This is a genomic window from Streptomyces sp. NPDC049837 (assembly GCF_040674455.1).
Classification (GTDB): Bacteria; Actinomycetota; Actinomycetes; order Streptomycetales; family Streptomycetaceae; genus Streptomyces.
Map to the genome: position 1 here is coordinate 1 of NZ_JBFAMP010000011.1, position 226,958 is coordinate 226,958.

Sequence of the window (226,958 nt, forward strand, 5' to 3'; positions counted from 1 at the left end):
GTCCTTGTTGACCGCGTACTGCGTGTACGCCGTGTTCCCGGAGGCCGGCCACGAGCCCTTCGCGGCCGTCACGCCCGTGTCACCGTCATCGACGAGGACGGAGGTGCCGGACAGCTCACCGGTGAGGGTGTTGGCGCTGTTCCACGTCGCCGACGACTCCGACCACTCGCCGGTGGCGCGGTGCGCCTCCAGCCGCACCTCGGAGTCTCCCGTGGTGTGCGTCTGGTCGTAGTACAGCTTCAGGTCGGCGGAGTCCAGCTTGGTGCCGGCCGGGACGCCGGTGAGCGGGAACTTCAGCAGCGCCCGCGAGGAGCCGGTGCTGGTGTTGCCGACCGACAGCCGCCAGTTCTCGTCGTAGTTCGACCCCGGGCCGTCCGAGGAGATCATGACGTCCTGAGCCGTGGTCGGCGTCGGTGCGATCGCGATCGTCGGATCGATGGTGACGGGGTACTGCCGCTCCTTGGCGGCCAGCCACTTAGCGTCCGGGGTGACGCGCAGTTGCCAGCCCTTGCCGTGGCGGACGAGCTTCTGCTCGACGGCGGTGCTGTAGGCGGTGCCGTACGGTGATTCCGCGTCCTTCTTCGCATCGGTCATGAACGCGGCCGGGATCACCAGCGCCGGGTCCTTGCCCTCGCCGTAGAAGCGGACCGAGCCGTCCTTGCCCGCCTTGGGGACCAGCCCGCCGGTGTCCAGCGTGAAGGTGAAGGTCACCGGGCCGACGGGGCGCTGGGCCAGGACGATGTTCTCCTTCACCCGCCCGGGCCCCACCTCGTACGAGAGGTCCGCGCCGGGCACGGCGCCCTTGTACGTGACGGTGTTGCCCTTGGCCGTCGGCGTGAGCCTCCCGGCGCCCTCCAGGCCCAGGGTGACCGCGTGCCCGTCTGCCGTCTCGAACCGCAGCAGTCGCCGCGCGTCGGTACCGAACCAGCTCCGCGCGACGTTGGTGGTGTTGGCGAAAGCGAAGCCGGCGCGGTCGGTGGGTGTGATCGCCGGATCGAGGTCCTTCCAGGACTTCCCGGCCCGGTAGGCGGTCGGCACCGCCGAGACCTCGGCCTGTACCCGGCCGTCGGAGAGCTGCCAGTACCGGGTGTTCGCGGTGCGCTGCCTGGTCAGTTCCTTGACGCGCTTCGCCTTCGCGGCGGCCTTGCCCTTCGGCAGCTTTTCGCGGCTCGGCAGTGCCGGCGTCCCGCCCGTGCTCGGCTCGCCGGGCCCGGATTCCTCTCCCTCGTCCGAGAACCAGCCCGTGAAGGCATCGACGATTCCCTCGTCGTCCCCTTCTGAAACGGGGGCGGCGTAGGCCATATGTGGCAGCATCGTGCTCGCCACCGCGGCCACCGCGAGGCAGGAGACGAATCTCCCGTATCTCACTTTCAAGCCAATCCCTTTCCTCGGCCCTCATTCCCACTCAAGGAACAAGGGCACACAGATCGGGCCGGGCGGGGAATTCCCGACCGGCCGTGCATCCATCACCACCGCAGGTCAGACGGCCCCTGCCGGTAGCGGGCGGATTATCAAGCACAGAGATGACGCCCCGTCAAACACGCCGACATTTCGGACCGGCGGCACGTGTAAACAGGGGGTGTTTGGACCCCATTGATCCGCTCACTCGCCCGGACACGCCACCAGGGTGTATAACCGCCCGGTTCGGCAGTTCGCGCATTCACGGGAGGACCCATGGCCGATTCCAAGGGACTTGACAGGAAGGGCATCGCGGTGGGCGCCGTGCTGCTCGCCGCCTGTGGCGGGCTCGTCGGCTATGGCGTACTCGACACGGAGGAGAAGCCCGCGCCGCGCGCGGTGCCGAGCGCCGAGGTGAGGTACGAGGTGCTGGGTGAGGGCACCGCCGACATCACGTACTTCGGGACGGGCGGAAGCACCAGGGCGGACGTGGCCAAGAACGCCCGGCTGCCCTGGACGAAGACGGTGAGCGTACCCATCGGCAAGGCGCCGATCGTCAGCATCACCCTCGGCGAGAAGGGCGGCCGGGCGAGCTGCACCCTCGCCATCCGCGGCAAGCAGGTCCAGCGCGCCACCGCCTCCGGGGAGTTCGGCCGGGCGACGTGCAGCGCCGAACTGCCCGCGTCCTCCTCCTGACCGGCGACCGCAGCGCCCCCCGCCCGGCCGTCTCCGTCGGGGCCGGTCAGCCGCGGCCGGGCGGCTCGGGGCTCGTCACTCCTGGCGTCCGGTGCCCTGGCGTCGGATCAGCATCTGCTTGGTCTGCTGCAACTGAAGTGCGAGCTGTATCTCCAGTGCCCGGCGGGGCTGCTGCCAGTCCGGGCCCAGGAGTTCCGTCACGCGGCCGAGGCGGCGGAACACACTGTTGGCGTGCAGGTGCAGCGCGCTCGCCGCACGGCTCGGGCTGCCGCCCGCCTCGAAGTACGCCGCCAGCGTGGCGGTGAGCTCGGTGCCCCGTTCGGAGTCGTACGCCAGGACAGGGCCGATCGTCGAGGAGACGAAGCCCTCGACGTTGGTGCTGTCGGCAAGAAGAAGCCCCACGAACCCCAGGTCCTCGGTCGCCGCCGCGCCTCCTGGACCCCGCAGGGCCGTGATGGCTTCCAGACAGCGCAGAGCCTCGTCGTACAACTCGGCGGCGGCGGAGATGCCGGCCGCGGGTCCCGCCGCTCCCACCGACACCGGTCGGGGCACCAGGGGCGACAGTTCGCCGGACACGGTGCGGGCCATCGCGGAGGCATCCGCACCGGGGAGCAGTAGCACGATGCAGCCGTCGTGAACGGTGTTCAGCCCCGCCATCCGGTAGGCGTAGGAGGATGCCCAGACGGCGGCGCGGCCGAGGTCCCCTTCAGGTCTGGCCACGACGACCACGTACTCGCCGGCTGGTTCGAGGCCGAGCCGTCCCGCCCGTGCCTGGAGTGGACGGGCCGCGTTCGCCGGGGTGGTGAGCAGGGCGTCGAGCAGTTCGCTCCGGACGGCGCCCTCCGCCGCGGTGGTGTCGCGCTGGAGGACCAGCGAGATGCCGACGGCTTGCGCGGCGGCCGTCAGGAGGCCCTGGTCCACCGCCGACCGGCGATCCGGATCGGACAGCACCAGCAGGCCCAGGTTCTCTCCGCCGGCGCTGATCGCGGCGGCCCAGCGACCGTTGCCGAGCGCGACGGGCTCCCCCGTGGCGTGCGCGTCGATCGACGCCTGGGCCAGCGAGGGTTCGTCCCTGTCCGATGCCTCGTCCGGAGCGACGAGCCATCGGCCGACGTCGTCCCGCACCGAGACGGTTCCTCCCAGGATCGTCCCCGCGGCCTCCGCGAGCGCCTGGGGGTCCTCTCCGTTCAGTGCGGCGCCGGTGAGCCGGGTCATGACCTTCTCCCAGGCAGCCGACCGGGAGAGCCGGGACCGCAGGGACACCTGCTCCCGACGCAGCTCCTCCGTCTCGTTCCTGGCGCGCTCCAGGCGCCTGACGCCTTCGATCGCCACGCCGGCGAGCTCCGCGAGGGAGCGGAACAGGCCGACCTCGTCGGGATGGAAGTGACGGATCTTCCGCTCGGCGCCGTAAAGCGCACCGAACCGGTCGTCCCCGGGACCGAGCGGGACCGCGATGATCGCCTGCAGCCCCTCGGCCCGGACCACCTCGTCGACGTGCTCGGAGTGCTGAATGCGCTGATCCCCGAGGTAGTCAGGGGTCCAGAACGGCGCCGTACTGTCGTGTACGAGAGCGCCCAGGCCGTGGCCCACGGGCACCGCCAATCCCACATTCATGGCGGTGGTCTCGCCCACGGACGTGTGCACGCACCAGCCCGCGTCGCCGGCGGGGGCGGTGATGTAGGCGAGGTCCAGGCCGAGCAGGCGGCGCGCCTGGACCGCGATGGACCGGGAGAGCTGATCCAGGTCGGTGGCCGCCATGAATTCCGTCGCCGAGTCGATCAGCGCCACGGTGCCGGCCTCGCGGCGCCGTGCGTGTACGGCGGACTCCCGTATGCCACGGGCCATGCCCACAGCCTGTGCCAGCCGGTCGTGGTCGCGAGCGCTCGGCCCGTACTGGTGGGACTGGTGCAGCAGTTCGTCGAAACGGTGGAGCGGTGCCTCCTCCGCGAGCAGTCGGACGACGGCGAGGGTGAGATCGTCCGCACCTGTGTCGTCCGACTCCACACCAACCCCCGCCGCTTCCAGGTGGTCCACGCACCAGCCAGTGGTGACCATAGGATCTTCGTCCTGCCTGGTCAAACGCCTTGGGCTGGGGCAGCGCGGCGATCGCGGCGAGCGCTGACAGGACGTCAGGCCGCAGTGATCTCAAAGAGGATGTGTTCCACGGTTTCCGGGCCCTCTTCGACCTTGAGGCTGCCGGCCACCCTCAGCTTCCGGCCACACTCGCCGGCAATCCTGGTCAGGGTTTCCACATCGCCCCGATCGCTGAAGTGAAGCAGGGCCGTGCCCGTCGGAGTGAGCCGTTCCGTGGCTGCCGACAGGTATCCGTGGTGTGTCCGGTAGCCGGGATCGACATAGGCACGGTCGTGAAGGGTCGCGTACTGGTGGTCGGCGGGTGCGAGCACGAAGTTCGAGTGCCAGTACACGACGTCGAACCTCTCCTCCGCCGACAGGCCCGCGAAGAGGTCGCTGTGCACGGCGCGCACCCGGTCCGCCACCCCGTGCCGCCCGGCGTTGACCGCGGCGTTGCGCACCGCATGCGGATTGATGTCCGCCGCGACCACCCGCTCGCATCCCGCAAGGGCGGCGGACACGGCGATCACGCCGGTTCCGCAGCCGATCTCCAGAAAGGAGCCGCTCCGGTGGAAGTCGGCGGGGAAGCCGAGCAACTCCATCGCCGCCTCGGTGGACGGTGAGAACGGCGGGGCGAACACCTCGTCCAGGAGGTCCCACTCACGTCCATGGAGCAGGAAGGTCCGGGGGCGGTCGTCCCGCGTCATCGACCGGCGGCTGCGCGCCAGTGACCGTTCGTAACTCCGGATCTCCTCCATCGTCCCTCCTCAACCGCCCCCTGCCCTCTGCCGGGCAGGGCTCTGGGAGAGCCTGCCGCAGCGGGCGGCCCCGCCACAGGTGGTCCAGTGACCGCCTCCCGGCTCCGTGGCGGTGCCCGGAGCACACCCGCGCCCGTCCGTCGCCGCCCGCGCCCGGGGTCCGGCCACACCACCGAGGTCCGCCGCTCGCCGGCCGCACGTGGCGTGCCACCACCGCGCAGGCCGAAAAGGGTGCCCGGCGTACCTCGTGCGGAGCGGGTTCGCGGTTGCAGTCTTTCGCCGTGGTTGCGACGAGGACATCGGAGGAGCGAGTGCACAGGCAGGTCATGAAAAACGCTCAGCACGAGATCCCTGCTCTTCCGGCGATCGTCCGCCTCGAAGCCGAACCCGCCAGGCGTTTCATTCGCAGTGCCGTGCGGGAGTACCAGAAATGCCTGGACAGCCGTAACGGAGACGGAGTTCCCACCCACCTGCCGCGCGCCTCGGCTCTCTTGTTCGGGCAGACGGACGGTTCCGAGACGACGATCAGTGACATCGAATTCGTGACGAACGTCCGCGACAGCGACCAGAGCGTCATGGCTGAATTCGAGAAGACGATCGCCCCCCGGTTCGGCGATGTGTACAGGAACCCGGGGCGAGGGTTCTGGTGCGACGAGAAAAGCGTACTGGAGGCCATCAAGAAGCAGTCCGCCAAGGGTCTGGATCTCATGGGCTCCATACATTCGCACCCGAACTGGCATGAAATCGGCCCACCGCACGAGCGCTACCAGGAGCTCAGCGAAAACCCGACCAGGATGGACGAGTACCTCTTCCGCCAGTCGTGCTGGCCGGTGAACGTGATCTGGTACATCCGCGGTGGCGTCGGCGGTGGCGGCATGGCGCACCGGGTAGCGGGCTGGAGGCCCGGTGCCGGCCGGTGCGAAAGCCTTGACATACGGATTCCGCCGGCGATCCACGACGAGTTCGATGTGGAATCACCGATCCATCGACAGGCGATCCAGCGATAGGTGCGGCAGGACGCAAGTAGAGGGCCTACCCAAGGGAAATGAGATATGAGCGATGTCACCATCAAACTCCCCGCAGCTTTCCATGTGCTGACCGGCGGGCAGCGGCAGGTGCCCATCGAGGGCGCCACCGTCCGGGAGGCGCTCGTCGGTCTTGACCGTGCCTGCCCCGGTGTACTGGAACGGCTCATGGACCCGGAGGGGTCGGTGAAGCGCTACGTCAATGTCTACCGGAACGACAGCGACATCAGGGATCTCGATGGTCTGGAAACGAAATTGGAGAACGAGGATGTCGTGTGGATAGTGCCGGCGGTGGCGGGTGGCAGCGGAATGGTACGAGCCTAGGAGCCGAGATGCCGGACATTCTCCCCTCGGAGTTCTTCACCCATCCCGGGCCGTCTCCCCACGCGGCGACCGCGGAACTCAGGTCCAAGTGCCCGGTCCACCGGATCGATGTCCCCCCAGGCGCCCAGGCGTACGCGGTTCTTGGGCACGAGGTCGTCGAGCAGGCGTTCGGTGATTCGCGCCTGACCAAGCAGGTCGAGAACTTGCCCGCCCCCTACCGGGACAAGGCCGCGGACAACAGCCTTCTCGTGGTCGGCAACCTGGGGTTCGCCGACCCGCCCAAGCACACCCGGCTGAAGCAGCCCATCAGCCGGGCCTTCCGGCCGGCGACAATCGCCCGGCTCCGCCCGCGCATCCAGGACATCGTCGACGATCTCATCGACGCCTTCCCGGAGTCCGGCGAGATCGACCTGCTGAGTGCGTTCGCCTTGCCGCTGCCGCTCATCACGATCTGCGAGTACCTGGGGATACCGGTCGAGGACAGGCCCCTGTTCCAGGAGTGGAGTTACGTCCTCAGCCAAGATCCGTTGCAGCACCCCGAGGCGGACCTGAAGAGGGCGAGCCGAGAGTTCCGGAACTACTTCACCGAACTGGTGGCCAAGCGTCGCACCGATCTGCGGAACGACCTGCTGAGCGAGCTCATCAGAGCCAGGGACGCGGACGCCCTCAGCGAGGACGAGCTGATGTCGACGATCCTCCTGCTGATCATCGCCGGGCACAAGACGGTCGCCAACATGATAGGGAACGGGTCGGCGCTGCTGCTCCGCCATCCCGAGCAGCTCGCCATGCTCCGCACCAGCCCCGAACTGATTCCCTCGGCGATCGAGGAGATCCTGCGCTACGAGGGTTCGGCCGCCTGGGCCTCGCTGCGGGTCGCGGCGGAGGACATGCGACTCGGCGGGGTGGACATACCCAAGGGGAGCTTCGTGCACCTCTCGCTGTCCGGCGCGGGGCACGATCCCGACGTGTACGACGACCCGGAACGCTTCGACATCACCCGGTCGCCGAACCGCCATCTGTCCTTCGGCCACGGCGCGCACTTCTGCATCGGCGCTCCACTGGCCCGGCTCCAGGGCGAGATCGCGTTCACCACGCTGCTGCGCCGACTGCCGCGGTTCGAGCTCGCGGTGGCTCCGGAGGACGTCGCCTGGATCGCCGACAGCTCGCTCAGCCGGGGTCTTGAGTCCCTCCCCCTACGACTGTGGGGGCGGTTGCCACGAAACGTGTGGCCCGGGCCGGAGTCTCTTGGGAGCGATGGGAGCGATGAAGGATGACCGGGGAAACGAGCGGCCCGAGCATCGCCGTGGTGGGAGCCGGCGGAGTCGGCGGCTACCTCGGCGGCCGGCTCGCCGCTGCCGGGTATGACGTGCGGTTCCTGGCGCGTGGAGATAGCCTCGCGGCGCTCGGGCGCAAGGGACTGCGCGTCACCAACGGTTCAAGCGACTGGTCGGTGCCGGACCTGCGCGCGTCCGACGACCCGCAGGACATCGGCGAGGTCGACTACGTGCTGCTGTGCGTCAAGACGTCGCAGTTGCCGGCGGCTGTCGACGCACTGGGGCCGATGGTCGGCCGGAACACCGCCGTGCTCACCGTGCAGAACGGGGTGGAGGCCCCCGAGCAGGTCGCGGCCGTGGTCGGCCGCGACCGGGTGCTCCCCGGCATGGTCAGGGTCGTCGCCACGCTGGTCGGCCCGGGCGAGGTGCGGCACGTGGGCGGCCCCGCCGCACTGGGCTTCGCCGAGTGGGACGGCAGCGTGTCCGACCGGGTGGAGCGGCTGCGCGAGGTGCTCCGTGACGCCTCGCTGACAGCGATGGAGCCGCGCGACATCTGGGCCGGCCTCTGGGCGAAGTTCCTGCTGGTGGTGCCGATCGGCAGCCTCGGAGCCGCCACCGGTGGGGCGACCATCGGCGAACTGCGGTCGCGCGGCGGCACCCGGCGGATGCTGATCGCCGGCATGCGGGAGATCCACGAGACCGGCATCGCGCTCGGGATCGAGCTGCCGGGCGACGCCGTGGACACAGCGATAGGGCTCATGGACCGCCAGCAGCCCGATGTGACCTCCTCGCTGCAACGGGACATCCTGGCGGGAAGGCCGTCGGAACTCGAAGCGTGGACCGGAGCCGCGGTCCGCCTCGCCGACCGGGCCGGCCGGACCGCGCCGGTCCACGAAATGCTCTACGAGTTGCTCGCCACGCGCGTATCGCGGACGGCGACGAATGAGTGAAGCCCGCAGCACCCTGCACGATGTGAGGGCCTACCGGGAGGAGGAGTCGTCGAACGCCGAAGGCGGGTCGCGCATCACCTTCGACCTGTCCAGCAACGAGCTGGTTCTTCCCCCGCTGCCCACCGTGCTTGCCGGTATCGAGGAAGGCCTGCCGCGCCTCGCTCGATACCCTGACCCCGCAGCACGGGACCTGACCAGGGAGATCGCCAGGCACTTGTGCCTCTCCGACGACGAGGTGGCAGTCGGCCCCGGGAGCGCGGGCGTGCTCCAGCAAATCCTTCTCGCACTGTGCGGCAAGGGCGACGAAGTCGTCTACGCGTGGCCGGGATTCGACGCGTATCCGCTGTTGGTCGCCGTTTCGGGCGCCATGGGCGTCCGCGTGCCGCTGACCGTGTCCGGCGACCACGACCTCGATGAGATCCGCACCCGGGTGAGCGAGCGGACCAGGGTGGTGATCCTGTGTTCCCCTCACAATCCGACCGGCACCGTCATCGACCACGGCGAGCTGCACAATTTCCTGTGTTCTCTGCCGGATCATGTGGTCACGGTCCTCGACGAGGCGTACGTGGAGTTCGATCGGGGCGGCGATCCTCCGGGCATGCCTCAGGTGCTGCGCGAACACCGCAACACCGTGGTACTCCGGACCTTCTCCAAGGCCTACGGGCTGGCCGGCCTACGGGTCGGCTATGCGGCGGGGCCTCGGCAGGTCATCGCCACCGTCCGCAAAACGGCGATCCCTTTCGGAGTGACGCGCCTCGCGGAACGAGCCGCCATGCTCTCCTTGCGCAGTGAGGGCGAACTGCGCGAACGTCTGGCGGCAGTGGCCGCGGCGCGCGAGGAACTGACCGCAGGCCTCAGGGAATTGAGGTTGCCCGTTCTGCCTTCCCGAGCCAACTTCGTCTGGCTGCCGCTCGCCTCGGCCGCCGAGTCCTTCGCTCGGGCAGCGGCTACCGCAGGGGTCAAGATCCGGGCCTGTCCGGGCCACGGTGTTCGGATCTCAGTAGGCGAGGCGGAGGCGCACCGGACGCTGCTGGCGGCGCTCGGCCGGAGAAATTCTAGGGTAGGTATTCTGTGAAAATCCTGATGATCGCCATGCCGTGGCAAGGTCTCGACACACCGTCCAGCGCACTGGGGGTACTGGGGCCTTGTATCCGCAAGAACGCTGCCGGCTGGAACGTCGATGAGCTGTACGCCAACCTCCGGTGGGCCGAATGCCTGATGCGTGAGAGCAACGGCTCCATCACGTGCGAGGATTACGGGAACGTCGCGGACCAGGTTTTCCACGGCGTGGGCGACTGGGTGTTCACCCCGGCGCTGTACGACGTCGACAGCTATCAGGTCGAGGAGTACTCGAAATTCCTCGAGCAGCGGGACATGGACCCGACGCTGCCCGTTGAGATGCAGAAGCACGCCCGGGGATTCATCCGGGATCTCGCGGTGGAGATCGCCGCCGATCCGCCCGACGTGGTCGGGTTCACGAGCACCTTCATGCAGAACGTGCCGTCGCTCGCCCTGGCCAGGGAGCTGAAGAAGCTCGCACCGGGCATCCTCACCGTACTGGGCGGCAGCAACTGCGACGGAGCGCAAGGGCCTGCCTTGCACCGGAATTTCGAGCAGCTCGACTTCGTGATCAGCGGTGAGGGTGAACGCGCCCTGCCCGCGTTGCTGAATCGCATCACCAAGGGCGGGAGCCTGGCCGACGTTCCGGGGCTGAGCTGGAGGGGGGACGACGGCCGGACGGTGGTGAATCCACCGGCCAAGGCGGCACTGCCGTTCGCCATGGTGCCGGCACCCACGTACGACAGCTACTTCCAGGCACTCGAAGAGTCACCCGTCCGGCACCACGTCCGTCCGATGCTGGTGCTGGAGACCTCCCGCGGCTGCTGGTGGGGGGAGGCGCATCAATGCACGTTCTGCGGCCTGAACGGCTCGAACATCGACTTCCGGAGCAAGGCCCCTGAGCGCATCGCCCAGGAGGTCCGGGAGCTGGCGGAGCGGTACCAGGTTCTCGACCTGGTCATGGTGGACAACATTCTCGACATGAAGTATCTCAATACGGCCATGCCTGAGATAGCTTCCCTCGACTGCGATCTGAGGATCCACTACGAGATCAAGTCCAATATGAACCGGGAGCAGTTGAGCAAGCTGAAAGAGGCGAACGTCCTGTTCGTGCAGCCCGGCATCGAGAGCCTGAGCAGCCATGTGCTGCGCCTCATGGACAAGGGCGTCAGCGCCGCGCACAACGTGCGGATGCTGCGGGACGGGCAGGATCTCGGACTCAACGTGACATGGAGCATCCTCTACGGTTTCCCCGGTGAGACCGAGGACGATTACCGCAGGCTGCTCAGGAAGATGGCCACACTCGAACATCTGGAGCCGCCCAGCGGGGCCTGGCGCATAGCCCTGGAGCGATTCAGCCCTTACTTCGAGGATCCCGCCCAGGGGTTCATGTTCCGTCGCCCGTCGGAAATCTATGACTTCATCTACCAGGTCCCACGGGACGAGCTGTACGACATGGTGTTCTTCTTCGACACCAGTGTCCAGGGAATCGCGGGGCCCATCGAGGACGAGGTGAAGCAGGCGTGCGAGGCATGGGCCAAGGCATACCCGCAGAGCACCCTCTCCTACTGGACCGATGAACGGGGCAGGGTCACCATCGAGGACCGCCGCGCCAGTTGGCCACAGGAAGTGATCGAGCTGGACGACGTCCAGAGCAATGTGTACCTCGGCATGTTCCAGTGCGCCGCCCGCGAGGGCATACGCCGGCGGCTCGCCGACAGCGGTCACGCCGTCGGGGAAAGGGAGGTCGAGGAGATGCTCCGTTACTTCGTCGACCGTGGTCTGGCATTCGAGGACGAGGGGCGCTACGTGAGCGTCGCCCTTGAGGTCGACCCGTATCGCCGAAAGCTGGTCGGCGGCAGGGAGGTGGCGGCTTCGCTATGAGGACGTTGATGCACATCGATGAGCTCAAGGCCCGGGGACCGGACGAGGGACGCCCGGCCGCCGGCCGGCCCGCGACGCTGACCCTGGCACCCGACTGGGCTGAACTTCCGGTCGCCACCGAGCTGGCGGCGTTACTGCTCCGGGTGCCGGTCGCCGGGGTGCGGCTGCCGGAGCCCGCCGACTTCTCGGCGCTCCCCGACCACACGATCGTGCGGATCATCGCGTTGCTCCGCGAATGTTCCTCGATCGGTGCCCGGGTCATCTGGTCCCTGAACCTGGGCGCGGAACAGCAGCACCTGATCCGGCAGCTCGATCACCTTCCCGCCCCCGACACATCCGTCGGTGAGTGGCGATCCTCCAGCAATTTCGGCCTCCTGTATTTCCGCAAGGGCCCGAAATTCCTGTCCGTGATCGATGAGCGCCCCGAACACAGCAGGCGCGTCATCGTGGACGATCCCGCCACGATGGCCGTATTCGTTCAGGCCCTGGACGGATGCGCCTGGACGGAGGTGACGCGGACCCCGCAATACGCTGCCGCCGCGCGTGACCTGGTGAAGAAGGGGCTGCTCCTGCGCGTCGGGGACCAGTGCGTGACCCTCCCCGTGCACATGCGTTCATGGCCCATCGGCACCGTTCTCCTGGGGGGAACCCTGGCCTCGGCCGGAAAGAAGTCAGACGACGCGAACGGGTAGTTCGCACGTGAGTCTCATAATCCCGCCCGTGTCGTATCCCGCGCGGGTAAATCCTCACGGCCATGGCAGCGGACGTTATGATGGGTCCATGCAGCATTCGTCATGTCTGAGCTGGTGGCGCTCCTCGTAGGAGCGGCCGCCTCTCATGCTTGACCGGGCCGTTCGGATGGACGGCCCGTTTGCGTCCCCTGGACCAGGGCTCGTGCCATCTGGCGGCGAGACCGACGTACCAGGAGATCGTATGAACACCACCCCCCAGACCGTGACCCCCGATGCCGCCGCGCCTGATTCCCCCGCCGACGTGCTCGGGACGTCTGCGGCGCAGGCCCGCAGTGCGGTGCTGGAAGAGCTGATCCTCAAGGACCCCGGGCAGTTCCGTGTGCTGACGGGCGACCGCCCCACCGGCCGCCTGCACCTGGGGCACTACTTCGGAACGCTGCACAACCGAGTCCGCCTTCAGGACCTCGGTGTGGAGTTGTTCGTGGTGGTCGCGGACTACCAGGTCCTGACCGACCGCGATGTCGCGAACAACCTGACCGAGTGTGTGGAGGAGTTGGTGTTGGACTACCTCGCCATTGGCGTGGATCCGGCACGCAGCACGATCTTCACGCACAGCGCCGTCCCCGCGCTCAACCAGCTCATGCTGCCCTTTCTCAGTCTCGTCTCCGTCGCCGAGCTGAACCGCAACCCCACGGTCAAGGACGAGATCACCCACTCACGTCAGTCCTCCGTCAGTGGCCTGATGTTCACCTACCCCGTCCACCAAGCCGCCGACATCCTCTTCTGCAAGGCCAACCTGGTCCCGGTCGGCCAGGACCAGCTCCCTCACCTCGAAGTCACCCGGACCATCGCCCGCCGGTTCAACGACCGCTACGGCAACGGCACCGCCGTATTCCCCCAGCCCGATGCCCTGCTGTCGAGCGCACCACTCCTGCTCGGCACGGACGGCACCAAGATGAGCAAGAGCCGGGGCAATGCCATCGCCCTGGCCGCCGACGCCGACGAGACCGCCCGACTGCTCAAGGGTGCCAAGACCGACTCCGAGCGGCACATCACCTACGACCCGGCCACCCGCCCCGAGGTGTCCTCCCTCCTCCTGCTGGCAGCCCTCTGCCAGAACCGGACCCCCCAGCAGGTGGCCGAGGACATCGGCTCCGCGGGAGCCGCCGCGCTGAAGAAGACCGTGACCGAGTCGGTCAACGAGTACCTGGCCCCCATCAGGTCGCGCCGAGCCGAGCACGCGCAGGACCGCACCTACCTCCGCCAGACCCTCCGCGAAGGCAACGAGCGCGCCAGGGCCGTGGCCGACGCCACGCTCGCCGAGGTGCGCGCCGCCATGAACAGCCGGTACTGACGAGTCCACGACCGGGTGTCACAGCTTGCGCTGTGCCACCCGGCCGGTCGTCAGGGCCTACAGCCAGTCCCGCTTCTTGAAGACTACGTACAGGCTCGAACACACCACCGCCATCAGCAGGATCGCGAAGGGGTAGCCGTACACCCAGTGCAGCTCCGGCATGTGGTCGAAGTTCATGCCGTAGATCGTTCCCACCAGTGTGGGTGCGAAGAGGATGGCCGCCCACGACGAGATCTTCTTGATCTCCTCGTTCTGCTCGAAGCCCGCTTCCGCCAGGGCCCGCATCTCCGCGTTCTGTTGTTGCGTGACGAGAGTCGCGTTGACCGTGAGGATCTCGGTGAGGGCCTGGCGGAAGCCGTCCACACGTTCGCTGGTGTGGGTGACGTGGTCGGCGACGTCGCGCAGGTGGCGCTGGAGTTCCTCGTCGGTGCCGTATTTGGCGAAGCCGGCCATCAGGCCGTGGAGCATGCCGACCAGGGGGCGGGTGGCGCGCTGGAACTCGACCATTTCGCGGGAGAGTTCGTAGATGCGGCGGGAGACCTCCGGGTCGCCCCGGAATACCTCGGTCTCGATCTCGTCGATGTCGTTCTGGACGCCCGCGACCACCGGGGCGTAGCCGTCGACGACGGCGTCGAGGATGGCGTACAGCACCGCCTCGGGGCCGAGGGCGAGGAGTTCCGGAGTCTCCTCCATGCGGCGGCGGACCGCGGAGAGGTCCGGGGCGGCGCCGTGGCGGACCGTGATGAGGAAGTCGGCGCCCAGGAAGACGTGCAGCTCACCGAAGTCGACCTCCTCCTGCGCGTCGAGGTAACGGGCGGCGCGCAGCACGACGAAGAGCGTGTCGCCGTAGCGTTCGAGCTTCGGGCGCTGGTGGGCCTCCATGGCGTCCTCGACGGCCAGCTCGTGGAGGTCGAATTCGGCCGCCAGGGAGAGCAGTTCCGCCTCCGAGGGACGGTGGAGCCCTATCCAGGCCATACCGTCCGGCTCCTCGCGCAGTTGCCGGAAGGTCTCCGCGAGCGTGCCGGGGGAGGACACCTTGTGGCCGTCCCGGTAGAGGGACGCCTGGACCACGCTGCCCCGGTCGGGGGACGGGGAGGGGGACGCGGTGGGCGGGTGTTCGGCGACGGGCGCGGGGGCCGTGGAGCGCCGTCGCCAGTTCGGCTTCTTCGAGGGCAGGGTCATAAGGGGTCTCACCTCCCGGGTCGAACCATATACGTCCCGGTTTGCACTGGCATGGCAGGACCGGCATCGTATTGAGGACAGAACCTGTCCGCGAGGGCGCGTAGCGTGCCGGACATGGACTCCCGGAAGAAGCCCGTGCTCTCCGCCCGCGCCCTCAACCGCGCCACCCTGGCACGGCAGCTCCTGCTGCGTCGTACCCCCATGCCGGCGAAGCACGCCATCGCGCACCTCGTCGGGCTCCAGGCCCAGAACACCAAGCCGCCCTACTACGCCCTCGCCGCCCGCCTCGACGGCTTCCGCCCCGAGGAGCTGTCCGCGCTGATGGAGGCCCGGGAGGTGGCGCGGATCGTCACCATGCGGTCCACCATCCACACGCACACCGCCGACGACGTGCTCGCCCTGCGCCCCCTCGTCCAGGGCGCCCGCGACCGGGAGGTCACGGTGTTCCGCAAGGGGCTCGTGGGGGTCGACCTGGAGCGGCTCAAGGCCATCAGCCGCGACCTGGTCGAGGAGCGGCCCCGTACGCCGAAGGAGATCCGCGAGACGCTGCTGAAAGAGTGGCCGGACGCCGACCCGCTCGCCCTGTCCGTCGCCGCCCGCTGCCTGCTGCCGCTCGTCCAGGTCACCCCGCGCGGCCTGTGGGAACGCAGCGGCCAGGTGGCCCTCACCACCGCCGAGACCTGGCTCGGGAGGTCCGCCGAGCCGGCGACACCGGAGGCGGCCGTCCTGCGCTACCTCGCCGCCTTCGGTCCGGCCTCCGTCAAGGACATGCAGACCTGGTCGGGCCTGACCCGGCTGCGGGACGCCTTCGAGGCGCTGCGACCACGCCTGCTGACCTTTCAGGACGAGTACGGTGCCGAGCTCTTCGACCTGCCCGACGCGCCGCGCCCCGACCCGGACACCCCGGCACCGCCGCGCCTCCTGCCCGAGTTCGACAACCTGCTGCTCTCGCACGCCGACCGCACCCGCGTCGTACCGAAGGAGTACAAGGACCGCACCTGGAAGGGCAACCAGGCCTACCGCACCTTCCTCGTCGACGGCTTCCTCGCCGGGATCTGGGGCCTGGAGGAGACGAAGGGCGGGGTGACGGTGACGGTGCAGCCGTTCGGGACGCTCACGCGCGAGCAGCGCGCCGCCGTGGCGGAGGAGGCCGGGCGGACGATGGCGGTGATGGCCCCGGGGAAGGCGTGCGAGGTGCGGTTCGGGACGCTGTGACCCCGCCGCTAGTCCGCGCGGCCCGTCGCCGCCACCGTCACGCCCAGGCCGATCATCGCGAAGCCGCCCGCGCCGCCCACCATCGACAGGCGGCGGTCCGAACGGGCGAACCAGCCGCGCGCCGCCGCCGCGCCCAGGCCCCACAGCGTGTCGGTGACCAGGCCGATGCAGATGGGCACCAGACCCAGCAGCAGCATCTGGACCGCCACCTGGCCGGCCGCGTGGTCCACGAACTGGGGCAGCACCGCCGCGAAGAAGACGATGCCCTTCGGGTTCGTGACGCCCACGACGACGCCGTCCAGCAGCGTGCGGAGGTCACCCCGCGACGTGGCGGGCGGAGGCGTGTTCAGCAGGGCGGCCTTCATGTCCTTGCGGTGCCGGAACGCCTGTACCCCCAGGAAGACCAGATACGCCGCGCCCGCCAGCTTCACCGCCATGAACACGGCCACCGACCGCTCCACCGCCGCGCCGATCCCCAGGGCCACGGCCACCACCAGGACGTACGAGCCCAGCACGTTGCCGAGCACCGTCGCCATCGCCGTACGCCGGCCGTGCGCGAGGGCGCGGCCGATCACGAACAGCACACTCGGGCCCGGAATCACGATCACGAGCACCGACATGGCCGCGAAGGCCAGCACACGGTCTGTGGACACCATGGCCCCACCCTAGTGCGCGCACACGTGTGAACGTCAGGGCAACAACCCCGCCCGCCGGGCCGCCGCCACCGCCTGGCCGCGGGTGTGCGCGCCCAACTTCCGCATCGCGGAGCGCAGGTAGCCCTTGACCGTCTCGGGCCGCAGGCCCAGCCGCTGCGCCGCGCCGGTGTTGGTCGCGCCCGAGGCCACGGCCGCCAGCACGTCCGCCTCCCGGGGCGTCAGCGTCACGCTGGGCGCGCCCGCCGGCACCCGGGCCGACGCGAGCCGCCCGCACACCGCCAGCAGCTCGGCGCGCAGGGCCGGGTCGGCGATCCGGGGCGCGAGCGCCCGCAGCTCGCCGTGCGCCTCACGGACCGTCTCCCACGCCGCCGGTTCCCCCGACGGGCCGGTGGACGCCCCGGCCGCGGCCAGCCGCTGGGCCTCGTCGCGTACCGCCAGGGCCTGCTCCACGTCCCGGGCCGCCGCGACCGCCGCGTCGAAGACCCGGTCCCCGAGCGGCAACGGCTCGCGCAGCCCGCCGTACAGCACACCCCGCACCCGCCGCCGCACCACCACCGGGACGGCGAGCACCGAGCGCAGCCCCTCCGCCGCGACCGGCCCGTCGTACTCGTGGCTGATGTGGCGCGCCGAGGCGTAGTCGGTCACCGCGCACGGCCGGGCCAGCGCGATGGCCTTGCCGCCGAGCCCGTTGCCGGTGCCGATCGTGAGCCCGCGCAGAGCGGTGGACAGCGCGCCGTTCAGCTCGGCGATCCGCATCCGGCGGCCGTCGTGGAGCAGGCCGCCGAAGGCGATGGGCAGCCCGCTGGCACGGCGCAGGCGCAGCAGGGCCGCGCGTATCTCCACAGCTTCCACCCGCTCGGACACGTCACCGCTCCTTCACCCCCGTTCGGGGGTAGTGAGACCTGGGTCACCGATTACACGATGCCGGTGACGGGTCCCGCAATGACGGGTCCCGCGATGTGGAGGAGGACGCATGGCGGCAAGCGGCGCGACGCGGGAGTTCCGGGAGGCCCGGGACTTCCTGCTGCGGCACCGGGAGGACTACGAGGCGGCGTACGAGGGGTTCGCCTGGCCCCGGCCGGACCGCTTCAACTGGGCGCTGGACTGGTTCGACGTCATCGCCGAAGGCAATGGCGCGACCGCCCTGCACATCGTCGAGGAGGACGGCACCGAGACGCGCGTGAGCTTCGCCGACATGCGGACGCGCTCCGACCGGGTCGCGAACTGGCTGCGCGGGCTGGGCGTACGGCCCGGGGACCGGATCGTCGTCATGCTCGGCAACCAGGTGGAGCTGTGGGAGACCGCCCTCGCCGCCATGAAGCTGCGGGCCGTCGTCATCCCCGCCACACCCCTGCTCGGCCCCGCCGACCTCGTCGACCGCATCGAGCGCGGCCGGGCACGGCATGTCATCGTGCGCGCCGGGGACACCGCCAAGTTCGACGCCGTGCCGGGGAACTACACCCGGATCGCCGTCGGTGCGCGCGTGCCGCACTGGATCGCGTACGAGGAGGCCTACGGGGCGTGCGCGCCCTTCGAGCCCGACGGCGACACCCTCGCCGACGACCCCCTCATGCTCTACTTCACCTCCGGCACCACCGCCCGCCCCAAGCTCGTCGAGCACACCCACACCTCGTACCCCATCGGCCACTTGGCGACGATGTACTGGATCGGTCTGCGACCCGGTGACGTCCACCTGAACATCTCCTCGCCCGGATGGGCCAAACACGCCTGGTCCAACCTCTTCGCGCCCTGGAACGCCGAGGCGACCGTCTTCATCCACAACTACACGCGCTTCGACGCCGCCCGCCTGATGGCCGAGATGGACCGGCACGGTGTCACCAGCTTCTGCGCCCCGCCCACCGTGTGGCGGATGCTCATCCAGGCGGACCTGTCCGCGCTGCGCACCCCGCCCCGGGAGGTCGTCGCCGCCGGTGAGCCGCTGAACCCGGAGGTCATCGAGACCGTACGGCGCGAGTGGGGCGTGACCATCCGGGACGGCTTCGGGCAGACCGAGACGGCCGTCCAGGTCTCCAACAGCCCGGGGCAGTTGCTGAAGGCGGGCTCGATGGGGCGCCCCAGCCCCGGCTTCCGCATCGAGCTGCTCGACCCGGTGACCGGGAAGCCGGGCGCGGCGGAGGGAGAGATCGCCATCGACCTGTCGACCGGACCCGTGGGCGTGATGACCGGCTACCACGGCGATCCGGAGCGTACGGCCGAGGCGATGGCAGACGGCTACTACCGCACGGGGGACATCGGCTCGCGCGACGCCGACGGATACGTGACGTACGTGGGCAGGAGCGACGACGTCTTCAAGGCGTCCGACTACAAGATCTCGCCGTTCGAGCTGGAGAGCGCCCTACTGGAGCACGAGGCGGTGGCGGAGGCCGCGGTCGTCCCGGCGCCCGACCCGGTCCGCCTCGCGGTGCCCAAGGCGTACGTCGTCCTCGCCGACGGCTGGGAGCCGGGCCCCGAGACGGCGAAGGCCCTGTTCGCGCACTCGCGCGCGGTCCTCGCGCCGTACAAGCGCATCCGCCGCATCGAGTTCGCCGAGCTGCCCAAGACCGTGTCGGGGAAGATCCGCCGGATCGAGCTGCGTGAACGTACGGCGGCGGGGTCGGCGGCCGAGTACGTGGAGGGGGAGCTGTGACGAACCTGTCGTACGCGCACGGGACGGGCGGGACGGCCCTGCTCGGCGACACGATCGGCGCGAACCTGGCGCGGGCGGTGGCCCGTCACCCCGGCCGGGAGGCACTGGTGGACGTGGAGTCCGGCCGTCGCTGGACGTACGCCGAGTTCGGCGCCGCCGTGGAGGAGCTGGCACGCGGGCTGATGGCGGCCGGGGTCGCCAAGGGCGACCGGGTCGGGATCTGGGCGGTGAACTGCCCCGAGTGGGTGCTCACGCAGTACGCCACCGCCCGGATCGGCGCGATCATGGTGAACATCAACCCGGCGTACCGGGCGCACGAGCTGGCGTACGTCCTGCGTCAGGCGGGCGTCTCGCTGCTCATCGCGTCCCTCGCCCACAAGACGAGCGACTACCGGGCCCTGGTGGACCAGGTGCGCGCCGACTGCCCCGGCCTGCGGGCCGTGCACTACATCGGGGACCCGTCGTGGGGCGAGCTCGCCGGCGGGACGGTCCCGGACGCCGAACTGGCGGCGCGGGAAGCGGAGTTGTCGTGCGACGACCCCGTCAACATCCAGTACACCTCCGGCACCACCGGCTTCCCCAAGGGCGCCACGCTCACCCACCACAACATCCTCAACAACGGTTACTTCGTGGGCGAGATGCTCGGCTACACCGAGCGGGACCGCATCTGCCTGCCCGTGCCCTTCTACCACTGCTTCGGCATGGTGATGGGAAACCTCGCCGCCACCTCCCACGGCGCCGCCATGGTGATCCCGGCCCCCTCCTTCGAGCCGGCGGCCACGCTGCGCGCCGTCCAGCAGGAGCGGTGCACCTCGCTGTACGGCGTGCCGACGATGTTCATCGCCGAGCTGAACCTCCCGGACTTCGCCTCCTACGACCTCTCCTCCCTCCGGACCGGGATCATGGCCGGCTCGCCCTGTCCGGTGGAGGTGATGAAACGGGTCGTCGCCGAGATGAACATGGCGGAGGTGTCGATCTGCTACGGCATGACGGAGACCTCCCCGGTCTCCACCCAGACCCGGCGCGACGACGACCTGGAGCGCCGCACGGGCACGGTCGGGCGGGTCATGCCGCACGTCGAGGTCAAGGTCGTCGACCCGGTGACCGGAGTGACCCTGCCGCGCGGCGAGGCGGGCGAGCTGTGCACGCGCGGCTACAGCGTGATGCTCGGCTACTGGGACGAGCCGGAGAAGACCGCCGAGGCGATCGACGCGGGCCGCTGGATGCACACGGGCGACCTCGCGGTGATGCGGGAGGACGGGTACGTCCGGATCGTCGGCCGTATCAAGGACATGATCATCAGGGGCGGGGAGAACGTCTACCCGCGCGAGATCGAGGAGTTCCTGTACGCCCACCCCAAGATCGCCGACGTGCAGGTGGTCGGGGTGCCGGACGAGCGGTACGGGGAGGAGATCCTCGCCTGCGTGATCCCGCGCGACCCGGCGGACCCGCCGACGGCGGCCGACATCACCGCGTACTGCCGCGAACGGCTGGCGCACTACAAGATCCCGCGCCGGGTCGAGATCCTCGACGCCTTCCCGATGACGGTGAGCGGGAAGGTACGGAAGGTGGAGCTGCGCACGAGGTACGGCGGCTAGGCGGGCTTCACGCGCCCCGGGGCTTCACGCGCGCGGAGGCCTCACGCGCCCGGGGCTTCACGCGCCCGGGGCTTCACGCGCCCCGGGCGACGAGCTCGTCGGCTGCGGCGTTGAGGGGCTGCGGAGTGCCGGTGAGGTCCATGACGAACAGCGGCAGCCGCAGCCGGTCGGCGCGGGCGCGCGCCTTCTCCTCGTACCCGGCGAGGGAGAACGACACGCTCGTCGCCGACGCCGCCAGGCCGGTCAGCCACAGGCACTCCACCGCGCGCAGGGAGGTGGGCCGGGTGGTCGGGTCGACCTGCGCGACCAGCCCGGGGCCGCGCAGCTCGATGCCGAACCCGGAGCCCGGCCCGTGTCCGGCCCCGGCGGGCTCCTCGGGCTGGACGACGTCGCGGAAGCCGAGCCAGCGGAGGTAGAGCGCGGCGGCGGTGACCGCGTCGCGTGCGGTGCGGATGGTCACCGGCCGGAAGGACGGGCGCGGTACGGCGGCGGTGCGCGGCAGCGGTATGTGGGAGGGCGCCGTCGAGATCCCGCCCGTGGAAGCGGCCGCCCCGGGCGGAGCCCCCGCCCCGGCTCCCGGCCCGGAGGCCCCCGGCTCCGAGGACCCGGACCCGGAAGCCCCTGCCCCCGTCCTGGAGGCCCCGGCCTCCGACCCCGTCCCGGAGGGCCCGTCTCCGGTGGGCCCGGCCCCGGAGGCCCCTGATCCCGAGGACGCGGCCCCGGCCCCGGCCGCCCCGGCCCCCGTAGCGGACAACCCTGCCCCGGACGCCCCGATCCCGGAGGAGCCCGCCCCGGCCCCGGCCGCCCCAGAGGCACCGGCGCCGGGCGCGCCGGCCCCGGAGGAGCCCGATCCGCCGGCCCGGCCCCCCGCGGAACCCGCCGCCCCGCCTTCCGGGCCCCACTGTGGCGGTACGGCGGTCACCGGCCGTACCGGGACGCGGAGCACCGTGCCGCAGGGGCAGCCCAGCTCGGGCTGTGGCCACTGGTCGTGGCGCCCGCACGCCGTGCAGCGGACGGTGACCCAGTCGTCGGTCCAGGTGCGGTGGGTGATCGGCTCGGCGGGGGCGCCCCTGAGGAGCGGCGGGACGACGGGCACGCCGCACGGGCACGGGTAGACGGGCGGCGCGTAGGCGTGCGTGCGGCGGCAGGCCGGGCAGCGTACCGGGACGTTCTCTCCCACGTAGGACCCCCTTCTTTCCGCCACCCATCGTCCACCAAGGGCGGGCGCTTGGGGACGGAGTTCGGCCATCCCTTGACTGCATCACTCTCACACCCTAAATTGCTTCCGTATAGTAGAACTACACTTCCGCATTACGGAATCGAAGCTCTCAGGTGGCGCGACAGAGCACGAATCCGCCCGGCCGAAGCAGGAGCCCCCAATGCCTCGTATGACCGCCGCCCGAGCGGCCGTTGAGATCCTCAAGCGCGAAGGCGTCACCAACGCGTTCGGTGTGCCGGGCGCGGCGATCAACCCCTTCTACAAGGCCCTCAAGGAGGGCGGCGGCATCGACCACACGCTCGCCCGCCACGTCGAGGGCGCCTCGCACATGGCCGAGGGTTACACCCGCGCCAAGGCGGGGAACATCGGTGTCTGCATCGGCACGTCCGGCCCGGCCGGCACCGACATGATCACCGGCCTGTACTCCGCGATCGCGGACTCGATCCCGATCCTCTGCATCACCGGCCAGGCCCCGGTCTCGAAGCTCCACAAGGAGGACTTCCAGGCCGTCGACATCGCGTCGATCGCCAAGCCGGTCACCAAGGCCGCGACCACGGTCCTGGAGGCCGCGCAGGTCCCGGGCGTCTTCCAGCAGGCCTTCCACCTGATGCGCTCCGGCCGCCCCGGCCCGGTCCTCATCGACCTGCCGATCGACGTCCAGCTCACCGAGATCGAGTTCGACCCCGAGACGTACGAGCCGCTCCCGGTCTACAAGCCGCAGGCCACGCGCGCCCAGGCCGAGAAGGCCATCCGGTTCCTGCTGGAGTCCGAGCGCCCGCTGATCGTCGCCGGCGGCGGCATCATCAACGCCGACGCCTCCGACCTGCTGGTCGAGTTCGCCGAGCTGGTCAACGTCCCGGTCATCTCCACCCTGATGGGCTGGGGCACCATCCCCGACGACCACGAGCTGGCCGCCGGCATGGTCGGCGTCCAGACCGCGCACCGCTACGGCAACGCGACCTTCCTGGAGTCGGACTTCGTCCTCGGCATCGGCAACCGCTGGGCCAACCGCCACACCGGGTACAACCTGGAGGCGTACACCAAGGGCCGCAAGTTCGTCCACGTCGACATCGAGCCCACCCAGCTCGGCAAGATCTTCGCCCCCGACTACGGCATCGCCTCCGACGCCAAGGTCGCGCTGGAGCTCTTCATCGAGGTGGCGAAGGAGCTCAAGGCCGAAGGTAAGCTGCCGGACTTCAGCGCCTGGGCCGCCTCCGCCCAGGAGCGCAAGTCCACCCTGCAGCGCCGCACGCACTTCGACAACATCCCGATCAAGCCGCAGCGCGTGTACGAGGAGATGAACAAGGCCTTCGGCCCGGAGACGCGCTACGTCACCACCATCGGCCTGTCCCAGATCGCCGCCGCGCAGTTCCTGCACGTCTACCGGCCGCGCCACTGGATCAACTGCGGCCAGGCGGGCCCGCTCGGCTGGACCATCCCGGCCGCCATCGGTGCCGCCACCGCCGACCGGGAGACCCCGATCGTCGCGCTCTCCGGTGACTACGACTTCCAGTTCATGATCGAGGAGCTGGCGGTCGCCGCGCAGCACAAGGTCCCCTACGTCCACGTTCTCGTGAACAACGCCTACCTGGGTCTGATCCGTCAGGCGCAGGCCGGCCTGGACATCAACTTCCAGGTCAACCTGGAGTTCGAGAACATCAACACCCCGGAGCTCGGCGTCTACGGCGTGGACCACGTCAAGGTCGCCGAGGGCCTGGGCGTCAAGGCCATCCGCGTCGAGGACCCGAACAAGCTGGGCGAGGCCTTCGAGGAGGCCAAGAAGCTGGCGCAGGAATTCCAGGTGCCGGTCGTCGTCGAGGCCATCCTGGAGCGCGTCACCAACATCGCGATGAGCAAGACGGTCGACATGAGCAACGTGACCGAGTTCGAGGAGCTCGCCACCGAGCCGGGCCACGCCCCGACGGCGATCCGCCCGCTCGTGTAGGACGTGGAGTAGTCGCACCCTGAGAGGCCCCCGCCCCGGAATCCCGGGACGGGGGCCTTTCGCTTCCCTTGGCTCAGGAGGACCAGCGCAGGGCCCGCAGCACCCTCCAGGTGACTCTCGCGGCGCGGTCGGCCAGGATCTCCACCCGTAACACCTCGTTGGTGTCCAGGACGCCGTTGCGCGTGACGGCGACGTTCAGCACGCCGTTCGCGCCGATCGTGCCGCAGTCCATGGGCAGGTCCAGGGAGCGGTGCTTGGTGGTGAGGTGGTAGTCCTGGAAGCGCATGGTGACGCGCGTACCGGCCTGGCCCTTGACCGTGGCGTACGCGGTCGCCGAGTAGGCGCACGGGCCCTGGAGCAGCGCGGCGTCGTTGGCCATGGCCAGTTGCTTGTACTTCCCCGCCTCCAGGGCCGGGCCGCCCTCCTGGGTCTCGTTGATGACGGTCGGCATGGGGTCCTCCTCCTGTGGCTGGCCGCTCGCCCGGGCGACGATCCCCGGGAAGACGACGTTCTTGAACTGGCGCACCCGGGCGTCACCGGGGCAGGCCGTACCGCCGCTCGACCACGCGGAGTGCAGCCGGTGGTAGCCGTAGCCGGGGTCGGACGCGGTCCGGCAGATCCGCAGCGGTATGCCGTGCCGCTTGTGCAGCCACACCCCGAGCCGGATGAGCTGCTCGACCTGCTTCTCGGTCCAGGGATCGGTGTGCTTCAGATTGGACGCCGTCTCGATGGACACCGCCCCGGTGCCGTCGGGGCGCCGGTTGGCCTGGTAATTGGCGTCCGCGCGGGTCTCGGTGCCGATGTACTGCCCGAGGTCGCCCTCGTACCCCAGCCCGAAGTGGCTCTCCAGGTTCGACGAGTCACGCCAGTACTCGTACATCCGGCGCGCGGTCCACGGAGCGGCGATGCTGTGCATGATGAACTGTGTGGGCCGGATCGCCGGCTGGGCGTCCGACTCGGGCTGCAACTCCATGCGCGTCGCAGCGGGATACCACGCCATGGCCCCCCTTTCCGGAGCTGCTGACAGGTACATGGTGGTGTACGTCCAGTCGGGTACTACCCACCGTGCGTAACCGACACCCCTGTGCGCCATCCCCCGAAACGCGGGTACCCGACCCCCATGGCAGACGTTGTGGACGCGGACGAACTGCTCCGCCGCATCCGGGTCACCCGGGACTGGGCACGCCGACAGGAGCAGCAGGCGCAGGACGAGATGTCGGCAGCGGCGTACAAGGCGGTGAGGAGGGCACTGGACAAACTGATCGACCCCTCTTCCGGCTGACCGGACCCTCCCGCCCCACCGGGCGCTGTTCCGGTGGGGCGGGTTCGGTAGCACCAGCACGCCGCAGCCATCAGCGCGCTGTTGGGACGTGTTCCACGGTACGGCGGGGCACTGACAACCGGCTGGCTACCGCGGCGTGAGGACGGGGCCACAAGGAAGAGCGCGGAGTTGGGGGACCGTAAACCCCAACTCCGCGCTCTGGCTTTTCTGTTGATGTGAAGTTGTAGCCGTCCGACGGTGCGAGGCTGGTGCGACAGGACGTTCGCGCCGCCGGACGGGGGTCTTGGGGGAGGTGAGGGGCGCTGGGACCGCGGCGGCGGCGACGGAGATCCGGCCGGCCTTCCTTCAGGTCAAGAAGGTGGCCGGGGCTCCTTACCACCGCACTGGCACGCTCGCCGCCGCGGTCCTCACGCTGTCCGTACCGTTGGCCACCCCTCATCCGGGCCCGCGGTGCGGACTGCGTACGGCTGCCGACCTCCCGTCGGGAGCCGTACGCGGTCTGGGTGTCGCCGGTGGAGCTCAGTCCTCGCGCAGCGCGCGGACCGCTTCCTCGACGCGCTTGCCGTAGTCCGGGTTGGCGGCGTGGAAGTGGGCGAGGTTCTTCTCGATGACGTCCTCGCGGGAGACCTGGGACAGGCCCCCGGCGATGTTCGCGACGAGGCGGGACTTCTCCTCCTCCGACATCAGGCGGTACAGCTCGCCCGCCTGGAAGAAGTCGTCGTCCTTGACGTGCAGCGGGGCCGCGTGGGTGCCCGTGTAGCCGGAGATGGCCAGCGGGGCGGAGAGCGCCGCGTCGGTCTGTGCGGGACCGGCGTAGGAGTTGGGCTCGTAGTTCTTGTCGTGGCGCGAGCCGTTGCGGGTGGCCATGAAGCCGTCGCGGCCGTAGTTGTCGGCCACGGTCGCCTTGGGGGCGTTCACCGGGAGCTGGGTGTGGTTGACACCGAGGCGGTAGCGGTGGGCGTCCGCGTAGGCGAAGAGGCGGCCCTGGAGCATCTTGTCCGGGGACGGACCGATGCCGGGAACGAAGTTGTTCGGCGAGAACGCGGCCTGCTCGACCTCGGCGAAGACGTTGTCCGGGTTGCGGTCGAGGACCATCCGGCCGACCCGCTGGAGCGGGTAGTCGGCGTGCGGCCACACCTTGGTCAGGTCGAACGGGTTGAAGCGGTAGTTCGCCGCCTCGGCCGCCGGCATGATCTGCACGTACAGGGTCCACGAGGGGTTCACACCGCGCTCGATGGCCTGGAGCAGGTCGGTCTGGTGGCTGTTGGCGTCCTTGCCGACGACCTCGGCGGCCTGCTCGGAGGACAGGCAGCGGATGCCCTGGTTCGTCTTGAAGTGGTACTTGACGAAGAAGGCCTCGCCCTCGGCGTTCGTCCACTGGTAGGTGTGCGAGCCGTAGCCGTTCATGTGGCGGTACGAGGCCGGGATGCCGCGGTCGCCCATGAGCCAGGTGATCTGGTGCGTCGCCTCGGGGGCGTGCGCCCAGAAGTCCCAGACGTTGTCCGGCTCCTGCTTGCCCGTGAACGGGTCACGCTTCTGGGAGTGGATGAAGTCGGGGAACTTGATCGGGTCCTTGATGAAGAACACCGGGGTGTTGTTGCCGACGAGGTCGTAGTTGCCCTCTTCGGTGTAGAACTTCACCGCGAAGCCGCGCGGGTCGCGGACCGCGTCCGCGCCACCCAGCGAGTCGGCGACGGTCGAGAAGCGGATGAAGAGGTCGGTGCGCTTGCCGACCTCGCCCAGGAAGTTCGCCTTGGTGTAGGCGGTGACGTCGTCGGTGACCTCGAAGTAGCCGTACGCACCGGAGCCGCGGGCGTGCACGACGCGCTCCGGGATGCGCTCACGGTTGAAGCGGGCGAGCTTCTCCAGCAGGTGCTGGTCCTGGAGGAGGAGCGGTCCACCGACGCCGGCGGTGGCGGAGTTCTGGTTGTCGGCGACAGGGGCGCCGGACTCGGTCGTAAGCACGCGCTTCGACATCGTGACCTTCCGATACGTACGGGAGCTGCTGGCGGTGCGAGGAGCGTAAGTACGCCCCCGAGCTCACGTCAACAGTTTGTTGAAAGTGAAGCTGAGGTGTTCCGGACGGCGCCGCCGCCTGGGCGCGACAGGACAGGTGTCAGCGACGACGCCGCCCGGAAATCTGGGGAGCCGGAAGGCTCAGAGCTGGGCGCCGGAGAGGCGCTCGACGGCGCGCAGCAGCGCCGAGTGGTCCAGGCCGCCGTCACCCTGCGCGCGCAGGGAGGCGACGAGCTGGGCGACCACGGCACCGACGGGCAGCGCGGCACCGACGTTGCGGGCGGCGTCCGTCACGATGCCCATGTCCTTGTGGTGCAGGTCGATCCGGAAGCCGGGGGCGAAGTCCCGGTTCAGGAAGTTGTCCTTCTTGCGGGTCAGGACGGTGGAGCCGGCCAGGCCGCCGTTGAGGACGTCCAGGGCGGCCTTGAGGTCCACGCCGGACTTCTCCAGGAAGACCACGGCCTCGGCGCACGCCTGGATGTTGACCGCCACGATGAGCTGGTTGGCGGCCTTCACCGTCTGGCCGGAACCGTGCGGACCGCACAGGACGATGGTCTTGCCCAGCGCCTCGAAGATCGGCTTGGCCTGGTCGAAGTCGGCCTGCTCGCCACCGACCATGATCGACAGCACCGCCTCGATGGCGCCGGCCTCACCGCCGGACACCGGGGCGTCCAGCACCCGGATGCCCTTCTCCTTGGCGTTCTTCGCCAGGTCGACGGAGGTCTGCGGGGTGATCGAGGACATGTCGATCAGCAGGGCGCCCTGCTTGGCGTTCTCGAGGATGCCCTCGGGTCCGTACGCGATGGCCTCGACCTGCGGGGAGGCCGGCACCATCGTGATGACCACGTCGGCGTCCTTGACGGCTTCGGCGATGGACTTCGCGGCGGTGCCGCCGGCCTTCGCCAGCCGCTCCAGCTTGTCCTGCTCCAGGGTGTAACCGGTGACCTGGTAGCCGGCCTTGATCAGGTTCTCGGACATGGGCGAGCCCATGATGCCGAGGCCGATCCACGCGATCTTGGGGAGATTGCTCATGAGGGTGCCTCTCAAACTGGTGGTGCGGAAGGAAGTCAGCGGGCCGCGCGGGCCTCGGCCGGGAGCCAGTCGAAGGACTCGGCGCTCGGGCGGTCGCCGGCCTTGTACTCCAGGCCGACCCAGCCCTGGTATCCGGCCTTGGTGAGCTGGTCGAGCAGCTCCTCCAGCGGCAGCGAGCCGGTGCCCGGCGCGCCACGGCCCGGGTTGTCGGCGATCTGGACGTGACCGGTCTTCGCGGCGTACGCCTCGATGACCTGGCTGACGTCCTCGCCGTTCATCGACAGGTGGTAGATGTCGAGGAGGAACTTGGCGTTGCCCAGACCCGTGGCGGCGTTGACCTTGTCGACGACCTCGATCGCGGCCGGGGCGCTCACCAGCGGGTAGCGCGGCGACTCGGGCTTGTTGAGCGCCTCGATCAGCAGGGTCGCGCCGATCCGGTCGGCCGCGCGGGCGGCCAGGACCAGGTTCTCCAGGGCGAGCTCGTCCTGGGCGGCCGGGTCGACGCCGTCGACGCGGTTGCCGTACAGGGCGTTGAGCGCCTTGCAGCCGACGGAGGCGGCGAAGTCCGCGGCCACGTCGATGTTGGCGCGGAAGCGGTCCGACTCCTCACCGGGGACGGAGAGGGCGCCGCGGTCCGGGCCGGGGAGCTGCCCGGCGTAGAAGTTCAGGCCGACCAGCTTGGTGCCGGCGTCGTCCAGAGCCTTCTTGAGGGCGTCGAGCTCGCTCTGGTCGGGCGTCGGCGTCTCGATCCAGGGCCACCACAGCTCGACCGCGGTGAAGCCCGCCGCGGCGGCGGCCGCGGGACGCTCCAGGAGCGGGAGCTCGGTGAAGAGGATCGACAGGTTCACATTGAAGCGCTGGTCCGTGTATCCCATGAGGGGTTCGGCGCTCCTTCCGTATTGCGGAAGTTCGTTTCTGCTTAACGGAAGATTGCCTGGAGTGGGGGAGGGCTGTCAAGAGCGGCCCACAAAACGGCGCACAAAAAAGGCGCCTTCCGGGCGATGGCCCGAAAGGCGCCTTGGAGGCTTGTACACCGCTACAACCTGCTACAACGCGTCCACGGCGCTCACCTTCCAGCCGCCGGACGTACGCGCGAGGGTCATCCGCACCCGGTTCAGGTCGACGCGGGGACCCGACACCTGGGTGCTTGTGGTCACCTGGTTCACGAAGAGCAGCACGACCGCCCGGTCCGGCGACGCCGACACCACCGACACCGCCGGGTCACCGCCGCCCGGCGGCTCCACCACCGTCGCCCTGACCACGCCCCGGTACTTGCGCGCGGTCGGCGCCACCACGCTCGTGGTGGTCCTCCGGTACTCGTCCCGGAACGCGCCCGTGAGGTGGCCGCGCGCCGCCGCGAAGTCCCGGTCCAGGTGCCGGTGGTCGTACGACAGGACGACAGGTGCCGCCCGCCGCGCGGCCGCCGCCGCCTCGGCCCGCGCCCGCTCGGCGTCCCGCCCGTCCCGGTACTCGAACGCCAGCAGGACGGCCGCGACCAGCCCCAGCACGGCCACCAGCGCCAGCAGGGCGCACAGCACGCCCCGCCGCCGCCCGGGGGCCCTCGCCGGTGCCTCGGCGACCTCCTCGGCCTCCTCGTCCGCGCCCTCCCAGTCCGGCGCCTCCCAGTCCGGTTCCGGCGCCCGGCCGGCCGGAGGCGGGTCCTCGGGGCGGAGGGTGCGGCCGGCCACCACGCCCGGCACACCCCCGGTGGGACGTTCGGTGCGCTCGCTGCGCTTCGCGGCCGCGCGGGCGGCGGCCGACAGGGAGCGGCGGGCGGGGGAGCCGGCGCCGCCCCGGCCTCGAAGACTCGTGTTCGCCATCAGAAGGGTCCTTTCAGCCGACTCGGCCGGATCAGCCGACGAATTCGACGTTGGACGTCAGCCAGCGCCCGCCCTCGTGGACGAGGTCGAGCTGGAGCCGGTACGTACGGGCCTGCCCCTGCGGGGCCGCGGTGTTGGTGACCTTGCTGTCGGCGACCACCAGGACGCGGGCGCTGCGGTCGTCGGCGCGGGTGATGCCCGCCTCCAGGACCTGGCCCTCCGACACCGACTTGTTCGCGGCCACCAGCTTGGTCAGCTCGGCGGTCTGCGCCGCGAACTGGTCCTTGAAGTCACCGGTGGCGCCCTTCAGCACGTTCGCGCTGTCCCGGTCGTAGTGCCGGTAGTCCAGCGAGGTGAAGTTGAGCGCCGACTGGCGCGCCGCGGCCAGGATGTCCTGGCGCCGCTGCTCCTCCGTGCGCTGCTCGTACACCTGGAGGGCCAGCCACCCGGACAGGGCCGTCACGAGGAGGGTCACCACCGCCAGCGCCGCGGGCAGCGCCCTGCCCCGGCGGGCGGCCTCCCGCAGGCGCCGTATGCGGGCCACCTCCCCCAGGCGGCGTATCGCGTAGGCGAACGGCGCGCCTGTCATGCCATGGGTCCGACGAGCAGCCATTGCCACGAGTCCTTTCCGAACACACTCTGTTCACCGCCCGTCGAGCCGATCTCGACGGTCGTTCCGTCCGGCCCGGCCGCCCTGCCGGTCGCCGGGTCGTAGGGGGTGACGTGCGCGGCGGGATCGGCGCCCCGTCCCGCGCGGGAGCCCCCCGAGGGGCCGGGCGCGTTCTGCGCGCCGCGCACGGAGGTGGCGGCGCCGCGCGGGGCCGAGCAGCGCGCCCCGGTGTTGGCCGGCCGTTCGGCGGTGTCGGCCGGGTCGCGGCGCTGGGTCCCGTACCCCTGCCGGCACGCCGGCGGGTCGTCCTGGCCGGCGACCAGCCCGAAGTGGGTGGTGCCGTCGCCGGGGATCACGGTGTAGCTGCCCGCCACCACCACGGGGAACGTGACCAGGGCCTGCTCCACCCCGGGCAGCCGGGCCACCGTGATCTGGCCGCCGCTGATCAGGTTGCCGAGCAGGACCGGCATATGGGGCCGGGTGGTCGTCAGCAGCGAGTTCACCTCCTGGGCCGCGGGGGCCCCGGCGCCGATCAGCCGCCGGATGTCACCGTCGCTCGACTTCAGCTCGGCGGTCAGCGCGGCCAGGTCCTCGGAGAAGGAGCGGATCGCCGAGCCCTTGTCGGCCTGCGTCTTCAGGACCGTGCGCGAGTCCTCGATCAGCGAGACGGTCTGGGGCAGCGAGTCGGACGCCGACTCCACGAGCAGGTTCCCCGAGTCCACCAGCCTGCTCAGCTCCGGACCGGTGCCCGAGAAGGCCTTGCCCAGCTCGTCGACCGTGATGCGCAGGTCGTCCTTGCCGACGGAGTTCACCAGCCGGTCCAGGCTGACGATCAGGTCCGTGGCGGGCAGCGGCACCCGTGTGTCGCGGCGGGCGATGGTGGAGCCGTCCGCCAGGTACGGGCCGCCCGAACCGCGCGGCTGGAGGTCGACGTACTGCTCGCCCACCGCCGACCGGTTGGCCACCACCGCCAGCGTGTCCGCCGGGATGCGCGCCCCGTCCTCGATGTCCAGGACCACCGTCACCCCGTCGCCGTCCGTCAGCCGCAGCTCGCCGACCCGGCCCACCGGCACGCCCCGGTAGGTGACCTCGGCGCCCTTGAACACGCCCCCGGAGTCGGCGAAGTCGGCGTTCACGGTGTAGCCGCGGTCCAGGAGGGCGTCGACCAGCCCCGTGTACTCGGCGCCGACGTACGACACGCCCACGGCCGTCACGGTGGCGAAGGCGAGGAGCTGGGCCTTGACCGTACGGGTGATCACAGCAGCATCCCCTTCAGCATCAGCTCCGCGAGGGAGGGGTTCGTGCCGGGCGGAAACGCGTCGCCGTCGCCGTACGCGGCATGGCTCGCGGTGCACACCGGCGGGCAGAGCGGATCGCCGTCGTCCGAGGGGCGGGAGGGCCCCGGTGGCGGCGGAGCCGGCTGCGGTACGCCCGGGACGTCCGGGGCCTTCGGGTCAGCCGGGACCTCCGGCACGGGAACCCCGGGCACCTCCGGCACGCCCGGCACGCCCGGAAGACCCGGAGCGTCCGGGACACCGGGCAGAGCCGGGGTCCCGGGCTTCGCCGGCTCGTCGCGGAGATTGCCGTAGATGCTCGCCAGGTCCAGATCGGCGGTGATCTTGAGGTTGACGTAGTCACCCTTGATGGCGTCCACCGCGTTGCGCGGGAACGGATACGTCGTCAGCAGCTCCAGCGCGTTCGGCAGATCGTCGCCCGCCTTGTTGAGCTGCTCCAGGATCGGCCGCAGCGCCCGCAGGTTGGCGACCACGTCGTCCCGCGACGCGTTGATCACCTTCGTCCCGGTCGTGCTCAGCGCCGACAGGGACGTGAGCATCGCGGTCAGCTTGGTCCGCTGGTCCGCCAGCACCTTCAGCGCCGGCGGTACGGTGTCGACGGCGGCCGCGATCGTCTTCTTCTCCGCCGCCAGGCGCTTGGAGAGCCGGTCGATGCCGTTCAGGGCGCGGACGATCTCCGTGCGCTGCGCGTCGAGCCCGCCGATGAACGTGTCGAGTTCGCCCAGCAGCGCCTTGACCCGGTTCTCCCGCCCCTCCAGGGCCTTGTTGAGCTCCGTGGTGATCGTCTTGAGCTGGGCCACGCCGCCACCGTTGAGCAGCGCCGACAGCGCGGACAGCACCTCCTCGATCTCCGGGTTGCGGCCGCTGCGGGACAGCGGGATGCGCGCCCCGTCCTTCAGCCGCCCGGCCGGCGCCACGTCCACGGGCGCGGACAGGGCCACGTACTTCTCCCCGAGCATGCTGGTCTGGCGCAGCTCGGCCACCGCGTTGCCCGGCAACTTCACCGAGTCGTCGATCCGCAGCCGCACGCGCGCGTGCCAGCCGTCCAGTTCCACCTTCTCGACCGCGCCGACGGTCACGTTGTTGACCTTCACCGCCGACTGCGGCACCAGGTCCAGGACGTCCCGGAACTCGACCGTCACCCGGTACGCGTCGCCGTCGGCGGCCGCGCCGCCCGGCAACTGCACGTCGTGCAGCCCGTCGAAGTCGCAGCCCGTCAGCAGCAGTGAACCGGCCGCCGACCACACCGCGACGGTCACCCGGAGGCGCCTCATGCGTCCTCCTCCAGAATTCCGCCCAGCGTCCGGTCGACCGGACCGGTCCCGGCGGCCGGCGCGGCGGGCGGCGCCGCCCCCAGCTCCGGAAGGGAGGCGAACAGCTTCTTCAGCTCGGCACAGTCCGCCGCCTTCGCCTCGCCCGTCGTGCTCAGCAGCGAGCACAGCAGCGAGGCCGGGTCCTGCGGCTGGTCGGGGTTGTTACGGGTGTCGAGGGTCCCGGAGGACGGGTTGTAGGCGTTCTGGAGGTTCGACAGCCCGGTCGGCGCCACCTCCAGCACCTCCGCCAGCGCCGCGCGCTGCGTCACCAGCACCTTGGTGACCTTGGAGAGCCCCTCCACGTTCGACGTCAGGGACTTCTTGTTCCTCCGTACGAACTCCGACACGTCCGCCAGCGCCACGCCCAGGTACCGCAGCGCCGCCGCCAGGTCCTTGCGCTCGGCCGCGAGCTGGTCGGCCACCTTCGCCAGGCTGTCGTTGAACGACCGGACGCTCTTGTCGTCGGCCGCCAGCGCCGCCGTGAACACCTGGAGGTTGCGCACCGTCCCGAACAGGTCCTGGCGCCCGTCGGACAGGGTCGTCACGGCCAGGGACAGGTCCTCCACCGTCTGGTGCAGGTTCGCGCCCTGCCCCTCCAGGTTGTCCGCGCTCACGCCCAGCAGCCGGGACAGCGAGCCGTCCTTGTTCGCGCCGCGCGGGCCGAGCGCCTCCGCCGTCGTGTGCAGGCTGTCGAAGACCCGGTCCAGCTCGACCGGCACGGCCGTGCGGTGCTCCGGGATGACGTCGCCGTCCCGCATCCGCGCGCCGCCCTTGTACACCGGCAGGAGCTGGACGTAACGGTCGCTGACGACCGACGAGTTGATGATGGCGGCCCTGGCGTCCGCCGGGACCTCGCGCCCGGCGTCGTACTCCAGCGTCACCTTCACCCGCTCGCCCTGCGGGGTGATCTCCTTGACCTGGCCGATCCGCACGCCCAGCACCCGCACGTCCGAGCCGGGGTAGATGCCGACCGTCCGGGGGAAGTACGCCGTGATCCGGACGGGCTCGGCGGTGGGCCACAGCACCACGGTGCCCGTGGCGACGACCGCGAGGGCGACGACGAGCGCCACCGCCCGGCGCGCTTTCGTACCCGGCCCCTTCATGCGCGGCGCCTTCACGCGTGGCACTTTCACGACGAACCTCCCGTGCGCGGGACCACCGGAGCGGCGACCATGTTCTGGATGTAGCTGTCGAACCAGCGGCCGTTGCCGAGGGTGTTGGTGAAGACCCGGACGTAGGGGGCCATCAGCTTGATGGAGCGGTCCAGGCTCGCCTGGTTGCGTTCGAGCATCGCCACCACCTGGTTCAGGCCCTTCAGCGCGGGCCCGATCTCCTTGTTGTTGTCCTTGACGAGCCCGGACAACTGGATACCCAGGGCGGCGGAGCTCTTGAGCAGCGCGTGGATCGCCGCCCGCCGGCTCGCGATCTCCGTGAAGAGCTTGTCGCCGTCCTTGACGAGCTTGGAGAACTCGCCCGACCGCTCGGCGAGCACTCCGCTCACCCCGTTGGCGTGGGCGAGGAGCTCGCGCAGCGCCTGGTCGCGGGAGGCGACCGTACGGGAGATGCGCGACAGGCCCTGAATGGACGCCCGCACCTCGGCGGGGGAGTCCTCGAAGGTGGTGGAAATGGTGTCCAGGGCCGTCGCCAGCCGCTCGGTGTCGACCTGCTCGGTCGTGGTGGTCAGGTCGCTGAAGGCCGCCACGACGTCGTACGCCGGTGTCGTCCGGTTCAGCGGGATCTCGCTGCCCGGCCGGAGCTGCCCCGGCCCCTTCGGCTCCAGCGCCAGGTACTTGGCGCCGAGGATCGTCTTGATGCGGATCGCCGCGCCCGTCCTCGTACCGAACGCGGGATCGCCCTTGACCCGGAACACCACCTTGACGTGGTCGCCGTCCAGGTCCACCTCGTCGACCTTGCCGACCTTCACCCCGGCGATGCGCACCTCGTCGCCGGGCTTCAGGCCGCCCGCCTCCGAGAAGGCCGCGCTGTACGTCTCGCCGTCGCCGATCAGCGGCAGGCTGTCGGCGTTGAACGCGGCGACGGTCAGCAGCGCGAGCGCGGTCAGGCCGGCCGCCCCTATGGTCACCGGGTTCCGGTCGCGGAACGGAATCATGCGGGGCCGTTTCATGCCGGACCCTTTCATGCCGGGCCGCTTCATGCGCACCTCGCCCGGGCGACGTGGAGCTCGGGGGTGATGACCTCCTTGGTCTTCGGCAGCACGATCCGGCCGTCGAAGTCACAGAGGTAGAAGTTGAACCACGAGCCGTACGAGGCGGTCCTCGTCAGCTTGTTGAGCTTGTTCGGCAGCCGCTTCAGCACACCCTCCACGGTCTTCTCGTTCTCGTTCAGCGTTCCGGTCAGCTCGGTCAGCTCGGCGATGTCGGCCTTCAGCGGCGGCCGGGCGTCCTCCAGCAGGCCGGACGTGGCCTCCGTCAGGTTGTTGATGTTCACCAGCGACTCCCCGATGGGCTTGCGGTCCGCCGACAGCCCGGAGATCACCCGCTGGAGCTGCTGGATCAGCCCCGAGAAACGGGCGCCGCGCTGGTCGAGCGTCGCCAGCACCGTGTTGAGGTTGTCGATCACGGAGCCGATCAGTTGGTCCCGGTCGGCGAGCGTGGTGGTCAGTGAGGCGGTGTGCGCGAGGAGGCTGTTGACCGTGCCGCCCTCGCCCTGGAGCGTCTTGATGATCTCGGTGGCGAGCTGGTTGACGTCCTTCGGGCTGAGCGCCGCGAACAGCGGCTTGAAGCCGTTCAGCAGCGCGTTCAGGTCCAGCGCCGGCTGGGTGCGCGCCAGCGGGATCGTCCCGCCGGGCGGCAGTTCGGTGTCGTCGCCCGCGCCCTCCGTCAGCGCGATGTACCGCTGCCCGACGAGACTCCGGTAGCGGATGACGGCGCCGGTGCTGGCCAGCAGCGGACGGTCCTCGGTGACCGTGAACGTGACCTCCGCCAGCGTCCGGTCCTTGATGGCGATCTCCTCCACCTCGCCGACCCGCACGCCCGCCACCCGGATGTCGTCGCCCTCCTCCAGGCTCGTCACATCGCTGAACACGGCCTTGTAGGTGTGCTCGGGCGTGAAGGAGATGCTGACGATGGTGCCCGCGAGCAGCGTGGTCGCGAGGACCGTCACCACCGCGAACAGGCCGAACTTGACCAGCGGCGCCGCCGTGCTCCGTGCGCTCTTCGTACCGCTCATGCGACGCTCACCGCCGTCCCCCGGGCCATCGGGCCGAACAGCAGGGTGGCCACCGCCGGCACCTCGTCGGCCGGTACGCCCATGACGGGCGCGACGAGCGAGCTCACGGCCCGCTGCTCGGCCGCCGTGGCGGACGACTGGTGCGCGCCGGGGCCGCCGCCGGCATGCACGTCACGCGTACCGTCGTCGAGCTTGGTGTGCCCGGCCGGGACGCCGGGGCCGGGAAGCCCCCGGCAGTCGGGGCCCGACCGCTCGCGGTAGCGCGGCTCCTCGCCGGGCTCGTACCCCGGGCGGGGGCGGACGATTTCCAGGGTGATGCGCATTTCTCCGCCTCTGAAGGTCTCTTCCGCCGCCTCCTCCTGCCTCACCAGGCCCTTGAGCAGGCACGGGTACTCCGGTGCGTACCGGGCGAACAGCGCCAGCGTGGGGCGGGAGACGCGGCCCAGGGTGATCAGCCGTTCGCCGTTCTCGTCCAGGTACGCGTCGGCGGTGCCCGACATGGTGGCCGTGGAGGTGAACAGGGCGGCGAGCTGGTCCTGCTTCTCGACGAGGGTGCGGCTGGTGGTGATGGTGTTGCGCAGGATGTTCATCAGGTCGGGCGCGGCGTCCCCGTACACCTCGGCCACATCGGCGAACCGCGAGATGTTCTCCTTGATGGACGGCATGTGCGGGTTCAGCTTGCTCAGGTAGTCCTCGACGCGTACGAGGTTGTCGCCGATCCGGTCGCCCCGGCCCTCCAGCGCGGTGGCGAACGCGGAGAGCGTGGCGTTCAGTTCGGCGGGCTTGACCGTCCTCAGCAGCGGCAGCAGGTCGTTCATCAGTTGCTGCACCTCCATGCCGACCTTGGTGCGGTCCTGGCTGATGACGTCCCCGGCGCGGATGGGGCGCGCCTGCGAGCCCGGAGGGGCGACGAGGTCGACGTACTTCTCGCCGAACAGCGTCTTGGGCAGCAGCCGCGCCCGGACATCGGCCGGGATGCGCGACACGTGCTCCGGCTTGAGGGCGAGGTCCAGGGTGGCCTTCTCGCCGTCGGCCCGCACCTCGCGGACCTCGCCGACCAGCAGCCCGCGCAGCTTGACGTCGGCGCGCGGCTCCAACTGGTTGCCGAGCGTGCCGGCCTCCAGCGTGATCCGCACGACGGAGGTGAACACCTGCTGGTAGACGGCGACGGACAGCGACAGCAGCAGGGCGAGGACGGCGATGAAGACGACCCCGTACAGGCGCAGTTTCACAGGCGTACGCATCGGCACCTACCCCGCAATCCGTACCGTCGTGCTGGCGCCCCAGATCGCCAGGCTGAGGAAGAAGTCCAGGACGTTGATGGCGACGATGGAGGTGCGCACGCCCCGGCCCACCGCGACACCGACGCCGGCCGGGCCGCCGCTCGCGTAGTAGCCGTAGTAGCAGTGCACCAGGATGATCACGACGGCGAAGACGATCACCTTGCCGAAGGACCACAGGACGTCGACCGGTGGCAGGTACTGCTGGAAATAGTGGTCGTACGTGCCCGCCGACTGGCCGTAGTAGCCGGTCGTGATGGTCCGGGCGGCGAAGTACGAGGACAGCAGCCCCACCACGTACAGCGGGATCACCGCCACGAAACCGGCGATCATCCGGGTGGTGACCAGGAACGGCAGCGAGGGGACACCCATCACCTCCAGAGCGTCCGTCTCCTCGCTGATCCGCATCGCACCCAACTGGGCCGTGAACCCGGCCCCGACGGTCGCCGACAGCGCGAGCCCGGCCACCAGCGGGGCGATCTCGCGGGTGTTGAAGTACGCGGACAGGAACGCCACGAAGTTCGACGTGCCGAGCTGGTTGAGGGCCGCGTACCCCTGGAGTCCCACCTCCGTGCCGGTGAAGAACGACAGGAACGCGATGACGCCGACCGTGCCGCCGACCACCGCGAGCGCGCCGCGCCCGAAGCTCACCTCGGCCAGCAGCCGCAGCACCTCCTTCTTGTAACGGCGCAGCGTGCGGCCGGTCCAGGCCAGCGAGCGGCCGTAGAAGACGAGTTGGGCGCCCAGCTCCTCCAGGCGGTGCAACAGAGCCATGCGTCAACCCCTCTGCGGAACGACTTGGAAGTACACGGCGGTCAGCACGAAGTTCGTCACGAACAGCAACATGAAGGTGATCACCACGGACTGGTTCACGGCGTCGCCGACGCCCTTCGGCCCGCCCTTCGCCGTCAGCCCCTTGTACGAGGCGACGATCGCCGAGATCGCACCGAAGACCAGGGCCTTGAACTCGGCCGCCCACAGGTCGGAGATCTGCGCGAGCGAGGTGAAGGAGGCGAGATACGCGCCGGGCGTGCCGTTCTGGAGGACGACGTTGAAGAAGTAGCCACCCGCGACGCCGACGACGGAGACCAGGCCGTTGAGGAGGACCGCCACCACCATCGACGCCAGGACGCGGGGGACGACGAGCCGGTGGATCGGGTCGATGCCCAGCACCTGCATCGCGTCGATCTCCTCGCGGATCTTGCGCGCCCCGAGGTCCGCGCAGATCGCCGTGCCGCCCGCGCCCGCGATCAGCAGCGCCGTCACGATCGGCGACGCCTCGCGCAGCACGGCGAGCACGGAGGCCGCGCCCGAGAACGACTGGGCGCCGAGCTGGCGCGTCAGGCTGCCGATCTGGAGGGCGATGACCGCGCCGAAGGGGATCGAGACCAGGGCGGTGGGGAGGATCGTGACGCTCGCGATGAACCAGGCCTGCTGGATGAACTCCCGCACCTGGAACGGCCGCCGGGGAAGCGTGCGCAGCACGTCCAGGGCCATCGCGAAGAGGCTGCCCGACTGGCGCAGGGCGCCGATGGGGGAGAGGCTCATCCGGCCATCGCCTCCTGCTCGCGCCGGGCGATGTCCTTCCAGCGGTCGGGCCGGTCGATCCCGGCGCTCGGCAGCAGCCGGGGCGTCATGACGGCCGGTGCGGCCACCTCGTCGATCTGGGCCAGCTCCTGCTCGACCTGGGCGGCGTCCTTCTCCTCCGCCATGCCGATCGGCCCCTGCATGCGCCCGTTCAGGAACTGCCGCACGACCGGCTCCTCGCTGGTCAGCAGCTCCTCCCGGGGCCCGAACATCACCAGCTCGCGCCGGAACAGCAGCCCGATGTTGTCCGGCACCTGGCGGGCGGAGGCGATGTCGTGCGTGACGATCAGGAAGGTGGCGTCGATCTGGGCGTTGAGGTCGACGATCAGTTGGTTCAGGTAGGCCACCCGCACCGGGTCGAGGCCCGAGTCCGGCTCGTCGAAGAGGATGATCTCCGGATCGAGGACCAGCGCCCGTGCCAGCCCGGCCCGCTTGCGCATACCGCCGGATATCTCGCCGGGCAGTTTCTCCTCGGCGCCGATCAGCCCGACCATGTCCATCTTCTCCAGGACGATCCGGCGGACCTCGCTCTCCGGCTTGCGGGTGTGTTCGCGCAGCGGGAAGGCGATGTTGTCGTACAGGTTCATCGACCCGAACAGCGCGCCGTCCTGGAACAGCACGCCGAAGAGCTTGCGCACCTCGTACAGGTCGTGCTCGCGCAGCTCGGTGATGTCCTGGCCCGCGATCACGATCGACCCCCGCTCGGGCTTCAGCAGCCCCACGAGCGTCTTGAGGAACACCGACTTGCCCGTGCCCGAGGGCCCGAGCATGACCGAGATCTGCCCGGCGGGCAGCGTCAGCGAGACGTCCTGCCAGATGACCTGGTGGCCGAAGGACTTGGTCAGCCCTTCCACACAGATCTCGACACCCATCCGGTTCACCCTTCAGCCGTGGAGCAGCTCCGACATCTGCTCTACGGGGAGGGGCGGCCCGTCCGTCGCGACGAGTCGCAAGTTTTTTACCGGGCGGAAACCAGGGCGGAAACCCTGGCGGAAACCAGGGCCGGCCACGGCCTCGGTGGGTGACCGGGCGGCGACCGCGCGTCTCTGGGGCGGCGCGCCGCGGAAACCGGGGTTCCGCCGGCGAAAGGTGGGGTGGGCTCCTGCTCTGCGGTGTCGGGTGTCGGGACCTCACGCCGGGAGTGGCTGGAGCGCGCCCGCACCGTCTCGCGCCTGACGCGGGAGCGGCCCCGGTCGTTCGCCCGGGGCCTGCGAGCGATCACTCGCGGCCTTCCTGACCGGTGCTCATCGAGCACTACGAATCGATCGGCCTGACCTCCCTGGTGGATGACCCCGGCGTCATGAGCCATGCGGTGGGCTGGTTCGAGATCGGGCTCGGCGCGCTCGTCCTGGCGCCCGTGCCGCTGACCGGACTGCTCCTCGCCGTGTGCGGCTGGAAGATCGCGACGGAGATGCTGTACGTGACGAGCGGAGCGCGCGGGGCGGTGTTCGAGGTCATCGAGCGGGCGAGTGCGTACGCCGCTCCGCTGGCGCTGATCTGCGTCATGGCGGCCGTCACCGGTGCGGCGCACGGGCGGCGGTCCGGTGACGGAGCGGCTGACGCGGCGACGCCTGCGCGGGTGCCGGTGGGAAGCGGGCCGGGTCAGTGACCGGCGGCGGGCAGGTCGGCGTCCCGGGGATCGGGTGCGCCGGCCGGGAGCGACGGTGAGGGAGACGGTGACCGAGGCACGGTCGGGGCGGGCGCGGGCGCCGGGGGTATGGAGGGCGCGGCCGGCGCCGATGGGGTGTCGAGCGTGGTGACGTTCCCCGACGGCAGGTCCGGTACGGACGGGATGGCCACGTCGGGCACCTTCGGGACCTCCGGCACCTCGGGGACCTTCGGGACCTCCGGTACCGGCGGGACGGCCGCGTCCGGGAGCGGCGGCAGTGGCGGGAGGGACGGGAGCGCGGGGTCCGGGAGCAGTGGGGACGAGGACGGGTCGCCGCTCCGGGTGCCCGGCGACGCGGGCCGCCGCTCCCAGGCCGCCGGGGTGCCCGGTGACGCCAGCGGCGGGCGGGCGCCGTCGGCGGTACGCACGTCGGCGGCCCCGGACGTGGCCGGGGCGGACGCGGGCGGGTCCCAGTCGTGGGCGTACGGCACCACGAACCCGGCCACGGCGAGGGTGGCCGCGGTCGAGGCGGCGGCCACCACCTGCGTGCCGCGCGGCCGGCCGCGCCCGCACAGCCACAGCGCCAGCGCCAGCGTGGCCGCCAGGGAGTTGCGCAGCGTGCGGCGCGCCCGGGCGAGCAGGGACTCGACCGTCCGGTAGCTCAGGCCCATCTTGCGGGCGACCTGGCCGACGTCGAGGTCCTCGGACTTGAGCCACAGCGCTTCCGCCTGCCGGGCGGGCAGCTCCCCGCTCCGTACGGCGAGCCACTTCGCCTCGGCCCGGTCGCAGACCAGCTCGTCCACCGGCGCGGGGCCGGGCGGCACCAGCGCGGCCGCCCGGCCGGGGTCGGCCTCGCGGTGGACCTGCCGGTGGCGGTCGACGCACAGCCGCATGGTCACCGTGGTCAGCCACGCGCCGAGCCGCTCGTCGTCGAGGTGCGGCTGCTCGGCGGCCCGCAGCATCGCCTCGTGTACGGCGTCCTCGGCGTCCTCCAGGCTCACGGACCTGCGGCGGGCCACCTTGAGCAACTGCTCGCGGTGGCTCCACGCCCGCTGCCAGCGGTCACCGTCGGACGGTGCGTGCCTGTCCGTAGCCATGAGGGCCCCTTCGCGCTCACCCGCCGGTCCCTGCCGCCGGCGGAACGCGACATTACCGCCCGGTATCCGGAGTTGTGGAGGGGGCGGCGGCCATCGAGTCCTTACCGTTGCCCACGGGCCCACCAGGCAGGACGTCCTCGACATCCGGAACCGGAAGCACAGGTTCCGAAGGGGTGGCAGGCCGCGTCGGCGACGACGACGGCGAGGGCTTCGGCGACGACGAGGGCGACGGCGACGCGGAAGGGGCGGCCGTGGGCGCGGGCTTGCGCGACGGCTCGGCCGAGGGCCGGGCACCGCCCCCGTCACCACCGGAACCGGCACCCGGGCCGGCCGGCCGGGCGGGCGCCTTCGACGGCGACGCCCCGGGGCGCGCCGCCACCGACGAGTCGGGGACGACCCGGTGGCCTTCCAGGAAGTACGCGAACCAGGCCCTCACCGTCCGCAGGTAGGCGGACGAGTGGTTGTAGCCGAGGATCGCCCGGTCCAGGTCGTACGGGTCGGACAGGTCCCGCCCGCCCGCGCACAGGTAACGCCCCGCCGCGAGCGCCGCGTCGTGGATGTTGCCGGGGTCGGCCACCCCGTCCCCGTTGGCGTCGGCGCCCCAGACCGCCCACGTCGACGGGATGAACTGCATGGGGCCGACGGCCCGGTCGTACACCGTGTCCCCGTCGTACGCGCCGCCGTCCGTGTCCCGGATCAGCGCGAACCCGTTGCCGTCCAGGCGCGGCCCCAGGATCGGCGTCAGCGTCGTACCGTCCGCGCCGACCCGGCCGCCCCGGGCCTGCCCCGACTCCACCTGGCCGATCGCCGCCAGCAGTTGCCACCGCAGGCCGCAGCCGGGCGTGCTGTCCGCCAACCGCTCCTCCGCCCCCCGGTACGCGGCGAACACCGTGGCCGGCAGCGTGCCGCCGCCCGTCGCCGCCGCGCCCGCCTCCGACGCCCGGCCCGCCGCCGCGCGCCGCCCCTTCTCCGCCGCGCCCGCGACCGGCGTCCGCAGCGGCGGCAGCTCCGTGCGGTACGGCGAGTCGCCGGAGACGCTCGACCCCGGCACGGCCGGCGCCGCCTCCCGGGCCGCCGAGGCCGACGCCCCCGGTGCCTGCGACGCGCTCAGCGCCGCCATCGCCGTCACCGCCGCCGCCGCGACCACCGTTCCCCGGACCGCCCTGCTCCTGTCCGCCCCGGTCCTGTCCGCCCTGCCGCCGTCCGCCTTGCCGCTGTCCGCTGCACGCATGACGTACTCGCCCTCCCTGTCGGCCTGTGTCACCTCCTCTACGCGCCAGTAGCCCCCGTCCGTCGCACGCGGTCTCCGCGATTGCTTAACGTGGGGGCATGCAGCGACTGAGAGTGGAGTTCACGACAGAGCCCTTCGACCTGGACGAGGCACCGGCCCACGCGGTCGTGGCCCGCGAGGTCATCCAGGCGGCCGACCTGGACGCCGTGGACGTGGGCCCGTTCGGCAACACGGCCGAAGGCGGCGCGGACGCGGTGCTCAGCGCGGTCGACGCCCTCCTCCGCCAGGCCCTGGGCGCGGGCGCCACCCGGGTGTCGTTGCAGGTCAACGTGATCGGGGAGGACGAGAAGTGACCGAGCCGGGAGATCACCCCCTGGTCGCCGCGGTGAAGCCGCTGGTGGACGCGATGGGCGCCCAGATGCTGGTGCCGGAGCAGGCCACGGCGGACGACGTCGTCCTCGCCTGGGAGGGCGAGGACGTCCTCGCCGTACGGCTGCCGCAGCTCGCCGACTCGCTGGACCACATCCTCGCGGCGATGGAGCGACGGCACGGGAAGCCGCTGTCGGAGCTGGACCGCAAGACCAAGCAGGCCGTCGTACGTACGCTGGAGGCACGCGGTGCCTTCTCCGTCCGTCATGGCGTCGAGACGGTGGCGGGCGCCCTCGGGGTCAGCCGCTTCACCGTGTACAACTACCTGAACAGGGAGAATGCGGCGAAGAGTGAGTAGCTGAGCACGCTCCGCGGTCGGCCGCCGTCCAGATGTCGGGACGGCGGCTTTTGTGTCACCGAAGTTTCAACAAAGTGTTGACGGAGCGTTGGGCAAGGGCGTTAGCTATCCGCAGCCCGTCCAAGCACAGGAATACAGCCACGGAGGCTCCCGTGACTTCGAGTACGACACCGGGCCTCGCCCGGTTCAACACCTCCGCGGACAGCGACGCGCTCGCCGCCCTGCACGAGGTGTGTGCCAGCTCGGCGTGGGGGAGCAAACTGCTCGCCCAGCGCCCGTACGCCACCACCGAGGCCCTCCTTCTCGCCAGCGACGCCGCCATGGCCGAGCTGACGGCGGAAGACCTGGCCGAGGCGATGGCGGGGCACCCGCCGATCGGCCGCCCGAAGCCCGGCGACCCGACCTCCTCCCGCGAACAGAGCGGGATGGCCGGGGCCTCCGAGGAACTCAAGGCCGAAATGCTCGAACTGAACCTGGCCTACCAGGAGAAGTTCGGACACGTCTTTCTCATCTGCGCCACCGGCAGGACCGGCGAGCAGATGCGCGACGCGGTCCGCGAGCGGATCGGGAACTCGCCCGAGCAGGAGCGGGAAATCGTCCGCACCGAACTGGGCAAGATCAACCGTATCCGGCTGACCCGTCTCGTAGAGGAAGAGAGCGCCGCATGAGCACCGAAACCACCGCATCGGTGTCCACGCACATCCTGGACACCAGCATCGGACGCCCCGCCGAGGGTGTCGCCATCTCCCTGTCGGCCCGTAGCGGCTCCGGCGCGGAGTGGGTGGCGCTCGGCGGCTCCAAGACCGATGCGGACGGGCGTTGCAAGGACCTGCCGGCCCTGCCGGAAGGCACCACCCACGTACGTCTCGACTTCGAGACCGAGGCGTACTTCGACCAGAAGCAAGCCGAGGCGCAGCAGGACGCCCCCCGCGTAAGGGACAGCGGCGCGTTCTTCCCGGAGGTGGCGATCACGTTCGCCGTCGTTCCGGGCGAGCACTACCACGTACCGCTGCTGCTCAACCCGTTCGGCTACTCCGTTTACCGAGGGAGCTAGCAGACACATGCCCACGATTCTCGGCCAGAACCAGTACGGCAAAGCAGAGAACCGCGTCGTCAAGATCACGCGGGACGGCGACACCCACCACATCAAGGACCTGAACGTCTCGGTCGCCCTCTCCGGCGACATGGACGAGGTGCACTACTCCGGCTCGAACGCCAACGTCCTGCCGACCGACACCACCAAGAACACGGTGTACGCGTTCGCCAAGGAGTACGGCATCGAGTCCGCCGAGCAGTTCGGCATCCACCTGGCCCGTCACTTCGTGACGTCGCAGGAGCCGATCCACCGGGCGCGCATCCGCATCGAGGAGTACGCCTGGGAGCGCATCGAGACCTCCGACGCCAACTCCAAGTTCATCGGCGCCGACGAGGTCAAGCACTCCTTCGTCCGCAAGGGCCAGGAGACCCGCGTCTCGGAGATCACCTACGACGGTGAGAAGTGGCAGGTCATCTCCGGCCTGAAGGACCTGATCGTCATGAACTCCACCAACTCGGAGTTCTGGGGGTACGTGAAGGACAAGTACACGACCCTCCAGGAGGCGTACGACCGCATCCTGGCCACCCAGGTCTCCGGCCGCTGGCGGTTCAACTGGACCGACGACGAGCAGCGGATGCCCAACTGGGAGAAGTCCTACGAGCAGGTCAAGAAGCACATGCTCCAGGCCTTCGCCGAGACGTACTCGCTCTCGCTCCAGCAGACGCTGTACCAGATGGGCTCGCGCATCATCAACAACCGGTCCGAGATCGACGAGGTGCGCTTCTCCCTGCCGAACAAGCACCACTTCCTGGTCGACCTCGAGCCGTTCGGGCTCAAGAACGACAACGAGGTCTACTTCGCGGCCGACCGCCCGTACGGCCTCATCGAGGCCACCATCCTCCGGGACGGTGTGGAGCCGAAGATCCCGGTCGACATGACCAACCTCTGATTGCCAGACCGATGACCGCCCCGCCCGCCCGCAGTAGGGCGGGGCGGCACCGGACCGGAGGGAACAGCAATGGCACAGCCCGCAACGGGGCCGGCACCAGAAGGCCCGTGTTCCACCCCACCGGAGTCCACCCGGCCGGAGTCCACTCCACTGGAGAAGGTCTCCTGCCACCCGGTGGATGAAAAGCTCCCCTTCTCGCGGCTCGTCCCCGCCGCGCTCCAGCACATCGCCGCCATGTACGCGGGCGTCGTCACCCCTCCGCTCATCATCGGCCAGGCCGTCGGCCTGGACGCCGCCGGGATGACCCGGCTGATCGCGGCGAGCCTGCTCATCGCCGGCCTCGCCACCATCCTCCAGACCATCGGTGTCACGAACGTCGCCGGGAACCGGCTGCCGTTCGTCAACGCCGCCTCCTCCGCCGGTATCGCGCCGATGCTCGCCATCGCCGAGACCAGCGCCCCCGGCCACCAACTGCCCGCCATCTACGGTGCGGTCATGGTCGCCGGAGTGTTCTGCCTCGCCGTCGGCCCCTTCTTCGGCCGGCTGCTCCGCTTCTTCCCGCCGCTCGTCACCGGCGTCGTCATCACCCTCATCGGGGTGACCCTGATGCCCGTACCGGTGAGCTGGGCGCAGGGCGGGGACAAGCACGCCGCCGACTTCGGTGCCATGAAGTACCTGGCGCTCGCCGCCTTCACGCTCGTCGTGATCCTGCTCTTCCAGCGCTTCGGCAAGGGCTTTGTCAAGCAGATCGCCCTGCTGCTGGGCCTTTTCATCGGCACGCTCGCCGCGATCCCCTTCGGGATGGCCGACTTCGCCGCGCTCGAGGAGGCGCCGGTCGCCGCGCTGCCCTCGCCGTTCGCCTTCGGCGCCCCCGAGTTCCAGCCCGCCGCGATCCTCTCCCTGTGCATCGTGATGCTGGTCCTGATGACCGAGTCCAGCGCCGGAATGCTCGCCCTCGGCGAGATCTGCGAACGCCGCACCGACGGCAGGACCATCACCCGGGGCCTGCGCACGGACGGCATCGCCACCCTGATCGGCCCCGTCTTCGGCGGGTTCCCCACCTCGGCCTTCGCACAGAACGTCGGCGTCGTCTCCCTCACCCGGGTACGCAGCCGCTACGTCGTCGCGGTCGCCGGCGGTGCGCTCCTCGTCCTCGGGATCTTCCCGGTGCTCGGCGCGGTCGTCTCGCTCGTCCCGATGCCCGTCCTCGGCGGCGCCGGTATCGTCCTGTTCGGCTCGATCGCGGTCAGCGGCATCCGTACGCTCTCCGAGGCCGGGCTCGACGACAGCTCCAACATCATCCTGGTGGCCGTCGCGCTCGGAGCGGGCATCATCCCGCTCGCCGCGCCCACCTTCTACGCGCAGTTCCCGGCCTGGGCACAGACCGTCCTCGGCTCCGGGATCAGCGCCGGAGCGCTCGTCGCGGTCCTGCTCAACCTGTTCTTCCATCACCTCGGCACCCGGAGCCGTCACGCGGTCCCGGCACTCAAATCCTCCTAGGGTCCTGCCGTGCCCTCATCGCCACCGCCACTGAAAGAAAAGGGAAGCACCATGGCACCTTCGGCAGCCCAGAGCGCTACCCAGCGCATTGTGATCGAGAACTGCGCGATCGCGACCGTCGACGCCAACGACACCGAGTACGCCTCGGGTCACCTCGTCATCGCGGACAACAGGATCGAGTCGATCGGAGCAGGCAAGGCCCCCGAGGGCCTGGAGAACGTCGTACGGCGCATCGACGCCACCGGCCACCTCGTCACCCCCGGCCTGATCAACACGCACCACCACTTCTACCAGTGGATCACCCGTGGCCTGGCCACCGACCACAACCTCTTCAACTGGCTCGTCGCCCTCTACCCGACGTGGGCCCGCATCGACGATCAGATGGGCTACTCGGCGGCCCAGGGCTCGCTGGCCATGATGGCCCGCGGCGGCGTCACCACCGCCATGGACCACCACTACGTGTACCCGAAGGGCTCCGGCGACCTGTCCGGCGCCATCATCAAGGCCGCCTCCGAGATGGGCGTCCGCTTCACCCTGGCCCGTGGCTCCATGGACCGCAGCGAGAAGGACGGCGGCCTGCCGCCGGACTTCGCCGTCGAGACCCTCGAAGGCGCCCTCGCCGCCACCGAGGAGACCGTCAAGAAGCACCACGACGCCTCCTTCGACGCCATGACCCAGGTCGCCGTCGCGCCCTGCTCGCCGTTCTCCGTCTCCACCGAGCTGCTCAAGCAGGGTGCCGAGCTGGCCCGCCGCCTCGGTGTGCGCCTGCACACCCACGGCTCGGAGACCGTGGAGGAGGAGCAGTTCTGCAAGGAACTGTTCGGCATGGGCCCGACCGACTACTTCGAGTCCACCGGCTGGCTCGGCGAGGACGTGTGGATGGCGCACTGCGTCCACATGAACGACTCCGACATCGCCGCCTTCGCCCGGACGAAGACCGGTGTCGCGCACTGCCCGTCGTCCAACGCCCGCCTCGCCGCCGGCATCGCCCGCGTACCGGACATGCTCAAGGCCGGCGTCCCGGTCGGCCTCGGCGTCGACGGCACCGCCTCCAACGAGTCCGGCGAGCTCCACACCGAGCTGCGCAACGCGCTGCTGATCAACCGCCTCAACCCGGTGCACCGCGAGGCCGCCCTGAACGCCCGCCAGGCCCTGCGCCTGGGGACGTACGGTGGCGCCCAGGTCCTCGGCCGCGCCTCGCAGATCGGCTCCCTGGAGGAGGGCAAGCTCGCCGACCTGGTGCTGTGGAAGCTGGACACCCTCGCGCACGCCTCCATCGCCGACCCGGTGACCGCCCTCGTCTTCGGCGCGGCGGCCCCGGTCACCGCGTCGTTCGTCAACGGCAAGCAGATCGTCGAGAACAACCGTCTGCTGACCGTCGACGAGGACGCCATCGCACGCTCCACCCGGGACGAGGCCCAGCGCCTCGCCCGCATCGCCGCCCAGGGCTGACCCCCTAGGGCACACATCGCCGCCCGCGCGTGCGTGGGTGGGCGATCCACGAAGTCCGGTCGAGGGGGACGGCCCTTGACCGGTCGCCGTGGACCCGAGCGGGGTCCACGGCAGCCGGACCGGGGGGTGCCGTACCGCAATGAGGTACAGCACTCCCCGGAACGGTGAAGGGTGTCGGCATTCCTGACGACACACCCCCCGGGCGCAACACCTGCAGCACCTCCCTGAAACCCACGTCCCCGAGCACGTGTAACCGACCGGAGGAACCCACGTGGCCGCCAAGCCCAGGTTTCGCAACGACGAAGACGCCACCGACGCCACCGACGCAGGAGCCGCGCCCGACGACCGAAAGCATCCGGTCGACGAGACGCTCCCACCCCTGAAGATGTTCACCAGCGGCCTCCAGCACGTGGCCGCCATGTACGCGGGCGTGGTGGCCCCGCCGCTGATCGTGGGAGCCGCCGTAGGGCTGTCCGGTACCGAACTCACCTTCCTCACCGGGGCCAGCCTGTTCACCGCGGGCCTCGCCACCTTCCTCCAGACCCTCGGCATCTGGAAGATCGGCGCCAGGCTGCCGTTCGTCAACGGCGTGACCTTCGCCGGTGTCGCCCCGATGCTCGCCATCATCGACACCACCGACGACAAGTCCGACGCCCTGCCGGTCATCTTCGGCGCGATCATCGTCGCCGGTCTGCTGGGCTTCATCGCCGCCCCGTACTTCAGCAAGCTGGTCCGGTTCTTCCCGCCGGTCGTCACCGGCACCGTCATCACTCTGATCGGTGTCTCCCTGCTGCCGGTCGCCTTCGGCTGGGCCCAGGGTCCCAATCCGGCGGCCAAGGACTACGGATCGACCACCTATCTGACCCTGGCGGCGATCACGCTCGTCCTGGTCCTGGTGCTGCGGCGGTTCACCCGAGGCTTCGTCAAGCAGATCGCCGTACTGATCGGCCTGGTACTGGGCACGCTGATCGCCATACCCTTCGGCGTCACCGACTTCAGCCCGGTCACCGAGGCGGACATCGTCGGCTTCCCGACACCGTTCCACTTCGGCGCCCCGCAGTTCGCCCTCGCCGCCATCATCTCCATGTGCGTGGTGATGCTCGTGTCGATGACCGAGTCGACCGCCGACATGCTGGCGCTCGGTGAGATCGTCGAGCGGCCGGCCGATGAGAAGACCATCGCGGCGGGCCTCCGCGCCGACACCCTCGGCTCGGCGATCAGCCCCCTCTTCAACGGCTTCATGTGCAGCGCCTTCGCCCAGAACATCGGGCTCGTCGCCATGACCAAGATCCGCAGCCGGTTCGTGGTCGCGGCGGGCGGCGGCTTCCTGGTCCTGATGGGCCTGTCCCCGGTCGCCGCCTCCCTGATCTCGGTGGTACCCCGCCCGGTGCTGGGCGGCGCGGGCGTCGTCCTCTTCGGCTCGGTCGCCGCCAGCGGCATCCAGACCCTGGTCAAGGCCGGCCTGGAGAAGGACAACAACGTCCTGATCGTGGCCGTCTCGCTGGCCGTGGGCATCATCCCGATCACGGCGCCGGAGTTCTACCACGCCTTCCCGGAGACGGCGAAGATCATCCTGGACTCCGGCATCTCCACCGGCTGTGTCGCCGCCGTCCTGCTCAACCTGGTCTTCAACCACCTGGGCAACGGCGGCCGCGACGCCGACGAGGTCACCGCCCCCATGGAACCGGGCGAGGAGATCTCCGAAACCCGCGCCACGAAGACGGCCCCGGTGCACTGACGAACCGGGTCCGGCGGGGCGTGTACGGCACCGGCGGGTGCCGTACACGCCCCGCGCTCACCCCCCTGACCCGACAAAAGCGGTGCGGAGAAAGTCGGGTGACCGGGACCGGTGCCGCCGCACGATGGGGGCATGGATGACACGACCTTGGTATCCCGCTTCCTCCGCGACGGCTTCGTGAAGTTGGAGGGCGCCGTCGCGCCGCGCGTGGCCGCGGACTGCGCGCGGCTGCTGTGGCGGGAGACGGGCTGCGACCCGGACGAACCGGCGACGTGGACGCAGCCCGTGCACTGGGTGGCCGGCATGGCGCAGGGCCCATTCGCCGCCGCACCCAACTCGCCGTCCCTGCACCGCGCGTACGACCTGCTCGTCGGCGCGGGACGCTGGGAGCCGCGCTACTCGCTGGGCACGTTCCCGCTGCGCTTCCCGCACGAAGAGGAGCCACAGGACGCGGGCTGGCACATCGAGGGGAGCTATCTGCCGGAGGGCGAGAGCTGGTACTTCACAAATCTGCGCTCCCGGGGCCGGGCGTTGCTGATGCTCTTCCTGTTCAGCGAGGTCGGTGAGGAGGACGCCCCGACCCGGATCCGGGTCGGCTCACACCTCGATGTGCCGAAGGTGCTGGAGAAGTACGGAGAGGACGGGGCGAGCGGGCTGGCACTTGCGCCCGATCTGGTCGCGGCGTCGGACCACCGGCCACTCGCCCTCGCCACCGGGTCCCCGGGCGACGTCTTCCTGTGCCATCCGTTCCTGGTGCACGCGGCGCAACCGCACCATGGGGTGCGACCGCGCTTCATGGCCCAGCCGCCGCTCATGCCGGCCGCGCCGTACGAACTGGAGCGGGCCGACGGCGCGTACTCACCCGTGGAGATCGCGATCCGTCAGGGCCTGGGACAGGACACACCGGTCACCAGCCTTCACTGACGGGGCCACCGGCCTCGGTCGCCGGAGCCATGGCCCCCCGAGCACGGCACACCCCCGGGGCGCCGGTCACCCGGACATCACCGGGGCCCCGGCCGCCAGTCGGGGCGCCGGCCGCTGAGGCCGATCACGCGGTCGAGCAGGGGCGCGTCGGCCGGCACCGGCACGGGCGGGCCGAACGGGCCCCGCTGGTCCGGGTCGTCGGCGGTGGGGGCCAGCAGGGCGTACGAGGCCTCCAGGGACGCCTCGTCCGGTGCGTACTCCTGGCCGGTCGCCCGCGCCAGGTCCCACCCGTGGATCAGCACCTCGTTCAGCGCGACCAGCCCCGCCACCTCGCCCGGCAGGGTGACACCGCCCGCCCGGGTGGTGCCCTCCCACGCCTCCGGGGCCCGCCACGCGGCGGCGAGCTCGTCGAGCCGGCGGGGGAGCGCGGTGCGCCAGTCGTCGTCCAGCACCGGGAGGCCGGACTGCGGGTCGGTGTCCGTGGTGGGCCCGAACGCCTTCCTCCCGGCGTCCCGGAAGGCGACCGCGAGCCCCGCCAGATGGGCGAGCAGCTCCCGTACGGCGTAGTCGGGGCACGGCGTCGGGCCGTCGAGCCGGTCGTCGGTGACGCCGTCCACCAGTTGCGCCACGCGGCGGGTCGCGGGTCCGAGATCGAGCATGACTGTCTCCGTGGGTACGTCCGTGTGTGCGTCCATGCGATGGCAGACCGCCACCGGCCCGGAAACTCATCGTCCGCCCTCACCGCGTCCGCCGCGCGCACTCGGCCGCCAGCCGCGGGTACGCCCGCGCGATCGCCCCGTACACCCGCTCCCGCAGCAGCCGCTCGGCCTCCGCCCGCCCGGTCGCCCCGTACAGCCCGTCCAGCAGCGCGTCGTACCGGCGCAGCACATGGCGCAGATAGTCGACCTGCCACCGCACCAGCGCCCCCGCGGTCCCCGGCCCCGGTGCCGGCCCTGCCCCCGGTTCCGGCTCTGGCCCGTACCCGGCCGACCCCGCTCCCGCCCCTGGCGCGTTCGGCCCGCCGCCCAGGAGCCGCCGGTGCCGCACCGCCCGTCGCTCCAGCTCCGGCTCCGGCAGCAACGGCACCCGGATCGGCTCCGCCCGGATGGCCGCGAGCACCGCCTGCCGACGACGCTCCGCCGCCGCCCGCGCCGCCGCCGCGCTCCGCCCCGCCGCGGCCGAGCACGCCGCGAACTCCGGCGTCCGCTCCACCGCCTCCACCCGCGCCAGCAGATACAGCCGCACCGGCGCGACCGACCACCGCCTCGGGTCCCGCCCCTGCACGTCCGGCTCACCGAGCAGGTCCCGCACCATCGCGTCCGTCCACCCGCGCCGCCGCAGCCCGCCCAGCGTCAGAAACGTCAAACGCTCCGTCATGAATCCCCCCAGCCCCCGTCACGGAGAGTGATGAATCCAGTGAAGCGCACGCCACTGACAACGGCGTCCCCTGATTGGGCTACCCACCCGTGCGCGAGCGGCGCCGAGCCGGGCGCGGCCCATACGCTCCCCGAGTGACCGTGATCCGTACACCCGCTCTGAACACCGGACTCGACGACTTCCTCGCCCGGGCGGACAAGGAACGCGAGGCCCGCGGGGAAGCCCCCCTCCCCGTGCGTACCGCGGACGCCGTCCTGACCATGCTCGCCGTGCGCGGGGCCGACCGCAGGGCCGGTGTCCCCGAGCCGGCCGCCCGGCTGCTGAGCCCCGTGCTCCACGAGGACCTGCCCGTCCTGCTGTGGGGCACCCCGCCGGAAATCGACGCCGTACCCGACGTCCTCACGGCGCTCGCCGACCACGTCCGGGCCTCCGGCCGCCTGAACGCCAAGCGCCACGCCCGGCTGCTCGCCGCGATCGACGAGGCACTGCCGGAGTTCCGCCGGGCCATGGCCGACCCGTGGAACCTGACCTGGCCGCGCTGGTACGCCTCCCTGCTGCGCGCCGACGGAGTCGACGCCGACGACCCCGATGCCGTACGGGCCTGGCTCACCGCCCACGAGAACACACCGCGCGCCGAGCGCCCCGCCCTTCCCGCGCCCCTGCACCGCTCCGACGTCGCCGCCCGCACCTTCGCCGTCCGCGTCCAGCTCGGCGAGATGCTGCTGGCCGCCTTCGCCCGCGATGTCGAGGAAGCCTCTCCGGCGGGCCCGCTGCTGCCCGGCCCGCTCCTGGACGCCGACCGCCCGGACGAGGCGCTCCCCGCCGAGCTGGAGCGCATCGCCGCCACGCTGAGCGACCGCTGGACGGCGGCGGGCCTCAGCGACGCGCTCGCCGAACCGGACGGCCCGCACGCCGCCCTCGCGCCCAGCCCCGAGGCCATCCCCCACTTCGCCCTCGCCGACCGGCTCCTTGGCGAACACCTCGACTACTACGGCGAACCCGCCCGCCCCGTCCCGCCGCCGCCCGCGCTGCCCGCCGCGGACGAGATCAAGGAGCTGCTGCACGCGGCCCCGCTTCCCGCCGCCCTCGCGGCGTGCTCCGACGACGTCCCGCCCGAACTCGCCGAACGCTGCTTCACCGGCTCCGCCGCCACCGTCTGGACCGGCGGCACCCCGGAGGAACTGACCGAGCTCGCCGCCGACATCCTGGCGGCCGTCGTCGACTCCATCGGCTCCACCTCCGACTCGGAGTACGCGCCCGACGCCGCCCACCTGCTGTACGCGCTGTACGAGCGGGGCGGCACCGCCGACTCCGTCGTACGGAAGGCGGCCGAGACGGGCGACCTGCCGGTCGACCCGGCACTGGAGGACGCCCCCGTACCGGTCCCCGAGCACGAGCCGGGCCGGCCCTACGCGATGCCGCCCGCGGACCGGCTCCCCGCCCTCCTGGGCATCCCGTCCCTGAGCGAGGAGGACCGGGCCGGTCTGGACGTCCACGCCCGTGCCCTGGCGGACGTCGTGGACCAGCTCGCCGAGACGGGCTGCGTCTTCCGCGCGGGCGACGCGTACGGGCTCACCCCGCTCGGCCGCGCCGTGCTGCGCCACCTCCTGACCGCCGGTCACGTGGCGGCACCCGACCACGAGGAGATCTCCGAGTGGGAGGCCGCCGAGGTCGTCACCGCCGTCCAGAACTGGCCCACGCAGACGGCCGTCGACACCCTGACGCGGTGGACGGCGGGCCGGGGCGTCACCGCCTGGAGCGAGTTGCTCGACGCGGTGGAGGCGGCCAAGAGCGCCGACTTCCACGGCGTCGACACGGCCACCCTCTTCGCCCGCTTCGACCTCGCCGCCGCCCCCGCCGAGGCCCTGCGCGCCGCGCTCACCCACCCGGCCACCGGCGCCCACGCCCACCGTCTCCTGACCGGCCGGGGCGAGGCCACCCCCGACGACGCCGACCGCGTACCGCCCGGCGCCCGGGCGGTACTGACCCTCGAAACGCTCAACGACCAGTGCGCACAGGACCTGCGCACCTACGTGGAGGCGACGTCCGAACCCGCCCCCGAGGAGCCGGCCCCCACGACCCTCTCCTGGGCGCTGCCCGACGCCTTCGACACCGCCGCGTCCCAGTGGCCCGGCGGCGCCCCCGCCCTCGTACAGGCCCTCATCGAGGCCGACCACGACACCGCCCGCAAGGTCCTGGAGTCACTCGCCGCCCACCACCCGGACCCCAAGGTGGCGGCCCTGGCCTCCCGCGCCGCGAAGGCGACCGCGCGGCCGACCGGGACGAAGCCCCGCCGCTGACGCTGCCTCGGCCTGACGCGCACGTCAGGCCGACCGGTGCCAGTAATCTCGTCGCGGCGTACGTGATCACTGCGCAGCGGCGGGGGAGAAGTGCAGCGTGTGAGATACGACCAGCGGGTGCTGGCTCTGGTGGAAGTGCGCGGCCCGTCAAGGGACCAGGACGAAGCCGCGGAGTGCTTCGGGCAACGGGGATGGCCGGTACTGGGGCGGTGGCCCTGCGGTGAGGGCCCAACCGCCGGTGTGCTGCGGGCCAGGGCCGACAGCAGTGTGTTCCTCGTGGAGGTGCGGTTCTTCGGAGCGAGGAACGCGCGTACAGGACAGGCGGCCGCCTGGCGCGTCGAAGCGTTGGCCAGGGCGGTCAAACTGGAAATGTACGTGCGGCGGACCGAGTTGGTGAACCGTGATCGTGAGCACCTTCCGCACTGGCGGGTGCTCACGACTGGCCACCGGCCCGTTCTGCCTGCCGCCCCTCGGCCACGCGAAGAGGTCGCCGCTTTCCGCAAGCGGCGCAATCGCGTGCGCGTGCGGGAGAGCGGTGGTCGGTATGACACCGGCGAGTTCGCGTCGGGAACGCCGTCCGAGGCCCGTCGGCTCGCCAGGGTGGGGCTGGAACCGGGCTCGCCGGACCGACGCCACGTCGATGCCCGGGCGAAGGACGGTCGTTGGCGCGCGGACGGAGCCCTCGATCGCGAGGAACAGGTCGAACGGAGTCTGTTCCGCATGTTCTCCTGGCTCGGCCTGATGACGTTCGCCGTGGTCGTGGCACGTGCCGCACAGGGCGTTGCCACCGTCCTCTGGTCGGTTCTGGCCCTTGTCTTCCTGACCGCCGCCCTGCGTGTGTCCGGCCGGATCTCCACGCACCACCGGCGACAGACACGCATCGCCTGTCTGGTGGCCGCCGGGTTCTTCGTCGCGATCGGAACAGGCCCCCTCTCCGGTGCCTCGGTCACCTCCACCCAGGCCTTGGTCATGCTGGCGACCGTATTCACCGTGAGCGGCTGCTATCTCCTCGTCCGGCAGTGGACGTGGGGCGAATGGCTCACCTGGGGCGTTCCGCTGGTCGCTTCGCTGGTCATCTCCGGAGTGGTGGCATCGGGTTCGGTGCTCCACGCCCTCTACGCCGACGCGCTCTCCTTGACCCCCGACGACCTGGAGGTCTCCGGCATGTGGCAGGCGACGTCCGCGATCAAGCTGTTGAGCTTCCTGGCGCTCGTCCTGCTCGCCCCGGCCGCCTGGGGCATCCTCAAGCACTTCCACCGCATCCGTCCGAGGGACGGCAGTAACGTCATCGTCTACGTCCTCCTCCTGATCCTCGTCCTCACCGGAGTGGGGAGCCTGGCGGTCGATTCCGCCGAGCGGGCGGCCGATGCCACCATGGCCGCGGCGCGCGAACGTGGAACACCGCCCGGGTACTTCGGAGTGCGACCCGAGTGGACCTGTGTCGAACCCGCCGTTCCGGTGGCCGAACTGCCGAGCGAGGGCGGCAGCCTCGACCCGGCAGAACGGCATCCGTACTTGCTCATTTCCGTTGCCGGAGGGAGCGCGGTTCTGTGGAACGACTCCGGGACCGGCAAGGCGGGTCCGATGAAGATTCCGGCCGACAAGGTGCGGCTCATTCCCGCCGGGTCACCGGCCATGGACTGCCGGCGAGCCGCCTGAACCGACGACGACGCCGACCGCCCCTCCGCCACGGCCTAGGAGCCGGGCGAGGCGGCGGCTCTGCGCCGGGTTTCCTTGATGTGGCTGTCGATCCAGCGGGCGAGGATCAGCGCTTCCCGGGGGGCGTCGGCCTGGAAGGTGACGCGACGGAGCAGCCCGACCGCGTCGAGCGCGACGCCCTCGCGGGCGAGGACGAAGACGAGGGTGAGGAAGGCGGAGCGGCCGTTGCCGTCGTCGAAGGGGTGGAAGAAGCAGACGTCGAGACAGGCGCGTGCGGCGCGGGCGGCCAGGGGGAGGGGCGGCCCGCCGCCCTTCGCGCTCTCGGCCAGGCAGGCGTCGAGGCGGTCGCGGGTTTCCGGGCCGATGCCGTAGCGTTCCCGGCCGCCCTTGGCGAAGGCGGGCAGGCTGCGGAACGGCGGCGGCTGCGGGGTGTCCAGGACGTGCTGCTGCCAGCGGCGGAGCAGTTCGAAGCCGAGCGGGGCGCCGCGCGCCGCGTCGGCCCGTGCCAGTTCCAGGGCGGCGAGCAGGCCCTCCGCGCGGGCGGGGTCCAGGGCGCCGTCGAAGGCGCGTATGTCCTCCGCCGCGCCGTCGCGGGACGGGGTCACCGGTCCGTCCGCGTCACCGTCCGGCCCCTCCTGCCACGGCACGGCCCCCCGCACCGCGAGCCAACCGCGAAGGTGGTCCGGCACGGGGCCGGCGGGCCGTGCGGCGTCGTCCGGGCGCAGCGACCTCGCGAGTCGCTCCGACACGTCGTCCACGAGCACCGTGTCCGGGCCGGTCCAGCTCCGGAACCGCCCACCGATCGCCTCGTCGATCAGCTCCTGTGCCACATCGGGGTCGACTCCCCAGCGGCTGAGGAACCAGGTGAGGACCTGCCGGCAGTGCCCGTGCCAGCCGCTGCCGCAGCCGGTGCGGTCGGTCACGTGAAGGATCAGGTTCCGGGCGGCGCACTCCCACAGGATCCGCTGGTCCGCGACGTCGGCCAGGTCCAGCGGGTACGCCTCGAACCATCCGGCCAGGCTCTCCAGCCAACCGCGCCACTCGCACAGCGACGCGAGGACACGGTCGAGCGTCTCCTCCGGGGTGGTGATCGAGTCCCGCGAGCAACACCAGCTCCCGACCGGTCCGCCGTCGAAGTCCCCTTCGTCGTGCGCCCAGCGCCAGCCGACGGCCCAGCGGCCGTAGCGCTGGACGAGGGCGTGCGACATGGCGTCGGCCCAGAGCTGCCCCTCGCCCCAGCTCCAGGCGATCATCGCCGGGTCGGACTTGGGGAGGTCGGGGGGGTGGGGCACACACCGGGCCGGACCGAGCGAGCGTACGACCCGCGCTGCCGCCGTGCTGTCGAAGGGATGACGGGCGGGGTCCACCTCGGCCCAGGTCAGCAAGTGCGGGGACGGCTCGAAAATCACCGCGCAAGCCTGCCACGCGGGCCCGGTGTCCGTTCACGCCGATTACCGCGGGGTGTTGCCCCGGCGCACTGGCAACTCGTCGCCGCCACCGGCCTCTTGAAGCCGCCCCGCGAATGTGCGATACAGGTCTGGACCAATCCCCGTCAGGCGCGGAGGTCCGGGCGTGCGACGCTCCCCCACCATGTTCGTGTCCGCTCTCTCCTTCGTCCTCGTGCTCACCGGCTGCGCGGGCGGCGACGAGGACACCGAGCCGCCCTCCGCACCCACCGGGGTGACCGCGCAGGCGGGCAGTGCCACGTCCGTGCACGTCATGTGGGAGCGGGCCACCGACGACCGTTCGGTCGCCGGGTACGAGGTGTTCCAGAAGGGCCGGAAGGTCCGGACCGTGGAGGGCGGACGGACCATGGTCGACATCGAACCGCTCGCGCCCTCGACCGCCTACAGCTTCACCGTCCGCGCCCGCGACGCCGCCGGGAACCTGTCCGCCCCCAGCGCCGCCGTACCGGTCACCACGCCCCCGGCCACGCCGGACGACGACACGCCCCCCACCCGGCCGACGGCTCTGCGCGGCACCGTCGAGGGCGGCCGGGCGGTCACCCTCACCTGGCGGCGCGCCACCGACGCCGTCGGCGTCACCGCGTACGACATCTACCAGGCCGACTCGCGCGTCCACAGCGTCCCCGGTACGGCGACCGGCGCCCGCGTGACCAACCTGCGGCCGGGCACGGTCTACACGTTCACCGTCCGCGCCCGTGACGCCGCGGACAACTTGTCACCCGACAGCCCGCCGGTCGACCTCACGACCGCCTCCGACCCCGGCTCCGGCCCCAGCACGGCCCCCACCGGCCTCAAGGCGACGGCCCGCAAGGGCAGTGTCGTCCTCGCCTGGACCCCGCCCGACACCGGCGCCCCGGTCAGGGAACACCAGCTCTTCCTCAACGGCACCCTCGCCACCACCATCGTCTGGGGCGCCCAGCCGCCCCCGGGAGAGGTCGGCTACACCTTCACCGTCACCGACAAGCCGGGCACCCGCTACAGCGTCAAGCTCCGCGCCAGGCTCCCGGACGGAACCTGGGGGGACTTCTCCGCGCAGCGCACGGTCGTGGTCGTCTGAGAGACGGCTCCGCCCCCTGGCTCTGTGCGGCGCCAGGGGGCGGAGTGTCACGGGACAGGTGTCAGCCGACGAGCTGCTCGTACGCGGGGAGGGTGAGGAAGTCCGCGTAGTTCTCGTCGAGCGAGACCTTCAGGAGCAGGTCGTGGGCCTGCTGCCACTTGCCCGCCGCGAAGGCCTCGTCGCCGATCTCCGCGCGGATCGCGGCCAGTTCCTCGGCCGCGACCTCGCGGGCCAGCTCCGGGGTGGCCTGCTCGCCGTTCTCGAAGACGACGCCCGCGTTGATCCACTGCCAGATCTGGGAGCGCGAGATCTCGGCGGTGGCCGCGTCCTCCATCAGGTTGAAGATCGCCACGGCGCCCAGGCCGCGCAGCCAGGCCTCGATGTAGCGGATGCCGACCTGGACGGCGTTGCGGAGGCCCTCGTACGTCGGCCTCGCGTCGAGCGAGTCGATGGCGATCAGGTCGCCGGGGGCCACCGAGACGTCCTCGCGGAGGCGGTCCTTCTGGTTGGGCTTGTCGCCCAGCACGGCGTCGAAGGAGGCCATGGCGATCGGGACGAGGTCGGGGTGGGCGACCCAGGAGCCGTCGAAGCCGTCGTTCGCCTCGCGGTCCTTGTCGGCCTTGACCTTCTCGAAGGCGACCTTGTTGACCTCGGGGTCCTTGCGGGACGGGATGAACGCCGCCATGCCGCCGATCGCGTGCGCGCCCCGCTTGTGGCAGGTGCGGACGAGGAGTTCGGTGTAGGCCCGCATGAAGGGAGCGGTCATGGTCACCGCGTTGCGGTCGGGCAGGACGAACTTCTGGCCGCCGTCACGGAAGTTCTTGACGATCGAGAACAGGTAGTCCCAGCGGCCGGCGTTCAGGCCGGAGGCGTGGTCGCGCAGCTCGTAGAGGATCTCCTCCATCTCGTACGCCGCCGTGATCGTCTCGATCAGGACGGTCGCGCGGACGGTGCCCTGCGGGATGCCGACGTAGTCCTGGGCGAAGACGAAGATGTCGTTCCAGAGGCGGGCCTCCAGGTGCGACTCCGTCTTCGGGAGGTAGAAGTACGGGCCCTTGCCGAGGTCGATGAGGCGCTGCGCGTTGTGGAAGAAGTACAGGCCGAAGTCGACCAGGGCGCCGGGGACCGGGCGGCCGTCGAAGCGCAGGTGCCGCTCCTCCAGGTGCCAGCCGCGCGGGCGCATGACGACCGTCGCCAGCTCGGAGGCGGGCTTGAGGGCGTACGACTTGCCCGTGCGCGGGTCGGTGAAGTCGATCTTCCGCTCGTAGGCGTCGATCAGGTTGAGCTGGCCGAGGACGACGTTCTCCCAGGTGGGGGCGGACGCGTCTTCGAAGTCTGCGAGCCAGACCTTGGCGCCCGAGTTCAGGGCGTTGATGGTCATCTTGCGGTCGGTCGGGCCGGTGATCTCGACGCGGCGGTCGTTCAGCGCGGCCGGGGCCGGCGCGACCTTCCAGCTCTCGTCCTCCCGGAGCTGTGCGGTCTCCGGGAGGAAGTCGAGGGTGCTGGTGCGGGCGATCTCGGCGCGGCGCTCGGCGCGGCGGGCGAGGAGCTCGTCACGCCGCGGCGTGAAGCGCCGGTGCAGCTCGGCCACGAAGGCCAGGGCCGCATCGGTGAGGACCTCGTCCTGCCGGGGCAGGGGCTCGGCTTCGACGATGGCCAGCGGGGACGGCGCTGGTGCGGACATGAGCTGTCACTTCCTTCAGCGGGGACTGTGGCACGGCGCCGTGCAGCAGCGGCCGCCGGGCATACGCGCGCGGCACTGAGTGCCGTCGGAGCCGAGATACGGTCACGGGCGCCTTCTTACGAACGGGTGCTTCTGAACAGTGGATACTAGTTTCCTCATAGTGGAAGTTCAATGGTTTGTTGATGTCGAGATTCTCAGGGTCGACACAACATGGCTCTGAGTGCCATCTCGTTTACTCCAGGTGTGCCAGGTCCTCCACCGTGTCGATGTCGTACGGCTCCGCCACGTCCCCGCACTCCACGAGAACGATCGCCGCCTCGTGCTCCCCCAGGTACGCGCGTGCCCCCCGGTCCCCCTCCGCACTCGCCCCGACGTCCGCCCAGCGGTCCGCCCCGAGCAGCACCGGGTGGCCGCGCCTCCCGTCGTACGCGGCGGCCGCCAGCGCGTCGCGGGAGCGGTACGCGGCGGCCACCCGGCGCACCGCCTCCGGGCCGATCCCCGGCTGGTCCACCAGCGACACCACGGCCGCGTCGGCGCCCGAGGCCTCCAGCGACGCCAGGCCCACGCGCAGCGACGACCCCATGCCCCCCTCCCAGTCCGGGTTGTCGACCAGGACGCAGCCGGGCAGCGAGGCCCGTTCCCGTACGGCACCGGCGGCGGCGCCCAGCACCACGTGCACCACGTCGCAGCCGCCCGCGCGCAGCACGCCCACCGCGTGCTCGACCAGAGGGCGGCCACGGTGCTCCAAGAGGGCCTTCGGGCGCCCGCCCAGGCGCCGTCCGCCGCCGGCCGCGAGAAGAAGTCCGGCGATTCGTGGTCCGTCTGTTGTCGTATGTCCCATGTGGAGTGCATACCGCATGCGCGTGCGCCTGTGCGCGGGTGAAGACGGGCCTCCGCCTTGGATAAGGTGCGTCCGGCAGGCAGGTCAGAACGAAGTTCGTTACGGGGGACATGGGTTGATGAGTGGTGGTCCGGCGCGCCAGGGAACGGTCTTCCAGCCGTTGGAGGACGACGATCCGCGATCCGTGGCCGGTTACCGGCTCGCCGCCCGGCTCGGCGCCGGCGGCATGGGCAAGGTGTACCTGTCGTACACCCCGGGCGGCCGGCCGGTCGCCATCAAGGTGATCCGGCCCGACTTCGCCGAAGACGCCGAGTTCCGGCGCCGGTTCGCGCAGGAGGTGAAGTCCGCCCAGCGCGTCCAGGGCCTGTACACCGCGCCCGTCATCGACGCCGACACCGACGCCCGGCAGCCCTGGCTGGCCACGGCGTACGTCCCCGGCCCCTCCCTCGCCGACGCGGTGCAGACCCACGGCAGGCTGCCCGTCGACACGGTCCTGCTGCTGGTCGCCGGGATCGCCGAGGCGCTCCAGGTCATCCACGGCGCGGGCATCGTGCACCGCGACCTCAAGCCCGCGAACGTCCTCCTCGCCGCCGACGGGCCGCGTGTGATCGACTTCGGCATCGCGCGCGCAGCCGACGCCACCTCCCTGACCGGCAGCGGGGTCACCATCGGCACCCCGTCCTTCATGTCACCCGAGCAGGCGGCGGGCCGGACGGTCACCGCGGCCACCGACATCTTCGCGCTCGGCCAGGTCGCGGCGTACGCGGCCATCGGCAGCCCGGCCTTCGGTGAGGGCACCTCGCACGGCGTGCTGTACCGGATCGTCCACGAGGAGCCGCAGCTCGACGGACTCCCGGAGCAGCTTCACGAGTTGGTGACCCGCTGCCTGACCAAGGACCCGGCCGGGCGCCCGTCCGTCGCCGACATCCTCGCCCTGTGCCAGGCCGCCAGCGACCAGACCGCGCTGCGCCGCCCGGAGGAGTGGCTGCCCGGCGCCGTCGCCGCGGACATCACCACCCGCGCGGCCGCGCCCGCCCCGGCGGCGGCCACCACGCCCCCGCCCCCGGCCCAGCCCCCGGCCGCGCCCGCCGCCCCCGCGACGCCGCCGCCCGCCCCGGCACCGCACCCCCCGACCGCCCCGGCGGCCCCGGCGACCCCGCCGCCCGGCTTCGGCCCGCCGCCCACCCAGCCGCAGCCGACCCCGCAGCCTCAGCAGAACGAGCAAGCCCACCAGCACCAGCAGCCGCACCAGCATCCGCAGGCCCAACCGCCCGCCCCCGCCCCCGCGTACGGCTACCCGCAGGCGCACCCCACCCCGCCCCCGTACACCGGACCGGCGCCGGTCACCGCCCCCACCCCGGTCGCCGCCCCCGCCGCGCCCCGCAAGAAGACCAAGCGGAACGTCCTGCTCGCCCTCACCGCCCTGCTCGTCGTCGCCGGCCTCGCCGGTGGCGGGGTGTACGCCCTGATGTCGCGCGACGACAACAAGGGCGGTGGCCAGGCGCAGAGCGGCGACCAGGCCAAGAGCGACCCCACGCCCCAGGACCAGACCCCCGTGGACGGCGCGGGGGACGCGACCGACCCCGCGCCCACGTCCTCCTCCCCGAAGCCCCCGGAGCCGGTCGCCGACCCGACGCCCGCCGTCTACCAGGGCATCGACCTCACGGACGGCTACCACCTGACGCTCGGCGACGACCCCGTCAAGCCGCTCGGCGACAACGCCAACGTGGACGTCGCCTACGACTGGAGCCTGGAGAAGATCTACGTCGAGGACGGGCGGCTCATCCTGCTGCGCACCGGACAGAAGGGCGACCTGGAGACCTGCCGCACCGAGACCCGCTATGCCGACCGGGTCGACCTCGACACCCTGTCCAAGGGGTCCCAGTTGTGTGTTCTGACCAATGGGGGGCACGTCGGCCTGGTGACGTACCAGGGGAAGTCGCCCGAATCCGATCCCAGTCACTACGTCACGCTCGACGTGACCGTGTGGCGCAACGCGATCGTCCCGGAAGCCACCTCCTGAGTTTTCGTCAGAGGAGTGGCGCTCCCGGCCCGTCATGGCGTTAAGTACAGGGACGGGCGCACAACGTAGTGCGTGCAAGGGGCGGGAGAGCTTTTGTTGCGAAGCATGGGACAGAGGCGCGTGGCCGAGAGCGGCGAGGACCCGAGGGTGACGGAGCTGCGCGCCGCCGTCTCCCGCCTCCGCCGGGAACTCGCCGGCCACCCGGCCGACTTCGCCGACCGGGGCATCGCCGAGGACGAACTGGCCGCGCTCGCCGCGATGACCCTCACCGGCGTGCCCGAGGTGCGCCGGCTGCGCCGGTCGCTGCTGCTCATCGCGGGAGCGGTCGGTTCGGTGAGCGCCCTCGGCGGCGCGCTCACCGACGTACGCCACGCGGTGGAGCTGTTCGGCGAACCGCACCAAATAACGTAACCGCACCGAAGGGCCTGGCCAGGACCTAACGGCGAATCAGGCGGCGGGCGGTGGCCGCCGCCACCGCCGCCGTCCGCGAGTCGACGCCCAGCTTGGCGAAGACATGGACCAGGTGCGACTTCACCGTGGCCTGGCTGAGGAACAGCCGCTTGCTGATCTGGAGGTTGGACAGGCCCTCGCCGACCAACTGGAGCACCTCCAGCTCCCGCTTGGTCAGGGCCTGGGCCGGTGCCCGCATCCGGTCCATCAGGCGGTGCGCGACGGCCGGGGCGAGCGCGGACCGGCCGGCCGCCGCCGTGCGGACCGCCGCCGCCAGTTCCTCCGGCGGCGCGTCCTTGAGCAGATAGCCGCTCGCCCCCGCCTCGACGGCCGCCAGGATGTCGGCGTCCGTGTCGTACGTCGTCAGCACCAGGACCCGAGGCGCCCCGTCGCGGGCGGTGATCGCGGCCGTCGCCGCCGAGCCGTGCATGCCGCCGCCGAACTGGAGGTCCATCAGGACCACGTCCACGCCGTGGGCCAGCTCCACCGCACGCTCCGCCGTGGCGGCCTCCGCGACCACCGTGAAGTCCGGCTCCGTGTCCAGGACGGCGCGCAGCCCCGCGCGGACCACGGGGTGGTCGTCGGCGAGCAGCAGACGGATGGTCATACGGCCCCCTCCCCGGGCAGCGGCAGCGCCACCGCGACGGCCGTGCCCTGGCCGGGCGACGACTCGACGGTGAACGTCCCGCCCAGCGACTGGGCCCGCGAGCGCATCGCCTGGAGCCCGAAACCGTCACCCGGGGAAGGCGTCCAGACGTGCGGATCGAAGCCCTTGCCGTCGTCCACCACGTCCAGCGTGACGGACGCGTCCATGAAGGTGAGCGTGATCTCGGCGCGCCCCGCGCCCGCGTGCCGCACCGTGTTGGCCAGCGCGGACTGGGCGATCCGCAGCAGCGCCACCTCGTACGGCGTCGGCAGCGGGACCGGCGTACCGCTCAGCGAGAACCGCACACGCGGCCCCGGCCCGCCGGGGTCGTCGCACAGCCGCTCCAGTGCCGCCGCCAGCGAACCCCGCTCCAGGTCGGCCGGCGCCAGCGCCCGTACGAAACGCCGCGCCTCCGCCAGGTTGTCCTGGGCCGTCCGCCGCGCCCGCTCGATGTGCCCGGCCGCCACCGGGTTGCCGTCCGGCAGGGCGCGCTCGGCGGCCCTCAGCAGCAGTTGGATCGACGACAGGCCCTGCGCCAGCGTGTCGTGGATCTCCCGCGCCAGGCGCTCCCGCTCGGCCAGCGTGCCCGCGTGCCGTTCGGCGGCGGCCAGCTCCGCCCGCGTCGACGTCAGTTCCTCGACCAGCCGCCGGTGCCGCTCGCTCTCCCGGTACAGCGCCTGGTAGCCGAGTACGGTCGCCACGGCGACGGCCGCGCCCAGCAGCGGCCCGATGACCGCGCCGGGGTTGAGCGGTGCGCCATGGCGCACGTACGACATGATCGCCGCGCCCGCGGTGGCGGCGACGGCCGGCAGCGACCAGCGCGCGGGCAGCAGGTGCAGGTGCAGGAAGTACAGCGGGAAGGCCACCCACAGCCCGTCGGGCGTCACGGCCAGCAGCACGAGCCACGCCGCGGACAAGGTGCCCAGCCACAGGGCGGCGGCGGACCGGGAGTCCCGTACGGCGCGGAGGGCCGAACCCACCGCGTACACCGCCCCCGTCGCGGCCGCCGCGGCGACGGCGGCCGGGGCCGGGTCCCGGAGCGCGGCCAGGAGCAGCAGCCCCGCCATGAGCAGGTGCAGACAGACGCGCAGGACGCGCAGGGCGGGGGTGAGCGTACGGGGATCCATGACCCGTCCAGCGTAGGCGGGCCGGGCGGCTGCGCCCTCAACCGAAAGTTTGATGAGGGGCCCGTCCGGCGCGCGATGCCCGTGCCGGCCGCCCGTCGGCAGGCTGGCCGCATGTTCGTGGCATGGAGAGACCTACGTTTCGCCAAGGGGCGATTCACGCTGATGGGCACGGTGATCGTGCTGATCACCCTGCTCGTCGGCCTGCTGTCCGGGCTGATGGCCGGGCTCGCGCGGGAGAACGTCTCGGCGATCACCGCCCTGCCCGCCGACCGGCTGGCCTTCGCCGCCCCGCCCGCCGGCCGGGACGTGTCCTTCTCGGACTCGTCCGTGCCGGAGAGCGCCTGGCGTACCTGGGCCCGGCAGCCCGGCGTGACCGCCGCCGAACCGGTCGGCATCAGCACCCTGAACGCGGCCGCTGGCGGCACCGCGGCCACGGGCGACCGCCGTACCGGTGACGCGGGCGACGGCCGTACCGGTACGGTCGCGGTCTCCGTCTTCGGCACCGAGCCGGATGCCGGGCTCGCCCCGGAGAGCGGGCGGCTCGGCCCGGGGAAGGCGGTCCTGTCGGTGTCCGCCGCGGAGGAACTGGGCGTCGGCGCCGGGGACCGGATACGGCTCGGCTCCCGGAACGACGTCACGGTGGCGGCGGTCGCGGGCGACGCCTCGTACAGCCACACGCCGGTGGTGTGGACGTCCCTGGACGACTGGCGGGCCCTCGGGCACACGGGGGCGACGGTCGTGGCGCTGCGGGGCGGCGGGATCGACGTAGCGGCGGGCGACGAGGCCGCCGGTACGCGCAGCACGACCGTCGACGAGGCGCTCGGCGCCATCGGGTCCTACCGGGCCGAGAACGGCTCGCTCCAGCTCATGCGCGGCTTCCTCTTCGTGATCTCGGCGCTCGTCATCGGGGCGTTCTTCACGGTGTGGACGATCCAGCGCGGCGGCGACGTGGCGGTGCTGAAGGCGCTCGGGGCGTCCACCCCGTACCTGCTGAAGGACGCCCTGGGCCAGGCGGTGGTCGTGCTGGGCGCCGGGACGCTGATCGGCACCGGGCTCGCGGCGGGCATCGGCGCGCTCGTGGGCCGGGGCGACGTGCCCTTCGTACTCGAACCGCTCACCGTCCTCGGCCCGGCGGCCGTGACGGTCGCACTCGGGCTGCTCGGCGCGGCCCTGTCCATCCGGCGGATCGCCGCCGTCGACCCCCTCACCGCGCTCGGGAGCGCCCGATGAGCCTGCACCTCGACGACGTGACGCTGACGTACCCCGACGGCGACGGGCGCCTGACCGCCCTGGACGCGGTCCGTCTGGACGTGCCCCCGGGCAGTGTCACGGTGGTCGTCGGGCCGTCCGGCTCGGGCAAGTCCAGCCTGCTCGCGGTCGCGGCGACGCTGGTGACGCCCGACCGGGGACGGGTGGTCGTGGCCGGTACGGACACCGGCACGCTCGACCGGGCCGGGAAGGCGGCGCTGCGGCGCGAGCACGTCGGGATCGTCTTCCAGCAGCCGAACCTGCTGCCGTCGCTGACCGCCGCCGAGCAGCTCCGGGTGATGGCCCACCTGTCAGGCCGCGAGCACCGCGAGCGGCGGGCCCTGGAACTCCTGGACGCGGTGGGCCTGGCCGACCTGGCCGCGCGGCGTCCGCACCAGCTCTCCGGCGGCCAGCGCCAGCGCGTGAACATCGCCCGGGCGCTGATGAACGACCCGGCCGTGCTCCTGGTCGACGAACCGACGAGCGCGCTGGACCACGAACGGGGAGCGGCGGTCCTCGACCTGCTGGTCGCGCTGACCCGTGAGCGCGGGACGGCGACGGTGGTGGTCACGCACGACCGGGCCCATCTCGACCGCGCCGACCGGACGGTCACCGTCCAGGACGGAAGGCTGTCGGCGGGCCCGCCGCCGGTGTGCGGCTGACGTCAGGCCTGGCCGTTGTTGGCGGGGTTCGCCAGGGCCGTGGACAGCTCCTTGGCGATGCCCTGGAGGATCGGCACGATCCGCTCCGTCGCCGCCTCCGTGACCCGGCCGGCCGGGCCCGAGATGGAGATGGCGGCGGCGGTGGGGGAGTCGGGCACCGAGACCGCGATGCATCGCACCCCGATCTCCTGCTCGCTGTCGTCGATCGCGTACCCGGCCGTGCGGACCTGCTCCAGGGCGTTGAGGAAGCCCTCGGGCGTGGTGATGGTCTTCTCGGTCGCGGCGGGCATGCCGGTGCGGGCGAGCAGTGCCCGTACCTCCTCCGGCGGGGTGTGCGCCAGCAGCGCCTTGCCCACGCCGGTGGAGTGCGGCAGCACGCGCCGGCCGACCTCGGTGAACATGCGCATCGAGTGCTTGGACGGCACCTGCGCCACGTACACGATCTCGTCGCCGTCGAGCAGCGCCATGTTCGCGGTCTCGCCGGTCTCCTCGACCAGCCGGGCGAGGTAGGGGCGCGCCCAGGTGCCGAGGAGGCGGGCGGCGGACTCGCCGAGGCGGATCAGGCGGGGGCCGAGCGCGTAGCGGCGGTTGGGCTGCTGGCGTACGTACCCGCAGGCGACCAGCGTGCGCATCAGGCGGTGGATGGTGGGCAGCGGCAGCCCGCTGCTGGAGGAGAGCTCGCTCAGCCCGACCTCGCCCCCGGCGTCGGCCATCCGCTCCAGAAGGTCGAAGGCACGCTCCAGGGACTGGACACCGCCGGTCGCGGCGGCGGGCTTGGCGGCGTCGGTGGTGCTGGCGCTGGACGTCGGCACGTCAACGGTCCTTTCGAGGCGGATGGGCAAGTCAGCAGCCTACCGGGCCGTTCCGCCGGGCACATCGCCCGCAGTGGGGCGTCTTCGCCGGTCAGGCGCTGTTTGTCCGGGTGTCCTCGGTGTGCCGCGGAGGTCTGCGCGTGCTCCTCATGTGGGTAGCTACGTTCTCCCAGATGAAATTAGCTTTCCACTTCATGGAAACATCCAAGCCGTCCGCTCGCCACCCGGCGGCGACCCGGGGGACTCTTGACGATGTCGGGTCCGGAGTGAAGACTTCTTCAACAGTTCGTTGAAAAACGAGATTCCGGCCGGCGATGTGGAAGGCGATGTGGACGGGAACGTGGAGCTGAACGGCAACGTGGAACAGGGCATGGACGTGGACGCGAACGTGACTCTGGTACTGCGCTCGACGCGCGTCATCACCCCCGAGGGCACCCGGTCGGCCTCGGTCGCCGTGGCCGGCGGCACGATCGCGGCGGTGCTGCCCCACGACGCCGAGGTGCCCGCCGGCGCCCGGCTGGAGGACGTCGGCGACCACGTCGTCCTCCCCGGCCTGGTCGACACGCACGTCCATGTGAACGACCCCGGCCGCACCGAGTGGGAGGGCTTCTGGACGGCCACCCGCGCGGCCGCGGCGGGCGGCATCACCACCCTCATCGACATGCCGCTCAACTCCCTGCCCCCGACGACGACGGTCGAGAACCTGCGCGTCAAGCAGGGCGTGGCCCGGCCCAAGGCGCACATCGACGTCGGTTTCTGGGGCGGCGCCCTGCCCGACAACGTCAAGGACCTCCGTCCGCTGCACGACGCCGGCGTCTACGGCTTCAAGTGCTTCCTGTCGCCCTCCGGCGTGGACGAGTTCCCGCAGCTCGACCAGGAGCAGCTCGCCGCCTCGCTCGCCGAGATCGCCGGCTTCGGCGGCCTGATGATCGTGCACGCCGAGGACCCGCACCACCTCGCCGCCGCCCCGCAGAAGAGCTCCCCGAAGTACGCCGACTTCCTCGCCTCCCGGCCGCGCGACGCCGAGAACACCGCCATCGAGAACCTCATCAACCAGGCCAGGCGCCTCGACGCGCGCGTGCACGTGCTGCACCTGTCCTCCAGCGACGCGCTGCCGATGATCGCCGCCGCCCGCCGCGAGGGCGTCCGCGTCACCGTCGAGACCTGCCCGCACTTCCTCACCCTGACCGCCGAGGAAGTCCCGGACGGCGCGACGGAGTTCAAGTGCTGCCCGCCCATCCGTGAGGCGTCCAACCAGGACGCGCTGTGGGAGGGGCTGGCCGACGGGACGATCGACTGCATCGTCTCCGACCACTCGCCCTCCACCGCCGACCTCAAGACCCCCGACTTCTCCACCGCCTGGGGCGGCATCTCCTCCCTCCAGCTCGGCCTGCCCGCCATCTGGACCGAGGCCCGCCGCCGCGGCCGCACCCTGGAGGAGGTCGTCCGCTGGATGTCCACCGCCCCGGCCCGCCTCGCCGGCCTGGACCGCAAGGGCGCCATCGAGCCCGGCCGTGACGCCGACTTCGCCGTCCTCGCCCCCGACGAGACCTTCACCGTCGACCCGGCCGAGCTCCACCACCGCAACCAGGTCACGGCGTACGCGGGCAAGACCCTGCACGGCGTCGTCAAGTCCACCTGGCTGCGTGGCGTACGCATCGCCGACAACGGCACCCTGGCCGAGCCGACCGGCCGGCTGCTCGAAAGGAACAAGTGACCCCGTGACCGTCATACCCTCCTTCACCGGCGACGCCAGCCCCTACGGCGGCGGTGACCCTTACGCCGACTACCGCACCGCCGACTTCCCCTTCACCGATCTCGTCGACCTCGCCGACCGCCGCCTCGGCGCGGGCGTCATCGCCGCCAACGACGAGTTCTTCGCCGAGCGCGAGAACATGCTCAAGCCCGAGCCCGCCGAGTTCGACCCCGAGCACTTCGGGCACAAGGGCAAGATCATGGACGGCTGGGAGACGCGCCGCCGCCGCGGTGTCTCCGCCACCGAGCCCCACCCCACGGACGACGACCACGACTGGGCGCTGGTACGCCTCGGCGCCCCCGGCGTCGTACGCGGCATCGTCGTCGACACCGCCCACTTCCGCGGCAACTACCCGCAGGCCGTCTCCATCGAGGCGACCTCGGTGGCCGGCTCCCCGTCGCCCGGGCAACTGCTGGCCGACGACGTCGAGTGGACGACGCTCGTCCCGCGCACCGCCATCGGCGGCCACGCGGCGAACGGTTTCTCCGTGGACGTGGAGCGGCGCTTCACGCACCTGCGCGTCAAGCAGCACCCCGACGGCGGCATCGCCCGCCTGCGCGTGTACGGCGAGGTCGCCCCCGACCCGGCGTGGCTCGGCGTGCTGGGCACCTTCGACGTCGTCGCCCTGGAGAACGGCGGCCGCGTCGAGGACGCCTCCGACCGCTTCTACTCGCCGGCCACCAACACCATCCAGCCGGGCCGCTCCCGCAAGATGGACGACGGCTGGGAGACCCGCCGCCGCCGCGACAAGGGCAACGACTGGATCCGCTACCAGCTCGTCGAGCAGTCCGCGATCCGCGCCGTCGAGATCGACACCGCGTACCTCAAGGGCAACAGCGCCGGCTGGGCCGCCCTCTCCGTGCGCGACGGCGAAGGCGGCGAGTGGACCGAGTTCCTGCCCCGCACCCGCCTCCAGCCGGACACCAACCACCGGTTCGTCCTGCCCGAGCCGGTCGTCGGCACCCACGTCCGCATCGACATCTACCCCGACGGCGGCATCTCCCGCCTCCGGCTGTTCGGCTCGCTGACGGACGAGGGCGCCAAGCGCCTCTCCGCCCGCCACGACGAGCTGAGCTAGCCACCACGACCCGGGCGGCACGACACCCGCCCGTATGCGAGGGCGCACCGGAAGGACAGCACCGGTGCGCCCTCGCGCATGTTCATGGTGCCCTCCACGCCGTTCATCAGAGCCGTTCCTCTGAGTGGTTGCGTGCTCAATCACATCGGAGGGGCGGTCCCGGTACCGGCGGGAAACGGACGCCGAATCCGGCGCCCGTCCACCGATGAGTTCTGTGCGGAGGCACGGTCAGAGCCTGTGACACACGATGGGAAACACCCCAACGAAAGGCACCGGCCATGGCCAAGCTGACCCTCACCACCTTCATGACGCTGGACGGCGTGATGCAGGCCCCGGGCGGCCCCGACGAGGACCGCACCGACGGGTTCGAGTACGGCGGCTGGAGCGTCCCGTTCGCGGACGAGGACTTCGGCCGGTTCATGAACGAGGTGTTCGAGCGGGTGGACTGCTTCCTGCTCGGCCGGCGGACGTACGAGATCTTCGCCTCGTACTGGCCCAAGGTCACCGACGAGAACGACCCGATCGCGAGCCGCCTCAACAGCCTGCCCAAATACGTGGTGTCCCGGACCCTCGACAAGGCCGACTGGAACAACTCCACCGTCATCAGCGGCGACCTGACCGAGGAGGTCAACCGCCTCAAGCAGGGGCCCGGCCGCGAGGTCCAGGTCCACGGCAGCGCCCGGCTCGCCCAGAGCCTCATCGCGCTCGGCCTGCTCGACGAGCTGAACGTCCTGGTGTTCCCGGTCTTCCTCGGCAAGGGCCGGCGTCTCTTCCCGGACGGCGGCGCCCCGACCGCCTTCGAGCTCACCGGCCACCGCACCACGTCCACCGGCGTCACCATCCAGACCTACCGGCCCACCGGGCCCGCGGAGTTCGGCACGTACGAGCTCGGCGAGTGAGACCCGCGCCGGTACCCATGCGCGGGTAGGTACGGATACTCATCCGCGAGCCGGCGGCCCGGAGCGACAGTGGGCCCATGACCGACGCACCCTCCCGGCCCGTTGTCCGCAACGTCGGCCTGATCCTCGCCCTGCTGCCCGTCAACGTGCTGATCGGGATGTACGCCTGGCTCGCCGTCGGCATGGAGGGGTGGGCGGCGGGCAAGAACGGGGTGGCTCCCCGGACGCCGGTGGCCGAGCTGCTGGGGTGCGCGGCCCTGACCACCGGCATCGGTGTGGTGCTGTGGCTGTGCCGGGCGCGCGGAGCCGCCCTCTTCCAGGTGGCCCCCTTGCTCTTCCTGACCCTGCTCACCCAGCAGTGGTAGAGACGGATTCACGCCTTCCGCATCCGGTCCGAGATCATCAGGATCGCGAAGCCGAGCACCGCGATCACGATGTTGGCGAACACCTCCCGGCCGTGCAGGAAGCCCACGTTCTCCGTCAGGTACCGGCTGAAGCCCATGAAACGGAACCACCCCGTCAGCTCGCGCAGCACTCCGCACACGCCGACGACCAGCACCAGCGTGCCGAGGACTTCGAGGATCTTCTTCATGCCCACCATCGTCGGCGCGGGCGGCCGGCCACCGCCTCGGGCGTCGGGATGGCAGCGGGGTCCGGAAGTATGAGACGGGCGCGACTTTGGTAGCGGACCGCCGTCCGGGGGCCCCACCACGGCCGGTGCCCGCATAGCTTTGTCGACATGACGCGTGCGGAGTACCCCTGGCTGCTGCCCTCGGACCTGGCCGAATCGGCCGACTCCGAGGCCCCCGACGGCCACCCGGCGCGGCGCCGCCGCCGTACCGTACGCGACTGGATCGTCGACACGACCGCCTTCGTCCTCGCCTCGTTCGTCGGCCTCCTCGCCGTCGACGCGAGCAGCCGGCTCGGCAACTCCGAAGTCGCCGTCCTCGGCGACCAGCTCCTCGGCGCCGCCGCCTGCTGTGCGCTCTGGCTGCGCCGCCGGTGGCCCGTCGGGCTGACCGTTGCCCTGTCCGTACTGAGCACGGTGGCACCGGCCGCCGGCGGCGCCGCCCTGGTGGCCCTCTTCGGCGTCGCCGTACGGGTGCCGTTCCGGCGCCTCGCCTACGTCGGCGGCCTGGCGCTGGTGTGCGGCACCGCCCAGGTGTTCGTGCGCCCCGACCCGACCCTGCACCCCCTCGCGTCGGTCGCCATCGGCGTCGTCCTGGTCCTCCTGGTCACCGGCTGGGGCATGCTCGTCCGCTCCCGCCGCCGGCTCGTCGTCGCCCTGCGCGAGCGCGCCCGCCGCGCCGAGGCCGAGGCGGAACTCCGCGCCGAGCAGGCCCAGCGCGCCGCCCGCGAGGCCATCGCCCGCGAGATGCACGACGTCCTCGCCCACCGCCTCACCCTGCTCAGCGTCCACGCCGGCGCCCTCGAATTCCGGCCCGACGCGCCCCCGCCCGAGGTCGCCCGGGCCGCCGGTGTCATCCGTGACAGCGCCCACGAGGCCCTCCAGGACCTGCGCGAGATCATCGGCGTCCTGCGCGCCCCCGGCGACCGTGAGGACGGCGACCGCCCCCAGCCCACCCTCGCCACCCTCGACGCACTGATCGCCGAGTCCCGCCGGGCCGGCATGAAGGTCACCCTCGACAACGGCATCGCCGACCCGTCCGGTGTCCCCGCCGCCACCGGCCGCACCGTCTACCGCATCGCCCAGGAGGGCCTGACCAACGCCCGCAAGCACGCCCCCGGCACCGAGGTCACCGTCACCGTGCGCGGCCGCCCCGGCGACGGGCTCACCGTCGGCGTCCACAACCCCGCCCCCACCGGTCCCGTCCCCCACGTACCCGGGTCGGGTCAGGGGCTCATCGGGCTGACCGAACGCGCCACCCTCGCCGGCGGCCGCCTCACCCACGGACCCGCGCCCGACGGCGGGTTCGCCCTGCACGCCTGGCTACCGTGGCCCTCATGACCATCCGGCTGATCGTCGTCGACGACGACCCCCTCGTCCGCGCGGGACTCACCTTCATGCTCGGCGGCGCCGACGACATCGAGATCGTCGGGGAGGCCGCCGACGGCGCCGACGTCCCCGCGCTCGTGGACCGGGCCGCGCCCGACGTCGTCCTCATGGACATCCGCATGCCGCACGTGGACGGCCTCACCGCCACCGAACGGCTCCGCGCCCGCCCCGGCGCCCCCGACGTCGTCGTCCTCACCACGTTCCACGCCGACGAGCAGGTGCTGCGGGCGCTGCGGGCCGGGGCCGCCGGGTTCGTCCTGAAGGACACCCCGCCCGCCGAGATCGTCGACGCCGTACGGCGGGTGGCGGCCGGCGACCCGGTCCTCTCCCCGGCCGTCACCCGCCGGCTCATGACCCATGTGGCGGGACACGCCACGGAGAACACCCGGCAGACGGCCGCCACCGCCCGCCTGGACACGCTCGCCGAGCGCGAGCGCGAGGTGGCCCTCGCGGTCGGCCGGGGCCGCACCAACGCCGAGATCGCGGCCTCCCTCTACATGAGCGTGCCGACCGTCAAGACCCACGTCTCGCGCATCCTCGCCAGGCTCGGCCTCAACAACCGTGTCCAAATCGCGCTGCTGGTCCACGATTCCGGGCTGCTCGACGGGGAGGACGACGCATAAGGTGGGCCGATGGACACGGTCGATCTGAGCGCGTACGGCGAGGAGTTCACCGCCGACCCCTACCCGTACTACGCGAAACTCCGGGAGGACGGGCCCGTCCACCATGTGCGCACGTCCGTCGGCGACGAGGCCTGGCTCATCGTCGGCCACGCCGAGGCCCGCGCCGCACTCGCCGACCCCCGGCTGTCCAAGTCACCCGCCACGGCCGGGTTCCAACTGCTCGACCAGGAGGTCGTGGGCCCGCACATGCTGATGCTCGACCCGCCCGACCACACCCGGCTGCGCAAGCTCGTCGCCGGTGAGTTCACCGGGCGGCGCGTGGAAGCCCTGCGCCCGCGCGTCCAGCGCATCACGGACGAGCTGATCGACGCCATGGCACCACACGGCCGGGCCGACCTCGTGGGCGCGCTCGCCTTCCCGCTGCCCATCACGGTGATCTGTGAACTGCTCGGCGTGCCCGCCGGTGACCGGGACGCCTTCCGCGCCTGGTCCAGCGAGGTCGTCGCGCCGACGGGCGCGGAGGCCGAGCGCGACGCCGTGCACGCGCTGGCCCGGTACCTCGACGACCTCATCGAGGACAAGCGGTGCGCCGGCCCCGCCGACGACCTGCTCTCCGCGCTGCTGCGCACCCGCGCCGAGGACGGCGACCGGCTGTCGGCCGCCGAACTGCGCGCCATGGCCTACCTGTTGCTGATCGCCGGGCACGAGACCACGGTCAACCTCATATCCAACGGCGTCCGGGCCCTGCTGAACCACCCGGACCAACTGGCCGCCCTCCGCGCCGACTTCGGCCTGCTCGACGGGGCGGTGGAGGAGATGCTGCGCTACGACGGCCCCGTCGAGACGGCCACGATGCGGTTCGCCCGCGAGCCGGTGCCGGTCGCGGACACGGTGATCCCGCCGGGCGCCACCGTCCTCGTCGGCCTCGCCGCGGGCGATCACGATCCGGCCAGGTTCCCGGACCCGGACCGTTTCGACATCCGCCGCGACACGGCCGGGCACCTGGCCTTCGGCCACGGCATCCACTACTGCCTCGGCGCCCCGCTGGCCCGCCTGGAGGGCCGGATCGCGGTGCGCTCCCTGCTGGAACGCTTCCCCACGCTCTCCCTCGACCCCGAGGCCGGGCCCCTGGACTGGATGCCCGGCCTCCTCATACGCGGTGTCCGCCGCCTTCCCGTCAGGTGGTGACGCCATGAAAGACCTCGATGCGGATCTCGCCCGCGAGGTCCTCGACAGCCAGCCCTTCAGCCGGCTCGTCGGCGCCCGCATCACCGCCTTCGGCGACGGCGCCGCCGTACTGGAGGTGGACGCCCGCGACGACCTGCGCCAGCAGAACGGCTTCCTGCACGGCGGGGTCCTGTCGTACGCCGCCGACAACGCGATCACCTTCGCCGCGGGCAGCGCCCTGGGCCCGGCCGTGCTGACCGCCGGGTTCTCCATCCAGTACGTCCGCCCCGCCACCGGCCGCACGCTGCTGGCCCGCGCCTCCGTGGTCCACGCGGGCCGGCGGCAGGCGGTGGTGCGCTGCGACCTGCTGACGGTGGCCGGCGACGGGACCGAGACCCTGTGCGCGGTGGCCCAGGGCACGGTCCTGTCGGCGCCCGGGGGCTCAGAGGGCTGACGGCACCTCGTCCAGCCGCACCGGGCGGCGCTCGCGCCGGGACAGCTCGCACGCCTCGGCGACGCGCAGCGCCTGGAGGGCCTCGCGGCCGTCGCAGGGGTTGGCCAGCTCGCCGCGCGCGAGGTGGACGAAGGCGTCCAGCTCGGCCTCGTACGCCGGGGCGAACCGCTCCAGGAAGCCGGGCCACGGCTTGTCGGCCGCGGGCGGGCCGAGCGGTTCGGTGGAGGTGAGGGGCGTGCGGTCGTCCAGGCCCACCGCGATCTGGTCGCGCTCGCCCGCCAGCTCCATCCGTACGTCGTAACCAGCGCCGTTGCAGCGGGTGGCCGTGGCCGTGGCGAGGGTGCCGTCGTCGAGGGTGAGCAGGGCGGCCGCCGTGTCCACGTCGCCCGCCTCGCGGAACATCGCGGGGCCGCCGTCCGAGCCGGTCGCGTACACCTCGGTGACCTCCCGGCCGGTGACCCAGCGCAGGATGTCGAAGTCGTGGACCAGGCAGTCGCGGTAGAGGCCGCCGGAGAGCGGGAGGTAGGCGGCGGGCGGCGGGGCCGGGTCGGAGGTGATGGCCCGGACCGTGTGCAGCCGGCCGATGCGCCCGGAGTGGACGGCGTCGCGGGCGGCCCGGTAGCCCGCGTCGAAGCGGCGCATGAAGCCGAGCTGGAGCTGGGTTCCGGCCGTCTCGACCTCGCGGAGCGCGCCCAGCGTGCCGGCCAGGTCGAGGGCGATGGGTTTCTCGCAGAAGGTGGGCAGGCCCGCGCGGGCGGCGCGGGCGATGAGCTCGGCGTGGGCGGAGGTCGCCGAGGCGATGACCACCGCGTCCACCCCCCAGGCGAAGACCTCGTCGACGGTCGGCGCGGCCGTGGCGCCGGTGAGTTCGGCGACCTGGGCCGCCCGGCCGGGATCGGCGTCGGCGACCACGAGCGCCCCCACTTCCGGGTGGCGGCTGAGCACGCCCGCGTGGAAGGCCCCGATACGTCCCGTTCCGATGAGTCCGATGCGCATGGCCCCCAAGGTGGTGCCGCCGCTGCCACCATGTCAAGCGTTTGTCCTGACAACATGACTTCACAACTTCCCGTCATCATTTCCTCTGGATAGGCTCGGCACGTGCCCAAGCAGACCCGAGCAGCCAGAGAAGAGTCCGGCCCCGTCGTGCGGCTGCCGCTGAGCGTGGACCGCACCAGTCCGGTCCCGCTCTACTTCCAGCTCTCCCAGCAGTTGGAGGCGGCCATCGAGCGCGGGACGCTCACGCCGGGCAGCCTCCTCGGCAACGAGATCGAGCTGGCGGGCCGGCTCGGCCTGTCCAGGCCGACCGTCCGCCAGGCCATCCAGGCGCTGGTCGACAAGGGGCTGCTGGTGCGCCGCCGCGGCGTCGGCACCCAGGTCGTGCACAGCCAGGTCAAGCGCCCGCTGGAGCTCAGCAGCCTGTATGACGACCTGGAGGCGGCCGGCCAGCGCCCGGCCACCACCGTGCTGGCCAACCGCGTCGAGCCCGCGTCCGCCGAGGTCGCCGCCGCCCTCGGCGTACCGGAGGGCACCGACGTCCGGTTCGTGGAGCGGCTGCGGTTCGCGCACAACGAGCCCATGGCCCGGCTGCGCAACCACCTGCCGCTCGGCCTGCTCGACGTGGACACCGGGCTGCTGGAGGACACCGGTCTCTACCGGATGATGCGCGGCGCCGGCATCACCCTGCACAGCGCCCGCCAGTCGGTCGGGGCGCGGGCCGCGACGGGCGCGGAGGCGGAGCTGCTCACCGAGGCGGAGGGCGCCCCGCTGCTGACGATGGAGCGGACCACCTTCGACGACACGGGCCGGGCGGTGGAGTTCGGGTCGCACATCTACCGCGCGTCGCGGTACGCCTTCGAGTTCCAGCTCCTCGTCCGGCCGTGAGGCCGCCGTAGGCCGTCGCGTAAGAATGTTCGGACAAAGTATTGACGGGCCCGCCCCGCCCCCGTAGAAACTCACCCAGCCGCAATCGGGCGGCGCCGGGGAGACAAGGCGGACACACGATGCGAACCACCCGCACGGCGGCAGCGGCCCTGCTGACCGCAGTCGCACTCACCGTCACCGCCGTCGGATGCAGCAGCTCGGGCGGCAAGGAATCCGAGAACAAGCCCACGAACACCTCCGGTGGCGGCAAGCCCGCCGCCACCGCGCGCATGACCATCGCGATGGTCACCCACTCCGGCGAGGGCGACACCTTCTGGGACATCGTCCAGAGCGGTGCCAAGGTCGCCGCCGCCAAGGACAACGTCGAGTTCCTCTACGCCGCCAACAAGGAGGGCAAGGAACAGGCCGCCCTCATCGACTCGTACGTGGCGAAGAAGGTCGACGGCCTGATCGTCACCCTCGCCAAGCCCGAAGCGGTCAAGGCTTCCGTCGCCAAGGCCGTCGCCGCGGGCATCCCGGTCGTGACCATCAACTCCGGCGGGCAGCACTCCCAGGCCTTCGGTGCGATCAGCCACATCGGCCAGGACGAGGCCGTGGCCGGCGAGGCCGTCGGCACCGAGCTGACCGCACGCGGCAAGAAGAAGGCACTCTGCGTCATCCACGAGCAGGGAAACGTTTCCCTCGAAGAGCGCTGCGCCGGGGTGAAGAAGACCTTCAAGGGCACCGTCGAGAACCTCAACGTCGAGGGCACCAACATGCCCGCCGCGACCTCCTCCATCGAGGCCAAGCTCCAGAGCGCCAAGGACATCGACGCCGTCGTCACCCTCGGCGCGCCCTTCGCCGCCGCCTCGGTCAAGGCCAAGCAGAGCGCGGGCTCCGGCGCCGAGATCGACACCTTCGACCTCAACGCGGCCGTCGTCGCCCAGCTCAAGGCCAAGCAGATCGGCTTCGCCGTCGACCAGCAGCCCTACCTCCAGGGCTACCTCGCCGTCGACGAGCTCTGGCTCCACAAGGACAACCTCAACGTCATCGGCGGCGGCAAGCCGGTCCTCACCGGCCCGGCCCTCGTCACCGAGAAGGACGTACCGGTACTGGAGGAACTGACCGCCCGCGGTACCCGATGAAATCCGGGCACATCACCATGACCCATACTTGGCCAGTCGTACGACAGCAAGCACAGCAAGCACAGCAGCAAGAGGGGCACGGCGTCGTGGCAAGGGTTCGGACAGGAGTACGCGCGCTGCGCGCGGTGCTGGCGACGGTCCTCGGAGTGTCCCTCGCGGGAGCCGCCGCCGGATGCAGCGCCACCGGCGGCAAGCGCGCCGAGGACGCCCGCAAGGCGGCCGCCGCCGAAGGCCGGGCAGCCGTGAACACCCCGAAGTGGACCATCGCCATGGTCACCCACTCCGGGGACGGCGACACCTTCTGGGACATCGTCCAGAACGGCGCCAAGCAGGCCGCCGTCAAGGACAACATCAACTTCCTCTACGCCCACAGCGACGAGGGACAGCAGCAGGCCCAGCTCGTCGACTCCTACATCGACAAGAAGGTCGACGGCCTGATCGTCACCCTCGCCAAGCCCGACGCCATGAAGGCGTCCGTCGCCAGGGCCGTCAAGGCCGGCATCCCCGTCATCACCGTCAACTCCGGCTCCGAACAGTCCAAGGCGTTCGGCGCCCTCACCCACATCGGGCAGGACGAGACCATCGCCGGCGAGGCCGTCGGCGACGAGCTCGACGAGCGCGGCCGCAAGAAGGCCCTGTGCGTCCTGCACGAACAGGGCAACGTCGGCCACGAGCAGCGCTGCGCCGGGGTGAAGAAGACCTTCGGCGGCGACCTCCAGAACCTGTACGTCGACGGCACCAACATGCCCGACGTCCAGGCCTCCATCGAGGCCAAGCTCCAGACCGACCCCTCCATCGACGCCGTCGTCACCCTCGGCGCGCCGTTCGCCGACGCCGCCGTCCAGGCGAAGAAGACCGCCGGGTCCGACGCCGAGGTCGACACCTTCGACCTGAACGCCAAGGTCGCCGCCGGCCTCAAGGCCAAGCAGCTCGGCTTCGCCGTCGACCAGCAGCCCTACCTCCAGGGGTACGAGGCCGTCGACCTGCTGTGGCTCTACCGGTACAACGCCGACGTGCTCGGCGGCGGCAGGCCCGTCCTCACCGGGCCGCAGATCATCACCGAGAAGGACGCCGCCGCGCTGGCGGAATTCACGGAGCGAGGAACCCGATGACCGCGACCGCACCACCCGTGAAGGACGGCGCCCCCGCCGACGAGCGCCTGCTGCGCACCTCACCGCTGCGCAAGCTGCTGGGCCGCCCCGAGCTCGGCTCCGTCGTGGGAGCCGTCGCCGTCTTCCTCTTCTTCGCCATCGTCGCCGACAGCTTCCTGAGGGCCTCCAGCTTCGGCACGGTCCTCTACGCCGCCTCGACGATCGGCATCATGGCCGTCCCCGTCGCGCTGCTGATGATCGGCGGCGAGTTCGACCTGTCGGCCGGTGTGCTGGTGACCAGCTCGGCGCTCGTCTCGTCGATGTTCAGTTTCCAGATGACCGCCAACGTCTGGGTCGGCGTCGGCGTATCGCTCCTGGTCACGCTCGCCGTCGGCGTCTTCAACGGCGTGATGCTCACCCGCACCAAACTGCCGAGCTTCATCATCACGCTCGGTACGTTCCTGATGCTGACCGGCCTCAACCTGGGCCTGACCAAGCTGATCAGCGGCACCGTGTCGACCAAGACCATCGCCGACATGGAGGGCTTCGCCTCCGCCCGGGCACTGTTCGCCTCCCAGTTCTCGCTGGGCGGCATCGACATCAAGGTGACCATCCTGTGGTGGTTCGCCCTGGTGGCCCTCGCCACCTGGATCCTGCTGCGCACCCGCTTCGGCAACTGGATCTTCGCGGTGGGCGGCGGCGCCGACGCGGCCCGCGCGGTGGGCGTCCCGGTCCGTACGACGAAGATCGGCCTCTACATGGGCGTGGCGTTCTGCGCCTGGGTGTCGGGACAGCACCTGCTGTTCTCGTTCGACGTCGTCCAGTCCGGCGAGGGCGTCGGCAGCGAGCTGATCTACATCATCGCGGCCGTGATCGGCGGCTGCCTGATCACCGGCGGATACGGCTCCGCCATCGGCTCGGCGGTCGGCGCGTTCATCTTCGGCATGACCAGCAAGGGCATCGTGTACGCCGAGTGGAACCCGGACTGGTTCAAGTTCTTCCTCGGGGCGATGCTCCTACTCGCGACCCTGCTCAACGCCTGGGTCCGCAAGCGCGCGGAGGCAACGACATGAGCACCCCTCTGGTGGAGCTGGACGACGTCAGCAAGTACTACGGCAACATCCGCGCCCTCGAAGGCGTCTCCCTGGAGGTCCGCGCGGGCGAGATCACCTGCGTCCTGGGCGACAACGGCGCCGGCAAGTCCACCCTCATCAAGATCATCGCTGGTCTGCACGCCCACGACGGCGGCACCTTCCGCATCGAGGGCGAGGAGACCTCCCTCTCCTCCCCGCGCGAGGCCCTGGACCGGGGCATCGCCACCGTCTACCAGGACCTGGCCGTCGTGCCGCTCATGCCGGTCTGGCGGAACTTCTTCCTCGGCTCCGAGCCCACCAAGGGCGCCGGCCCCTTCAAGCGCCTCGACGTCGGCCTCATGCGCGAGACGACCCGCGCCGAGCTGCTGCGCATGGGCATCGACCTGCGCGACGTCGACCAGCCGATCGGCACCCTGTCGGGCGGTGAGCGCCAGTGCGTGGCGATCGCCCGCGCGGTGTACTTCGGCGCCAAGGTGCTCGTGCTCGACGAGCCGACGGCGGCGCTCGGCGTCAAGCAGTCCGGCGTGGTCCTCAAATACGTGGCGGCCGCCCGTGACGCCGGGCTCGGCGTGGTGTTGATCACGCACAACCCGCACCACGCGTATCTGGTCGGTGACCGGTTCGTGCTGCTGAAGCGCGGCGTGATGTCGGCGAGCCACACCAAGGACTCCGTCACGCTCGACGAACTCACCCGCCAGATGGCGGGCGGCAGCGAGCTGGAAGACCTCCGCCACGAGCTGGAGCGGGCCCCCGCCCCCGCCCACGTCGGCGGCCACGAGGTCCCTCCCGACCCGGCTCCCTGACCCCGGCGCACCGCCGCCCCCGGCCGCGTACCTGGCAGAATCGGGAGCGGCGGGCGCCGTCCGCCGCCGGTCGGCCCCCCACGCACCGCCCGGCCCCACCCCCCACAAGGGACGACAGGACACGTGAGCACGTACCGCGATCCCGCCCACCGCGGCTCCGCCCGCGCCACCGTCCTGCGCAACGTCTCGGCCCGCGAGCGCCGCTCGCACCTGACCGCGCCCCGCGTCCCGACCGTCGGCATCGACATCGGCGGTACGAAGGTGATGGCGGGCGTCGTCGACGCCGACGGCCGGATCCTGGAGCAGATCAAGACCGAGACGCCGGACAAGTCCAAGAGCGCCAAGGTCGTCGAGGACACCATCACCGAGCTGGTGCTGGACCTCTCCGACCGGCACGACGTGCACGCCGTGGGCATCGGCGCCGCCGGCTGGGTCGACGCCGACCGCAGCCGCGTCCTGTTCGCCCCGCACCTGGCCTGGCGCAACGAGCCGCTGCGCGACTCCCTCCAGGCCCGGCTCGCCGTCCCCGTCATGGTCGACAACGACGCCAACACCGCCGCCTGGGCCGAGTGGCGCTTCGGCGCCGGCCGCGGCGAGGACCACCTGGTCATGATCACGCTCGGCACCGGCATCGGCGGCGCGATCCTGGAGGGCGGCCAGGTCAAGCGCGGCAAGTACGGCGTCGCCGGCGAGTTCGGCCACATGCAGGTGGTGCCCGGCGGCCACCGATGCCCGTGCGGCAACCGCGGCTGCTGGGAGCAGTACAGCTCCGGCAACGCCCTCGTCCGGGAGGCCCGCGAGCTGGCGGCGGCCGACTCGCCGGTCGCGTACAACATCATCGAGCGCGTCAAGGGCTCCGTACCCGACATCACCGGCCCGCTGATCACCGAGCTCGCCCGCGAGGGCGACGCGATGTGCATCGAGCTGTTCCAGGACATCGGCCAGTGGCTCGGCGTCGGCATCGCCAACCTGGCCGCCGCCCTCGACCCGTCCTGCTTCGTCATCGGCGGTGGCGTCAGCGCCGCCGACGACCTGCTCATCGGCCCCGCCCGGGACGCCTTCCGCCGCCACCTCACCGGCCGCGGCTACCGCCCCGAGGCCCGGATCGCCAAGGCCCAGCTCGGCCCCGAGGCCGGCATGGTCGGCGCCGCCGACCTCGCCCGGCTGGTCGCCCGCCGCTTCCGCCGCGCCAACCGCCGCCGCCTGGAGCGCTACGAGCGCTACGAGCGGTACGCCCAGGCCCTCCGCAACGGAGGCAGTACCCGAACCCCCCAGGAACCGTAGTCATGTCAGTGATGTCCGTGCTGAACCAGCCCGCGTCCCCGGAGGAGCGGCGGCGCATGATCCGCCGCCGCATCCTGACCGCCGTCGTCATCGTGCTGCTCATCGGCATCCCGGCCGGCTACCTGGTGATCTCCGCCCAGCAGAGCCGCGCCAGCGGCCGCGACAAGGAGGCCGAGTCCTCCGTCACCGGCCTCCGGGAGAGCTGGCCCTCCAAGATGAAGCGCCGCGTCTTCGAGGTGCCGATCCCGGCCGGTTCCACCGAGGTGGCCTACTTCGAGACGAGCAACTGGAAGTCCAGCAGGCTGTACGTCGAGTTCACCACCAGCGGCACGGGGCTGGACGACTTCCTGAACGACGTCGGGACGAGCCGCGCCGCACTCGACGCCGAGGATGTCACCATCAGCGAACGCGACGCCCGCACCGTCGGCTGGAAGTTCCCGGCCGGCCGCGACTGGTCCGCCACCACGCACCGCCAGAAGGACCCGCGCCCCAGCCAGGACATCACCGTCGACCTCAGCGACCCCGCGGCCCCGCGCGTGTACGTCGTCTCCACCGCGACCCCCTGACCGGCGGCTTCCCCGCGCGACGTAGGATCGCGATACGGATCCGGAAGAGACGGGAGGCCGAACGTCCATGCCTGAGAGCCGAGTTGTGCTCGTCACCGGCGGAGGAACGGGCATCGGCGAAGCCACGGCTCGGCTGCTGCGGTCGGCCGGACACGAGGTCGTGATCTCCGGGCGACGGCCGGATCCGCTGCACCGCGTCGCCGAGGAGACCGGAGCCTTCCCCTGTCCGGCCGACACCACGGACCCGGACGCCGTCCGGCACCTCGTCGAAGCCGCGGTGGAACGATACGGCCGGCTCGACGGTCTGGTCGTCAACGCGGGGACGGGACGCAGCGGGGGAGTGGGAGAGCTGTCCGACGAGGACTGGGACACCGTCCTGCGGACCAATCTCACGGGGCCCTTTCTGGTGATGCGGGCGGCGCTGCCGCACCTCCTGGAAGCCCGGGGATCCGTCGTCGCGGTCGCCTCTGTCTCGGCGCTGCGCAACGGGGTGGGCAACGCGGCCTACGCCACGTCCAAGGCGGGGCTGCTCCAGTTGTGCCGCTCACTGGCGGTCGACTACGGCCCTCGCGGTCTTCGGGCGAACACCGTCTGCCCCAGTTGGGTGCGCACGGAGATGGCCGACCGTCGTATGGCCCGCTTCGCCGAGGAGGCCGGGCTGGGCGCCGGCGGGGCCGGGGCGGCGTACGAGGAGGCGACCCGGCTGCTGCCCGCACGGCGTCCCGGAGAACCCCGCGAGGTCGCCGAGGCCATCACCTGGCTGCTGTCACCGGCCGCGTCCTTCGTCAACGGTGCCGCGCTGACCGTGGACGGCGGCGTGACCGCGTTGGACGCCGGCACCGTTCCGTTCGACTTCCGCGTCATCCCGCGCGCCGAGGGCGGCTGACCGGTCCAGCCCCTCAGCGGTCCATCATCCGCATCTGCTCCTCCGTGTGGTGCTCGCCCGCGGCGGGCGGGAGGGCGTCGAGCCGGGTGAGCTGCCCGGGCGTCAGCCGGACGTCGGTGGCCGCCGTGTTCTCCTCGACGCGGGAGACCCGCCGGGTGCCGGGGATGGGCACGACATCGTCTCCCCGGGCGAGCAGCCAGGCGAGGGCGACCTGCGCCGGGGTGGCGCCGGCCTCGGCGGCGACGGCCTCGATCTCGTCGGCGAGGCGCAGGTTCCGCGGGAGGTTCTCCTCGGTGAAGCGGGGATTGTCCGCCCGCAGGTCGGTGGCGTCGAAGTGCCCGGCCGAGCGGACCGTGCCCGTGAGGAAGCCATGACCGAGCGGCGAGTACGCCACGAATCCGATGCCCAGCTCCCGCAGGACCGGCAGCACGGCCTCCTCGGGGTCGCGGGTCCACAGCGAGTACTCGGACTGGAGCGCGGTGACCGGGTGGACGGCGTGGGCGCGGCGGATCGTGGCGGGCCCGGCCTCGGAGAGGCCGATGTGGCGGATCTTGCCTTCGGCGACGAGCGCGGCGAGGGCGCCGACGGTGTCCTCGATGGGGGTGTGCGGATCGACACGGTGCTGGTAGTAGAGGTCGATGTAGTCGGTCCCGAGCCGGCGCAGCGAACCCTCCACGGCGGTACGGATGTTCCCCGGACCGCTGTCCAACCGCCCCGGACCGCCACCCGAGTGGGAGACCAGGCCGAACTTCGTGGCGAGCACCACCCGGTCGCGTCGGCCCTTGATCGCCCGGCCGACGAGCCGCTCGTTGGTGTAAGGCCCGTAGATCTCGGCGGTGTCGAGGAAGGTCACACCGAGTTCCAGGGCCCGGTGTATGGCCCGGACGGATTCCACGTCGTCCGTGCCCGAACCCGTATAGCCGAAGGACATGCCCATGGTCCCCAGGCCGATCCGGGACACCTCCAGGTCCCGCAGTTTCGTGTGTTCCATCGGGCGGCCTCCTTCGGGGCGTCAGGGGGTGAGTTGGGGGCCGCCGGGGCACCGTCCCGCCGCGCCCGGTGGGGGACGGGCAGGGAGGGACGGTGTCACCCGGCGGCGGCCGTCACCGCGTCACGCGGCCGGCCGGACCTGCTGGGCGCCGGCGGTCACACCTCGTACTCGACGCCGACGCCGCCGAAGTGGAGCCGGCCCTGCACGACGACCTTGTCGCCGTTGTCGTCGTAGCCGGTGAGGAGGCCCGTCTCCATCAGCCGGACGACGATCTGGGTGCTCAGCTCCTGCCTGCCGACGGCACCGAGGCGCTTGACGAGGGTCCGGTAGCCGAACTCCTCCTCGGCGAGATCCTGGAAGATCTGCCGGGTCTCCTCGTCCATCGGGTACTGGGTCATGTCGAGCTCCTCCTCGTTGGCCAGCACCTCACGCCGCTCCAGCCGGAAGCCCGTCGGCTCGACCCCGTAGTACGGCTTGAGGACGGCCTTGCCGCCGGTCCACCGGAACCGGCTGATGCTGTTCAGCCGCTTGGTGAGGTCGCTGATCCAGCGCACCCGTGCCGCGTTCAGTTCGGCCTCGCTGAACTCGTCGCTCAGCTCGGGCCGCTGGTGCCGGCCGATGGAGATCATCGTGGACGCCCGGTCGCGGAAGGACGCCACGGTTCCGCCGGAGTCCTCCGGACCGTTGTCGACGAGCTTCTCGAACCACTTCTTGCGGGTCAGGCGCTCGTCGTCGGACTCGGTGATCCGCCGCTTCCGCCAGAACTCGGAGTCGGGCTCCGTGAAGGAGGCGAAGGTGTAGAAGGAAGCGAGGAACTGGTGGTACTGCTCGTAGGCCTCGCGGTACGTGCGGTTGTACCAGGCGTGCACCTCGTCCGTCTCGTCCCCGTGTCGGGTGATGCGGTCGATGGCCGCGGCGGCGGAGACGGCCGACTGCGAGGCCAGGTGCACACCTTGGGAGAACAGCGGATCGGTGAAGCAGGCGGCGTCGCCGCAGAGGAAGAAGCGGTCCGCCGAGAACACTTCGGTGTCGTACGACCAGTCGTGCACGATACGGACCTCGTCGACCTGCTCCGCGCCACCGAGGATGTCCATGGCCTTGACGCACTTCGTGAGGGTGGTCCGGAAGAACTCGTCGGCACCCCGCTCCCGCACCTCGGCGGCCTTGGAGCGGTCCACCACCAGTCCCACGCTGTACAGGTCGTCCTTCACGGGGATCATCCAGACCCAGCCGTCCTCGAACGTGATCGAGTACGTCGTGCCCTTCAGGTCCCCCTGGAACGGGTCCTCCAGCCGGAAGTACGACCAGACCGCGAAGTTCCGGTAGAACTCGTCGTACCGGCGTACGCCGAGCTTGCGGGCGAGCGGACCGCCGGAGCCGCCCGCGTCGATGACGAAGTCGCTCTCGGCGGTCACGGTCTCCCCGCCCCGGCGCACCGTGAGCACCACACGGTCGGGGCGGGACAGGTCCACGTCGGTGACCGGGGACTCCTCGTGCACCGTGATCCCGCGGTTCCTGGCCTCGTCGAGGAGGAGCTTGTCGAACTCCTCGCGCTTCACCTGGACCGCGTGGTCGAAGACCCAGGGCCTGACCTTGGGGGCCGCGAACGAGAAGGTCCAGGGGGCCTGGTCCTGCCCCCAGAGGAAGGTCGCCGAGGGCTTCTTCACATAGTTCTGCGCGTCGATCTTCTCCTGGAGACCGAGGCGGTTGAGGATCGACATCGTGCCGGGGAGCAGGGACTCACCGATGCGGTACCGGGGGAAGCGGGACCGCTCGTAGATCGTGACGTCGTGGCCGAGTTTGTGCAGGGTGAGGCCCGCGACACTGCCGGCCGGCCCTCCGCCGATGATTGCGACCTTCGATCGTGCCATCACATTCTCCTTGGGACGAGGGACGGGGACGGGGACGGAATGGAGTGGACGGGGCTCGCGACGCGGGGAGGGGGGGCACCCTCACTCCCCGTCGGCGCCCGGCCGGGACCGCACCTTCTTCAGGCGGTCCGACATCGCGATCGTGCCGACCACGTTGATCTTCGAGGGCACCTTGAACGGTTCGACCTTGTCGGCGAGGAACTCCGCCACGTGCTCCCGGAGGGCCCGGCGGGTCAGCTCGCCCTTCGGCTTGATGTCGACGCACACGGACTGGCCCGTGATGGCGTTCGGCTTCCCGTACACGACGCAGTCCTCGACGAGCGGACTGGTCAGCAGGACCGATTCGAGTTCGAGCGGGAGGAGTTTCTCGCCGCCGACGTTGATGACCTCCTTGGCGCGGCCCTTGATCCGCAGGTAGCCGTCGGCTCCCTCCTCGACCAGGTCCCCGGTCCTGAACCAGCCGTCCTCGGTCAGAGCGTCGTCCTTGTAGTTCAGATAGCCGAGGAACTGCGTCCGGCTCCTGAGCTGGAGTTCGCCGTCGACGATCCGGTACTCCACGGCGGCGTCGGAGATCCTGAAGTACGTACTGCTCGACGATTCGCTCGTGGTGGTGGCGATGCCGGTCTCGCTCGTTCCGAAGGTCTGGAGCAGCCGCACCCCCGGGAAGGTGCGGTTCACCCGCTGGAGCAGCTCCTCGGACATCGGCTCGGTGCCGTATGTGATCAGGCGCAGACTGCTGAGGTCGTACGTGCGGTGGTAGTCGCCCACCATGATCAGGTTGAGGAACGTGGGGCTGGTGGGCAGGACGAGGATCTTGTGCCGCTCGATCAGCGCACAGATCTCGTCGGGGGTGCGGTGGTGGGGGAGCACCGCGGTGCCGCCGACGAGGAGGGTGCTGAGCAGTGAGTTGATACCGCCGATGTGATCGAACATCAGGACCATCAGGATGTTCAGGGCGTTCGCCCGGCGCCGGGCCCGCTTGCCCAGTTTCTCGCCGACGAGGGCGTCGAGGCTGTGGAGGATGACCTTCGGGGCGCCGGTGCTGCCGCTGCTGAGCAGGACGAGCCCGGCGGCGTCCTCGTCGCCGAGCCGCCGGTGTACGGCTCCGGTGCCGGCGCCGCCGACGGCGCCCGCGGCCGCACCGGGCCCGGTGCCCGTGGCCGGCGGCCCGAGGGCCTGGACCTCGATCCCGTTGTCGGTGGTCCGGATGAGGTGGCTCGGCCGGCAGTGCTCGACGAGGGTGTCGAGGGTCTTGTCGGTGAGGGTCACCACCGGTACGACGACGTTGCTGTTGAGGAAGAGCGCGAACAGGGCCGCCACCGAGGCCGGTGAGTAGTCGCCGTGCACGATCACGGCTTCGCGCGGCGCCACACCGTGTCGCGCCAGCAGGTCCCGCGTGTCGCGGATCCGGCCGAGGAGGTCCGCGTACGAGACCGCGGTGCCCCGGTCGAAGAGCGCCGTCCGCGTGCCGAAGTCCTCGAACCTCCGCACAAGTTCGTCGCGCATTCAGTGCACACCCCCAAGGAAAATCGTCTCGCCCGTGATGAACCCGGATTGCCGGCCGATGAGGAACTCGACCGGGCCGACGATGTCGGCCATCGTGCACTGCCGGGATATCGCCTGACGCTCTATCAGTTCGTCGATCTTCGGCCGGGGCACGGTTCTCGTCAGTACGGTGTGGACCGGCGGAAGGCCGATTCCGTTGACCCTGATGCCGAAGGCGGCCAGCTCCTTGCTCATCACGCGGACGAGTTGCTCGACGGCACCCTTGCTGGCCGAATAGGCCAACTGCCCTTCGAGGGCCCACGGCACCGCGACCGTGGAGACATTCAGGATCGCCGAGCTGGGCTCGCTCGTCTTCCGCAGCAGTTTGACCGCTTCTCGGCAGCAGTTCAGTACGGCGAAGAAATTGATGTCGAAGATCTTCCGGGTAACCTCGTCCGGAGTCGTCATGAAGTGGTTCATCGACGAGGTGCCGGCATTGTTGACCAGTGCGTCGAGCCGCCCGTACTCCTGCCGGACGCTCCGGAACATCCTTCTGGACTGACCCAAGTCCGCGAGATCCACCTGATGGTGACGGTAGCGCGGATGGTCGATGGCCGCAGGCCTCCTGCTGCACCCGACGACATCGTGGCCGGCCTCCAGGAAGTGTTCCGCGAGGGCCTTGCCGATCCCGGTCCGGGTGCCGGTGATCATGAGGATCATAAGAGGGGTGACCTGCGCTAACCGTGCGCGCCGACGAGTTCCAGCTCTTCCTCGATGAAGCCGATCAGCCTGCGGACGCTGCTGAACGGACTCACCCGGCGGGACACGGCCTTCTCGGAGGTGAGTGACACCTCCACGCCGAATTCGTCCTCGAGATTCTCCTCGACCAGCGAGAGGAAGGCCACCAGGTACATCGACTCGAAGACGCCGGAATCACCGTAGAGGCATAAGTCGAGCACATTGTCGGTGGGAATCTTCTCCTCGCGCGTCCGGTTTATCTCGTCGAGCGCCGCCACGACGATGTTCTGGATTCGCTCCGTCACAGTCGGGCCTCCATTCAGCAGAGCGGACAGAACAGGCAAGGACGTTTATGTCATGGGCCCCTGGAGCGCGCAAGGTTGTTCAGTTCGTGCGGCTCGGCGACAGGGGGTGTGCAACTGTCCCGTTCTTTCAGTTGCACAGGGCGCTGATCTGCACACCCTTGCGGGCTCCGGCCGATGTCCACAGAATTCGAAGCCGCCGGGCCCGGAAAGGGCGATCCTGCAAAGGGAAGTGAAGGAAGGGGTGGGCCATGCGCGAGCACACGCACAACGACGGGCACATTCAAATCGCCGGATTACCGGCATTCGACCCGAGCGACCCGGCGGAGAACGCGGTCATCAACCGGCTCGTCGGGAACTGGCACCGGCGCGCGGCCGTCAAGCGCGAGGAACCCGACGTCTACGCCCTGTTCGACCCCGGCCGCCCCGACTTCCGTGAGGACATGATCCCCTTCCGGTCCCATCCGATCTGGGAGCGCCTTCCCGACGAGACCCGCTCCACGCTGCTGAGCTGGGGCTGGGTGGCCTACAACCGGAACACGGTGCTCATCGAGCAGCGGATCGCCAACCCGGCCTTCGAGCTGGTCATCGGCGGCGCGTACCCCGGGCTCGGCGGCCAGCAGTTGGAGCTCGCCGTCGCGCAGGCCATGGTCGACGAGCAGTACCACACGCTGATGCACATCAACGGCAGCGCGGTGACGCGGCGGATGCGCCGGCGCGAGTTCTCCGACCGGGTGCTGCCGGACTCGCACATCACCACGATCCACCAGGCACACCTGGACCGGTGCGAGGAGCAGTGGGAGCGGAGCCTGACCACGCTGGGCTTCGCGACGGTCGCCGAGATCTCGATCAACGCCTACCTCGACCTCCTGGCCGACGACCAGGAGATCCAGGTCGTCAACTCCACCACGGTGCGACTGCACAACCGCGACGAGTACTGCCACGCCTCGATCTCCGGCGAGATGATGAAGCAGGTGTACGAGGCGCTCCCGGCCGACCGGCGCCGCTTCCTCCTGGAGAAGGTCGTCGCGGGCCTCGAAGCGTTCGTCGCCCCCGACTTCACCACCTGGGAGACCATCGTCGCGTTCGAGGGCGTCCAGGGCTGGGAGAAGGCCGCCGCCGAGGTGCGTGAGAGCCAGACCGGCACCCATTTGGTGCAGGACCACTCGGGTATCCACGGCCTGCTTGCGGAGCTGGACGCCCTCGACCAGGTCGAGTTCGACTGGGGCACGACGGTGGCCCGGTGACCGGCGGCACCGGCGCGACGACGCCCCCCATCGGGCTGCGGCCCGCCGCCGTCGCCGTACGCGACATCTACAGCTTCCTCGCCGACCTCGGCCTCGACTGCGACGTCAACCCCTGCACGGCGTTCATCGGCGCCGTCCACCCCGGGCGGGTCGAGGATCCCGGCGCGTGGCGGGACTTCGTCCGCCGGCTCGGGCTCACCCGGGCGCTCGCGCACCTGGTCGACGTGGCGGAGGAGGACGTGGTCGTCACCCTCGCCCCGCAGCCGGGACCGGTCGACGGCGGCCTCGACGAGCTGGCGGAGCTGGTCACCGCGTACCACAACACCCACCCCCTGCGGCTCGACGAGGCCGTGCACCTCGCGTACTGGCCCCACGCGAACGGCGAATACGTCGTCTTCGTCAAGTTCAGCCATCTGATCGTCGACCTGTCCGACGTGGTCGACCTGCTCCGGCAGATCAGGGCCCACCTGCGCGGCGAGACCCAGATCCGGATCGGCACCCGCTACCGTCACCACGAGAAGACCGTCGAGCGGTACGCCGGCCTGCCGGCCGCCGACCCGGCACACGTCACCCGGGTCCTCGGCGACCTGCCGGTACCGGGCCGCAAGGGCATCCCGACGATCTCCGCCTCTGCGGAGGAATGGCTCCCGCTGCGCGAGGGCGTCACGTTCGACGAACTGCTCAGCGCCGTCACCGCCGCCCTGCTGCCCACCATCGGCGGGGGACTGGTGCTCCAGTACCCCTTCTCCCGCTGGGAGTTCGCGACGAAGGGCGGCTACTACGTCGAGATCAAGCCGCTCGTCGTGCGGGCCGAGTCGGCCGCCGAGTACACCCCCGGGTACTTCGCGGAGACCCGGCGGGCCCACGAGTCGCTCGGCCGGTTCACGATGTCCGACCTCACCGCCTTCGCGACGGCGTTCACGAGGGGCCGGATGCCCCGCATCGTCGTCTCCGACACCACGTTCATGCGCCCGGAGCCGAATTCGTGGCGCTGGATCCCCGTGCGCAGCGCGCGTGTCTTCGAGGACCTCAAGTTCCTCGCCGACCGGTCCTGGCCGGGCCCGCCGCTGTTGCGGATGCAGTACAAGCGCGGATTCCTCTCCCCCCGGACCGCGGCCGACGTCCTCGATCGGATCGAGCAGCGAATAGGAGCAAGCGGTGGAACTCTCGGACCTGCTGACTGACCTCTTCCGGCGCCATCACCGGCGCACCGCGCTGCGCACCTCCGGGCGCACCTGGACGTACGAGGAACTCGGGCGGATCACGAGCACCCTCGCCGCCCTGATCGACCGTGAGTGCGCCCCCGGCCGCCGGGTCCTGGTCGCCGGGGAACACACGGCGGAGGCCGTCGTCTGGGCCCTCGCGGCGATGCGCAGCCACGCCGTCCACACCCCCCTGAACCCCGGCCTGCCCGCCCACCGGTTCGGGGAGTTCGTCCGCGCGGCGGACGCGGGGCTCGTCGTCTGCTTCGACCGTGAGACGTCCGTACGGGCCGGGGAGGCGGGAGTCAGCGCCCTGCACGCCGGCGACGTGGGCCTGCCCACCGACCCGGTGCCGGCGGATGACGCCGCAGCGGCCGTGCCCGCCGGGCATCGCTCCCGCGTCGCGTACTCCATCTTCACCTCCGGCTCGACCGGCGCGCCCAAGCTCGTCGACGTCGGGCACGGCGGTCTGCTCAACCTGTGCCGCTCCCTGCGGCGGCTGCTCGACATCACACCGGACGACGAGGTCCTGCACTTCGCCTCGCTCTCCTTCGACGCCTCCATCAGCGAGATCCTCGGCACCCTGTACGCGGGCGCGACCCTCGTCGTACCGGTGGGGGACCGGACGTCGTGGCTGGGGTCCGTCTCGCGGCACCTCGCCGCCCACGGCTGTGACCTCGCCATGCTCTCGCCGTCCGTCTACGCACGGCTCGACGAGGCGGCACGCCGCCGCATCGGCAAGGTCGAGTTCTGCGGCGAGGCCCTGGGCGAGAGCGAGTTCCACAAGGCGGCCCGGTACAGCCGGGTGTTCAACGCCTACGGCCCGACGGAGGCCACCGTCTGCTTCTCCGTCACCGAGCTGACCGAGTTCACACCGACCATCGGCACCCCCATCGACGGCTTCCGGGCCTTCGTACGCGACCCCGCCACCGGCGACCACGCCACGGCCGGAACCGGCGAACTCGTCATCGTCGGCGACGGTGTGGCACTCGGCTACGCGGGCGGGCACGCGGACGAGAACAAGGCGTTCGGGACGGTCGACGGCGCCCCCGCCTACGCCACAGGGGACCTCGTCACCCTCACCGACGACGGCGAACTGTCGTACATCGGACGGATCGACGAGCAGGTCAAGCGGCTCGGCCACCGGGTCAACCTCGCCCACGTCGAGTCCACCCTCTCCCGCCACCTGAACCGCGAGGTGGCGCTCGTACGGCAGGACGACACGATCGTGCTGGCCACGACCGCCGCCGGCGACGACACGGCGGAGACCCTGATGGGCCGGATCAGGAGCCTGGTGCCCGTCTGGGAGGCGCCCGACCGGGTCGTGCTGGTCGGCACGTTGCCGCTGACCGCCGGCGGAAAGGTGGACAGGAACGCCCTGCGGGAGCGGCTCGCGGCACCGTCCGCCGCCCCGGCCGCGGACGCGACGGAACTGCGGCACGTGCTCGGTGCCGTGGCCGCCGTCCTGGGCCGCGAGATCGACCCCGACATGTCGATCTTCGACGCGGGCGGCAGCTCCCTCGCCATGATCCAGATACAGGTCAAGCTCTCCGAGACGTACGGCGAGGAGGCCGTCGAGGCCGCGTTCGCCGCGATGGACTACGACTTCTCGCCGGCCGCCTTCCTGCGTCACCTGCGCGGCGAGTCCGTCGCACCGGAGGAGTCCGCCGCCGAGGCGGTCATGCGCCGGGTGGAGGCGGAACTGGCCGAACTGGCCGCCGAGTTGCCGGGCCTCCGCCGCGAGACCCGGCGCGAGACGGAGCCGTGGCCCGAGGACGGCGACCCGGCCGTGCTGCTCACCGGCGCCTCCGGCTTCATCGGAGGGCACGTCCTGGACCGGCTGCTGCCCACCGGGCCCCCCGTCCTGGTCGTCAGCACCGGCGACCCCGCCCGGGTGCTGACCGAGCACCGCGCGCGGTTCGGGCGGGACACCGCCGCCTACACCCGCGTACGGGCGATCGGCTACGAGGAACTGGAACAGTGGGTGGACCGGAGGCGCGGCCCCGCCCTCGACGGCGTGGTGCACTGCGGCTACCAGGTCAACCACCTGCTGCCGCTCGACAGCCAGATGAGCGGCAGCGTACGCAACACGGCACTGGTCGTCCGCGCCGCGGCCGCCCTCGGCGCCCGTTCCTTCGTCTTCCTCTCGGCCGCCTCGGCCGGGGAGCGCTTCGTCCCCCTGTCGGCGGCGGCGCTGCAGGCCGTGGGCGACCCCTACTCGCGGTCGAAGCTGATCAGCGAGGAGTACGTGAACACCCTCGCCGGCCTGGGGTGCGTCGTCTCCCACTACCGCCCGGGCCTGGTCTACGGCCACCGGCCCGAGGACCACGGCTACCTCAAGGACGACTGGTTCACCGGCCTGATCGAGACCGCCCGCCGGCTGCGCGCGATGCCGCGCCTGGACGGCTGCGTGCCGGTCTGCGACGTCGGCATGCTGACCGACACCCTGCTCAGGGGCCTGGACGGGGACGCGGACTCCCGCTCGGCGGTCGTCGTCCACCGCACGTACACGCTGGGCGAGCTGCTCCACCACGCCGGCCTCTCACAGTCCGACGTCCTGGCCCCGGCCGAGTGGTTCGAGCGGGTACGGGACGCCGGAGAGGTCCACCCGCCGCTCCTGTCCGCCATGCAGGCGGCGCTCAGCGGCCCGGGCTGGCGCTCGCCCCACCGCGAGACCGACCACGACATCATCGGCCGTCTGCTCGGCACACCGCCGGCACCCCCCGAGGCCGAGACCGGCGCCGCCCATGCGCCGTCGCCGCGCTAGCAGGAACGGAGCCGTTGCCGACATGCGCTACTCGTTACGTCAGAACATCGCGGTCGAGCCGGTCATCGCCGGCTGGTACGGCTGGTCGTACCTGCTGCCGCCGCAGACCCTCGCCCGTTTCGTCCGCAACCGATTCACCCCCATCGTCGAGAGCTACCTCGAAAACCCGCAGGTCCACGCGGCGGCCGTCCGGCAGCGCCGGATGCACGGCGGCCCCTGGATCCACGCCCACGAGCACCGTGACGCGATCGAGGCCTGGTACCGGGAAACGGCTCCGCGACGGGAGCGGCTCGGCGAACTCTTCGAGGCGATACGGCAGGTGGAGGAGGACATCCTGCCCCGCCACCACGGCGAGTCCCTCGACCCCGTCTACCAGGAGCTGCCGCCGGCGCTCTCCGGGCGCGTGGAGGTCTTCTACGGCAGGGACAACCGCACGCCCGACTACCGCTTCATCGAACCGCTGATGTACGCGTCCGAGTACTACGACGAGTCATGGCAGCAGGTGCGGTTCGGACCGGTCGAACAGGACGCCCGCGAGTTCGCGCTCACGACACCGATGCTGGAGTACACCCCGGAACACCTGCTGGTCGACGTCCCCCTGAACTCCCCGCTGCTCGACACCGTCTTCCGCGGCGGCCTCACCGAAGCGGAACTCGCGGGACTCGCCGCGAAGCTGGGCCTCACGGGTGAGCGGGCCGCGCTGTTCACCTCGTACTTCGAGCCCACCCCCTCGTCCGCCCCGGAACCGGCCGCGACCCCGTCCGACGACGAGGACGTGCTCGAATACGTCGGCCACGCCTGTGTGTTCGCCCGCCACCGGGGCACGACCTTCCTCGTGGACCCGGTGCTGAGCTACGGCGGCTACCCCGGCGGGGCGGAGAACCGGTTCACCTTCGCCGACCTGCCGGAGCGCGTCGACTACCTGCTCATCACCCACAACCACCAGGACCACATGCTGTTCGAGACCCTGCTCCGGATCCGGCACCGGGTGGGCCGGGTCCTGATCCCCAAGTCCTCCAACGCCAGCCTGGTGGACCCCGGACTCGGCGGCATCCTGCGACGGCTGGGCTTCACCGACGTCGTCGAGGTCGACGACCTGGACACGCTGCGCTGCGGCTCCGCCGAGGTCGTCGCACTGCCCTTCCTCGGGGAACACGGCGACCTGCGGATCCGCAGCAAGACCGGCTGGCTGCTCCGGTTCGGCGAGCGCTCGGTGCTGTTCGCCGCCGACTCCACGAACATCTCGCCGACGATGTACGCGAAGGTGGCCGAGCTGATCGGCCGGGTCGACACCGTCTTCATCGGCATGGAGAGCACCGGCGCCGCGGCGAGCTGGATCTACGGCCCGCTGTACGGCGAGCCGCTGGACCGGCGCAGCGACCAGAGCCGCCGGCTCAACGGCTCCAACTTCCCCCAGGCGAAGGAGATCGTCGACGCCCTGGAGCCCGACGAGGTCTACGTCTACGCGATGGGTCTCGAACCGTGGATGGGCGTCGTGATGGCCATCGACTACGACGAGAGCCATCCCGCCATCGTGGGCAGCGACCTGCTGGTGCGGCACGTCCGGGACAAGGGCGGGACCGCCGAGCGGCTGCACCTGCGGCGGACGCTGCGCCTCTGAACGCGCCCCGGCCCCGGCGTCCGCCCCCGTCCCGCCCCGGCGGCTCCGGCGGCCGCGTCCCCGGCCCCGCGAAGCACCCTTCGACGTGCCCCTCGAGACAAGGTGCCCCACCATGCGCACGCTCCTGATCGACAACTACGACTCGTTCACCTACAACCTTTTCCAGTACATCGGCGAGGCGACCGGTCAGCCGCCCGTCGTCGTGCCCAACGACGCCGACTGGTCGCAACTGCCCGTCGAGGACTTCGACGCGATCGTCGTGTCGCCGGGGCCCGGCAGCCCGGACCGGGCCAGGGACTTCGGGATCAGCCGGCAGGCGATCATGGACAGCGGTCTGCCCGTCCTCGGCGTCTGCCTCGGCCACCAGGGCATCGCCCAGCTCTTCGGCGGAACCGTCGGCCTCGCCCCTGAGCCGATGCACGGCCGGGTCTCCGAGGTGCGGCACACCGGCGTGGACGTCTTCCGAGGACTGCCCTCGCCGTTCTCCGCCGTCCGCTACCACTCCCTGGCCACCGGCGACCTCCCCGACGAGCTGGAACCCATCGCCTGGAGCGACGACGGCGTCGTCATGGGGCTGCGGCACCGCGACATGCCCCTGTGGGGCGTCCAGTTCCATCCCGAGTCGGTCAGCAGCGACTTCGGCCGGGAGCTGCTCGCCAACTTCCGTGACCTCGCCCTCGCCCACCACCGCGCACGGCGGAGCACACCGGCCGCCCCGTACGAGGTCCACGTGCGGCGCGTCGACGTGCTGCCGGACGCCGAGGAGGTGCGCCGTACCTGCCTGGCCCCCACCGGCGCCGCGTTCTGGCTGGACAGCAGCGCCGTCCTCGAAGGCGCCGCGCGCTTCTCCTTCCTCGGTGACGACCGCGGCCCGCTCGCCGAGTACGTCACCTACCGGGTGACCGACGGCGTCGTGTCCGTCCGCCACTCCGACGGGAGGACCACGGAGACTCGGCAGCCCTTCTTCACGTACCTGGAGGAACAGCTCGACCGCCGGCGCGTACCCACCCCTCCCGGCCTGCCGTTCGAGTTCAACCTCGGCTACACCGGCTATCTCGGCTACGAACTGAAGGCCGAGACGATCGGTGAACCGGCCCACCAGTCCCCGCACCCCGACGCCGCACTCCTCTTCACCGACCGGCTGATCGCGCTCGACCACCAGGACCGCTGCTGCTACCTGCTGGCCCTCGACCGCCCCGGCGAGGACAACGGGGCCCGGGCCTGGCTGCGCGACATGGCCGGCCGCCTCACCGAGCTGGCCGCCGACGCCCCGGCGGAGCGGACCCCCGCCGTCCCGTTCGGCACCCCCGAGGCGCCGGCCGGCTTCGGCCCCGTCGCACGGCCACGCCACGACAGGGACGCGTACCTCAAGCGCATCGACGAGTGCCTCAAGGAGATCCGCAACGGCGAGTCGTACGAGATCTGCCTGACCAACATGGTCACGGCGCCGACGGATGCGGCGGCCCTGCCGCTCTACTCCGCGCTGCGCGCCATCAGCCCGGTCCCGTACGGCGCCCTGCTGGAGTTCCCGGAGCTCTCGGTGCTCAGCGCGTCGCCCGAGCGGTTCCTCACCATCGGCGCGGACGGCGGCGTCGAGTCCAAGCCCATCAAGGGGACCCGGCCCCGGGGCGGCACGGCCGAGGAGGACGAACGGCTCCGGACGGACCTGGCCGCCCGCGAGAAGGACCGGGCCGAGAACCTGATGATCGTCGACCTGGTGCGCAACGACCTCAACAGCGTCTGCACGATCGGCTCGGTGCACGTGCCCCGGCTCTTCGACGTGGAGACCTACGCGCCCGTGCACCAGATGGTGTCGACGATACGAGGCAGGCTGCGGCCCGGTACGAGCGCCGCCGCCTGTGTCCGCGCGGCCTTCCCCGGCGGCTCCATGACCGGTGCGCCCAAGAAACGCACCATGGAGATCATCGACCGGCTGGAGGAAGGGCCCAGGGGCGTCTACTCCGGCGCGCTCGGCTGGTTCTCCCTGAGCGGCGCCGCCGACCTCAGCATCGTCATCCGCACCATCGTGCTGACCGAGGGCCGGGCCGAGTTCGGCGTCGGCGGGGCGATCGTGGCCCTCTCCGACCACCAGGAGGAGTTCACCGAGACCGTCGTGAAGGCGCGCGCCATGCTGTCCGCCCTCGACGGCATCTCCGTGGCCGGTGCGCGATGAGCGGCTTCGGCCGGAGCGTCGTCGTCGGCGGGAGCGGAGCGGTGGGCGGCATGTTCGCCGGCCTGCTGCGGGACGCGGGCAGCCGGACGCTCGTCGTCGACATCGCACCGCCCCCCGAGGAGCGCGGCACCTGCCTCGTGGCCGACATCACCGCCCCCGGGCCCGAGCTGTCGGCCGCCCTCGCCCGCGCGGACCTCGTCCTGCTCGCCGTCCACGAGGCGGTGGCCCTCAAGGCCGTGGGCCCGGTGACCCGGCTCATGCGACCGGACGCGCTGCTCGCCGACACACTCTCCGTCAAGGCCGGCATGGCCGAGGAACTCGCGGCCCACGCCCCCGGCATCGAGCACGTCGGCCTGAACCCCATGTTCGCCCCCGCCGCCGGCATGGCCGGCCGGCCCGTCGCCACCGTGGTCACGAGGGAAGGGCCCGGCGTGGCCGCCCTCCTGCGGCTCATCGAACGCTGGGGCGGGAGACCCGTACGGCTCACGCCGGAGGAGCACGACCGCACGACCGCCGCCACCCAGGCCCTGACACACGCGGTGATCGTCTCGTTCGGCCTCGCCCTCGCCCGTCTGGGTGTGGACATCCGCACACTGACGGCGACCGCACCGCCGCCCCACCTCACCCTCCTCGCCCTGCTGGCCCGGGTGCTCGGCGGCAGCCCCGAGGTGTACGGGGAGATCCAGCGGTCCAACCCCCACGCCGCCGACGCGCGCCGAGCGCTCGCCGACGCACTGCGCGCCTTCGCCTCGCTCGTCACCGCCGATGACGGTGACGGCGACGCCCTCGGTGACGGCGACGGAGGCCATGAGGGAGCCGAGGGCCTTGACGCCGCGTTCGAGCGGCTCCGGCGGTTCATGGGACCCGAACTCACCACGTACCAGCGCCAGTGCCACGAGCTGTTCCGCACCATCCACCGCACGAACGACGGAGGCGAGACGGACCGATGACCGAGCAGGACGACGAGCTGCACCGGCTGCGCACCGAACTCGACCTCCTCGACGGCACGCTCCTGGACACCCTGCGCCGCCGCATCGACTGCGGCGTGCGCATCGCCCGGTACAAGTCCCGGCACGGCGTACCGATGATGCAGCCCGGCCGGGTCCACCTGGTCAAGGAGAGGGCCGCGCGCTACGCGGCCGACCACGGCCTCGACGAGACCTTCCTGGTGAACCTCTACGACGCGATCATCACCGAGATGTGCCGGGTCGAGGACCTGGTGATGAGCCGGGAGCCCCGGGACGCCGGTGACCGACGATGACCCCCGCCCCCGGGACCACGGAGGAGACCACGATGCACGGGACGACGACAATGCACGGGACCACGATGCACGCGCCCTTGACGCACGCGTCCTTGGCCCAGCGGCCGGCGGCACAGCAGCCGTACTGGCCGGACGAGGCGGCCCTCGACGAGGTGGAACGGGAGCTGGCCGGACTGCCCGCGCTCGTCACCGAGGACGAGGTCGTCGACCTGACGCGCGGGATGGCCCTGGTCGCCCGCGGCTCGGCGCTCCTCATCCAGGGCGGCGACTGCGCCGAGCGCTTCCACGAGGCCGTACCGGAACTGGTCCGGCAGAAGGTGGACAACCTCCAGGGGCTCGCCGCGATCATGCGGGCCGGCAGCCGTTCGCCCACCGTGGCCATCAGCCGGATCGCCGGCCAGTACGGCAAACCGAGGTCCTCGCCGTTCGAGACGGAGGACTCGGGCCGGCGGATGCCCAGTTACTGCGGCGACGCCGTGAACGAACCCGAGTGGGACCCGGTGGCGCGAACGCCGGAACCGCGCCGGCTCCGCACCGCGTACGAGTGCTCGCGGCTCGTCCTCGACGAGCTGCGCCGCTCCTGGTCGGGACGGCCGATCCTGGAACGGGTGTACACCTCGCACGAGCTGCTGCTCATGCCCTATGAGCGGCCCCTGGTACGCGAGGGCGCGCGCGGTGCGCACAGCGCGTCCGCCCACTTCGGCTGGATCGGCGAGCGGACGCGGCGGCACGATGGCGCCCACGTCGCCCTCGCGCAGGCCGTGCACAACCCCATCGGGGTGAAGCTGGGGCCGGCCGTGTCGCCGGAGGACGCCGTCGCCCTGAGCCGGACGCTGAATCCCGAGGGTGTTCCCGGGCGGCTGACCTTCATCGCCCGCTTCGGCGCCAAGGACGTGGACCGGCTCCTGCCACCGGTCGTCGACGCGGTGGCCCGCCACGGCGCACCGGTCGTCTGGCTCTGCGACCCCATGCACGGCAACGGGACGCGGCTGTCCGGGCACAAGACCAGGCTGATCGAACCGATGCGGTCCGAGATCGCCTCGTTCACCCGTGCGCTGCGGGGACGTGGCCAGTGGCCCGCCGGCCTCCACCTGGAACTGACCCCGGACCCGGTCACCGAGTGCGTATCGGAGCGTGACGAGGAGCCGCGGTTCACGGACTACCGGTCCACCTGCGACCCGCGTCTGAACCCCGAGCAGTCTGCGGAGATGGTCTCCCATTTCCTCTCGCTGCTCTAGGACCACCATGCTCACGGCCGGCGGCCCGCCCCCCACTCGGAGGACGGGCCACCGGGAGCCATGAGCGACGGTCAGGAACGGGCCTCCAGCGGACGCTCCGCCGGACGGCCCGGGGCGCCGTTGCCGGCGCCGACCGCCCGGGCCACGCCGCCCAGCACCAGCGCGGCGGCCACGAGCAGGGCGCTCACCACCAACGGCGAGCGGAAGCCGAAGTCCGCGCCCAGGGCGACACCGCCCAGGGCCGGGCCGGCCGCCGCGCCGACGTTCAGCGCGGCGGTGGCGAAGCCACCGGCCAGCGTGGGCGCGTCCGAGGCCGTGTAGAGGGCCTGCGAGATCAGGGTGGAGCCCACCCCGAACGAGAGCGCCCCCTGGAGGAACACCAGGACCAGGGCCACGACCGGGTTGCCGGCCGTGACGGCGAACAGCAGCCACCCCGCCAGCAGCGCCACGCCACCGACCGCCAGCACCTGGCCGGGCCGGCTGTCCGCCAGCCGACCGCCCAGGTTGACCCCGACGAAGGACCCGATGCCGAACAGCGCCAGCGTGGCGGGCACCCACCCGGTGCTCAGACCCGTGACATTCGTGATGACGGGCGTGAGGTACGTGAAGGAGCAGAACGTCGCTCCGTTGACCAGCGCACCGAGCACCAGCGTCAGGACCAGCCGAGGCGTGCGCAGCGCCCGCAGCTCGTGGCGGACGCTCGGCGCGTCGGGGTCGACGGGCGTGGCCGGCACGGACAACAGGATCGCGAAGACGGCGGGCGTGGAGATCAGCGCGACGCCCCAGAACGCCGAGCGCCAGCCCCAGAACTCACTCAGTACGGCGCCGAGGGGCACACCGGCGATGCAGGCGAGGGTCACACCGCTCAGCAGCACCGAGGTCGCCCGGCCTTTGGCCTGGGGACCGGCCATGCTCGCCGCGGTCGCCAGGCCCACGGCGAGGAAGCCGGCGTTGGCCAGCGCGGCGACCACCCGCGTGACGAACAGGATCTCGAAGCTGTCGGTGAGGGCGCCGACGACGTGCGCGAGGAGGAAGGTGATGAGGAAGGCGAGCAGCGCCCGGCGGCGCGGCCAGCGCAGGCTCAGCATCGCGACCAGTGGCGCGCCGACGATCATGCCGACGGCGAAGGCCGAGGTGAGCGAGCCGACGGCCGGAATGGACACGCCGAGATCGGCGGCGATGTCGTGCACCAGACCGGACAGCATGAATTCCGACGTTCCCTGGGCGAAGACGGCCAGCCCGAGAACGTAGATGGCGAAAGGCATGAAGAAGCTCCAACTACATCGCAGATCAGGAAGACGCAACGCATCGACCGAAGGGCATGCGGTTGCGTGGGAGACGGCCGGGAGAGACCTCCGGGCGCGATCTCGCGATGCGGTTGATCCGTGGCGGACGCACGACGCACTGCTCGGCGGCTACGCCGAAGAGAGCAGGGTCGTCAAAGAGTTACGCGATCAGCCACCGGATCACCGGTGGCAGGCTTCTTTCCGCCTCAGGACTGGACATGTTCCTCAACATAGCAACGCCCGGATCACCGTGTCTAACGAATAGTCACCGCTGCCCGCCCAGTCTGAAGGAGTGTTCATGACCCCCCACCAAACGGCCACCGTCATGGTCGGTTTGGCGTTGATACTCGCGCTCGCGCACATACTCGGGCGCCTCGCGCGGCGGTGCGGCCAGCCGGCGGTCATCGGCGAGATCCTCGCCGGCATCCTGCTCGGCCCGACCCTGTTCCACGGCGCCCTGTCGGAAGCACTCTTACCCCTGGACATCCGGCCGATGCTCACCACGCTCGGCAACCTCGGAGTCGCGCTCTTCATGTTCCTCGTCGGCCTCGAACTCGACCACAGGCTGCTGCGCGGGAACGGGCGTGCCGCGGTCGGGGTGTCGGTCGGGTCCATCGTCTGCGCCTTCGGCCTCGGCGTCCTGCTGGCGCTGTACCTGTGGAACGACCACGCGGTGGGCCACCGGCTCGGCTTCCTGCTGTTCATCGGCGCGGCCATGTCCATCACGGCGTTCCCGGTCCTGGCTCGCATCCTCACCGACCGGGGCATCCAGCACACGCGGGTCGGCGCGCTGGCGATGGCGAGCGCGGCCGTCGGGGACGTGGTCGCCTGGCTGCTGCTCGCGGCCCTGCTCACCTTCACGGGGAGCCAGAACTCCTGGCAGGTCCTGCTGGTCGTGCCGTACGCCCTGGCCATGGTGGGCGTGGTACGGCCGCTGCTCGGCAGGCTCCTGGCCGCACCGGAGCGGGGCGAACGTGGAGCGGGGCAGCAGGGGCCGCTCGGCACGGGGCTGCTCGCTGTGCTGACAGTGCTGCTGCTCGTCTCCGGGGCACTGAGCGAGTGGTTCGGGCTCCACTTCATCTTCGGCGCGTTCCTCGCCGGCGTGATCGTGCCGCGCCAAGGCACGGAGAGGCTGCGTGCGGCGGTCACGGACCGGTTCGAGACGATCACCTGGATGCTGCTGCCGGCGTACTTCACCGTGGCGGGGCTGAAGGTCGACCTGACGACGGTGGGCGGTGACGGACTCGGCGAGCTGGGGCTGATCCTCCTCGTGGCGATCGGCGGCAAGTTCGGCGGTGCCTACCTCGGAGCCCGGGTCGCCGGCCAGTCCGGGCGGTCGGCCACGACGCTGGGCGTCCTCATGAACACCCGCGGTCTCACCGAGCTGATCATCCTCGGTGTCGGGCTGCAACTGGGGCTGCTCGACACGGACCTGTACTCACTCATGGTGGTCATGGCCCTCGTCACCACCGCCATGACCGCACCGCTGCTGCGCTGGGCCTATCCGCGCCGGCTGGTCGACGCGGATCTGCTGGAGGTGGCCGAGCAGTGGAACGCGGCGCCGCCGGAGCCCGCCGAGCTCGCCCGGCCCCTGGGCGCGCAGCCGTCAGAGGCGAAGCGGTGATCGCCACACTCCTGACCGGGCTCCTGCCCCCGGCAGCCCTGAGCGCCGAGGAGTTCGGGGATGTCCCCGATGCCTGGCTCTTCCCGGAGGAAGCCGCCGCGCTGAGCGGCGCGGCCGCCCGCAGACGCGGCGAGTTCGCCACCGTACGTCACTGTGCGCGCGTCGCCCTCACCTCCCTCGGCCGGCCGGCCGGACCGATGGTCCCGGGTAAGTGGGGTGCGCCCACGTGGCCGGAGGGGGTGGTGGGCTCGATGACCCACTGCGACGGCTACCGGGCCGCCGCTGTGTCGCGGCGGATCGACATCGCTGCCCTCGGCATCGATGCCGAACCCCACATGCCCCTGCCGCCGGGCCTCCTCCGCCGTATCGCGTCACCGCGCGAACGGGGCCACCTGGCGGCGCTGCGCCACGCCCATCCCGCGCTGCACTGGGACCGGCTGTTCTTCAGCGCCAAGGAGTCCGTGTACAAGGCCTGGTTCCCCCTCACCCGGACCTGGCTGGACTTCCGCGAGGCGGAGGTGGCCGTCGACCCCTACCGGCAGACCTTCCACGCCCGCCTCCTGCGGACCGGACACGACGACGAGGGGCGGCCGCTCCACGCGTTCCACGGGCGGTGGCGGGTCGGCCGCCGGCTCGTCGTCACCGCCGTCGCCCATGGGGTGACCGCTGTGGCCCACGACCTCGCCCGGCCCGGCACCGCGTACGGGCGGCGCTGACCGACAGCGCCGGCTGACAGCCCTAGCCGACCAGGGAGTCCTCGGCGCAGCGCAGTTCGCGGGCCATTCCCTTGAGGTCGTCCGCGCAGGCGGACAGGATGTCCGCCACGGCTTTCCGCCCGTGCAGGGGGATCGTGGGGGCGAGGAGCTTCCATTCCTCGGTGGTCCGCAGTTGCGTGCGCAGGCGGTGCAGGACCAGCCGCCCGTTCTCGTTGAGCCGTAGCGAGGGATCGTTGCGCAATGCGTCGAAGAGGGTGATGCGGCGCGCGAGATCGGGCACGCGCCGAGGCTCCGTACGGTCCTGCTCCGGTCCGGCCGCCGCCGTGCCCGTGCGACCCTCCGGGCGCCGGCCGGCGGGAACGGCTTCCTGGCCGTCGGCCAGTCGGCGACGTACGTCACGTGCGGTTCCCACCGAGATGCCGGCCTGCCGCGCGATCTCCCGCAGCGAGGCCGCCGGGTTCCGGCTGATCACCTCGGCGGCCACGCGGCGTCCCTCGGCCGTGTTCGAGGGGCGGACCCGGCCGTCACGGCCCACGCGTGCCCCGGGCCGTGCGCCCGCGTCCATCATGTCCCGGCGCAGCGCCCCCACGCCGGTGGCGTTCCAGCCGGTCATCTCGGCGATGCTCCGGTCGGACCAGTCGGGATGCGCGCGTAAGATCCGCATCGCGGCCTGCTTGCGCTCGTCGCGCGAGAGCGGGAGTCCGTGCCGCACGTTGGACTCCACCGCCAGCAGGAAGGCCGCCTGTTCATCCCCCTCGAACCAGCGCGCGCTGATGGTGCGCCGGTTGCGCAGCTCGGTGGCCCGTAACCGGTGCATGCCGTCGACGACGCGCAGGGTCGCCCGGTGCACCAGGATCGGCGGGAACTCCGCCTCGCTTTCCGCCAGTGCCCGTACGTGTGCGTGGTCGAGGGCGAATCGCGGCGAATCGGCCGGCAGCAGGGAACGTATGTCGATGTCAAAGCTCGATGCCTGTCGTTGATCCGATACTGCGGACATCAATGCCTCCAGGGACGCTCGTCATCGATGACAGGGAGATTGGCAGGGAGCGGGGAAGTGGTAGCGCCCGTGCGGACACGCCGGAGCGGCGCACGCATCGCCGCACGGAGCGTGCGGACGGGAGAAGGAATACCGGCTCACATGGCGGACGGGCTCGTGGGGATCGCGGGTGAGGGGTGAAGGGCGCGGACCGGGGGAGAGGCGTACCTCATGCGATCGCGATCCTTTCGAGAGGATGGAGCGACGCCGCAGTGGGCGCTGGACCGTACCCGTAACGTGATTATGTCAGCGCATGATGAAGCGTCAACACGTCCGCTGAGACGGACAAGCATGTTTCCCTCGTTGTCCTGGATCATGCTTGTCCGCTCCCGCGAACGGGGATACACATGGCCTGTGTCCTCGGAAGACGCTTCGGGAGGGAGGTATCGGATGGGCAGAGAACAGGCACGCGATGAGGAAGCGCGTCCGCTGCTGCAGAAGTTCGACCAACGGCTCACCGAACTGATTCACGCCGCCTACCCCGACGAGCAGCACCGCCCGGGATACGCCCGTCTGGCCAAGGAGATCAGTGCCACCACGGGTGGCTCCATCTCGGGGACCTACCTGTGGGAACTCGCCACGGGCAAGAAGCGCAACATCACCCTCGAACAGCTCGACGTGCTCGCCCAGTTCTTCGGAGTCCCTCCCGAGTACTTCCTCAACGAGGAGGTCTCGCAGCGGGTGAAGGCCCAACTGGCCCTGGCCACCGCCCTGAGGGACGCCAAGGTGCGCAACCTGGCGATGCGGGCCTCGGGTCTCTCGCCCGCGAGCCTCGACTCCCTGCTGACCATCGTCAACGAGGCCCGCAAGGTGCAGAACCTCCCCGAGGCCGACCCTCAGGGGAAGAACAAGGAAACCGAAGAGGGAAGACAAGCGGCGACCGAGTGACGGAGGACACGTTCGGCTCCGACATCAAGGAACGGTACATGCTGCGACGCCTCACCCTGCACCGGCGCTGTCGGGAGCTCGCCGAACAGGTCAGCCTTCCCCGCCCGTTCTCCATCGCGACCTTCTGCGACCACATCGCCGCCCAACGTGGAAGACCGCTCCACCTCCACGCCCTGCCGCTCGAAGCCGCGGCGGCCGGCACCTGCGGCCTGTGGCTCGCGACGGCCACCGACGACCACATCTTCTACGAGCGGAACACCTCGACGATCCATCAGGAACACATCGTGCTGCACGAGTTCGGCCACATGCTCTTCGACCACCATCCGGTCACGGACCAAGCCGACGGCGGCCACGACGACCTGCGCGCGGTCCTGCCCGACCTCGACCCGCGCCTGATACGACGCCTCCTCGGGCGTACCAACTACTCCGCCCTCCAGGAACGTGAGGCCGAACTGCTCGCCAGCCTCATACGCACCCACGCCGACCAGCCGCTGCGGCGCGAACGACACGGTCCGCTCGCCAGTCTGGGGGCGGCCCTCGGGGTCGGGGACCCCAGGTGCTGACCGCTTTCGGAGCATGGCTCACGTACCCGAGCTGTCTCTGCCTCTGCCTCGCCGTACTGCTCCGCTCCGCGCCGTCCCTGCGCGACGCGGACCAGCGCGGCCTGTGGCTGGCCGTGACCACGGCGGGCATGGCGATGACGCTGGACCTGCCCGCCGTCACCCACTTCGTCATGGGCCTCGTCGGCACCGACCACATCGTCGACCTGATGAAGAACCTGATCGGGGTGGTGTCGGCCGGCGCGGTGCTGTACTTCGTGTCCGCCCCCAGCGGCAGCCGCCGGCTCCGCATCGGCCTCTGCGTCGCCATCGGCGCGATCCTGGCCACCCTGCTGCTCGTCGACCTCTCCGCGCCACCGCATCCCACACACACGATCACCGCCGCCGGGGGCCCCTTGCCCTCTTTCGGCTACTGGCTGATCCTCATCGCGACCCACGTGGTGGCCAACATCATCTGCGTGATCGTCTGCTGCTGGTACGGGCTGCGCACGGACGACCGCCCCCTCGCCGCGGCGCTCTGGCTTTTCGCCACGGGAACCGCGCTCGCCGCACTCTTCTGGATCGGGCGCCTGCTCCGCCTCGCGCTGGACGTCACCTGGACCCTGCCGTACCTGCCGCTCCTGATCAACCTGCACGCCCTCTTCCGTGCGGCGGCCATCCTCGTCCCGCTCGCCGTCTCGGCCCGAGGCGCCCTGGCCGACGCCCGCACGGTGTGGCGCCTCTGGCCCCTGTGGCGCGAACTGGCCGGCGCGGTCCCTCACGTCGTCCTGACCACGCGCCGTACGAGGCTCGTCGAACTCCTCTGGCCGCCGGTCCCGCACAGAGTGCTCGCCTACCGCAAGGTCATCGAGATCCGGGATGCCATGCTGGAACTCGAACACTACGTCCCACCCGGAATCCCGCCGCTCGCCCGCGACCACGTCAGCGCCCTGGGCCTCACCCCCGCCCGGGCCGACGCGACCGTCCTGGCCTGCGTGGTGAAGGAGGCCCGCCACGCCAAACTCGCGGGCCGCCCCTGGCGCCAGTCCCCTGAAGAATCGTTCACCCAGAGGGAGCCGGGCCAGGACCACGCCACGACCCTCACGGCAGAGAAGACCCACCTGATCGAGCTTGCCCAGGCCTACACCTCCGCCCCGGTCCGCTCGTTCATCCCCCGCCCGAGCAATTGCGGTGGCTGAGACCGGATATCGGGCCGGAGCCTCAGCTCCCCTCGGTTTCGAAGGTGCGGAGCAGGTCGGCAGCGACGCTCACGGCAATGGTCGCGGGTTCCTTGCCGGTGATGTCGGGCAGCCCGATCGGGGTCTTGATCCGGTCGATGGCGGCCTCCTCGTGTCCGCCCTCGGCGGCGAGGAGTTTGCGGAAGCGCCCCCACTTGGCCGCCGACCCGATCAGCCCGATGGAGCCGAGATGGGCTGTGCGCAAGGCGGCGTCGCACAGAGCGGCGTCCTCGGCGTGGTCATGGGTCATGATCAGGATGTGGGTGCCGCGCGGCAACTCCGCCAGCACCTCCTCGGGCAGCAGTGGTGTGTGATGCACGTGCACCTGCGCCACCGCGTCCGCCAGCACGTCGAGCCGTTCCGGGGTGAGGAGATCGGACCGGGAGTCGACCAGATGGAGGTCGAGGTCCTGACGTGCCAGGATGCGCGCCAGTTCCAGCCCGACGTGCCCGACCCCGAAGATCGCCACCGCCCGTACCACCGGCAGCGGTTCGAGCAGCACCGAGACCGTGCCGCCGCAGCACTGCACGCCGTGCCGGTTGGTCACCTTGTCGTTCAGGGCGAAGTCGATCAGCTCCGGCTCCGGCGCGGACGTGGCGATCATCTCCCGGGCCCGGTCGATCGCGACGGCCTCGACGTTGCCGCCACCGATCGAGCCCCACGTCCCGGTCCGGCCCACGACGAGCTTCGCACCGGCGTCGCGCGGGGCATGGCCGCGCACGGTCGCGACGGTCACGAGCACGCCGGGTTCCCGGCGAGCTCGCAACCGCGCGACCGCGGCGACCCACGTCATGTCAGGCATTGCTCAAAGCGGTTGCGTCGGCGGGGATGTCGCTGCCCCTGCCGCCACTGCGGGCCGCTTCGATCGCCCAGTACACCGCCTCCGGCGTCGCGGGCGAGGCCAGCTCGACGCAGACCCCGCTCGGCCCGAACGCGGCGGCGGCCTGCCGCAACGCCTCCCGTACCGAGAACGCCAGCATCAGCGGAGGCTCACCCACCGCCTTCGACCCGTACACCGCGCCCTCCTCGGTGGCGTTCTCCAGCAGCGTGACGTTGAACTCCTCGGGCATCTCCGAGAAGCTCGGCAGCTTGTACGTGCTCGCGGCCTGCGTCAGCAGCCGGCCGCGGTTCGGCCCGTCACCGGCGTCCCAGCGCATGTCCTCAAGCGTCAGCCAGCCCGCGCCCTGGACGAAACCACCCTCGACCTGACCGATGTCGATCATCGGGGAGAGGCTGTCGCCGACATCGTGCACGATGTCCACCCGCCGGATGCGGTACGCGCCGGTGAAGCCGTCCACCTCCACCTCGGCCGCGGCGGCGCCATGGGCGAAGTACTTGAACGGCGAGCCCCTGAACGCCTTCGCGTCCCAGTGCAGACCCTCGGTCCGGTAGAAACCGGCCGCCGACAACTGAACACGCTGGAAGTACGCGGTGCGCACCAGGTCGTCCCAGGCCAGTTCCCTGTCGCTGCCGAGGCCGCGCGCGACGCCCTCGACGATGCGCACGTCCGAGGCGTTCGTACCCAACTGGGTGGCGGCCACCTGAAGCAGCCGTTCACGCAACTGCTCACAGGCGTTCTTCACCGCCGCACCGTTGAGATCCGCCCCGGCACTGGCGGCGGTGGCGGAGGTGTTGGGCACCTTGTCGGTCCGGGTCGGGGCCAGCCGCACCTTGTGCGGCGGGATACCCAGCGTGGTCGCGGCCACCTGGAGCATCTTGGTGTGCAGCCCCTGGCCCATCTCGGTGCCGCCGTGGTTGATCAGGACGGAGCCGTCCTTGTAGATCAGCACCAGCGCGCCGCCCTGGTTGAAGGCGGTGAGGTTGAAGGAGATGCCGAACTTGAGGGCGGTGACCGCGAGTCCTCGCTTGGTGTGCGGGTGAGCGGCATTGAAGGCGGCGATCTCGCGCTTGCGATCGGCGATGCCGGCGTTGTCCTGAACCTGCTGCCAGACGGCGGAGATCCGTTCGGGCTGGACGACCGGCTGTCCGTACGGTGTGCACTGGCCCTTCCGGTAGAAGTTGCGCTCCCGCAGCTCCATCGGATCCAGGCCGAGCAGCGGCGCGCACCGGCCCATGATGTCCTCGATCACCAGCATGCCCTGGGGTCCGCCGAAGCCGCGGAAGGCGGTGTTGGAGACCTTGTTGGTCCTGGCGATGCGACCGGCGATGCGCGCGTGGGGAATCCAGTACGTGTTGTCGATGTGGCACAGCGCTCGGGCCACGACGGGCTCGGACAGGTCCAGGCTCCAGCCGCCGTCCGCGGTCAAGGTGGCGTCCAGGGCCTGGATGCGCCCTTCGGCATCGAAGCCGATCTTCCACTGGGCGTGGAATCCGTGCCGCTTGCCGGACATGGTCAGGTCCTGCGTCCGGTTGAGCCGCACCCGGACCGGCCGACCGGTCAGCGTGGCGCCGAGCGCGGCGACGGCCGCGAACCCGTGCGGCTGCATCTCCTTGCCGCCGAAGCCGCCACCCATCCGCAGGCACTGCACGGTCACCTCGTGGCTGTGCAGACCGAGCACGTGCGCGACGATCTCCTGGGTCTCCGACGGGTGCTGGGTGCTGCTCTGGACGAACACCTGCCCGGCCTCGTCGACCTGGGCCAGTGCCGCGTGCGTCTCCAGGTAGAAGTGTTCCTGATCGGAGAACTGGAACTCGCCGGTGAACACGTGCGCGGAGTCGGCGAAGCCGGCGTCGACGTCACCGGTCAGCATCACGGGCCGGGCGCCGTGGAAGCTGCCCGCCGCCATCGCTTCCCGCAGCGTGACGATGGAGGGCAGTTCGTCGAGCTCCACCTCGACGGCCGCCGCACCGAGCCGGGCCGCCTCCAGGGTCTCACCGAGCACCCAGGCGACCGCGTGGCCGTGGAACATGACCTCGTCGGGGAACAGCGGTTCGTCGTGCTTCATCCCGGCGTCGTTGACACCGGGCACGTCGGCACCGGTCAGCACGCGGACCACACCCGGGACGGCGAGCGCGGGCTCGGTGCGCAGCGCGGTGATCCGGCCATGGGCCTTCATGACCTGGACCGGGTAGGCGTGCAGCACGTCCTTGGTGCGCTGGACCAGGTCGTCGGTGTAGAGCGCGGTGCCGGTGACGTGCTGGACGGCGCTCTCGTGCGGCATCGAGAGGCCGACGACGGGCTTCTCGGGACGCTGGGACAACTGGCTCATGACGACACCGCCTCGGTGGTCTGCGCGTACAGCTTCAACAGGCTCTGGCCGAGCATCGCGGAACGGTAGAGGGCGCTGGCGCGGTGGTCGTCCATCGGCGTGCCCTCACCCCGCAGCACCCGGGCCGCGGCCTCGACGGTCTCCGCCGACCAGGCCTCGCCCTCCAGGGCCGCCTCGGTGGCGAGCGCGCGGATCGGGGTGGCCGCCACGCCGCCCAGGCCGATGCGTGCCTTGCGTACGGTCCCGTCCTCGATGTCGAGCGCGAAACCGACGGCCACGCTGGAGATGTCGTCGAAACGACGCTTGGCGATCTTGTGGAAGGCCGTGACCGGTGACAGCGGCAGCGGGACGCGCACCGCGCGGATCAGCTCGCCGGGACGGCGCACGCTCTGCCGGTAGCCGGTGAAGTAGTCCGCCAGCGGGACCTCGCGCTCACCGTCGGCGTCGGCGAGCACCACCGACGCCTCCAGCGCGAGCAGCACCGGCGGGCTGTCACCGATGGGGGAGCCGGTACCCAGGTTGCCGCCAAGAGTCGCACCGTTGCGAATGAGCCGGGAGGCGAACTGCGGGAACAGCTCCGCCAGCAGCGGGACCCGGCCGTCGAGGCGGCGTTCGATCTCGGTGAGCGTCAGCGCCGCCCCGATTTCGATGTGGTCGTCCTCGACGCGCAGTTCCCGCAATTCGGGAAGCCGGTCGATCGCGACCACGCAATCCGCCCGGCGGGAGCGGATGTTCACCTCCACGCCCCAGTCGGTGGAGCCGGCGACCACCACCGCGTCGGGCCGCTCGCGCAGCAACCGCAGCGTTTCGGCCAGGGTGTCCCTCCGCAGGAACGCACTGTCGCCCTGGGCGTATTCGGTGGCGACCGGTGCGGGCGGTGACTGCTCGCGACGACGCGCCAGCGGGTCCTCCTCGGTGGGTTCCCCAACGGCGAACGCGGCATCGCGAATCGGGCGGTATCCGGTGCAGCGGCACAGGTTTCCGCTCAGCGCGTGCAGATCGAAACCGTTCGGGCCGTGCTCGGCGTCGGTGCTGCCGGCCGGGTCCGCGTGCGCGCAGCGGTCGGGCCGGTAGTACTCGGCGGCCATGCTGCAGATGAACCCCGGTGTGCAGTAACCGCATTGGGAGCCGCCGCGGACCGCCATCTCCTCCTGCACCGGGTGCAGGGTGGGAGGCGTGCCGGGTGCACCGGCGGTGGCGAGACCCTCGGAGGTGACGATCTCCTGGCCGTCGAGCGCCGCGACCGGGACCAGGCAGGCGTTGACCGCGACCCAGTCGGTGGGCTTGTTCACCCCGGGACGGGCCACCAGGACCGAACAGGCGCCGCATTCACCCTCGGCGCAGCCCTCCTTGGTGCCGGTGAGGCCACGCTCGCGCAGAAAATCCAGCACTGTGGTGTGAGGTGCGGCCGGTGCGATCGGTGCTTCTTTCCCATTGACCGTGACCCGTGCCCCTACCATGACAAACCTTCGTTCCGGTGCGTGATGGGTCGATACATCATGTTCGCCAATTCCAGGCAGCTTTCTGTGTTCAGACGCGCCACGTCGGACAAGCGGGCGCGGAACGGCACGCGACAGCGACGTGCCGGGAGATGATGGCGGGAAACCCGGAATGTGCCACGACGGGCACATCAGAACGGCGTGCTCAGCAGCCGTGCGCGATCCGACCCGGAACCCAGACCGTGCACTGGGCGAGGCGACCGAGATCAGAGCTGGTGTACATCCGCTGGTCGCCTCCTTTCGGTGTCATGGGTCGGCGTCCACGGCAAAGTAGTGGCCACGGCCACGGAGGTCAAGAGGCCGCCGCTTGTACGACGCCCCCCGCGTCGCGCTCGTCTTCGCGCTTGACGCACCTCGCGCACAGGGGCGGCGTCTGTGGGCAGCGGGCTACGACTTCCTACTGGGTCCGCCTTCCGGGCGGGGCCGCATCGGCAGGCTGCCGGGAGGGTACGGCGGGGCATCTGCTGTCCCGTGGTGGTACTGCCAGGTCGGTCAGGTAGCGGTCCACGGCGTCCCGCATACACGGGCCGCTGGTGACGCTGCCGTGCCCATGGCCCTCGTAGGTGAGGAGCACGCCGCTGCGGCCGAGCTGCCGGGCCACCGAGACCGCCCAGGGTAGCCGGTGGCGGGGTCGTGCAGGGCGTTGGACACCAACGTCCGGACCCGGCCGGGGCACCGTCGCCCATGTGGTGCCCCTGTCCGGGACTTCTCCGGGTCGGGTCGGGGACCGCTCAGGGGGGATCGGGGGGAGGGCGAAAGACGGTCAGGGGTCGGGCCAGGGGAAGGGCTCCGTCGCAGATCCGGTACGTGGCTGGCGGTGGGCCGACCACCGCCGCACCCTTGAGGCCATCGGGTGGAAGTACCGCACCTGCTCGCCCTGGCCCTCCGCGTCACCGCACGCGAGGCAGGCGACGCACCCGGACTCGGCAGACCGAGAACCTGGCCGGACGCCGTCCTGGCGGACCGCGCGTATTCGTCCCGCGCGATCCGTGGGCATCTCCGCCGGCGCGGGATCCGTGCCGTCATCCCCCAGCCATCCGACCGGATCGGTCAGTCACCGTCTGCGGCCAGTGCCGTGCCGGGGGTCGCCCGCCGGCTTTCGACGCCGAGGCGTACAGGCGGCGCAGCGCGGTTGACCGATGCAGCATCCGGCTCAAGCAGTGGTGTGGTCCCGCCAGGCCGCACTCCTCCTCGCCGCCATCCTCACCTGGGCCCGCAGGGGACCGAAATAACAGATCTCGGGGCTGCTGGTCAGAGGGGATCGAGGAGCATCAAGACCTCGTCCCGGGTGTCGTCGGGCGCGAAGCGCAGGGCTCCGGGCCAGCGGCCCACCTCACGCCATTCGAGGCGGCTGTAGAAGTCCTCCAGCCCCTCTCCGCCCCGGGCCGCAAGACGGAGCTGTTCAAGCCCCAGCTCGTCACGGGCAACCTTCCGCAGCTTGTGCATGAGGGCGGAGCCGACACCACGGCCACGGAACCTGGGATGGGTCTGGAGGTGATGGACCGTGCCCCAGTGCGCGACAAGCCGAAAGCGGTCACGGTCGAGGAGAACCCACCCGGCAAGAGTGTCCTCGAATCTGGCGATGATGAGTCGGCTGTGCGACGGGTGGAGACGGCCGAAGAGCTCGTCCGCGACTGGCGCGACGTCGTCGTCATGAACGGGTGGGAATGGGAATCCCGCAGCACCACCCGAGTTCGTGACTGCGATCCAGCAGTCGACAAGCTGGCGCCGGAGTCCGGGGGTGACCTCATGCGCCCCGGTGATCTGGGTGAGGTCGGGCGTGATCTCCTGCTTCATGCGGAGGAGCTTCTCAGGCGGTGCCGACATCGCGACGGCCCAAGTACCCAGCGCTGCCGATTACTCAACACATCAGACACCCCCTGGGTGCCGGAGGCCCTCGCGGAGCCGGCCGGCGAACTACCCCCTGGCGGGTGCGGGGGTGACCCTGTGGGTGCGGGGGTGACCCTGTGGGTGCGGCGACAGAGACCGAGTAGCGTGAACTCCCCCCGCACGCGTGGGGAGCCGCTCAGTCGGCGGCCCATCTTGGCGGACGCCGCACCCATCTCGCCCAACCCGACGATGTCGACGGCATCGCGGTACGTCAGCTTCAATTGCCTCCGCCGCCTGCGAACCTCATTCTCGAAGCAATCAGTAAGGCCACCCGCCCCGGACGTGTGCGAGGTCCTTGGCAGCGGCCACGGGTTAACTGGCCCGCTGTTTCCTTGCAGAGACGAATGAGGTCGACGCGCCTCATCTGGCCGCGTCTCAGGTCAGGCTGTCGAACTTGCCGAGAAAGGCACCGACCACCGCCGCGACGGCCCCGCCGACGAAGAGGAGGCCGATACCGAGGATGACAAGAACCAGGATGGCGTCCCGGATTCGCCGGCCCCGCGACTGCAGCGGAAGTACGCGGCCGGGGTCGCGTGGGTCGTATGCCGCCTCGATGCTCCAGGTCGGGATGGAGTGCCGCACGGTGCGGACAACGCCGCCCGGATCCGTGTACGCGTACCGGCCGGGCTGGTCCTGGAGCCGGATGGCGACCGTCCGGACTCCGTGCTTCCGCAGGTACCACTCCTCGACCGGCGCGTAGGCGAGGAACGAGCCGAACGTAAGGATCAGGATCCCGAAGAAGCTGAACGGGATGATGAAGATCATGGCGGCCGGGCTTCCCGTGAAGCCCACGAGCACGCACGAGCCGATGGCCACCAGGGTCGCGACGAGCGCGCCGCGCTTCATACGGCGAAGCCAGTTCCGGTAGCTCGGCTGGTACAGGCGCTCGCCCCAGACGAGGTCCGCGCCGTCGAGCGCCTCCGTCTCCTCGCTCCGCCCTGGCAGAGCCGCGTTCACGGCGTCGGCAAAGGCGACGGCGTCGGCGTCCACCACGTCCCAGACCCGGTGGACGTGCGTCTTGTCCGTGGTCGGCGCGGCGGTCAGCTCGATTGTGACGGACCGCCCCTCGGCGAGTGCACGGCTGATGGCCTTCAGCGGGATGTGTGTCTGCTCGTGCGGACGGCGCACGATCAGTACATCGTTCTCCACGAGCGCGACGGTTTCCCTGCCGGCGTGGAGAACGGGTATGTGAGAAGTGATCGACATGTGCGTGATGGTAGGGGTGGAGGTCGGCGCCCGGGAGCCCTCGGGTGCACGGCTGAAACGATCAGTGAGCGGTACTGACCGCGTTCCCAACTGTCTCCGGAAGCCGGGCCGGTGTGCTTACTCCACGGTGTGCTCCGGCCTGCTTTGATCGCCGATCGCGCCTTGCGGGAAGTCTTCGGCGGGCACCGTGTTTCTCAGGGAACCAGGTCCCTGTATCCGGGGGGCCATCGGCGCAACGAGCGTGCAGAGGGGAGGGCTGGCCGCCGTGTGCGGTGCCCAGTCGCCTTCCGCTGCTGTTGTGGCATGGGCACCGGTCGAAGGGCTAGTCCAGGGTGGCCGAGCAGAAGGTGCCGCGCTTCGGAAAATCCCCGCGCCCTCGTCTGCGAGTCCTTCATGATGGCGGGCATGCACCCTCGTGACAAAGAGGTATGGCTGGCGATCGACCAGGGCATCCGGGCGATCGACTGGGAGGCGTGGTTCGGTTGTCCGGAGGGCGCCGACTATCTCTCCCCTGCGGGTCACGAGGTGACCGCACGTGCGGTGGCCGGCCTCACCGCGTTCTTCGACAGCCGCTGGCTGCCCAAGGCCGTGACCCCCTCCGCCTCTGGCCGGGCCAGCGACACCTTTGTGGGACTGGGCCGGGCCGCCCCAGTACTCCAGATCATGAACGGAGCCGAGCGGGGAGCATGGGTGGAGGCGGTGCGGTGGTGGGCCGCGTACGCCTATCTGGAGGAAGCCGGGGTGCCCGGCCTTGCCTCGGTTAGGCGGGATGCCCGCCGCGACGTCACCCTGTCCCGGTTCCTGCACACCCAGACGCAGGCCCGGCTCGCGCTCATGGGGGCGGCCCGCGGACTCCCGGTCGAGCTGGAGCCGGCGAAAGCCAGCGGCGGCCCCGGCGACGTCCGTATCGGTCCGGTCTTCATCGAGGTCGTCACCTTCGCCGAGGACCAGAAGCTCCAGGACTACGAGAAGTTCCGCCAGAACTGCCGGGTCCACCTCCTCACCCTGGACAGGGGCCACGACATCTACTGGGAAGGCGACTTCCCCGAACTCCTCAACGGCGACGACTTCGAGACGTGGAAAAGGCGGACCAGTGAGGCCGCCCAGCAGTGCGCGGCATCGGGGGCCGCGGTCGACGTCCTCAGCAGCGCCGGGAGGCGGCTGACCGTCCACCCCGGAACGGCTCCTCAGGGCACCACCCTGACCGGGGAGACCGTGGAGAGCGACCAGGGCAAGCGGCTCCTGGGCAAGGTGCGGGGCAAGTGCGCCAAGACGGAGGGAGCGGGCACCGCGTGGATCTGGGTGGAGGACCACAGCGGCCTCTTCCACTTCCCAATGCCCTTCGCCGGGATGTCGCTCGCTGCCAAGACCGACGCGCTCGCGGACCTGTTGGGGCCACTCCTGAGGGAGTACGTCCATGTCGCCGGGATCATCGTCTCGAACGCGGCCCGCCGGCGCCTGCCGCTCCCGCTGGACCAGGACGCGCCCCGCCCCGCCGCGCAGGGCTTCCGACGGGGGCTGCCCCTCGACCGGGTCCGCGAGACGATCGTGATCCCCCGGAGGGTCCTTCTGCCTGAACAGACGAACCTGATTGCCAGAATGTGCGATGCCGAAGCCACTGCGCTCGACTGGGCTCTGGGGAAGCTCGGTGTTTCCGGGGGTGTGACGTCGCTGCTCGCCGACTCGTCGACGCCGCACCAGGTTTCCCCGCTGTGGACGCCGTGAGCCGGCCTCGGCGGTGAAAGGGCGTGGAGCTTCGCCTGGCTGGCGATTCCAGTCACTTCACGGCATCACAGAATGTGACCGGGCGCGAACGCCGGCCGTGCGGTGCGGTCATCGAGCCACGGCGGGGCGCTGCGCGCCGCCGAGCAGACAGTCATCCATGTCTGGGATTCGGCGACCGCCACCGTACGGTCCGGCGTTTCGACGCCGCTGAGCCCCGCACGACGTCAGTCCGTCCTCCAGGGCCGGAGCTTCTCGGGGTTGAGCACGGCCCAGATCCGGCGGATCCTGCCGTCCGCGATGTCGAACGCGTACACCGACACAACGGCGCCGTCCAGGTGGGCAGCCAGACCGGGCTGACCGTTGACCGTGCACTCGCGGATCGCCAGACGGCCCGGGCGGGTCCGGCCGGCGAAGAAGCGGGCGACGTGCTCGGCGCCCTCGATCGGGTGGAGCCGGGCCGTGACGAGTCCGCCACCGTCCCCGACGGCGGTGGCGTCGGCGTCGAGCAGGCCGATGAGGGCGTTGATGTCCTTGGCCTCCCACGCCAGCTTGAACTCCCTGACGACACGGGCCCGCTGGACCGTCGGCGACAAGGGGGCCCGCGAGGCCTCGACACGGCGGCGGGCCGAAGACGCCAACTGGCGGCAGGCCGCCGGGGTGCGGCCGACGATGTCGGCCACTTCGGAGAAGGGGTAGCGGAAGACGTCGTGGAGGACGAACGCCACGCGCTCCGCCGGGGTCATCGCTTCCAGCACGACGAGGAAGGCCATACTGACCGACTCGTCGAGCGTGATGCGGTCGGCCGGATCGGCCGTGCTGTCGTCCATCGCGCCGGCGGACCACTCGGTGCGCGCGGGCAGCGGCTCGGGAACCCATTCCCCCACGTAACGCTCTCGCCGGACCCGTGCCGAGCGGAGCACGTCGAGGCAGATACGGCCGGCGACCTTGGTCAGCCAGCCGCCGGGGGACACCACCGCCTCCCGCTGCCGCGGGGACATCGCGTACCAGCGGGCGTACGTCTCCTGGACGACGTCCTCGGCCTCGGCCAGGGAGCCCAGCATCCGGTAGGCGAGGTCGATCAGCCTGCGGCGTTCACCGGTGACCGCGCTCGACATCGGGTCGAGTGGGCCGTCCTGCTGCGCGGTCGAACTGGTCGTCATGGTCTCGCGGCTCCCTCGGTCGGATCTTTCCTCACCTCTATGACGGGACAGCGCCCCGAAATGTGAGATCGGCGCCCCGCCTCGCATTCCGCCGGGCCGTCTCGTCGTACTGACAGCGGCACGGGACGGAAGCAAACGGAGGTGCACCGGCATGGAGCCCAGGAACGTCGCAGTCATCCATGACAGCCCCGGCGGCGATGCGTTGGGGCTGGCCGCCTGATTCCATCCCGCAGCACACACCACAACCGAAGGAGTACGCGATGACCACCCACGAGTCCGAGATCCGGGCGCTCCTGGCGAACCGCGCCGACGCCCAGCAGACGAAGGACATCGACCGGCTCATGTCGTTCTACGCCGCCGACGCCGTCTACTACGACGTCGTCCCCCCGCTGAGGTTCACGGGAACCGACGAGATCCGCCGCAACTTCCAGCGCTGGTTCGACGGATACGTCGGCCCCATAAGCCTGGAGACGCACGACCTCACCCTCGCGACCAGCGGGGACACCGCGTTCGCGCACATGCTCCACCTGGACTCGGGAGAGCGCAAAGGCGGGCTCCAGGCGTCGATTTGGGTACGGGAGAGCGTCTGCCTCCAGCGCACGAACGGAACGTGGTCCATCACACACGAGCACGTCTCGATCCCGATCGACCCGGCGACCATGACGGTCTGGCTCCCGTCCGACAAGGACCAGCCCGCCTGACCCCAGCCGGATCATCAGGGCCCAGCCCGGCGGGCGACGACGAAGGCGTTCGCACGAGGACATCACAGTGAGGAGCATCCACCATGGTCACCACCAGTTCGGCGTCCACTGCCGTTGCCGTGCATCGAGGGGAACGACGGAGCCCGCGCAGACGAGCGACGCTCATGAGGTTCGCCGCCGCATCGCTCGCCGCAGTCGCGGTCGGGATTGTGGCTGTTGACAGCGCAACGGCCGGCCCTCCGGAAAAGGGGCGTGTCGAGGTCCTCGAACTCAAGGTGCAGAACGATCAGTACACGGCTGTCGATCTCGGCCCGGCGGGGCCGAGCTTGGGCGACATGGACGTCTACTCCGGCACTGCCATAAAGGATGGGCACGGTGTCGGACGCGGGGGCGGAACCTGTCAGGTCATTCATGTGAAGGGCGAAGAACTCACGTCGCAGTGCCTGATCACGATGGAAGTCGCGCAGGGGTCTCTGACGATGCAGTCGTTGTGGACGAAGGGCGTGGGTTCCCTCGACATGGCCATCACCGGCGGTACGGGCGTTTACAGCAACGCGCGGGGCATCGCTCGCTTCTGGGACATCGCGACGCCGAACGAGAGGGTGCTGCTCGAAATTCGGCGCTGAGAGCGCGACGTCGCGCACGAGCGGAGACCCACCGTCCCGGGCCGCCCGGGGTCACCTTGACGGAGGGAGACGGGGGGCCGGGCCGGAGAGCCGTCCGTGTCCTCCGCGGTGGGCTGCCGGCCATACAGCGGGCTGCCCTCCTGGTAGTCGGCCGGGTCGTCCAGTGCCCGCACGACGCCGCTGCGGGCGGTCAGGGTCAGAGCGCGGCACAGCGGCTACACGCCGACAAGGCGTACGGCTTCGATCACCTGAGGGACGGCTGCGGCGCCGGCAGATCGTGCCGCGCACCGCCCGCGCGGCATCGAGTCTTCTGGCCGACCCGGCCGGCACCGCTGGGTGGTCGAGCGCACTCTGTCCTGGCCGGGCGGCTGCCGCCGCCTGCGCTGCCGCTACGAGCGCAAGGCCGAGCCTTCCTCGCGTTCGTCGGCCTGGCCAGTGCCCTGATCTGCTCTCGGGCCCTACCGGCAACCAAGCGGCCTCCTGAACGGCTGCGCGGGACTCCGTTCCGCGAGACGCACTGCTGGGCTCTACCCTGCGGATAATGCCTTGCCTGCCGCAACCAGCAGTGGAAGAGTGACCGCGCTCTGCGACCTTGCAGACCAACTCACGGTGAGGAACGACAGCCAATGATCTCGGCGTCCCCCAGTGGCCGCCGTCGGCACTGAGCAGCCCGCTCCGAAGCGAGCGCATCAGCCTGCCAGCCACGACCATCCTGCACGGCGGCCCCACGATGCGGTGCCTGACGCACCGCCACTCTTCCCCGCCCGAACTCCCTGAGTTCGTCATGGGCTCATCCTGAGACTTCGTGAGGTCAAACCCACCATGGACATCCAGGTCCAGAGCTTTGCCGTCGCCAACCTCCGCCGCCGCCCTGTCGTCGTGGAGACCGGCGGTTTCGTCGCGGGCTTCAACCCCGACACCGACAGCCCGTACCTCAACTACGCGACCCCGCTGCCCGGAGCCGAACCGACCGAGCGGGACGTCACGGCACTGATCGGCGTCTTCCGGGAGCGCGGCCTGCTGCCGCGGCTGGAATTCGTGCCGGAGGCCGCGCCCAGCGTGGCGCCGGCTCTGCGGGCATCGGGCTTTCACACCGAGGCGGTGCACGAGTACCTCGTCTGCACCCCCGACACGATGACGGCCCCTCGGTCCGCCAACGCCCCGCGCGTCGAGATCCCGGACACTGACGAGGAGTACGCCGCGCTGGATGCCGCGCTTGCTGAGGCGTTCGGCGGCGTCTTCGCCTCCTCCGAGCAGGGTGCGGCCCGCTTGCGGCGCACCCAGCAAGGCGGCGGCGCGGTGCGATTTGTCCGCGCCCCGGAGGGTGGCTGCGCCGGCGGAGCCTCCTGCTCTCCGCCGGCCGAAGACACCGCCGAGCTGTCCGGCGTCGGTACCCGCCCGGCCCACCGCGGCCGCGGCATCGCCGCCGCCGTGACCGCCGCGCTGAGCGAGGCGATGTTCGCCCAGGGGGCCGGATCGGTCTGGCTGGAGTACGCCGGCGAGGGCTCCCGCCGCGTCTATGAGCGCGTCGGCTACAAGCCGCAGGGCACCCGCCTCTACCTCTCGCTGCCCCTCAAACAGCGAGGCTGAGGGCACAGTCCCGACTCGGGGCGGCCACCGCCCCGAGTCTCTGCCCCGCCACTCGACCCGGCTGGCATGGCCTCGGGCGAGGTCCTGCTCGACGGCTTGTCGGTCGAGGGCAGTGGTGTCGGGACCGCCGGTTGCGCAAGCGGGTGGCTGCCGAGGTCGGTGAACAGTTCGACCCGATTCTGTCGCGATGCGCGGGGCTCACCCGCACAGTCGAGCACTTGCTCCGTTCCGAGCCGGCGCAGGAATGCCGCACCCGATGCCGGGTAGCCGAATGGTCACTCTGCGTGGCTATATGCCTACCGGCGCCACCGCGGTGGTGCGACCGAAGGAAGGAGCGGCTATGAACGCGTCCGTGGAAGTGCTGCTTGACCGGGTCCAGGCGCGCGGAGGCTACGCGGTGCGGCAGGAGGCGGCCGGGGCGGTGCAGAGCGTGCTGGAGGTGTTGGGCGCACATCTGGTGGGTGATGACCGCACGGACCTCGCCGGTCTGCTGCCCCGGCAGTGCGGCCCGCTCCTCACCGAGGTCTCGCCGGCCAGTGAACCCCTGACACCCTCGGGTTTCGTCGAAGCCGTGGCCGCACGCGATGACCTCGATGTCGCGCAGGCCCGCCGTGCCGTCACCGCGGTGCTCGCCACGGTCGCGGAGGTGGCCGACGACGCGCTGTTGCGCCGTATCCTCACCCAGCTTCCGCCGGGACATGCCGGCTTGTTCGGCCGTACGGACCCGGCGTGAACCGCGGCGCACCGCGTACCGCCCGTCCGAGCGGGTAGCGGACAGCGCAAGCAGACCAACCCTGACTGGGGGCTCGTGATGGCACGTTCAGTCCTGCACGACAAAACCACGAAGGAACCGGAGAGAAGGAGCGCACCTGGCGGCGCGCCACGGCTCTCCAGGGTCGGGCGAGCGGTGGCCATGCTGCTGGCTTTCGCTGGGACAGTGGTCTTCGCGGTGCTGCTGGCCCGGCTGACGCTGGAGCCGTCGGCTGCTTCCGAGTCGTTGACGCACAGCAACCTGCGCCCGGGTGATTCCATCCGCGACTACCTCGCGCAGCCGGCCTTCCGTGACACCGTCAAACAACTCGGCGGCAACATTGCGCTGGGCATACCGTTCGGCCTGCTGCTGCCGGTGCTCGCGCCCCGCGCCCGGGGGCTCGTTCGCGTCATAGCGGTCACCGCGCTGGTGATGACGCTGGTCGAGTTGGTCCAGGGCGCCCTGATCACCGGGCGAGCCTTCGACATCGACGACGTCCTGCTCAACACGACGGGAGCCCTGCTGGGCTACCTGCTGATCGGTCGCCGACTGGGCCGCGCCGTACATCCCCGCCGCCGGCACTGGTGGCACCGCTTCACACGGCAACCGCCCCCCGGTGGCTGACAGTTGGCTGGGTGCGCGCCCGCTGAGCGGGGGCGTACCCAGCCGTCTGGAGCGTCCAGGTGTGGGCAGCGGCCTTCGCTCACCGCGGTTCACGCGCTGACGGGCCGGTAGACGGTCAGCGCCTCCGTCAGCTTCAGGCCTCGGGTGCCCTCCTGGCCGTCGAAGGGGACTGACCGATCCAGAAGTCGCACTGGTGGTCCGCCGCGAAGGCGGTCGAGGTGCGGGTGTTCTCGGGGTTGAGGGTCAGGACCTGGTACCGGGAGTCGGCGGGTGGCCATCGGGTGTCGCCAGGGATGTCGGGGTCGGCCGTGCGGGCGAACGCTGCCCAGCGGCGTTTCATGCGGTCGGCGAGTCTTGTCTGGTCGGGCGTGAGCGGGCGGTCGGCCATCGTGAAGTCGTGCAGGTAGGCGAGTTCGGCGCTGTGTGCGTTGGCCATGTCCACGCCCGGGACCTGGGCTCCGTGGAGCGTGGGCGAGTTCGGGTCGTCGAACTCGTAGACGTAGGTGGGGACCTGTGAGGCGAAGGTCCGCGCGGTGGTGAGCGTGTGGCAGGCGAAGGTCGAGTCGGTGAGGACAGCCGACAGGGCGTCGTACGGAGTGGGGTACGCGGCCACGGGGTAACGGGCCAGCACCTGCGGTGCCGCCTGTCCGTGCGTGGCGTTGATCCTGTCGGTGTACTCCTGCGCCGTGAGGTACGGCTGGGTGAGCGCGACGAAGAACCGGGCTTCGGCCCGGGTGCTGCCGATGAGGATCGGAACCTTGTTCCATGAGCCGGCGGCGATGGCCTCGGACGGCTGGGTGGGCAGCAGACCGTCGCCGAAGGCAGGTCCGGACGTGGGATGCGTACGGGCGGCGGCGATGAGGTCTGCGGCCGGTGCCCTGCGAAGGCAGGCGGCGCGTGTGGCGGAGTCGGGACAGCCCGCCGCGGCGGAGAAGTCCCGTGCTTCGTCGGCGGCACGGGAGGCGCTGGGGGCACGCAGCAGGGTGCACGGCCCGCTCTGGAGGACGGCGCGGGAGAACAACCGGGCGGCTTGGGGTGAGGTGAGCATGGCGCAGATGGAGCCGCTGCCGGCGGACTGGCCCCAGAGGGTGATGCGGGCGGGGTCCCCGCCGAACGCCGCGATGTTGCCGCGCGTCCACTTCAGCGCCGCGACCTGGTCCATCAGCCCGTACGATCCGGAACCGAGCGCGTTGTCGCGGGCGAGTTCCGGAGCGGCGAGGTATCCGAGCTGCCCGAGGCGGTAGTTGATGCTCACGACCACGCTGCTGGTGAGTTCGGCCATGGTACGGCCGCCGAACTGCGTTCCGGTGCCCTGGCTGTAGCCGCCGCCGTGGATCCAGAGGAGGACGGGCAGGCGGTCACCGGGGCGGGTGTGGCGTGGCCGGTACACGTCCAGGTAGAGGCAGTCCTCACTGACGGCGCCGGGGTCACGGAGCCCGAAGGGTGAGAATTGCAGGCACGCGTGAGCCTGCTGGGTGGCATCCCGGGTCCCGCTCCAATGTGCGGCGTGTTGCGGTGGCTGGAACCGGAGGTGGCCCACCGGTGGCGCGGCGTAGGGGACGCCCAGGAACTGCTCGGCCCGGCCGTCGGTCTCTCCGGCGAGCCGGCCCTGCCCGATGGTGACGACGGGCCGGGCGGTAGCGGTGGCTTGGGGCTGTGTGGCGGTCGCCGGTTTGGCGAACAGCGTTGCCACAGCGAGTGTCAGTGCCAGGACGGTCGAGGGGATGGACGAGCGTGGTCTCTTCACTTCTCCTCCAAGGCAAGGCGCGCACAGTGCAGTTCAGGACCCCGGGCGGACATGGGCATCGTCCGGCCAGAGGCCGCCTCCCGTCCGGGCAACCTGAGCTGCCGGGACGGGAGCGGGCATGGCATACCGGCCGCCCGGCCGCCTGTGTCCTACGGACGCAGGCCGGCGAGCAGCGTTGCCGTCTTGGCGAAGTCCGCGTGGTCGGTGTTCCAGTTGGGCGAGATGGGAGTGATGGACACCTTGTCGGCGCTGATCGCTTCCACATCGCCACCCTTCTGCGCGGGCGTCGACACCACGGTGACGTTCACCTTCCAGGTGCCGTCACCGGAGTCGGTGTAGTCGGCCTTGAGGACGGGCTGCGGGTCCTGGGTGGTGACGGCGGCACCTCGGGCGGTGCCCGTCCCGTCGGTACCGACCACCGGGTGGTTGAGGTTCAGGCCGACTCCCTCGGGGAGGAGACGCCCGTTCTGCGCCTTCGCCCGGAGGCGCTCGATGAGCTTGACGGTGAAGTCGTTGGTGGGCCGCATGGCGTTGAAGATGGGCTCCGGGACCGGCACCGTCAGTCCTCCGGTGCTCACGGCGATCGCGGGCACACCGTGTTCCAGGGCGGCCACAGCGCCGCCGACCGTCCCGGAGTGAGTGGCGAGGGCGGCCACGTTGGGACCGAAGTTGGTGCCGGAGACGACCAGGTCCGGGGCACGGTCGGCGAACACCTCGGACATGCCGAAGGACACCGAGTCGCCCGGCGTGCCGTCCACCGCCCACACCCGGGGCTCAGGGTGCTTGACCGTGATGGTCGTGCCGCTCATCATCTTCGTCCCGGTGCCGCTCTGATTGGTGAGCGGGGCGACGATGGTGACGTCGTGGCCGGCGGCGGTCAGCCGCTGGAACATCATGCGGATGCCGGGGGCGTTGTAGCCGTCGTCGTTGGTCAGCAGGATGCGCAGCGGGCCGGACGGCGTGGCCTGCGGCGCGGCGCTCGCCGGCACCGTACCGGCGAGGGCCGGTGTGCACAGCAGCAGAGCGGCCAGGGGCAGAACTCGCTTGCGTCTCACGGGTGCTCCTTCAATGCGGCGGGAGAATCGGGGGAGGGGGAAGGAACCGGCGGGCACATGACCCCCGGCATGCGCCCGCCGGGGCTTTCACACGGCTCGGTGTCCGTGTCCGGTCAGCGCACTCCGCGGATCGGGAGGATGGCCAGGGCGCCCAGCAGGGACAGGGCCCCGCCGAGAAGGAACAGCGGGGTATAGCCGCCGAGCGTCGTCACGATGACGGAGGCGACGAAGGGCGCGACGATCTGCGGACCGGCGTTGGCGATGTTCAGTACGCCCATGTCGCGGGCGGCGTCCTCCGCGCGGGGCAGCACCAGGGTGACCACCGCGGTGTCCACCGCCATGAAGCAGCCGAAGGCGAGGCCGTTGAGGGCACTGAACACGAGCATGCCGGTCCAGGTGGGGCTGATGACGGGGACGGCCATCACGAGCCCGGCGAGCGCGGCCGACACACCGACGAAGACCTTTCGCCGGTCCCAGCGGTCGGACAACAGCCCGCCGACGACCGTGGACAAGGCCATCGCGACCATCGACACCGGCGTGAGGATCGCCATCGCCCCGGCCGGCTGGAGGCCGGCGGGGAGTGCGATGTGGTCGTCCAGGATGTAGAGCTGGTAGCCCACGACGGAGAAGTAACCGAGCACCATCAGAGCCCGCCCGATGAACGCCCACCGGAAGTCGTGGTGGGCCAGAGCGGACAGGAAGGCGGCGATCCGCTCCCGCCGCGAGACGGACGGCGCCGGTTCGCGTGGCGGTGCGTCACGGCAGAAGGTGGTGAGGAGGAGCGCCGCGCCGGCCGCCACGGCTCCCAGCACCAGGTAGCCGAGCGTCAGGCGGCCCGAGGTCTGCGAGGCGATCATCACGCCGACGGTGCCGCCGATCGGCAGTCCCAGTCCGACGAGTGCGGACGCCGTGCCGCGGCGGGCGGCCGGGATCCGGTCGGGCACGACGGCGGTGACGGCGGCCTGGTAGACGTTCATGGTGGCCTGCACCAGGCACCATCCGATGCCGACCAGCAGCGCGGTGTGCACACTGCCGAGGAACGCCAGCCCGGCGAAGGAGGCGAGCGCGCCGCCGAGGATCCACGGGTTCCTGCGGCCGGTCCGGTCCGACAGGGCGCCGGCGATCGGGTTGAACGCGGTCGCGAAGACCGAGCTCACACCACCGACGACGCCCAGGATCGCCACCTTGTCGGCCGGGTCGATCATGGCGATCTGGGTCGGCAGCAGCACAGCGCCCACGCCCATGTAGACGGCGAGCATGGAGGAGTTGGCGACCAGGAGCAGCAGCATGAGGCCGCGCTGGCGGGGCGGAGGCACCTCTTCCGGTGCCTTCGGCTGGATCAGTTCATCAGCGGTCATGGTGACCCCCGGGCAGTGCGGGCGCGTGGGCCGCGCGACAGGGGATGGGGCAATGCATGTCGACTCCTCGAGCACGGAGCTGAGCGCTGGAGCGGGAGGGAGGGGAGGGGAGGGGGAAGAACGCCGGATGAGGGGTTGACCGGCAGCGACCACGGATGTCGACGGTGTAGTTACACGTGTCAAGCGCCGCGGGTACGCCTTGTGTAGCACCTGTGGCGGGATTTGAGTAGGGCCTTGCGGGATCCGGATGGCAATAGTGACCGTTGCGGGACCTATTGCAGTTACACGTGTGGCTACTCGTGGGTCGCTCTTGTGTCCGCCGCCACGGCCGGGCCAGTCTTGGCCTGAAACCGCCCTCGACGGTGTCTCGCGCTGCTGCGGCCGCTCCGTGCGACCGCGCATGGGGACGGCGTCGTCGGCACTCTTCCGCCGTTGCGCCACGGTCGCCCGGCCGGTGCGGCGATGGTCCTGCGCCCGCATCCCGTGCGGGCGATGGTCGCGCCCGTATCCCGTGCGGGTGATGGCCCCCGCCCATGCCCCGTGCGGGTGATGGCCCCCGCCCATGCCCCGCACGAGAACCGTGCGGCGTGTTCATGCTCCCGCCGGCTCGCCGGTCGCTCACCGCAGTCCTGGAAGGTCAGCCATGCCTCGTTCGGACGCCGCAACCCGTTCGCAGTCGCCGCCCGATTTGCCTCCTCCGGTCCCCGCTGCTCCACCGCGCGGAGCGCTGGTGACCGGTTCCGTCTTGCTGATGGCCGCTCTGGCGACCGGCCTCGCCGTGCTCGGTGAAGGGCGACCGGCGTTTCAGGGTGTCGACGATCGCTGGATGGGCTTGATGAACGGGTCGCGGAGCGATGCGGTGACGGGCGTCGCCCATGTCCTCGACACCCTCGGTGGCCCCCTCGGCATGATCTTGCCTCTTGTTGTGACCGGCTGCCTCTGTGTCTACGGACGGTGGAGATCCGCGGTGTTCGTGTTCACCGCGAGCATCGTGTCCAACGTCGTCGTCGTGCTCCCTCTGAAGCAGCTCGTCGACCGCCCGCGCCCACCGCAGCCCTGGGTTCTGGTGAACGACGGATCCTTCCCTTCCGGCCAGGTCTTCACGGTGACAACCCTCGTGATGGCCGTGGGCGTGGTGCTCTTCCCGCCGCTCGCGCGACGCTGTTGGTGGATCTTCGCCGCCGCCCTGGTGGCGGCGATGATGTGGAGCCGCACATGGCTGCACGCCCAGTGGCTCACTGACACAGTGGCCGGCGCTGCCGCCGGGGCGGGCTGTGTGCTGGTGCTGTGGCGGGCCTTCGCCCACCTGTTGGCGGAAGAGGCCGCACGTGCCGCGTCCGGCCGCCTGTGGGACTGACGTACGCCACCAGCAGCAGCTCTCCCATCTCGGATGATTGACGGTCGCTAAATATTCAACATAGCCTCCTGATGCAGCCCGGCCGTCGCGCCGCGGCGAAGGCTCTGCCCGACGACTTCCGGAACCGCCCAGCAGCGGCATTGCCGGCGCGTCTGGGGGACCGTTGACCAAGGAGGAGATTCATGGCTGACGCACGAGGTCAGGCGCCACCCGTCGTACAGTTGCCGGCCGGTCGGCTGCGCGGCGGCGTCGAGGGTGGCGTCACGGTGTTCAAAGGCGTGCCCTACGCCGCACCCCCGGTGGGAGAGCTGCGGTGGCGCGCCGCACAGCCGCACCCCGGCTGGAGCGGCACGCGGGACGCGACGGCGTACGGGCCGAGCGCGCCGCAGATGTTCAGGGAAGGGGGCGATCCCGTCCTGGGCGGTCACGGATTCCCGCCTTTCGACGACGACTGCCTGACGCTGAACGTGTGGACGCCGGCGGCCGATGACGCCCGGCGGCCCGTGCTGGTCTGGATCCACGGCGGCGGATTCCTCTCCGGCTCCGGATCGTTGCCCATCTACTCGGGTGAGACCTTCGCGCGCGACGGTGACCTGGTGGTTGTGACCCTCAACTACCGCCTCGGCCCGCTTGGTTACCTGTCCTTCGATGAAGAGACAGGCGAAGGCGCAGCCGAAGAGACAGCCGAAGAGACAGCCGAAGAGGCAGCCCAAGAGGCAGCCCAAGAGGCAGCCCAAGGGGCAGCCGAAGAGACGCATCCCGCCAACGTCTGGCTTACGGACCAGATGGCCGCGCTGCACTGGGTCCGGGACAACATCGCCCACTTCGGCGGAGACCCCGGGAACATCACCGTCGCCGGGCAGTCCGGCGGAGCCGTGTCCACCGCTGCCCTTGCCGGGCACCCGGAAGCGCGGAAGCTGTTCAGGCGAGCCATCCTCCAGAGCCCGCCCTGGGGGCTGCGCATCCCCTCCCGTGACGAGTACCGGCAGCGGACCGCCGCCTATCTGGAGTTCGCCGGCGTGAAGAGCGTCGACGAACTCCGTCGCCTGCCGTGGCCACGGCTGATCGAGGCTGCCGGGGGCTTGTTCGCGCACACCATGCGCTGGGGCTACTGGACCACCCCGTTCCTCCCGGTGCGCGACGACGTCACACTCTTCCGCCACCCCGCGGAAACCCTCCTTCATGGCGCTGCGACGGACATCGACGTCCTCGTGGGCTGGACCCGGGAAGAAGCGAACTTCGCATTCGCGCTCGACCCGGGATACGCGACAGCCACCCGCGATCACGTGCTCGACAGGATCAGGGACAGCTTCGCCGACGAATCGGCCGCCGGTGTGTACGCCGAGTACGCGCGTACCCGCCCCGGCGCCGGGCCGACCGAGGTGCTCATGGACCTGATCACGGACGAGTTGTTCCGGGGGCCCTGCCTGGAGTTCGCGGAGGCGAGGGCGGCTCTCGGGCGTCCGGTGTGGGCGTACCAGTTCGACTTCCCGGCGCCCGCGCACGGCGGCAGGCTCGCCGCCGCCCACTGCCTGGAACTCCCCTTCGTCTTCGACAACCTCGACCGCTGGGCGCACGCTCCCCTCGTCGAAGGGATCGATCCGGTCGTCGCGGAGGGGCTCGCGAAGGCCATGCACGAGGCGTGGATCGCCTTCGTCCGCACGGGCGATCCCAACCACGCGGGCATGCCGACGTGGGAGCCCTACCGCGCGGAGGCCCGCGCCACCATGCGCTTCGACTCCGTCACCGGTCCCGTGAACGACCTGGCAGGGCAAGCGCGCCGCCTGCATGGCCGGCGGACGTCGGCCTCGCGGTAATCCTCGAAGCAATACCGCATCCGAAAAACCTCAGAGGTACCGGACTCGGTGCGGTCGTTACACGTGTAACCTCATAGCCGGCCGCCGAGGAGGAGGGCAGCGGCCGGGCCGGTCCCCTGCCTTGACGGTTCGGGACCGGCGTCCCCTCCCGAGTCACGCCCACCAAACGGAAGAGACCCCTATGGCCCACCACGCGACGGCCCGGCCGCGTACCCTCACCGCTCCCGACGGCACGGCCTTCCGTGATCTGAACGGCAACGGGGTGATGGAGCCCTACGAGAACCCGCACCTGCCCGTGGACGAGCGGGTCGCCGACCTCGTCGGCCGCATGACCCTCGAGGAGAAGGCCGGCCTGCTCTTCCACACCATGATCGCGATCAATCCGGACGGATTGCTGGTGGAGCCCGATCCGGGAGCACCCGACGACGATCCGATGCGGGCCTCCACCTCCGCCATGGTGACCGGCAAGCTCATGAACCACTTCAACCTCTTCGGCGCCGCGGCGCCGCGCCGGATGGCCGAGTGGAACAACCGTCTCCAGGACCTGGCCGCGACGACCCGTCTGGGCATCCCGGTGACCATCTCCACCGACCCCCGCCACGGCTTCGTCGACAACCCGGCCGCGAGCGCGCAGACCGAGGGTTTCTCCCTGTGGCCCGAGCCGCCCGGTCTCGCCGCGATCGGGGACGAGGAGCTCGTCAGCCGGCACGCCGACATCGTCCGCCGTGAGTACCTCGCCGTCGGGATCCGCCTGGCGCTGCACCCCATGGCCGACCTCGCCACTGAGCCACGCTGGGCCCGCGTCCTGGGTACCTTCGGCTCCGACGCCCACGTGGCGGCCCGCATGGTCGGCGCCTACATCCGCGGTCTCCAGGGCGAGACGCTCGGCACGAGCAGCGTGGCCGCCATGACCAAGCACTTCCCGGGGGCGGGCCCGCAGTTGAACGGGGAGGACGCCCACTTCCCGTATGGGCGCGCACAGGTCTATCCCGGCGGCAACTTCGACTACCACCTGATCCCCTTCGAGGCCGCCTTCGCGGCCGGCACGTCGCAGATCATGCCCTACTACGCCCTACCCGTCGGCACGCCGTACGAAGAGGTGGGCTTCGGCTTCAACAAGGGCATCATCACCGGCCTGCTGCGCGAGAAGTACGGCTTCGACGGCATCGTCTGCACCGACTGGGGCCTGGTCACCGACAGCCGGATCTTCGGAGCCCCCTTTCCCGCCCGTGCCTGGGGGGTCGAGCACCTGGACCGGCTCAGCCGTGTGGAACGCATCCTCGACGCCGGCGCCGACCAGCTCGGCGGCGAGGCCGCGCCCGAACTCGTCGTCGAACTGGTGCGCACCGGAAGGGTCGGCGTCGGACGCCTCGACGCGTCGGTGGCGCGCCTGCTGCGCGAGAAGTTCGTCCTGGGCCTCTTCGACGATCCGTACGTCGACCCGGACGCCGCCGAGCGGATCTGCGGCAACGACGAGTTCACCGCGGCGGGCCTCGCCGCCCAGAGCCGCTCGATCACGATGCTCAAGGACCGCCCGGGAGAGGCGTCCGCGCCGCTGCTACCGCTCACGGCCGGCACCCGGCTCCACGTCCAGGGTGTGGACCCCGAGGTCGCCGGGCGCTACGCCACCGTGGTGGACAGCCCGGCAGAGGCCGACGTCGCGCTGATCCGGATCGCCACCCCGTACGACAAACGGACCGAGGGCTTCGAGAGCTTCTTCCGCGCGGGCCGGCTCGCCTTCACCGAGGAGGAATTGCGGCCGTTGCTGGAGACGGCCGCGGCCGTGCCGACCGTCTTCGCCATCTTCCTCGACCGCCCCGCGGTCATTCCGGAGATCGCGGAGAAGGCGGCAGCCCTCGTGGCCGACTACGGCGCGTCGGACACCGCCCTGCTGGACGTCCTCTTCGGCCGTACCAGGGCTGAAGGACGGCTCCCCTTCGAGCTCGCCCGCACCATGGACGCCGTCGCCGCCGGACATGAGGACGTGCCCAACGATTGCGGGGACCCGCTCTTTCCGTACGGGCACGGGCTGGATGTGGAGCCGCTCCCGCAGTGAAACGATCACGTCGAGGGGGCGCCGCCGGGCACGGCTCCGTGCCCGGCGGCGCCCCCTCTCGTGGGGCGGGTCACCAGCCGCCGAGGGAGTTCCACCAGCTCCAGCGCTGCGGCGCCGCCTCCCGCGCCGCCGCGCTGTCGTCGCGGCGCTTGTCCGGCGCGTCCATGATCCCGAGAGGCGGTGCGACAGCACCACGGCAGGTGTCCGCAGGGCCGTCCGGGGAGAACACCACCGGGAGTTCGGCCGGGGCACCGGACCATGGTGAGGGCCGGCGGAGCAGCGCCGCTTCCGGGGCGGCGGGGCGGAGGCCGGGGAGCCGGTCCAGCAGCACCTCGACGGCCGATTCCGTGATCACGCGGGCCGTGTCCTTGGCGGGGCAGCCGTGGGCGCCGGTGCCCCAGGCCACGTGGGCACGCGTGCGGGACACCGGAGTGTCCCGGAGCTGGGGGTCGGCGTTGGCCGCCGCCAGGCAGGGGATCACCAGGTCACCGGCGCGAATGCGGCACCCAGCCAGGACGACATCCGCCGTTGCCCAGCGGCCGGTGATGTTCGGCACCGGTGCGCCGGTCCCGAGAGCGTGCTCGACGAGACGAGGCACGAGGCTTCCGGGCGCCGTCGCGCGGGCCGGCCCGTCGTGGGCGAAGAAGGACCGCACCGCGCTGGCGATCCAGCCGATGGTGCTCTCGCAACCCGTCAGAACGAGAGCCAGCAGGTTGTGCGCGATCTCGTCATCGGTCAGCGGGGTCGCATGGGCCAGCCACGACGGAAGGTCCGGTGCCGGTGCGACGCTCCGTTCGGCCACCAGCCGGCGCATGGCGGCCAGCAGCTCCGCCTCCGCGTCGGCGGCAGCGGGAAAGCCGTTCACGACGGTCGCGGCCAGGTGGTCGAGCGTGGTGACCGAACCGTCCGACACGCCCAGCAGATGGGCGAAGACGTGCCACACCACAGGACGGGCGTACTGGGCCATGAGGTCGGCGGTACCCCGTGCGGCCCAGGCGTCCACCAGGGCGTCGGCCCGGTGTCGGACCAGGCGGCTCAGCCTCCGCGGGTCGATGTGCTCCAGGACCGCGATCACCGCACGGCGATGCCGCAGGTGCTCGTCGCCGTCGAGCCGGGACACCGCGGGACGCGGGCCCAGGAGAGGCAGCAAGGGCGTGTCCTTCGGGAGCAGCCCGTAGGAGAGGGCGCTCCAGCGGTACGGGTCACTGGAGAAGAGCCGTGCGTTCCAGATGACCTCCAGCACCTCCCGGTGGCCGAGCACCAGCCAGCCGGCGACACCCGGGGCGATCTCCACGGCGACGACCGGCCCCCGGTGCCTGCGCATGAACGCGTACACGGCGTCGAAATCCCGTTCCGCCGCCGGCCCGTGCAGCGCGATGAGACCGCCTGCGTACGGGCACTCGGGCGCGGAACCGCCGTGGCTCCCTCGATCCATCCGACTCCTTCACTGCGACCCTGGCCGGGACCGGAGGTGCCCGGCGAAACCGGTAACGCGTGTAACCTGGGATTGAGCTGGTCAGAGGACCGGTGGGAACGGGAGAAGGACGTCATGGGCAAGGAGCCGACCGCACCGGTCGCCGTCACGAGCGCCGATGTGGCGCGTCTGGCGGGGGTGTCGCGGGCCACCGTGTCCTTCGTCCTCAACAACAGCCAGACACACCGAGTCAGCGACACCACGCGTGCCCGAGTGCTGGCGGCGGCGCAGCAACTCGGTTACGTACCGCACGCCGCCGCCCGGTCGCTGAGGGCCGGCCGGAGCAACCTCGTCCTCATGCCGGCGTCCGTCTCGGCGGCCGGCCGTCTGGTCAGCGCCTGGGTCGACGACCTGCAAGGCGAACTGGAGCGCCACGGCTACGTCACCGTGCTGCACGCCGGACGCTTCCCCGACGTCGTGAGCGCTGCCCGCGCCTGGGCGGAACTGCGCCCGGCCGCCGTGGTGGCCCTCGACGGTGACAGCCTGACCGGTCAGGCCGCCGACGTCCTGCGCAGGGCCGGGGTGCGTGGTCTGATGGCGTTCGGCTCGCGGGAGGTCGAGGGCGTCCACACCATCGACTTCGACCACGCACGCGTCGGCGCGCTCGCCGCCGAGCACCTCGTCTCGCGCGGGCGGCGGAACATCGGCGTGATCATGCCGCGGGAGCGCGGCCTGGCGACCTTCGCCCGGCCACGGCTGGCCGGAGCCCAGGGAGTCGCCGCCCGAAGCACGGCCGCCGTCACAGCGGTGGAGATGTCCTACACCCACGAGTCCGCCGCCGAGCTCGCCCAGCGCTGGCCGCGACTGGGCCTGGACGGGGTGTTCGCCTACAACGACGAGTACGCGGCGCTCCTGCTGCACGCCCTGCGCAACGAGGGCATCTCCGTCCCGGAAGAGGTGGCCGTGGTAGGGGCCGACGACCTGGTGCTGTCGGCCTTGCAGCAACCGCCGCTGACGACCGTCCGTTTGGACCTGCCCACGCCCGCCCGTGTCGCCGACTCCCTGCACGAGCTGGTCGACCGCGGTGCACCCCCCGAGGTTCCGGGCATGGAGCCGGTGCTCGTCCACCGTCAGTCCTCGTGACCTGGAGGTTCGCCGGAGGCGGCCCGGCGCGCCTCTGCTTCCCGGAGCAGTAGCGGTGTGAAGAGCCACCACAGCAGGAGTGCGGCTCCCGCCCCGGTGGTGGCGCCGGCCAGTGTGTCGCTGAGCCAGTGCGCGTGCAGCCAGGTGCGGCTCCACATCATCGCCACCGTGAGGGCGGCACCCGCGGCCCACCAAACCCGTCGCCCGGCCGCGGGAACGAACAGGACGCCCACGACCACCACGAGCAGCGCCGTCCCGGCCACGTGACCGGAGGGGAACGAACCGTGGTCCACCCGGACCAGCGGGTCGGCCGGGCGCGGTCGGTCCACCCAGAACTTGAGGGCCTGGACGACGAGCAGGTTGCCCACCGCGTAGACGGTGAGAAGACACAGCAGCGACTGCCATCGCTTCCGTACGGAGAGGAAGACCAGCAACCCCACAGGGACCACCACTCCCAGCGGCCCGCCCAGCCAGTTGAGCACGGCGGCCACGGCCGCGTAGGGGCCGTCGTGCGGGCCCCCCATCCAGCGCAGCCAGGAGTCGTCGACGCTCTGGAAGACCGGCCGGGCGGGACGCGCGAGGACGGCGGCGGCGAGCGCGGCGGTGACGAGCAGGAAGATCACTCCGAGCGCGAGCGCGCCGGACCGTCGTGGTGGCGGGGAGTGGTGGCGGTGGCGGTGCCGCGCCGGGTCCGAAGCCCGGGTGTGAGGTTCAGTGGCCGGAGTGACGGTCATGGGGTACCTCTCGCGGCCGTGCTGCGTCACCGGCCGATGGGAAGGGAATGGTGGGACGGCTCGCCGGAGCCGCGCCGGAGGAGGCCCGGCGCGAATCCGGAAGCGCGATCGGGGAGAGGGTGCGGGACACCGTCCTGGCGGCGCCCCGCACGGGTGCTCAGCGGCGATTGATCAGCGGCGACCGATCACGCCGGGGTCTGCGCCCAGGTGGCGGGCGAGGAAGGCGACGCTTTCGGAGACGATCGGCGTCACGTCGGGGGTGCCGAGGAAGATGTGGTCGGCGCCCTCCACCGGTTGCAGGGTGACCTGACCACCGGCGCGCTCCAGGGCCTCGGCGAGGACTTCGCTCTGGCTGTACGGCACGAGGCCGTCGGCCGTTCCGTGGATCAGGAGGAAGGGAGGCGGAGAGGCCGTGCCGGCGTAGGTGACCGGGCTGGCGGCACGGGCGAGTTCCGGGTGCTGTTCGGTGGTGCCGCCCAGCAGCGCGGTGAACGGGTTGGGGTACTCGGCGCCGGAGGGCGAGGGCGGCAGAGCGTGGGAGAGCAGCGGGCCCACGTCCGTGACCCCGTACCAGTCGACCACGGCCCGGACCGCGCTGTCCTCGTCCCGTACGCCCTCGGCGCCCTCCAACGCGGCCGCGGCCTCGGAGCCGTCGGCGCGGACGAGCCCCGCGAGGGCGGCCAGGTGGCCGCCCGCCGACTCGCCCCAGACCCCGATCCTGTCCTTGTCGATGCCGAGGTCGGCGGCGAAGCGGCGCACGTACCGGATGGCGGCCTTCACGTCATGAAGCTGCGCCGGAAAGGGCGCCTCCAGGCTGTGCCGGTAATCGATGGTCACCAGGGCGAGCCCGGCCCCCAGGACCATGCCGTGCAGCAGCTCGACGGGCACGGTCGGCGGCGGGAAGCGGCGGTCACCCTCCAGCCAGCCACCGCCGTGGATCCACACGACGGCCGGAACCGGGTGCTCGGATGCCGGTACGTGGGCGTCGAGCAGACGCGGCCGGTATCCGGGCGTGCTCGCGTAGGTCACTCCTTCGAAGCTGCGCACGCCGCCCTGGCGGACCAGCGGCGGCGCCGGTGCGAGGAACGGAGGCGGGGGCCATCCCATGTCGGCTTCGGCAGCCGGCTGCGCAGCCGGGGCTGTGGGAGGAGATTGCGTCATGTCCGCCTCTTTCTGTGGGCGTGTGTTCAGCGTCCGGCTGGAGGGCGGAGCGCACCGGAGTCGTCCGGAGGAGCGCAGCACGCCCGGCCGTCACGCTCGGGCTCAGGAATTTCCCGATATATGTCCGAATTGCCTTGTGCTCGCATCGGGTGCGACTTAGGCTGTTACACGTGTAACACAACTAGCGCGACGCAGTAAACGCCTGACAGCAGGGAAGTCGTTCGATGTGACCGCCGCAGGTTACACGAGACAGCAAGGCGGCGCCGCCCCTCTCGCCGGGGAGTCCCCATGCTCAGCCCCCTTTCACCCGCGGCCGGTCCGGTTCCTCTCTCGCTGTGTACGGCGCCGGTTCGCCCCGCTCCGCCCCCCGCTCGCCGACTCGTCCACTGGATGGTGAAACCGGTGACCTCCGTGGTCCCCAGGGTGCGAGCGTCCGTCCGCAGCGCGCTCGAGGAGTGGGACGTCTCTCCGGAGCGGACCGAGGCGCTGGTGCTCGCCGTGACGGAACTCGTGTCCAATGCGATCCGGCACGTGGACGTCATGGCCGGTCGGCTGCGTGTCACGGTCACCTTCAGCCGCGGCTGGCTGCAGCTCGACGTCGCCGATGGAGACCCTCGTCTGCCGCGCATCGGCCTGGATGCCGACATGGAGGCGGAGAGCGGTCGCGGCCTCATGATCCTGGGCTTTCTGGCGTGCGAGGCCGGTGGTGAGCTGGCGGCGTTCCGCACTGGTCCCGGCAAGGTCGTCAGGGTCCGCGTCCCGGCCACTTGACCACCCGCCCGCGTGCCCTCGCTCCGGCCGCCAGGCAGGGCTCCGGTGCGGGCCGGCGAGGAGGCCGCCGCAAAAATCATGTGGCGAAATCTTGACGCCCGTCAATGAAACGAAATACTTGCCGCACTCCCTCCGCTGCCCCCGAGACCGAGGTGTGCGCCCCATGGAGCTCTCCCCGTCCGCCCACGTGGACACCTTCTGCCGTGACCGGCTTCCACCGTTCTCCCTCTGGCCCGAACTCCACTTCGACCTGCCGGAGTTGACGTATCCCGACCGTCTCAACTGCGCCGTCCGTCTGCTCGACGACGCCGTCGTACGCTGGGGGGCCGACCGGCCCTGTCTGCTCACCCCGACCGACCGCTGGACCTACGGCGACCTGCTGCGCCACGCCAACCAGGTCGCCCAGGTCCTCACCGAGGACCTCGGGCTGCGACCCGGAAACCGCGTCCTGCTGCGCGGGCCCAACAACCCCTGGCTCGTGGCCGCCTGGTTCGGCGTACTCAAGGCGGGCGGCGTCGCGGTCACGACCATGCCGATGCTGCGAGCCGCGGAACTCGCCCAACTGCACGACATCAGCCGGACCACCGTCGCCTTGTGCGACCACCGGTACGTCGACGAGCTCGAGGCCGCCGGCACACCCGGCCTGGCCCTCGTCCCCTACGGCGGCGACGGTGCCGACGACCTGACGCGGCGGTGCGCGGCCAAGGACGGCGCGTTCCGCAACGTGGCCACCGCCGCCGACGATGTCGCCCTGATCGCCTTCACCTCCGGTACGACCGGGCGGCCCAAGGCGACGATGCACTTCCACCGCGATGTGCTCGCCAACGCCGACACGTTCTCCCGGCACATCGTCAAACCGCGTCAGGACGATGTGTTCACCGGCACGCCACCGCTCGCCTTCACCTTCGGGCTCGGCGGCCTCGTCGTCTTCCCGCTCCACGTCGGGGCGGCGACGCTGCTGATCGAGCAGGCGTCACCGGAGAGGCTGGCCGACCTCGTCGCCGAGCACGGTGTCACGGTCCTGTTCACCGCGCCCACCGCGTACCGGGCGATCATGGCCGCCGGCGCCGTCGACCGCCTGACGGGTCTGCGCCGCTGCGTGTCCGCCGGGGAGGCGCTGCCGGCGCAGGTGTGGCAGGACTTCCACGCCGCGACGGGGCTGCGCATCATCGACGGAATCGGCGCCACCGAGATGCTGCACGTGTTCATCTCCGCCGCCGACGACGACATCCGCCCCGGGGCAACGGGCAAGCCCGTCCCCGGCTACCGCGCCATGGTCGTCGGTGAAAACGGTGCACCCGTCCCCGATGGAGAGCCGGGCCTCCTCGCGGTCACCGGCCCCACCGGGTGCCGTTACCTCGACGATCCACGCCAGACGACGTACGTCAGGAACGGCTGGAACATCACGGGCGACACCTACATACGCGACCGTGACGGCTACTTCTGGTACGTGGCCCGCAGCGACGACATGATCGTCTCCTCCGGCTACAACATCGCCGGCCCCGAGGTCGAGAAGGCGCTCCTCACCCATCCCCACGTGACGGACTGCGGCGTGGTCGGCGCACCGGACGAGCGGCGCGGCATGGTCGTGAAGGCGTACGTGGTGCTGCGTGACGGCGTCGCCGCCGACGACGTGACCGTCAAGGAACTCCAGAACCACGTCAAGCGGACCATCGCGCCCTACAAGTACCCGCGCGCCGTCGAGTTCGTCACCGAACTGCCGCGCACCAGCAACGGAAAGCTCCAGCGCGGCGCGCTGCGCCGGCGCGCCGCGAACACGGCCGGCTAGCACACCTCCGCCCCCTCCGAGCGCGCGCACCGCTCAACGCGGCCTCAAGGCCGATTCCCACGGCCGATCCGATCGCCCGACGAAAGGCACCCCATGGAAACCGACGGCCCCCGGCAGAAGACCCGACCGATCGGCACCTGCGCCGGCGAATGCCCCGAAGCCCTGGAGGCGAACCTGCCCGGCATCGTCATCGAGCGGCGCGTCGAATGGCCCGACACCGATGCCGCCGGTCACTACCACCACTCCACCGTGGTGCGCTGGGTGGAGGCGGCCGAGGCCGCCTTGCTGCGGCGCCTGGGCCTGGGCCACCTCTTCGGCAGCACACCGCGCGTCCACTTCGAGGCCGACTACCGCGCGCGGCTGTGGTTCGGCGACCTCGTGCGCATCGAGCTGCGCGTCACCAAGGTCGGGACCGCTTCCCTGCACTACGCCTTCACGGTCCGAGGCCAGGGCGACGAGGAGGCGGCCGCCGGCCGGATGGTGATCGCCCACTCCGCCGCCCGGGCTTCCGGCACCACGCCCTGGCCGGACGAGGTGCGCGACCTGCTGACCAAGGCGGGCCCGCAGGCCCCGGAAGTCCTTACCTGATCGAGCGGACCATGCGAACTTCTCTACTGTATAGAGCTTTCTTGACGACCGAAGGAATTACGGCATACGTTCTTCCTCGAACCCCAAGGAGGACGCCGTGCGCGTAGCAGTCATCGGAGGAGGCCCCGGCGGGCTGTACTTCGCCGCCCTGGCCAAACAGCTCTCCCCGCACTGGGAGCTCACCGTCTGGGAGCGCAACGCGGCCGACGACACCTTCGGATTCGGCGTGGTGTTCTCCGACGAGACCCTCGACGGCATCGCGCAGGCCGACCCGGAGATCCACGAGGCCATGTCGGCCGAGTTCGCCCGCTGGAGCGACATCGACGTCCGCTACAAGGGCCAGGTCCTCACCTCGGGCGGCCACGGCTTCGCCGCGCTCGGGCGCAAGCGCCTGCTGCAGATCCTCCAGGAGCGGTGCGCGGCACTTGAGGTGGACGTCCGCTACCGCACGCAGGCCCCGCCCGCGTCCGAACTCGCCGAGGAATACGACCTGGTGGTGGCGAGCGACGGTGTCCGGTCGGCGACACGAAGCGCGTTCGCCGGCACCTTCGCACCGGACCTGGACGAGCGGCACTGCCGCTACATGTGGCTCGCGACCGACAAGGTCTTCGAAGCCTTCACCTTCATCGTCGCCGAGCGGGACTTCGGCACGCTTCAGGTCCACGCGTACCCGTTCGACGCCACCCGCAGCACCTTCATTGTCGAGATCGACGAGCACTCCTGGCGGCAGGCGGGATTCGAAACGTTCGCCGCCCGCGACTTCCCGCCCGGAACCAGCGACGAGGAAAGCATCCGGCTGTGCGAGGAGATCCTCGCGGACCACCTCGACGGCCACCGGCTGATTCCCAACGGCTCCAAGTGGATCCGCTTCACCACTGTGCGGAACACGACCTGGCGTCACGAGAACGTCGTCCTGCTGGGCGACGCGGCCCACACCGCGCACTTCTCCATCGGCTCCGGCACCAAACTGGCCATGGAGGACGCACTCGCCCTGGCCGCCTGCCTCCACGAGCACCCCGACGTGCCGAGCGCGCTGGCCGCGTACGAGGCCGAACGCAAGCCGGTCGTCGAGTCCACCCAGAGGGCCGCACAGGCGAGTCTCGAATGGTTCGAGAACGTGGGCCGCTACACCGGGCAGGAGCCCCTTCAGTTCGCGTTCAACCTGCTCACGCGCAGCCGCCGCGTCACGTACGACAACCTGCGCGTGCGAGACCAGCAGTTCACCGACGCGGTGGACACCTGGCACGCGGCCGCCACCTCGGTCGCACCGCCGGTCGCCACGCCGGCGGGCGTCGCCGCACCGCCCATGTTCCGGCCCTTCCGGCTCGGCGGGCTGTGCCTGCGCAACCGCGTCGTCGTACCGCCCACCGCGCTGTACGCCGCACAGGGCGGGGTGCCCGGGGACTTCGACCTCGTCCACCTGAGCACGCAGTCCATCGGCGGCTCCGCTCTGGTCATCGCCGGCATGACGGCCGTCAGCGCCGACGGTCGGGCCACGCCCCGCTGCCCCGGCCTGTACTCCGACGAGCAGGAAGCGGCCTGGCGCCGGATCACCGACTTCGTCCGCCGACAGTCGGACGCCTGCCTGGGCATCCAGTTGACCCACGCCGGGCGCCGCGCCGCGACCGGGACGCCGCGGGCGGACGGCCGGTGCGTTCCTCTCGGCGAGGAGGGGTGGCCACTGGTCGCCGCGTCCGCCCTTCCCTGGGACGCGGGGAGCGCGACACCTCGCGAGGCCACGCGCGCCGACATGGAGGCCATCGTGCGGGACTTCGCCGCCGCCGCCCGCCGCGCCGACCGCGCCGGCTTCGACGCCCTGGAACTGCAATACGGGCACGGGCACTTGATGTCCGGCTTCCTTTCACCGCTGACCAACAAGCGGACCGATTCCTACGGCGGCAGCCTCGCGAACAGGATGCGGTTCCCCTTGGAGGTGCTGCGCGCCGTCCGTGCCGTCTGGCCCTTCGGCAAGGCCCTGATCGTCCGGATCTCGGCGGCCGACTGGGCGGAAGGCGGCATCAGTGAACCCGAGGTCGTCGACCTCTGCCGCGCCCTGGCGGAGGCCGGGGCGGACGCCATCGACGTGTCGACCGGCGAGGTCGTCGCCCACGAGCGGCCGCGCCACGGCCGCAGCTACCAGACGCCCTACGCCGACCTGATCCGCAACGCCACCGGCATACCCGTCATCGCGGTGGGCGCCATCTCCACGTACGACGACGTCAACTCCCTCATCCTGGCCGGCCGTGCCGACCTGTGCGCCGTAGGCCGCGCCCAACTGCACGACCCACTGTGGACGCTCCACGCCGCGGCCGCCCAGCAGTACACCGGCCCTGCGGCGCCCTGGCCGGCGTCGTGGAAGGCCGGCAGCGGCAGACCGCCGGGCGCCCGTACCGACCGCGTACCGCCCCGCCTCCACCTGCTCCGCGACCTTCCCGCCCCCGTGCACCAGCGGTGGCTTCCCCAGCCCGCGGCGACAGCCGTCTGACACGGAGGAACAGGAGCCCCATATGGAGCCACAGATGGAGCGACAGATGGACCAACGGATGGAGACACTGCCCCGCTTCACGGCGGCCGCCGTACAGTCATCACCCGTCTACCTGGACCCCGCGGCCACGGTCGACAAGGCCGTCTCCCTCCTGGCGGAGGCCGCCTCCCACGGCGCCGAACTGGTCGTGTTCCCCGAGGTCTTCGTCCCGGGCTATCCCTACTGGAACTGGACCATGAACCCGGTCCAGGGGTCCCCCTGGTTCGAGCGACTGTGGCGGGCCTCCGTCGACATCCCGGGCCCGCACGTGGACGCGCTGCGCGCGGCGGCCCGCCGGCATGGAGCCGTTGTGGTCATCGGCGTCAACGAACGAAGCCCGCACAGCCTCGGCACCCTGTACAACACACTGCTCACCATCGGGGCGGACGGCGAACTCCTCGGCGCACACCGCAAACTCGTCCCCACCTGGGCGGAGAAACTGACCTGGACCGGCGGTGACGGAAGCTCGCTCACGGTCCACCACACGCCCATCGGGCCGCTCGGCGCGCTCGCCTGCGGCGAGAACACCAACACGCTCGCCCGCTTCACCCTGCTCGCGCAGGGGGAGCTCGTCCACGCGGCGAGCTACATCGCACTGCCGGTGGCGCCGGAGGACTACGACATGGCGGACGCCATCGCCGTCCGTACCACCGCCCACAGCTTCGAGGGCAAGGTCTTCTCCGTCGTGGCCTGCTCCACCATCTCCCCGGAGATCGTGGACACCGTCGCCGAGGACGACGAGGACGTACGCCGCATGCTCGCCCGCCGCCGCAGCGCACTGTCCGGGATCTTCGGCCCCGACGGCCGCCCCGTCACCGAGCCGCTGATCGACGACGAGGGCATCGTCTACGGCGAGATCGACCTGGCCAAGTGCATCCAGCCCAAGCAGATGCACGACATCGTCGGCCATTACAACCGCTTCGACGTCTTCCGGCTCCGCGTCGACAACACGCCACGCAGCCCCGTCACCTTCACGGCCGACCCGGCCCACCGGGCCGCCGCCGCGCCGCTCCCGCCCGACAGCACCGGCTGCACCGGCAACGCCGACAGCACCAGCACCTCAGGCAACGCCGACCGCACCGACCCCACCGGCACCACGAAGGAGGACTCATGACCGCCGAGTACGACGACGACAGGCTGGGCCGGGCCCGCGTGTCCGACACCCCTGAACTCACCGCCTACTACGCCGAGCTCGCCGAACTGGACGCCGGAGCCCTCTGGACCGTCGCCAACGACATCGAGCCCTGGTACCCGCAGCCGAAGTCCGTACCCGTCCTGTGGCGGTACGAGGAACTCCGGCCCCTGGTCCGCAAGGCCCTCGACCTGGTGAAGGCCGACGACGCCGGACGCCGCGTCGTCATGCTCGTCAACCCGGGGCGCAAGGACGTCAGCGCCGCCGCCGGACTCCTTTACACCGGCCTGCAGATCATGGGGCCGGGGGAGTCCATGACCGCCCACCGCCACCAGGCCGCGGCCCTCCGTTTCGTCCACGAGGGCACCGGCGCCTGGACCATCGTCGACGGCCAGAAGCTGAAGGTGGGTCCCCGTGACTTCGCCATCACCCCCAACGGCACCTGGCACGAGCACGGCAACGACGCCGACGACGCCCCCGTCATCTGGCAGGACGGCCTCGACATCCCCCTGGTCAACGCCCTGGACGCCGGCTTCTACGAGGTCCACCCGGAGCTCTACCAGGCGCCCGGAAAGGTGATCAACTCCTCCGTCCTCACCTACGGCGGCAATCTCCTGCCCTATGGGGCGGAGAAGTGGACACGCCCGTATTCGCCGCTGCTCGCCTACCCCTGGGAGCCGACCTACGAGTCACTCCGCAACCTCGCCAGGGCCACCGAAGGCTCCCCGTACGACGGCGTCATCGCCGAGTACACCAACCCCGTCACCGGCGGCTCCGTCATGCCCACCATGGGCGCCCACATGCAGCTCCTGCGGCCCGGCCAGGCCACCAAGGCCCACCGCCACACCGGTTCGGTCATCTACACCGCGGCAAAGGGCCGGGGTTACTCGATCATCGCCGGACAGCGCTACGACTGGCAGCAGGGCGACATCTTCTGCGTCCCGTCCTGGGCCTGGCACGAGCACGCGAACCTCGACCAGGGCGAGGACGCCTGCCTGTTCTCCTTCAACGACTTCCCCGTGATGCGCTCCCTCGGCTTCCACCGCGAAGAGGCGTACCCCGACAACGGCGGGCACCAGCCCACCGTGTGAACCGCCGCCGCGCCGGTACCGCCGGCCCTGACACCGGTCACCGGCGCGGCGGTGTACCGGAGCGATCCCACCCCACCCCGCATCGCCCCGGCAACGGGGCGGCGGTGAGGCGACATCGTCCTCACCGCCGCCCCGATCCCGTACCTCCTTCTCTTCCCCACCACCCTCCAAGGAGCCGTCATGCGACTCGTGACCTACACCGTCGGCGATGCGCCCGCCCGCCTCGGCGCCCAGCTCGATGACCGTGTGCTCGACCTCGCCGTCCTGGCCGGTCACCACGGCACCGACCTGCCCCAGGACCTGCTCTCCTTCATCCGCGCGGGCGACGACGTCCACAACACGGCGCGAAACCTGCTCGCCGGCGATCCGTCCGCGTGGCCGGCCGACGCCGTCCACGGCCCCGGGGACGTCGTCCTGCACGCCCCGCTGCGCCCCGGCAAGGTCATCGGAGTCGGGCTCAACTACGTCGAACACGTCGAGGAATCCAGCCGCAGCCTGGACACCGACAAGGACCTGCCCCCGCGCCCCGTCCTCTTCAGCAAGCCCGCCACCGCGGTCACCGGCCCCGGACAACCGATCCTGCACAACGGCGACCTCACCCAGCAGCTCGACTGGGAGTGCGAGCTCGCCGTCGTCATCGGCCGGACCGCCTTCCGCGTCAGCGAGGAAGACGCCTACGACCACATCTTCGGCTACAGCATCGTCAACGACATCAGCGCCCGCGACCAGCGCCGCTCCGGCCAGTGGTTCTTCTCCAAGGGCCAGGACTCCTACGCCCCCTTCGGCCCCGCCGTCGTCACCGCCGACGACATCCCCGACCCGATGGCCCTGGACCTCGAACTGCGCGTCAACGGCGTCACCAAGCAGAAGTCGAACACCCGCCACATGCTCTTCCCCATCGCCCGGCTCATCGCCGACATATCCTCCGGCGTGACCCTGGAGCCTGGCGACGTCATCGCCACCGGCTCCCCCTCAGGGGTCGGCGCCGGAATGGTCCCCCCGGAGTTCCTCGTCCCCGGCGACACGGTCGAAGCCACCGTCGAGCACATCGGCACCCTCACCAACCCCGTCATCGACGCCCGCTGACCCCGCGCTCGCTTCAAGCCCACGAGGAGCCTCCCATGCCCCATCGCACCTACCGCATCGGCCAGATCGTGCCGAGCTCCAACGTCACCATGGAAACCGAGATCCCGGCCATCCTCCGCGCCCGGGAAACCATCGAGTCCGAACGCTTCACCTTCCACTCCAGCCGCATGCGCATGACCCATGTCACGCCCGAGCAGCTCAAGACCATGGACGCCGACTCCGACCGCTGCGCCGTAGAGCTCTCCGACGCCCGCGTGGACGTCCTCGGCTACGCGTGCCTGGTCGCCATCATGAGTATGGGCCTCGGCTACCACCGCACCTCCGAGGAGCGCCTCCACCGCCGTACGACCGAGAACGGCGCCCCCGCCCCCGTGGTCACCAGCGCCGGCGCCCTCGTACACGGCCTGCACACCCTCGGCGCCAAGAAGATCGCGCTCGTCGCCCCGTACATGCGGCCGCTGACGAAGACGGTGGTGGGATACCTGGTCCACGAGGGCATCGAGGTGCTCGACTACGAAGCGCTCGAAATCCCCGACAACCTGGACGTCGCCGCGCACGACCCGGCCAGGCTGCCCGGAATCGCCCGCGCCCTCCAGTACGGCGACGCGGACGCCGTCGTCCTTTCCGCGTGTGTCCAGATGCCCTCCCTCGGAGCCATCGAGGAGGCCGAACAACTCCTCGGCAAGCCCGTCGTCTCCGCGGCCGTGTGCACCGCGCACCAGATGCTGCGCACCCTCGATCTGCCGGCCGTCGCGCCCGGAGCGGGCCACCTCCTGTCGGGCGCGTACGCGGAGACGCCTCTGCCGCAGCGGGGGGCGACCGCCGGATGACCGTGCCGTACCGACAGCTCGGTAGGATCGCCACCGCACACGACGGAAGGCGATCATGTCGGACAGCCCCCTCAGGCCCAGCTCGTTGATCAACACGGTCTACGGAGCGTTCCTGCGCCGTGCCGGGGGCTGGATCTCCATCGCCGACCTGATCGTCCTGATGGCCGAACTGGACGTGGACGGACAGGCGGTGCGCTCGGCGATCTCCCGCCTGAAGAAGCGGGGCATCCTGGAGCCCGAGCGGCGCCGCGGCGCCAACGGCTACCGCCTCAGCCCGGCCGTCCACCCCGTCTTCGACGAGGGCGATCGCCGCATCTTCGGCAGCCTCGAGCCGGCGGACCTGGCCGACGGGTGGGTGATGGCCGTCTTCTCCGTACCGGAGTCGGAACGTTCCCACCGCTACCAGCTCCGTACGCGGCTGACCTGGCTCGGCTTCGGCAACATCACTTCCGGAGTGTGGCTCGCCCCCGGCCGTCTCCTCGACGACGCCCGCACCACCCTCGACCGGCTCGGCCTGAGCGAGTACGTGCATCTCTTCGCGTCGCGGTACGTGGCGTTCAGCGACCTGCGCACCTCGGTCAGCTCCTGGTGGGACTTCCCGGCGATCCAGGCGCAGTACGCCGCGTTCACCGACGCGTACGCCCCCATAGCGGAACGCCTCACGCGGCAGGAGGACACCGACGACGCGGAGGCGTTCCGCCACTACGTCCCGATGCTGACGCAATGGCGCCGGCTCCCGTATCTCGACCCGGGACTGCCGAAGGAGCTCCTTCCCGACGACTGGAACGCGGTGGCCGCCCGCCAGGTCTTCCAGCAGGTGCACGGGGTGCTGGCCGAGCCGAGCTTCCGGCATGTGCGGAGAGTGACTGGCCTGGAGGGGTAAGACCCCGGCGCATGCCGAGTACGGCCACCTTGCCTTATTACGTGTAACTACCAGGTGTGCGCCGCAATCGAGTCGCTTGTTAATACGTGTAACGCGCGAGGCGTCACCATCGCGGCTAGTTACCCAACGTTTATAGAGTAGCTATAGCGGGCGGCAAAACTCCGCTATAGCCTCACCTGTGGATGGACACCTTGTCCTCTGCCGCCTCGGGAACCCGGAGCGCGGCCGTCGGACCCGCCCGTTGCGCGTACCCGTCGAACGGCCGGGCCGAAGTGTTCGTACCTTCCCTCCTCTGCTGAGCGGTCCCTCTCCGTGGTCGTGTCCGGCACAGCCGGCCGGAGAGCCCCAATGTCGTCGCCCCAGGTCACCCTTCATCGGTGCCAACGTGCGGGCGACCTCCCACCCCTGCGTCCATCTACCAGTTGCACTACTCGCGACGAGGTGAGCATGGCAGTTCTCCGGCTGGTGGTCAGACGGTTGTTGTCGTCGGTTCCACTGCTGTTCCTGGTCTCCGCCCTGACCTTCGTGCTGGTGTCCCTCGTCCCGGGAGACCCGGCCAGAACGATCGTCGGCCAGCACGCCACCGTCGAGCAGTACCGAGCCGTACGCGGCCAGTTGGGCCTGGACGAGCCGCTGCCCGTCCAGTACGGGGAGTGGCTCGTACGCGTCTTCCACGGTGATCTCGGTTCTTCGCTCTTCAGCGGTGAGCCGGTGACGTCCGTACTCAACAGCCGCCTGCCCGTATCGCTCTCCCTGATCATCGCCGGGACCCTGGTCTCCGGGGTCCTGGGTGTGGCTCTCGGGCTGCTGAGCGCGCGCCGCGGCGGCCTTCTGGTGAAGGCCGTGGACGGCCTCTCGCTCCTCGGCTTGGCGGTGCCCGCGTTCTGGTTCGCGCTCGTCCTGATCGCGATCGGGTCCGTGCGGCTGCGCTGGTTCCCCGTCACCGGGTACGTGCCGTTCGCCGACGACCCGGGCGAATGGGCGCGGTCGCTCGTCCTGCCCGTCCTCTCGCTGTCGCTGGGCGCCGTCGCCATCATCGCCAAGCAGACGCGCGACTCGGTCCTGGACACCCTCGGCCGCGACTTCATCAGGGTCATGCAGGCCAATGGATTCACGCAGCGTTCGGTCCTCTACCGGCACGTCCTGCGCAACGCCGCCCTGCCCGTCGTCACCGTGCTGGGTGTGGTGCTGGTCGGTCTCCTCGCCGCCGCCGTGTTCGTGGAGACGGTGTTCGCCATGCCGGGGCTCGGCAGCCTCACCCAGCAGGCGACCGTCCAGCACGACATCCCCGTCATCCAAGGCGCCGTCCTGTACATCACGGTGCTGGTGGTGGTCGTCAACCTGCTGGTCGACCTCGCCTACGGCCGGCTCGACCCGAGGGTGCGTGCCTCATGACCACCTCCACAACATCGGTCTCCGCGACCGACAAGGGCGTGAAGACGCCCCATGTCGTACGCCGGGTCCTGCGCCGCCCCGCCGGCGCCGTCTCCCTCGGCTGGCTGGCCCTGCTGACGGCCGCCACGCTCGCGGCACCGCTCGTCTCACCGTACGGCCCGCTGGACCAGGACCTCGGCCACGTGCTGGCAGGCCCCTCCGCGGACCACCTTCTCGGCACGGACAACCTGGGCCGCGATCTCCTCAGCCGACTGCTGTTCGGCGGCCGCTCCACCCTGCTGGCCGTCGGCGAGGCGCTGCTCGTCTTCCTCCTCGTCGGCGTCACCCTGGGGCTGACGTCCGGGTTCCTGGGTGGCTGGGTGGACTGGCTGACCGTCCGCACGGCCGACCTGCTGTTCGCCCTGCCCGGGATCATCATCGTGCTGGTCGTGCTGTCGGTGTTCCCGGGCAACCTGCATGCCGCGATGATCACCTTCGGGGTGCTCGGCAGCCCCGGCATGATCCGCATTCTGCGTTCACAAACACTCAGCGTTCGTGAGGAGCTGTACGTCGCGGCCGCCAGGGTCGCCGGGCTGAGCCGCACGCAGATTCTCCGCCGCCACATCCTCCCTCGTCTGACCAGCATGGTCATCGTCCAAGCGGCCCTGTTCGCCGCGATCGTCGTCACCATCCAGGCCGGCCTCGGGTTCCTGGGCCTCGGGGCCCAACCGCCCCACCCCTCCTGGGGAGGCTTGATCGCTGACGCGTCCCAGGCCATCGACCGCGCACCGTGGATGCTCGTGCCCACGGGAGTCCCGCTCGTTCTCACCGTCATGGCCCTCGGCCTGCTCGGGGACGCCGTACGCGACGCGGCCACCGAGGGCTGGTCCGTCTCCAAGATGGCGGCACCGGGGAAGGTCTCATCGGCGCGCCGGGGAACGGCGGCCTCAACGACCGGCGCGCCGTCCGCCGTCGTGACGGAAGAGGCCGTCTCGACGGGCCCCGCCGCCCTCCTGTCGGTCCGGAACCTGTCCATCGAGATCGGCGGGGTCACGGTCGTACAGGAAGTGAGCTTCGACATCAGGGCGGGTGAAACCGTCGGTGTGGTCGGCGAGTCGGGCTGCGGCAAGTCGGTGACCTCGCTCGGCATCCTCGGGCTCGTACCGGGTGGCGGAAGGACCGTCGACGGACAGGTGCTCTTCGAGGGGACGGATCTCGCCGGGTCGGCCGCGGCACTCGCTCGGGTACGCGGGGCAGGCATCGCCTACGTGTCCCAAGAGCCCATGGTCGCCCTCGACCCCACCTTCCCCGTCGGCCGCCAGCTCGCCGAAGCGGTACGCCGGCACCAGCGGTGCGACCGGCGCACCGCGCGATCGCGGGTCGCCGCACTCCTCGACATGGTGCACATCCCGGATCCGGCCGCGGTATCGAGGCGCTATCCGCATCAGCTCTCCGGCGGCATGGCCCAGCGCGTGGCGATCGCTCTCGCGCTCGCGGGCAACCCCAAGCTGCTGATCGCCGACGAGCCGACGACGGCGCTCGACGTGACGGTCCAGTCGGAGATCCTCGCACTGCTGCGCGACCTCCAGACCCGGACGGGGATGGCGGTGCTCATCGTCACCCACGACTGGGGCGTGGTGGCGGACCTGTGCCACCGCGCGGTCGTGATGTACGCGGGCCAGGTCGTCGAGCAGGCGGAGGTCGAGCAGCTCTTCACCCACCCCCGCCACCCCTACACCGCGGGGCTGCTGGCCGCGAACCCCCACGTGGCGGCGGGCGGCGAGCCACTGCCGACCATCCCCGGCACGGTGCCCGCCCCACGAGAGTGGCCGCTCGGCTGTCGCTTCGCCGCCCGGTGCGCGCTGGCCGACGAAGTCTGCACGGCGAAGCCGGTGACCCTCACGGCGCCGGCCCCCGGCCGGCTCACGCGGTGTGTCCATTCCCAGCGGCTCCTCGTGGAAGGCACCGGCCCATGACTCATCAGTCCACGACTCATCAGCCTCTCCTCGACGTCGAGGACTTGACGGTCGAGTTCCGCCGGCGTCGCCGCACGCCTCCGCTGCGTGCGGTGGACGGCGTCTCCCTCAGCATCGCCGCCGGGGAGACGGTGGGACTCGTCGGCGAATCCGGCTCCGGCAAATCCACCCTCGGCCGCGCCGTCCTGGGCCTCAGCCCCGTCCATTCCGGCCGCATCCGGTTCGAAGGCCGTGACATCACCCATGCTTCGCCCCGTACGCGACGGGAGCTGAGCGCCCGACTACAGGTGGTGTTCCAGGACCCGTACTCCTCGCTCAATCCGGCCCGCACCATCGGCCAGGCACTGGCGGAACCACTCATGGTCCACCGCCGGACCGACCAACGGCAGGCCCGCGAGCGCATCCGGACCATGCTGGAACGCGTGGGCATGCCCCCGGACACGGCCCACCGCTACCCCGGTCAGTTTTCCGGGGGGCAACGCCAGCGGATCGCCATCGCCCGCGCCCTCATGCTCGAACCCCGGCTGGTCATCTGCGACGAACCGGTCAGCGCCCTGGACCTGTCCATCCAGGCCCAGGTCATGAACCTGCTGGCCGACCTGCAGAAGGACCTGGGCCTCAGCTACCTCTTCATCGCCCACGACCTGCCCGTCGTACGGCACCTGTCGCACCGCATCGTCGTCCTCTACCGCGGCCGGGTCATGGAATCCGGCCCCGCCGAAGCGGTGTACGCCGACCCCGTCCATCCGTACACCCAGGCGCTGCTGGCCGCCGTACCCGAGCCCGACCCACGGGCCCAGCGGGCCCGCACGGCGAACCGTATGCCGAACCCCACAGCGACGCCGACACCAGGAGAGCCGGCATTCGCCGGCTGCGTCTTCGCCCGGCGCTGTCCACTCGTCGTCGACCTGTGCCACAGCGAGCGGCCCCACCTGCTCCCCGTGGCGGGGAGACGCTCCAGTGGCGACCGAGCGGTCGCCTGCCATCGCTCCACGGATCTTCATCCGGCGCACCCGCCCACTCCGGTGCGTCCGACAGGCAAGGAGGCACCATGTTCCGACAGCGCATGAGAGGCGGCCTGGCGGCACTGGCCGCGGTCGCCGTTTCCGCCACCGCGTGCAGCGGACCGGGATCGACGTCCGACGACGCCGGAGGCGGCGGCCGGGGCGGCACCCTCACGGTCATCGCCGCCGGCGCGCCGGCGAGCCTCGACCCCGCCAAAGCCAACGTCGGCTCCGACAACTGGTTCGTCAACCTCGCCTACGACACCGTTCTGAGGCAGGGTCCGAAAGGCACCGTGGAGGCCGGGCTGGCCACCAGGTGGGGCTACACCGGCAGCGGCAACACCGACTTCGAGTTCACCTTGCGCCGCGGCCTGAAATTCGCCGACGGCACTCCGCTGGACGCCAGGGCGGTGGCGGCCTCACTCGACTACAGCCGCAAGAACGGCCTCAACGTCTCCTGGACATCCGCCATCGAGTCCGTCACCGCCACCGGTCCCCTCACCGTGCGGATCCACTGCTCCAGTCCGCACCCGAATCTGCCGCAGCTCATGACCCAGGTATTGATGGTCGGCTCGGTGATCAGCCCCAAGGGCCTGTCCTCACCGGCCGAAATGGGCACACGGTCCTTCGGCGCCGGTCCGTACGTCCTCGACACCGCACACACCGCTTCCGGCGACCACTACACCTACACCCCGAACCCCCACTACTGGGACAAGAAGAAGATCCACTGGAAGAAGGTGGTCATCAAGGTCGTCGGCAACCCCAACTCGGCGCTCCAAGCGGTCAGGACGGGACAGGCCGACGCCATGGCCATCACCGCCAACCAGGTCGACACCGCGAAGGCGGGCGGACTGGAGATCGTCGGCGCGCCGAACGTGTTCATGGGGGTGAACCTCGCCGACCGCCAGGGCACGCTGGCCCCGCCGCTCAAGGACCTGCGCGTCCGTCAGGCCCTCAACCACGCCGTCGACCGCAAGGCGATCACCAAGGCCATCGTGCAGCAGCACGGCCACCCCACCAGCCAGATCTCCCTTCCGGGGCTCGACGGCTTCGCGGCCGACTACGACGACCGCTACCCCTACGACCCGGCCAAGGCCAAGAGGCTCCTCGCCGAGGCGGGATACCCGAACGGTTTCTCGCTGAAGATGGAGACGCAAGGCTTCTTCGGAATCGACCTCGTCACGCAGGCCGTGGTCCAGCAGTGGAAGCAGATAGGCGTCAACGCCGACGTCACCACCGACACCAGCGTCGGTCAGTGGCTCGCCAGCGCCACGTCCAAGAAGTACCCGGCGCTCGGCTTCGGCTACGGCGGCGCGACCACGTACGCCCTGTCACTGGACTGGATGCTGCCGCACGCCACCGCCTTCAACCCCTTCGCCACCTCGGACCCCGAGCTCACACGCATGCTGAGCGAGGCCGCGGCCGCACCCGCCGACCGTCGGCCGGCTCTGTACCAGGACGTCATGCGCTACGTCGTCGACCAGGCGTGGTTCGTCTCCGTCCTGCGCATGGACGGCCTGTACGCCTACAACGGCAAGAAGCTGACCGGCTTCACCGCGGCCCCCAGTTACCTGCCCGACCTGGCATGGAGCGTGGCGCCCAAGTAACCGCACACCGCGGCCGTCCACTGCGCGGGCGTAGCCGTCCGGGCCCGATCGACATCAGCAATCTCCCGCACCACGCCGAGGTGTCCCATGGCAGAAACACCCACCCAGTCCTCCGACCTCCCGACCGGAAACGAACGCGTCACAGCCGCCGGCCGCCGCGTCATCGTTCTCGTCTTCACCGTCCTCTTCCTCGACGGGTACGACACGACCTCGCTCGGATTCGTCGTCCCGTCGCTCGCCCGCGAATGGGGCCTCGCCCCCGCCGCCTTCACGCCCGCACTGGTCGCCACCAACGTGGGTGTCGTCATCGGATACCTGTTGTGCGGTGCCATGGCGGCCCGGTTCGGGCGCCGGAACGTCATCGTGGCCGGCACCACCCTCTTCGCCGCCGGTTCCGCGCTCACCGTCCTGGCGGACGGCATACCCCAGATGACCGTGATCCGACTGGTGACCGCCCTCGGCCTGGGAGTGGTTCTGCCCACCTCCATCTCGCTGGCGGCGGACCATGCGCCACGAACCCGCCGCGGCATGGTCACGGTCGGAGTCACGCTGGCCCTCAGCGTCGGAGCCATGGCCGGAGGACTGCTCGGCGGCCGTCTGATCACCGGCTTCGGCTGGACATCCGTGTTCTGGCTGGGCGCGCTGCTTCCGCTCGCCATGCTGCCCGCCCTCCACTGGGGCCTCCCGCGCACCGACAGAGTGCCATCGGCGAAGGTCCCCGGCCGCCGGGCGACCCGCGCCACGGTCGTCACCCTCCTCTCCCGCGGCGTGGCCGCCAGTACCGTCCTGTTGTGGGCCTTCGCCTTCCTGGCCTTCACCACGGCCTTCGCCCTCCAGGCGTGGCTCCCGACCCTGCTCACGACGGGATACGGACTGGCCCCCGCACAGGCACCGCTCGGCTCAGCCGTGCTCGGCTTCGGCGGCGTCGCCGGGGGCATCCTGCTGGCCGCCCTGGCCGCCCGGTTCGGCGTTCCCCGCTGCCTGGTGGTTTCGGTACTGCTCGGGGCGCTGTTCCTCATCGGCGCCGGCCTGGTGTCGTCCGTGACGCCCGGACTCTTCCTCACGCTGGCGGCAGCGGGTGCCGGCATCACGGCCGGTGTCATCGGCCAAGCCGCCCTCGCGGTAACCCTGTACGAACCAGCCGCCCGCACCCCCGGCATCGCCTGGGCCGCCGCCTTCGGCCGCCTCGGCTCCATAGCGGGCCCCGCCGCCGTCGGTGCCCTGGTCGCGGCGGGCCTCACCGGCCAGAGGGTCCTTCTGCTGACGGTCGTACCCCTGGCACTGGCGGGGGCTGTCGCCGTCATACTGACCGCACGTATCCGACGCACCCCGACGTAACCGGAGCAGCGAGGTACGAGCCGTGCAGCGGGAGCTCGCCGCCGATCCCCGCGTCGCCTACAAGAGCGACGGGTGCCTCTACCGCTTCGTGCCCACCACTCGGGGCGACCTCTCCCGCGGCACCCTCCAGGTCCAGCGCGGCACCATGGGCTCCAGCAGCGGCGGCATCACCTACGAGGTGACCGGCCCCTTCCGTACCACCCTGTGAGGGCGGTCGGCTCGTGAACGCGTCGGTCCCCAAGAACCGAGCGGGATCTTGGGGACCGACCGTGCGCCTGGCCGGCGGTGGAGCGACAGCGGGCGCACACCCCCGTGAGCTCCGGGGTGTGCTCGACTTCGGCGAACCCGGTCGACTGGGTCACCCGGGGGTGGAGCGCGCGGCCACTCGGGCGAAGAGGAGCGCCACGAGGGTCAGACCGCCCAGCGCCGCGGCCGTACCCGGGTATCCGCCGAGGGCGAGACCGACTCCGCCGAGGCCCGCCCCCAGGAACACGCCGAAACTCATCCCGGCCGCGTTGAGGCTCAACGCCGTGCCGCGCAGCGAGCCACAGCGTCGTACCAGCAGCGTGGTGACGCAGGCCGCCACCGTCGCGTGACCGGCGCCGATGAGGGCGGTCAGCGGCAGGGCGAGGAACAGTGAGTGGGTGAAGAACACGCCCACCAGGGCCGACAGCGCCACCACCAGGGCCAGCGTCATCAGCCGCTCACTGGACACCTTCGGCCGCTCGGCGCTCAGCAGCCGGCCGGCGACGAGGTTGCCGAGGAAGAACGAGGTGCCGCTCAGCGTCCAGACGATGGCGAACGGGCCCGGGGCAAGGCCGAAGCGCTCGTCGTAGAAGGCCGCCAGGTAGGCGAGGTACCCCATGAACGCCGCCGTCCGCAGCATGGCGACGAGGAGCAGCGGCACCACGCCGGGGAGGGCGCCCAGCAGTTTGAACGAGGCGAGATAGCCCGGTCGCGCCGCCTTCTCCGTGCCCTCCTCGCTGTTGTGCCCGGGGGGCTCGGCACGGCGGCCCCGGAGGAGGAAGAGCACGGTGAGTACGGAGGCCACGGCGGCGATCGCCCACAAGTCGCCCTGCCAGCCCCACAGCACGGCCGGCAGCGCCACCAGAGGGGCGGCCAGCAGTGCTGTGAGCGACTGGGTGGCGGTGATGAGGGTCGCTGCCCGGCCCGCGGCGGCGTCGTTGTCGAAGCGGTCGGCGGCCGCGGCCGTGAGCGCCGGGTTGAGCACGGCCGTACCGGCGCCGACGAGCAGGCAGAACGCCGCCAGTAGCAGGAACTCGCCGGTGGCGCCGAGAGCGGCGGAGAGGGCGAGTACGGCGAGCCCGCCCGCGGCCGCCCAATCCTTGCGTACCCGGTCGATCAGCGGAGCCAGAGCCGTACCCACGGCCAGGGCGGCCAGGCCGCCGAGGCCGCGCAGTTGGCCCATGGCCGCGACGCCGCTGTCAGAAGCGTGGGCGATGGGGACGAGGAAGGTGCTGAAGATGGTGAACGGCACCAGTCCCACGGCCGAGGCGAGCATGAACGGCCACAGGGTGCGGGTCATCCGCAGATCGCTGGGGACGGCGTCGGTGCCCACTTCCGCGTTCGCCCGCACCGCCGGGTTCTTGGTCTCGCTGCTCATGCGCCTGCCGCCCGGTACCGGTACAGCGCGGTCTCGTCGGCGCTGAACTGGGAGAAGGGGAACGGCTCGGCGGACAGCGCGGTGACACCGGCGCCCAGGAAGGCGCGGGCGACGGCGCTGCCGGTCTGGGCGTACACGACGAGCGGCAGTGCGTTCTTGCGGCAGTGGTCGAGGATGACGTCGAAGCTGCCGTTGCTGAGCGTCATGCCAGTGGCGACGACCGCGTCGGCGTCGGCCAGCACCTGTTCCATGTCGTCGGTGACCGGGTCGCCCCAGTTGGTGGTGCGGAGGTTGAAGTCGCAGGGCAGCGGGACGCCGCCCTGGTCGCGTATCGCCGCGACGAGCGGGTTGACGACGCCTATCAGCGCGACCTTGGCGCCGGCGGGAATGTCGAGCAGTCCGGCGACGGCCGCGTCCCGGGCCTGGGCGCGGGTCTCGGGCGTGCCGGTCGGCAGTGTGACGGTCTCGGCGGCGGGGGAGCTGCGGTGCGGCTGGACGCGGCCCAGGTAGGCGTCGAGTGCGGCGATGCGTACGGGCGCCGACTCGTGCCGAATGAGGTGGTCGAGGGTGTGGCCGGAGGCGTCCGCGCAGAAGTCGGGGGCGAGCTCGCCGGCCTCGAAGGAGCAGGCGCCGAATGCGTCCCCGGACCGCAGCAGCAGGTAGCTGTTGCGGTAGGTGACCTGGCTGCCGGCCAGCCGGGTGGTGTGGTGGAGCCAGAACGCGCTGGTGACGGCCAGCTCCTGAGGCGGCTGACCGTAGGCGCCGTCAAGGACGGCCTGCTGGAGATCGGCCACGGAGTGCGGCTGCATCGGAGTCATGAGGGGTGCTTTCTGTTGCGTCATGGCTTCTGTGGCCATGGGTGGATACGGGAGTGGCTCAGGGAAGGTCGGCCAGGAGCTCGGGCCGGTACGGCAGCTCCGCGAGGGCCGGACGCCCGGCGGGCTGGAAGCACAGCAGCAGGGAGCGCCGGTCGCGGGAGGACGTGTTGGGCCCCGAGCGGTGCACGATGAGGCCGGGGAACATCAGGACGGACCCGGCCGGGGCCTCGATGGTCACCGCGCCGCTGACATCGGTACGCGCGGCGTCGACCAGCAGCCCGGTCGGCTCGGCCCGGTCGCGCGGGGCGGGACCCGCCAGGTGGCTTCCCGGGACGATCGTCAAGGCGCCGTTGTCGGCCGTGACATCGTCCAGGTAGATCATCGCGGTGGCGATGTTCCGGGCGTCCGGGCCCGCGCAGCAGTACCAGTACGGGTAGTCCTGGTGCCAGTGGTACGCGGAACCAACGCCCGCCCGCTTGAAGTTGAGCTTCGAGGTGAACGGCCCCAGCCGGTCGGCGTCCAGCAGCCGGCGCATGGGCCCGGTGAGCCGTTCGTCGGCCCACAGGGCGTCCAGTGCGGGGTCCAGGTGCGTGACGGGTGAGAGGCTGCGTACCGCGGGCGGGCGGGCGTCCGGCTCCCAGTGGACGGTCGTGCCGTCCACCGTTTCCAGCCGGTGCCCGTCCGGCCACACGGTGACCTCGGTCTTCCCCTCCAGGGCGTGCCGGGTCACCCGGGCGAGAGCGGACTCCGCGGCCTGGCTCAGAGCCGCTGTCTCGGCCGGGGTGAACAGCCGCGGAAGCAGTACGTAACCGCGGGTGCGCTCGTCGTCGAGGACCATGGCACGGCACCTTTCGAGTGGGGAGGGGACGCGGAGGGTCAGGCCGCGCCGGGGACCAGGAGCGGTTCGTCGCGCAGCAGTGCGCTGTCGCGGGGCGGCCAGTTCATCGTCGACCAGGGGTGCCGCAGCTCGTGCTGCTCCGTCACCTCGTGGGGGCGCATGGCGCCGAGCCCGCGTGCCTGGCCGTGGTGGGCGTAGGCGCTGTCGACGTACCGGTGACCGGTGTCGGCGGCGAGGAAGACGTACGTCCTGGAGTCGTCGCGCTCCCGCTCCCAGAGCGTGGCCAGGTACGCCGCGCCGGCGGAGAGCCCGGCGAAGATGCCGCTGGCCCGGAGGAGTTCGACGGCGCCGGACATGGCGTAGTCGAAGTTCACCCAGTGGATCCGGTCGTACAGCTCGTGGCGGACGTTCTGGAACGGGATGGAGCTGCCGATCCCGGCGATGATCATGTCGGGGTCGGAGACGTGCTCGGCGCCGAAGGTGACACTGCCGAACGGCTGGACGCCGACGAGCGTCACGTCACGGCCCGCCTCGCGCAGGTAGGTGGCGATGGAGCCGGTCGACGCGCCGGTGCCGACTCCGCCCACCAGGGCCAGCGGCCCTTCCGGGACCTCCTTGCCGATCAGGTCGGCGACGTCCCGGTAGCCCAGGTAGTGGATGGAGTCGTGGTACTGGCGCATCCAGTGGTAGCCGGGGTTCTCGCGCAGCAGTTCGCCGATCCGCTCCACGCGCAGGTTCTGGTCGAGGCGCAGGTTCTTGGAGGGGCGGACCTGCTCCAGCGTGGCGCCCAGGATCTCCAACTGGACACGGAGCGTCCGGTCCACCGTCGTCGAGCCGACGATGTGGCACTTCAGGCCGTAGCGGTGGCAGGCGAGGGCCAGCGCGTGGGCGTAGATGCCGCTGGAGCTGTCGATGAGCGTGTCACCGGGCTTGACCTGGCCGGTGTCCAGGAGGTGGCGTACGGCGCCGAGCGCCGAGTAGAGCTTCATCGTCTCGAAGCGCAGACAGACCGCGCCGGGCGGAACGGTCACCACATCGGGTTCCTTGACCGCTTCGGCTATGTGCTCGTGCATGTCCCTCTCCTCCGGGTCAGGCGGCGTGGTCGCGGCGCAGCAGCTTGAAGAGGTACGCCTGACAGTTGTCGCCCTCCCAGGTCTGGCGGTGCGTGATCCGCGGCGCGAACCCGGCCTCGATGGCGTACTTGACGATGTTCTTGAGCTCTGAGGTGTTGGACACGACCAGGTGCACCTCGCCGTCGGGGGCGAGCAGGTCCCGGTCGACGATCTGGTCGAAGAAGCGGGCCACGATGTCGATGCCCACGCAGACGTTGCGGACGACCGTCGGGTCGTCGCTGGTCTTCGTGCTGACCGCGGGCGGGTTGAAGGTGATGACGTCCAGCCGGGCCGAGGCGGGGAACTCCTCGAAGAGGTTGGAGACCAGCGGGCGGAAGACCGTGCCCGGGCGGTCGCCGACGATCAGCTCGTAGTGGGCGGCGGCCGTGGCGACGCTGTCGGGGTGGATGTCGGCGGCGTAGATCTCGCGGGCGCCCTTGATGCCCGCGATCACGGCCTCGACGCCGAGTCCGGCGCCGATGGCCGCGTACGACCGTCCCTCCAGCGGGATGGTGCCGTCCAGCAGCCGGTCGTGGATGATGCGGCTGGTGTCACCGGGCTTGAAGACGCCGGGCGGCAACTGGAAGGTCCAGCCGTTGTACGTGTACGTGCGCTGGGTGTGGATGTCGGACTTGGAGCTGTTGATGGCGAGGATCTCGTCCCGGGGCAGCGTGTCGGGCAGCGAGTCCAGCAGGGCCCAGGCGTCGTCCTGTGACGTGGCGGCGCCGGCTGCGGCAGGGTCGCTCATGTGTCCTCCGTGATCGGGGTGTTGATGGGTGAAGTCGTGGGGAGTCGGGGCGTCAGGCGCCGGACGCGGACGGGGCGGTAGCCAGGTCGGTGGCTGCCAGGGCCGTACCGAGGTCCATGGCGCGTACCAACTGCCGGGTGATGGTGGCCCGGGGAGCGCCGAGGATCTGTTCGGGTGCGCCGGTCTCGACGACGTGGCCGCCGTCGATGACGACGATGTGGTGCGCGACCGCCGCGAGCAGCTCCAGGTCGTGACTCACCCAGAGCAGCGCCGTGCCGTGTCGCTCGCGGAGCCGGGCGAGTTCGGCGAGGACCGCTTCGGTCGCGTCGGCGTCCAGAGCGGTGGTGATCTCGTCGCAGACCAGTACGTCCGGGGCGGCGAGCGCGGCGCGGGCGAGCGCGGCGCGTTGCAGTTCGCCGCCGGACAGGCCGCCGGGGCGCCGCTCGACGGTGGCCGCGTCCAGTCCGAGCCGGCCCAGCAGGGCCAGGGCCTCGCCCCGCGCCTCGTCGGCTGCCAGGCCCCGCAGCCGTACGGCGGTACGGGCGACCTGCTCGGCCACCGGGCGCCGCTCGTCGAAGGAGCTGCGCACCTCCTGCCAGACGTACTGCACCCGCCGCTTCTGCTCCGCCGTGCGGCGGCGCAGCACCGGCAGCGGGGTGCCGTCCAGGAGCACTGTGCCGCGGTGGCGTTCGTGGAGTCCGGCGACGCAGCGCGCCAGGGTGGTCTTGCCGCTGCCGGACAGGCCGGCCACACCGACGCAGGCCCCGGCGGGCAGTTGGAGGCCGACCCCGTGCAGAACCGGGCCGCGGCCGCGGCTGTGGAGGTGGGCGGAGAGGTTCCGTACGTCCAGCACCGGTGCGCCGTCCGGCTCGCTGGGCGTGTGGCGTGCTGCCGTCACCCGGCGGCGGGCGGGCAGGGCGTCGTCCGGGCCGCCCTGTGCGGTCACGCGTCCCCGTCCGAGCACGACCACGTGGTCGGCGAGGGCGCGCACCAGGTCGTGGTCGTGGCTGAGCAGCAGGATGGCCAGGCCGGTGCGGGCGAGCGCGGCCAGCTCCCCGGCCAGCCGCATCCGGGTCACCGTGTCCAGCCCGGTGCTGGGCTCGTCGAGCACGAGGACCCGTGGCCGGCACACCAGGGTCTGGGCGAGCGCGACACGCTGGCGCTGCCCGCCGGAGAACTGGTGCGGGAAGCGCCGTTCGGTGTCCCGCCCGGCGGGCAGTTGCGCGGCCTGGAGCCCTTCGGCGGCCAGGACCCGGGCCTGGTCGGCCGGGTGGTGCAGCCGGGCCAGTTCGGTGAGGACGGCGCCGGTGCGGCGGGCCGGGTTGAGGGCGCTGCCCGGATGCTGGGGCATGTACGCGACCAGGCGTCCGCGCAGGCCGGTGGCCGCCTCCTCGGTGATCCCGGACTCGTCCACGACCGTGACGGACCCGGCTCGCACGCGCCCGCTGAGGCGAACGCCGGGGCCGCACTCGCCCAGCAGCGCCAGGGCGGCCGTGGTCTTGCCGCTGCCGGAGGGGCCGACGAGCGCGGTGACGTGGCCCTCGTACAGGTCGAAGCCGACCGTGTCGAGGAGCACGGTGTCCCCGGCTCGCGCGGTGAGCCCGCGTACCGTGACCAAGGGCGTCTTCGAGGTCATCGCACGGCCTCCTGCGTACGGCGGGAGCGGGCCAGCAGGCGGTCGGCGAGCAGGTTGAGCCCCACGGTGAACATGACGAGCATCGCGGCGGGCGCCAGCACGGCCCACGGCTGGAGCAGCAGCGCCTCACGGCTGCGGGAGATGCTCACCGCCCAGTCGGGCGCGGTCGGGTCCAGGCCGAGGCCGAGGAAGTTCGCCGAGCCGACGAGGAAGACCGCGAGAGTGATACGGGTGCCGATGTCGGCGGCCACGGGGGAGAGCACCGAGCGTGCCACGTGGTCGAGTTGGATACGCGCCCGGGATTCGCCCTGCACGCGCAGCGCTTCGGTGACGGGGCCGCTCGCCGCGTCCAGGGCGGCGGCCCGCACCAGGCGTGCCACGGGCGGGACGTTGACGGCCGCGACGGCGAGGGCGATGGCGACGGGTGAGCCGCGCCAGCCCACCGCCACCACGCTGATCACCAGCAGGGTGGGCAGCGGGAGCAGCACGTCGAGCGGGCGGATCAGCAGCTCGTCGGCCCAGCGGCGGCGGGCGGAGGCCGCCAGCAGGCCTACGGCCCCGCCCACCAGGTAGGCGACCGCGACCGCGCCGAGCGCCATGCCGAGCGCGCTTCGTCCGCCGTGGAGGAGCAGAGCGAGGACGTCGCGCCCCAACCCGTCCGTGCCGAAGGGGTGTTCGCCGCCACTGGCCGCGTAGGGGGCGAACACTCCCGGCCGGGCCGGCTCGGCGAACCACGGGCCCAGCAGGGCGATGCCCAGCGGCAGCGCGAGCAGCACCACGCCGGCCGGCGCCGTCGGCAGTTTCACGCGCTTCACCGGAGCACCTCCGTCCGTGGTACGAGTCGATGGGAGACGAGATCGGCCGCCAGGCTGAACAGCAGGGCCGCGGCGGCGACCACCAGGGCCAGGCCCTGGACCGTGGGTACGTCCCGTGCCTCGACCGCGTCGACGAGCGCGGTCGCCACGCCGGGGATCGCGAAGACCGCCTCGACGATCAGCACGCCGCCGACCAGGTTGTCGCCCACCCGGGCCAGTTCCTGGACGCCGGGCACGGCCGCGTTGGGCAGGACGTGCCGGAGCAGCAGGGCCCGGCGCGGCACGCCCAGGCGCCGCGCCTGGGTGACGTAGTCGGCCTTGAGGACCGTCACCATGCCGGCCCGCACCTGCCGGGACAGCAGGCAGATCATGCGGGCCGCCACCACCCCGACCGGCAGGACCAGCAGCGCGGGCTGCCCGATCAGATCGGCCGCGCCCACCCCTACCCAGGTCGCGGGCAGCCAGCCGAGCCGGAGCGACAGACCGGCCACGAGCAGCAGCGCCAGGACGAAGTCGGGTACGGCGTTCAGGGCGAGCGTCACCGAGGTGACCGCCCGGTCCAGGCGGCCGCCCTCCCGCAGCCCGGAGACGATGCCGAGCAGCACCGCGAGGGGGACGACCACCGCGAGGGTCACCGCGGCGAGCACCAGGGTGATGCCGGCCGACTCGGCCAGGATGTCCAGCACCGGGCCGCCGCTGACCAGCGACGTGCCCAGGTCACCGGTGAGTACGCCCCCGGCCCAGTCCGTGAAGCGTTCCAGGGCCGGCCGGTCCAACCGGAGCTGCTCGCGCAGCGCCGCGACCTGCTCGGGTGTGGCGTCCTCGTTGTTGCGGACGTCGGCCGCGTCACCGGGCAGCAGCGACGTCAGCAGGAACACCAGCACCGTGAGCAGGGCCAGTTGTACGGCTCCGAGGGCGAGGCGTTGCAGGGCGTACCCACGCATCGTCAGGCCAGCCACACCTTGTCGAAGCGGGCGGAGTCGAGGGTGTTGGGCGGGGCCTCCTTGATGCCGCGTACGCGGGAGGAGGCCGCGTTCAGCCAGTCCGGGTGGCCCCAGATCAGCAGGCCGCCCTCGTCGTGGACGGTGCCCTGCAACTGGCCGTAGAGCTTGGTGCGTTCGCCCTCGTCGGTGGTGGACTGGGCCTTGGCGAAGGTGGCGTCGAAGTCCTTGCGGCGCCAGCCGGAGGCGTTGAACGCCGACTTCGTGAGGAGCCGGTCGTTGATGTAGGTGGGGATCGTCATGGCGCCGGAGCGGTGGCTGCCCATCACCCCCTTGGTGAGCTGGTCCTTGAAGTACGTCTCCGAGGAACCGGTGGTGACCTTGATCCGCAGGCCCGCGTCGGCGGCCTGCTCGGCGAAGAGGGTCGCCGCCTCGACGAAGCCGTTGGCCACCGAGGAGGTGTAGATGGACAGCGTCTTGTTCAGTACGCCGGCCTTCTTCAGCAGGGCGCGTGCCTCCGCGACGTCACGCGTGCGCTGCGGGATGTCCTCGGGGTAGTACTGGTAGCCCTTGCCGAACATGTCGTTGCCGACGACGCCCTGCCCGGCCAGGACGACCTCGACCAGCTTCTGACGGTCGGCGAGCAGCTTGAACGCCAGGGTGACATCGGGGTTGTCGAAGGGCTCCTGGTCGCACTTCATGACGATGGCGTGGGCCGTGCTGCCCTTGGCGGCGACGATCCGGACGGACTTGTCGGCGGCGGCGGTACGGGCGAAGGTCGGCGTCATCTCGTAGCCGTACTCCGCCTCGCCTCCCCGCAGGGCGTTGCCGCGCGCGTCGGCGTCGGCGGACAGGATGCGCAGCTCGTCGACGTACGCCCCGCCGTCCCAGTGGTCGTCGAACCGCTCGGCGACGAAGGACCGGCCGGCCTGGAAGGACTTCAGCCGGAACGCCCCGGTGCCGACGGGCTTGGCCGGGTCGCGGTACCGGGCACTGACGATGGCGGTGCCCAGCGTGCCCAGCAGCGCGGGCAGTTCGGCGCTCGGACGACTGAGCGCGATCTCGACCGTGTTCTTGCCGGTACCCCGGCTCTTCTTCAGGTCGATGACCGACAGCAGGCCCTGCGCGAAGTGGCTGGTCGCCTTCGGGTCGAGGATGCGGCCGAAGCTGAACAGCACGTCCTCGGGCGTGAGCTTCTTCCCGTCGTGGAAGAGCGCCTCCCGGAGGGTGAACCGCCACACGGTCGCGTCGGCGTTGGCCTCCCACTTCTCGGCGAGCCGGGGGACCGGCGCCATGTTGGCGTCCAGGTCCACGAGCCGGTCGAACAGCGCCTTGGTACGCGCCATGTCGATGGCGAGGGCCTCGGCGTGCGGGTCGATGGTCTCAAGCTCACCGCCGCCCGTGAACAGGGCACGGAACTGGCCGCCGCGCTTGGGTGCCGCCTTCCCGTCGGCCGCGGTGCCGCTCCCGGCGCCGGATCCGCAGCCGGTGAGGGCCAGGGCCCCGGCCGTACCGGCGGCACCGGCCAGGGCGAGGAACTCTCGGCGGTTCCGGAATGTCGACATGCTGCTCCCAGATCACTTGGCGTGGACTGCGCGCACGGACATCCCGTGGCAGGAGGCGTGAGGGGGCCGTGGCGGGCAAAGCTTTACTCAAACGAAAATGATTGTCAATACCGTCTGACGGTTCGTGGGCCGGCACGCCCCCGGCCGGATTGGCCCTCGTCGGCGGGAACCAGCGCCCTTCCCCCTCCGACTCCTCCTGGAGATCGAGGGAGGTGGAATGGACGGTCTGGATGTGCGGATGCGCGGCGTCGACTGCCGGCACGGGCGGGTGGACGCCGTCCGGGATGTGGATCTCGACGTCCCGGGCGGCGAGCGCGTGGCGCTGACCGGCACCAACGGCTCGGGCAAGACCACGCTGCTGCGGGCGGTGCTGGGCCTGCACCGGCAGGCGGCCGGGGAGATCCGGGTCGGGGGCCGCACGGCCCTGTCGGCGGCCGAGTGGGCGTGGCGGCGACGGGTGTGCGCGTGGATTCCGCAGAAGCCGGCGGCCGGCCGGTTCCCCCTGCTGGGCGGGGAACTGCTGGCGAGCAGTGGTGCGACCGCGGAGGCCGTCGAGGCGGCGGCGAAGCTCGGTGTCGGGCACCTGGTCGGCAGGGCGTTGCACACGCTGTCCGGGGGCCAGTTGCAGCGCATGTACCTGGCCCGGGCGGTGGGCTGTGTCGCGGCGGGAGCCGGTGTGCTGCTGGCGGACGAGCCCACCGCCGCGCTCGACTTCTCCGGGCAGGAGGAGGCGACCGACGTCCTGCTGTCGCTGCCGGTCACCCTGATCGTGGTGACGCACGACCGGGCGCTGGCCGCGCGCTGTGAGCGGGTGGTGGAGATGGCCGCGGGGCAACTGCGGGAGGTCGCGTGACGCTCGCCGCCGATCTCGGCCAGCTTCTCCAGCTCGTCCCCGTGCAGAGGGCGGGGATCACGCTGCTGTTGGCGGCCGTCGGCCTGCCGGTCGTCGGTGTGGTGATCGTGGGGCTGGACATCATGCCGGTGCGGTTCGCCATGATGCACGTGGCGCTGCTGGGCATCGCCGTGGGCATGCTGACCGGCCTCGACCCCATGCTGTGCGCGCTGGTGGCGTGCGCGCTCGCCGGAGCCGGCGTCGCCCCCCTGGCCCGTACACCGGACGGCCTGTCCGGGGCGATGGGGCTGCTGATGAGCCTCGCCATCGCGGCGGCCCTGTTGCTGCTGGCCGTCTCGGGTGTCAACGCCTCGGGGGCGTTCGCGCTGTTGTGGGGCTCGATCCTCTCGGTCGGCACCCCGGACCTGGTGGTCGTCGGTGCGCTCGCCGTGGCCGTGCCCGCACTGTTCTGGTGGCGACGACGCGACCTCGCACTGCTGCTGTACGACCGTGAACTCGCCCTGTCGTCGGGCGTGCCCGTGCAGCGGCTCACCCTGCTGCTGCTCGTACTGGTCGCGGTGGCGGTCGGGGGCGCGATCAAACTGACCGGCGCCCTGCTCGTCGACGCCCTCACGCTGCTGCCCGCGCTCGCCGCCCGCCGGCTCGGCACGTCGCTGACGTCGATCACCGTCTGGGCCGTCGGCATCGGCGTCGTGGTCAACCTGACCGGCTTCCTCGTGGCCCTCACCCTGGACCTGCCGCCCGGGCCGGTCCTCGTCCTGACAGCGGGGGCCGTGGTCCTCGCCGTCCATCTCGTACCCGAACGGAGAATCAGCTCATGGCGCGCACCCGCGTCCGCATCGTCCACCGCATCGTCACCTCCCTCGCACTGACCGCCGGGCTCGCCCTGACGGCCGCCTGCGGTGCGTCGGACGGGCCCTCGCCGGGCTCGTCGTCCGGCGGAAAGTCCGGCGGCAAGCACGGGCACGACGGGTCGCCGGTGGTCGTGGCCACCACGACCTGGGAAGGGGCGTTCGCGAAGGCGGCGGGCGCGAAGGACGTCAAGGTGATCGTTCCGCAGTCCGTGCACCACGCGCCCGACTACGACCCCAAGCCGTCGGACCTGGCGGCGGTGGCCGAGGCCGACTTCGTGCTGTACGCGCCCTTCGAGCCGTACGCCGAGAAGATCAAGGAAGCGGCGGGCTCCAAGGCGGAGCTGGTCGAGGTGGCCCTCGACAACGACGCCGACAAGGTGACCGCCGAAGTGGCGCGGCTGGGCGAGAAGTTCGGCACGCGGGACGCCGCCGCGAAGTGGAAGGCCTCCTTCGGCACCGAGTACGCCAAGCTCCAGGCCGACCTGAAGGCCGCCTGGCCGGGCGGGAAGGCCCCGGTCGTGGTGTCCCAGGTCTTCACCGCGTGGTCGGCGAAGATGGCCGGCGCGAACGTCGTCGGGACGTACGGTCCGGAGGCCGTGACCGCCGCGCAGCTCGCCGAACTCTCCGCGAAGAAGCCCGCGCTGGTGCTGGACAACGCGCACATGTCCACCGGGGTGGCGCTGCCGGGCGCGGGCGTGAAGCAGGTGAAGATCGTCAACTACCCGGGCGAGGACCTCGATCTGCTGCCGGTGTACCGGAACGCGGCCACCGCCGTGAAGCGGGCCATGGCCGGTTGACCAGCGGTGCGATGGGGGGGCGGGGCCACACCGGGGATGCGGTCCCGCCCCCCTTCGCTCGTATCAGGCGGTCTGGGGCACCGGCGCGGCGAACCGTCCCCGCAGCGCGGCCCGGTCGGGCTTGCCCGCCGGTGTGAGCGGCAGGGCATCCAGGATCAGCAGCCGCTCCGGGTGCTTGCGGCGCTCCAGCCCCCGGCCGTCGAGATGGGCGCCCAGCTCCTCCAGCGTGGGCGCCGCCCGCCCGTCGCGGGCCACCACGCAGGCCGCCAGCCGCTCACCCATCAGCGGGTCCGGCACCCCGACGCACACCACGTCACGGATCAGCGGATGCGAGGCCAGCTCCACCTCGACCTCGGCGGGGCTGATGTTGGCGCCCCCGCGTATGACCACGTCCTTCAGCCTGCCGACGACACGCAGCGTGCCGTCCTCGTCCAGCAGCCCGAGGTCCCCGGTGCGCACCCACCCGTCCGTGGTGCGGTAGCGGGCGTCGAGCTCGGGGGCGCCGACGTAACACAGCGGGGTCATCGGCCCGCGCGCGACGATTTCACCGACCACGCCGATCGGCACCTCCTCCAGGGCGGGCGCGTCGGGGACCGCGATGCGGATGTCCGCGACCCGCGGGTCCGGGCGCCCGGCCAGCACCCCCGGCCCCTCCGTGGCCACGGGGTGCTCGGTCAGCCCCGTATGGCAGTTGACCCCGTCGGCCGACCCGTACAGGTTCACCACCGGGCAGCCGAAGACCTGCCGTGCCTCCTCGGCGGTGGCGGCGTCGAGCACCGAACCGCCCAGGACCAGTGCGGTAGGGGAGGGCAGTGACCGGGGCGCCTCGGCGAGCCGGTCCAGCATCATCCGGATCATGGTCGGCACTCCCAGCACATGCGTCGGCTCGTGCGCGACGATGGCGTCCAAGGCCGCCTCGGGCGTGAAGTGGTCGAGCAGCACCAGCGTTCCGCCGTGCCGGGCGAGCGCGACAGCCGTGCCGTTGCTGCCGAACGCGGAGGCGAGCGGCACCAGGAACAGGCAGCGCGGCGGCCGGCCGCCCTCCGGTATCAGCGAGGCGAGGAAGTTACCCCGGCCGCCCGCGAGGGCGTTGTGCGAGTACGCGACCATCTTCGGCTCCGCTTCCGAGCCGGAGGAGACCAGGATGCGGGCGGCCGAGTCGGGGTCGGGGCGGGCCGGCCGGAACGCCGTCGGGTCGGCGCGCAGCAGACGGGACAGCGGGACACTGCCCTCGGGCACGGTGTCCGGCGCTCCGGCGGCGATCACCGTACGCAGGGCGGGGAGTTCGTCGCCCAGGGCGAGGAGGCAGTCGGCGTGGTGGCACCCCCGGTGCTCGGTGACCGTGATCACCGCCACCGCTTCCGAGCGGCCGAGCAGCGAGGCGGCCTCCCGTACCCCGCGCCCGACCGGGAAGGGCAGGGCGACGGCGCCGAGCGCGGCGAGGGCGAGGTCGGCGATGACGGCGTTGCGGCCCGCCGGGAGCTGGACGCCGACCACGTCGCCCGGCCGGATGCCCAGCTCGGTGAGCCCGGCGGCCAGCGAGCGGACCTTGCGGTCCAGGGCGGTGTAACAGAGCTTGCCCTTGGCGTCGATGAGAGCGGTGCGGTGGGGGCCGGCGATCTGCTGGGCCCGGTAGAGGCTGTAGAGGTCGAGGTCCGGGCAGGTGCCCTCGGCCGCCCACGAGCGGCGCAACTGTGCGGGCAGAAGGTCGTTCAGGGCCACGGTCATGCGAAGCTCCAGGGGTCGGGAACAGCGGGAGCACCGTGCGCGTCCCGGCTGATCGAGCCGGCGAAGCGCGGGTCGTGGTGCAGGTCGGCGAGGTCGGTGGTGACGGCGGTGGCGGTCACGCCGTGGTCGCGCAGGTGGGCCGGCGCTTCGCCCGTGGGCAGTCCGCTCACGTCGTGGGCGGCGGCGGGGGAGGCGTGGCCGTCCGCCGGGGCCACCCAGCCGTCGGCGGTCGGAAGGGGGCGCCGGAACCCGGCCGGGCGGCGTGGGTCACCTCCTGCGGCGGCCCGCTGCCGGGCGGGCGCGGTGAGCACGTCGGCGGCACCGAGCAGCGAGGAGTCGACACGTACGCCGCTGCCGGTGCGTTCGCGCAACAGCAGCCCCGCGAGCACCGCTTCCGCGCCGAGCAGCCCTCCCAGGACGTCGAGCAGCGTCATGAGCGAGGGCGCGGGCGGCTCGTCCACCGGCCGTACGGCTTCACCGACGCCGGTGCGGGCCTGGACCATGAAGTCCGTGCCCATGGGAGCGCCGGGCAGCCGGTCCGCCCAGCCGCTGGTGTACGCGTAGACGAGGGCGGGATTGGCGGCGGCCAGGTGCTCGTGGTCGAGGCCGAGCTGGGCCGCCTTGCCGGGCGCCCAGTTGTGCAGGAAGACATCGGCTTCGGCGGCCATGCCGACCAGCCGGCGGCGGTCGGCGGGGGACTTGATGTCGACCTCGACGGCCCGCTTGCCCCGGTTGAGGGCCAGCCAGCGGGCGGAGACGCCGGAGCAGGCCGGCGGCATCCCGCGCAGAGGGTCGCCGCCCGGCGGCTCGATACGGACGACGTCGGCACCGAGCAGGCCCAGCAGGTGCGCGGCAAGTGGCGCCTGGATGCGGCGCCCGGCCTCCAGCACGGTCATACCGGCGAGCGGCGCCTGCCCGGTGGCGGGCCGCCCGGTGTACGAGGCGTCGTGCGGCCGCAGCGACCAGGGCGGTGCGTCGTCGATGCCCCGGTCGGCGAGGCGGCGGAGGGGGCAGACTTCGGCGCCGGAGGTCTCAGCCGCGTACCGGACGCGCTCCCACGTGCTCGCCCGGGCCGTGGCGTGCAGGGGCTCGGGGAAGGGCGCGCAGGCGGTGGCGTAGCGGAACTGGAACGGCCGCCATCCGGCCCGTATCGCCTGCTCCGGGGCGTCGAGCGCCCGCCAGAACGCCGCCCATGCACCCGGGTCGAGCGTCTCCAGCTCGAAGACGGTCCCGTCCGCGGCAGTGAACGGCGGGCCACCGGGCGCCACTTCCGCCGCCTCCCCCTCATCGGCTCCCGCAGCCGCGAGGTACTGGGATACGGCCAGCAGCCCGGCCCGGTCCGCGTACGTCGACACCCGCGCGACGCCGCCACCGCGCGCCCGGGCGACCAGTCCGGCCAGCAGGCCCTGCACGGTGAGCACGGCGGTGGCGGTGGCTGCGTAGTCGACGCCCAGGCCACGCGGCGAGCCGTCGCGCCGGCCGTGGACCGCCATGATGCCGGTGGCGGCCTGCACGGTCGCTTCGTCGCACAGCTCCCCGGCACGGTCGGACCACGCGGTACGCGCGGTGACCGCACCCAACTCGGCTCCGGCGATGCTTACTTCGTCACCCACAGAGCCCTCTGCGTGAGCGCCCAGCAGCCGCAGATGCTCCGCGACCAGGCCGGCGCCGGGGCCCGGCGGCCCGGAAGCCTCCAGGCGCAACCCGTCGAGCGGCCGCACCGTCCGCGCGGTGGCTGGTGACGCCATGGTTCTCCCCCTCCTGGGACCTACGTGTACGCGGGAACCGGGGAGACGTCGCCTCCGACCAGTTCCACGGAGCAGGCAGTCGGACAGCCGTTCCCATGGGTTCCCGGAAAGCTGGAGGAATGTGATGGCACGGTATGAAGGCGGCCCCCAATGCCCGGCCGAGGTCGCCGGTTTGAGGGACCGGATCACCGGCTTCGTCCGCGACCGGGTCATGCCGTGCGAGACGGTGCTCGACCGGGGCGGTCCCGAAGCGGCCGCCACGCTGCGCAGGCTCCAGGACGAGGCCAAGGAGCAGGCGCTCTGGGCACTGCCCCTCCCGGCCGATCTGGGCGGCCAGGGGCTGCCGCTGCTGTCGTACGCGCACCTCGCCGAGGCCGAGGGGGCCGGCGACCATGGGCCCGCCGCCCTGGGGTCGGCGCCGCTGCTGGACGTCCTCATGCTGCGGCGGCACGGCAGTCCGGCGGTGCGCGAGCGGTACCTCAAGGCGCTGGTCGCCGGGGAGATCCGCGCCTGTTACGCGATGACCGAACCCGATGCGCCGGGCACCGACCCCTTCCTCACCGCGACCCGCGCCGAGCAGGGCCCGGACGGCCGCTGGACGGTGACCGGCCGCAAGTGGTTCACCAGCGGGGCCGCGGACGCCGACCTGGTCACCGTCCTCGCCCGCACCGACGGTGTGGCGCCGGACCGGGACGGGCTGTCCCTGCTGCTGGTGCCCACCAGTGCCCCCGGCTTCCGCGTGACGCGCGAGCTGCCGGTGTGGGGCGCGGCGGGCCAGGCGGAGATCGAACTGGACGGAGTCGTGGTCGACGCCGGCCATCTGCTCGGCGAGCGGGGGCAGGCGCTCGCCATCGCGGCCGAACGCCTCCAACTGGGCCGCACCCTGCGCTCTTTGCGCTGGCTGGGCCAGGCGCGGCGCGCCTTCGACCTGATGAGGGAGCGGGCGATGACCCGTACGCGATCACGCGGACCGCTCGGCGATCTCCAGCTCGTCCAGCAGCACGTCTTCGAGGCGCTGCTCGCCCTGCGGACCACCCGCCCCCTGGTCTTCGAGGCCGTGGCCCGCCTCGACGCCGGACTGGACGCCCATGTGGAGGTGGGCCTCGCGAAGGTCGCGGCCGCCCGCGCGCTCCAGCGGGTCGCCGACTCCGCGATCCAGGTGTTCGGGGCGGCGGGCCTCGGCCCCGACACCCCCCTTCCGGCCCTCTTCCGCACGGGCCGCGCGGCGCGCATCCTCGACGGCCCGGACGAACTGCACATCGCCTCGGTGGCCCGGCGGGTCCTGCGAGAGGACTGACCTACACCTCACGCGGATCGATGAGCCCGGTCATCGCGGCGAGCACGCAGGCCAGGAAGAAGGTCCCCCACACCACTTCATGCCGTACGGCGACGCCCTCGCCGAGGTCGTAGCAGCCGTCGAGCAGCCGTCCGTCGTCCGTCAGGTGTACGCGGACGAGCTCGCCCAGTACTGCTTCGGCCTGCTCCCGCCGGCCGAGTTTGAGGAGCGCCCACGCGGTGATCGCTGCGGCGGAGGTGTCGACGGGGCCGTCCGGCCGGTCCTCGTCGGCGAGCGGGATCAGCCGCTCGGGAATCAGCCCCGGCATATCCGCACGCCCCGCGGCCCCGGCCACCGCGAGCAGCAGCCAGGCACGCCCCCTGCTCCACCCCGGCGGCGGTTCGGCGTACGCCGACCAGCCGGCCCCCGCGTCGAACCGCGACGCCGGTCGGAATCCGCCCTCGCCGCAGCACAGCCGCAGATGCGTCCCCAGATGCGACTCGGCCGCTTCCGCGTCCACCGTGGCCAGCAACGGCACCATCCCCGGGACGCCGTCCACGCGTGCCAGCAGCCGCGGCCCGCCGAAGGCGGATCCCCATGGCACGAGCCCGAGTTCCGGGTCGTACGCCTCCAGGCACGCCCGGGCCGCCCGCTCGCGCAACCGCCCCGCCCGCTCATCGCCGAGGGCCGTCCCGTACCAGAAGACGAGCCCACGGGTCGCCGTGTCGGCCACCACCCAGTCCGTCAACCGCTCGGTCACGTCCCTCGCCGCGTCCCGGTCGTACGCGGCGCCCGTGTGCCGCGCCCGCAGCCACAGCAGCCCCGCCCAGAACCCGCCGGTCCACGAGCCCCGGCCCGTCGTCGTCCACCGCCCCGTGTCCGGCTCCGCGAACAGCGGGAAACGCTCACCGGTCGCAGCCCGCGTGGCCGCCACCCGGCCCAGCACGGCGGCCAGAGCCCGCCCGTACAGCACCGTCACGACTCCGCCCGACGGTCCCGTACCGCCCACAACAGCGCCACCGCGCACGCACCCGCGAACTCCCCCGCCACCAGCAGCCAGCCCGCACCGTAATGCCCGGCCTCGGCCAGCAGACCGAACAACGGCGGCCCGACCGCGAACCCGGCGAAGAAGCCGGCCGACACCAGCGCCGAGTCCTGCCCCGCCCGGCCGGGCGCGGCGCGCTGCATCACCAGCACCATCGACACGGCGTTGCCCGCGACCGCGAACACCCCCATGGCCACCGCCGCGACCCACGCCAGTGGCCGGACGTGCGTCGCCACCAACAGGAGCAGCGCCGCGCCGACCGCGCCCGCCGCCAACACACCCGGCAGCCACACGGCCCGGCCCGGCCGTCCGGCCACCTTCGACCACCCCACCCGGCCGGCGATACCCGCCACACCGAGTACGGCGACGAGCGCGCCCGCCGCCGTCGGTCCGAGGCCGAGCCGCTGGACACCGTAGAGCGCCACGTACGTGTTGACGGAGGCGATGCCGCATCCCAGAAGCAGCGAGAACACCATCAGCCACGCGATCATCCCCCGCGGCACCAGCGCGAGACGTGCGCCGGCGGACGCGGCCGGGCGGTCCACCGGCAGTACCCGCACCGCCCACAGGGCCCCGACGGCCGCCGCGCCCGCCGCCACCCACACCGCGCCCCGCCACCCGGCGACGGCGGCCAGCGCGGCGAGCGGCAGCCCCGCCGCGAAGGCGCCCAACTGCACACCGGACTGCTTCAGCCCGGTCACCGGACCGCGCCGCTCGGGCGGCACCACGGCCAGGATCGCCTTGTTGGTCGCGGGGTTGGCCAGCGCCTGCGGAAGCCCGCCCAGCGCCACCGCGAGCAGCAGCACCGCCGCGCCCGGAGCGGCACCGATCAGCACCAGGGCGACCGCCGACCCCAGGAACAGCGCCACCAGACACCGGCGTGGCCCCCATCGGTCCACCACCCGCCCTCCGGCCGGGGAGAGCGCGGCCGCCGCGCCGAAACCGATGGTGGTCGTCAGTCCCAGCACGGTGGGGGAGATGCCCAGTTCGGTGACGAGGCGGGGGCCCAGGGCTCCCAGCAGGAACAGTTGCATCATCGAGAACGCCATGGCGCAGGTCAGGAGCGCCGTGAGAGCCCGGCCGCCGTGCTTCTTCACTGCTGCTTCCGCTGCCACGGACGCCCCTTCCCTTGCCTCGGGCCTGTGCCGGGAGGTCTCCCGAGCGTCAACAGAAGTCGACTCGGGACCACCACAAGTTCCCTGTAATTCAGGTGACTTGGCTCACAAGCGTGATGCTGAGCGCGGAAGAGGATTTCTTCCGTACCGCACCTTCGAAGCCGGTGACACGGATGCGAGGATGTGGCCGTCATGAGTGGAGAGTGGGTGTCTCGCGCGGTACGGGCTGCGGTCTTCGCGGCCGTCTGCGTGCTGCTCGCCGCGCTCGGCCACATCCTCATGTCGGAGGCCACGGTCCCCTGGTGGGCCCTGGCGGCGGGGACCCTGGCCGTCGGCGGAGTGGCGTGGGCTCTCACCGGGTGTGAGAGAGGGCTGCTCGCGGTCACCTCGGTCGCCGTCGTGACCCAGGGAGCGCTGCACGCCGGTTTCTCCCTGGTTCAGACGACAGCACCGGCCCGCACCAGCGCGCACATGTCCCCCGGATCCATGGGGCACACGCACATGGGGCACGCGACCATGGGCTCCCACGACACGTACGCAGCCGAAGCCACGGGCCACGCTGTGCACGGCGCGGGCTCGACGTCCTCGACGGGCATGCTGGCCGCCCACCTGCTGGCGGCCCTGCTCTGCGGCCTGTGGCTCGCGCACGGCGAGCGGGCCGCCTTCCGCATCCTCCGAGCCTGCGCCGGCTGGCTCCTCGCCCCGCTGCGCCTGGTGCTGCGGCTGCCCACGCCGCCGCACCGTCCGCGTGTCCGGGCCCGCCGTGAACACCCGGCCCGCACGCCGCACCGACTGCTCCTCGCCAGTGCTCTCACCTTCCGGGGTCCGCCCACGGGAACCGCTGTCATCTGACAGCCGGCTCCCCGAAGCCTCCCGCTTCGGGCATCGGCCGCGCGACGCGACGCGCGGCCGTACGACATCACCGGATCCCCCCGGCCGAGGCCGGTTCGGCGGATCCGGACCGGAACTTCCGAGAAGGACACCAGGCGATGACCCCTGCCCTGCTCCAGTCCAGGCCGCGATGTGCCGACGGAGAACGGCACGACGACGCGTCGATAACGGCATGGGCGCTGGCCGCCCGAAGTGGCGACCGCGAGGCGGTCGACCGCTTCGTACGCGCCCTGCAGCGTGACGTACGGCGGTATGTGACGTTCCTCAGCGCAGACCCGCAGGCGGCCGATGACCTGACCCAGGAGACGTTTCTGAGAGCCCTGGGCAGCCTGCACCGCTTCGAGGGCCGCTCCTCCGCCCGCACCTGGCTGCTCTCCATCGCACGCCGCACGGTGGTCGACAGCCTTCGGTACGCCGCCGCTCGCCCCCGCTTGTCGGACACGGACGACTGGCTGACCGCTGCCGAGCGTTCCCAGGGCCGCGGCCTGCCCGGGTTCGACGACGGCGTGGCGCTCGCCGAACTGCTCGCCCTGCTGCCCGACGAACGCCGCGAAGCCTTCGTCCTCACCCAGATGCTGGGCCTGCCGTACGCCGAAGCCGCGCTCGCCAGCGGCTGCCCGGTCGGCACGGTCCGCTCCCGTGTCGCCCGCGCCCGTACGGCACTGATCGAGCTGCTGTACGACGCCGAGAACGTCCGCGCACCCGGGGAACGACCGGCGTCACCGCTACCGCGAACGTCGCCGTCCCGGCCGATTGTGGCTTTGCTGAGCTCCGCGGCTTGATCTCGGGCCGGACCCGTCACCGGGGGTCATCCACCGCGACCTTGAGCGGTTGACCAGCCGGGGCAGTGAGAGGATTACCAGGGTGACGGCAAGAACCAGTGACATCGAGAAGGCGGCCGGTGTGCTGCGCGCCGGGGGCCTCGTGGCCTTCCCGACCGAAACGGTCTATGGTCTGGGCGCCAATGCCGAGGATCCCGCCGCCGTGGCGCGCATCTTCCAGGTAAAGGGACGCCCGCCCTCCCACCCCCTGATCGTCCACATCGGCGGAGCGGAGGGCCTGGACGACTGGGTCGAGGACGTGCCCGCGACCGCGCGCTTGCTGGCCGAACACTTCTGGCCGGGGCCGCTGACGCTGGTCCTGCGGCGCGGTCGCCGGGTGCCCCTCGAAGCGACTGGCGGGCTGGAGACGGTGGCCGTGCGCGTGCCGGACCACCCCGTGGCACTCGGGTTGCTGTCGGCCTTCGGCGGCGGGGTGACGGCCCCGTCCGCCAACCGCTTCGGGTCGGTCAGCCCCACGACGGCGGACCACGTCCGAGCGGAGCTTGGTGATGCCGTCGACTTCGTGCTGGACGGCGGCCCCTGCGAGGTCGGCGTCGAATCCACCATCGTCGACGTCACAGGCGGTGCCCCCAGCGTCCTTCGGCCCGGCGGGGTGACCCGCGAGGATCTCGAAGCGGTTCTGGGCCGCCCGCTCGCCGTCCACTCGACGAGCCCCGTCCGGGTCCCGGGCCAGCACCCGTCCCACTACGCGCCGCGGGCGCGGGTCGTCCTCATCGAGCCCGAGAAGGTCGTCGCCGAAGCGGAGCTCGCGCAGAAGCTGGGGCACCGGGTCGGCGTGCTTCTTCCCCCCTCCTTCGCCGGTGCCCCGGTGAAGGCGCACGCCGTGGTGGCGGTCCCCGGTTCGATGGCCTCCTACGCGCGCGGGCTGTACGGGTTCCTGCGCGAACTCGACCAGCGGGGATGCGACCTCATCGTCGCCTCCTTGCCGGTGGAGGAGGGGCTGGGACTGGCGGTCGCCAACCGGCTGAGCCGCGCCGCGGGGCCCCGGCCCCCGAGCAAGGACGTGCCGGACCTTCAAGAACGCTGACGGCCCGGCATCACGAAACCACGTCTGAGGGCACCTCGATGCCGCGGGCGGTGACCAGGCGGGCCGTTCCGTCCGCCAGCCGGTACGACAGCCCAACCACCGCCACCCGCCCGGCTTCCACCGCCTGCGCCAGGCTGCGGGAACGGTCCAGCAGCAGGTCGACGGTGTGCCGGATGTGCTCGGCGATGAAGTCGGCCTCCTCGGTGCGCCCGGCGGCGCGGGCGGCCAGCACACTGGGGGTCACCCGCTCGATCACGTCCCGCACGAAGCCGCCCGCCGCCATGCCGTCCTCGACGGCCGCGCGGGTGGCCGCGACCGCGCCGCACGCGTCGTGGCCGAGCACCACGACCAGCGGCGCGCCGAGCACGCTCACCCCGTACTCGATGCTGCCCAGCACCTCCGGTCCCTGGACGTGTCCGGCGGTGCGGACCACGAACAGGTCGCCCAGCCCCCGATCGAAGATGATCTCGGCGGCCAGCCGGGAGTCGGAGCAGCCGAACAGCACGGCGAACGGGTTCTGCGCAGGGACGACCTCCGTACGGCGAGCGGCGTCCTGGTTCGGGTGCTCCAGGGAACCGGCGACGAACCGCCGGTTGCCGGCCAGCAGCATCTCGAAGGCTTCACGGGGTGTAAGAGTCTGGTTGTCGGCCATGGGAAGCAGATTACGGCCCGGCCCCAGGCACGGTGCTAACAGGCCCACCGGCTGCTGCTGCGGCCGGCTGACACCATCCGCCGACTCAGTCGTACCGTGTCCCGGGTGCTGGCCCCGCTCCTGTGAGACCCCGTGAGATATGAGAGGGTCTGGCGGGTGAGCGAGACACCACCGAACACCCTGCAATACCGCTCTGACGGGCCGGAAGACGCACCAGTCCTGATCCTGGGTCCCTCCCTGGGTACCACCTGGCACATGTGGGACCGGCAGATACCCGAGCTCGTCCGTCAGTGGCGGGTCATCCGCTTCGACCTGCCCGGCCACGGCGGCGCCCCCGCCCACCCCGCGACGTCCGTCGGAGAGCTCACCGACCGGCTCCTGGCCACCCTCGACGAGCTCGGTGTCCAGCGCTTCGGGTACGCCGGCTGCTCCATCGGCGGCGCCATCGGCACCGACCTGGCGCTCCGCGCCCCGCACCGGCTCGCCTCGCTGGCCCTGATCGCCTCCTCACCCCGCTTCGGCACCGCCGACGAGTTCCGCCAGCGCGGCGTGATCGTCCGCACCAATGGCCTCGACCCGATGGCCCGCACCGCGCCCGAGCGCTGGTTCACGCCCGGCTTCGCCGCCGCCCAGCCCGCCATCGTCGAGTGGGCCGTCCAGATGGTCCGCACGACCGACGCCGGCTGTTACGTCGCCGCCTGCGAGGCCCTCGCCGCCTTCGACGTACGCGCCGACCTCGGCCGTGTGGGCGTTCCCACCCTCGTCCTGGTCGGCTCCGAGGACCGCGTCACCGGGCCCGCCGAGGCCCGCCACCTGGTGGCCGGCATCCCCGACGCCCGCCTCGCGGTGGTGCCGGGCGCGTCGCACCTGGCACCCGTGGAGCAGCCCGCGGCGGTCACCGACCTGCTGGTACGGCACTTCTCCACCTCGTGGCAGGCCGTGTCCGATTCCACGACCGGCATGACCGCCCTCGCGGCGCCGCCCGTGATCCCGGCCATCGCCGCCCCGGCGGGCCCCGCCGCCGCGCACCCCGCCCCGCAGGCCGCGGCCGCGCCCGTGTCGCCCGCCGACCCCGCCGCGCCCGGAGCCGTGCCCGCACCCGGCACCGTGGCGCCCGGTACCGTCCCGCCCGGCGCCGTGGCGCCCGGCGTGCCCTCGGCCGCCGTGCCGTCCACCGCCGTCCACGCCGCCGGGCCCGCCGCGCCCGTGATCGTCCCGGCCGGGCGGCCCGACCCGTACGACGCGGGGATGAAGGTACGGCGCGAGGTCCTGGGCGACGCCCACGTCGACCGCGCCATGTCCGCCGCCGACGACTTCACCGGCGACTTCCAGGAGCTGATCACCCGATACGCCTGGGGCGAGGTGTGGACCCGCGACGGCCTGGACCGCCGGATGCGCAGCGTCGTCACCCTGACCGCGCTGGTCGCCGGCGGGCACCTCGACGAGCTCGCCTTCCACACCCGCGCCGCCCTCCGCAACGGCCTGTCGCCCGCCGAGATCAGGGAAGTGCTGCTCCAGACGGCGATCTACTGCGGCGTCCCGGCCGCGAACTCGGCGTTCAAGGTCGCCCAGAAGGTGATCCTGGAGGAGACCACACCGGAAGTCTGACCCACCGGGGAGGATGCCTCCATGAAGCTGATCAAGAAGTCCCACGCGTGCGTCCGGCTGGAGAAGGGCGGGCGCACCCTCGTCGTCGACCCCGGCGGGTTCAGCGAACCGGACGCGGCGCTCGGCGCCGACGCCGTCCTCGTCACCCACGAGCACCCCGACCACTTCGACGAGGGCCGGCTGCGCGCCGCCCTGGAAGCGAACCCGGGCGCCGGGATCTGGACGCTGCGCAGCGTCGCGGAGAAGATCTCGGCGGCCTTCCCCGGCCGGGTCCACACGGTGGGCCACGGCGACACGTTCACCGCGGCCGGGTTCGACGTCCAGGTGCACGGCGAACTGCACGCCGTGATCCACCCGGACATCCCCCGGATCACCAACATCGGCTTCCTGGTCGACGGGTCCGTCTTCCACCCCGGTGACGCGCTGACCGTCCCCGACCACCCCGTCGAGACGCTGATGCTCCCGGTGATGGCGCCGTGGAACAAGATCTCCGAGGTCATCGACTACGTGCGCGAGGTCAAGCCGCGGCGCGCCATCGACATCCACGACGCGCTGCTCACCGACCTCGCCCGGCCCATCTACGACCGCCAGATCGGCGCTCTGGGCGGCACGGACCACGGCCGGCTGACGCCCGGGGACGCGACGGAACTCTGACTGTCAGAGGGCCCCATTAGGCTGTGGGGCATGCGCATCGCCACCTGGAACGTCAATTCGATCACCGCCCGGCTGCCCCGGCTGCTGGCCTGGCTGGAGAGCAGCGGCACGGACGTGCTGTGCATCCAGGAGACCAAGTGCACCGCGGACCAGTTCCCCACCGACGAGCTGCTCGAGCTGGGGTACGCGTCGTCGGTGCACGCCACCGGCCGGTGGAACGGCGTGGCCCTGGTCTCCCGGGTCGGCCTGGAGGACGTGGTGCACGGTCTGCCGGGCGGGCCGGAGTACGACGGCGTGGCCGAGCCGCGGGCCATCTCCGCGACCTGCGGCCCGGCCCGCGTCTGGTCGGTGTACGTGCCGAACGGCCGTGAGGTGGCCCACGACCACTACGCCTACAAGCTGCGCTGGCTGGAGGCGCTCAAGGACGCGGTCGCCGAGGACGCGGCGGGCACCCGCCCCTTCGCCGTGCTCGGTGACTTCAACATCGCGCCGACCGACGACGACGTCTTCGACCGTGCCTACTTCGAGGGCTCCACGCACGTCACCGAGCCCGAGCGCGCCGCCCTCGCCGGGCTGCGCGACACCGGGCTCACCGACGTGGTGCCGCGCCCGCTGAAGTACGACCACCCGTTCACGTACTGGGACTACCGCCAGCTCTGCTTCCCCAAGAACCGGGGCATGCGCATCGACCTGGTGTACGGCAACAAGCCGTTCGCCGACGCGGTCAAGGACAGCTACGTCGACCGCGAGGAGCGCAAGGGCAAGGGCGCCTCCGACCACGCCCCGGTCGTCGTCGACCTCGACGTCTAGCGCGCGCCCTGTAGTGCGTCCGGCGGGTTCGGTGCGACGCTGGGCGGTATGAACATCCCTTTCCTGGACGCCTGGCGTAAACGGCACGGCGGCGGGCACGCCGCCTCGGCGGTGGAGCGCGACCCGGAGGGCGTGGCGGACATGCTCGCCGAGTGCGACCTGCTGCGCTCCCGGGTCCAGGAGTACGGGGTCCAACTGGATGACACGCCCCGGTCCTTGGAGGCGATCGACCAGCTCCCGCCGCGCTGGCGGGACGACCCCGAGGAGCTGCCCTGGCTGGGCAACGACGCCGGCCTGTACCTCGGTACGGTCATCGTACGGACGGTGCCGGGCGCGCACTGGCACCTGACGCCCGGGGGTCACCCGGTCGTCCGGCTGGTCTCGGGCCGGGAGATCCACGTCGTCGAGGCCGGTCTGGACTGGGCGATCAGCGGTTCTCCGGAGCTCTCCCAGGTGTACGCGGAGGCCGCTGAGGGCTAGTCCGGGTTAGGTGGTAAATACGGCTTATGCCCCCTTTATGCGTGTCGAGGGCGTGAAGTCCCTTTTCGGGCTGGATAGTTTGCGCTGACCTCGACACAGCCAGAATGGGGCAGGGCAGCGTATGGCCGTCGATCCGTTGATCGAGCTGCGTGACGTCAACAAGTACTACGGGAAGTTGCACGTCCTTCAAGACATCAACCTCACCGTCGGCCGCGGCGAGGTCGTGGTCGTCATCGGCCCCTCCGGGTCGGGCAAATCGACGCTCTGCAGGGCCGTCAACCGCCTGGAGACGATCGAGTCCGGCCGCATCATCATCGACGGCCAGGACCTCCCCGAGGAGGGAAAGGCCCTGGCCAAGCTGCGCGCGGACGTCGGCATGGTCTTCCAGTCGTTCAACCTCTTCGCCCACAAGACCGTGCTGGAGAACGTCTCCCTGGCCCCCGTCAAGGTCCGGGGGCGCAAGAAGGAGGACGCCGACCGGCGCTCCCGCGAGCTGCTGGACCGTGTCGGCCTGGCCAATCAGGCGGAGAAGTACCCCGCCCAGCTCTCCGGCGGCCAGCAGCAGCGCGTGGCGATCGCCCGCGCGCTCGCCATGGACCCCAAGGCGCTCCTCTTCGACGAGCCCACCTCGGCCCTCGACCCGGAGATGATCAACGAGGTGCTGGAGGTCATGCAGCAACTCGCCCGGGAGGGCATGACCATGGTCGTCGTCACGCACGAGATGGGCTTCGCCCGCTCGGCCGCCAACCGCGTCGTCTTCATGTCCGACGGCCGCGTCATCGAGGACCGCACCCCCGAGGACTTCTTCACCAACCCGCGCAGCGAGCGTGCCAAGGACTTCCTCTCCAAGATCCTCAAGCACTGACAGGGGGTACGACGATGACGCGCGCAAGACGAGCACTCGCAGCCCTCGTGCTGGTGCTCCTGGCCACCGCCGCCTGCGGCAAGGACGGCAGCCCGCCCGTCAAGGGCCCGCAGCCCGAGGAGCTCCCCAGGTACCGGGTGGCGACGGACTTCCGGCTGCCGGACTCCCCGACCTGGAACCGCGCCAAGCGGCGCGGCCACCTCGTCGTCGGGGTCAAGGAGGACCAGCCGTACCTGGGCGAGAAGGACCCCGCCAGCGGCCGCTACTCCGGCTTCGACATCGAGATCGCCAAGATGACCGCGGCCTACCTGGGCTTCGACCCGGCGAGGATCGAATTCCGCACGATCGCCTCCGCCAACCGCGAGACGGCCCTCCAGAACGGCCAGGTCGACTACTACGTCGGCACCTACACCATCAACGACAACCGCAAGAAGCTCGTCGGCTTCGCCGGCCCCTACTACCTGGCCGGCCAGTCCCTCCTCGTCCGCACCGACGAGGACGACATCAAGGGCCCGAAGGACCTGGCGGGCAAGCGCGTCTGCTCGGCCGCCGGCTCCACACCCTTCCAGCGGATCGAGGCCGAGTACCCCGAGGCCGACCTCGTGGCGTACGACACCTACTCCGTCTGCGTCGACAACCTGCTCACCTACCAGGTCGACGCCGTCACCACCGACGACACGATCCTGCTCGGGTACGCGGCCAAGGTCCCCGACGAGCTGAAGGTGGTCGGAAAGCCCTTCTCGAAGGAGCCCTACGGCATCGGCGTCCCCCGCCCCGACAACGCGCTGCGCTTCGCCATCGACGACGCCATCGAGGCCAACGAGAAGAACGGCAACTGGAAGAAGGCGTACGACGCCACCCTCGGCCTGTCCGGCGTACCCGCCCCCAAGCCGCCCGCCATCGACCGCTATCCGGCGAGCTGAGGAGGAGGCCCCCATGAACACGCTGACAGACAACTGGTCGCTCTACGGCAAGGGCTTCCTCGGCACCGTCGAACTCACCGTCTACTCCTCCCTCCTCGCCCTCGTCCTCGGCTTCGTCATGGCGTCCTTCCGGGTCGCCCCCGTCGGCTCGCTGCGCGCCTTCGGCACCGTATGGGTGACCGTCCTGCGCAACACGCCGCTCACGCTGCTCTTCTTCGCCGTCCTGCTGGGACTGCCGCGCTTCGGGCTCGTCCTGCCCTTCACGCTCTTCGCGGTGCTCGCGCTCGGCTGCTACACCTCCGCGTTCGTGTGCGAAGCCCTGCGCTCCGGGATCAACACCGTCCACAAGGGGCAGGGGGAGGCGGCCCGCAGCCTCGGCATGACCTTCAGCCAGACCCTGGCCAACGTCGTCCTGCCACAGGCCTTCCGGACCGTCATCCCGCCGGTCGGCTCCACACTCATCGCCCTCGCCAAGAACTCGGCCATCGCAGGGGCCTTCAGCGTCACCGAGCTGCTCGGCACGTACAAGACCCTCAACGAGCTCGGCTACAGCATCATCTGGACCTTCATCTGGATCGCCCTGGGATACCTGATCATCACCCTCACCATCAGCGCCATCTTCAACATCATGGAGAAGCGCTGGGGAGTCGCCCGATGACAAGCGCCACCGCTCTCTACGACATCCCGGGCCCCCGGACCCGGCAACGGCACTTCGCGTACGGCATCCTGTCGACCGTCCTCATCGCGGCCCTGGTCGGCTGGGTCGTCTACCTCCTCTTCGACACCGACCAGTTCACCTACGCCAAGTGGAACCCCTTCGCCTACGAGGGCATCCAGGAACTGCTGCTGCGCGGCCTCGGCAACACCCTCAAGGCGTTCGCGTACGCGGCCGTCCTCTCGCTCGCGCTGGGTGCCGTCCTCGCCACCGGGCGGCTGTCCGAGCACCGGGTCTTCCGGTGGGCGGCGACCCTGGTCGTCGAGTTCTTCCGCGCCATGCCCGTCCTGGTGATGATCTTCTTCATCTTCGTGGCGCTGAAGGTCCATCCGCTGCCCGCCCTGGTCGCCGGGCTGACCCTCTACAACGGCTCGGTGCTCGCCGAGGTGTTCCGGGCGGGCGTCAACTCCGTGGAGCGAGGGCAGCGGGAGGCCGCGTACTCGCTGGGCATGCGCAAGACGCAGGTCATGACCCACATCCTGGTGCCCCAGGGGGTGCGGGCCATGCTCCCCGCGATCATCAGCCAGCTCGTGGTCGCCCTGAAGGACACGTCACTGGGCTTCCTCATCACCTACGAGGAGTTCCTCCACGCGGGCAAGCTGATCGCGTCGAACCTGGACTACGATCTGCCGTTCATCCCCGTGGTGATGGTGATCTCACCGATCTACATCGGGATGTGCATGCTGCTCTCCTGGTTCGCCACCTGGGTGGCGCGGAGACAGCGGCGCAGTCCCAAGACCGAGGCCGTGGATGTCGGACCGGCCGCAACAGGGACGCTGCTGCCGGGGGGTCCCTCCGCGCCGAGATAGGACACGGAGGGAACGCGGCGGCGAGTCGGGGTGCCGACAGACCCGATGGGCCAGGCCCGCCCGGCGGCGGCCGGAGATCACTTCTCGCGCAGCGGGACCGACACGTACGACGGGTCGGACGACGGCGAGGAGAAGGTCAGCCGCGCGCCGGACGGGTTGTGCTCGATGTACAGCGGGTCGACGGTGTCGACGACCAGGGCGAGCCGGTGGCCGGCCGGGACGTCGTAGGCGGTGGAGAACAGCTCCAGGTCCACGGCGAACGGCCGGCCCGGCGTCTTGCCGTGGAAGGTGTACGGCGCGTTGCTCACGAGCTTGCCGACGCCGAGCGGGCCCACGTCGTAGAGGTACGCGACGAGGGTGCCGCTCGATTCCGTGCTGGTGACCGTGGTGTGCAGCTTCGCCGTGCCCCGGACGCGCTGGACGGAGTCGTACCGCTCGGACTGCCAGACGGCCGCGAAGGACCGGGGGAGCAGCGGGATGGAGGCCATGGGCGGCAGTTTGAGGAACTGGTCGAGGACGTTGGAGAGCATGATGGCGCCGCCGTTGGCGCCCGAGTCGACGTTGGCGTACACCTTCCGCGCGTCGGCGAGCGCGATCTTGCGTTCGGTGGCGCCGACCGACTTCCAGTCGGGGTAGCCCTCGTAGCCGCTGGTGGAGCGGGACTTGAGCTGGACCGGCTGCTCGCGGTCGATGCCGTTGTCGGCGCCCTTGAGGTGGTGGTCGAACCAGCGGTGGGCGTTGGTCCAGGTGTCGTTGGGCAGTCCGAGCAGGCCGGTCGCCTCGGCGGTGGCGTGGTCGCCGGGGCGGAACTCCAGGCGCTTGGGGCCGGTGAGCTTCTCGTAGAAGGAGGCGTACTGGTTGGGCGGGAAGATGGTGTCGCCCCAGGCGTTGCCGAGCATGATGGCCGCGCCGTTGGCGTTGATCCGGTCCAGCGCGAAGGCGGGGGAGCGCTTGGCGCCCCACGCGATCATCTCCTCCTCCTTGTCCAGGTTGGACGCGAGGAAGTCCTTGAGGGTCTGCTGGAGTTCGGGGCTCGGGCGGCCGGTGAGGTAGCCGGTGCCGCCGAGCATCGCGGCGGCCTGGAGGTGCTGTGTACGGCCGCTGTAGATGGAGTCGATGAGGTCGGCCCAGCCGCTCATCGCGACGACGGCCTTGATGCGCTTGTCGTGCCCGGCGGCGAGCAGGCTGATGCCCGCGCCGTAGCTGACGCCCGCCATGCCGATCCGCTCGGGGTCGGCGGGGGTGTTGGCCAGCGCCCAGTCGATGACCTTGGAGGCGTCGGCGACGTCCGGCGGGCCGGCGACCTCGATGTGGCCGCCGGACTGCCAGAAGCCGCGGGAGTTGTAGCTGACGACCACGTAGCCGGAGTCGGCGAGCTTCCGCGCCTGGGCGAGGTACTCGATCTGCGGCATGGACCAGCTCGTCGGCAGCACGATCACCGGGTAGCGGCGGCTTCCGTCGGAGTCCGCCGGGGTGACGACGTTGGCCTTGAGGACGGTGCCGCCGTCGCCGGTGATGTCGGCGAACCGTATACCGGGCGGCCCCGTGGGCGTGGCCGCCGCGGTGGGGGCGAGACCGAGGGCCGTACCCGCCACCAGGGCGACGGAGACGGCGCCGGTCGTCGTCGTACGCGCGGATGTACGCATGCCGGTGCGCGGCTTTCCCACGGTTCGTTCCCCCATCGCTGGTCAACGCTTGAAAGGTGAACCGAAGGAAACCACGGGTCGCTTACCGGAGGTAACCCATCGGTAAGTTACGCCCCGGTAACGATTATTGGACGTCGCGTCAACACGTCAGCGCAAGGCGCTCTTGGCCTGCCAGTCGGCCCAGGACAGGTTCCACTCGCCGTAGCCGTTGTTCAGCGCCTGCGTGCCCTTGGCGTCGGCGCCCTCGACCTCGAACGGGTCGCCGACCTGCACCTGGTCGTACACCCACCGGGCGTCCGGGGTGTCCATGCCGATGCAGCCGGAGCTCTTGTTGGCGTTGCCCATGTACCGGGCGTTCCAGGGCGCGGCGTGCGCGTACATCCCGGACCAGGTCAGGCGCATCGAGTAGTCGACCATCTTGTCGTACGCGTCACCCAGGCCGACCGTTTCGGAGCGCATGTTGATCGTGCCCTCCTTGGACATCAGCACGGTCTTCCCCCGCCAGGACGCCTTGTCGCCGCCCGGCGTGCCGCCCGACATCGGGATGTCCTTGACCTCCTGGCCGTCCCGCAGCAGTTGCAGCCGGTGGTTGTCGAGATCGACCTTCACGAGCTGGTTCTTGCCTATGGTCACGTTGGTCGTGTAGTCCCGGACGAACCAGCCGCCGGCCTCGCCCGAGTCGACGCCGTTCAGCTCGGCCTGGAGGGTGACCTTGGTGCCGGGCTTCCAGTACTCCTTGGGCCGCCAGTCCACCCGGTCCTTGCCCGACCAGTCCTGCATCCAGCCCCAGGAGCCGACCGTGTTGTTCGAGGTCGTCACCTTGAGGTGCTTCTCCACCTCAGCCTTGTTCTTCACCGGGTGGTCGAAGACGATCGACAGCGGGTGGGCGATACCGACCGTGCTGTTCTTGCCGGGCGCCAGCGTGAGCTTGTTCACCTTGTCGGGCGCCGCCGTGGCGAAGTCGGCCTTGGTGGTGCCGCCGTCCGTGGAGCGCGCCTCGACGGTGTAGCTCGTGCCGGGGGCGGCCTTGCGGGTGGAGGTCCAGGTCCGGCCGTCGGCCGAGACGGTGCCGACGAGCGTGGCGCCCTTGGAATCGGTCACGGTGACCTGCTGGAGCTTGCCCTCGGCGAGGGTCACCTTCACCGGCTCGCCCGCCTTGGCCTGCTTGCCGGACAGGTTCACCGAGATCCGGGTGTCCGGCTTGGCGTCCTTGCCGTCGGCCTTCGCGGTGCCCGAACCGCCCGAGCACGCGGTCAGGGCGGCCGCGGCGAGGACCGCGGTGCCGGCCAGGGCGGCGGTGCGGAAGGGGCTGCGCGGGCGTGTGCGGCTCAACTGGAAAACCTCCGATGCGATGCTTACGTCCCTCGGTGAGAGGGCGATCGGAGGCGCCGGGTTGCCTGTGGGGTGCCGGAAATTTCCGCCCGTGCCGTGTTAATCGGCTTCCGGCAGGGGTGCCTGCGCCGCACGCGTCACATCCGCGACCAGCTCGACGACGTCGGGCCCGTACGCCTCGGAGTTCACCACCTTCAGCAGCAGCACGAACGAACCGTCCGTCCCGTACTTCCGGGCGAGATTCTCGTGGTGCCGGACCAGGTAGCGGGTGGCCGCCTGGTTGGTGATCGCGCGCTGGCCACAGAAGAGGAACACGGGCCGGGCGCCCTCACCGGCCGTGAGCCGGGCGAGGATGACGTACTCGGACGAACCCGCGTCCATCGGGTAGCGCTCGGCGCCGATGGTGAAGGCGCCGCGGTCGGGGCCGGGCTCCAGCTCCACGTTGACGTCGACTCCCGGCAGCAGGGTCGCCACGTGCGCGGCCATCCGCCGGTTCGAGTACGGCCCCCCGAGGCAGAACTCGGTGCGCTCGCCGAAGCCCTGCTGGGTGGCGTCGTGCGGCACGATCCGGGCGTGGGCGCCGCAGTCCTTGATGAGCGCGGACAGTTCGAGGAGCGCGAACACGTCGAAGCGGTGCACCGCCCCCTCGCTGCCGGCCTCACGGTTGACGACCAGCAGGCACTCGGCGTTCCCCGGCAGCCCGAAGAAGGCCTGCTTGCGGCGGAGCTTGCGGCGCCACAGGGCCGTGCGGGCTATCCAGCCGAGCGACGCGCTGACCCCGGTGGCGATGACGCCGAGCACGATGTTGAGCAGGTCTTCATACATGGGCGCGCATGGTAGCGGGGGAGGGGAACGCTGTCCGAGGCGGTCCTGGCGAGGGGCTGCCCGCGAAGTTAGGCTGCCCGGACGGTCGTTGACTGGAGGTACGGATGCGTCGGTCCCACGTACGTAACGTCTCACTCGCCGCTGTCGCCGCCACGGTCCTCTCGGTCGGTGCCGCCGCGCCACCCACGGAACGGACGACGCCCGTCAAGGAACCGGTGGCGGTGGGGTACGGCGGCGCCGTCGCGAGCGTGGACCCGGACGCCTCGGCCGCCGGCATCGAGGTGCTGCGGCGGGGCGGCAACGCCGTGGACGCGGCGGTCGCGACGGCCGCGGCGCTCGGCGTCACCGAGCCCTACTCGGCGGGCATCGGCGGCGGTGGCTACTTCGTCCACTACGACGCCAAGACCCGCAAGGTGCACACCATCGACGGCCGCGAGACGGCGCCGTTGTCGGCGGACGAGTCGCTGTTCCTCGGCGAGGACGGCAAGCCCCTCCCCTTCGAGGAGGCGATGACCAGCGGGCTGAGCGTCGGTACGCCGGGCACGCCCGCCACCTGGGACGCCGCGCTCGACGCCTGGGGCAGCAAGTCGCTGCGGGACCTGCTCAAGCCGGCCGAGCGGCTGGCGCGGGACGGCTTCACCGTGGACGCCACGTTCCGGGCGCAGACCGCCGCCAACGAGGCCCGGTTCCGGGACTTCCCGGCCTCCGCAGAGCTGTTCCTGCCCGGCGGGCGGCTGCCCGTCGTCGGGTCGGTCCTCAAGAACCCGGACCTCGCCCGTACGTACGAGCAACTGGGCCGCCACGGCGTCGGGGCGCTGTACCGGGGCGAGCTGGCCCGCGACATCGTCCGCACCGTCCAGGACCCGCCCGTCCGGGAGGGCGCCACCCGCAAGGTGCGCTCCGGAGACCTGACGGAACGTGACCTGGCGGTGTACGAGACGAAGTGGCAGCGCCCCACGAAGATGTCGTACCGGGGCCTGGACGTCTACGGCATGGCACCGTCGTCGTCGGGCGGCACCACCGTGGGCGAGGCGCTGAACATCCTGGAGCGCACCGACCTGTCGTCCCTCACCAAGGCGCAGTACCTGCACCGGTTCATCGAGGCGAGCCGCGTCTCCTTCGCCGACCGGGGCCGCTGGGTCGGCGACCCGGCCTTCGAGGACGTCCCGGTCAAGGGCCTGCTGTCGCAGCGGTTCGCCGACTCACGGGAGTGCCTGATCCGCGACGACGCGGTGCTCAAGAGCCCGCTCGCGCCGGGCGACCCGCGCGATCCGCAGCCGTGCGCGACGGGCGGGACGGCGGCGCCGACGACGTACGAGGGCGAGAACACCACCCACCTGACGGCGTCCGACAAGTGGGGCAACGTCGTCGCCTACACGCTGACCATCGAGTCGACCGGCGGCAGCGGCATCACCGTGCCGGGGCGGGGCTTCCTGCTCAACAACGAGCTGACCGACTTCTCCTTCGCCCCGGCCAACCCGGCCGTCCACGACCCGAACCTCCCCGGCCCCGGCAAGCGCCCCCGCTCCTCCATGTCGCCCACCATCGTGCTGGACCACCACGCCCGCCCCGTCCTCGCCCTGGGCTCCCCGGGCGGCGCGACCATCATCACGACCGTCCTCCAGACCCTGACGGGCGTCGTCGACCGTGACCTCCCCCTCGTCGAGGCCATCGCAGCCCCCCGCGCCAGCCAGCGCAACCAGCCCACCACGGAACTCGAACCGGCGCTCTACAACAGCCCGTTGCGCGCCAGGCTCGAAGCCCTGGGCCACGCCTTCCGCGAGAACCCCGAGATCGGCGCCGCGACCGGCATCCAGCGCCTCCCCGACGGTCGCTGGCTCGCCGCCGCCGAAAAGACCCGCCGCGGCGGCGGCTCCGCCATGGTGGTCCACCCGGCCGGCAGGCCATGAGGTTCGCTCAACGGGACCGGGTGAGTACGTACCAGTCGGGTGAGTCCGGGTCTCCGTACGCGTAGTTCAGCTTCGGTCTGCCGGCCGTGCCACCCAGGGTCCACTCGCCCGGCCAGCAGCCGCCGGCGTCGATGGCGACGTGCTGGAGCCAGGGGTTGTCGTCCGGTTCGAACCGCCACGTTCCGGAGCCCTCGCACCCTCGGTCCACGGGGTCCGGTTCGGAGTCGTCGCCCCGGGTGCCCACGGCGACCGCCCGTCCATCCGGGTCCAGCCGCAGGGTGCCGCCCCGGCCGTCGTTCCACGTACCGGCCAGGTCCGAGGCGTGCACCCTGGGCGGGGCGTACTCGTCCACCAGCCCGGTCCCGTAAGCCAGGGATCCCGTACCGAGCACGGCGGCCACCGACAGCAGGCCGGCCCCGAGGAGGGACCGGTACGGGCGTACGCGGCTGAGGGCCCAGCGCGTCAGCAGCGCCACCGTCGACAGCGCCGCCGTTCCGCACAGCCACGCCCACCACCACGTCCCCGGGCCGCCGCCCGCCGCCGCCGGCCACAGGGCCACCACGGCCGCCCAGCAACCGGCCGCCACCGGCACCCGCCACCAGGCGTCCCGGCCGGCGCCGCCCCGCCGCCCTGCCCAGTCGGCGAGCGACAGCGTGGGCAGCACCGCGCACAGCGTGCCCAGCACCGCCGCGGGCAGCCCGAAGCAGAGGAGGAAAGGAAGCATCAGCAACGCCATGCCGGGCCCGTCGCCGCGCATGGGCGACTCCCGTGCCATCTCCACGAAGTTCACGATCTCCACGGCCGACGGAGCCATGACCAGCACCGTCACCACTGAGGCGGAGATCGGCGCCGGCCCCCACACCTTGTGCGGGACCACCAACGGCTGCGCGTGCGGCCACATCGGCCGCGTCCCCCTGTTGTTCAGCACCCCTCACCCCCGGCGGTCGCATCGTCCCATGGGGCGACGTGCCTTCCGGCCGCGGGGGCCGGTCGGCGAAGATGAGGCTGTCAGCGGCAGGGCCGTAGCAGTACGAGCAGCGAGGAGCGTCCACACAGATGGCCACTTCCGGTTCCGGAGCACGGCCGCCCACGATCGCCGACGTGGCCCGGGCCGCGTCGGTGTCGCGGACGACGGTGTCGCACGCCCTGAACGGGATCGGCAAGGTCGACCCCCGGACGCGGGAGCGCATCAAGAAGGTCGCCGCCGAGCTCGGGTACCGGCCCAACCTGCGGGCGCAGCGGCTGCGGCGCGGGGAGGCGAAGGCCATCGCGCTGGCCTCGTCGATGCCGTTCGCGGTGGCCGGCGGGCCGTCGCGGCTGGGGTTCTACATGGAGGTCGCCGCCGCGGCCGCCGAGCGGGCGCTGCTGCACGGGTACGCCCTCGTGCTCGTACCGCCCGTGCAGTCCGGTGCGGCGCTGTACTCGGTGGACATCGACGGGGCCATCGTCGTCGAGCCCGACCGGGACGACGTGGCCGTGGCGCAGTTGCGCGAGCGCGGGCTGCCGTACGTGGCGCTCGGGCGCCCCATGGCGGAGGGGGACGATTCCCCGTACGTCGACCTGCGCGGCGGGCTGGTCGTCGACCTGCTCCTCGCCCACCTGCGCGAGCAGGGCGCCCGGCGTCCGGCGCTGCTCATCGGCGCGGGCTCCCGGCACTCGGCCGTCGACGCCCGCGCCGCGTACGAGCGTGCCGCCGCCGAGCACGGCTGGGCGCCGGTCGTCGCCACGGCACCCGAACAGGGCGGTGAGCAGGCCGGGTACGACGCCTGCGCCGCCCTGCTCGCCGAGCACCCGGACACCGATGCCGTCTGCGCCCTGGTGGACGCCTTCGCCGTCGGCGCCGTCCGGGCGATCCACGACAGCGGCCGCCGCATCCCGGACGACGTGCTGGTCGTCACCCGGTACGACGGGCTGCGCGCCCGGACCTGCGAGCCGCCGCTCACCGCCGTCGACCTGCACCTGGACCGGGCCGCCGCCGACGCCGTGGAGCTGCTGCTCGGCCGGCTGCGCGGCGAACCGACCGGACCCCTGGCCACCGCGCCGGAACCGCGCGTCGTGCCCCGGGCCTCCTCACTGCGAGCCGCCGCGTCCCGGGACACGGCGCCCGCGTGAGCCCGCCCCGGGACACGGCCCCGGCGTGAGCCCGCCGTGCGTCATGGCACGTCACAGGCCCAGGATGATCACAGGCCCAGGATGAGCCCCGTTCCCGAGACGAGTGCGAAGACCAGCACGAACAGCCTCATCCGGCGCGCGTCGAGCCGTTGGTGGACGAGCTTGCTCAGCCACGCGCCGACGGCCAGGGCCGGCAGCAGTGCGGCGGCCCACCCGAGCTGGGCGGCGCTGCCCTGCCCCGTGGCGAACAGGAGGGCCAGCGAGGCCACTTCGCCGACGAGGAAGCAGACGGCGACCGTGGCGCGCAGCTCCGCCGGCGGGCGGTGCTGGTACACCAGCGCCAGCGGCGGGCCGCCCACGCCCGTCGCCGTCTCCGTCAGCCCGGTCACCACGCCCGCGCCCACATAGGCGCCGCGTCCCGGTGTGAACGCGGGCGCGGCCAGGCTCACCACCGCCGCCAGTACCGTCGCCACGCCCACGAACAGGCCGAGCCGCCGGTCGGGGATCACCCACAGCAGCATCAGCCCGCCAGGCGTGGCCGCCAGCCGCGCCGCCGTGATCCAGCCCGCGCCGCGCAGGTCCAGCGCGGCACGCTCACGCCACGCGACGTACAGGTTGAGCGGGATCATCGACGCCAGCACGAACACCGGCACCAGGCCCGGGTCCAGCAGTCCCGCCACGGGCGCGACGATCAGGGCGAAGCCCAGACCGCTCGCGCCCTGGACGAACGCCGCGACGGCGACCGTGACGGCGAGGACGACGATCGTCTCCGTACTCACGAGCAGGCCGCCCAGGCGTCGCCGGACGTGGGGTGGACGCGGGTCACCGGCGCCCGGAGCATGACCTCCCGGGCCAGTTCGGCCGCCCGCCGCACCAGCGCCCGGCCGTCCCAGTCGGTCGGCCACCCGCGCCACAGCCGCAGCCGGCCGGCCACGAACACGGCGCTGATCTGGTCGCGGTTGCCGCGCCGTACCAGCTCCCAGGGCAGGTCCCAGGACAGCGCCGTCTCGGGCGCCGACACGTCGACGAGCAGGAAGTCCGCGGCGGCGCCCTCGGCGACGCGGCCGGTCCGCCCGCCGAGCCCGACCGCGTCCGCGCCGCCCCGGGCGGCCCGGTCCAGCCATGTCCAGCCGGCGCCGCACGACGAGTCGCCGGTCGCCAGCCCGTACGCGAGGCGCTGCGCGAACTCGGCTGCGTCGGCCAGCCGGAACCCGTCGCCCCGCGTGCCGTCCGTGCCCAGCCCGAACCGGACCCCGCGCTCGGCCATCGTCGTCGCGGGGGCCACCGCGTTGCCCTTCCAGGCGCTGGCGACCGGGTTGTAGCTGACGGCGGCCCCGCTGTCCGCGAGCAGTGTGACCTCGCGGGGCGTGACCAGCGTGGCGTGCGCGGCCAGCAACTGCGGGCCCAGGGCGCCGATTTCGTGCAGATACTCCAAGGGTCGCAGCCCGTGCTGGACGAGCGAGCGTTCCACGCCGGCCAGATGCTCGTTGACGTGGATCTGGACGACCGCGCCCGCCTCGGCGGCCATACGCGCGGTGCGGCGCAGGGTGTGGGCGGTCGCGGCCTCCGGGACGGACACGGCGAGGGACGGGTGGATCAGCTCCTCGGCGCCGTACCGGGTGAGGTGCTTCTCGGCGTGCGCGAGCGTCGTGTCGGAGTCGCCGTCCACGTCGTTGCAGACCAGGCCGAGTACGCAGCGGATGCCGGCGTCCCGGGCGGCGGCGGCCACGGCCTCCACGTCCACCGAGGCGCGGGTGCCCGCCTCGGCGACCGTGGTGAACCCGCCGCGCAGCGATTCGAGGGCGGCCAGTTTCGCCGCCACGTACACCGCCTCCTCGTCCAGGGCGCCTTCGAGCGGCACCCACACGCGGCGGAAGATCTCCGACGGCTCCCCGAAGGCGAGCGCGGCGCCGAAGCTCTGCGTGAGGTGGTGGTGGGCGTCGACGAAGCCGGGCATCAGGACGTGCCCGGGCAGCCGGACGGGCTTGAGGTGCGGGTGTTCCCGCGCAAGCCGTTCGGCCGGTCCGACCGCGCGGAAGGTGTCGCCGGCGACGACGGCCGCGTAGTGGTCCCTCAGCCCGTCAGGCGTGAGCACCGCGTCGGGGGCCAGGAGGAGTCCGTCGCCGTCGTCGGCACGAAGGCGGTCGGGGGTCAGGTGGCTCATCGGTCACTTTCGGTACGGGTACGGGTACGGGGCCGGGGCAGCTTGATGTGGTGGAACAGGACGTTCAGGACGGCAGCGGTGGTGGCGCCGACGGCCACGCCGCTCTCCAGGAGGATCCGGGCATTGGGCGGGAAGCCGCCGTACACACCCGGGATGAGGATGGGCAGCAGTCCGAGGGCCAGGGCGACGGCGCAGATGAAGGTGTTGGTGTGCCGGTCCAGCTCCGCGGCCCGCCCGAGCATCTGCACGCCGAGCACCGTGATGACGGCGAACACCACCATGGCCGTGCCGCCGACGACGGCCGACGGGATGACGCTGATCGCCCGGGTGATCGGGGCCAGGAAGCCGATGACGATCAGGACGACCCCGGCGGCGGCGGTGACGTACCGGCTGCGTACGCCGGTGACGCGGACGATGCCGATGTTCTCGCCGCTGGTCACCATCAGCGGCAGGCCGAAGAAGCCGCCGAACAGGGAGGTGAGCGCGTCGCCCCGGATGGTCTTCGGCACGTCCTGGCGCTTGTCGATGTCCTTGCCCACCGCCTCCGCGTTGATCACGGTCTGGCCGGTGGCCTCCGCCATGGAGGCGAGGCTGTAGAGCATCAGCGGGAGCGCGGCGAGCAGGTTGAACTCGGGCGAACCGAACGGCAGGGCCTGGGGGAGGTTCAGCAGGCCGCCCTCGGCCGCCGAGCCGAAGTCGACGCCGCCGAGGACGAAGGCGAGCACCGTACCGGCGATCAGGCCCAGCATGACGGCGAGTTGCCGCAGCACACCGGTGAACAGCCAGTAGAACGCGACGGTGAAGCCGATCGTCGCCATGCCGAGGAGCAGGTTGGTGGGGTCGGCGAACCCGGGCGTACCGGGCCGGCCCGTGACGAGCACGGCGCCGACCTTCACCAGGTTGACGCCCACGATCACGATCATCGTGCCGATGACCAGGGCGGGGAAGAACGCCAGCAGCCGGGAGAAGACCGGCAGCACGACGAAGTAGAACGCGGCGGTGATGATCACCGCGCCGGTGGCGGTCGGCAGCCCGTGCTGCTCGGCGATGGCCAGGAACAGGATGAGCGGCGCGCCCCCGGGCAACATGACGAACGGCAGCTTGGGCCCGAACTTCCACGGGCCGAGGGACTGGATCAGGGACCCGATCCCGGACAGGATGAACGCGGCCGAGAGCAGGTCGACCGTCAGGCCGGGGTCGAGCCGGAGCGTGGCGCTCATCAGGAAGATCGCCGAGATCGGCGTGGCCGCCATGACCAGTACGTGCTGGATCCCGAAGAGCAGGATCCGCCCGAGCGGCCGGGACTCGTCCACGGGGTGGGCCGACCCGGGTGACCCGTGTGAGACGGGAGAGGCGGGAGACCCGGCAGGGGCGGGAGAGGCGTCGTCGGGCCCGTGCGGGGGAGAGGCCACGGACTCCGGCTGGTCGTCGGTGACGGTGTCGGCGTGGGTGTCCGCACCGGTGACGGTGTGGGCGGACGCGGGGTCGGTGTCGGACCCCGCGGGGGACGGGACGCGGGGCGTGGAGTGGGGACTGGACACGTTCGAGCTCCGTTCGGCTCGCTCCGGGTTTGGCCGCGACCCGCCCGAGACGGGAGCGGAATCGTTGGGGCCAAATCGATTTGGCCGCCAGTATGTGAGTGCCCCGGGGGCGCGTCAAGGGATACGTGCGGCCCGGATTGCCGCATGCATGGCGCACACGTTTGATGGAAAGAGGGCCCCGGTGGGCCGTGGCCGTCGGGCCGTCGGCCGGAAGGAGAGGCGATCGTGGTTCTCGTACTGCGCCCCGGAAGGCCGGGTGACGCCCAGGAATGCGGCAGGATCTGCTTCGAGGCCTTCGACGGCATCGCCCGCGAGCACGGGTACTCCTCCGACATGGTCAGTGCCGAAACGGCCACCGAGATGTTCCGGATGGTGTTCGACCACCCCGGGTTCTACACGGTCGTCGCCGAACTCGACGGCCGGATCGTGGGCAGCAACTGCCTCGACGAGCGTTCGGCCATCGCCGGTGTCGGGCCGATCACCGTCGACCCCGCCGTACAGAACGGCGGAATCGGCCGTCGGCTCATGCTCGATGTCATGCAGCGGTCCGCCGAGCGGCAGGCGCCGGGCATCCGGCTGTTGCAGAGCGGCTACCACTGCCGGTCGTTCGCGCTGTACGCCGGGCTCGGGTTCGAGTTCAAAGAGACGCTGGCCTGCCTCCAGGGCCCGCCGATCGGCGGGGCCGTGCCCGGGTACGAGGTGCGGGCGGCCACGGACGCGGACCTCGCGGCCTGCAATGACCTGTGCCGCCGGGTCCACGGCGTGGACCGCGGCGGAGAGCTCGCGGACGCGCTCAAGGCGGGCACCGCCCGCGTGACCGAGCACGACGGGCGGATCACCGGATACGCGACGGACCTGGCCTTCTTCGCCCACGCGGTCGGCGAGAGCACCGACGACATCCGGGCGCTCATCGCCGCCGCACCCGCCTTCGGCGGCCCCGGCATCCTCGTACCGGCACGCAACAGCGCCCTGCTGCAGTGGTGCCTCGCCAACGGGCTCAAGGTGCACCAGCTCATGAGCCTGATGACCATCGGCCTCTACAACGAGCCGGCCGGGGCGTATCTGACGTCCATCCTGTACTGACCGGGGCTACGGCGCCGTCAGGATGCGCGGCCCCTCGTCCGTGATCGCGACCGTGTGCTCCACGTGCGCCGCGCGGCTGCCGTCCCAGGTGCGGACCGTCCAGCCGTCCTCGGCCGTGCGGTGGTCGTCACCGCCGCCGGCGATCACCATCGGCTCGATGGCCAGCACCATGCCGTGCCGCAGCGGCATCCCGCGACCCGGGCGGCCTTCGTTCGGGACGCCGGGGTCCTCGTGCATCCGCCGCCCGATCCCGTGTCCGCCGAACCCGTCCGGGATGCCGTACCCGGCGGCGCGGCACACGCGGCCGACCGCGTGCGCGATGTCGCCGATGCGGTTGCCGACGACCGCCGCCGCGATACCCGCGTCCAGCGCCTCGTACGCCGTGCCGATCAGCCGCGTGTCCGCCGGGCGTGCCCGCCCGACGGTGAGGCTGATCGCCGCGTCGCCCGCCCAGCCGTCCAGGAGGGCGCCGCAGTCGACGCTCACGAGGTCGCCGTCCCGCAGCCGGTAACCGTCCGGTATGCCGTGCACGATCGCGTCATTGACGGACGTACAGATCACCGCCGGGAAGGGCACCGGCGCCCACTCCGGGCGGTAGCCGAGGAAGGGCGACCCGGCGCCCGCCTCGCGCAGCACCTCGCGCGCGGTCCGGTCCAGCGTGCTCAGTGTGACGCCGGGGGCCGCCGCCGCCCGTACCGCCTCAAGTGCCTCCGCGACGACCCGGCCGGAGGCGCGCATGGCGTCCAGGGAGGCGTCGGTCTTGATCTCCACCATGCCAATTACTATACCGGTATTAGTATGGGGTCATGGTCCGAACCCCCCTCACCCCCGAAGAGCGCGAACGCGGCGAACGTCTCGGGCAGTTGCTCCGCGAGGCGCGCGGCCCGCGCAGCATGGTCGAGATCGCCGCGGCCGCCGGTCTCTCGGCGGAGACCCTCCGCAAGATCGAAACGGGCCGTGCCCCGACGCCCGCCTTCTTCACCGTCGCCGCCCTCGCGGGGGTACTGGGTCTCTCGATGGACGACCTCGTCTCCCGCTGCGCGCTGGTGTCCTCCTGAGTCACCGCTCGTCGAGTCGGTACAGCTCGGGCACCGAGACCTTGACCGGCTCCTGCGTCGTCCGGGCGATCACCACGACCGCGGGCTCGTCCGGGTCGGGGTTCTCCTCGCGGTGCGGCACGAACGGGGGGACGAGGAAGAAGTCGCCGGGGCCGCCGGCGAGCCGTACCTCCTGCGTGCCGTCGTGGTAGACGAACACGGGGTGGCCGCTCACCACGTAGATCCCCGCCTCCGAATCCCCGTGATGGTGGTTGTCCGTCGCGCTCAGCGGCGGGTTCTCCACCAGGCCCATCCAGAGCCTCCTCGAACCGACCGTGCCGCCGCTGATGGCGGCGTGCCCGGTCAACTCGCCGGCACGGACGTGGTGGACGCGGTTGTTCAGCGGCGCGTCGTCACCGGCGCCCCGTGCGGTTCCGGTGCTCTCGTGCGCGGTCATCGTGCGGCCTCCCGGTTTCTCGACGGGTCCGACTTCTCGCCGGCCCTGACCGGAACCAGGCTGCGACGCGCGCCCCGCAGCGCCAACCGTTGTTGCCGTTACGGCAACACGCCCGCCCTCGCCTCCGCCAGCAGGGCGCGCGCCTTCGGCTCCGCCTCGTCGTACCGGTCCGGGTGGGCCGAGCGCTGCACCTCCTGGGCCGTCTCGCCCGCGGTGAGGTGGGGCGACCGGCGCTCCACCTCGACGGCCCGGGCGAAGAACCGCCGCGCCGCGTACGGGACCCGCCTTATCTGCTCGGGCGTCCCCCAGCCCCGGCTGGGGCGCTGCTGGAAGACGCCGAGCGAATCCTTGTCGCCGCAGTCGAGGTTGTTCATGTGCGACTCGACCCAGCCCGCCTCGAAGGCGGCCAGCATGACCTTCTCCGAGACCCCGAGGCGCCGCCCCACGGCGTACACGGTCCTGGTGACCTCCAGGTCCCGGTCCGGCGGGATGCGGCAGGGGCGCGTCATGACTGGGACGTGCCCGCCCCGGACCGGCCCCGAACCCACACCGGTGGATCCGGGCAACCCCTACTGGGCGCACGGGACCGGGTCGAGGGCGTAGGGTCGCGGCCGTGATACCTGAAGGGTTGCGGCACGGCCGCTATGTCAGCCTGACCACGTTCCGCAAGGACGGCACGGGGGTCGCCACGCCGGTCTGGTACGCCGTGGACGGCGACGAACTGTACGTCTGGACGCGCGCGGACTCCTGGAAGGTCAAGCGGCTGCGCCGCGACAGCCGGGTCGTCGTCACCGCGTGCGACGTGCGCGGACGGGTCGCGGACGGTGCCGTACGCGCCGAGGGCACGGCGCGGCTGCTGGACGACCTCAAGGGCGTACGGAAGCTGCTGGCCCGCAAGTACGGCTTGCAGTTCTGGCTGGTCGACCTGCCGGCGGCGCTGGCGCGGCGGGGCAAGCGGCCGCACGTGGGCATCGCCGTGAAGTTCCCGCCCGAAAAGCTCCTGTAGCCCGGCTGTAACACGGCTGAGGTCGAATGCCTCCGGACCGGAGGATTCCAGTCGGCCGGTCGGCCGGTCCGGCCATACGGCTGTGGGCAGGGGCATACATGACGGTGCATCACCTCCCCGAGGAGGTCGAGGCGTTCGCGCGCTACCTCGGACGCCTGGTCGCGCTGCTCGACGAGGGCGGCGGGTGGTACGGCGTCTTCCGGCAGCGCGACCCCGACGGCATGCGGGCCTGCCTCGCAGGCACGGAGGTGCCGCCCTGGGACGTCGTCGAGGCGCTGCTCCAGGACCTCGCGGCGGCGCGCGGCGAAGCGGCGCCGGACTCCGGGACGGTACGGGCGGAGACGGTACGCGCACGGGACCTGCACGAGGCCGCGGCCGCCGCCCACGACCGGCGCCCGGGCGGGCGGGAGGCGCTGCGCGAACGGCTGGCCCTGATGGTGGGCGAGCAGGCGGGCGCGGCCCGGCGCGGCCAGGAGCTGGTCGCCCTGCTGGGGACGGTCCCGGAGGGCTCACCGGACGCGGAACGGCTGGCCCACGACCTCGCCTGGGTGCGCGACGACCACGCCAGGGCGACCGCGCGGATCACCGAGCTGGGCGTCCGCCTGGCCGCCCTGCCCGAAGCGCCCGCTCCCGCTCCGCCCGCTCCCGCTCCGCCCGCGCGCAAGCGCCCCAGAGGCGCCCGGTACGCCTGGTTCGAGGAGGGCGACGGCCACCCGGACACCGCTCCCGCCCCCGCCCCCGCCCCGGAACCCGTACCCGACCTGCCCACCGCCGTCTCCGTCCCGCGCGGGGCCCGGTTCGGCGGCGTCACCGACCAGGAACGAGAACGGGAACGAGACCAAGAGCAGGAACAAGGACAAGAACGCCACCAAGAACACCACCAAGAACACCCGCCCCACACCGCCCCCGACGAGGCCGCTCCCCACCCCGCCCCCCACCACACCGTCAACGCCCTCCTCCGCCTCCGCGCCGAAGGCCGGAGCGGTGAGGCGCACGCCCTGCTGTGCGAGGCCGCCGCCTGGCCCGCCGCCCACCTGCCCCTGCTCGCCGCCGAGCTCGACCGGGCCGGCCTGGGCCCCGACTGGGCCACCCTCCTGTGGGAGGCCGCCGCCTCCCTCACGCCCGAGCGGCTCGTGGACCTCGTCGGGGCCCTCACCTCCGCCGGGCGGGACCAGGACGCCCGGCAGTTGCTGCACCAGGGCGTGGCCCGGCCCACCGCCGAGACGGCGGCCGCCGTGCTGGGGCTCGACGAGAGCGGCCGCGCCGAGGAGGCCCGGGTGCTGGTCCACGCGTTCGTCCGTTGCCGCAGCGCCGAGGACGCCGCCCGCCTCGCCGCGTACGCCCCGCACCGCCTGGTGCCGCACCTGCTGGCCGCCGCCCGTGAGCTCGCCGCGACGTCCCCGTCGCACGAGCGCGACCTGGTGCACGCCCTGCGCGTCGCGGGCCTGGTCGGGACCTGATCGGCAACCCGCGCAAGCCGCCCGCTGTGGACCACTCGGGTACGAAACATGATCGACTCCGGCGGTTAATGGCGGCGGTCTTGCCCAGGGGTGTGACGAGGCTTACGTTCGCTTCCTACGCACCCCGTCTACGTGCGTAGAGGCTCTCTGACGCCGTGCCGAAGGAGCAGCTCATGTCCCACATCGTGCGCGCCGCCCTCGTCCAGGCGACCTGGACGGGCGACACCGAATCCATGATCGCCAAGCATGAGGAGCACGCCCGCGAGGCGGCCCGGCAGGGCGCCAGGGTCATCGGTTTCCAAGAGGTCTTCAACGCTCCGTACTTCTGTCAGGTCCAGGAGCCGGAGCACTACCGCTGGGCCGAGCCCGTACCCGACGGCCCGACCGTCCGGCGCATGCGGGACCTCGCCCGCGAGACCGGCATGGTGATCGTCGTCCCGGTCTTCGAGATCGACGGCCCGGGCTTCTACTACAACACCGCCGCCGTGATCGACGCCGACGGCTCGTACCTCGGCAAGTACCGCAAGCACCACATCCCCCAGGTCAGGGGCTTCTGGGAGAAGTACTACTTCAGGCCCGGCAACCTCGGCTGGCCGGTCTTCGACACCGCCGTCGGGCGCGTCGGCGTCTACATCTGCTACGACCGCCACTTCCCGGAGGGCTGGCGCCAACTCGGCCTGAACGGCGCCCAGCTCGTCTACAACCCCTCCGCCACCCACCGCGGCCTCTCCTCCCACCTCTGGCAGTTGGAGCAGCCCGCGGCCGCCGTCGCCAACGAGTACTTCGTCGCCGCCATCAACCGCGTCGGCCGCGAGGAGTACGGCGACAACGACTTCTACGGCACCAGCTACTTCGTCGACCCGCGCGGCCAGTTCGTCGGCGACCTCGCCTCCGACAAGGAGGAGGAACTCCTCGTCCGCGACCTCGACTTCCGGCTCATCGACGACGTACGGCAGACGTGGGCGTTCTACCGCGACCGGCGCCCCGACGCGTACGAAGGGCTGGTGAAGCCCTGATGACCGGCCTCCGCGCCACCGACCTCCACGCGACCGACCTGTACGCACGCCACAAGGCCGTCATCCCCGACTGGGTCTCGCTCTACTACCAGGACCCCATCGAGATCACCCACGGCGAGGGACGGTACGTCTGGGACGCCGGAGGCAAGCGCTACCTCGACTTCTTCGGCGGCATCCTCACCACCATGACCGCCCACGCCCTCCCCGAGGTCACCAAGGCGATCACCGAGCAGGCCGGGCGGATCATCCACTCCTCCACCCTCTACCTCAACCGCCCCATGGTGGAGCTCGCCGAACGGATCGCCCACCTCTCCGGCATCCCCGACGCCCGGGTCTTCTTCACCACCTCCGGTACGGAGGCGAACGACACCGCCCTGCTGCTGGCCACCGCCCACCGCCGCACCAACCAGATCCTGGCGATGCGCAACAGCTACCACGGCCGGTCCTTCTCCGCCGTCTCCGTCACCGGCAACCGCGCCTGGTCACCGACCACCCTCTCCCCGCTCCAGACGCTGTACGTGCACGGCGGCGTCCGGACCCGCGGCCCGTACGCGCACCTGACCGACGCCCGGTTCATCGAGGCGTGCGTCGCCGACCTCGAAGACCTGCTCGGGCACACCGGTGACGTCGCCGCGCTGATCGCCGAGCCCATCCAGGGCGTCGGCGGCTTCACCTCCCCGCCCGACGGGCTGTACGCCGCCTTCCGGGAGGTCCTCGCCCCACGCGGCATCCTGTGGATCGCCGACGAGGTGCAGACCGGCTGGGGCCGCACCGGGGAGCACTTCTGGGGCTGGCAGGCGCACGGGCAGGGCGGCCCGCCCGACATCCTCACCTTCGCCAAGGGCATCGGCAACGGCATGTCCATCGGCGGCGTCGTCGCCCGCGCCGAGGTGATGAACTGCCTGGCCGCCAACTCCATCTCCACGTTCGGCGGCTCGCCCATCACCATGGCCGCCGGCCTCGCCAACCTCTCCTACCTCCTCGAACACGACCTCCAGGGCAACGCCCGGCGCGTCGGCGGGCTGCTCCTCGAACGGCTGCGCGCCATCGGGGCGAGCACCGATCTCGTACGCGAAGTGCGCGGGCGCGGCCTGATGCTCGGCATCGAACTGGTGAAACCCGGCTCGGACGAAGCCAACCCGCAGGCAGCCGCCGCCGCCCTCGAAGCGGCCCGCGAAGGCGGCCTGCTCATCGGCAAGGGAGGCGGCCACAACACCAGCGTCCTCCGCATCGCCCCGCCCCTCACCCTGACCGTCGCCGAGGCCGAGGAGGGCGCCGCGATCCTCGAACGGGCCCTGCGCTCCATCTAGCCGAAGGGGGCGAACAACCCATGAGCACCACCCGCACCCTCATCCGTAACGGCCTCGTCATCACCGCCACCGACGAGACCCACGCCGACATACTGATCGAGGACGGCCGCGTCGCCGCGCTCGCCGCCCACGGCTCCACCGTCTCCGAGTCGTGGACCGCCGAAAGGACCATCGACGCCACCGGCAAGTACGTCATCCCGGGCGGCGTCGACGCCCACACCCACATGGAACTGCCCTTCGGCGGGACGTTCGCCTCCGACGACTTCGAGACCGGCACCCGCGCCGCCGCCTGGGGCGGCACCACCACCATCGTCGACTTCGCCGTCCAGTCCATCGGCCACGCGCTGCGCGACGGCCTCGACGCCTGGCACGCCAAGGCCGACGGCAAGTGCGCCATCGACTACGCCTTCCACATGATCCTCTCCGACGTCAACGAGTCCTCGCTCAAGGAGATGGACCTGCTGGTGGAGGAGGGCGTCACGTCCTTCAAGCTCTTCATGGCCTACCCCGGTGTCTTCTACAGCGACGACGGCCGGATCCTCCGCGCCATGCAGCGGGCGTCCGTCAACGGCGGGATGATCATGATGCACGCCGAGAACGGCATCGCGATCGACGTCCTCGTCGAACAGGCGCTCGCCCGTGGCGAGACAGACCCCCGCTACCACGGCGAGGTCCGCAAGGTGCTCCTGGAGGCGGAAGCCACCCACCGCGCCATCCAGCTCGCCCGGGTCGCCGGCGGCCCCCCGCTCTACGTGGTGCACGTCTCCGCCGAGGAGGCCGTCGCGGAGATCGCCGCCGCCCGCGACAAGGGCCTCGACGTCTTCGGCGAGACCTGCCCCCAGTACCTCTTCCTGTCCACCGACAACCTCGCCGAGCCCGGCTTCGAGGGCGCCAAGTACGTGTGCAGCACGCCACTGCGGCCGCGCGAGCACCAGGCGGCGCTGTGGCGGGGCCTGCGCACCAACGACCTCCAGGTCGTCTCCACCGACCACTGCCCCTTCTGCTTCACCGGGCAGAAGGAGCTGGGCCGAGGCGACTTCTCCAAGATTCCCAACGGCCTGCCCGGCGTGGAGAACCGCATGGACCTCCTCCACCAGGCCGTCCTCGACGGGCACATCAGCCGCCGCCGCTGGATCGAGATCGCCTGCGCCGCCCCGGCCCGGATGTTCGGCCTCCACCCGAAGAAGGGCACCATCGCGCCCGGCTCCGACGCCGACATCGTGGTGTACGACCCGACGGCCACGCAGACCATCTCCGCCGCCACCCACCACATGAACGTCGACTACTCCGCGTACGAGGGGAAGACCGTCACCGGACAGGTCGAGACCGTCCTCTCGCGCGGCCACGTCGTCATCGACCGGCGCACCTACACCGGCCGCGCCGGGCACGGCATCTACACCCCTCGCTCCACCTGCCAGTACCTCGATTAGGAGGCGACGAGAGTGGACTTCGGACTCGTTCTCCAGACCGACCCACCCGGCTCCGCCGTCGTCGGCCTGATGCGGCGCGCCGAACGCAACGGCTTCCGCTACGGCTGGACCTTCGACTCCGCCGTGCTCTGGCAGGAACCGTTCGTCATCTACAGCCGGATCCTGGAACACACCCGGAAGCTGATCGTCGGCCCGATGGTCACCAACCCGGGGACCAGGACCTGGGAGGTCACCGCCTCCACCTTCGCCACCCTCAACGACATGTACGGCAACCGCACCGTGTGCGGCATCGGGCGCGGCGACTCCGCGATGCGCGTCGCCGGCCGCAAACCCAACACCCTCGCCCGCCTCGGCGAGGCCATCGAGGTCATCCGCGACCTGGCGGAGGGCCGGGAGGCGGTCGTCGACGGGCAGCCGCTGCGCATTCCCTGGGTGCGGAACGGCAAACTGCCCGTGTGGATGGCGGCGTACGGGCCGAAGGCGCTCGCGCTCGCCGGGCAGAAGGCGGACGGGTTCATCCTCCAGCTCGCCGACCCGTTCCTGACCGAGTGGATGATCAAAGCGGTGCGGAAGGCGGCCGAGGAGGCGGGCCGCGACCCGTCCTCGGTGACCATCTGCGTCGCCGCGCCCGCGTACGTCGGTGACGACCTGGAGCACGCCCGCGACCAGTGCCGCTGGTTCGGCGGCATGGTCGGCAACCACGTGGCGGACCTGGTGACCCGGTACGGCGAGCACTCCGGGCTGGTGCCCGAGGCCCTCACCGACTACATCAAGGCCCGCGAGGGCTACGACTACAGCCACCACGGCCGCGCCGGGAACCCGTCCACCGACTTCGTCCCCGACGAGATCGTCGACCGCTTCTGCGTGCTCGGCCCGCCGGCCGCCCACATCGCCAAACTGAAGGCGCTCCGGGACCTGGGCGTCGACCAGTTCGCGGTGTACGACATGCACGACGCGAAGGAAGCGACGATCGACGCGTACGGCTCCGAGATCATTCCCGCGCTGACCGCGTAGACGCGCATCGGACGCGAACCCCCCACGCCCCGCACGGCCTCGTTCCCCGTTCCGAACGAAGGGTTCCGCCGCCATGACCTCCACGCCCGAAACCGTCCCGATACGCGTCGACCTGTCGTCACACGACATCCCCGCCGACAGCCGGTTCGTGAACGACGACCTGCTGCCCGTACCGGTCGAGCGACGCCGCTGGACCACGTACAACTTCGCCGCCCTGTGGGTCGGCATGGCCCACAACATCCCGTCCTGGATGCTCGCTTCGGGGCTCGTGGCCCTCGGTATGGACTGGAAGCAGGCCGTCTTCACGATCGCGCTGGCCAACGTCATCGTCCTCGTACCGATGCTGCTGACCGGTCACGCCGGCCCCAAGTATGGCATCCCCTTCCCGGTGCTGGCGCGGGCGTCGTTCGGGCTGCGCGGGGCGAACCTGCCGGCGCTGATCCGGGCCGGGGTGGCGTGCGCGTGGTTCGGCATCCAGACGTGGATCGGCGGCCAGGGCATCTTCGTCCTGGGCGCCAAGCTCTTCGGCGGTGGATGGGCGGAGGCGGCGCGGGTCGGCGGCCAGCCGTGGACGCTGTGGCTGTGCTTCGTGCTCTTCTGGGCACTCGAACTGGCCATCATCTACCGGGGCATGGAGGCGCTGCGCCGGTTCGAGAACTGGGCGGCGCCCTTCGTCATCGTCGGCGCGCTGGTGCTGCTGGCGTGGATCACGGCCAAGGCGGGCGGGTTCGGGCCGCTGCTGGACCAGCCGTCGGCCCTCGGGTGGGGTGCCGACTTCTGGCCGGTCTTCTTCCCCTCCCTCATGGGCATGATCGCCTTCTGGGCGACCTTGTCGCTGAACATCCCGGACTTCACCCGCTTCGGCGCCGGGCAGCGCGCCCAGATCTGGGGCCAGACCCTCGGCTTGCCCACCACCATGACGCTGTTCGCGCTGCTGTCCGTCTTCGTGACGTCCGGCTCGCAGGTGGTGTACGGGGCGGCCGTCTGGGACCCGGTGGCGCTCGCGGCGCGCACGGACAACGTCTTCGGGCTGCTGTTCGCGCTGGTGACGGTGCTCGTCGCGACGATCTCGGTCAACATCGCGGCGAACGTCGTCTCACCCGCGTACGACCTCGCCAACCTCGCCCCCAAGCTGATCAACTTCCGTACGGGCGCGCTGATCACCGGCGTGGTCGGGGTGCTGATCATGCCGTGGAAACTGACCGAGACGCCCGAGCTGTACATCTTCACCTGGCTGGGCCTGGTGGGCGGCATGCTCGGCACGGTGGCGGGCATCCTCATCGCCGACTACTGGATCGTCCGCCGCACCGTCCTCGACCTCCCCGACCTGTACCGGCCGGGCGGCCGCTACTGGTACGTGCGCGGCTGGAACCCGGCGGCGGTCGCGGCGTTCGCCGTCGGCGGTGTGCTCGCGGTGGGCGGCTCGCACTCGGCGCCGGGGAAGGGGCCGTTCCCGGAGGACGGGCTGATCCCGCTGCTCAAGCCGCTCGCCGACTACGGGTGGGCGGTCGGGCTGGCGGCGTCGCTGGTGCTGTACGTGGTGCTGATGGGGCCGAAAACGCGGTCGGCGACCCCCTGACAGCGTACTTACCCTCCAGTAGCCTGCCGTCCATGCCCTTCGACGGAATCACGTCCATGCGCGACGCCCTGACGGCCGGTCAGGTCACCTCCGCGTCCCTGGTGCTGGCCTCACTCGAACGCATCGAGGCCACCCAGGGCACGCTGAACGCCTTCCGCTGCGTACGGGCCGAAGCCGCGCTCGCCGAGGCCGAGGACGCCGACCGCCGTCTCGCGGCGGGGGAGAGGCTGCCCCTGCTGGGCGTGCCGGTCGCCGTCAAGGACGACACCGATGTGGCAGGGCTGCCCACCCGCTTCGGCTGCGCCGGCGACATACCGCCCGCGACGGCCGACGGGGAGGCGGTGCGCCGGCTGCGGGCCGCCGGAGCCGTCGTCGTCGGCAAGACCAACTCGTGCGAGCTGGGCCAGTGGCCGTTCACCGAGGGCCCCGCCTTCGGCGCCACCCGCAACCCCTGGAACACCGACCACACGCCCGGCGGCTCCTCCGGTGGCTCGGCCGCCGCCGTCGCCGCCGGGCTCGTCCCCGCCGCCCTCGGCTCCGACGGCGCGGGCTCCATCCGCATCCCGGCCGCCTGGACCCACCTGGTCGGCATCAAACCGCAGCGCGGCCGGGTCTCCGTCCACCCGTACACCGACTGCTTCGAGGGGCTCACCGTCAACGGCCCCCTCGCCCGTACGGTCGCCGACGCGGCCCTCCTCCTCGACGCGGCCTCCGGACCGCACCCGTCCGAGCGGCACCACCCCGCCCCCATCGACGCCTCCGCCGCCGCCCGCCGCGAACCCGGCCGGCTCCGTATCGCCCTGGCCTGGCGCTCCGCGTTCACCGCCACGCACAACCCGCTCCACCCCGGCATACGCCGTGCCGTCACCGACCTCGCCGAGGCCCTGGCCCGCCTCGGCCACACCGTCGAGGAGGCCCGGCCGCGCTACGGCCTGATCGGCCTGAGCTTCCTGCCCCGCGCCACCGCCGGCATCGCCGCCTACGCCGACCGCCACCCCGACCCCTCCCTCCTGGACCCGCGCACCCGCAGCGCCACGCGCACCGGCCGCCGCCTCGCCGGCCGCGTCCTGCGCGCCGCCCGCGCCCGCGAGGCCCACCAGCACCGCCGGATCGGCGCCCTCTTCGACACCTACGACGTCCTCCTCACCCCCACGACGGCTGCGCCCCCGCCCCGTATCGGCACCTTCGACGCCCTCCCCGCCTGGCGCACCGACCTCACCATGGCCGCCGCCTGCCCCTACGCCTGGCCCTGGAACGTCCTCGGCTGGCCGGGCGTCAACGTCCCCGCCGGCTTCACCCCCGACGCCCTCCCGGTCGGCGCCCAACTCCTCGGCCCGGCAGGCAGCGAGGAACGGCTGATCTCCCTGGCCGCCCAACTGGAGGCCGACCGGAAATGGCACGAGCGGACGCCGCCGGGTGATCACCGGTAGGAGTGAGGGCTACGGGGAAACGCCGGCCCTGGCGCCACCAGCTCCCGTAGCGGTACGGCGGTGGTGTGGGTGGCGGCTGCGCCGCCCTACGGCACCCGTGCCGTCCACTCCGGGGAGCTGAACTTCGACTGGGCCAGCTCACGCGCGCGTGCCATCTCCTCGTCCGTGACCGCGCCCTCGGACAGGCCGTACCGCTCGCGGAACGAGCCGATCATCTTCTCGATCACCGTCCCGCGCGGCAGGCCCGTCTGGCGGCGCAACGGGTCCACCCGCTTCTTCGCGCTCCTCGTCCCCTTGTCGGAGAGCTTCTCCCGGCCGATGCGCAGCACGTCCGTCATCTTGTCGGCGTCGATGTCGTACGCCATCGTCACGTGGTGCAGGACGGCCCCCTCCCCGCCGGCCAGCCGCTTCTGCGCCGCCCCGGCGATCTTCCCCGCCTCCGTGGCGATGTCGTTGAGCGGCTGGTACCACGCCTTGATGCCCATGTCGCCGAGCGCGCCCAGCACCCAGTCGTCGAGATAGGCGTAGCTGTCCGTGAACGACAGGCCCTGCACCAGCGCGTCCGGCACGGAGAGCGAGTACGTGATGGTGTTGCCGGGCTCGATGAACATGGCGCCGCCGCCACTGATCCGCCGTACGACGGTGATGCCGTGCCGCTCGGCCGCCTCCGCGTCCACCTCGTTGCGCAGCGACTGGAAGCTGCCGATCACCACGGCCGGCGCGCCCCACTCCCACACCCGCAGCGTCGGCGGCCGGCGCCCGGCGGCCACCTCGGCCGTGAGGACCTCGTCGAGCGCCATGTGCAGGGCGGGCGGCTGAGCCCCGTCGTGGATGAGCTGCCAGTCGTAGTCGGTCCAGTCGGTGGCGTGGGCCAGGGCCCGTCGTACCGCGACCCCGATCCCCTCCGTGGTCAGCCCGAACATCTGCGTCCCGGGCGGCAGCGCCGCGTCGATCCGGGCGGCGAGCCCCGACGCGTCGGTGTCGACGGGCGCGCCCTCCAGTGCCCGGTCGATGGCGAGCAGCGCCTCGTCGGGCTCCAGGAAGAAATCCCCGCCGACCCTCACGCGGCGCAGTACCCCGTCCTCCGCGTCGAGATCGACGACCACGAGCTTGCCACCAGGAACCTTGTATTCGCCGTGCACGTCCCCGTCTCCCATCCCAGAACCGGCAGTCATGTCAGCCTATGCCCGGAACGCGAGGGCAGCGAGGGCCGGAAATCGATATCGAATAGCAGGTTTGAAAGGCGTTTCGCGCGCACGGGTGAGGCAAGCAGCCAGGGCATGAACAATCCCCGTGAATCCGTGCCCGTGAACGACCCCTACAGCCCGTATGACCAGAACGCGAACGTCCATGCGCCGCGACGCAATAGCGACGGCGCCGGGGCGAATCGGGCGGCCTTGGCCATCCACACGATTGCGGACATTGCCGCAGGATTTCTGGTCCTCTGGATCCTGCTGTACCTGCTCGACGCCAACCAGGTGAACGTCTTCGTCAGCTTTGTGCACGATGTGGCCGACTGGCTGGCGGGCTGGTCACAGGACATCTTCACCATGGAGACCGAGGGTCTGCGCGTTCTCCTCAATTACGGCCTGCCGGCCGCGATCTACCTGCTGCTCGGGCATGGCATCGCCGCACGGGTGCGTCGTATCTGACCGAATTCAGGCCGAGTTGTCCCCGTACGCCGGTGAGGCCCGGGCTTTCCGGGTCTCACCGCCAGATCTTCGCATCGGCATCACAAAGGCTGCGCACCACCTTCGACGGGCGCCGTTAGCGTTGCAGGCTGCTCCGATACCGCGTGCGAACGTGCCCACAGAAAGACGGAAAGACCGCCGATGGACTATTGCTCCGCGTGCCGCCGGAATCTCAATGGGGCATTCGTGTGTCCGGGTTGCGGCGCCTACGCCCCCGACATAGCCCCGACCGCCCCCCGCCTCCACAGCGCCGTCGCGTCCACCGCCACGACGCTGGAGGTGTCCGACGACGCGACGGCGGACGTGTCCGAATCCGGCACGTCCGGCGCGTCCGGCGGCTTGCAGGGTGCCGCGGAGACGGGACAGGGCCGCGCGGCACGGCGCAGGCAACTGGCGCGGTGGAAGAAGCACCGTCGCCGCGCCGTCGCAGCGACGGCCATCGCCATCGTCGGTGGCGGCCTCACCATCGCCGCCCTGCCCAGCTCCAGGCCGTCCGCCGGCCACACGCACGCGGCGCCGCCGCCCGATCCCGTGACCGCGCCCACACCCACGGCCAGGACGGCGACCGGCGACTCGTCGCCCGCCCAGCCGGACACCCCGCCCTCGCGACACGCCGACGGGCGGGAGCAGGCCCCGACCGCCGCCACGCCCGGCTCGGCCGCCACCGGCCGGCAGCACGACGCCGCCACCACGGTCCCGGCACGGGCGACGTGGAGCGCGACCCCACGGACGGCACAGGAACCGGCCGCAAGAACCGGCGGCGGCCCCGACGCCGCCCCTGACACCGGCACCGGGACCGCCCCCGACGCCCCGGCCGCGTCCGCGCCCCAGGCACCCGCCCCGGCACCGGCACCGGCCACGGAGGCGCCCGCGCCCGCTCCCTCCGAAGACGCCGCGCCCCAGGGCACATCGCTCACGAACCTCCTGCCGGGCGCCCCGGCGGACGAGCCGGGCTCACCGGCGGAGGTGTGCCTGGTCGGTCTCTGCCTCGGCTGACCCCGGCCGCCGATAGCCTGCTCGCCGATCACGCGAACCGCCGCGTACGGACAGTGAGGTGACGGGCCGTATGTTCACCACCAGACCGACCCTCCGGGGCACCTTCGGCATGGTGTCCTCCACGCACTGGCTCGCCTCCCAGTCGGCCATGGCCGTCCTGGAGGACGGCGGCAACGCCTTCGACGCCGCCGTCGCCGCCGGGTTCGTCCTGCACGTCGTGGAGCCGCACCTCAACGGACCCGCCGGTGAGGTGCCGGTCCTCCTCGCGCCCGCCGGCGGCGAGGTGCGGGTCCTGTGCGGCCAGGGCCCCGCACCGGCCGGCGCGACCATCGAGCACTACCGCTCGCTCGGGCTCGGCCTGGTGCCCGGCACCGGGCCGCTCGCCGCCGCCGTGCCCGGCGCGTTCGACGCGTGGATGCTGCTGCTGCGCGACCACGGCACCAAGTCCCTCGCCCAGGTGCTGCGGTACGCCATCGAGTACGCGGAAGCCGGGCACGCGCCCGTGGAGCGGGTCGGCGACACCGTGGAGACCGTACGCGCCCTGTTCGAGAACGAGTGGACCTCCTCCGCCGCCGTCTACCTCCCCGGCGGCGAACCACCCGCCCCGGGGCGCCTCTTCCGCAACCCCGCCCTCGCCCGGACGTGGCGCCGTCTCATCGACGAGTCGGTCACCGCCGCAGGCGACGACCGGACCGGCCAGATCGAGGAGGCCCGCCGCATCTGGCGCACCGGCTTCATCGCCGAGGCGCTCCTGCGACAGGCCGGGCGCCCCACCATGGACACCAGCGGCGCCCGCCACACCGGCACCCTCACCGCCGCCGACCTGGCGGGCTGGTCGGCGACGTACGAGGACCCCGTCACGTACGACTGGAACGGCTGGACCGTCTGCAAGGCGGGCGGCTGGAGCCAGGGCCCCGTGTTCCTCCAGCAACTGGCCCTCCTGCCGGACCGCCTGCCCCCGTACGGCTCCGCCGGCTACGTGCACCTGCTCGTCGAGGGCTGCAAGCTCGCCATGGCCGACCGCGAGGCCTGGTACGGGGACGCCGCCGACGTCCCGCTCGACACCCTGCTGTCCGCCCCGTACAACGCCGAGCGGCGCGCGCTCGTCGGCGACAAGGCCTCCTACGAGCTGCGCCCCGGCAGCCCCGGCGGCCGTACGCCCCGCCTGAGCGCCCATGCCGCCGCCGTCGCCGCCGGGTGGCCAGGGCCGGGCGCACCGGCGGTCCCGCCCGCCGCCGGCGCCGGTGAGCCGACCGTCGCCGGTGAGGCCCTGTGTGCCGACGAGCCGACCGTCCGCCCCGACGGCACCACCCGGGGCGACACCTGTCACATCGACGTCGTCGACCGGTGGGGCAACATGGTCGCCGCCACGCCCAGCGGCGGCTGGCTCCAGTCCAACCCCGTGGTGCCCGAACTCGGCTTCCCGCTCGGCACCCGGCTCCAGATGGCCTGGCTGGACCCCGGCCTGCCCAACTCCCTGACGCCCGGCCGCCGCCCCCGCACCACGCTCTCGCCGTCCCTGGCGCTGCGCGACGGAGTGCCCGTCATGGCGTTCGGCACGCCGGGCGGCGACCACCAGGACCAGTGGCAGTTCCACTTCTTCCTCGCCGTCACCCACGGCGGACTGGACCTCCAGGCCGCGATCGACGCGCCCAACTGGCACAACGACGGCTTCCCCGGCTCCTTCCACCCGCGCGGCATGCGGCCCGGCGGGCTCACCGTCGAGTCCCGCACGGACCCGGCCGTCGTCGACGAGCTTCGCCGCCGGGGCCACGACGTCACGGTCGGCGGCCCCTGGTCCGAAGGGCGGCTGTGCGCGGTGGCCCGCGACCCGCGCACCGGGATCCTGTCGGCGGCGGCGAACCCGCGCGGCATGCAGGGGTACGCGGTGGGCCGCTGAACCGCCGAGGGCCACGTTGTCAGTGGGCCGTGCTTAGCTGGACGCATGATCGATGAGCTTCTCGACGGTTCCGGGTCCCTGTCCGCCGCGGCGTCCTCCGCGGTCGAGGAGGCGGTGCGCAAGGCGGCCGCCGCCGAGATCGCGCCGCGCTGGCGGCAGCTCGCCACGCACGAGGTCGTCGAGAAGAGCGGCCCGCACGACCTCGTGACGGTCGCCGACCGCGCCGCCGAGGCCCACCTGACCGCCTCGCTCACCGAGTTGCTGCCGGGCTCCGTCGTGGTCGGCGAGGAGTCCGTCCACGCCGACCCGGCGGTGTACGAGGCGCTGAAGGGCGACGCGCCGGTGTGGATCGTCGACCCGGTCGACGGCACCTGGCACTTCGCGCACGGCGACCCGGGGTTCTGCACGCTCGTCGCGCTGGCGCTGCGCGGTGAGCTCCTGGCGTCCTGGACGTACGCCCCGGCGCTGGAGGAGATGGCCGTGGCGGTGCGCGGGCGCGGCGCGTGGCTGAACGGCACGCGGATACGGTCCGGGGCGCCCGCACCCGGCGCGGTGCTGGAGGTCGCCACGTCCCACCCCGACTACACCACCGCCGAGCAGAAGGCCGCGCTCCTGGGCCTGGACACCGAGGGCGTCCACACCCGCCCGTGCGGCTCGGCCGGCCTGGAGTACCTGGCGGTGGCCCGGGGCGAGCTGGACGCCGTCGCCTTCTCCTGGGAGTACGCCTGGGACCACGCCGCGGGCCTGCTCCTGGTCGAGGAGGCGGGCGGCGCCCACACCACCCTGACGGGCGCCCCGTTCCGCGTCACGGGCGCCAACGCGCTGCCGTTCACCGCCGCCCGCGACCGGGCCACGGCCGACCGGATACGCACCCTGCTGACCGCCCGGTAGCCCGAGCCGCCCACCGGCCCAATATCCTGAGATACCTTGGCCATCGGCTGACGAAGGAGTCCCAAGGTGCCGTCGATGCTCGATGCCGTCGTCGTGGGGGCGGGGCCCAACGGACTGACCGCCGCCGCCGAACTGGCGCGCCGCGGATTCTCCGTCGCCGTGTTCGAGGCCCTCGACACGGTCGGCGGCGGAGCCAGGACCGAGGAGCTCACGCTGCCCGGGTTCCGGCACGACCCGTGTTCCGCCGTACACCCGCTGGGCGTCGGATCGCCCGCCTTCAAGGGCATGCCGCTCGACCGGTACGGCCTTGAGTGGCTGCACGCCGAGCTGCCCATGGCGCACCCCTTCGACGACGGCACGGCCGCCGTGCTGTCCCGTTCCGTCTCCGAGACGGCGGCCTCCTTCGGCCCCCGGGACGCGGGCACGTACCGCCGTCTCGTGGAGCCGTACCTCGGCAGGTGGGACACCCTCGCCCGCGACTTCATGTCCCTGCCGCTGACCGCCCTCCCGCGCGATCCGGTCACCCTCGCCCGCTTCGGGATCGACGGCCTGCCGCCCTCCACGTGGCTGATGCGCCGGTTCCGCGACGACCGTGCCCGGGCCCTGTTCGCCGGGCTCGTCGCCCATGTCATCGCCCCGCTCGGTGGCCTGGCCACCAGCGCGATCGGGCTCGTCTTCGCGCTCGCCGCCCACGCCGGCGGCTGGCCGCTCCCGCGCGGCGGCTCCCAGTCGATCTCCGACGCCCTGGCCGCGTACATCAAGGACCTGGGCGGCGCCGTCCACACCTCCTACGAGGTCAAGCGGCTCGACGACCTGCCGCCCGCCCGCGCGTACGTCTTCGACACCTCACCGACCGCGCTGGCCCGCATCGCCGGCTTCGGCCGGTTCTACGACCGCTACCGCTACGGCGCCTCCGTCTACAAGATCGACTACGCCCTGGACGGCTCCGTCCCCTGGACCGCCGCCGAGGCCCGCCGCGCCGGCACCGTCCAAGTCGGCCCCAGCAGCCGCGAGATCGGCACCGCCCTGAACCAGGCGTCCGGCGGCACGGCCCCCCGCACCCCGTTCCTGATCACCGCCCAGCCCAGCCTGGTCGACCCGTCCCGGGCGCCCGAGGGCAAGCACGTCTTCTGGGCCTACGGCCACGTCCCGCACGCCTGGGAGGGCGACCTCACCGAGGCGATCGAGCGGCAGATCGAGCGGTTCGCCCCCGGCTTCCGCGACCTCGTGCTCGCCCGCGCCACCGCCGGCCCACCCCAACTGGCGGCGCGCAACGCCAACTACGTGGGCGGCGACATCGCCTGCGGCGCCGCCAGTGGCCTCCAACTGCTGCTGCGCCCCCGGCTCTCCCTCTTCCCGTACAACACCCCGCACCCGGCCGTCTTCCTCTGCTCCTCCGCCACCCCGCCGGGCCCCGGCGTCCACGGCATGTCCGGGCACAACGCGGCGAAGGCGGTCTGGCGCCACCTCCGAAAGGCCCGACGGTGAAGATCACCCTCGTACGCGGCGACATCACCGAGCAGCACGCCGACGCCATCGTCAACGCCGCGAACTCCTCCCTCCTCGGCGGCGGAGGCGTCGACGGCGCCATCCACCGCAAGGGCGGCCCGGACATCCTCGCCGAGTGCCGCGCACTGCGCGCCTCCTCCTACGGCCGCGGCCTGCCCACCGGCCAGGCCGTCGCCACCACCGCCGGCCGCCTGAACGCCCGCTGGGTGATCCACACCGTCGGCCCCGTCCACTCCCGGGACGAGGACCGCTCCGAGCTCCTCGCCTCCTGCCACCGCGAAGCCCTGCGCGTCGCCGACGAACTGGGCGCCCGCACGGTCGCGTTCCCCGCCATCTCGACGGGCGTCTACCGCTGGCCCGTCGAGGACGCCGCCCGTATTGCCGTGGAGACCGTACGGGCGACGAAGACCTCCGTGGAGGAGGTCCGGTTCGTCCTCTTCGACGACCCGGCGTACGAGGCGTTCGCCGAGCACGCCCGCTGAGCGTCGCACTCAGGCCGAGCGCACGCTGAGCGCACGCACGCCGAGTGACGGCGACAGGGTGAGGGGTGACGATTCGCCCCGGCCTGTCGTGGTACGCCGTCACCTATGGAGCTGCTGGAGCGGGCCGGCGTCCTGAAGGCGCTGGACGAGCACCTCGGCGAGGCGGTGGACGGCCGGGGGCGGGTGGTTCTGCTCCGTGGCGAGGCGGGCATCGGCAAGACGGCGGTGGTAGGGGCTCTCGCCGAGCGGGCGCGCGGGCGGGCGCGGGTGCTCATCGGCTACTGCGACCCGCTCAGCACGCCCCGCCCGCTGGGTCCGCTGGCCGACGTGGCCGCCGAACTGGGTCCGGAGGTGGAGGAGGCGCTGGCCGCCGGCGCCGGCGGTCCGGCCGTCTTCCGGTCGCTGCTGCACACCTTGCGGCAGGCACCCGACGCCACGCTGCTGGTCTGCGAGGACGTCCACTGGGCCGACGGCGCCACCTTCGACCTGCTCCGCTTCGTGGCCCGGCGGATCGAGACGACACGGGCGATGCTGCTGGTCACCTACCGCGACGACGAGGTCGGCCCGCTGCACCCGCTGGCCGTCGTCCTCGGCGACCTGACCGGCTGCCCGGCACTGGCCCGGTACGACCTGGAGCCGCTGAGCCGCACCGCCGTCGCCCGGATGGCCGCCGGGGCGCCGCACGATCCGGTCGCGCTGCACGCGATCACCGGGGGCAACCCGTTCTTCGTCACCGAGGTGCTGGCCGCCCCGGAACCCGGCATCCCCACGACGGTCCGGGAAGCCGTGATCGGCCGGCTGGCCAGGCTGCGCCCGCACGCGCGCGACGTCGTGGAGGCGGCGGCCGTGGCCGGGCCCAGCGCGCCGATCGACCTGCTCGGCGCCCTCGTGGCGGACGCGGAGAGCGCGGTCGACGAGGTGCTCGCCGCCGGCGTGCTGGAGGCGGACGGGACCCGGCTGGCGTTCCGCCACGAACTGGTCAGGGCCGCCGTCCTGGACGCCATCCCCGGTATCCGTCGCCGACGGCTCCACGGGCTGGTCCTGGCCGCGCTGCGGGCGTCCGCCACCGGTCCGGCACCGAACCCGTCCCGCCTGGCCTACCACGCCGACGAGGCGGGCGACGCGGAGGCGGTCCTGGAGTACGCACCCGCCGCCGCGGCGCACGCGTCGGGGCTGGCGGCCCACCGTGAGGCGGCAGCCCAGTTCGCCCGGGCGCTGCGCCACGCCGGCGCCGCCCCGGAGGACCGGCGGGCGACGCTGCTGGAGGGACACGCCTTCGCCTCCTACATGACCGGTCTGGTCCCGGACGCCATCGAGTCGTGGGAGGCGGCGGGTCACCTCCGGCACGCGATGAACGACGTACCGCACGAGGGGGACGACCTCCGCTGGTCCTCGTACATGCTCTGGCTGCTCGGCCGGAACCAGGAGGCGCGCGAACGCGGGATCGAGGCGGTCCGGCTGCTGGAGCGGGGCGGCCCGACGCTGGAGCTCGGCCGGGCCCACCTCAACGTGGCCGAGCAGGCGAGCTTCGACTGCGACGTGGCGACGACGGCCGCCCACGCGGAACGGGCCATCGAGGCGGGCCGGCACATCGGCGACGTGGGTCTGGTCCTGCGCGCGCGGTTCCACGCCGCGATCGCCACCGTGCTCCGTCACGACCGGGGGTGGGAGGAACTGGAGGACGTCTGGCAGCAGGCCGCGGCACGGCGCCTGGTCGAGCACGCCGGGATGTTCGGCCCGGTCATCTCGGCGGTCGCCATGGTCCACCGCGACTTCGACCGGGCGCGGGACTACGACCGGCGGGCGGTGGCCTTCTGCCGGGACTACGACCTCGACATGTTCCTCGACTACCTCCGAGGCGCCCGGGCGATGGGGCTGGTCCACCAGGGGGCGTGGGACGAGGCGGCGGAGGAGGCCGCGGCGGTGCTGCCGCTCAGGTCGCTGCCGCCCGTGAGCCGGATCTTCCCCCTGCTCGCGCTCGCCCTCGTCCGTGCCCGGCGCGGAGACCCCGAGGTCCGCCCGCTGCTCGACGAGGCCGCTACCCTCGGCGAACCGAGCGACCTGGTCCGGATGGGGCCGGTGTGGGAGGCCCGGGCCGAAGCGGCCTGGCTGGCGGGCGACGACGAGGCGGCGATGGCCGAGGCCACCCGCGGGCTGCCCCCGCCGGGCCAGGACCACGATCCCTGGGCGGCCGGCGCCTGCGCCCGCTGGATCCGGTTGGCCGGAGGGCGGCCACCTGCCGGGTCGGCCATGGGGCCCTTCGCGCAGGAACTGGCCGGCGACTGGGCCGCCGCGGCCGCCGCATGGCAGCGGCTCGGCTGCCCGTACGACGCGGCGCTGGCCCGACTGGCGGGCGACCCGGAAGCGGTGGCCGAGGCGGTGGCCGGCTTCGACGCCCTCGGCGCCCGGGCCGCCGTCGCCCGTGGCCGTGCCCGGCTGAAGGAGCTGGGGGTCCGGATGGGCACCCGCGGTCCCCGCGCGGCCACACGGGCCCATCAGTACGGCCTGACCGTCCGCGAGCAGGAGATCGTCGACCTGCTGAGGGAGGGGCTGTCCGGGCCGGACATCGCCGCCCGGCTGTTCATCACGCCCAAGACCGCCGGCCACCACGTCACCGCGATCCTGCGCAAGCTCGGAGTCCACAGCCGGGCCGAGGCGCTCCACAAGCTCGACTCGTAGTCCCGTCGTAGGCCTGCCCCGAGCCGTCGGACGGCGCTCGCGAGGAGCCACCGGCCGTGACGGGGCGTATCTGGGGTCGTCCGGGTCAAAGCTGGGGTGCGCCGCCCGATGCTCGCGCCCCGGGCCCGGCTCTAGCGTGATTCCACAGGCGAGATCCACGTGACCGACGACCGACGATGGGATGCGTCCGATGCCCCGCTATCTGGTCGAACACTATTTCCGCAAGGGAATCGCCGACTACCTGGCCGGAAGGCCGGTGAAGGCCATCATCGAGGCCAACAGCGGAACCGAGGTGGTCTGGTTGCACAGTTACGTGACCGAGGACGACCACCGGGTCTACTGCCTGTGCGAGGCGGCCGGCCCCGAGGCGGTCCGCAAGGCGGCCCGACGGGCCGGACTTCCCGTGGAGGTGATCCATCTGATCACCGTCCTGGACCCGCACGCGTATCCGACGGCGTCCTAGAACGACCGCAGCGCCCGGGCGCGCCGGTCCGGAGCCGGAACCGCCTGGCGCACGGCCGTGGCCGGCGCCGTGCCCCGGACAACGACCTGTGCATGAGCTACTGATGAGCTGCCCCGCCCCGCCCGGTGACGTACAGCGTGCTGGGCGTGCTGGCGATGAGCGAGGGCACCGGCGGGCCGGGCGGGCCCGCGAGGCGGAGGTCCGGGAACCGCTCGAACAACGCACGCAGGGCGATGCGCAGTTGGAGGCGGGCGAGCGGGGCGCCCACGCAGAAGTGCGGCCCGTGCCCGAAGCCCAGGTGCCGTGGGCGCTCACCGTCCCGCCGCGTCTCGAACCGGCCGGCCGGGCCCCGGCGCGGGTCCCGGTTGGCCGCCGCGAAGCACAGCAGCAGCGCGTCCCCCTCGCGCAGCGGCCGGCCGCCCAGCTCCAGGTCCTCGGTGGGGAACGCGAACGGCAGGGCGTACACGCTCGAGTCGTAGCGGATGCCCTCCTCCACGACCGCGTCCCAGCCGACCCGGCCGCTCAGCGCCAGGCGCAGCTCCTCGGGGTGCGCGAGCAGCGCGTGCGCCGTGTTGACCAGGGCCCCGGCCGTGGTTTCGAACCCCGCGCCCAGGAACAGCCACAGCATGTCCAGGAGTTCCGTCTCCGACAGGCGGTCGGCGCCGCCGCGCAGCAGGTCGGTCACGAGGTCGTCGCCGGGCGCCGCCGCCCTGCTCCTGACCAGGCCGGCCAGGTACGCGTTGATGTCGCGGGTCAGCCGGGCCGACTCCGCCGCGGTGAGCGTCGACCGCGCGAACGCCCGGCCCACCAGCGCCACGACGTCCGGCTGTTCCCCGGCCGGGATTCCGAACAGGTCGCAGAGCGTACGCAGCGGAAGCGGCAGCGCGTAGGCCGACCGGAGGTCGACCGGACCGTGCACCACCGCCGCCGCGACCGCGTCCAGCAGCGCGCCGACGGTCCGCGTGATCGCGGGCGTGAGCCCCTCGACCCTGCGGGGCGTGAACGCCGCCGCCACCGCCTGCCGCAGCCGCCGGTGATCCGTGCCGTCGGCCGTCAGCATCCACCGCCGGGTGAGGTGCGCCAGCATCGGCCAGTCCGGCGGCACCTCGCCCTCCCGCAGGGCCCGCCAGCGCGCGGGGGAGCGGGCGAACCGGGGATCGGTCAGCACCGTCTCCAGCTCGGCGTGGCCGGTGACCGCCCAGCAGTGGACCCCGCCCGGCCACTCGGCCGCGGCCACCGGACCCCGCCGGCGCAACTCCTCCGCCTGCCCCCGGTGGTCCGGCGTGCGGGGGTCGAGAAGGATCCGCCCGGTCGTCCGCTCGGTCATCATGCATCCCCTGAGGTGTCGTCGATCGCGACGTGCCGTGACGGGATGATCTCACGCCGTGACAAGGGTGCGTGAGGCCACCGGCACCGGGCACCGGCGCACCGCTGGCAGCGCGAGGTTGATGTCGTTTTCTCGCCAGCGGCCACCGGCCCCCGTCCCCGATGCTTGAGCCATGCACACCGACACCGAGCGCTGCGTGAGGGCGGTCCAGTCGAAGGACGCCCGCTTCGACGGATGGTTCTTCACCGCCGTCCTGACCACCCGCATCTACTGCCGGCCCAGTTGCCCGGTCGTGCCCCCGAAGCCCGCGAACATGGTGTTCTACCCGAGCGCCGCCGCCTGCCAGCAGGCCGGTTACCGCGCCTGCAAGCGGTGCCGGCCCGACACCAGCCCCGGCTCGCCGGAGTGGAACGCCCGCGCCGACACCGTCGCCCGCGCCATGCGCCTCATCCGGGACGGCATCGTCGACCGCGAGGGCGTACCGGGCCTGGCCGCCCGCCTCGGCTACTCGACCCGCCAGATCGAGCGCCAGCTCCGCGCCGAACTGGGCGCCGGACCGCTCGCCCTGGCCCGCGCCCAGCGCGCCCAGACCGCGCGCCTCCTCATCGAGACGACCGGCCTGCCCATGGCGGACGTCGCCTTCGCCGCCGGATTCGCCTCCGTGCGCACCTTCAACGACACCGTCCGCGAGGTCTTCGCCCTCGCCCCGGGCGAACTGCGCACCCGCGCCGCCCGTGACCACAAGCGGGTGACGCCCACTCCCGGCGTCATCGCGCTCCGGCTGCCGTACCGGGCACCCCTCAACCCCGACAACCTCTTCGGCCACCTGGCCGCGACCGCCGTCCCCGGAGTGGAGGAGTGGCGCGACGGTGCCTACCGGCGCACGCTCACCCTTCCGCACGGCCACGGCATCGTGGCGCTCACCCCGCACCCCGACCACATCGCCTGCCGCCTCTCCCTCACCGACCCGCGCGACCTCACCCTCGCCATCAGCCGCTGCCGCTGGATGCTCGACCTGGACGCCGACCCGGTCGCGGTCGACGACCAGCTCCGCACCGACCCGCTCCTCGCGCCCCTGGTCGACAAGGCGCCCGGCCGGCGCGTCCCGCGCACCGTGGACGCCGCCGAGTTCGCCGTACGCGCGGTCCTCGGCCAGCAGGTGTCCACCGCCGCCGCCCGCACCCACGCGGCCCGCCTGGTCACCGCGCACGGCACGCCCGTCGACGACCCCGGCGGCGGGCTCACCCACCTCTTCCCCGCCCCCGAGGCGCTCGCCGCGCTCGACCCGGCGGCGCTCGCCCTGCCCCGCAGCCGCCGCACCACGCTCACCACGCTGGTCGGCGCCCTCGCCGACGGCTCGCTCCGGCTCGGCCCGGACAGCGACTGGGACGAGGCCCGCGTACACCTCGCCGGGCTGCCCGGGTTCGGCCCCTGGACGGTCGAGGTGATCGCCATGCGCGCCCTCGGCGACCCCGACGCGTTCCTCGCCACCGACCTCGGCGTCCGGCGCGCCGCCGCCGGCCTCGGCCTGCCCGCCACCCCCGCCGCCCTGACGGCCCGCGCCGCCGCGTGGCGGCCGTGGCGCGCGTACGCCGTCCAGTACCTGTGGGCGACCGACAGCCACCCCATCAACCACCTGCCCGCGTAAGAAGGCTCCTTCCGAAAAGGCTCACTGATGATCCGTCAGCACACCGTCACCGACAGCCCCTACGGCCCGCTCACCCTCGTCGCCACCGACGGCGTCCTCAGCGGCCTCTACATGACCGGCCAGCGCCACCGCCCGCCGGAGGAGACCTTCGGCGACCCGGACCCGCGCCCCTTCGCCGAGGTGATCCACCAGCTCGACGCCTACCACGCCCGCGAACTCACCGAGTTCGACCTGCCCCTCGACCTCGCCGGTACGCCGTTCCAGCGCGGTGTCTGGGAGCTGCTGCGGACGATCCCGTACGGCGAGACCCGCTCGTACGGCGAACTCGCCGAGGTCCTCGGCAAGCCCGGCGCCTCCCGCGCCGTCGGCCTCGCCAACGGCAAGAACCCGGTCGGCATCATCGTCCCGTGCCACCGCGTCATCGGCGCGAGCGGCGGCCTCACGGGCTACGGCGGCGGCCTGGACCGCAAGCGGCGCCTGCTCGCCTTCGAAGGCGCCCTCGCCGGCGGCGCCCCGGCCGAGGACGCGCTCTTCTAGAGCCGCTGGAGCCGCTTCAGCAGCGCCGGCAGCGCCGTGCCGATCGGCTCGCGCACGACCTCCTCGGCCAGCTCGTCGTACGGCGTGGGCTCGGCGTTCACGATGATCAGCCGCGCCCCGTGCTCCGCCGCGATCCCGGCGAGCGACGCGGCGGGCTGCACCTGGAGCGTCGAGCCGACCGCGATGAACACCTCGGCGGCCTTGGCGATGCTCATCGCCTCGCCCAGCACCACCGGGTCCAGCCGCTGGCCGAACATCACCGTCGCCGACTTCAGGATCCCGCCGCACGCCTCGCACGCCGGGTCCTCCTCGCCCGCCTCGACCCGGGCCAGCGCCTCCTCCATCGACGAGCGCGCGTGACACGCCGTGCACACCACCGCCCGCGCGGTGCCGTGCAGTTCGAGCACCTTGCGCGGCGGCATCCCGGCGAGCTGGTGCAGCCCGTCCACGTTCTGCGTGATCACACGCACCGCGAAGCCCGGGGTCCGCTCCAGCTCGGCGATCGCCCGGTGCGCGGCGTTCGGCTCGGCCCGCAGCGCCGCGCTGTCGCGGCGCATGCGCCAGGACCGGCGCCGGATCTCCGGGTCGGCCATGTAGTAGTCGTACGTGACCAGCTTCTCGGCCTCAGGGTCGCGCCGCCACAGGCCGCCCGGACCCCGGTAGTCGGGAATGCCGGAGTCCGTGGAGATGCCGGCACCGCTGAGGAACGCGACGAGAGTCATGCGGCCGAGGTTACGCAGCGTTTCGCGGCACCCGCGAACGAATTGACCGGCACCCGCGCGCCCTTCGGCCGCTCATCGGCCGCTCACCGCACCGGGCGGCCGTTCTCCAGTTCCAGGGCGCCCCGGCCGGCCGCCAGGGCGTCCAGGGCGGACGTCACACGGAAGCCGAGGGAGCCGAGCAGATACGTCGGCAGGTCCTCGCGCTCGACGAGTTTCCAGGAGATCAGCTCGTCCTCCTGGAGCCGGATCGCCCGGAACTGCGCCCCGCTCAGCACGCCGCCGTCGTACACGTACGCCACGATCGGCGGACGCGCCGTCCCGTGCACCCAGTCCACCGCCAGCAGTGGGCCCAGCTCCACGTCCAGGCCGATCTCCTCCAGCGTCTCCCGGCGGGCCGCCTGCCTCGGGGTCTCCCCGGTGTCCGACTCGATGGTGCCGCCGGGCAGCGCCCAGCCCTCCCGGTAGTTGGGCTCCACCAGCAGGATCCGGCCCTCGCCGTCGCGGAAGAGCGCCGCGGCGCCGGCCAGGACGCGGGGGAGCCCGGCGATGTACGTGGCGTAATCAGTGGTCGTCACAGCGTCAGCCTAGTGCGAGGGTCCGCTCGGCCAGCTCACCGATCCGTACGCCGTCGAAGCCGAACACCGCGCTGCGCACCCGGTCCTGGAGCGGATCCGTCCAGTGGCGCGGGATGCCGGACGCCCCGCACAGCACGCCCGCGACCGACCCGGCGGTGGCGCCGTTGGAGTCGGTGTCCAGGCCGCCGCGGACCGTCAGGGTGATCGTGCGGGTGAAGTCCCCGCCCCCGTACAGCAGCCCGGCCGTGATGACGGCGGCGTTCGGGACGGCGTGGATCCAGTGCAGCCCGGCCGTCTCGCGCTCCGCCTCGGTCAGCGCGTCGGACCACGTCACGCCCGCGTCGTGCAGCGCCACCACGTGCCGGACCACACGGGCCAGCCGGCAGCTCGCGGGGATACGCTCCAGCGCCGCTTCGACGGCGGCGCGCGGGCCGGGCGCCGTGAAGGCCGCCGCGACCAGGGCGGCCGCCCACATCGCGGCGTACACGCCGTTGCCGGTGTGGGACAGGACCGCGTCACGGCGGGCCAGGGAGGCGGCGCGGACGGGGTCGCCGGGGGAGGTCCAGCCGAACACGTCGGCGCGGATGAGGGCGCCGATCCACTCCTGGCAGGGGTTGTCGTAGGTGGCGGTCAGCGGAGGCTTGAGGCCGTTCGCGAGGTTCCGGTACGCGGCCCGCTCGGCGGTG

205 protein-coding genes and 4 pseudogenes (1 of these 209 running past the window's edge) are annotated in these 226,958 nt (G+C 71.6%); 125 read left to right on the top strand and 84 right to left on the bottom strand.

Annotation, left to right across the window (positions count from 1 at the left end):
• Window positions 1-1,302: DNRLRE domain-containing protein (locus tag AB0J57_RS26755; RefSeq protein WP_366130839.1), on the bottom strand; the 1,302-nt coding region annotated here is incomplete at its 3' end.
• A gap of 372 nt (window positions 1,303-1,674) precedes the next feature.
• On the opposite strand from AB0J57_RS26755, the gene AB0J57_RS26760 reads away from it, so the two are divergent.
• Window positions 1,675-2,094, top strand: coding sequence for a hypothetical protein (locus AB0J57_RS26760; RefSeq protein WP_366130840.1), 420 nt, complete (start codon window positions 1,675-1,677; stop codon window positions 2,092-2,094).
• A 75-nt stretch (window positions 2,095-2,169) separates the two neighbouring features.
• On the opposite strand, the gene AB0J57_RS26765 is transcribed toward AB0J57_RS26760, so the two are convergent.
• Window positions 2,170-4,149: a helix-turn-helix domain-containing protein gene (locus AB0J57_RS26765; protein ID WP_366130841.1), complete on the bottom strand. Its 1,980-nt coding sequence runs from the start codon at window positions 4,147-4,149 to the stop codon at window positions 2,170-2,172.
• Window positions 4,150-4,223: 74 nt separating this feature from the next.
• On the bottom strand, window positions 4,224-4,925 hold the full coding sequence (locus tag AB0J57_RS26770; protein WP_366130842.1) for a methyltransferase domain-containing protein: 702 nt from the start codon (window positions 4,923-4,925) through the stop codon (window positions 4,224-4,226).
• Between the two features lie 326 nt (window positions 4,926-5,251).
• Between AB0J57_RS26770 and AB0J57_RS26775 the strand changes: the two genes are divergently transcribed.
• The 8 genes from AB0J57_RS26775 to trpS all read left to right on the top strand — a co-directional run bounded on the left by AB0J57_RS26775 (window position 5,252) and on the right by trpS (window position 13,487).
• The gene (locus AB0J57_RS26775) at window positions 5,252-5,932 is read left to right on the top strand and encodes a hypothetical protein (protein WP_366130843.1); all 681 of its coding nucleotides are present in this window, start codon (window positions 5,252-5,254) and stop codon (window positions 5,930-5,932) included.
• A 45-nt stretch (window positions 5,933-5,977) separates the two neighbouring features.
• A complete protein-coding gene (locus tag AB0J57_RS26780) occupies window positions 5,978-6,274 on the top strand; it encodes a MoaD/ThiS family protein (protein ID WP_366130844.1) in 297 nt (98 codons plus the stop codon).
• A gap of 8 nt (window positions 6,275-6,282) precedes the next feature.
• Window positions 6,283-7,548: a cytochrome P450 gene (locus AB0J57_RS26785; RefSeq protein ID WP_366130845.1), complete on the top strand. Its 1,266-nt coding sequence runs from the start codon at window positions 6,283-6,285 to the stop codon at window positions 7,546-7,548.
• Window positions 7,545-8,498 carry a 2-dehydropantoate 2-reductase gene (locus AB0J57_RS26790; RefSeq protein ID WP_366130846.1) on the top strand — a complete coding sequence of 318 codons (954 nt, stop codon included), beginning with the start codon at window positions 7,545-7,547 and terminating at the stop codon, window positions 8,496-8,498. Before AB0J57_RS26785 ends, AB0J57_RS26790 begins: the two co-directional genes overlap by 4 nt.
• Window positions 8,491-9,573, top strand: a complete 1,083-nt coding sequence (locus tag AB0J57_RS26795) for a histidinol-phosphate transaminase (protein WP_366130847.1) — start codon at window positions 8,491-8,493, stop codon at window positions 9,571-9,573. The genes AB0J57_RS26790 and AB0J57_RS26795 overlap by 8 nt, the downstream gene beginning before the upstream one ends.
• Window positions 9,570-11,441, top strand: coding sequence for a RiPP maturation radical SAM C-methyltransferase (locus tag AB0J57_RS26800; protein WP_366130848.1), 1,872 nt, complete (start codon window positions 9,570-9,572; stop codon window positions 11,439-11,441). Before AB0J57_RS26795 ends, AB0J57_RS26800 begins: the two co-directional genes overlap by 4 nt.
• Window positions 11,442-11,449: 8 nt before the next feature.
• Window positions 11,450-12,133 carry a DUF5825 family protein gene (locus tag AB0J57_RS26805; protein ID WP_366130849.1) on the top strand — a complete coding sequence of 228 codons (684 nt, stop codon included), beginning with the start codon at window positions 11,450-11,452 and terminating at the stop codon, window positions 12,131-12,133.
• 241 nt (window positions 12,134-12,374) lie between these two features.
• A complete protein-coding gene (gene trpS, locus AB0J57_RS26810; protein ID WP_366130850.1) occupies window positions 12,375-13,487 on the top strand; it encodes a tryptophan--tRNA ligase in 1,113 nt (370 codons plus the stop codon).
• Between the two features lie 57 nt (window positions 13,488-13,544).
• On the opposite strand, the gene AB0J57_RS26815 is transcribed toward trpS, so the two are convergent.
• On the bottom strand, window positions 13,545-14,669 hold the full coding sequence (locus tag AB0J57_RS26815; RefSeq protein ID WP_366130851.1) for a magnesium and cobalt transport protein CorA: 1,125 nt from the start codon (window positions 14,667-14,669) through the stop codon (window positions 13,545-13,547).
• 114 nt (window positions 14,670-14,783) lie between these two features.
• On the opposite strand from AB0J57_RS26815, the gene AB0J57_RS26820 reads away from it, so the two are divergent.
• A complete protein-coding gene (locus AB0J57_RS26820; RefSeq protein WP_366130852.1) occupies window positions 14,784-15,884 on the top strand; it encodes a winged helix DNA-binding domain-containing protein in 1,101 nt (366 codons plus the stop codon).
• 8 nt (window positions 15,885-15,892) lie between these two features.
• Here AB0J57_RS26820 and AB0J57_RS26825 read toward each other — a convergent pair whose 3' ends face one another.
• Both AB0J57_RS26825 and AB0J57_RS26830 read right to left on the bottom strand, forming a co-directional pair.
• A complete protein-coding gene (locus AB0J57_RS26825) occupies window positions 15,893-16,540 on the bottom strand; it encodes a LysE family translocator (RefSeq protein ID WP_366130853.1) in 648 nt (215 codons plus the stop codon).
• Between the two features lie 33 nt (window positions 16,541-16,573).
• On the bottom strand, window positions 16,574-17,404 hold the full coding sequence (locus AB0J57_RS26830; protein WP_366130854.1) for a LuxR C-terminal-related transcriptional regulator: 831 nt from the start codon (window positions 17,402-17,404) through the stop codon (window positions 16,574-16,576).
• 109 nt (window positions 17,405-17,513) lie between these two features.
• Between AB0J57_RS26830 and AB0J57_RS26835 the strand changes: the two genes are divergently transcribed.
• Together AB0J57_RS26835 and AB0J57_RS26840 are read left to right on the top strand one after the other, a co-directional pair.
• Window positions 17,514-19,187 (top strand): AMP-binding protein, encoded by a 1,674-nt coding sequence (locus AB0J57_RS26835; RefSeq protein WP_366130855.1) that lies wholly within the window; start codon window positions 17,514-17,516, stop codon window positions 19,185-19,187.
• A complete protein-coding gene (locus tag AB0J57_RS26840; protein ID WP_366130856.1) occupies window positions 19,184-20,785 on the top strand; it encodes an AMP-binding protein in 1,602 nt (533 codons plus the stop codon). The genes AB0J57_RS26835 and AB0J57_RS26840 overlap by 4 nt, the downstream gene beginning before the upstream one ends.
• Window positions 20,786-20,858: 73 nt before the next feature.
• Here AB0J57_RS26840 and AB0J57_RS26845 read toward each other — a convergent pair whose 3' ends face one another.
• Together AB0J57_RS26845 and AB0J57_RS26850 are read right to left on the bottom strand one after the other, a co-directional pair.
• A complete protein-coding gene (locus AB0J57_RS26845) occupies window positions 20,859-21,731 on the bottom strand; it encodes a hypothetical protein (RefSeq protein ID WP_366131075.1) in 873 nt (290 codons plus the stop codon).
• Window positions 21,705-21,965 (bottom strand): annotated as a pseudogene (locus AB0J57_RS26850) (hypothetical protein); the annotation flags it as partial. The pseudogene AB0J57_RS26850 and the gene AB0J57_RS26845, both read right to left, overlap by 27 nt.
• A gap of 199 nt (window positions 21,966-22,164) precedes the next feature.
• On the opposite strand from AB0J57_RS26850, the gene gcl reads away from it, so the two are divergent.
• Window positions 22,165-23,949, top strand: a complete 1,785-nt coding sequence (gene gcl / locus AB0J57_RS26855) for a glyoxylate carboligase (RefSeq protein WP_366130857.1) — start codon at window positions 22,165-22,167, stop codon at window positions 23,947-23,949.
• Between the two features lie 73 nt (window positions 23,950-24,022).
• Here gcl and AB0J57_RS26860 read toward each other — a convergent pair whose 3' ends face one another.
• A complete protein-coding gene (locus AB0J57_RS26860) occupies window positions 24,023-24,949 on the bottom strand; it encodes an N-acetylmuramoyl-L-alanine amidase (protein WP_366130858.1) in 927 nt (308 codons plus the stop codon).
• A 120-nt stretch (window positions 24,950-25,069) separates the two neighbouring features.
• Here AB0J57_RS26860 and AB0J57_RS26865 point away from each other — a divergent pair, with 120 nt between their 5' ends.
• Window positions 25,070-25,231, top strand: coding sequence for a hypothetical protein (locus AB0J57_RS26865; RefSeq protein ID WP_366130859.1), 162 nt, complete (start codon window positions 25,070-25,072; stop codon window positions 25,229-25,231).
• A gap of 519 nt (window positions 25,232-25,750) precedes the next feature.
• On the opposite strand, the gene AB0J57_RS26870 is transcribed toward AB0J57_RS26865, so the two are convergent.
• The 14 genes from AB0J57_RS26870 to AB0J57_RS26935 all read right to left on the bottom strand — a co-directional run bounded on the left by AB0J57_RS26870 (window position 25,751) and on the right by AB0J57_RS26935 (window position 40,245).
• Entirely contained in the window at window positions 25,751-27,208 is a 1,458-nt protein-coding gene (locus AB0J57_RS26870) for a catalase (RefSeq protein WP_366130860.1), read from the bottom strand.
• A gap of 180 nt (window positions 27,209-27,388) precedes the next feature.
• Window positions 27,389-28,279: a 2-hydroxy-3-oxopropionate reductase gene (locus AB0J57_RS26875; RefSeq protein ID WP_366130861.1), complete on the bottom strand. Its 891-nt coding sequence runs from the start codon at window positions 28,277-28,279 to the stop codon at window positions 27,389-27,391.
• Between the two features lie 35 nt (window positions 28,280-28,314).
• Window positions 28,315-29,154, bottom strand: a complete 840-nt coding sequence (locus tag AB0J57_RS26880) for a TIM barrel protein (protein WP_366130862.1) — start codon at window positions 29,152-29,154, stop codon at window positions 28,315-28,317.
• Between the two features lie 171 nt (window positions 29,155-29,325).
• The gene (locus AB0J57_RS26885) at window positions 29,326-30,099 is read right to left on the bottom strand and encodes a hypothetical protein (RefSeq protein ID WP_366130863.1); all 774 of its coding nucleotides are present in this window, start codon (window positions 30,097-30,099) and stop codon (window positions 29,326-29,328) included.
• A 31-nt stretch (window positions 30,100-30,130) separates the two neighbouring features.
• The gene (locus tag AB0J57_RS26890) at window positions 30,131-30,688 is read right to left on the bottom strand and encodes a hypothetical protein (RefSeq protein ID WP_366130864.1); all 558 of its coding nucleotides are present in this window, start codon (window positions 30,686-30,688) and stop codon (window positions 30,131-30,133) included.
• Entirely contained in the window at window positions 30,685-31,968 is a 1,284-nt protein-coding gene (locus tag AB0J57_RS26895; RefSeq protein ID WP_366130865.1) for an MlaD family protein, read from the bottom strand. The genes AB0J57_RS26890 and AB0J57_RS26895 overlap by 4 nt, the downstream gene beginning before the upstream one ends.
• On the bottom strand, window positions 31,965-33,278 hold the full coding sequence (locus AB0J57_RS26900) for an MCE family protein (RefSeq protein WP_366130866.1): 1,314 nt from the start codon (window positions 33,276-33,278) through the stop codon (window positions 31,965-31,967). The genes AB0J57_RS26895 and AB0J57_RS26900 overlap by 4 nt, the downstream gene beginning before the upstream one ends.
• A complete protein-coding gene (locus AB0J57_RS26905) occupies window positions 33,275-34,420 on the bottom strand; it encodes an MCE family protein (RefSeq protein WP_366131076.1) in 1,146 nt (381 codons plus the stop codon). The genes AB0J57_RS26900 and AB0J57_RS26905 overlap by 4 nt, the downstream gene beginning before the upstream one ends.
• Window positions 34,421-34,446: 26 nt before the next feature.
• On the bottom strand, window positions 34,447-35,427 hold the full coding sequence (locus AB0J57_RS26910) for an MCE family protein (RefSeq protein WP_366131077.1): 981 nt from the start codon (window positions 35,425-35,427) through the stop codon (window positions 34,447-34,449).
• 41 nt (window positions 35,428-35,468) lie between these two features.
• Entirely contained in the window at window positions 35,469-36,506 is a 1,038-nt protein-coding gene (locus tag AB0J57_RS26915; protein WP_366130867.1) for an MlaD family protein, read from the bottom strand.
• Window positions 36,503-37,750: an MCE family protein gene (locus AB0J57_RS26920; protein ID WP_366130868.1), complete on the bottom strand. Its 1,248-nt coding sequence runs from the start codon at window positions 37,748-37,750 to the stop codon at window positions 36,503-36,505. The genes AB0J57_RS26915 and AB0J57_RS26920 overlap by 4 nt, the downstream gene beginning before the upstream one ends.
• Window positions 37,751-37,756: 6 nt before the next feature.
• Window positions 37,757-38,560, bottom strand: coding sequence for an ABC transporter permease (locus tag AB0J57_RS26925; protein WP_019890370.1), 804 nt, complete (start codon window positions 38,558-38,560; stop codon window positions 37,757-37,759).
• A gap of 3 nt (window positions 38,561-38,563) precedes the next feature.
• Complete coding sequence (locus AB0J57_RS26930) at window positions 38,564-39,334, bottom strand: ABC transporter permease (protein ID WP_366130869.1); 771 nt, start codon at window positions 39,332-39,334, stop codon at window positions 38,564-38,566.
• Entirely contained in the window at window positions 39,331-40,245 is a 915-nt protein-coding gene (locus tag AB0J57_RS26935) for an ABC transporter ATP-binding protein (RefSeq protein WP_366130870.1), read from the bottom strand. The genes AB0J57_RS26930 and AB0J57_RS26935 overlap by 4 nt, the downstream gene beginning before the upstream one ends.
• A gap of 368 nt (window positions 40,246-40,613) precedes the next feature.
• Between AB0J57_RS26935 and AB0J57_RS26940 the strand changes: the two genes are divergently transcribed.
• On the top strand, window positions 40,614-40,982 hold the full coding sequence (locus tag AB0J57_RS26940; RefSeq protein ID WP_366130871.1) for a hypothetical protein: 369 nt from the start codon (window positions 40,614-40,616) through the stop codon (window positions 40,980-40,982).
• On the opposite strand, the gene AB0J57_RS26945 is transcribed toward AB0J57_RS26940, so the two are convergent.
• Entirely contained in the window at window positions 40,976-42,079 is a 1,104-nt protein-coding gene (locus tag AB0J57_RS26945; RefSeq protein WP_366130872.1) for a sigma-70 family RNA polymerase sigma factor, read from the bottom strand. The genes AB0J57_RS26940 and AB0J57_RS26945 overlap by 7 nt on opposite strands.
• 52 nt (window positions 42,080-42,131) lie before the next feature.
• Entirely contained in the window at window positions 42,132-42,935 is an 804-nt protein-coding gene (locus AB0J57_RS26950) for a lytic transglycosylase domain-containing protein (protein ID WP_366130873.1), read from the bottom strand.
• Between AB0J57_RS26950 and AB0J57_RS26955 the strand changes: the two genes are divergently transcribed.
• From AB0J57_RS26955 to AB0J57_RS27000, 10 genes are all read left to right on the top strand, one after another.
• The gene (locus AB0J57_RS26955) at window positions 42,922-43,362 is read left to right on the top strand and encodes a hypothetical protein (RefSeq protein ID WP_366130874.1); all 441 of its coding nucleotides are present in this window, start codon (window positions 42,922-42,924) and stop codon (window positions 43,360-43,362) included. The two genes, AB0J57_RS26950 and AB0J57_RS26955, sit on opposite strands and share 14 nt — an antisense overlap.
• A gap of 46 nt (window positions 43,363-43,408) precedes the next feature.
• Window positions 43,409-43,663, top strand: coding sequence for a hypothetical protein (locus tag AB0J57_RS26960; protein WP_366130875.1), 255 nt, complete (start codon window positions 43,409-43,411; stop codon window positions 43,661-43,663).
• The gene (locus AB0J57_RS26965) at window positions 43,660-44,037 is read left to right on the top strand and encodes a helix-turn-helix domain-containing protein (protein ID WP_366130876.1); all 378 of its coding nucleotides are present in this window, start codon (window positions 43,660-43,662) and stop codon (window positions 44,035-44,037) included. The genes AB0J57_RS26960 and AB0J57_RS26965 overlap by 4 nt, the downstream gene beginning before the upstream one ends.
• 152 nt (window positions 44,038-44,189) lie before the next feature.
• Window positions 44,190-44,705: a 2-oxo-4-hydroxy-4-carboxy-5-ureidoimidazoline decarboxylase gene (gene uraD, locus AB0J57_RS26970; protein WP_366130877.1), complete on the top strand. Its 516-nt coding sequence runs from the start codon at window positions 44,190-44,192 to the stop codon at window positions 44,703-44,705.
• Entirely contained in the window at window positions 44,702-45,091 is a 390-nt protein-coding gene (gene uraH, locus AB0J57_RS26975; protein ID WP_366130878.1) for a hydroxyisourate hydrolase, read from the top strand. Before uraD ends, uraH begins: the two co-directional genes overlap by 4 nt.
• Before the next feature lie 7 nt (window positions 45,092-45,098).
• Window positions 45,099-46,022, top strand: a complete 924-nt coding sequence (gene pucL, locus AB0J57_RS26980; protein ID WP_366130879.1) for a factor-independent urate hydroxylase — start codon at window positions 45,099-45,101, stop codon at window positions 46,020-46,022.
• A 69-nt stretch (window positions 46,023-46,091) separates the two neighbouring features.
• Window positions 46,092-47,522, top strand: a complete 1,431-nt coding sequence (locus AB0J57_RS26985) for a nucleobase:cation symporter-2 family protein (protein ID WP_366130880.1) — start codon at window positions 46,092-46,094, stop codon at window positions 47,520-47,522.
• A 51-nt stretch (window positions 47,523-47,573) separates the two neighbouring features.
• Window positions 47,574-48,974 (top strand): 8-oxoguanine deaminase, encoded by a 1,401-nt coding sequence (locus tag AB0J57_RS26990; protein ID WP_366130881.1) that lies wholly within the window; start codon window positions 47,574-47,576, stop codon window positions 48,972-48,974.
• Between the two features lie 385 nt (window positions 48,975-49,359).
• Window positions 49,360-50,712, top strand: coding sequence for a nucleobase:cation symporter-2 family protein (locus AB0J57_RS26995; RefSeq protein ID WP_366131078.1), 1,353 nt, complete (start codon window positions 49,360-49,362; stop codon window positions 50,710-50,712).
• 132 nt (window positions 50,713-50,844) lie between these two features.
• Entirely contained in the window at window positions 50,845-51,636 is a 792-nt protein-coding gene (locus tag AB0J57_RS27000; protein WP_366130882.1) for a phytanoyl-CoA dioxygenase family protein, read from the top strand.
• A 77-nt stretch (window positions 51,637-51,713) separates the two neighbouring features.
• Here AB0J57_RS27000 and AB0J57_RS27005 read toward each other — a convergent pair whose 3' ends face one another.
• A complete protein-coding gene (locus AB0J57_RS27005) occupies window positions 51,714-52,295 on the bottom strand; it encodes a TIGR03086 family metal-binding protein (protein ID WP_366130883.1) in 582 nt (193 codons plus the stop codon).
• A gap of 79 nt (window positions 52,296-52,374) precedes the next feature.
• Entirely contained in the window at window positions 52,375-53,013 is a 639-nt protein-coding gene (locus AB0J57_RS27010; protein WP_366130884.1) for a hypothetical protein, read from the bottom strand.
• 134 nt (window positions 53,014-53,147) lie between these two features.
• Here AB0J57_RS27010 and AB0J57_RS27015 point away from each other — a divergent pair, with 134 nt between their 5' ends.
• A complete protein-coding gene (locus tag AB0J57_RS27015; RefSeq protein WP_366130885.1) occupies window positions 53,148-55,313 on the top strand; it encodes a hypothetical protein in 2,166 nt (721 codons plus the stop codon).
• 99 nt (window positions 55,314-55,412) lie between these two features.
• Window positions 55,413-56,972, top strand: coding sequence for an NnrS multi-domain protein (locus AB0J57_RS27020; RefSeq protein ID WP_366130886.1), 1,560 nt, complete (start codon window positions 55,413-55,415; stop codon window positions 56,970-56,972).
• A gap of 35 nt (window positions 56,973-57,007) precedes the next feature.
• Here the strand turns inward: AB0J57_RS27020 and AB0J57_RS27025 are convergent, their stop codons facing one another.
• The gene (locus AB0J57_RS27025; RefSeq protein WP_366130887.1) at window positions 57,008-58,381 is read right to left on the bottom strand and encodes a Fic family protein; all 1,374 of its coding nucleotides are present in this window, start codon (window positions 58,379-58,381) and stop codon (window positions 57,008-57,010) included.
• 181 nt (window positions 58,382-58,562) lie between these two features.
• On the opposite strand from AB0J57_RS27025, the gene AB0J57_RS27030 reads away from it, so the two are divergent.
• On the top strand, window positions 58,563-59,495 hold the full coding sequence (locus AB0J57_RS27030) for a fibronectin type III domain-containing protein (protein WP_366130888.1): 933 nt from the start codon (window positions 58,563-58,565) through the stop codon (window positions 59,493-59,495).
• Between the two features lie 61 nt (window positions 59,496-59,556).
• Here the strand turns inward: AB0J57_RS27030 and aceB are convergent, their stop codons facing one another.
• Together aceB and AB0J57_RS27040 are read right to left on the bottom strand one after the other, a co-directional pair.
• Window positions 59,557-61,179 carry a malate synthase A gene (gene aceB / locus AB0J57_RS27035; protein ID WP_366130889.1) on the bottom strand — a complete coding sequence of 541 codons (1,623 nt, stop codon included), beginning with the start codon at window positions 61,177-61,179 and terminating at the stop codon, window positions 59,557-59,559.
• A 232-nt stretch (window positions 61,180-61,411) separates the two neighbouring features.
• The gene (locus AB0J57_RS27040; protein WP_366130890.1) at window positions 61,412-62,020 is read right to left on the bottom strand and encodes a nucleotidyltransferase family protein; all 609 of its coding nucleotides are present in this window, start codon (window positions 62,018-62,020) and stop codon (window positions 61,412-61,414) included.
• Between the two features lie 118 nt (window positions 62,021-62,138).
• On the opposite strand from AB0J57_RS27040, the gene AB0J57_RS27045 reads away from it, so the two are divergent.
• Together AB0J57_RS27045 and AB0J57_RS27050 are read left to right on the top strand one after the other, a co-directional pair.
• On the top strand, window positions 62,139-64,043 hold the full coding sequence (locus AB0J57_RS27045; protein WP_366130891.1) for a serine/threonine-protein kinase: 1,905 nt from the start codon (window positions 62,139-62,141) through the stop codon (window positions 64,041-64,043).
• A 93-nt stretch (window positions 64,044-64,136) separates the two neighbouring features.
• Window positions 64,137-64,454, top strand: coding sequence for a DUF5955 family protein (locus tag AB0J57_RS27050; protein ID WP_366130892.1), 318 nt, complete (start codon window positions 64,137-64,139; stop codon window positions 64,452-64,454).
• A gap of 25 nt (window positions 64,455-64,479) precedes the next feature.
• Here the strand turns inward: AB0J57_RS27050 and AB0J57_RS27055 are convergent, their stop codons facing one another.
• A complete protein-coding gene (locus tag AB0J57_RS27055) occupies window positions 64,480-65,100 on the bottom strand; it encodes a response regulator transcription factor (protein WP_366130893.1) in 621 nt (206 codons plus the stop codon).
• Window positions 65,097-66,266, bottom strand: a complete 1,170-nt coding sequence (locus tag AB0J57_RS27060; RefSeq protein ID WP_366130894.1) for a sensor histidine kinase — start codon at window positions 66,264-66,266, stop codon at window positions 65,097-65,099. Before AB0J57_RS27060 ends, AB0J57_RS27055 begins: the two co-directional genes overlap by 4 nt.
• Window positions 66,267-66,377: 111 nt before the next feature.
• Between AB0J57_RS27060 and AB0J57_RS27065 the strand changes: the two genes are divergently transcribed.
• Window positions 66,378-67,496, top strand: a complete 1,119-nt coding sequence (locus AB0J57_RS27065) for an ABC transporter permease (protein WP_366130895.1) — start codon at window positions 66,378-66,380, stop codon at window positions 67,494-67,496.
• Window positions 67,493-68,176, top strand: coding sequence for an ABC transporter ATP-binding protein (locus tag AB0J57_RS27070; protein WP_366130896.1), 684 nt, complete (start codon window positions 67,493-67,495; stop codon window positions 68,174-68,176). Before AB0J57_RS27065 ends, AB0J57_RS27070 begins: the two co-directional genes overlap by 4 nt.
• Window positions 68,177-68,178: 2 nt before the next feature.
• On the opposite strand, the gene AB0J57_RS27075 is transcribed toward AB0J57_RS27070, so the two are convergent.
• On the bottom strand, window positions 68,179-68,988 hold the full coding sequence (locus AB0J57_RS27075; RefSeq protein WP_366130897.1) for an IclR family transcriptional regulator: 810 nt from the start codon (window positions 68,986-68,988) through the stop codon (window positions 68,179-68,181).
• A 370-nt stretch (window positions 68,989-69,358) separates the two neighbouring features.
• Between AB0J57_RS27075 and allB the strand changes: the two genes are divergently transcribed.
• The 4 genes from allB to AB0J57_RS27095 all read left to right on the top strand — a co-directional run bounded on the left by allB (window position 69,359) and on the right by AB0J57_RS27095 (window position 73,086).
• Entirely contained in the window at window positions 69,359-70,705 is a 1,347-nt protein-coding gene (gene allB, locus AB0J57_RS27080; RefSeq protein ID WP_366131079.1) for an allantoinase AllB, read from the top strand.
• Between the two features lie 4 nt (window positions 70,706-70,709).
• Window positions 70,710-71,822: an allantoicase gene (alc, locus tag AB0J57_RS27085; RefSeq protein ID WP_366130898.1), complete on the top strand. Its 1,113-nt coding sequence runs from the start codon at window positions 70,710-70,712 to the stop codon at window positions 71,820-71,822.
• Between the two features lie 278 nt (window positions 71,823-72,100).
• The gene (locus AB0J57_RS27090; protein WP_366130899.1) at window positions 72,101-72,721 is read left to right on the top strand and encodes a dihydrofolate reductase family protein; all 621 of its coding nucleotides are present in this window, start codon (window positions 72,101-72,103) and stop codon (window positions 72,719-72,721) included.
• Window positions 72,722-72,798: 77 nt separating this feature from the next.
• Window positions 72,799-73,086 (top strand): hypothetical protein, encoded by a 288-nt coding sequence (locus AB0J57_RS27095; protein WP_366130900.1) that lies wholly within the window; start codon window positions 72,799-72,801, stop codon window positions 73,084-73,086.
• An 8-nt stretch (window positions 73,087-73,094) separates the two neighbouring features.
• Here AB0J57_RS27095 and AB0J57_RS27100 read toward each other — a convergent pair whose 3' ends face one another.
• A complete protein-coding gene (locus AB0J57_RS27100; protein WP_366130901.1) occupies window positions 73,095-73,313 on the bottom strand; it encodes a hypothetical protein in 219 nt (72 codons plus the stop codon).
• Window positions 73,314-73,460: 147 nt separating this feature from the next.
• Between AB0J57_RS27100 and AB0J57_RS27105 the strand changes: the two genes are divergently transcribed.
• From AB0J57_RS27105 to AB0J57_RS27120, 4 genes are read left to right on the top strand one after another with little or no spacing between them, the layout of a single operon-like run.
• Window positions 73,461-74,690, top strand: coding sequence for a histidine kinase (locus AB0J57_RS27105; protein ID WP_366130902.1), 1,230 nt, complete (start codon window positions 73,461-73,463; stop codon window positions 74,688-74,690).
• A complete protein-coding gene (locus tag AB0J57_RS27110) occupies window positions 74,687-75,361 on the top strand; it encodes a response regulator transcription factor (RefSeq protein WP_366130903.1) in 675 nt (224 codons plus the stop codon). The genes AB0J57_RS27105 and AB0J57_RS27110 overlap by 4 nt, the downstream gene beginning before the upstream one ends.
• 9 nt (window positions 75,362-75,370) lie before the next feature.
• A complete protein-coding gene (locus AB0J57_RS27115; RefSeq protein ID WP_366130904.1) occupies window positions 75,371-76,549 on the top strand; it encodes a cytochrome P450 in 1,179 nt (392 codons plus the stop codon).
• Between the two features lie 4 nt (window positions 76,550-76,553).
• Window positions 76,554-76,982, top strand: a complete 429-nt coding sequence (locus AB0J57_RS27120; RefSeq protein ID WP_366130905.1) for a PaaI family thioesterase — start codon at window positions 76,554-76,556, stop codon at window positions 76,980-76,982.
• On the opposite strand, the gene AB0J57_RS27125 is transcribed toward AB0J57_RS27120, so the two are convergent.
• On the bottom strand, window positions 76,971-77,978 hold the full coding sequence (locus AB0J57_RS27125) for a Gfo/Idh/MocA family oxidoreductase (RefSeq protein ID WP_366130906.1): 1,008 nt from the start codon (window positions 77,976-77,978) through the stop codon (window positions 76,971-76,973). The genes AB0J57_RS27120 and AB0J57_RS27125 overlap by 12 nt on opposite strands.
• A gap of 165 nt (window positions 77,979-78,143) precedes the next feature.
• On the opposite strand from AB0J57_RS27125, the gene AB0J57_RS27130 reads away from it, so the two are divergent.
• The 8 genes from AB0J57_RS27130 (at window position 78,144) to AB0J57_RS27165 (ending at window position 85,711) form a co-directional block, all read left to right on the top strand.
• Window positions 78,144-78,863 carry a GntR family transcriptional regulator gene (locus AB0J57_RS27130; protein WP_366131080.1) on the top strand — a complete coding sequence of 240 codons (720 nt, stop codon included), beginning with the start codon at window positions 78,144-78,146 and terminating at the stop codon, window positions 78,861-78,863.
• 119 nt (window positions 78,864-78,982) lie between these two features.
• Window positions 78,983-79,987, top strand: coding sequence for a substrate-binding domain-containing protein (locus tag AB0J57_RS27135; protein ID WP_366130907.1), 1,005 nt, complete (start codon window positions 78,983-78,985; stop codon window positions 79,985-79,987).
• An 86-nt stretch (window positions 79,988-80,073) separates the two neighbouring features.
• A complete protein-coding gene (locus AB0J57_RS27140) occupies window positions 80,074-81,099 on the top strand; it encodes a sugar ABC transporter substrate-binding protein (protein ID WP_366130908.1) in 1,026 nt (341 codons plus the stop codon).
• Window positions 81,096-82,151, top strand: a complete 1,056-nt coding sequence (locus AB0J57_RS27145) for an ABC transporter permease (protein WP_366130909.1) — start codon at window positions 81,096-81,098, stop codon at window positions 82,149-82,151. Before AB0J57_RS27140 ends, AB0J57_RS27145 begins: the two co-directional genes overlap by 4 nt.
• Window positions 82,148-82,975 carry an ATP-binding cassette domain-containing protein gene (locus AB0J57_RS27150; RefSeq protein ID WP_366130910.1) on the top strand — a complete coding sequence of 276 codons (828 nt, stop codon included), beginning with the start codon at window positions 82,148-82,150 and terminating at the stop codon, window positions 82,973-82,975. Before AB0J57_RS27145 ends, AB0J57_RS27150 begins: the two co-directional genes overlap by 4 nt.
• 123 nt (window positions 82,976-83,098) lie before the next feature.
• The gene (locus tag AB0J57_RS27155) at window positions 83,099-84,259 is read left to right on the top strand and encodes an ROK family glucokinase (RefSeq protein ID WP_366130911.1); all 1,161 of its coding nucleotides are present in this window, start codon (window positions 83,099-83,101) and stop codon (window positions 84,257-84,259) included.
• Between the two features lie 11 nt (window positions 84,260-84,270).
• Window positions 84,271-84,825, top strand: a complete 555-nt coding sequence (locus AB0J57_RS27160; RefSeq protein WP_366131081.1) for a hypothetical protein — start codon at window positions 84,271-84,273, stop codon at window positions 84,823-84,825.
• Window positions 84,826-84,892: 67 nt separating this feature from the next.
• Window positions 84,893-85,711 carry an SDR family oxidoreductase gene (locus AB0J57_RS27165; protein ID WP_366130912.1) on the top strand — a complete coding sequence of 273 codons (819 nt, stop codon included), beginning with the start codon at window positions 84,893-84,895 and terminating at the stop codon, window positions 85,709-85,711.
• Window positions 85,712-85,724: 13 nt separating this feature from the next.
• On the opposite strand, the gene AB0J57_RS27170 is transcribed toward AB0J57_RS27165, so the two are convergent.
• From AB0J57_RS27170 to AB0J57_RS27190, 5 genes are all read right to left on the bottom strand, one after another.
• Window positions 85,725-86,702 carry an aldo/keto reductase gene (locus AB0J57_RS27170; RefSeq protein ID WP_366130913.1) on the bottom strand — a complete coding sequence of 326 codons (978 nt, stop codon included), beginning with the start codon at window positions 86,700-86,702 and terminating at the stop codon, window positions 85,725-85,727.
• Window positions 86,703-86,857: 155 nt separating this feature from the next.
• On the bottom strand, window positions 86,858-88,573 hold the full coding sequence (cmlS, locus tag AB0J57_RS27175; protein WP_366130914.1) for a chloramphenicol-biosynthetic FADH2-dependent halogenase CmlS: 1,716 nt from the start codon (window positions 88,571-88,573) through the stop codon (window positions 86,858-86,860).
• Window positions 88,574-88,654: 81 nt separating this feature from the next.
• Window positions 88,655-90,079: a fatty acid--CoA ligase family protein gene (locus tag AB0J57_RS27180; RefSeq protein ID WP_366130915.1), complete on the bottom strand. Its 1,425-nt coding sequence runs from the start codon at window positions 90,077-90,079 to the stop codon at window positions 88,655-88,657.
• On the bottom strand, window positions 90,080-90,769 hold the full coding sequence (locus AB0J57_RS27185; protein ID WP_366130916.1) for an SDR family oxidoreductase: 690 nt from the start codon (window positions 90,767-90,769) through the stop codon (window positions 90,080-90,082).
• Between the two features lie 26 nt (window positions 90,770-90,795).
• Window positions 90,796-91,101 (bottom strand): hypothetical protein, encoded by a 306-nt coding sequence (locus tag AB0J57_RS27190; protein ID WP_366130917.1) that lies wholly within the window; start codon window positions 91,099-91,101, stop codon window positions 90,796-90,798.
• Between the two features lie 248 nt (window positions 91,102-91,349).
• Here AB0J57_RS27190 and AB0J57_RS27195 point away from each other — a divergent pair, with 248 nt between their 5' ends.
• From AB0J57_RS27195 to AB0J57_RS27230, 8 genes are all read left to right on the top strand, one after another.
• Window positions 91,350-92,345 (top strand): diiron oxygenase, encoded by a 996-nt coding sequence (locus AB0J57_RS27195; protein WP_366130918.1) that lies wholly within the window; start codon window positions 91,350-91,352, stop codon window positions 92,343-92,345.
• On the top strand, window positions 92,342-93,529 hold the full coding sequence (locus AB0J57_RS27200; protein ID WP_366130919.1) for a hypothetical protein: 1,188 nt from the start codon (window positions 92,342-92,344) through the stop codon (window positions 93,527-93,529). The genes AB0J57_RS27195 and AB0J57_RS27200 overlap by 4 nt, the downstream gene beginning before the upstream one ends.
• Window positions 93,504-96,314 (top strand): AMP-binding protein, encoded by a 2,811-nt coding sequence (locus tag AB0J57_RS27205; RefSeq protein ID WP_366130920.1) that lies wholly within the window; start codon window positions 93,504-93,506, stop codon window positions 96,312-96,314. Before AB0J57_RS27200 ends, AB0J57_RS27205 begins: the two co-directional genes overlap by 26 nt.
• A gap of 22 nt (window positions 96,315-96,336) precedes the next feature.
• Window positions 96,337-97,935 (top strand): MBL fold metallo-hydrolase, encoded by a 1,599-nt coding sequence (locus AB0J57_RS27210; protein WP_366130921.1) that lies wholly within the window; start codon window positions 96,337-96,339, stop codon window positions 97,933-97,935.
• Between the two features lie 112 nt (window positions 97,936-98,047).
• Window positions 98,048-100,108: an aminodeoxychorismate synthase component I gene (gene pabB, locus AB0J57_RS27215; RefSeq protein WP_366130922.1), complete on the top strand. Its 2,061-nt coding sequence runs from the start codon at window positions 98,048-98,050 to the stop codon at window positions 100,106-100,108.
• Window positions 100,105-101,058 (top strand): prephenate dehydrogenase/arogenate dehydrogenase family protein, encoded by a 954-nt coding sequence (locus AB0J57_RS27220; RefSeq protein WP_366130923.1) that lies wholly within the window; start codon window positions 100,105-100,107, stop codon window positions 101,056-101,058. Before pabB ends, AB0J57_RS27220 begins: the two co-directional genes overlap by 4 nt.
• A complete protein-coding gene (gene cmlD, locus AB0J57_RS27225; protein ID WP_366130924.1) occupies window positions 101,055-101,369 on the top strand; it encodes a 4-amino-4-deoxychorismate mutase CmlD in 315 nt (104 codons plus the stop codon). The genes AB0J57_RS27220 and cmlD overlap by 4 nt, the downstream gene beginning before the upstream one ends.
• A gap of 77 nt (window positions 101,370-101,446) precedes the next feature.
• Window positions 101,447-102,607, top strand: a complete 1,161-nt coding sequence (locus AB0J57_RS27230; RefSeq protein WP_366130925.1) for a 3-deoxy-7-phosphoheptulonate synthase — start codon at window positions 101,447-101,449, stop codon at window positions 102,605-102,607.
• A 71-nt stretch (window positions 102,608-102,678) separates the two neighbouring features.
• Here the strand turns inward: AB0J57_RS27230 and AB0J57_RS27235 are convergent, their stop codons facing one another.
• On the bottom strand, window positions 102,679-103,872 hold the full coding sequence (locus tag AB0J57_RS27235) for a Cmx/CmrA family chloramphenicol efflux MFS transporter (RefSeq protein WP_366130926.1): 1,194 nt from the start codon (window positions 103,870-103,872) through the stop codon (window positions 102,679-102,681).
• 319 nt (window positions 103,873-104,191) lie between these two features.
• Here AB0J57_RS27235 and AB0J57_RS27240 point away from each other — a divergent pair, with 319 nt between their 5' ends.
• Both AB0J57_RS27240 and AB0J57_RS27245 read left to right on the top strand, forming a co-directional pair.
• Window positions 104,192-105,517, top strand: coding sequence for a cation:proton antiporter (locus AB0J57_RS27240; protein WP_366130927.1), 1,326 nt, complete (start codon window positions 104,192-104,194; stop codon window positions 105,515-105,517).
• Window positions 105,514-106,233, top strand: coding sequence for a 4'-phosphopantetheinyl transferase superfamily protein (locus AB0J57_RS27245; protein WP_366130928.1), 720 nt, complete (start codon window positions 105,514-105,516; stop codon window positions 106,231-106,233). The genes AB0J57_RS27240 and AB0J57_RS27245 overlap by 4 nt, the downstream gene beginning before the upstream one ends.
• Window positions 106,234-106,255: 22 nt before the next feature.
• On the opposite strand, the gene AB0J57_RS27250 is transcribed toward AB0J57_RS27245, so the two are convergent.
• Window positions 106,256-107,230 carry a ParB/RepB/Spo0J family partition protein gene (locus AB0J57_RS27250; RefSeq protein ID WP_366130929.1) on the bottom strand — a complete coding sequence of 325 codons (975 nt, stop codon included), beginning with the start codon at window positions 107,228-107,230 and terminating at the stop codon, window positions 106,256-106,258.
• A gap of 429 nt (window positions 107,231-107,659) precedes the next feature.
• Between AB0J57_RS27250 and AB0J57_RS27255 the strand changes: the two genes are divergently transcribed.
• Genes AB0J57_RS27255 through AB0J57_RS27265 form a run of 3 tightly spaced genes read left to right on the top strand, consistent with a single transcriptional unit; the run spans window position 107,660 to window position 109,895 of the window.
• The gene (locus AB0J57_RS27255) at window positions 107,660-108,157 is read left to right on the top strand and encodes a hypothetical protein (RefSeq protein ID WP_366130930.1); all 498 of its coding nucleotides are present in this window, start codon (window positions 107,660-107,662) and stop codon (window positions 108,155-108,157) included.
• Entirely contained in the window at window positions 108,154-108,720 is a 567-nt protein-coding gene (locus AB0J57_RS27260) for a hypothetical protein (RefSeq protein WP_366130931.1), read from the top strand. Before AB0J57_RS27255 ends, AB0J57_RS27260 begins: the two co-directional genes overlap by 4 nt.
• Complete coding sequence (locus AB0J57_RS27265; RefSeq protein ID WP_366130932.1) at window positions 108,714-109,895, top strand: MAB_1171c family putative transporter; 1,182 nt, start codon at window positions 108,714-108,716, stop codon at window positions 109,893-109,895. Before AB0J57_RS27260 ends, AB0J57_RS27265 begins: the two co-directional genes overlap by 7 nt.
• A 22-nt stretch (window positions 109,896-109,917) precedes the next feature.
• Here the strand turns inward: AB0J57_RS27265 and xdhC are convergent, their stop codons facing one another.
• From xdhC to AB0J57_RS27285, 4 genes and pseudogenes are all read right to left on the bottom strand, one after another.
• Complete coding sequence (gene xdhC / locus AB0J57_RS27270; RefSeq protein WP_366130933.1) at window positions 109,918-110,727, bottom strand: xanthine dehydrogenase accessory protein XdhC; 810 nt, start codon at window positions 110,725-110,727, stop codon at window positions 109,918-109,920.
• Window position 110,728: 1 nt separating this feature from the next.
• Window positions 110,729-113,104 (bottom strand): xanthine dehydrogenase molybdopterin binding subunit, encoded by a 2,376-nt coding sequence (gene xdhB, locus AB0J57_RS27275; RefSeq protein ID WP_366130934.1) that lies wholly within the window; start codon window positions 113,102-113,104, stop codon window positions 110,729-110,731.
• The gene (locus AB0J57_RS27280) at window positions 113,101-114,564 is read right to left on the bottom strand and encodes an FAD binding domain-containing protein (protein ID WP_366130935.1); all 1,464 of its coding nucleotides are present in this window, start codon (window positions 114,562-114,564) and stop codon (window positions 113,101-113,103) included. Before AB0J57_RS27280 ends, xdhB begins: the two co-directional genes overlap by 4 nt.
• A 436-nt stretch (window positions 114,565-115,000) precedes the next feature.
• Window positions 115,001-115,257 (bottom strand): annotated as a pseudogene (locus AB0J57_RS27285) (alpha/beta hydrolase); the annotation flags it as partial.
• Window positions 115,258-115,528: 271 nt separating this feature from the next.
• Here AB0J57_RS27285 and AB0J57_RS27290 point away from each other — a divergent pair.
• Window positions 115,529-115,648, top strand: a pseudogene (locus AB0J57_RS27290) (IS5/IS1182 family transposase); the annotation flags it as partial.
• A gap of 206 nt (window positions 115,649-115,854) precedes the next feature.
• On the opposite strand, the gene AB0J57_RS27295 reads toward AB0J57_RS27290, so the two are convergent.
• Together AB0J57_RS27295 and AB0J57_RS27300 are read right to left on the bottom strand one after the other, a co-directional pair.
• Window positions 115,855-116,400: a GNAT family N-acetyltransferase gene (locus AB0J57_RS27295; protein WP_366130936.1), complete on the bottom strand. Its 546-nt coding sequence runs from the start codon at window positions 116,398-116,400 to the stop codon at window positions 115,855-115,857.
• Between the two features lie 468 nt (window positions 116,401-116,868).
• The gene (locus AB0J57_RS27300; RefSeq protein WP_366130937.1) at window positions 116,869-117,699 is read right to left on the bottom strand and encodes a hypothetical protein; all 831 of its coding nucleotides are present in this window, start codon (window positions 117,697-117,699) and stop codon (window positions 116,869-116,871) included.
• A 405-nt stretch (window positions 117,700-118,104) separates the two neighbouring features.
• Between AB0J57_RS27300 and AB0J57_RS27305 the strand changes: the two genes are divergently transcribed.
• On the top strand, window positions 118,105-119,424 hold the full coding sequence (locus tag AB0J57_RS27305; protein WP_366130938.1) for a hypothetical protein: 1,320 nt from the start codon (window positions 118,105-118,107) through the stop codon (window positions 119,422-119,424).
• 224 nt (window positions 119,425-119,648) lie between these two features.
• On the opposite strand, the gene sigJ is transcribed toward AB0J57_RS27305, so the two are convergent.
• A complete protein-coding gene (sigJ, locus tag AB0J57_RS27310; protein WP_366130939.1) occupies window positions 119,649-120,584 on the bottom strand; it encodes an RNA polymerase sigma factor SigJ in 936 nt (311 codons plus the stop codon).
• Between the two features lie 260 nt (window positions 120,585-120,844).
• On the opposite strand from sigJ, the gene AB0J57_RS27315 reads away from it, so the two are divergent.
• The 6 genes and pseudogenes from AB0J57_RS27315 to AB0J57_RS27340 all read left to right on the top strand — a co-directional run bounded on the left by AB0J57_RS27315 (window position 120,845) and on the right by AB0J57_RS27340 (window position 124,876).
• On the top strand, window positions 120,845-121,285 hold the full coding sequence (locus AB0J57_RS27315; protein WP_366130940.1) for a nuclear transport factor 2 family protein: 441 nt from the start codon (window positions 120,845-120,847) through the stop codon (window positions 121,283-121,285).
• 83 nt (window positions 121,286-121,368) lie between these two features.
• Entirely contained in the window at window positions 121,369-121,911 is a 543-nt protein-coding gene (locus AB0J57_RS27320; protein ID WP_366130941.1) for a hypothetical protein, read from the top strand.
• A gap of 212 nt (window positions 121,912-122,123) precedes the next feature.
• Window positions 122,124-122,360 (top strand): annotated as a pseudogene (locus AB0J57_RS27325) (transposase); the annotation flags it as partial.
• Window positions 122,361-122,733: 373 nt separating this feature from the next.
• Complete coding sequence (locus AB0J57_RS27330; RefSeq protein ID WP_366130942.1) at window positions 122,734-123,501, top strand: GNAT family N-acetyltransferase; 768 nt, start codon at window positions 122,734-122,736, stop codon at window positions 123,499-123,501.
• A 340-nt stretch (window positions 123,502-123,841) separates the two neighbouring features.
• Window positions 123,842-124,234: a DUF2267 domain-containing protein gene (locus AB0J57_RS27335; RefSeq protein WP_366130943.1), complete on the top strand. Its 393-nt coding sequence runs from the start codon at window positions 123,842-123,844 to the stop codon at window positions 124,232-124,234.
• Window positions 124,235-124,312: 78 nt separating this feature from the next.
• Window positions 124,313-124,876, top strand: a complete 564-nt coding sequence (locus AB0J57_RS27340) for a VanZ family protein (RefSeq protein WP_366130944.1) — start codon at window positions 124,313-124,315, stop codon at window positions 124,874-124,876.
• 133 nt (window positions 124,877-125,009) lie between these two features.
• On the opposite strand, the gene AB0J57_RS27345 is transcribed toward AB0J57_RS27340, so the two are convergent.
• From AB0J57_RS27345 to AB0J57_RS27355, 3 genes are all read right to left on the bottom strand, one after another.
• Window positions 125,010-126,569: a carboxylesterase family protein gene (locus AB0J57_RS27345; RefSeq protein WP_366130945.1), complete on the bottom strand. Its 1,560-nt coding sequence runs from the start codon at window positions 126,567-126,569 to the stop codon at window positions 125,010-125,012.
• Window positions 126,570-126,772: 203 nt separating this feature from the next.
• A complete protein-coding gene (gene surE, locus AB0J57_RS27350) occupies window positions 126,773-127,678 on the bottom strand; it encodes a 5'/3'-nucleotidase SurE (RefSeq protein WP_366130946.1) in 906 nt (301 codons plus the stop codon).
• A 113-nt stretch (window positions 127,679-127,791) separates the two neighbouring features.
• On the bottom strand, window positions 127,792-129,036 hold the full coding sequence (locus AB0J57_RS27355; RefSeq protein WP_366130947.1) for an MFS transporter: 1,245 nt from the start codon (window positions 129,034-129,036) through the stop codon (window positions 127,792-127,794).
• Window positions 129,037-129,766: 730 nt separating this feature from the next.
• On the opposite strand from AB0J57_RS27355, the gene AB0J57_RS27360 reads away from it, so the two are divergent.
• From AB0J57_RS27360 to AB0J57_RS27370, 3 genes are all read left to right on the top strand, one after another.
• A complete protein-coding gene (locus AB0J57_RS27360; protein WP_366130948.1) occupies window positions 129,767-130,393 on the top strand; it encodes a phosphatase PAP2 family protein in 627 nt (208 codons plus the stop codon).
• A gap of 182 nt (window positions 130,394-130,575) precedes the next feature.
• On the top strand, window positions 130,576-132,210 hold the full coding sequence (locus AB0J57_RS27365; RefSeq protein ID WP_366130949.1) for a carboxylesterase family protein: 1,635 nt from the start codon (window positions 130,576-130,578) through the stop codon (window positions 132,208-132,210).
• Window positions 132,211-132,391: 181 nt separating this feature from the next.
• A complete protein-coding gene (locus tag AB0J57_RS27370; protein WP_366130950.1) occupies window positions 132,392-134,266 on the top strand; it encodes a glycoside hydrolase family 3 N-terminal domain-containing protein in 1,875 nt (624 codons plus the stop codon).
• Window positions 134,267-134,336: 70 nt separating this feature from the next.
• On the opposite strand, the gene AB0J57_RS27375 is transcribed toward AB0J57_RS27370, so the two are convergent.
• The gene (locus AB0J57_RS27375) at window positions 134,337-135,701 is read right to left on the bottom strand and encodes a cytochrome P450 (protein ID WP_366130951.1); all 1,365 of its coding nucleotides are present in this window, start codon (window positions 135,699-135,701) and stop codon (window positions 134,337-134,339) included.
• Between the two features lie 72 nt (window positions 135,702-135,773).
• Between AB0J57_RS27375 and AB0J57_RS27380 the strand changes: the two genes are divergently transcribed.
• The gene (locus tag AB0J57_RS27380) at window positions 135,774-136,823 is read left to right on the top strand and encodes a LacI family DNA-binding transcriptional regulator (RefSeq protein WP_366130953.1); all 1,050 of its coding nucleotides are present in this window, start codon (window positions 135,774-135,776) and stop codon (window positions 136,821-136,823) included.
• On the opposite strand, the gene AB0J57_RS27385 is transcribed toward AB0J57_RS27380, so the two are convergent.
• Window positions 136,811-137,557, bottom strand: coding sequence for a phosphatase PAP2 family protein (locus AB0J57_RS27385; protein ID WP_366130955.1), 747 nt, complete (start codon window positions 137,555-137,557; stop codon window positions 136,811-136,813). The two genes, AB0J57_RS27380 and AB0J57_RS27385, sit on opposite strands and share 13 nt — an antisense overlap.
• 171 nt (window positions 137,558-137,728) lie before the next feature.
• Window positions 137,729-138,664 (bottom strand): alpha/beta hydrolase, encoded by a 936-nt coding sequence (locus AB0J57_RS27390; protein WP_366130956.1) that lies wholly within the window; start codon window positions 138,662-138,664, stop codon window positions 137,729-137,731.
• 456 nt (window positions 138,665-139,120) lie between these two features.
• Between AB0J57_RS27390 and AB0J57_RS27395 the strand changes: the two genes are divergently transcribed.
• The 15 genes from AB0J57_RS27395 (at window position 139,121) to AB0J57_RS27465 (ending at window position 156,919) form a co-directional block, all read left to right on the top strand.
• Window positions 139,121-139,489 (top strand): ATP-binding protein, encoded by a 369-nt coding sequence (locus AB0J57_RS27395; RefSeq protein ID WP_366130958.1) that lies wholly within the window; start codon window positions 139,121-139,123, stop codon window positions 139,487-139,489.
• Window positions 139,490-139,652: 163 nt separating this feature from the next.
• A complete protein-coding gene (locus tag AB0J57_RS27400; RefSeq protein ID WP_366130959.1) occupies window positions 139,653-141,278 on the top strand; it encodes an AMP-binding protein in 1,626 nt (541 codons plus the stop codon).
• A 93-nt stretch (window positions 141,279-141,371) separates the two neighbouring features.
• Window positions 141,372-141,866, top strand: a complete 495-nt coding sequence (locus AB0J57_RS27405; protein WP_366130960.1) for a thioesterase family protein — start codon at window positions 141,372-141,374, stop codon at window positions 141,864-141,866.
• Between the two features lie 97 nt (window positions 141,867-141,963).
• The gene (locus tag AB0J57_RS27410) at window positions 141,964-144,351 is read left to right on the top strand and encodes a bifunctional salicylyl-CoA 5-hydroxylase/oxidoreductase (protein ID WP_366130961.1); all 2,388 of its coding nucleotides are present in this window, start codon (window positions 141,964-141,966) and stop codon (window positions 144,349-144,351) included.
• A 34-nt stretch (window positions 144,352-144,385) separates the two neighbouring features.
• Complete coding sequence (locus tag AB0J57_RS27415) at window positions 144,386-145,504, top strand: carbon-nitrogen hydrolase family protein (RefSeq protein WP_366130963.1); 1,119 nt, start codon at window positions 144,386-144,388, stop codon at window positions 145,502-145,504.
• A complete protein-coding gene (locus AB0J57_RS27420) occupies window positions 145,501-146,613 on the top strand; it encodes a cupin domain-containing protein (protein ID WP_366130964.1) in 1,113 nt (370 codons plus the stop codon). Before AB0J57_RS27415 ends, AB0J57_RS27420 begins: the two co-directional genes overlap by 4 nt.
• 180 nt (window positions 146,614-146,793) lie before the next feature.
• Complete coding sequence (locus AB0J57_RS27425; RefSeq protein ID WP_366130965.1) at window positions 146,794-147,699, top strand: fumarylacetoacetate hydrolase family protein; 906 nt, start codon at window positions 146,794-146,796, stop codon at window positions 147,697-147,699.
• Between the two features lie 35 nt (window positions 147,700-147,734).
• Window positions 147,735-148,529, top strand: coding sequence for an Asp/Glu racemase (locus AB0J57_RS27430; protein WP_366130966.1), 795 nt, complete (start codon window positions 147,735-147,737; stop codon window positions 148,527-148,529).
• Window positions 148,530-148,584: 55 nt separating this feature from the next.
• Window positions 148,585-149,412: a PaaX family transcriptional regulator C-terminal domain-containing protein gene (locus tag AB0J57_RS27435; protein WP_366130967.1), complete on the top strand. Its 828-nt coding sequence runs from the start codon at window positions 148,585-148,587 to the stop codon at window positions 149,410-149,412.
• A 447-nt stretch (window positions 149,413-149,859) separates the two neighbouring features.
• On the top strand, window positions 149,860-150,807 hold the full coding sequence (locus AB0J57_RS27440; RefSeq protein ID WP_366130969.1) for an ABC transporter permease: 948 nt from the start codon (window positions 149,860-149,862) through the stop codon (window positions 150,805-150,807).
• Entirely contained in the window at window positions 150,804-152,762 is a 1,959-nt protein-coding gene (locus AB0J57_RS27445) for a dipeptide/oligopeptide/nickel ABC transporter permease/ATP-binding protein (protein ID WP_366130971.1), read from the top strand. The genes AB0J57_RS27440 and AB0J57_RS27445 overlap by 4 nt, the downstream gene beginning before the upstream one ends.
• Window positions 152,759-153,832: an oligopeptide/dipeptide ABC transporter ATP-binding protein gene (locus AB0J57_RS27450; protein ID WP_366130972.1), complete on the top strand. Its 1,074-nt coding sequence runs from the start codon at window positions 152,759-152,761 to the stop codon at window positions 153,830-153,832. The genes AB0J57_RS27445 and AB0J57_RS27450 overlap by 4 nt, the downstream gene beginning before the upstream one ends.
• Window positions 153,814-155,373, top strand: a complete 1,560-nt coding sequence (locus AB0J57_RS27455; protein WP_366130973.1) for an ABC transporter substrate-binding protein — start codon at window positions 153,814-153,816, stop codon at window positions 155,371-155,373. Before AB0J57_RS27450 ends, AB0J57_RS27455 begins: the two co-directional genes overlap by 19 nt.
• An 87-nt stretch (window positions 155,374-155,460) precedes the next feature.
• Window positions 155,461-156,711 carry an MFS transporter gene (locus AB0J57_RS27460; protein ID WP_366130974.1) on the top strand — a complete coding sequence of 417 codons (1,251 nt, stop codon included), beginning with the start codon at window positions 155,461-155,463 and terminating at the stop codon, window positions 156,709-156,711.
• A 22-nt stretch (window positions 156,712-156,733) separates the two neighbouring features.
• A complete protein-coding gene (locus AB0J57_RS27465; protein WP_366131083.1) occupies window positions 156,734-156,919 on the top strand; it encodes a hypothetical protein in 186 nt (61 codons plus the stop codon).
• 150 nt (window positions 156,920-157,069) lie between these two features.
• On the opposite strand, the gene AB0J57_RS27470 is transcribed toward AB0J57_RS27465, so the two are convergent.
• Genes AB0J57_RS27470 through AB0J57_RS27510 form a run of 9 tightly spaced genes read right to left on the bottom strand, consistent with a single transcriptional unit; the run spans window position 157,070 to window position 166,808 of the window.
• Entirely contained in the window at window positions 157,070-158,335 is a 1,266-nt protein-coding gene (locus tag AB0J57_RS27470; protein ID WP_366130976.1) for an MFS transporter, read from the bottom strand.
• Window positions 158,332-159,153, bottom strand: a complete 822-nt coding sequence (locus tag AB0J57_RS27475; protein WP_366130978.1) for a DUF364 domain-containing protein — start codon at window positions 159,151-159,153, stop codon at window positions 158,332-158,334. Before AB0J57_RS27475 ends, AB0J57_RS27470 begins: the two co-directional genes overlap by 4 nt.
• 58 nt (window positions 159,154-159,211) lie before the next feature.
• The gene (locus tag AB0J57_RS27480; protein ID WP_366130980.1) at window positions 159,212-159,991 is read right to left on the bottom strand and encodes a phytanoyl-CoA dioxygenase family protein; all 780 of its coding nucleotides are present in this window, start codon (window positions 159,989-159,991) and stop codon (window positions 159,212-159,214) included.
• A gap of 38 nt (window positions 159,992-160,029) precedes the next feature.
• Window positions 160,030-161,064, bottom strand: coding sequence for a pyridoxal-phosphate dependent enzyme (locus AB0J57_RS27485; protein WP_366130981.1), 1,035 nt, complete (start codon window positions 161,062-161,064; stop codon window positions 160,030-160,032).
• Between the two features lie 16 nt (window positions 161,065-161,080).
• Entirely contained in the window at window positions 161,081-161,851 is a 771-nt protein-coding gene (locus AB0J57_RS27490; RefSeq protein WP_366130982.1) for a methyltransferase, read from the bottom strand.
• Between the two features lie 52 nt (window positions 161,852-161,903).
• Window positions 161,904-163,487, bottom strand: a complete 1,584-nt coding sequence (locus tag AB0J57_RS27495; protein ID WP_366130983.1) for an ATP-binding cassette domain-containing protein — start codon at window positions 163,485-163,487, stop codon at window positions 161,904-161,906.
• Complete coding sequence (locus AB0J57_RS27500; RefSeq protein ID WP_366130985.1) at window positions 163,484-164,302, bottom strand: ABC transporter permease subunit; 819 nt, start codon at window positions 164,300-164,302, stop codon at window positions 163,484-163,486. The genes AB0J57_RS27495 and AB0J57_RS27500 overlap by 4 nt, the downstream gene beginning before the upstream one ends.
• The gene (locus AB0J57_RS27505; RefSeq protein WP_366130987.1) at window positions 164,299-165,246 is read right to left on the bottom strand and encodes an ABC transporter permease; all 948 of its coding nucleotides are present in this window, start codon (window positions 165,244-165,246) and stop codon (window positions 164,299-164,301) included. Before AB0J57_RS27505 ends, AB0J57_RS27500 begins: the two co-directional genes overlap by 4 nt.
• A gap of 2 nt (window positions 165,247-165,248) precedes the next feature.
• Window positions 165,249-166,808, bottom strand: a complete 1,560-nt coding sequence (locus tag AB0J57_RS27510) for an ABC transporter substrate-binding protein (RefSeq protein ID WP_366130989.1) — start codon at window positions 166,806-166,808, stop codon at window positions 165,249-165,251.
• Between the two features lie 217 nt (window positions 166,809-167,025).
• On the opposite strand from AB0J57_RS27510, the gene AB0J57_RS27515 reads away from it, so the two are divergent.
• From AB0J57_RS27515 to AB0J57_RS27525, 3 genes are read left to right on the top strand one after another with little or no spacing between them, the layout of a single operon-like run.
• The gene (locus AB0J57_RS27515) at window positions 167,026-167,661 is read left to right on the top strand and encodes an ABC transporter ATP-binding protein (protein WP_366130991.1); all 636 of its coding nucleotides are present in this window, start codon (window positions 167,026-167,028) and stop codon (window positions 167,659-167,661) included.
• Window positions 167,658-168,533, top strand: coding sequence for a metal ABC transporter permease (locus AB0J57_RS27520; RefSeq protein ID WP_366130992.1), 876 nt, complete (start codon window positions 167,658-167,660; stop codon window positions 168,531-168,533). The genes AB0J57_RS27515 and AB0J57_RS27520 overlap by 4 nt, the downstream gene beginning before the upstream one ends.
• On the top strand, window positions 168,479-169,312 hold the full coding sequence (locus AB0J57_RS27525) for a zinc ABC transporter substrate-binding protein (protein WP_366130993.1): 834 nt from the start codon (window positions 168,479-168,481) through the stop codon (window positions 169,310-169,312). The genes AB0J57_RS27520 and AB0J57_RS27525 overlap by 55 nt, the downstream gene beginning before the upstream one ends.
• A gap of 63 nt (window positions 169,313-169,375) precedes the next feature.
• On the opposite strand, the gene AB0J57_RS27530 is transcribed toward AB0J57_RS27525, so the two are convergent.
• On the bottom strand, window positions 169,376-171,040 hold the full coding sequence (locus AB0J57_RS27530) for a class I adenylate-forming enzyme family protein (protein WP_366130995.1): 1,665 nt from the start codon (window positions 171,038-171,040) through the stop codon (window positions 169,376-169,378).
• Window positions 171,037-172,788 (bottom strand): CoA transferase, encoded by a 1,752-nt coding sequence (locus AB0J57_RS27535; RefSeq protein ID WP_366130997.1) that lies wholly within the window; start codon window positions 172,786-172,788, stop codon window positions 171,037-171,039. The genes AB0J57_RS27530 and AB0J57_RS27535 overlap by 4 nt, the downstream gene beginning before the upstream one ends.
• Before the next feature lie 124 nt (window positions 172,789-172,912).
• On the opposite strand from AB0J57_RS27535, the gene AB0J57_RS27540 reads away from it, so the two are divergent.
• Window positions 172,913-174,085: an acyl-CoA dehydrogenase family protein gene (locus AB0J57_RS27540; RefSeq protein ID WP_366130998.1), complete on the top strand. Its 1,173-nt coding sequence runs from the start codon at window positions 172,913-172,915 to the stop codon at window positions 174,083-174,085.
• A 1-nt stretch (window position 174,086) separates the two neighbouring features.
• Here AB0J57_RS27540 and AB0J57_RS27545 read toward each other — a convergent pair whose 3' ends face one another.
• Together AB0J57_RS27545 and AB0J57_RS27550 are read right to left on the bottom strand one after the other, a co-directional pair.
• A complete protein-coding gene (locus AB0J57_RS27545; RefSeq protein WP_366130999.1) occupies window positions 174,087-175,043 on the bottom strand; it encodes a sugar ABC transporter permease in 957 nt (318 codons plus the stop codon).
• Window positions 175,040-176,224 (bottom strand): MFS transporter, encoded by a 1,185-nt coding sequence (locus AB0J57_RS27550; protein ID WP_366131000.1) that lies wholly within the window; start codon window positions 176,222-176,224, stop codon window positions 175,040-175,042. The genes AB0J57_RS27545 and AB0J57_RS27550 overlap by 4 nt, the downstream gene beginning before the upstream one ends.
• A gap of 192 nt (window positions 176,225-176,416) precedes the next feature.
• Between AB0J57_RS27550 and AB0J57_RS27555 the strand changes: the two genes are divergently transcribed.
• The 3 genes from AB0J57_RS27555 (at window position 176,417) to AB0J57_RS27565 (ending at window position 178,984) form a co-directional block, all read left to right on the top strand.
• Window positions 176,417-177,076, top strand: coding sequence for a hypothetical protein (locus AB0J57_RS27555; protein WP_366131002.1), 660 nt, complete (start codon window positions 176,417-176,419; stop codon window positions 177,074-177,076).
• Window positions 177,077-177,213: 137 nt separating this feature from the next.
• Window positions 177,214-177,897 (top strand): sigma-70 family RNA polymerase sigma factor, encoded by a 684-nt coding sequence (locus tag AB0J57_RS27560; RefSeq protein ID WP_366131003.1) that lies wholly within the window; start codon window positions 177,214-177,216, stop codon window positions 177,895-177,897.
• Between the two features lie 82 nt (window positions 177,898-177,979).
• Complete coding sequence (locus tag AB0J57_RS27565) at window positions 177,980-178,984, top strand: L-threonylcarbamoyladenylate synthase (RefSeq protein WP_366131005.1); 1,005 nt, start codon at window positions 177,980-177,982, stop codon at window positions 178,982-178,984.
• A gap of 10 nt (window positions 178,985-178,994) precedes the next feature.
• Here the strand turns inward: AB0J57_RS27565 and AB0J57_RS27570 are convergent, their stop codons facing one another.
• Entirely contained in the window at window positions 178,995-179,636 is a 642-nt protein-coding gene (locus tag AB0J57_RS27570) for a carbonic anhydrase (protein WP_366131006.1), read from the bottom strand.
• Between the two features lie 156 nt (window positions 179,637-179,792).
• On the opposite strand from AB0J57_RS27570, the gene pcaC reads away from it, so the two are divergent.
• From pcaC to AB0J57_RS27610, 8 genes are all read left to right on the top strand, one after another.
• Window positions 179,793-181,244 carry a 4-carboxymuconolactone decarboxylase gene (pcaC, locus tag AB0J57_RS27575; protein WP_366131008.1) on the top strand — a complete coding sequence of 484 codons (1,452 nt, stop codon included), beginning with the start codon at window positions 179,793-179,795 and terminating at the stop codon, window positions 181,242-181,244.
• Between the two features lie 21 nt (window positions 181,245-181,265).
• On the top strand, window positions 181,266-181,898 hold the full coding sequence (locus AB0J57_RS27580; RefSeq protein WP_366131010.1) for an MBL fold metallo-hydrolase: 633 nt from the start codon (window positions 181,266-181,268) through the stop codon (window positions 181,896-181,898).
• Between the two features lie 30 nt (window positions 181,899-181,928).
• Complete coding sequence (locus AB0J57_RS27585) at window positions 181,929-182,708, top strand: exodeoxyribonuclease III (protein ID WP_366131011.1); 780 nt, start codon at window positions 181,929-181,931, stop codon at window positions 182,706-182,708.
• A 48-nt stretch (window positions 182,709-182,756) separates the two neighbouring features.
• Complete coding sequence (locus AB0J57_RS27590; RefSeq protein ID WP_366131012.1) at window positions 182,757-183,188, top strand: DUF6278 family protein; 432 nt, start codon at window positions 182,757-182,759, stop codon at window positions 183,186-183,188.
• 121 nt (window positions 183,189-183,309) lie between these two features.
• Entirely contained in the window at window positions 183,310-184,053 is a 744-nt protein-coding gene (locus AB0J57_RS27595; RefSeq protein ID WP_366131014.1) for an amino acid ABC transporter ATP-binding protein, read from the top strand.
• A gap of 14 nt (window positions 184,054-184,067) precedes the next feature.
• Window positions 184,068-184,976: a glutamate ABC transporter substrate-binding protein gene (locus AB0J57_RS27600; protein ID WP_366131015.1), complete on the top strand. Its 909-nt coding sequence runs from the start codon at window positions 184,068-184,070 to the stop codon at window positions 184,974-184,976.
• A 13-nt stretch (window positions 184,977-184,989) separates the two neighbouring features.
• Window positions 184,990-185,634 carry an amino acid ABC transporter permease gene (locus AB0J57_RS27605; protein ID WP_366131016.1) on the top strand — a complete coding sequence of 215 codons (645 nt, stop codon included), beginning with the start codon at window positions 184,990-184,992 and terminating at the stop codon, window positions 185,632-185,634.
• Window positions 185,631-186,500 (top strand): amino acid ABC transporter permease, encoded by an 870-nt coding sequence (locus tag AB0J57_RS27610; protein ID WP_366131018.1) that lies wholly within the window; start codon window positions 185,631-185,633, stop codon window positions 186,498-186,500. Before AB0J57_RS27605 ends, AB0J57_RS27610 begins: the two co-directional genes overlap by 4 nt.
• 77 nt (window positions 186,501-186,577) lie before the next feature.
• Here the strand turns inward: AB0J57_RS27610 and AB0J57_RS27615 are convergent, their stop codons facing one another.
• The 3 genes from AB0J57_RS27615 to AB0J57_RS27625 form a co-directional block, all read right to left on the bottom strand.
• Complete coding sequence (locus AB0J57_RS27615) at window positions 186,578-188,146, bottom strand: alpha/beta fold hydrolase (protein ID WP_366131082.1); 1,569 nt, start codon at window positions 188,144-188,146, stop codon at window positions 186,578-186,580.
• Between the two features lie 147 nt (window positions 188,147-188,293).
• Window positions 188,294-189,478 (bottom strand): Ig-like domain-containing protein, encoded by a 1,185-nt coding sequence (locus AB0J57_RS27620; protein WP_366131020.1) that lies wholly within the window; start codon window positions 189,476-189,478, stop codon window positions 188,294-188,296.
• Between the two features lie 99 nt (window positions 189,479-189,577).
• The gene (locus AB0J57_RS27625) at window positions 189,578-190,303 is read right to left on the bottom strand and encodes a hypothetical protein (protein WP_366131022.1); all 726 of its coding nucleotides are present in this window, start codon (window positions 190,301-190,303) and stop codon (window positions 189,578-189,580) included.
• A 104-nt stretch (window positions 190,304-190,407) separates the two neighbouring features.
• Between AB0J57_RS27625 and ggt the strand changes: the two genes are divergently transcribed.
• Entirely contained in the window at window positions 190,408-192,213 is a 1,806-nt protein-coding gene (gene ggt / locus AB0J57_RS27630; RefSeq protein ID WP_366131023.1) for a gamma-glutamyltransferase, read from the top strand.
• A gap of 7 nt (window positions 192,214-192,220) precedes the next feature.
• Here the strand turns inward: ggt and AB0J57_RS27635 are convergent, their stop codons facing one another.
• Window positions 192,221-193,027: a hypothetical protein gene (locus AB0J57_RS27635; protein WP_366131025.1), complete on the bottom strand. Its 807-nt coding sequence runs from the start codon at window positions 193,025-193,027 to the stop codon at window positions 192,221-192,223.
• A gap of 242 nt (window positions 193,028-193,269) precedes the next feature.
• On the opposite strand from AB0J57_RS27635, the gene AB0J57_RS27640 reads away from it, so the two are divergent.
• A complete protein-coding gene (locus AB0J57_RS27640; RefSeq protein ID WP_366131027.1) occupies window positions 193,270-194,325 on the top strand; it encodes a LacI family DNA-binding transcriptional regulator in 1,056 nt (351 codons plus the stop codon).
• Between the two features lie 68 nt (window positions 194,326-194,393).
• Here the strand turns inward: AB0J57_RS27640 and AB0J57_RS27645 are convergent, their stop codons facing one another.
• From AB0J57_RS27645 to AB0J57_RS27655, 3 genes are read right to left on the bottom strand one after another with little or no spacing between them, the layout of a single operon-like run.
• A complete protein-coding gene (locus AB0J57_RS27645) occupies window positions 194,394-195,104 on the bottom strand; it encodes a sulfite exporter TauE/SafE family protein (protein WP_366131028.1) in 711 nt (236 codons plus the stop codon).
• Window positions 195,101-196,489 carry an amidohydrolase family protein gene (locus tag AB0J57_RS27650; protein ID WP_366131029.1) on the bottom strand — a complete coding sequence of 463 codons (1,389 nt, stop codon included), beginning with the start codon at window positions 196,487-196,489 and terminating at the stop codon, window positions 195,101-195,103. The genes AB0J57_RS27645 and AB0J57_RS27650 overlap by 4 nt, the downstream gene beginning before the upstream one ends.
• Window positions 196,486-198,030 carry a solute carrier family 23 protein gene (locus AB0J57_RS27655; protein WP_366131031.1) on the bottom strand — a complete coding sequence of 515 codons (1,545 nt, stop codon included), beginning with the start codon at window positions 198,028-198,030 and terminating at the stop codon, window positions 196,486-196,488. Before AB0J57_RS27655 ends, AB0J57_RS27650 begins: the two co-directional genes overlap by 4 nt.
• A 225-nt stretch (window positions 198,031-198,255) precedes the next feature.
• Between AB0J57_RS27655 and AB0J57_RS27660 the strand changes: the two genes are divergently transcribed.
• Window positions 198,256-199,113, top strand: a complete 858-nt coding sequence (locus tag AB0J57_RS27660) for a GNAT family N-acetyltransferase (RefSeq protein ID WP_366131032.1) — start codon at window positions 198,256-198,258, stop codon at window positions 199,111-199,113.
• A 6-nt stretch (window positions 199,114-199,119) separates the two neighbouring features.
• Here the strand turns inward: AB0J57_RS27660 and map are convergent, their stop codons facing one another.
• Window positions 199,120-199,887: a type I methionyl aminopeptidase gene (map, locus tag AB0J57_RS27665; protein ID WP_366131033.1), complete on the bottom strand. Its 768-nt coding sequence runs from the start codon at window positions 199,885-199,887 to the stop codon at window positions 199,120-199,122.
• A 32-nt stretch (window positions 199,888-199,919) separates the two neighbouring features.
• Between map and AB0J57_RS27670 the strand changes: the two genes are divergently transcribed.
• On the top strand, window positions 199,920-200,171 hold the full coding sequence (locus AB0J57_RS27670; RefSeq protein WP_366131035.1) for a helix-turn-helix transcriptional regulator: 252 nt from the start codon (window positions 199,920-199,922) through the stop codon (window positions 200,169-200,171).
• 1 nt (window position 200,172) lies between these two features.
• On the opposite strand, the gene AB0J57_RS27675 is transcribed toward AB0J57_RS27670, so the two are convergent.
• Together AB0J57_RS27675 and AB0J57_RS27680 are read right to left on the bottom strand one after the other, a co-directional pair.
• The gene (locus AB0J57_RS27675) at window positions 200,173-200,607 is read right to left on the bottom strand and encodes a cupin domain-containing protein (RefSeq protein ID WP_366131036.1); all 435 of its coding nucleotides are present in this window, start codon (window positions 200,605-200,607) and stop codon (window positions 200,173-200,175) included.
• Window positions 200,608-200,705: 98 nt separating this feature from the next.
• The gene (locus AB0J57_RS27680; RefSeq protein WP_366131038.1) at window positions 200,706-201,116 is read right to left on the bottom strand and encodes a hypothetical protein; all 411 of its coding nucleotides are present in this window, start codon (window positions 201,114-201,116) and stop codon (window positions 200,706-200,708) included.
• 104 nt (window positions 201,117-201,220) lie between these two features.
• On the opposite strand from AB0J57_RS27680, the gene AB0J57_RS27685 reads away from it, so the two are divergent.
• From AB0J57_RS27685 to AB0J57_RS27720, 8 genes are all read left to right on the top strand, one after another.
• Window positions 201,221-201,613, top strand: coding sequence for a PPOX class F420-dependent oxidoreductase (locus tag AB0J57_RS27685; protein ID WP_366131040.1), 393 nt, complete (start codon window positions 201,221-201,223; stop codon window positions 201,611-201,613).
• Between the two features lie 98 nt (window positions 201,614-201,711).
• Window positions 201,712-203,073: a hypothetical protein gene (locus tag AB0J57_RS27690; RefSeq protein ID WP_366131042.1), complete on the top strand. Its 1,362-nt coding sequence runs from the start codon at window positions 201,712-201,714 to the stop codon at window positions 203,071-203,073.
• Between the two features lie 173 nt (window positions 203,074-203,246).
• Window positions 203,247-204,089 (top strand): nitrilase-related carbon-nitrogen hydrolase, encoded by an 843-nt coding sequence (locus AB0J57_RS27695; protein WP_366131043.1) that lies wholly within the window; start codon window positions 203,247-203,249, stop codon window positions 204,087-204,089.
• A complete protein-coding gene (locus AB0J57_RS27700) occupies window positions 204,089-205,399 on the top strand; it encodes an aspartate aminotransferase family protein (protein ID WP_366131044.1) in 1,311 nt (436 codons plus the stop codon). The genes AB0J57_RS27695 and AB0J57_RS27700 overlap by 1 nt, the downstream gene beginning before the upstream one ends.
• 20 nt (window positions 205,400-205,419) lie before the next feature.
• Window positions 205,420-206,829: a dihydropyrimidinase gene (gene hydA / locus AB0J57_RS27705; RefSeq protein WP_366131045.1), complete on the top strand. Its 1,410-nt coding sequence runs from the start codon at window positions 205,420-205,422 to the stop codon at window positions 206,827-206,829.
• Window positions 206,830-206,841: 12 nt separating this feature from the next.
• On the top strand, window positions 206,842-207,843 hold the full coding sequence (locus tag AB0J57_RS27710; protein ID WP_366131046.1) for a TIGR03842 family LLM class F420-dependent oxidoreductase: 1,002 nt from the start codon (window positions 206,842-206,844) through the stop codon (window positions 207,841-207,843).
• 73 nt (window positions 207,844-207,916) lie between these two features.
• Window positions 207,917-209,422 carry an NCS1 family nucleobase:cation symporter-1 gene (locus tag AB0J57_RS27715; protein WP_366131047.1) on the top strand — a complete coding sequence of 502 codons (1,506 nt, stop codon included), beginning with the start codon at window positions 207,917-207,919 and terminating at the stop codon, window positions 209,420-209,422.
• A 32-nt stretch (window positions 209,423-209,454) separates the two neighbouring features.
• Window positions 209,455-210,852, top strand: coding sequence for an amidase (locus AB0J57_RS27720; RefSeq protein ID WP_366131048.1), 1,398 nt, complete (start codon window positions 209,455-209,457; stop codon window positions 210,850-210,852).
• 86 nt (window positions 210,853-210,938) lie between these two features.
• Here AB0J57_RS27720 and AB0J57_RS27725 read toward each other — a convergent pair whose 3' ends face one another.
• A complete protein-coding gene (locus tag AB0J57_RS27725; protein WP_366131049.1) occupies window positions 210,939-211,994 on the bottom strand; it encodes a biotin/lipoate A/B protein ligase family protein in 1,056 nt (351 codons plus the stop codon).
• 138 nt (window positions 211,995-212,132) lie between these two features.
• Here AB0J57_RS27725 and AB0J57_RS27730 point away from each other — a divergent pair, with 138 nt between their 5' ends.
• The 8 genes from AB0J57_RS27730 to AB0J57_RS27765 all read left to right on the top strand — a co-directional run bounded on the left by AB0J57_RS27730 (window position 212,133) and on the right by AB0J57_RS27765 (window position 221,463).
• Entirely contained in the window at window positions 212,133-212,504 is a 372-nt protein-coding gene (locus AB0J57_RS27730; protein WP_366131050.1) for a hypothetical protein, read from the top strand.
• A 225-nt stretch (window positions 212,505-212,729) separates the two neighbouring features.
• Entirely contained in the window at window positions 212,730-213,539 is an 810-nt protein-coding gene (locus tag AB0J57_RS27735; protein ID WP_366131051.1) for a hypothetical protein, read from the top strand.
• A gap of 70 nt (window positions 213,540-213,609) precedes the next feature.
• Window positions 213,610-215,439, top strand: a complete 1,830-nt coding sequence (locus AB0J57_RS27740) for a gamma-glutamyltransferase (protein ID WP_366131052.1) — start codon at window positions 213,610-213,612, stop codon at window positions 215,437-215,439.
• A 45-nt stretch (window positions 215,440-215,484) separates the two neighbouring features.
• Entirely contained in the window at window positions 215,485-216,330 is an 846-nt protein-coding gene (locus AB0J57_RS27745; RefSeq protein WP_366131053.1) for an inositol monophosphatase family protein, read from the top strand.
• A gap of 66 nt (window positions 216,331-216,396) precedes the next feature.
• Window positions 216,397-217,818, top strand: a complete 1,422-nt coding sequence (locus tag AB0J57_RS27750) for an NAD(P)/FAD-dependent oxidoreductase (protein ID WP_366131054.1) — start codon at window positions 216,397-216,399, stop codon at window positions 217,816-217,818.
• A complete protein-coding gene (locus tag AB0J57_RS27755; protein WP_366131055.1) occupies window positions 217,815-218,321 on the top strand; it encodes an O-acetyl-ADP-ribose deacetylase in 507 nt (168 codons plus the stop codon). Before AB0J57_RS27750 ends, AB0J57_RS27755 begins: the two co-directional genes overlap by 4 nt.
• 105 nt (window positions 218,322-218,426) lie before the next feature.
• The gene (locus tag AB0J57_RS27760; protein WP_366131056.1) at window positions 218,427-221,000 is read left to right on the top strand and encodes an AAA family ATPase; all 2,574 of its coding nucleotides are present in this window, start codon (window positions 218,427-218,429) and stop codon (window positions 220,998-221,000) included.
• A gap of 181 nt (window positions 221,001-221,181) precedes the next feature.
• On the top strand, window positions 221,182-221,463 hold the full coding sequence (locus AB0J57_RS27765; RefSeq protein ID WP_366131057.1) for a DUF4242 domain-containing protein: 282 nt from the start codon (window positions 221,182-221,184) through the stop codon (window positions 221,461-221,463).
• Between the two features lie 97 nt (window positions 221,464-221,560).
• Here the strand turns inward: AB0J57_RS27765 and AB0J57_RS27770 are convergent, their stop codons facing one another.
• The gene (locus tag AB0J57_RS27770) at window positions 221,561-222,790 is read right to left on the bottom strand and encodes a cytochrome P450 (protein WP_366131058.1); all 1,230 of its coding nucleotides are present in this window, start codon (window positions 222,788-222,790) and stop codon (window positions 221,561-221,563) included.
• A gap of 172 nt (window positions 222,791-222,962) precedes the next feature.
• Between AB0J57_RS27770 and AB0J57_RS27775 the strand changes: the two genes are divergently transcribed.
• Both AB0J57_RS27775 and AB0J57_RS27780 read left to right on the top strand, forming a co-directional pair.
• The gene (locus AB0J57_RS27775) at window positions 222,963-224,438 is read left to right on the top strand and encodes an AlkA N-terminal domain-containing protein (protein ID WP_366131059.1); all 1,476 of its coding nucleotides are present in this window, start codon (window positions 222,963-222,965) and stop codon (window positions 224,436-224,438) included.
• A 27-nt stretch (window positions 224,439-224,465) separates the two neighbouring features.
• Window positions 224,466-224,975 (top strand): methylated-DNA--[protein]-cysteine S-methyltransferase, encoded by a 510-nt coding sequence (locus AB0J57_RS27780; protein ID WP_366131060.1) that lies wholly within the window; start codon window positions 224,466-224,468, stop codon window positions 224,973-224,975.
• On the opposite strand, the gene AB0J57_RS27785 is transcribed toward AB0J57_RS27780, so the two are convergent.
• The 3 genes from AB0J57_RS27785 to AB0J57_RS27795 form a co-directional block, all read right to left on the bottom strand.
• Window positions 224,972-225,697: a Sir2 family NAD-dependent protein deacetylase gene (locus tag AB0J57_RS27785; protein WP_366131061.1), complete on the bottom strand. Its 726-nt coding sequence runs from the start codon at window positions 225,695-225,697 to the stop codon at window positions 224,972-224,974. The genes AB0J57_RS27780 and AB0J57_RS27785 overlap by 4 nt on opposite strands.
• Window positions 225,698-225,780: 83 nt before the next feature.
• A complete protein-coding gene (locus AB0J57_RS27790; RefSeq protein ID WP_366131062.1) occupies window positions 225,781-226,272 on the bottom strand; it encodes an NUDIX hydrolase in 492 nt (163 codons plus the stop codon).
• Between the two features lie 4 nt (window positions 226,273-226,276).
• Window positions 226,277-226,958, bottom strand: partial view of an ADP-ribosylglycohydrolase family protein gene (locus AB0J57_RS27795; protein ID WP_366131063.1) — the 3' portion only. It continues 407 nt past the right edge of the window; 682 of the gene's 1,089 nt are visible here — the last part of the coding sequence; its start codon lies off the right edge, out of view; its stop codon occupies window positions 226,277-226,279.

Excerpts from the sequence above, each read along its gene's own strand:
- AB0J57_RS26760 (WP_366130840.1), top strand. The coding sequence starts at position 1,675 with ATGGCCGATTCCAAGGGACTTGACAGGAAGGGCATCGCGGTGGGCGCC.
- AB0J57_RS26765 (WP_366130841.1), bottom strand. The coding sequence starts at position 4,149 with ATGGTCACCACTGGCTGGTGCGTGGACCACCTGGAAGCGGCGGGGGTT.
- AB0J57_RS26770 (WP_366130842.1), bottom strand. The coding sequence starts at position 4,925 with ATGGAGGAGATCCGGAGTTACGAACGGTCACTGGCGCGCAGCCGCCGG.
- AB0J57_RS26775 (WP_366130843.1), top strand. The coding sequence starts at position 5,252 with ATGAAAAACGCTCAGCACGAGATCCCTGCTCTTCCGGCGATCGTCCGC.
- AB0J57_RS26780 (WP_366130844.1), top strand. The coding sequence starts at position 5,978 with ATGAGCGATGTCACCATCAAACTCCCCGCAGCTTTCCATGTGCTGACC.
- AB0J57_RS26785 (WP_366130845.1), top strand. The coding sequence starts at position 6,283 with ATGCCGGACATTCTCCCCTCGGAGTTCTTCACCCATCCCGGGCCGTCT.
- AB0J57_RS26790 (WP_366130846.1), top strand. The coding sequence starts at position 7,545 with ATGACCGGGGAAACGAGCGGCCCGAGCATCGCCGTGGTGGGAGCCGGC.
- AB0J57_RS26795 (WP_366130847.1), top strand. The coding sequence starts at position 8,491 with ATGAGTGAAGCCCGCAGCACCCTGCACGATGTGAGGGCCTACCGGGAG.
- AB0J57_RS26805 (WP_366130849.1), top strand. The coding sequence starts at position 11,450 with ATGCACATCGATGAGCTCAAGGCCCGGGGACCGGACGAGGGACGCCCG.
- trpS (WP_366130850.1), top strand. The coding sequence starts at position 12,375 with ATGAACACCACCCCCCAGACCGTGACCCCCGATGCCGCCGCGCCTGAT.
- AB0J57_RS26815 (WP_366130851.1), bottom strand. The coding sequence starts at position 14,669 with ATGACCCTGCCCTCGAAGAAGCCGAACTGGCGACGGCGCTCCACGGCC.
- AB0J57_RS26820 (WP_366130852.1), top strand. The coding sequence starts at position 14,784 with ATGGACTCCCGGAAGAAGCCCGTGCTCTCCGCCCGCGCCCTCAACCGC.
- AB0J57_RS26825 (WP_366130853.1), bottom strand. The coding sequence starts at position 16,540 with ATGGTGTCCACAGACCGTGTGCTGGCCTTCGCGGCCATGTCGGTGCTC.
- AB0J57_RS26835 (WP_366130855.1), top strand. The coding sequence starts at position 17,514 with ATGGCGGCAAGCGGCGCGACGCGGGAGTTCCGGGAGGCCCGGGACTTC.
- gcl (WP_366130857.1), top strand. The coding sequence starts at position 22,165 with ATGCCTCGTATGACCGCCGCCCGAGCGGCCGTTGAGATCCTCAAGCGC.
- AB0J57_RS26860 (WP_366130858.1), bottom strand. The coding sequence starts at position 24,949 with ATGGCGTGGTATCCCGCTGCGACGCGCATGGAGTTGCAGCCCGAGTCG.
- AB0J57_RS26865 (WP_366130859.1), top strand. The coding sequence starts at position 25,070 with ATGGCAGACGTTGTGGACGCGGACGAACTGCTCCGCCGCATCCGGGTC.
- AB0J57_RS26870 (WP_366130860.1), bottom strand. The coding sequence starts at position 27,208 with ATGTCGAAGCGCGTGCTTACGACCGAGTCCGGCGCCCCTGTCGCCGAC.
- AB0J57_RS26875 (WP_366130861.1), bottom strand. The coding sequence starts at position 28,279 with ATGAGCAATCTCCCCAAGATCGCGTGGATCGGCCTCGGCATCATGGGC.
- AB0J57_RS26880 (WP_366130862.1), bottom strand. The coding sequence starts at position 29,154 with ATGGGATACACGGACCAGCGCTTCAATGTGAACCTGTCGATCCTCTTC.
- AB0J57_RS26885 (WP_366130863.1), bottom strand. The coding sequence starts at position 30,099 with ATGGCGAACACGAGTCTTCGAGGCCGGGGCGGCGCCGGCTCCCCCGCC.
- AB0J57_RS26890 (WP_366130864.1), bottom strand. The coding sequence starts at position 30,688 with ATGACAGGCGCGCCGTTCGCCTACGCGATACGCCGCCTGGGGGAGGTG.
- AB0J57_RS26900 (WP_366130866.1), bottom strand. The coding sequence starts at position 33,278 with ATGAGGCGCCTCCGGGTGACCGTCGCGGTGTGGTCGGCGGCCGGTTCA.
- AB0J57_RS26905 (WP_366131076.1), bottom strand. The coding sequence starts at position 34,420 with ATGAAGGGGCCGGGTACGAAAGCGCGCCGGGCGGTGGCGCTCGTCGTC.
- AB0J57_RS26910 (WP_366131077.1), bottom strand. The coding sequence starts at position 35,427 with ATGATTCCGTTCCGCGACCGGAACCCGGTGACCATAGGGGCGGCCGGC.
- AB0J57_RS26915 (WP_366130867.1), bottom strand. The coding sequence starts at position 36,506 with ATGAGCGGTACGAAGAGCGCACGGAGCACGGCGGCGCCGCTGGTCAAG.
- AB0J57_RS26920 (WP_366130868.1), bottom strand. The coding sequence starts at position 37,750 with ATGCGTACGCCTGTGAAACTGCGCCTGTACGGGGTCGTCTTCATCGCC.
- AB0J57_RS26925 (WP_019890370.1), bottom strand. The coding sequence starts at position 38,560 with ATGGCTCTGTTGCACCGCCTGGAGGAGCTGGGCGCCCAACTCGTCTTC.
- AB0J57_RS26930 (WP_366130869.1), bottom strand. The coding sequence starts at position 39,334 with ATGAGCCTCTCCCCCATCGGCGCCCTGCGCCAGTCGGGCAGCCTCTTC.
- AB0J57_RS26935 (WP_366130870.1), bottom strand. The coding sequence starts at position 40,245 with ATGGGTGTCGAGATCTGTGTGGAAGGGCTGACCAAGTCCTTCGGCCAC.
- AB0J57_RS26945 (WP_366130872.1), bottom strand. The coding sequence starts at position 42,079 with ATGGCTACGGACAGGCACGCACCGTCCGACGGTGACCGCTGGCAGCGG.
- AB0J57_RS26960 (WP_366130875.1), top strand. The coding sequence starts at position 43,409 with ATGCAGCGACTGAGAGTGGAGTTCACGACAGAGCCCTTCGACCTGGAC.
- uraH (WP_366130878.1), top strand. The coding sequence starts at position 44,702 with ATGAGCACCGAAACCACCGCATCGGTGTCCACGCACATCCTGGACACC.
- pucL (WP_366130879.1), top strand. The coding sequence starts at position 45,099 with ATGCCCACGATTCTCGGCCAGAACCAGTACGGCAAAGCAGAGAACCGC.
- AB0J57_RS26985 (WP_366130880.1), top strand. The coding sequence starts at position 46,092 with ATGGCACAGCCCGCAACGGGGCCGGCACCAGAAGGCCCGTGTTCCACC.
- AB0J57_RS26990 (WP_366130881.1), top strand. The coding sequence starts at position 47,574 with ATGGCACCTTCGGCAGCCCAGAGCGCTACCCAGCGCATTGTGATCGAG.
- AB0J57_RS26995 (WP_366131078.1), top strand. The coding sequence starts at position 49,360 with ATGTTCACCAGCGGCCTCCAGCACGTGGCCGCCATGTACGCGGGCGTG.
- AB0J57_RS27000 (WP_366130882.1), top strand. The coding sequence starts at position 50,845 with ATGGATGACACGACCTTGGTATCCCGCTTCCTCCGCGACGGCTTCGTG.
- AB0J57_RS27005 (WP_366130883.1), bottom strand. The coding sequence starts at position 52,295 with ATGCTCGATCTCGGACCCGCGACCCGCCGCGTGGCGCAACTGGTGGAC.
- AB0J57_RS27010 (WP_366130884.1), bottom strand. The coding sequence starts at position 53,013 with ATGACGGAGCGTTTGACGTTTCTGACGCTGGGCGGGCTGCGGCGGCGC.
- AB0J57_RS27030 (WP_366130888.1), top strand. The coding sequence starts at position 58,563 with ATGTTCGTGTCCGCTCTCTCCTTCGTCCTCGTGCTCACCGGCTGCGCG.
- aceB (WP_366130889.1), bottom strand. The coding sequence starts at position 61,179 with ATGTCCGCACCAGCGCCGTCCCCGCTGGCCATCGTCGAAGCCGAGCCC.
- AB0J57_RS27040 (WP_366130890.1), bottom strand. The coding sequence starts at position 62,020 with ATGGGACATACGACAACAGACGGACCACGAATCGCCGGACTTCTTCTC.
- AB0J57_RS27045 (WP_366130891.1), top strand. The coding sequence starts at position 62,139 with ATGAGTGGTGGTCCGGCGCGCCAGGGAACGGTCTTCCAGCCGTTGGAG.
- AB0J57_RS27055 (WP_366130893.1), bottom strand. The coding sequence starts at position 65,100 with ATGACCATCCGTCTGCTGCTCGCCGACGACCACCCCGTGGTCCGCGCG.
- AB0J57_RS27060 (WP_366130894.1), bottom strand. The coding sequence starts at position 66,266 with ATGGATCCCCGTACGCTCACCCCCGCCCTGCGCGTCCTGCGCGTCTGT.
- AB0J57_RS27065 (WP_366130895.1), top strand. The coding sequence starts at position 66,378 with ATGTTCGTGGCATGGAGAGACCTACGTTTCGCCAAGGGGCGATTCACG.
- AB0J57_RS27070 (WP_366130896.1), top strand. The coding sequence starts at position 67,493 with ATGAGCCTGCACCTCGACGACGTGACGCTGACGTACCCCGACGGCGAC.
- allB (WP_366131079.1), top strand. The coding sequence starts at position 69,359 with ATGGACGTGGACGCGAACGTGACTCTGGTACTGCGCTCGACGCGCGTC.
- AB0J57_RS27090 (WP_366130899.1), top strand. The coding sequence starts at position 72,101 with ATGGCCAAGCTGACCCTCACCACCTTCATGACGCTGGACGGCGTGATG.
- AB0J57_RS27095 (WP_366130900.1), top strand. The coding sequence starts at position 72,799 with ATGACCGACGCACCCTCCCGGCCCGTTGTCCGCAACGTCGGCCTGATC.
- AB0J57_RS27100 (WP_366130901.1), bottom strand. The coding sequence starts at position 73,313 with ATGAAGAAGATCCTCGAAGTCCTCGGCACGCTGGTGCTGGTCGTCGGC.
- AB0J57_RS27105 (WP_366130902.1), top strand. The coding sequence starts at position 73,461 with ATGACGCGTGCGGAGTACCCCTGGCTGCTGCCCTCGGACCTGGCCGAA.
- AB0J57_RS27110 (WP_366130903.1), top strand. The coding sequence starts at position 74,687 with ATGACCATCCGGCTGATCGTCGTCGACGACGACCCCCTCGTCCGCGCG.
- AB0J57_RS27115 (WP_366130904.1), top strand. The coding sequence starts at position 75,371 with ATGGACACGGTCGATCTGAGCGCGTACGGCGAGGAGTTCACCGCCGAC.
- AB0J57_RS27120 (WP_366130905.1), top strand. The coding sequence starts at position 76,554 with ATGAAAGACCTCGATGCGGATCTCGCCCGCGAGGTCCTCGACAGCCAG.
- AB0J57_RS27125 (WP_366130906.1), bottom strand. The coding sequence starts at position 77,978 with ATGCGCATCGGACTCATCGGAACGGGACGTATCGGGGCCTTCCACGCG.
- AB0J57_RS27135 (WP_366130907.1), top strand. The coding sequence starts at position 78,983 with ATGCGAACCACCCGCACGGCGGCAGCGGCCCTGCTGACCGCAGTCGCA.
- AB0J57_RS27145 (WP_366130909.1), top strand. The coding sequence starts at position 81,096 with ATGACCGCGACCGCACCACCCGTGAAGGACGGCGCCCCCGCCGACGAG.
- AB0J57_RS27150 (WP_366130910.1), top strand. The coding sequence starts at position 82,148 with ATGAGCACCCCTCTGGTGGAGCTGGACGACGTCAGCAAGTACTACGGC.
- AB0J57_RS27160 (WP_366131081.1), top strand. The coding sequence starts at position 84,271 with ATGTCCGTGCTGAACCAGCCCGCGTCCCCGGAGGAGCGGCGGCGCATG.
- AB0J57_RS27165 (WP_366130912.1), top strand. The coding sequence starts at position 84,893 with ATGCCTGAGAGCCGAGTTGTGCTCGTCACCGGCGGAGGAACGGGCATC.
- AB0J57_RS27170 (WP_366130913.1), bottom strand. The coding sequence starts at position 86,702 with ATGGAACACACGAAACTGCGGGACCTGGAGGTGTCCCGGATCGGCCTG.
- cmlS (WP_366130914.1), bottom strand. The coding sequence starts at position 88,573 with ATGGCACGATCGAAGGTCGCAATCATCGGCGGAGGGCCGGCCGGCAGT.
- AB0J57_RS27180 (WP_366130915.1), bottom strand. The coding sequence starts at position 90,079 with ATGCGCGACGAACTTGTGCGGAGGTTCGAGGACTTCGGCACGCGGACG.
- AB0J57_RS27185 (WP_366130916.1), bottom strand. The coding sequence starts at position 90,769 with ATGATCACCGGCACCCGGACCGGGATCGGCAAGGCCCTCGCGGAACAC.
- AB0J57_RS27195 (WP_366130918.1), top strand. The coding sequence starts at position 91,350 with ATGCGCGAGCACACGCACAACGACGGGCACATTCAAATCGCCGGATTA.
- AB0J57_RS27210 (WP_366130921.1), top strand. The coding sequence starts at position 96,337 with ATGCGCTACTCGTTACGTCAGAACATCGCGGTCGAGCCGGTCATCGCC.
- pabB (WP_366130922.1), top strand. The coding sequence starts at position 98,048 with ATGCGCACGCTCCTGATCGACAACTACGACTCGTTCACCTACAACCTT.
- AB0J57_RS27220 (WP_366130923.1), top strand. The coding sequence starts at position 100,105 with ATGAGCGGCTTCGGCCGGAGCGTCGTCGTCGGCGGGAGCGGAGCGGTG.
- cmlD (WP_366130924.1), top strand. The coding sequence starts at position 101,055 with ATGACCGAGCAGGACGACGAGCTGCACCGGCTGCGCACCGAACTCGAC.
- AB0J57_RS27235 (WP_366130926.1), bottom strand. The coding sequence starts at position 103,872 with ATGCCTTTCGCCATCTACGTTCTCGGGCTGGCCGTCTTCGCCCAGGGA.
- AB0J57_RS27240 (WP_366130927.1), top strand. The coding sequence starts at position 104,192 with ATGACCCCCCACCAAACGGCCACCGTCATGGTCGGTTTGGCGTTGATA.
- AB0J57_RS27250 (WP_366130929.1), bottom strand. The coding sequence starts at position 107,230 with ATGTCCGCAGTATCGGATCAACGACAGGCATCGAGCTTTGACATCGAC.
- AB0J57_RS27255 (WP_366130930.1), top strand. The coding sequence starts at position 107,660 with ATGGGCAGAGAACAGGCACGCGATGAGGAAGCGCGTCCGCTGCTGCAG.
- xdhC (WP_366130933.1), bottom strand. The coding sequence starts at position 110,727 with ATGACGTGGGTCGCCGCGGTCGCGCGGTTGCGAGCTCGCCGGGAACCC.
- xdhB (WP_366130934.1), bottom strand. The coding sequence starts at position 113,104 with ATGAGCCAGTTGTCCCAGCGTCCCGAGAAGCCCGTCGTCGGCCTCTCG.
- AB0J57_RS27280 (WP_366130935.1), bottom strand. The coding sequence starts at position 114,564 with ATGGTAGGGGCACGGGTCACGGTCAATGGGAAAGAAGCACCGATCGCA.
- AB0J57_RS27295 (WP_366130936.1), bottom strand. The coding sequence starts at position 116,400 with ATGAAGCAGGAGATCACGCCCGACCTCACCCAGATCACCGGGGCGCAT.
- AB0J57_RS27300 (WP_366130937.1), bottom strand. The coding sequence starts at position 117,699 with ATGTCGATCACTTCTCACATACCCGTTCTCCACGCCGGCAGGGAAACC.
- AB0J57_RS27305 (WP_366130938.1), top strand. The coding sequence starts at position 118,105 with ATGCACCCTCGTGACAAAGAGGTATGGCTGGCGATCGACCAGGGCATC.
- sigJ (WP_366130939.1), bottom strand. The coding sequence starts at position 120,584 with ATGACGACCAGTTCGACCGCGCAGCAGGACGGCCCACTCGACCCGATG.
- AB0J57_RS27315 (WP_366130940.1), top strand. The coding sequence starts at position 120,845 with ATGACCACCCACGAGTCCGAGATCCGGGCGCTCCTGGCGAACCGCGCC.
- AB0J57_RS27320 (WP_366130941.1), top strand. The coding sequence starts at position 121,369 with ATGGTCACCACCAGTTCGGCGTCCACTGCCGTTGCCGTGCATCGAGGG.
- AB0J57_RS27330 (WP_366130942.1), top strand. The coding sequence starts at position 122,734 with ATGGACATCCAGGTCCAGAGCTTTGCCGTCGCCAACCTCCGCCGCCGC.
- AB0J57_RS27335 (WP_366130943.1), top strand. The coding sequence starts at position 123,842 with ATGAACGCGTCCGTGGAAGTGCTGCTTGACCGGGTCCAGGCGCGCGGA.
- AB0J57_RS27340 (WP_366130944.1), top strand. The coding sequence starts at position 124,313 with ATGGCACGTTCAGTCCTGCACGACAAAACCACGAAGGAACCGGAGAGA.
- AB0J57_RS27355 (WP_366130947.1), bottom strand. The coding sequence starts at position 129,036 with ATGACCGCTGATGAACTGATCCAGCCGAAGGCACCGGAAGAGGTGCCT.
- AB0J57_RS27365 (WP_366130949.1), top strand. The coding sequence starts at position 130,576 with ATGGCTGACGCACGAGGTCAGGCGCCACCCGTCGTACAGTTGCCGGCC.
- AB0J57_RS27370 (WP_366130950.1), top strand. The coding sequence starts at position 132,392 with ATGGCCCACCACGCGACGGCCCGGCCGCGTACCCTCACCGCTCCCGAC.
- AB0J57_RS27375 (WP_366130951.1), bottom strand. The coding sequence starts at position 135,701 with ATGGATCGAGGGAGCCACGGCGGTTCCGCGCCCGAGTGCCCGTACGCA.
- AB0J57_RS27385 (WP_366130955.1), bottom strand. The coding sequence starts at position 137,557 with ATGACCGTCACTCCGGCCACTGAACCTCACACCCGGGCTTCGGACCCG.
- AB0J57_RS27390 (WP_366130956.1), bottom strand. The coding sequence starts at position 138,664 with ATGGGATGGCCCCCGCCTCCGTTCCTCGCACCGGCGCCGCCGCTGGTC.
- AB0J57_RS27400 (WP_366130959.1), top strand. The coding sequence starts at position 139,653 with ATGGAGCTCTCCCCGTCCGCCCACGTGGACACCTTCTGCCGTGACCGG.
- AB0J57_RS27405 (WP_366130960.1), top strand. The coding sequence starts at position 141,372 with ATGGAAACCGACGGCCCCCGGCAGAAGACCCGACCGATCGGCACCTGC.
- AB0J57_RS27415 (WP_366130963.1), top strand. The coding sequence starts at position 144,386 with ATGGAGCGACAGATGGACCAACGGATGGAGACACTGCCCCGCTTCACG.
- AB0J57_RS27420 (WP_366130964.1), top strand. The coding sequence starts at position 145,501 with ATGACCGCCGAGTACGACGACGACAGGCTGGGCCGGGCCCGCGTGTCC.
- AB0J57_RS27425 (WP_366130965.1), top strand. The coding sequence starts at position 146,794 with ATGCGACTCGTGACCTACACCGTCGGCGATGCGCCCGCCCGCCTCGGC.
- AB0J57_RS27430 (WP_366130966.1), top strand. The coding sequence starts at position 147,735 with ATGCCCCATCGCACCTACCGCATCGGCCAGATCGTGCCGAGCTCCAAC.
- AB0J57_RS27435 (WP_366130967.1), top strand. The coding sequence starts at position 148,585 with ATGTCGGACAGCCCCCTCAGGCCCAGCTCGTTGATCAACACGGTCTAC.
- AB0J57_RS27440 (WP_366130969.1), top strand. The coding sequence starts at position 149,860 with ATGGCAGTTCTCCGGCTGGTGGTCAGACGGTTGTTGTCGTCGGTTCCA.
- AB0J57_RS27445 (WP_366130971.1), top strand. The coding sequence starts at position 150,804 with ATGACCACCTCCACAACATCGGTCTCCGCGACCGACAAGGGCGTGAAG.
- AB0J57_RS27450 (WP_366130972.1), top strand. The coding sequence starts at position 152,759 with ATGACTCATCAGTCCACGACTCATCAGCCTCTCCTCGACGTCGAGGAC.
- AB0J57_RS27455 (WP_366130973.1), top strand. The coding sequence starts at position 153,814 with ATGTTCCGACAGCGCATGAGAGGCGGCCTGGCGGCACTGGCCGCGGTC.
- AB0J57_RS27460 (WP_366130974.1), top strand. The coding sequence starts at position 155,461 with ATGGCAGAAACACCCACCCAGTCCTCCGACCTCCCGACCGGAAACGAA.
- AB0J57_RS27470 (WP_366130976.1), bottom strand. The coding sequence starts at position 158,335 with ATGAGCAGCGAGACCAAGAACCCGGCGGTGCGGGCGAACGCGGAAGTG.
- AB0J57_RS27475 (WP_366130978.1), bottom strand. The coding sequence starts at position 159,153 with ATGACTCCGATGCAGCCGCACTCCGTGGCCGATCTCCAGCAGGCCGTC.
- AB0J57_RS27480 (WP_366130980.1), bottom strand. The coding sequence starts at position 159,991 with ATGGTCCTCGACGACGAGCGCACCCGCGGTTACGTACTGCTTCCGCGG.
- AB0J57_RS27485 (WP_366130981.1), bottom strand. The coding sequence starts at position 161,064 with ATGCACGAGCACATAGCCGAAGCGGTCAAGGAACCCGATGTGGTGACC.
- AB0J57_RS27490 (WP_366130982.1), bottom strand. The coding sequence starts at position 161,851 with ATGAGCGACCCTGCCGCAGCCGGCGCCGCCACGTCACAGGACGACGCC.
- AB0J57_RS27495 (WP_366130983.1), bottom strand. The coding sequence starts at position 163,487 with ATGACCTCGAAGACGCCCTTGGTCACGGTACGCGGGCTCACCGCGCGA.
- AB0J57_RS27505 (WP_366130987.1), bottom strand. The coding sequence starts at position 165,246 with ATGCGTGGGTACGCCCTGCAACGCCTCGCCCTCGGAGCCGTACAACTG.
- AB0J57_RS27510 (WP_366130989.1), bottom strand. The coding sequence starts at position 166,808 with ATGTCGACATTCCGGAACCGCCGAGAGTTCCTCGCCCTGGCCGGTGCC.
- AB0J57_RS27515 (WP_366130991.1), top strand. The coding sequence starts at position 167,026 with ATGGACGGTCTGGATGTGCGGATGCGCGGCGTCGACTGCCGGCACGGG.
- AB0J57_RS27525 (WP_366130993.1), top strand. The coding sequence starts at position 168,479 with ATGGCGCGCACCCGCGTCCGCATCGTCCACCGCATCGTCACCTCCCTC.
- AB0J57_RS27530 (WP_366130995.1), bottom strand. The coding sequence starts at position 171,040 with ATGACCGTGGCCCTGAACGACCTTCTGCCCGCACAGTTGCGCCGCTCG.
- AB0J57_RS27535 (WP_366130997.1), bottom strand. The coding sequence starts at position 172,788 with ATGGCGTCACCAGCCACCGCGCGGACGGTGCGGCCGCTCGACGGGTTG.
- AB0J57_RS27540 (WP_366130998.1), top strand. The coding sequence starts at position 172,913 with ATGGCACGGTATGAAGGCGGCCCCCAATGCCCGGCCGAGGTCGCCGGT.
- AB0J57_RS27555 (WP_366131002.1), top strand. The coding sequence starts at position 176,417 with ATGAGTGGAGAGTGGGTGTCTCGCGCGGTACGGGCTGCGGTCTTCGCG.
- AB0J57_RS27560 (WP_366131003.1), top strand. The coding sequence starts at position 177,214 with ATGACCCCTGCCCTGCTCCAGTCCAGGCCGCGATGTGCCGACGGAGAA.
- AB0J57_RS27570 (WP_366131006.1), bottom strand. The coding sequence starts at position 179,636 with ATGGCCGACAACCAGACTCTTACACCCCGTGAAGCCTTCGAGATGCTG.
- AB0J57_RS27580 (WP_366131010.1), top strand. The coding sequence starts at position 181,266 with ATGAAGCTGATCAAGAAGTCCCACGCGTGCGTCCGGCTGGAGAAGGGC.
- AB0J57_RS27585 (WP_366131011.1), top strand. The coding sequence starts at position 181,929 with ATGCGCATCGCCACCTGGAACGTCAATTCGATCACCGCCCGGCTGCCC.
- AB0J57_RS27590 (WP_366131012.1), top strand. The coding sequence starts at position 182,757 with ATGAACATCCCTTTCCTGGACGCCTGGCGTAAACGGCACGGCGGCGGG.
- AB0J57_RS27595 (WP_366131014.1), top strand. The coding sequence starts at position 183,310 with ATGGCCGTCGATCCGTTGATCGAGCTGCGTGACGTCAACAAGTACTAC.
- AB0J57_RS27600 (WP_366131015.1), top strand. The coding sequence starts at position 184,068 with ATGACGCGCGCAAGACGAGCACTCGCAGCCCTCGTGCTGGTGCTCCTG.
- AB0J57_RS27605 (WP_366131016.1), top strand. The coding sequence starts at position 184,990 with ATGAACACGCTGACAGACAACTGGTCGCTCTACGGCAAGGGCTTCCTC.
- AB0J57_RS27610 (WP_366131018.1), top strand. The coding sequence starts at position 185,631 with ATGACAAGCGCCACCGCTCTCTACGACATCCCGGGCCCCCGGACCCGG.
- AB0J57_RS27615 (WP_366131082.1), bottom strand. The coding sequence starts at position 188,146 with ATGCGTACATCCGCGCGTACGACGACGACCGGCGCCGTCTCCGTCGCC.
- AB0J57_RS27625 (WP_366131022.1), bottom strand. The coding sequence starts at position 190,303 with ATGTATGAAGACCTGCTCAACATCGTGCTCGGCGTCATCGCCACCGGG.
- ggt (WP_366131023.1), top strand. The coding sequence starts at position 190,408 with ATGCGTCGGTCCCACGTACGTAACGTCTCACTCGCCGCTGTCGCCGCC.
- AB0J57_RS27635 (WP_366131025.1), bottom strand. The coding sequence starts at position 193,027 with ATGGCTCCGTCGGCCGTGGAGATCGTGAACTTCGTGGAGATGGCACGG.
- AB0J57_RS27640 (WP_366131027.1), top strand. The coding sequence starts at position 193,270 with ATGGCCACTTCCGGTTCCGGAGCACGGCCGCCCACGATCGCCGACGTG.
- AB0J57_RS27650 (WP_366131029.1), bottom strand. The coding sequence starts at position 196,489 with ATGAGCCACCTGACCCCCGACCGCCTTCGTGCCGACGACGGCGACGGA.
- map (WP_366131033.1), bottom strand. The coding sequence starts at position 199,887 with ATGGTGGAGATCAAGACCGACGCCTCCCTGGACGCCATGCGCGCCTCC.
- AB0J57_RS27670 (WP_366131035.1), top strand. The coding sequence starts at position 199,920 with ATGGTCCGAACCCCCCTCACCCCCGAAGAGCGCGAACGCGGCGAACGT.
- AB0J57_RS27675 (WP_366131036.1), bottom strand. The coding sequence starts at position 200,607 with ATGACCGCGCACGAGAGCACCGGAACCGCACGGGGCGCCGGTGACGAC.
- AB0J57_RS27680 (WP_366131038.1), bottom strand. The coding sequence starts at position 201,116 with ATGACGCGCCCCTGCCGCATCCCGCCGGACCGGGACCTGGAGGTCACC.
- AB0J57_RS27690 (WP_366131042.1), top strand. The coding sequence starts at position 201,712 with ATGACGGTGCATCACCTCCCCGAGGAGGTCGAGGCGTTCGCGCGCTAC.
- AB0J57_RS27695 (WP_366131043.1), top strand. The coding sequence starts at position 203,247 with ATGTCCCACATCGTGCGCGCCGCCCTCGTCCAGGCGACCTGGACGGGC.
- AB0J57_RS27700 (WP_366131044.1), top strand. The coding sequence starts at position 204,089 with ATGACCGGCCTCCGCGCCACCGACCTCCACGCGACCGACCTGTACGCA.
- hydA (WP_366131045.1), top strand. The coding sequence starts at position 205,420 with ATGAGCACCACCCGCACCCTCATCCGTAACGGCCTCGTCATCACCGCC.
- AB0J57_RS27715 (WP_366131047.1), top strand. The coding sequence starts at position 207,917 with ATGACCTCCACGCCCGAAACCGTCCCGATACGCGTCGACCTGTCGTCA.
- AB0J57_RS27720 (WP_366131048.1), top strand. The coding sequence starts at position 209,455 with ATGCCCTTCGACGGAATCACGTCCATGCGCGACGCCCTGACGGCCGGT.
- AB0J57_RS27730 (WP_366131050.1), top strand. The coding sequence starts at position 212,133 with ATGAACAATCCCCGTGAATCCGTGCCCGTGAACGACCCCTACAGCCCG.
- AB0J57_RS27740 (WP_366131052.1), top strand. The coding sequence starts at position 213,610 with ATGTTCACCACCAGACCGACCCTCCGGGGCACCTTCGGCATGGTGTCC.
- AB0J57_RS27745 (WP_366131053.1), top strand. The coding sequence starts at position 215,485 with ATGATCGATGAGCTTCTCGACGGTTCCGGGTCCCTGTCCGCCGCGGCG.
- AB0J57_RS27760 (WP_366131056.1), top strand. The coding sequence starts at position 218,427 with ATGGAGCTGCTGGAGCGGGCCGGCGTCCTGAAGGCGCTGGACGAGCAC.
- AB0J57_RS27765 (WP_366131057.1), top strand. The coding sequence starts at position 221,182 with ATGCGTCCGATGCCCCGCTATCTGGTCGAACACTATTTCCGCAAGGGA.
- AB0J57_RS27770 (WP_366131058.1), bottom strand. The coding sequence starts at position 222,790 with ATGACCGAGCGGACGACCGGGCGGATCCTTCTCGACCCCCGCACGCCG.
- AB0J57_RS27775 (WP_366131059.1), top strand. The coding sequence starts at position 222,963 with ATGCACACCGACACCGAGCGCTGCGTGAGGGCGGTCCAGTCGAAGGAC.
- AB0J57_RS27780 (WP_366131060.1), top strand. The coding sequence starts at position 224,466 with ATGATCCGTCAGCACACCGTCACCGACAGCCCCTACGGCCCGCTCACC.
- AB0J57_RS27785 (WP_366131061.1), bottom strand. The coding sequence starts at position 225,697 with ATGACTCTCGTCGCGTTCCTCAGCGGTGCCGGCATCTCCACGGACTCC.